We start from the raw sequence: 213644 nt of genomic DNA on the forward strand, positions 1-213644 counted from the left end.
CATAAAAATAAATAACAATGCAATAGGGGCAATAGGAATAACTGGAGAGCCAAATGAAATAAGTAAATTTGGTTTTCTTGTTACGAAAATTACAGAAGTTTTTATTAAAGAGCAACAATTAAATTATAATCATGAGTTAGATAAACAAAGAATAAGTCATGTTTTAAAATCGCTTATATATAATGATATTGGAGATAGACCTGAAATAGAAAACATTTTAGAAGAATTCAATATATCTGTAAACCAAAAATTTGCTGTTGTTGTTATGAAAATAAATAAAGAAAATAAAAGTAGAGAAGTTGAAATAATAGAAAATGATATAAAAAGATTGTTTGATACTATAGGAAATATTTTTAAAGTTTATATTTATCCTAATGAATTTATTGCTTTAATAAATGAAGAAAGATATGAGAAGCTAAGACATATTTATATGGATATTCTTGGTAAGTACAAAGGTAGCTTATATGGAGGTATAGGGCGTTTGAAAACTCTTTATGAGACACATAAATCTTATCATGAAGCTAGGATTGCGCTTAAATACTCTACCAATAATGGAAAAATATTAACTTATATAGATGATCTAAAGTTAGAACTAATTTTAGAGAGTTTAGAGCCAGAAGTAAAAAACCAGTATATAAAAAAGATATTAAATGATTTAGATGAAGATGATATTAATTTATTAGAGACTTACTATAATAATGAAATGTCATTAAAGCAAACTTCAGAAGATTTGTTTATCCATAAGAATACATTGCAGTATAGATTAGAGAAAATAAATCAAAAGTGTGGATTAAATCCAAGGAATTTTAATGATTCGGTAATATTATACTTGGCAATAAAAATAAAGTTTTCTATATAAACAACCCATAATCTTAAGTGTAAGTAAAGTTTAACAAACCTAAGATTATGGGTTTGCTTTGTTTTTTGTAAGAAATTAAACTGGCTAACGTTATCATAGAAAAATCAATGGTACATATACTAAAAAATAAATGGGAAAACATATTTATTTTGTTACACATAACATTTGATGACAAAAAGTGACATGATACAATATTATCAAAGGGAGGCGATGAATATGAAAATAGTAATTTCCATAGATTCATTAAAAGGAAGTTTATCTTCTATAGAGGCGGCAAACGCAATAAAGACAGGAATATTAAAAGTTGATAATAAAGCAGATATAACAATAATGCCATTAGCAGATGGTGGAGAAGGAACTGTAGAAGCCTTAGTAGAAGGCATGAACGGTGAAGAAAGAACAATATCGGTTACAGGACCAATAATAGATAAAGTAAATGCAACATACGGAATATTAAAAGATACAAATACAGCAATAATAGAAATGGCACAAGCATCAGGATTACCATTAGTTAAATCGGAACTAAGAAATCCTTTAAATACAACAACTTATGGGGTTGGAGAAATAATAAAAGAAGCAATAGAAAATGGTTGTAGAAACTTCATAGTAGGAATCGGAGGAAGTGCTACTAATGATGGTGGTATAGGAATGCTTCAAGCTTTAGGCTTTGAGTTCTATGATGAAAATAACAACTTATTAGGTTTAGGTGGAAAAGTATTAAACCAAGTAAAAAGTATAAAAGTAGATAATAGACTAAAAGAATTAGATGAATGTAACTTTAAAATAGCATGTGATGTTAATAATCCATTATTCGGATTAAATGGAGCGGCACATATATATGGACCTCAAAAAGGAGCTACACCAGAAATAGTTGAAGAATTAGATAAAGGTTTAATAAACTTTGCAGAAGTTGTTAAGAAAGACTTAGGAAAAGACATTGCTAATGTTTCTGGAGTTGGAGCAGCAGGTGGACTTGGGTTTGGATTCTTAGCATTCTTAAATGCAAAATTAGAGTCAGGAATAAAAATAATATTAGAAGAAATCAAATTAGAAGAGGTTGTTAAAGGTGCGGACTTTGTTATAACTGGTGAAGGTAGATTAGACAATCAAACAGCTATGGGTAAAGCACCAATAGGAGTAGCTAAGCTTGCTAAAAAACATGGAGCAAAGGTTATAGCAATAGCAGGATGTACAACTGAAGATGCAGTCAAGTGTAATGAGGAAGGTATAGATGCATATTTCTCAATAGTGAATCGATCAATGTCTCTAGAAGAAGCTATGGACAAGGAAAATGCAACAAATAATATGATAGAAACTACTACTCAAATATTTAACTTAATAAAAATAATGAAATAGTTATTAAAAATATAGAGATACTGGTGAATAAAATTACAATTAGGAATTTTAATGGAGAAAACACGATAAATTTAAAATACAAATGATGAGGTGACATTAAAATGGATGTACAAATAACAACACTAGGAGCATTACTAGGTCTAGCAGTAGCAATCATATTAATAATTAAGAAAATACACCCGGCATACAGTTTAATATTAGGTGCTGTAGTAGGTGGATTAGTAGGTGGAGCTGGACTTACAGGAACAGTAGATGTAATGATAGACGGAGCAAAAGGAATTATGCCCGCAATACTTCGTATAGTAACATCTGGAGTTTTGGCAGGAGTGCTTATCCAGACTGGAGCAGCAGCTAAGATTGCAGATCAAATAATTAAAACACTAGGTGAGAAAAGAGCTTTATTCGCATTAGCACTTTCAACAATGATTTTAACAGCAGTTGGCGTTTTCGTAGACGTTGCTGTTATAACTGTTGCACCTATAGCTTTAGCAATAGGGAAAAAATTAGGTTATTCACCAATGATAATACTTTTAGCTATGATAGGTGGAGGTAAAGCAGGTAACATAATATCTCCTAACCCTAACACAATATCAGCAGCAGAAAACTTTGGAGTAGATTTATCTTCTCTAATGGCAGCAAACGTAATACCAGCTTTAGTTGGTTTAACAGTAACAGTAATATTAGCTACAATATTAGCTAAAAAACATGTAGGTGAAAAAATAGAAGATGCAGTAGATAGCACAGAAAAAACAGAATTACCATCATTCTTTGCTTCAATAATAGGTCCTATAGTTGCAATATTATTATTAGCACTTAGACCAATAGCAGGAATAGCAATAGATCCACTTATAGCATTACCAGTTGGTGGAGTTGTTGGTGTAATAGCAATGGGTAAATTCAAGCATCTTAATGAATATATAACATTTGGACTTTCAAAAATGATGCCAGTAGCTATCCTTTTAATAGGAACAGGTACAGTTGCAGGAATAATAAAAGCATCAACACTACAAGTAACAACGATAGAACTGCTTAATGCAATGAACATGCCAGCATTCTTATTAGCTCCAATATCAGGGATACTAATGTCTGCGGCAACAGCTTCAACAACATCAGGAGCAACAATAGCTTCAGCTACATTTGCACCAGCTATATTAGGTGTTGGAGTTTCTCCAATAGCAGGAGCAGCAATGGTACATGCAGGTGCAACAGTGCTTGATCATTTACCACACGGTTCATTCTTCCATGCAACAGCAGGATCAGTAAATATGACAATAAGCCAACGTTTAAAATTAATACCATATGAAAGTTTAATAGGTCTTTCAATGACAATAGTATCTACTATCATGTGGGGAGTAATAATGTAATTAGATTAGGACAACATAAGAATAAACTAATATAAGAAGCTTAGGAGATTTTGACATGCTAGATAAATTAAAAAGAACAAAAATAGTTTGTACACTAGGACCAGCATCAGATAAAGAAGAAACATTAACGCAATTAGTTAAAAATGGATTAAATGTATGTAGGTTTAACTTCTCTCATGGTTCACATGAAGAGCACAAAGAAAGAATGGATTTAGTTAAAAAAGTTAGAAATGATTTAGGACAATCAGTAGCTATATTATTAGATACAAAAGGTCCAGAAATAAGAACAGGAAACTTTGATGCACCAGAAGTTTTATTAGAAGAAGGTCATAAATTCACTATAACAATGAAAGACGTTATGGGAAGTAAAGGTATATGCACAGTAAGCTACAAAGGTCTTGCAGAAGACGTTGTAAAAGGTGACACTATACTAATAGATGATGGTTTAGTTGGACTTAGAGTAGATGAAGTCAATGGTGAAGATATTCACTGTACAGTAGAAAACTCAGGAATAGTTAAAAATCACAAAGGAGTTAATGTTCCAGGTGTAAAAATAAACTTACCAGCTTTAACGGATAAAGACGTAAGTGATATAGAGTTTGGTATATCTCAAGGTATAGATTATATAGCAGCATCGTTTGTTAGAAAAGCATCTGATGTATTAGCTATAAGAGAAATATTAGAAAACAACAATGCTACACATATACAAATAATATCTAAAATAGAAAACCAAGAAGGTTTAGATAATATAGATGAAATAATAAACGTATCAGACGGTATAATGGTTGCTAGAGGTGACTTAGGTGTTGAAATACCAACAGAAGAAGTACCGATAGCTCAAAAAATGATGATACAAAAATGTAACGAAGTAGGTAAACCAGTAATAACAGCTACTCAAATGTTAGATTCTATGATGAGAAATCCTAGACCTACAAGAGCTGAAGTTACAGACGTTGCAAATGCAATATATGATGGAACAGATGCAATAATGTTATCAGGTGAAACTGCAGCAGGTAAATATCCAGTAGAAGCTGTTAAAACTATGGCTACAATAGCTAAGAGAACAGAAGAAACATTAAACTACAATGATTTATTAAAGAAGAAACATATAACTGAAATGAATGTAACAAATGCTATAAGTAAAGCTACTTGTACTACAGCTATAGATTTAGGGGCAGCTTCAATAATAACATTTACTTCTTCAGGGCATACAGCTAGAATGGTATCTAAGTTTAGACCACAGTGTCCAATAATAGCAACTACTCAAGATGAAGGTGTTATGAGAAGATTAGCTTTAACATGGGGAGTATACCCTGTTAAGACTTCAAATGTAGGTACTATTGATGAAGTAATAGAAAAGTCTATAGAAGCAGTTAAGAAAATGAATTATGTGCAAGATGGAGATTTAGTTGTTGTAAGTGCTGGAGTACCAGTAGGAGTAACAGGAACAACAAACTTAATTAAAGTAGAAAACATATAGTTTTTCAGTAATCCACCGCTCCGGGGAAGGTATAATTCAACCTCCATGCAGACCAAACCCGCGTCTGCAAATGTCGGATTAAATTATACCATTCCCCTCCGCTGGGTTACTTGAAAAATCATATATTTTGAAATATATGGAGAAGGGCATAAGGCGCCGAAGGCGAAAAACCGTAGGTTAATAGTTAGAAGTTAGATAAATAAGTTGAAATATATATAAATTTTAAAGAAAATTATTGAAGAAAGATCGTTTTGAGAGGAGATATTATTATGTCAGTTATCGAATTAGTATATGCTAGAGAAGTATTAGACTCAAGAGGAAACCCAACTGTAGAAGTTGAGGTAGTATTAGAAAGCGGAGTAACAGGTAGAGCTATAGTACCATCAGGTGCTTCAACAGGAGCTTTTGAAGCTGTTGAATTAAGAGACGGAGATAAAGGAAGATACTTAGGAAAAGGTGTTGAAAAAGCTGTTGCTAACGTAGAAGAAATAGCTGAAGCAATAGAAGGAATGGATGCTACTGACCAACCTGCTATAGATGCTGTTATGATAGAATTAGACGGAACTCCAAACAAAGGAAGATTAGGAGCTAACGCTATATTAGGTGTTTCTATGGCTGTTGCTAGAGCTGCTGCTGAAGAATTAGGATTACCATTATTCCAATACATAGGTGGAGTTAACGCTAAGCAATTACCAGTTCCAATGATGAACATAATAAACGGTGGAGAACATGCTGATAACAACGTGGACGTTCAAGAGTTCATGATATTACCAGTTGGAGCACCAACATTTAGAGAAGCTTTAAGAATGGGTGCAGAAGTATTCCACTCTTTAAAGAACGTATTAGCTGAAAATGGATTAGCTTGCGGTGTAGGTGACGAAGGTGGATTCGCTCCAAACTTATCATCAAACAGAGCTGCTTTAGAATTAATAGTTGATGCTATATCTAAAGCTGGATATGAGCCAGGAAAAGACGTTATGTTAGGATTAGACGTTGCTGCTACAGAAATGTACAACAAAGAAACTAAGAAATACGTTTTAGCTGGAGAAGGTAAAGAATTAACTGCTGAAGAAATGGTTGATTTATACGAAGATTGGTCAAACAACTTCCCAATAATAACAATAGAAGACGGTTTAGATGAAGAAGACTGGGCTGGATGGAAAGTATTAACTGAAAGATTAGGAAACAAGTTACAATTAGTTGGAGACGATTTATTCGTTACTAACACTGAAAGATTAGAAAGAGGAATAGAAGCTGGTGTAGGTAACTCTATATTAGTTAAAGTTAACCAAATAGGTACAATAACTGAAACTTTAGATGCTATAGAAATGGCTAAGAGAGCTGGATACACTGCAGTTATATCTCATAGATCAGGAGAAACAGAAGATACTACTATAGCTGACTTAGCTGTAGCTGTAAATGCTGGACAAATAAAGACTGGTGCTCCATCAAGAACTGATAGAGTTGCTAAGTACAACCAATTATTAAGAATAGAAGAAATGGTTGGAGAATCTGCTAGATACTGTGGATTAAAATCATTCTACAACTTAAAGAAGTAATTAAATAGAGAGGCTTTTGCAAAACGGAAATTCGTGAGGTAATCGTCGCTCGACATGAAAAAAGTGAGTTCATCTCCATACAAGCCAAAGTCGGGCTTGCAAATGGAATATGACCTCACTTTTTTTCATGTCTTCGCTGGATTACCTCACGAATTTCTTATCGTTTTAGGAGAAGCCTCTTTTTTATGGGTGGGGCAAATAAAATATTTAGAATGATGGTGGAGTAACTGCGAATATTACTTCACATTCTTCATCGGTTGTATTTATCCATTTGTGGTTTGTATGAGATGGTATTATCACGCTATCACCACAGTTTAAGTTTAATATATCATTAGCTAATTCAAGATTTACGCTACCTTTAGTTACATAGGCAACTTCTTCACCTTTATGGCTATACATTTCTTCTGATGAAGATGATTTTGCAGGTACTTTCATTAGCATGAACTCTATACTTGCGTTTAGTGTTGGAGTTAGTAACTCGTATGTAAAGTTATCACTTTCTGGGAATATCATTTTTTTACGGTTATCACTTCTAACAACTAAGCTTTCACTTGGCACGTCTTGTATAAAGAAGTTAAATAACTGTACATCTAGAGCATGCGATAATTGTTTAAGCGTGTTTAATGATGGATTAGCAGTCCCCTTTTCTATTTGGCTAAGTAGAGAAGGTGTTACCCCTGCTAAAGCTGCTAAGTCTTTTATCGTTAAGTTTTTTTCTTTTCTATATTTTGATATATTTTCAGATATATTCAATTCGCTCATTATTTTATCCCTTCCGTTTATAGTATCTTATATCCATTATCACCTAAATAATTATATCAATATACTATAGTTTTATCAAATTAATTAAATTATATTTAATATTTTTACTATAAAATAAAAAATATTTATTATCAAAGTTTAGGAATAATTATAATATTAATTGTTAAATATAGGTTAATAAAAGGATTTTGCACAACCAATTAAAATACATATATAGTATAATTTATACAGAAGTACAAAATTTCTTAATTATCGGGGGATAAAGTATGAGATATTATGATATTTATAAGTTAGTTAAGTCAGAGGATTTAAACCATCATGGAACTTTGTTTGCAGGAAGAATGGCAGAGTGGTTTGTGGAAAGTTGTTTTATAACTGCAGCAAATGAATATAAGCATCCAGAAAATCTGGTTTGCCTTAAGTTACATGAGCTAAGGTTTACTACACCTGTAAAAAAGGGAACTATAATAAATATTAAATCAAAAATACTTAAGGCTGGAAAAACAAGTATTGTTGTATATGGAAAAGTAACAAGAAATGATGATGATAAAATATTAGTGGAAGGATTTCTTACTTTTGTTTGTGTTGATGAAGATGGTAAAAAAATGCCTCATAATTTAATAGTAGAAGGGCCTTCAACACAAGAAGATATAGAAATAATAAATAAATTTGAAGCAGTAAGATAATAATATTATTAGAGGTAGATTTTGGAGTGTACACCTTGAATTAACTATGTCAATGTGATAAACTGAAGTGTAAATTAAAATTGACAAGATTTTATTTAGGAGGGTTACAATGAGCGGTTTCTTAATGGGATTACAAATGGTACTAGCAATAGTACTTATAGTTACTGTTATGGGCCAAGACTCTAAAAGCGCTGTTCCTACAGAATACGGTGGAGAAGGTAGCCAAAGCTACTTCAAGCCAAAGGGCAAGGAAGCTTTTCTTGGTAGAGTAACTAAGATAACATCAGTATTATTCTTCTTAAATGCTATGGCATTACTTTTAATGAAATAGTAATACATATTAAATAACAGGCCATTATTTAATAATATAAGAATAATATAGTTTAAAAATTAAATTTAATTTTTAAAATATTACTTTTACAGTAATAAAAACAGCCTTTTATTGTGGCTGTTTTTTTATTTGTCAAATTTGAATCCTTGAGTAAAATTTATAGATAAAACTACAAAATAATAAAATAAAAAATAATTAAAATAAAAATGAACTTTTTACAAATTTAGGTGTCTTAGTTATAGGAAGTAAAGTAAGGGGGAGCGTAAGGACTTTGAATGAAAAAGAGCTTTTAAATAAAGCGAAAGAAGGAAATAGACATTGTCTTAATATGCTACTACAAGATAATTATAAAATGGTTTATGGATTTTTAATAAAATTAACTGGGGATGTAGATTTAGCAGAAGATCTAGTTCAAGAAACTCTTTTGAAAGCATCTTTAAGCATAAATAAGTTTAGAGGGGATTGTAAATTTTCTAGTTATTTAATACAGATAGCTATTAATATACATAAGAATTACCTTAGGAAAAACAAATCAAGATTAGATTATGATAACTTAGAAATCAATTTTGGATATGATGGTGAAAAAGAAATTATAGATTACCTAAAGCTTAAAGAAGCTATTAAACATCTTGAAAACATGCCTTATGAAAAGCGAATATCTTTTATTCTTAAGCATTATTATGGATATTCAATAGAAGAAATCTCTAAGATATTAGAAGTATCTGAAGGTACTACTAAATCTAGAATTCATAACACTATAAAAAAATTAAGAGAATTATTAAGCTAGTAGGAGGTTATAAAAAGTGAATTATTTAAATGATGATAATTTAGAAGAATTAGGACTTATAAAAGAGATAAATACCTTAGAGATAGTAAAAGAAGCACAACAAATAAAAGAGAAAAGAAATAAGAAATTATTATTTATATTATTTGCAGCAATGATAGTAGTTGCTTTTATAGGCCAATTATTATTTACATTACTATTTGGTGGAATTAGATTTATGAGAATCGGAATTTCAATATATGTATTTATTTCAGTAGTAGTGGCATTAGTATTAATTGATAAGGGAGAGAAGAGTCTATGTTAATAAATAATACGAATTTAATAATAATGTTTATTATATTGTTTTCAGTTTTAGCATTTGGTGTAGGTCAGGTTGTATGGATATATTTAGATAGTAGAAAAAGAGGAGATAAGTTTGGCATATTATGGGCTATATTCGCGCTTACACCATTATTTATTCCTATGATTTTACCATTACCTTTAATAGTATACTTATTGGTTACTAGAGCTTTTTCAGCAAAATGTAGTAACTGTAATACTAGAATATCTGGTAGCTTTTTAGCATGTCCAAACTGTGGAGTGAATTTAAAAGAAAAGTGTAATAGTTGTGGTAGAGCGTTAAAGGAAGAATGGAATTACTGTCCATACTGTAATGACAAAATAAAGAGGGGAAATATAAAGGATGAATATACTAAAGAAATATAAAAAAGTATTTATAGGAATAGCCATAGGGGCTGCATGTTTAGCTGCAATACCAATAGCAATAACATATATGGTTATAAATTCGAATATAGGAATTGAAGAAGGGGATAGTGTCGAGGTTATACAAGAAAAAATTAACTCATACTTTGAAGGCAATGGGCTTACTGAAGATATTATAAATTCAATGAGGAACAAAACTACAGGTGACTTTAATTTATACACTTTAAATCCAAATAGTGATTCTTACAATGAAATAGAATCAAAGATGGGAATGATGCTTTCTAGTGCAATGGAGTTAAACAGACTAGAAGAAGGGAAAAAATATAACATAAAAGTATACTCTGATTTCTATGAAGGTGAAAATAAAATTAGCACAGAAGAACTAATGTCTAAAGATATAGTGGGAAGTGATAAATTTCATATAATCTATGGTGATAAATTTATGAATGGAGGAAGTAAAAGAGATACAACCTTATATTTTGTACAAAATAAAGAGTTAGTTGATACTTTAAATTATTATATACCTACAAATTATAATGAGTGCGGAACCACAGTAGATGCAGATTTTAATATAAATGAAGATATACCTATGATGTCATTTACTAGGGGATATAAGGTTGACGGTAAGTATAAAACTTATTCGCCAGCGCTACATAAAGATAAATTAAAAGCAGAAGAATCTATACAAAAGAATTTAAGTAAAAATGAAAAGATGGTTATATTAAGATTAGAAGTTAATGAGATATTATAACTGTAGGTAAGGTATTTTAATTGTATATTTAAGTTAAATTTAGTAGTAAGATTGATAAAGTTTAACGATTGATTTAAGATTAATTAAGAGGGGGGAAGGTATATCTTGAATAATAAATTGAAAGAAGAAATTATAGACTGGATAAAAACTATATGTATGGCAGGTGCTATTGCTATGGCAATAACTTTAGTAGCCCAACCTACAGTTGTTAGTGGACAATCGATGTATCCTACATTGGAAAATAAGGATTACTTAATAGTGAATAAGTTATCTTATAATAAGCATACTCCAGAGAGAGGGGACGTTATAGTATTTAAAACTGAATTAATAGATAATAAAACTAACGAGAAAAAGAATCTAGTAAAAAGGGTAATAGCGTTACCAGGAGAGCATTTAATTATTAAGGATAGCAATGTTTATATAAATGGGGAACTACTTAATGAGGAATACTTAAGTGATGTACATACAGATGGGAATATTGATATTGTAGTACCTGATAATCAAGTATTCACTATGGGTGATAATAGAGAGTATAGTGATGATAGTAGAAAATCATATATTGGAACTATAGAATTAGATGACATTGTTGGTAAGGTTGCCTTAAGAGCTTTTCCATTTGATAAAATAGGGTCAGTAGAATAAAAAGATCGTAGATAGCTAAATTATAAGTTATCTACGATTTTTTACTAAATTAAAGCCAATGTTTTTAAAACAAATATCCACAAGAATACTGTAAGTACAGATAATCCTGAGGTAAATACCACTATTTGACCTGCAAGTTCGCTATCAGCATCCATTTGCTGTGCCATGGTAAATGATGAAACAGCTGTTGGAGCGGACCACATAATAAGTAAACAAGCAAGTTCTACACCTCTAAACCCAAAGCTTACTGCAAGAGGAACAAATATTGATGGTACTATAATAAGTCTACCAAATACAGTTATAATTAATGGCTTTATGTAGTTCTTGTAAGAGCTAAATTTAAAAGATCCACCAAGTAATATAAGTGAAAGTGGAGTAGCAATTTTTGAAACATCATTAACTGTTTTTTCAATAGGTGTAGGAAGTTTTATCCCTAGAAATAAAAATATAAGACCTAATGCTGAAGCTATAATAAGAGGATTAGTTATTACACCTTTTATTATATTTTTTACGTTTATTTTACCACCTCTGAAGATTTCAAGAGAGCATACTGCAAGCATATTAAAGACTGGTACTACTACTGCGATTAATAAAGAGGTAACACCTGAGTAACCTTCTCCAAATAAAGAAACTATTACAGGAATTCCAAATATAACAAAGTTACTTCTGAAGATACCTTGTATAATTACTCCACGCTTTGAATTATCTTTTTCTATTATAGGAATTAATAAGCACAATATAGAGAAAGTAATAATTATAGATATAGCTGCAAAACTTATAAGCTGAGGATTAAATACGCCGCTTAAATCTGTTTTATACACATTATAGAATAATAATGTAGGTAAAAATATTTTAAAAGTTATACTGTTCATAGACTTAAGTGTAACTTCATCAAACATATTTATTTTCTTGATTCCATATCCAAGAATCATCATTAAAAATAGAGGTAGGACTACATTAAAAGATAATATTAAATTTTCCATAAACTCAGATCACCACGTTTCTATAGATTAGTTATAAGTAATAAAGAATATTTTTCCAACTAATATTAAGTATATTTAAAAAGTATTGAAATGACAATTATATGTAGGCATTTTATATAGAATAAACACTTAAAAGACAATTAATAAAAGTGTGTTTTTATCATATATTAAAGAATATATTTACAGAATTGTAATAGAAAAAATTAGCAAAAACACTATTAATAAATAAATAAAGGTATATAATTAAAGTATCAGAAAAATATATACACAATAAGGGATTTTAAGGGAGGAAGATTATGAAACTAAAAATAGGAATACTAGTTGCGATGTTAAGTATGATGTTAGTTGGATGTACAAATGAGGTAACTAAAGATCCACAAGATAATACTTCAAATGGTAATGAGGTTCAAGAAAATACAGGGTCAGAAAACGAAAAAGAAGATGGTAATAAAGATAACGAAAATCAAGCAAATGAAAGTACTAAAGAAGGAAAGACTATAGATTTTAAAATATACACACTTGATGTTGATGACACAGAAAAAATAAAAGAGTTTGAGACTATAAAATTAAAAGAAGACAGTACTGTAGAAGAAAAAATAAAAGAATTATGTGCTGCTTTAGAAAAAGATTACTTTAAAGATGAAAATGCTAAAATAGTATTTAAATCAATTGATGAAAAGAATATAGCTACTATAGATTTAGTTAACCAAGAAGCGTGGAATCAACACTTCCAAGGATCTACTGGAGGTATGATATCTCATGACACTATAATAGAGACTTTACTTCAAAAAGAGTATAGTGGAAAATGGATAGATGGATTAAATGTTCTTGTAGATGGCACAAGTGAAGAGCTATTTGAACATGCACCGTTTATAGGAACTTACCACAGAAATAAATAACATTATAAGCTTGAGGCTATCTCAGATGAGGATTTATACGGAATTTTTACCATAGGGAGTAGGTAATTGATTCTAAAAATTACATCTGAGATAGCCTTTATTCGTAAAAATCTAAAAAATATCGAAACATGAAAAAAAATTACATTGAATTGCGTTGACACTGAAAACGTTTTGGGGTAATATGTACTTAAGACAAGAAACGACATATAAAATTAATTTCAATATATATTATGGGAGTGAATTATTATGGTAAAAAATGAAGCAACAGTAATAAATAAAACAGGAATACATGCTAGACCGGCAAGCGTTTTAATAAAGAAGGCGACTACTTATAAGTCAGATATATTCTTTACTGTGAATGGAACAAGAGTAAATGGAAAAAGTATGTTAGGTGTACTTGGATTAGCAGCATCTCAAGGTTCTGTTATAGAAGTAGAAGCTAACGGTGAAGATGAAGCTGTAGCAGCTCAAGAATTAGCAAACTTCATAGCTACATTTGAAGAATAAGAATCACTTGGAGGATAATATAATGGATCAAAATTTAGAAATGATAATATTTGAAATAATAGGTCACGCTGGAAATGCTAGAGGATTCGTATATGAAGCTTTAGATAAGGCAAATGAAGGTGACTATGAAGGTGCTGAAAAGGCTTTAAAAGAAGCGGATGATGCATTACATGAAGCTCACAAGGTTCAAACTGGAATAATCCAAGCTGAAGCTAGAGGAGAAAAAACAGAATTATCAGTACTATTTGTACATGCTCAAGATCATTTAATGACAGCTATAGAAGCTAGAAACTTAGTTGAGCACATAATAAAATTACACAAGAAAATAGACGCTAAGTAATTTGATATATTAATAATATACGCCTTGTGCAATGATGTACAAGGCGTTTTTGTTACAAAATAATTATATAATTAAGGGATGGTAGTTATGTATAGTGTAGGGTTAATGTCGGGAACTTCTTTAGACGGAATAGATGCTGTACTTGCTGAAATTAGTGGAAGCGGGTTAGATACTAAAATAAAGCAAATAGAATTTATAACTTTAGAAATTCCAAAAGATATAAAAGAAGAGATAAGAAACTGTTGTGTAGAAGAAAAATCAAGTGTTGATATAATATGTAGTTTAAACTTTAAAATAGGATATTTATTCAGTCAGGCTGTAAAGGAAGTATGTAAAAAAGCTAACTTTAATATAGAAGATTTAGATTTTATTGCTTCTCATGGGCAAACTATATTCCATATACCAAGAGGTTATAATAATTTAATACCTTCAACTCTTCAAATAGGAGAACCAGCGGTAATAGCTTATGAAACTAAGACAAAGGTAATATCTAATTTTAGAACAATGGATATGGCTGCAGGTGGAGAAGGTGCACCACTAGTTCCTTATAGTGAATTTTTATTGTATGGGAATAATAATAAAAACATAGCTCTTCAAAATATTGGAGGAATAGGAAATGTTACAGTAATACCTAATACTAGTAATATAGATGATGTTTTTGCTTTTGATACAGGCCCAGGCAATATGATAATTGATGAGGTATGCCAAAGATTATTTAATAAGAAGTATGATGAAAATGGATACTTTGCATCTAAAGGTAAGATAAATGAAGAAATGTTAAAAGACTTAATGAGTCATGAATATATAAATCAACCACCACCAAAAAGTACAGGAAGAGAAGTTTTTGGACAAGTGTATGTAGATAATATGCTTAATAAATATAAGAATGTAGATAAACATGATTTAATAGCAACAGTAACTATGTTTACTGCAAGAACTATATGTGATAACTATAAAAACTTCGTAATTCCAAATGTTAATATAGATACCTTATTAGTAGGTGGGGGAGGAGCTCATAATAAAACTTTAATGGGGTATTTAAAAGAGCTACTTCCAGGAGTTGAAGTATTAACACAAGATGAATATGGATATTCTTCAGATGCAAAGGAAGCTTTAGCATTTGTAATATTAGGAAATGAGACATTAAATAATTCATTCTCAAATGTAGTATCTGCTACAGGAGCTAAAAACAAAGTTATTTTAGGGAATATAACACCTAATCCTTTTGGAGGTAAATAGAGATGTCTAAAAACAATAAAAAGAAGAAAAAAAATAAAAATAGCAATTATCAAAACACTAAGAGTGGGCAAAATTCACCTAATGTAAAAAAAGAGATAGAAAAAACACAAAAAACGGATTATAACATACCTACAATAAGTTTTAAAAGTGGAATGATATTAATGGCTTCTGCTGCTATAGCTACTTTAGTACTTCCATACTTATTATCATTAGTAGGAGTAGATTTTGGACTAGGGGCAATTATAGGTAACGTATTAATTACATCATTTGCAGTAGCATATACAAGATACTTCGTTGAGACAAAGAGAGGATTCTGTTTTGGCTTCTGGAGATTATATGTATTATTCGCAATTTCATTTGCAATTATAGGATGGTTCTGGGTTTACAAAGGGGTATATCTTTAGATTATAAAGGCTATTTCATAGAAATATGAGATAGTCTTTTTTTATGAGAACTGTAGTGTTGAAATAATTTGCGATAGTCTATGAAAATAAATTACAAATAAAAACAAAAAATATGAAAAAAAATTAGAAAAATATGGACAAAAAAGGAAAACGTTACTATAATATTGAGTACGGCAGTATAATTGTAAAAAAATTACGACTATTTAAACTGAGGGGGAAATTATGATTAAAAGAAAAAGAGTAATTGGACTATTAGCAGGTATTATGGCTTTACAAATGGCTATACCAGTAAGTGCTTTAGGGGAAGAAGCACCATTATACAAATATAAAAGTGAAAACACACCTATATATATGTATAACCATGAGCAATATGGACAAGGTGAACAAGTATATGTTCCGACTCAATTCGAAAACAAAAAAGAAGAACACAGAGCAACTTGGGTATCTACAGTAAGTAATATAGATTTCCCAAAAGTAAGCAGTGAAAAAGAGTTTAGAGAAAAGTTCCAAGATGTTGTAAATAAGTGTAAAGACTATGGATTAAATGCAGTAATTTTCCAAGTTAGACCAATGCTAGATGCATGGTATCAATCAGAAATAAACCCGTCTTCTGAATTTATCGATGGTAAACAAGGAGGGCAACTTAGTTTTGACCCGTTAGAAATAGCGGTAGAGCTTACTCATGAAGCTGGTATGGAGCTACATGCTTGGTTTAATCCATATAGAGTAACCAATAGTACTACAGATTATAGATCTAAAGATGAAAAGTTAGCTGGATTAGATGAGATGAACTTTGCAAAGCAAAATCCAGACTTAGTTTACGAGTTTGCAAACAAACTATTCTTAGATCCGGGGAGACCGGAGGTTGTACAACATGTAACAGATTCTATAAGTGAAGTAATAGAAAAGTATGATGTAGATGCAATACATTTCGATGACTATTTCTACCCATACAAGACTACATATAACAAAGTTCAAAAAGATGAAAATGGTAACATAATTAAAGATGAAAATGGAAATGTAGTTACGGAAAGAGTAACTGAGACAATGAGAGATAGATTAGATCTTGATACATCTACATTTGAAAACTTCAACAGAGGATTTGATGATGTTCATGAGTGGAGAGAAGATAACATAAATACTTTAGTTAAATCAATAGACAAGACTATAGAGAATCATAACAAAAAAACAGGGGATGCAGTACAATTTGGTATAAGTCCTTTTGGTATATGGGATCATAAAGCTAAAAATGAAGAAGGTTCGTATACTCCAACAACATCTACTGCTAGCCTAGATGACTATGTTGACACAAGAGCCTGGGCTCAAAATGAGTGGATTGATTATCTTACGCCTCAAATATACTGGCAGTTTGACCAACCGGCAGCTCCATATGGAGAACTAGTTCAGTGGTGGGATAAGCAATTTGAAGGAGTAGAAGAATCGCATCTTTATATAGGACATCCTAACTATAAGATAATAGAAAATAGTGCTATAGACTTTGAAAACCCAGATGAAATACCAGCTCAACTTAGATTTAATCAAAAATATTCAAAGGTTAAGGGAAGTGCATTTTTCTCATTCAACAAAATTGATGAAACAATAAATCATGGTAAACCATCATTAATGAGAGAAAGTTATGAAGAAATGGGTGACTTAGAAAAGAGAATAAGTGTATATGACTTAGCTTATGATAGAAATCCTATTAAACACCAAGCTAATGAAATAATAAAAGGATACTATGATGTAATGGCATTACCACCAGCTAAGCCATGGTTAGATCAAAAAGAAACAAAGCCTGTGGTTAATGTTAAAGCTACAAAAGCTGGAGAAAGTACAAAGTTAACATGGAATGATAATAAAAATAATGATACACAGTTCTATGTAGTATATAGACAAGAAGGAAATACTGTAGATACAACAGATCCTAAAAATATACTAGATATAATCCCTGTGGTAGATGGATTACATCAATCATTTAAGGATAAAAATTCAGAAAATGGAAAACAATATACATATGCAGTATCTATATTAGATAAAGCTAAAGTAGAATCAAAAGCTGTAGTTGCTAAATTAAAATAAATATCTTTATTATTTTAGGAATCTAAACTAGATATTTTGATTTGAAAGGGAATGCCGAATACATATGCGAAAAAAAATTACAAAAAGTTTCATAAAAAATGAAAAAATATATGAAAAGGTATTCCTTTAAATAAAAATACATGCTATAATGAGTTTAAAGAAATACAAATACAGGAGGAAATATAGATGAGAGTATTATTTGTTTGTTCAGCAGGTATGTCAAGTACAATAGCGGTAAATGCACTAAAGAAAGAGGGAGCTAAAAACGGATTAGAAATAGATGTTTTAGCAGTTGGAACTCAAGAGTTTGAAAATGAAGTACAAAACGGATGGGATGTTGCAATGGTAGCTCCACAAGTTAGACATAGATTTGATTACTTAAAAGGATTTGCTGATGAAGCTGGTGTACCATGTGCATTAATACAACCACAAGCTTACAGCCCATTAGGTGGACCAAAATTATTAAAGCAAGTTCAAGAATTATTAGCTAAGTAATAATTGAAAAATTATTACAAGGGTATTTTTAAAGGTTGCAATAGTAACAAAAATATAAAAATATTTAAATAGGGAGAGAAGATGATGTTAGATAAGTTTACAGAGTTTTTAGACACTAAATTGTCAACTCCTATGGCTAAGTTGGCGGAACAACGTCACCTAAGAGCTGTAAGAGACGGAATCGTAGCTTCATTACCACTTATAATAGTTGGTTCATTTTTCTTAATCGTGGCATTCCCTCCATTACCAGAGGCGTGGGGAATAACTCAATTTTTAAAAGCAAATGCAGGTACAATACTATTACCATATAGAATGACGTTCTTTATTATTTCTATTTATTCTACCTTTGGTATAGGTTATAGTTTGGCCAAGTCATATAAGTTAGACGGATTAACGGGAGGGATATTAGCAACAGCTACATTCCTATTAACAATAGTTCTGACTGCTATAGGTGGACTTACACCTGATTTATTAGAGATAGTTGAAAAAAGCCCAGAGCTTTTAGCTTGGTATAATTCAGTTCCTCAAGGTTGGCAAATGCCAATGGGTAACCTTGGTGGGGGATCAATGTTCGTTGCTATCATAACATCTATAATAGGTGTTGAGATATATAGACTAATCAATAAATCTAAGTTTAAGATAACTATGCCAGATGCAGTTCCTGCATCAGTTGCAAGATCTTTCGAAGCTTTAACACCAGCTGCTGTAATAGTAGTATTAATGGCTGTTGTAACATACTTCTTAGGATTTGACTGGCACGGATTTGTTGCTAAGTTAGTAGCACCATTAGTATCAGCTACTGATACATTACCATCAGTAATAATATTAATATTCTTAATAACATTCTTCTGGTCATTTGGTATACATGGTGTATCAATAATCGGATCATTAGCAAGACCTTTATGGATACAATTATTAGATGCTAACACTGCTGCATATGCTGCAGGACAAACTGTTCCAGGAATAGCTGCTGAGCCATTCTTCCAATGGTTCATATGGGTTGGGGGATCTGGAGCAACTATAGGTTTAGCAATACTTCTTGCATTTAGAGCTAAGTCAGCTTACGCTAAGTCTTTAGGAAAAGCTACTATAGTACCAGCAATATTCAACATAAATGAGCCAATAATATTCGGGGCACCAATAGTATTAAACCCAATATTAATAATACCATTTGTTGTTGCACCTATAATAATGGGTACAGTTTCATGGTTTGCGATGAGTGCAGACTTGGTATCTAAGGTTGTAGTTACTGCACCTTGGACATTACCAGGACCTATAGGAGCATACCTTGCTACAGGTGGTGACTGGAGAGCTTCAGTTCTTAACATAGTATGTATAATTATATCAGTAGTAGTATACTATCCATTCGTTAAGATGTACGACAAGAAGTTACTTCAAGAAGAATCTGGAGAGCAAATAGCTTAATATTAAATCAATTTAGATTATTAAATTCCAATAAATTTTAAAGTATAACAATATTTGAAATAAGTGACAAAGTTACTTTGTCACTTATTTATAAGAAAAGAAAAGGCTAACTTTTCTTTTTTTATAAATATCCATGAAACTTTTTTACACTCGTGGGTAAGGAAATTTCAAAGACTTATACAATAAGACATAATTTTTAAATATATATTAAATGCGAGGAGACGACAGAAATGGGAAAACTAGGAATATCAATCTATCCAGAAAAGACAACAGAGAAAGAAATATATGATTATATAGACAAGGCAGCTGAAAATGGGTTTACACGTATATTCTCATGTTTATTATCAGTTGAAGACAGCAAAGAAAATATAATCAAGAAGTTCAAAGGTATAAATGAATACGCAAAATCTAAAGGGTTTGAAGTAATACTTGATGTTAGTCCAAGAGTATTTGGAGAGTTAGAAATAAGCTATAAGGATTTAACTTTCTTCAAAGAAACAGAAGCAGATGGAATAAGACTTGATATGGGATTCACAGGTTCTGAAGAGTCATTAATGACTTTCAATCCTCAAGATCTTAAGATAGAAATCAACATGAGTAACAATACTCATTATATAGATACAATAATGGACTACCAACCAAACAAAGAAAACTTAATTGGATGTCATAACTTCTATCCTCATAGATACAGCGGATTAAACTTAGAGCATTTCATGAAGTGTACAGAGAGATTTAATAAATATGGATTAAGAACAGCAGCTTTCATAACAAGCCAAAATGAAGGTACTTTTGGACCCTGGCCTGTAACTGATGGACTTCCAACACTTGAAATGCATAGAAACATGCCTATGGATGTTCAAGCTAAGCATATAATAGCTATGAATAATATAAACGACATAATAATATCAAACTGTTATCCAACAGATGAAGAACTTAAAGCAGTAGGTTCTATGAGAAAAGATATGGTTACATTTGATGTGACTGTAGAAGAAAACACACCAGAAGTTGAAAGAAAAATAATATTTGAAGAATTACATTTTAACAGAGGAGATATATCAGATAACATGATAAGATCAACACAACCTCGTGTTAAATATAAGGGACATAAATTTGAATTATTCAATGCTCCTGAAATGATAAAAAGAGGAGACATAGTTATAGAAAGTAGCGAATACGGACACTATGCTGGAGAATTACAAATAGCTTTAAATGATATGAAAAACAGTGGAAAGTCAAACGTAGTAGGACACATAAGAGAAGAAGAATTATTTATATTAGATTATATCAAGCCTTGGCAAAAATTCAGCTTTAAACCTAGTTCAAAATAATTTATTACGGGAGATGAGTATATGAATACAGGGATTAAAATATGTACTATAGGTGGGGGATCTAGCTATACTCCTGAATTAATAGAAGGTTTTATAAAAAGATATGAGGAGTTACCAGTTAGAGAAATCTGGCTGGTAGACTGTGAACAAGGTAAGAAAAAGCTAGAAATAGTAGGAAACCTTGCAAAGAGAATGGTAGAAAAAGCAGGATTACCAATAGAAATAAATTTAACTTTAGATAGAAGAGAAGCTTTAAAGGGTGCAGACTTTGTAACTACTCAAATGAGAGTTGGTCTTTTAGAATCAAGAATAAAAGATGAGTCTATATCATTTAATCATGGAGTTATGGGTCAAGAAACTAATGGACCAGGTGGATTATTCAAGGGACTTAGAACAATACCTGTAATACTTGATATCTGCAAAGATATGGAAGAGTTATGTCCTAATGCTTGGTTAATAAACTTTACAAATCCAGCAGGTATGGTAACAGAAGCAGTGCTAAGATATTCAAACATAAAGAAAGTTATAGGTTTATGTAACGTACCAATAGGTATGGAAAAAGAAGCAGCTAATTTATTAGAAGCAGACTCAAGTAGAGTAAGAGTATTATTTGGTGGACTAAATCATATGGTTTATGGACTTAAAATATACTTAGATGGAAAAGAAGTAACAGATGTAGTACTTGATAAAATGGGAAAAGCAGTAAAGCAACATACTATGAAAAATATAGATGCAATAAAATGGGATCCAGATATGTTAAAAACATTAGGAGTAATGCCTTCTCCTTATCATAGATACTTCTATATGTACCCAGAACTTCTAGAAAAATCTTTAAAGAAAGAAGAAACTAGAGGGGAGGCAGTAAAGAAGGTAGAAGAAGAATTATTTGAATTATACAAAGATCCAAACTTAAATGAGAAACCAAAGGTATTAGAGCAAAGAGGTGGAGCTTATTACAGCGATGCGGCTTGTAATCTAATATGTTCAATATATAACGATAAAAGAGATATACAAACAGTAAATACTCAAAATAAAGGTGCTATTACAGGAATACCATACGAAAGTGCCGTTGAAGTAAGTTCTGTAATAACAAAAGAAGGACCAATGCCACTTACAATAGGAGAATTACCTCCACAAGTAAATGGACTTGTACAACAAATAAAGTCATTTGAAAGAGTATCATGTGAAGCAGCAATTACTGGAGATAGAAACAAAGCAATACTTGCTATGACTATACATCCATTTGTTCAATCACAAGATAAAGCAAAAGCAATATTTGAAGAGATGTTAGAAGCACATAAAGATTACTTACCTCAATTTTCACGCTAAGAGGTAGTCAGAGGATTTAATATAAAGAAAATGAGGGAATATTATGTTAATAAAAAAGTTAGAGACCTTAGTTACAGAAGGTAGAAATGAAAATACATTAGAAATAGATAAAAAAGATACATTAGGTATTGTAGAATTAATAAATAATGAAGATAAAACTGTAGCTTATGCTGTAGAAAAAGAAAAAGAAAGTATAGCAAAAGCAGTTGATATAATAGTAGAGAGAATGAAACAAGGTGGTAGGTTATTCTACGTAGGTGCAGGAACAAGTGGAAGAATAGGAATACTAGATGCTACAGAGTGTCCACCCACTTATGGAGTTGACTTTGAATTAGTTCAAGCTATAATTGCAGGTGGAAATAATGCAATATTCAAAGCAGTTGAAGGTGCTGAAGATAATAAAGAACTTGGGAAGCAAGATATAATAGATAGAGGTGTTACATCTAAGGATGTGGTATGTGGTATAGCTGCATCAGGAAGAACTCCTTATGTAATAGGAGCAATGGAATATGCTAAAGAAATGGGATGTGCAGTGCTTTCTATAACTATGAACCCAGATAGTGAAATGAGTAAAAAAGCTGACTTACCAATAAGTATAGTAGTAGGACCAGAAGTAATAATGGGTTCAACAAGAATGAAGAGTGGTACAGCTCAAAAAATGGTTTGTAACATGTTAACAACAGCTTCAATGGTTAAGATGGGGAAAGTATACTCAAACTTAATGGTTGATGTTAAAACATCAAATAAAAAGCTAGTTGAAAGAGCTAAAAGAATAATAATGATAGCTACAAACGTAGAGTATGATTTAGCTGAAAAGTTCTTAGGAGAAGCTAATAACAGTGTTAAGCTAGCTATATTTATGATAAAGAGTGGATTAGATGCAGATAGCGCAAAAAATGTACTAGATAATCACCAAGGTTATATAAGCGAGGCTTTAAAATCCTTAGAAATAGTATAAAATAAATAATAATACTGATAGCCTTTCAATATTCAAAGTTGGTATTGAAAGGTTATTTTTAGTGAATTTACTTTATGAGTATATAATATTGAAAGAAATGTATCATGGGAGGTGCGGTATGTATTTTTTAGGCATAGATGGTGGTGGAACTAAAACAACATTTACCTTAGTAGATGAGAATTTAAATATAATAGAAAGTATAACAAAAGGAACTTGTCATTATAACCAAATTGGTTTTGATAATTTAACAAAATTATTGAAAACTTCCTTGGAAGAAGTTTGTAAAAATGCTAAGATAAATGTAGAAGATATAATGCATACCTTTGTTGGACTTGCTGGATATGGAAATATAAAAGAGATAAGGGAATCTCAGGAAAAATCAGTGAAAAATGCATATAATCATATAAATTATACCTTAGGAAATGACGTAGAGATAGCTTTAGCAGGTTCCTTAAACGGGGATGAAGGTATAAATGTAATAGCAGGAACTGGTTCTATAGCACAAGCTTTAGACAAAGATGGAAATCTTCACAGATGTGGAGGATGGGGCTATAGATTAGGTGATGAAGGTTCGGCTTATTATATAGGGATGAATACCTTAAAAACGTTTGCAAAACAATCAGACGGAAGGTGTGAAAGAACAAATTTATATGATTTAATTAGGGAACATCTTAACATAACTAATGATTACGACTTAATAAAATATGTAAATGATGAAATACAAGGCGATAGAACAGAAATAGCTAAGTTTGCGACTATATGCTCAAAGGCAGCTCTTGAAGGTGATAACACTGCAAAAGAAATATTTGATAGTGCGGCATATGAATTAAGTAGACTTATAATAGGATTAGAGAAAAATTTCAAAGAAGATACAACTATAAAAGTATCTTATTCAGGTGGAGTATTTAAAGCAGGTGATTTAATACTAGAGCCACTTAGAAATTATTTAGATAATAAAAGATTTAATATAGTAAAACCAGTATTAACTCCGGATTTAGGGGCGTGTTTACTTGCAAGGAAGAGATATAATAATAACTAGTGAATAAGTAAAAGAGGTGAAGTATGAGCTGTATTTTAAAATTAAAGCAGATATATGAAGATTTAACAGAAGTAGATAAAAAAATAGCAGATTATATACTTGAAAATGCGGAAGCTATCAGTAAGCTTTCTGTATCAGAATTAGCAGTAAATTCAAAAACTAGTACAGCAAGTATAGTTAGATTTTCTAGAAAAATGGGATATTCAGGCTTTGGAGACTTAAAAATCGAGATAGCTAAAGATTTAATGGTTAAAGAAAAAGAATACACTTATGTAGATGAAAATTATGATTGTAATATAGATAGTGTAATAAATAAAATAGCAAATAAAAACATAGAAACTATTAATCAAACAAGGTTATTAAATGAAAAAGATATAATAAAAGAAGCAGTTGAACAAATAATGAAAGCTAAGAATGTTTATATATTTGGAGTAGGTGGATCAGCTCTAGTTGCTCTAGATTTACAGATGAAGCTTTTAAGAATAAACAAACAAGCATTTACATCTTTAGATAGTCATACACAGCTTATGGTATCTTCAAATGTGGATAAAGATGATATAGCTATAGCAATATCTTATTCTGGAGAATCAACAGAAGTTATAAAATCTATAGAAAATGCTAAATTAAAAGGATGTAAAACTATTTGTATAACTAAATACAGTGATAATCACCTTTCTAAAATCAGTGATTTAAAGCTTGTTGTACCAAATATAGAAAAGAAGCTTAGAGAAGGTGCTATATCTTCAAGAATAGCAATGCTAACTCTTATAGATATAATTTATATTTCTATAATTCAAGAAAACTTAAATGACGCAGAATATAAATTACAAGAAACAAAGAGAATATTAGACTACTTAAATATTGAGCATAACTAATTAAACAGACATGGAATTAGCCATGTCTATTTTTCAATAGTAAATACATACATAATAAAGTCAGTTAAAGGTGGTATTGATATGAGTGTAGAGAGTGTAAAGAAACATTTTAAAGAAGCTAATTTAGGATTAGAAGTAATAGAAATGAATAACAGCACAGCTACAGTAGAACTAGCAGCAAGAGCAATTGGTGTAGAGGAAGGTCAAATCGCTAAGACAATAGCTTTGGAGCTTAAAGAAGAAACTATTTTAATAGTATGTAAAGGGGATGCAAAAATAGACAACAGAAAATATAAGGATGAGTTTGCTATAAAAGCAAAGATGTTATCATTTGAAAATGTAGAAAAAGTAACTGGACATCCAGTAGGAGGAGTATGTCCATTTGGACTTAAAAATCCTTTGAAAATATACTTAGATGAATCCCTAAAACAATATGATTATGTTTATCCAGCGGCAGGAGCAACAAATTCAGCAGTAAAAATAGATTTAAATTTACTACAAAGTAGTACTGATGGAGTATGGATAGATGTATGCAAATAAAATATTTTAATAATACTTTGTTTAGAACGCTTCAACAAATGGAGCAATGAAAAATATAAAAATTAGAAAAGTAGTATCTATTATTTTCCATATGTGTTATAATAGTATTTGTAGCGATACACAAATAGATTAATAGAAACCTAGAAATAGGTACAGGAGTATTTTTTAATGAACAATGGAATAGTAAAATGGTTTAACAATGAAAAAGGATTTGGTTTCATATCAGTAGACGGTGGAGAAGATGTATTCGTGCATTTTTCAGCTATACAAACTGATGGGTTTAAATCATTAGAAGAAGGTCAAAAAGTAAACTTTGATATAGTTAAAGGTGCTAGAGGACCTCAAGCAGAGAATGTAACTATATTATAATATATATATGTTCGTAAAAAAGACACAGTTTGTGTCTTTTTTTTGTTAAATTTGGAAATTACTAATAGTATATTAATTTCCAAATTATGTCTATGGTGTATAATGAGAAAATGGTAATAATATAAAATAATATCAATTATAAACTGTATTACTCATAGAATTAATTATAGATAAATTTATTATTTCAATAATAATAATATATAAAATATGAACACAGGAGGAAGCATAATGATTCCAGGACTTAAAGAACGTTTAATAGGGTTAATAAATGAACCTGGCTATAATCCTCTAAAAAAAGAAGAGTTGGCATTAATATTTGCAATACATTCATCAGAAATGCCAATGTTTTATAATTTTTTAGATGAGCTAGAAGAAGATGGTTATATATGTAGAAGTAAAAAAGGTAAGATAATGACTCCAAATCAAATGGGACTTTTCACAGGGAAATTTGTTTCTCATAGAAAAGGATTTGGATTTGTAGAATCTGATGAAGAATATACACAAGATTTATTTATACCAGCAGATTATATCAATGGTGCTATGCATAACGATAGAGTTATGGCAGAAATAGTAGTACCAGCAACTGATGAAAAAAGGGCAGAAGGTAGAATATTAAAAGTATTAAAGAGAGAAATAACAAGAGTAGTAGGTACTTTCCAATCTAGTAGAAACTTTGGATTCGTAGTTTGCGATGATAAAAAGTTTAATAAAGATATATATATTCCTAAAAAGTTCTTCAGTGGAGCTAAGGATAATGACAAAGTAGTTGTTGAAATCACAGTATGGCCACAAGAGGATAGAAAGCCAGAAGGAAAAGTAGTAGAGATACTAGGACAAAAAGGTGAAAGAGGGGTAGAAATAGAGTCTATAATAAGAGCTCATGGTCTACCAGAAGAATTCCCTAAGAAGGTATTAGAAGAAGCTGAGTTTGTTGCACAACCTATACCTCCGGAAGAAATAGATAGAAGACTTGATATAAGAGATCTTAAGATATTCACTATAGATGGTGAAGATGCTAAAGATTTAGATGATGCTATATCTATAGAAGTATTACCAAACAACAACTACAAGCTAGGAGTGCACATAGCTGACGTTACTCACTACGTAAGAGAAAAAAGTAAGCTAGATAAAGAAGCTTTAAAGAGAGCTACTTCAGTTTACTTAGTTGATAAGGTAATACCTATGTTACCGAAGACATTATCTAATGGAGTATGTAGTTTAAATCCATTTGAAGATAAGCTTACATTATCTATATTTATGGAAATAGACCATAAAGGTAATGTTATAAATTATGACATAAAAGAAACTATAATAAATTCTAAAGCTAGAATGACTTACACAGAAGTATCAGATATTCTAGAAAAAGATGATGAAAAACTTAAATCTACTTTCTCAAACTTAGTTGAAGATTTTAAAGTAGCAGAAGAATTAGCTAGAATACTTATGGGAAGAAGAAACAGAAGAGGTGCATTAGACTTCGATTTCCCAGAAGCTAAAATAATCTTAAACAAAGAGGGGGAAGTAGTAGATATTAAGCATTATGAAAGAAGAATATCTAACAAGATGATAGAAGAGTTCATGCTTGTAAGCAATGAAACTATAGCAGAGCACTACTTCTGGTTAGGATTACCTTTCGTTTATAGAATACATGAGACTCCATCACAAGAAAAAATGGAAAGCTTCAGTAAGTTTATAGCTACTTTTGGATATATGGTTAAAGGTGATATGGAACAAGTACATCCAAAAGCGCTACAAGCAATAATATCACAAATAAAAGGTAAGAGAGAAGAAGAAGCAATAAGTACAATAATGCTACGTTCATTAAAGCAAGCTCGTTATTCACCAGATTGTACAGGACACTTTGGACTTGGAGCTAAGTACTACAGTCACTTTACTTCTCCAATAAGAAGATACCCTGACCTTCAAATACACAGAATAATAAAAGAGCAATTAAATAATAAAATAACTCCAAAGAGACAAGAACAACTTACAGCTATAGTTGAGTATGCATCTAACCAATCTTCTGAAAGAGAAAGAGAAGCAGAACTTGCTGAAAGAGATGTACACGACTTCTATAAAGCAATGTACATGAGTGATAGAATAGGTGAAGAATATGATGGTATAGTATCAAGTGTTACTTCATTTGGTATGTTTATAGAATTACCTAATACTATCGAAGGTTTAATAAGACTTGCTGATATGAGAGATGATTACTACATCTATGATGAGGTAAGTTATACTATAATTGGTGAGAGAACTAAGAAGCAATTTAGAATAGGTGATCCTGTTAGAATAAAAGTTGCCAATGTTAACGTTGATTTTAGAGAGATAGATTTCCAACTTCTTCATAAGATAGAAGACGAAAGAGAAGAAGGCGTTGAGGACGAAATCTCTGAATAAGTTTTATTACAAGAATTAGTATAAAAGAATGATCAGGACTAGATATAAATTATATCTAGTCCTTTTTTACGTATAAGTAATTTATAACAGTTCAAAGTCTGTGAATAATTCATTCAAGCAAGTGATACCAATGCACTAATCTTAAGTAAAATATAATCGCAGACGTAGTCGCTTAAAAAGCTTTTGAGCAACGGACGGAGTCGTTGGCGACATGAAGTAGTTCGCAAACGTAGTCGCTCAAGCGAAGCGAATTTTTTATTACAGTTAGCATATATTTTACTGAATATAATTATTAAACTTTAGACTTTAGCTAATAATTATTGTATAATACAGGAAAATGTGGAATGGAAAGGGAATATTATTAATGAATTTTAGAATAATAAATAAAGAAACTTGGGACAGAAAAGAATATTTTGAGCATTATTTTTCAGATATTCCATGTACATATAGTATGACTACTAAATTGGATATTACAAAACTAAAAAATTCAAGTCGTAAACTATATCCAACAATGTTATATTTAATTTCAAAAGTGGTTAATAACAATGATGAATTTAGAATATCTTTTGATATGAATGGACAATTGGGAATCTTTGATGAAATGCTTCCTTGTTATACAGTATTTCATCAAGATACTAAAACTTTTTCTAATATATGGACAGAGTACTCTGATGATTATGATACTTTTTGCAAGTTATATGAGAAGGATATGGAGATGTTTGGGTCAGTAAAAAGAATGATAGCAAAACCAAATATACCTATAAATAACTTCTCGGTATCGATGATTCCATGGACAACATTTGATGGATTTAATTTAAACTTACAAAAAGGATATAATTATTTATTACCGATTTTTACAATGGGAAAATATTATGAAGAAAATGGTAGATATTTTTTACCACTAGCAATACAGGTTCATCATGCAGTGTGCGATGGGTTCCATATATCTAACTTTATAAATGAACTACAACTGTTATTGGAAGAGTAAGTTTAGTGTAAAATATTATTAAATAATTAAAAAGCATATAAAGATAAGGGGGAATAAAATGAAAATTGCAATACTAGGCTATAGTGGTAGTGGAAAATCCACACTAACAAAACAACTTGCAGCGCATTACAACATACCTGCTTTGTTTCTTGATACAGTTCAGTTTATACCAAACTGGCAAGAGCGTGATAGAGATGAGGCAAGGCAAATAGTAAAGGACTTTATGCAAAATGACTCTTGGGTAATCGATGGTAACTATACTGGCTTTTATCAAAGGGAAAGACTAGAACAAGCAGACAAAATCATTTATCTAAACTTCCCTCGAAGAATCTGTCTTTATAGAGCTTATAAAAGATATCTTGAAAATAAAAATACCACTCGTGAAGATATGGCTGAAGGCTGTATGGAAAAAATGGATTTTGAATTTATGTGGTGGATTTTACATAAAGGTCGTTCAAAAGAAAAAAGAGATAAGTATAAGGAAATAGTAGAAGAATTTAAAGATAAAGTAGTGGTTTTGAAAAATCCTAAAGAAGTAAGTTTATATTTAAAGCAATACAATATTTAAATATAGTTGGGGGATTAGAATTTGAAAAATAATATAACTTTAAAAAGTGAAAATCTAGTACTAAGAAACCTACACAAAGATGATTTACAAACTTTATTTGAATACAGAAACGATGAAAACTGTGCAAAATATCAAAGATGGGAAGATACATCACTAGATTATCTAAAGAATCTTATTGAAAATAACAAAGAAAAAAATATATTAGATAAAGAAACTTTACAGCTAGCTATAGGTTTAGCATCTACCAATGAGCTGGTAGGAGATATGTTTGTAGCATTTAAAGATAAAGTAATTACTCTAGGATATACTATTTCTCCGAAGCATCAAAGAAGAGGCTTTGCATATGAAATAATTAAATCACTCGTTAATTATATATTTGATAATTTTGATGGATATGAAATTGTGTGCTTAGTACATCCTGAGAATGAGCCAAGTAAAAACTTATTAAATAAGCTAAACTTTAAAAATGAAGGTTATGTAGAAAAAATAGATAGCATAATTTATTATATAAATGACTAAGAAACTAATAATGGTGATATGCATATAAATAAAGGAATGTTTTACTTCTTAAAAGTTTCGTGAAAAAATGAAAATAAAAAAAGCGCTTAGGTCATATTTAGTATAAGACTTAGGCGCTTTGTATTACACAACTTTAGATTAGAGTTACACTAGATAAAATAAATTACTTAGTGTAACACGGTTTATCGTCTAGTGTTATAGAATCTTTGTATTTTCCTTCAGTTTCAAATACAACTATTCTATTTTTTCCTTCCTTTAATAAAGGAGCAGGTATGTATAAATAATTTGTTGGACCTATCTCCCAGAAGCGTCCTAAATTAAATCCATTAATAAAAGCGCATCCTTTGCCAAAACCTTCTGTATTTAAGAAAGTATCTCCTTTTTGATCAACTTCAAATTCATATTCATAAAATGCAGGAGTATTTTCCTTATAATATCCATTAAAATCAACATTATCTATATTATCAAACTCTAAACAGTAGTGATTCCAACCAGTGTGGAAGTGTATATCTAACATAACTCCACCCTTTATACCTTTTCTTTGAGAAGGAGCTACTAAGCTACCACCGTAGTTTATTCTACCTAAGTTTTCAACTAATACATCTAGGATATTATCATCTTCTTTATCTAAAATTAAAGATTGATTTGTACCTATAAAATTATCTTTATATAGTGTAGAATGATAATTTTCATTCATAAATACTTGAGCTCTATCATCCATACCTATTAATTTAAACTTTTCTAATTCATTCTTTTTACCAACATTAGCTCGATATAATATATATCCATAGCCTTGTCCAAGAGCTTCCATATTTAAAGTATTCTCATCATATATTGGTTTTGCCAATTTATCTAAAGTACTAAATAAACTTACTTTATTAGAAAGTTTTATATCACCATAAGATACTTTCTTTATATCAGTAGTAAATTTGACTTCAGGAATATCAACATAGTTAGAGATAACTTCTTTAAACTTATTATATTTTTCAGTGGTTTCACCGTATTCGTTTAATAGGGCATCATAATCATATGTTGTAGTTTGAGGATCTATACCATCATGGTAACTGCAACCATTGTAGAAGCCGAAGTTTGTACCTCCATGGTACATATATATGTTAACATGTCCAACATCTAATAAATCCTTTAATTCATTAGCGGCATCCTGTGCATCTCTTCTTTTAAACTCTTCACCCCAGTTATTGAACCATCCAATCCAAAATTCCATACACATAAGAGGTCCAACTATATCATTTTCTTTCATAAAATCAGCAAGTGCTCCGATTTGTTCTTTTGATCTAGAACCAAAGTTTGCAGTAGGTAATACTCCTTCTTCTACAATTGTTCCAGCTTCTAAAACTTCTTTCCATCCACCATCAGATGTGAATAGAGGAACTTCACAACCATGTTTAATCATAAGATTTTTTATATTTTTTAAGTAGGTTTTGTTGTTTCCAAAAGATCCATACTCATTTTCAACTTGCATCATAAGAACTGGTCCACCTTGAGTAAATTGAAGTGGTCTTATGTATTTAAATAATTCTTCAAAATACTTATCAACAGCACCTAAAAATATTTCACAGTTACTTCTAACTCTTATACTTGGATATTTTAAAAGCCAAGCAGGTAATCCTCCAAATTCCCACTCTGCACATATATATGGAGTAGGTCTTAGTATAACGTAAAGCCCCATTTCTTGAGCTAGTTTAGTAAATTTGGCAAAATCTTTTTGTCCTTCGAAATCGAATATACCTTCTTTGGGTTCATGTATATTCCAAGGGATATATGTCTCAACTGTGTTACACCCAAGAGCTTTTAATTTTTCAAGTCTATCTACCCAATATTCAGGAACCACTCTAAAGTAGTGAAGAGCTCCTGATATTATTTTGATTTTTTCATTATTAATATAAAAATCTTCTTTAATTTGGAATTTATCCATAATGTAATCCTCCTAATGACTAAAAATATATACTTTTAATTCAAGCAAATATCATGCCAATATAAAAATATGACACTTGGTGGGTTTATACATTTGTGTCATATAGTAAACTATAGAATATTTTACAGCGTAATTAATCTAAACCTAAGTAATATGCTTATTGTTAATAGATATTTATAATAAATAAACTAAATAGCTAAAAATGGAATGATAATTGCTACAAATAGAAGGTAAGTAAACTTAGGAGGAGATTAGAATGAATAAAATTAGGAAAAAAAGAGGGATATATATTAGTTTAGCTACAGTATTAATAATTAATAATTTAATGATGGCAGTGCCTGTTAGTGCGATAGAATATGACAATAAGGATAACGTTTTACTGAATTCGAACATAAGTCAGTATAAATTATTAGACATAAATGGAGATTTTGAAAATTTACATACAATAAATGATTCTTTTTCTGTATTTTGGAAAGATGGCATAAAGCCACAAAAGTGGGATATAAGAAGGCACTCTAGTTCTAAGAAAGATATGTTAGGAGAAATAATAACAGATGACGTTAAAAATGGAAAAAATGCTGTAAAAATAAATTTAGATCAATCCACTGGATTTTTACAAACAGAAACAAGTATAGAAGCTGAAAAAGAATATAATATAAGTGCTTGGATGAAAACAAATAATTTACAAACAAACTGCGCTAATACTTCTCATAAGGGAGTAGCTATTAGAGTGGAACAGTTAGATTCACAAAATAATGTACTTAAAAGAATTGATATAGATAAAGTTTCAGGAACAACAGACTGGAAGGAATACAAAACAACAATAAAAGCAGAACCAAAAGCAGTAAAGTTAAAGATGGTACTAGTATTTGATACAGGCCTAGATTCTGGAGTAAATGGTTCAGTAATTGTTGATAACTTTAGTATAGATGAAGTAAAATCGGAACCTACAGGAATTACTTTATCAACATCAGAGTTAGAAGTAACACCGAATGCTACAGGAAAAATAGATTACCAAATAGAGCCAATACAAGCAAATAATGAAGAGGTTATATGGAAAAGTAGTGACACTAATATAATAGAAGTAAACAATGGAGAATTTAAAGGCATAAATGAAGGAACTGCTACTATTACAGCAACACTTAAAAATTACCAAGATTTACAAGCAAGCTGTAAGATAAAAGTTAGTAATGACATAAAAATAGATAAAGTAGAATTTGAAGAAGATACGATAAATATAGATAATGGAAAAAACTATATAATTAAGTCAAAAGTGTATCCACAATATGCAAATGAGCAATATCTATTAGAGGTAGCAGATGAAAATATAGCAATAGTAAAAGATGGAATAGTAATGAGTAAGCAGGTAGGAAACACTCGTGTAGTAGCTAAAAATAGTGAGGGTGTTGAAGTAGGGAGTTTTGATTTAATTGTAAATAATTATACTGAAGATATATATGATGAGTTAGCTCAAAAAGTAGAAAAGTCATTAGTTCCAAATCATCTAATATCAGTAGTTAATGAGAGTGACATGAACACAGTTAATACTATAGTAGATAGGGCTATTGGATACTGGGAAACTATGAACAAAGATACAAGTAAAAATTATCTTTGGGAAGATTTAAGTGATACTACAAATTCTAATAATGTAACAAAAAGTTTTGAAAGATTACTAGAAATGTCAAAAGCATACTATTTATTAGGTTCGAAAGTAAATGGCAATCTAGAACTTATAAAAGATACTGCTTATGGCTTAGAATGGATGATGGAAAATAGATACAATAAAAGCTATTATAACAATTGGTGGGATTGGCAAATAGGAGCACCACAAAAAGTAACTGAAACTATGATTTTACTTAGAGATTATATGACAACAGCGAAGGTAAATGAGTATGTGGATATAATTTCTTTCTATGTACCAAATGCTAGGGACCAATGGCAAGGAAATACAACTAAGCCAGGAGTTATTGTTAGACAAACAGTAGGTGCAAATAGATTAGACATGTGTCAAGTAATGATCTACAAAAGTATATTAGAGAAAAATAGTGAAAAGTTACAAGAGGCGAGTATAGATGTATTACCAGAATTAAAATATACAACTAGTGGAGATGGATTCTACACTGATGGATCTATAATACAGCATGGTGCACTACCGTATACAGGAACTTACGGAGCAATACTTTTATCAGGTATAGGTAAAGTAAACTATATGCTAGAAGGTACTAAGTGGTCGCTTCCAGAAGATAAAGTTGAAATGATTTATGATGTTATAGAAGATTCTTTCGAACCGTTAATGTATAAAGGATTAATGATGGATATGGTAAACGGAAGAAGTATATCTAGAGCTACGGGCCAAGATATAAATAATGGTGAAGGTGTTATGAAGAGTATAGTAAAATACTATATTCCAGCAGCAAGCAAAGAAAAAGCTGATGAACTTAAAAGTATGATAAAGTATTGGATAACGGAAAATGATGCTAAAAATGTATTACAAACAACTAATGATTTAGAATTTAAAGCGCTAGCTACTGATATTGTAAATGATAAGGATGTTCAATCAAGAGGAGAGTTAGTAGGACATTATAACTTTGCCAATATGGATAGAATGGTTCATAGAAGAGAAGGGTTTGTATTTGGTACAAGTATGTATTCATCAAGAACATATATGCACGAAGGTAATATGAACAAAGAAAATTTAAAAGCATTCCATACAGCTGACGGTATGACTTATTTATACAATGGGGATGTTGAACAATACTCAAAAGGATTCTGGCCAACGGTTGATCCATATAGATTACCTGGAACGACAGTAGATACACTAAGACTTAAAGATGGAGCTGGTGGAAAAAATGTAAGTGGTAGCCAATCATGGGTTGGAGGAAGTTCTATAGATGGACAATATGGTGCAACTGGAATGTACCTAGATAAATCTAATGATAAGGACTATGATATGGATTTACAAGCTAAAAAATCATGGTTTACATTTGATGATGAAGTAGTAGCATTAGGTTCAGGAATATCAAGTACTAAGGGAAGAACTATAGAAACTATAGTAGAAAATAGAAGATTATCAGACTTAGGAGATGAAACATTTACAATTGATGGAAATGTAGATATAAATAGTATGGGAGTTAGTGACTACAAGGAAGAAGTAAGTTGGGCACATATCAAAGGAAACAAAGAAAATACAGATATAGGTTATTACTTCCCAAGTAAAGCAAATGTAAACCTGTTAAGAGAACATAGAACTGGTAATTGGAAGGATATAAATGGAGCTCAAGCAGATAAGATAGAAGAAAATAATTACTTAACTATGTGGATAGATCATGGAGTAAATCCAGAATTAGATAATTATTCTTATGTTTTATTACCTAATAAATCAGCTAAAGAGGTTGAGTATTATAATACAAATCCTAATATAGAAATCTTAGCTAATACTGAAAATATACAAGCAGTAAGAGAAAATAGATTAAAAATTACAGCTATTAATTTCTGGGAAGATAATCAAAATATAGATTTTGTAACAACAGATAAAAAATCATCTATAATGGTAAAAGAAGAAAATGGAAAACTAAAAGTTTCTATATCAGATCCAACTATGGAAAATGAAACTATAAAAGTAACTTTAGACAAATCAGCACAAAGTGTAATAGCTAAAGATGATAGAATAAATGTAATTGAATGTGGAGACAAGATAGTTTTAGAAGCAAATGTAAAAGATTTAAAAGGAAAATCAATAAATATTGAATTTAAAACTAAAGAAGTAGATGAATTAAAAGCGCCTACTAATATAAAATTAGAAAGCAAAAAAGAAAACAAATACACAATAACATGGGACAACCAAAATGAGAAGAAAATTAAAAATTATGAAGTATATGTAGATGGAAAACTTACAACAACAGTAAATAACGAAAAAGTAAAATTAAACTTAGGTAAAGGCGAATATATAATAAATTTAGTAGCAGTAAGTAAAGATGGTAAAAAGTCAGATATAAGTGATAACTTAATAATAAAGTAATAAATAAGAGCTATTATAGTATGATTTAATTATCATACTATAATAGTTCTATTGATTAGTGTTACATAAAGCTATATTAAATAGTTGTAAATATGAAGATGGATTTAGTAAAATATTACACTAGATTAAAATAATTTACACAAAGTGGTAAAAATATTATAATTATTAAAAATATATACGACGAAAGAGGGATAAAGTGACAATTAAGGAAAAAGTTTTTAAAACACTAAGGGAAATTTGCTGCGAACATGAGAATGAAGATTTTAGGGGAGTAATAGCAAATCAAATTGCAGAAATATTAAATATTCAAAGAAATGTTGCTAGTCATTATTTAAATGAATTATGTAAAGAAAATAAAGTTATAAAAACTAATACAAGACCTGTATATTTCATAGATGCACAGTGGAACGTAAAAAAAGAAAATATAATTAAAGAAAAAGATAAAGGAAAAGATCCATTTTATTATATTATAGGTAGCAATGGAAGTTTAAGAGAGCAAGTAGAACAGTGTAAAGCAGCTGCAGTTTATCCTAATAAAGGTTTACCTATAATGTTAACTGGAAATAGTGGAGTAGGTAAGAGTTATATAGCAAAGGTAATATATGAATATGCAATATATAAAAAATGTATAGAAAAAGATGCCCCATTTATAACATTTAACTGTGCTGATTATGCAAACAATCCAGAACTTCTATCAGCAAATCTATTTGGATATAAAAAAGGTGCATTTACAGGGGCTAATAAGGATTCAATAGGATTAATAGAAGCTGCTAATAATGGATATTTATTTTTAGATGAAGTACATAGACTATCACCAGAAGGCCAAGAAAAACTATTTTTATTTTTAGACCAATGTAAGTATAAAAGAATAGGGGAGGCTGATAGTTGGAGAGAATCTAATGTTAGGTTTATATTTGCTACAACTGAAAACTTAGATGAAGTTTTGTTAGATACCTTTAAAAGAAGAATACCTATATTTGTAGAAATACCTGACCTTTGCGATAGAGAATTATCAGAGCGTTTAGCAATGATATACAGTTTTTATCATAAAGAAGCAAAGGAAATAGGTAAAGATATAATAATAAATAAGAATGTAATAAATTCATTATTATCTATAAGAGGAAATGGAAATGTAGGATTATTAAAAAATATAATAATAAGTAGTTTGGCAAATGCCTACAGATTAAATAATAATGACACAATAGAAGTTGGAATAGAAAATCTACCCAAAAATATAAAAAACTCAATAAATATAGAAAATAATTTTTATTATCAAAATATGCAAATCTTAAAAGATGAAGAGACTGATTGTAATTTGTTATTTATTGATAGTAAATCAAATGAAATAGTAAGTGAAGAATTAAAACAATTAATTAAAATAATATTAAATTTAAATGATGATATTATAGATTATGAAAAATTTAAAAAAACGTCAAATAGAAGCGTAAATAAAATAATAAAAGAAATTATATTTAATAATATTAATATAGAAAAAGATATACTGATATATGACTTGATTTTTAATACTGTAAATAATGCTCTTATTTTTATAAAAAACAACTATGGGATAAGATACCATGGAAATACAACTAAAATAATAACTTATATTATAATATCTCTTAAAATGATTAAAGAGAATATAAGTAAAAAGGAATTAAGCGCTTGTCTAAACATATTAAAAAATAAACTTTCTGATAGCTACTTAGTTAGTGAAAAGTTAATTGAGATAATAGAAAACACATTAGATAGCCATGTAAACTCTTCGATAATAATATTAATAACACTATATATAAATAGTATTTCAAGTAATAGTGTAAAAAAACCGAAGGGGATTATAGTAGCACATGGTTTTTCAACTGCAAGTTCTATAGCATCAGTTGCTAATACGTTTTTTGAAGAGTTTATATTTGAGGCATTTGATATGCCTATAGATGTTAGTACAGAAACTGTAACCAAAAATATAAAAGAGTATTTAAAATGTACTAATACAGAACAGGGAATTGTGATATTAGTTGATATGGGATCATTAAATGATATATATAATGAAATAAAAGATAGCATTAGTGGTGATGTAGGGATAATAAACAATATATCAACAAGACTAGCATTAGATGTTGCTAATAATATTATAAATAATGAAAGTATCGAAAATATCGTTAAAAAGTGCTCTAATAATAATAAAACAGAGTTTAAATATTACGAAGCTAAAACTAAGAAAAGAGCTATATTAGTTACATGTATATCTGGAGTAGGAACTGCGAAAAAAATAAAAAATATACTAGCTAAATGTATTGGGGAATCTGAGCTAGAAATAATAGCACAAGACTATGATAGTTTAGTAAATGAAGAATCAAAAAATAATTTATTGAAAAAATATGATGTTAAACTTGTTATATCTACAAGTGAACTTTATATACCAAATATTAACGTAATAGAACTTCAAAATTTAATGAGTGGAGAATTTGACGAAATATTAAGCTCGGTTATAAAAGAAGTGAATATAAAAAGAGATATAAATGAAATAAAAGATAATATAATAAAATTATTTTCCCTAGAAAATATAATGAATCAATTAACAATACTTAATCCAAATAAAATAATTGAAGATGTTACTAAAATCGTAAATAGATATCAAATATCAATGAATAAAGATTTTAAAAGTGAACTTAAATTAGTATTAATTATACATATAAGTGCCTTAATAGAAAGGCTTGTTATGAGAGATGCGATTACTTCACATTCTAAGGAAGAGGAATTTATAAAAAATAACAGTGATTTTATAAAAGAATCTGAAAGAATATTTGAAGATGTATTGAAGGAGTATAGAGTGACTCTTCCTATAGCAGAAATTATAAATATCTATTACATAATAGAGCTTAGAAATTAGATAATATAACATTAGAGATAAAGAGGGGGATTTTATGCTAAGTATATTAATAAAACCAGCATCAGGTAATTGTAATATGGAATGTGAATACTGTTTTTATGAGTCAACAAAGGAATTTAGAAAAGAAAATTCAGATAAAAGAATGTCTCTTGAAACCTTAGAAAATATAGTAAGAAAAGCATTTGATTTTGATAAAGAAGGAATATCATTTGCATTTCAAGGAGGAGAACCTACTTTAGTAGGGTTAGATTTTTATACAGAATTTATCAAGTTAAAGAACAAATATAATAAAAATAATATAAGTGTAAATATGAGTATGCAAACTAATGGATACAATATAGATGAGAAGTGGGCAGAATTTTTCAAAAAAGAAAATTTCTTAGTTGGCTTATCAATAGATGGACCGAGATATATTCATAATAAATATAGAACTTTAAAAGATGGAAAAGGAACATTCGATGATATATTAAAAGCTAAGAAAATATTAGATGAAAAAGGTGTACAATACAATGTGCTTACTGTAGTAAATAGTGGGAATTACTTTAAAGCAAAGGACATATATAATTTTTATAAAAAAAATAAAATATTTTTCGTCCAATTTATACCTTGCCTAGATAGTGGATTTGAACAAACTGGAAATCATAGTTTTTCATTAAAACCATCTATGTACGAAATGTTTTTAAAAGAGTTTTTTGACCTGTGGTATGAAGATTATAAAAAAGGAAGTGCAATTAGTGTAAGACTTTTTGAGAATATATGCGCAATGATGTTAGGAATGATGCCTGAAAGTTGTGAGTTTATGGGTAAGTGTAGTATTCAAAATGTTATAGAGTCAGATGGAAGTATATATCCTTGTGATTTTTATGTTACACAACAAAATGAATTAGGAAATATAAATGAAATTGAATTTGAAGATATACCAAAGAGTAAGCCTGCAATTAGATTTGTAGAAACTGAATCGCCATTAAATAAATGCAAAACTTGTAAATACGGAATACTTTGCAAAGGTGGATGTAAAAGGTATAGAGATATATCGACACAAGAATATTATTACTGTAATACGTTTATTAATTTCTATGATTATACAATAGATAGGTTTATAAAAATATGTAAAGATATAGTAAAAAGAGAAAAAAAACAGTAAAAAAACAGTAAAATATAAAAAATTTAAAAATCCTAAGATAAAATTTCTTAGGATTTTTTTATTAGTGTCATAATTTTTATTATAATAAATAAAATAGTCATATTTAAAATGAAGAGATATCTTTTATTGTCATATATTTTTTAAATAAATTTACGGTATGGGCAGAACTAAATGTAAATATTATATAATTTAGTAAAATAAATATAAAAAACAAAATAGGAAAACGTATTACACAAAGTTGGCATAATAATTGCTAATTATAAAGGTGTGAAAATTTATAAAACAATATGGGAGGGGTCATAGAAATGGAAATTCAATTATGGCAAATTTTTTGTTTAGCATCGTATGCGGCATTAGCTCAGTATGATGGGCTACACTTTTTATTTGGGCTACCTAAGCCAGTTATAGCTGGTATGTTTGCTGGTATTATTATGGGAGATTTAAGTACAGGTCTTTTAGTAGGTGGAACAATTCAGTTAATGAATTTAGGTGTTAGTAACTACGGAGGAGCTTCAATACCTGACTATATGTCAGCAACATTAATTGCAACAGCACTTACAGTATCTACAGGACAAGGTGTTGAGTTTGCAGTAGGAATAGGGGTTCCAGCGGCACTATTATTAGTTCAATTAGATATTTTAGCAAGAATGACAAATACATTCTTCCAACATAAAGCAGAGGCTTACGCAGAAAAGCGTGACTATAAAAATGTTAAGTTAATGAATATACTAGGTGTAATTCCTTGGTCTCTTTCAAGATTTGTTCCAGTGTTTGTAATATTATTCTTCGGAGCAGACGTAGTAGATACTATATTAGCAGCATCGCCAGTATGGTTCCTAGATGGATTAAAAGTAGCTGGAGGATTATTACCAGCAATAGGGATAGCAATACTATTAAAGTACTTACCACTAAAAACTTATGCGCCATATTTAGTTGTAGGATTTGCTATTGCAGCATACTTAAATGTACCAGTATTAGGTATAGCTCTAATAGGTGGAGCTGTAGCATTTATAAGATTTAAGGAAAGAAGTGAACAAAGTATAGGTATGCCACAAGTTGTAGGAACAGTTGGAGGAGGTTTTGATGAAGATGAGTAAAATAGAGAGAAAGTTTACTAAAAAAGATATAAATAGAGCATATTTTAGATGGTTTGGTGCTGGTGAAACAGCTTGGAACTATGAAAAGATGCAAGGCCTAGGATACTGTTATACAATGATGCCATTCTTAGAAAAGATATATGAAGATGAAGATGAATTAAATGCGGCAGTAAAAAACCATATGCAATTTTTTAACTGTAATATGACAACTAGTTCATTAATAATAGGAGCTAACTTAGCAATAGAAGAACAAGGTGGAGATGGTGTACAAGATGCAGTTGCTGCAATAAAAACAGGACTTATGGGACCTTTAGCAGGAGTTGGTGATACACTATTTGGTATGACATTTAACACTATATTTGGTTCAATAGCAGCATATATGGCACTTGAAGGAAATCCAATAGGATGTATAATATGGATATTAGCTAACATCGGTAGAATGTTTTTAGCAAACTTCTTTATGCACTTAGGATATAAAGAAGGAGCTAAAGTTGTAGGAAGTATAGGTACAAAACTTAAAAATATAACTGAAGCAGCAACAATACTAGGGATGACAGTTATAGGTGCATTAATACCAACAGTTGTAAAAGCTAACACTAGTTTCATATTTAAAAGTGGAGATGTAGAATTAGCTCTTCAAGATCTTTTAAATCAAGTAATGCCAGGATTATTACCATTAGGTATAGTATTCTTAACTTACTGGTTACTAGGAAGAAAAAATTTAAATTCAACAAGAGTAATATTCTTATTAATATTAATAGGAATGCTTGGTTCTATGAGTGGTATATTAGGATAAATTTCAATAATAAATTTATGACAATAAATTAAGGGAGATATATAAATGAAGGGTATAGTACATTTTAGAATAGATGACAGATTAATACATGGTCAAGTAGCGACATTTTGGAGTAATACACTTAAAGTAAACAGAATAATGGTTATAAATGATCAGGTAGCAAATGATGAGATGCAAAAATCAGTTTTAAGAATGGTAGCACCAGCTCAAATAAGAACTTCAATAATAACTAAAGAAACTGCATACAAAAATATAACTGCAGGAAAATATGAAGGCCAAAGAGTGCTTGTAATAGTAAAAAACCCAGAGGATATATTAGATCTAATAAAAATGGGACTACCTGTTAAAGAATTTAATGTAGGTAATATGGGTGCTAAATCTGATACTACACAAATAAAACGTTCTGTAAGTGTTACAGAAGAGAATGTTAAAACATTTAGAGAATTAGATAGTCTAGGGGTAGAAATGACATCAATAATGGTTCCAGATGACCCAAAAACAAATATAATAGACTATATAAACAAAGCAGGATTATAGAATTTTTATACTATGGCTACAAACTAATTAAAGTTTGTAGCCATTTTTAATAAAGGAGTTTTAGGTATGAAATTATTAGAAATAATTGACATAGATAAAATATGTAAAGATGAAAGTAATTTAGAAAAAGAAATATTAAGTCATTTTAAAAATAGATGTAACTCTGCGTTTATAGGCAAGGATAAAGATAAACTTATAGAATATGTAGGCGTAAATAATAAAAAAGAAGTAGAGGAAATTATAAAAAAAGCAGATAGATTTATGTCTGGAAGAATCATTTTTGATATGAAGTGGGATATGGAAAGGTGTAATAAAGAATATATTTTTAAAGATGAAATAGATTGGACTGTAAATCCATTTGGAGATGAGGAATGGATTTATATGCTAAATAGGCATAAACATATTTTATTATATGCACAAGCTTATTTAATAACAAATGATGAAAAATATATTGATAGAATAAAAAAAGAAATTAAACACTGGATAATAAATGTAAAACCTACGAAAGAGAGTAAAGCATTTAGGACTATTGAAGTAGGAATAAGACTTAGGAATTGGATTAAAATCATAGAAATTATAATTAATAGTGATAAATTTGATTATGAATTTCTAGAAATGATTCTAATATCTATTAAAGAACAAATAGATTTTATACTACAAAATAAAAGAGAAGATAGAATATTAAGCAACTGGGTAGTAATGGAACATGTAGGAGTGTTTATAGCAGCTTCATTTTTTAAAGAATTAAAAAATAGTTCTAAATATATAGATATATCACAAGAAATGATAAGGAGATCTTTAGATATACAAATTCTAAACGATGGTCTACACTGGGAACAATCTTACATGTATCATAATGAAATTGTAAATTGTATTATGGATATGGTTATAGTAGGAAAAAGATCAAATGTAGAAATAGATTCATCTATTTTGTATAAAATGAAAAAAGCATTAAATGCTACATTAAATATTTCAGATCCTAATATGATGCAGATAAATTATGGGGATAGTGACTATGAAGATTTAAGAGATATCCTTTGTTTAGGATCAATATTATTAAAAGAAAAAGAATTAAAATATAATATAAATGAGATACCTATAGAAACTATTTTTGAATTTGGATATGAAGGTATAGATATATTTAATAAATTAGAGGCAAATGATAAAAAACTAAAATCTAAAGCATTTACAGATGCAGGAAACTATATAATAAGAGATACTAGTGATGAAAAAGACATATTTACCTTTTTTAAGTGTGGACTATTGGGAAGTGGTCATGGTCACTATGATTTACTTCATGTGGGAATAAATTATAAAGGTGAAGAGGTTTTAAGTGATAGTGGAAGATATAGTTATAGAGAAGATGAAAAGTTAAGAAAGGTTTTAAAAGGCTCAAAGTCTCATAATACGTTAACTGTTGATGATAAAGAGTTTAATGAAAGTTACGGATCATGGGGAAGTAAAAAAATCGCCAACTATATAAAAAGAGAGCATAAATTCTCAAAACTAGGAAGCTTTGTAGAAGGTGCACATACTGGATATGAAGATATTTTGTTAAATAGAAAAGTTATCTATATTAATTCTGGAATATGGATATTAAGTGATGAATTTTTCACTAAAGATACTCATAACTTTGAGAGTAGATTTAATTTTAATAAGCCTAATTTAAGGATTGAGAATAATAGATGTGTATATCATATGGAATGTGGTAAAAAGGTCTATCTAGAATCTTTAGATGATTTAAATTTAAAGATAGAAAATACAGTTATTTCACCAGAGTATAATTCTATATACGACAGTCAAAGATGTATTTTTGAAAAACATAAAGAAGGAGATTGTTTTTTTAATATTATAATTCATAATAGTGATGCAAAAGTTAAAGAAATTAAGTATATTCCTATATTAGATTGGAAAAAAAGAGAGTTAGATAGTAAATATGCTAAGGCTATAAAAATTTTATGCGATGATAAAGAATATATAGTAATAGTAGTAACTAATGAAGAGCCGACAGGCAGAAAAACATATATTGTAGATAATACAGTAGTATATGGTAGAGTAATTATAATAAAAAGATCAGGTGGATTAGAGGAAATAGACATACTAAGTTACTAACTTAGTGTAATAGTGTATGCAGGAAGTGTCATACTAAAGGAGAAATATTTGTTAGAGTTTTAGTTTGTGTTAAAGTTACACACAAACTAAAGCTCTATTTTTACGTTATTATAAATCATATCAATTTAAAATAGTTAAACACTTGCATAAACTGGTATGTCTAGCGTGTAAAATATGCTCTAGTATGAACATAAAATTAAATTTTTAGTAAGAAATTGATATTACAAAAGGTTGGCATGAAATATGCTTTAAATAATAAGTATAAATTAGATACAGGAGGTGTAGATGATTGAAAAAAAATAGACCCAATATTTTATTGATAACTAGCGACCAACAACACTATGATACAATTGGTGCTTTCAATAAAGAAATAAAAACACCTAATTTAGATAGATTGGTAAAAGAAGGAACAACTTTCAATAGAGCTTATACTGTTAACCCTACATGTACTCCATCTAGAGCTACACTTATTACAGGAAAATATCCTAGCCAACATGGAGCATGGTCCTTAGGGACAAAACTACCAGAAAGTGAACCTACAGTAGGGGGTTATCTACAAGATGAAGGTTATAGAACTTCATTGATTGGAAAGGCACATTTTCAGCCATTAAAATCTACAGAAGAATATTCTTCACTAGAATCTTATCCTATACTTCAGGATTTAGAATTTTGGAGAAACTTTAATGAAGATTTTTATGGATTCGAAAAAGTTGAATTAACTAGAAATCATACCAATGAACCTCACGTTGGGCAACATTATGCACTTTGGTTAGAAGAAAAAGGATGTAAAAACTGGCGAGAATATTTTTTACCGGATACAGGTACTATGAATCCTAACATTGAACATAAATGGGACATAGAAGAGGAGTTCCACTATAATACATGGATAGCAGAAAGAACAAATGCAATGCTTGAAGAGTATAAAAATAATGACGATAACTTCTTCATGTGGGCAAGCTTCTTTGACCCTCATCCACCATATTTAGTTTGTGAGCCTTGGGCATCAATGTATGACCCTAATAAAATAACCGTTCCAAAGGTTGTAGATGGAGAGCATGATGACAGTCCGCCACATATAAGGATGACACAAGAAGAAAATCCAGATTTTTCTGAGTATAAAGAAACAGGTTTTGCAATACATGGTATGAGTAGAACTCATATTGTACCTGAAGAAAAACTTAGAAAAGATATTGCCGTGTATTATGGAATGGTAAGTATGATGGATAAATATATAGGAAAAATCTTAGATAAACTTGATGAGTTAGGTTTAGCTGAAGATACACTTGTTATATTTACTACAGACCATGGTCATTATTATGGACACCATGGGTTAACAAGAAAAGGTGCATTTATGTATGAGGATTTAATAAAAATACCTTTTTTAGTAAGATGGCCAGGCAATGTTAAAGAAAATCATATTAATAGTTCGATGCAATCTTTAGTTGATTTTGTGCCTACTATAATGGCAGCTACAAAAACAGAAATTCCAAATACTATAACTGGTATAAATCAGTTAGATGTATGGTTAGGAAATAAAGACAGTCTAAGAACTCATATAATATGTGAAAATCACCATGAACCAACGACTATAAATCAAAGAACATATGTAGATGATAGATATAAGATAACAGTATATTTTAATAAGGAATATGGAGAATTATATGATTTAAAAAATGATCCAGGAGAAATAAATAACCTTTGGCATAAACAAGAGTATGATGAATTAAAAACACATCTCCTTTTAAAATATATTTGGGCAGAACTTGGAAAAGAACCTATGTGGATGCCAAGGATAGCAGGGGCATAGAAGTCAAGTTTTTAAAATTTATATAGAATAAAGTTAAGGAGTATAGGATGTATAAGATATTAGTATTAAGTCATGGAGACTTAAGTAGAGGGATAGTAGATGCAGGGAAAATGATTTTAGGGGACGTATCTGGAGTAAGTTATTTAAGTTTAGATGAAGAGGGAATAGAAAAATTCACTACTAACTTAAAGTTAAAAGTAGAAGAGTTAAGTAAGGAATGTAAAGATATATTAATATTATCTGATTTATTTGGTGGGACACCATTTAACAAATCACTAGAAGAACAAATGAAAAATGACAATATAAAAATAATATCTGGTGTAAACTTACCGATGTTTATAGAGGCGTTAATTAATATTAATTCAGATTTAGAAGATATGTATGATACTATTTTGGCATCAGGATCAGTGGGAATAAAATCAGGACAAATAACTGCAAAAAGTTTAGATGACGAATAAATGGAGACTATGGATATGTTTAAAGAACTAGAGGTACAAGAGATTTTAAAAAGTAAAGAAATATTACAAGAAAGCTATTTGTCGCAAGAAGAAATAGACAATGCTCTAAAATATGTAATATCTAAAATAGATGAAAATATAGAACTATATACAGAAAAGTTTCCGAGTGCTTGTACAACAAACCAGATATATAGAATAAAAGATAATGATGATTGGACAAATGGATTTTGGACAGGAATGCTATGGATGGCGTATGAGTATACGAAAGATGAAAAATATAAAAGAGTGTGTGATATACATTTAGATAGTTTTAGAAAAAGATATGAAGATAATTTTGTATTAGATCATCATGATTTAGGATTTTTATACAGTTTATCAGCAGTAGCAAGTTATAAAGTATGCAATAACGAAAAAGGTAGAGAACTTGGAATATTAGCAGCTGATAAGTTAAAGAAAAGGTTCCATGAAAAAGGGCAATTTATACAGGCTTGGGGAAAATATGGAGATGAAAAAGAGTATAGATTAATAATAGACTGTTTATTAAATCTTCCACTTTTATACTGGGCATATGAAGAAACTGGTGATAAAAGTTATCTAGATATAGCAAATGCTCATTATAATACTGCCATAAAAACAATAATAAGAAATGATGCTTCAACATATCATACATATTACTTTGATAAAGATACAGGTAAACCAACTTTAGGTGTTACACATCAAGGGTTTAGCGATGAATCATGTTGGGCAAGGGGGCAAGCTTGGGCAGTTCTTGGAATGCCAATAAATTACAAATACAATAATTTAGAAGTAAGCAAAGAAATCTATGAAGCTGTAACTAATTATTATATAAACAAACTTCCTGAGGATTTAGTTCCTTATTGGGATTTAATATTCAAAGAGGAAGATAAAGAGCCAAGAGATTCATCTTCAGCAGCAATAGTTGCATGTGGAATTTTAGAAATGGACAAATACTTAAAAGAACATAAATATAGAGACGTATATATGAAAGCCGCTCATAAAATGGTTAGAAGTTTAATAGAAAATTATACTAGTGAAGGTGTAAATTCAAATGGAATACTGCTTCATGGAGTATATGCTTACCATAACAATAAAGGTATAGATGAATGTAATCTTTGGGGTGATTACTACTACATGGAAGCTCTTATGAGATTAAGAGATAAAGAATTTAATACATACTGGTAAAATTTATATAAAACGAAAACATGTTATGGATAAATATGTATTAATGGTTGTTAGATAAATAATAGGGGCTATCTAAAAAAGAGATATGCTCCTATTTTGGATGTTAAAAAGTATGATGTAGCACATGAAGGGAGAAATTATATAATGAAAAAATATGACACATTAAAAAGAGTACAAGATTTAGGGGTAGTAGCTGTTGTAAGAGGAAAAAGTAAAGAGGAAGCAATAAAAATAAGTGAAGCAGCTATTAAAGGTGGAATAAATATAATCGAAGTAACATTTACAACACCAAAAGCTCAAAGTGTAATAGAATGTTTAGCTGATAAATATAGTGACGAAGAAGCTATAATAGGTGCTGGTACAGTTTTAGATAGTGAAACAGCAAGAATTGCTATATTAAATGGATCTAAATTTATAGTAAGTCCTAATTTTAAAGAAGATATAGCTAAATTATGTAATAGATATAAAGTACCATATATGTCAGGGTGTATGACAATAAATGAGATTGTTACAGCGATGGAATATGGAGTAGAAATAGTCAAGTTATTCCCTGGTGGAGCTTATGGTCCATCTATAATAAAAGATATATTAGGACCACTTCCACAAGCATCTATAATGCCAACAGGTGGAGTATCTTTAGATAATATAGATAAATGGATAAATAATGGATGTGTAGCTGTAGGAATAGGAAGTGCATTATATAAGTCGGCAGAAATTGGAGATTTTGATAGTATAGAAAAAGTAGCAAAACTATTTGTAGATAAGGTAAAGGAAGCTAGAAAGTAGGGGGACTAATATGAAGAAAAGAGTGGTGACTTTTGGAGAGATAATGATGAGGTTATCTCCAAGTGGCAATAGTAGATTTTTACAAACTTCTACTTTTGATATCAACTTTGGTGGAGCAGAAGCTAATGTAGCTATATTACTGTCTTATTTAGGGATTGATGCAAGATATATTTCTAAATTACCAGAAAATCATATGGGAGAGATGGCTATATCATATTTAAAGAACAATGGTGTAGATACAACATATATTTCAAGGGGCGATGATAGGATAGGAGTATACTATTTAGAAAAAGGAATTGGTGTTAGAAGTTCAAATGTAATATATGACAGAAAAGATTCTGCAATTTCTAAAGCAACAATTAGTGATTTTGAATTGGAGAAAATCTTTGAAGGTGCAGATTGGTTCCATTTTTCAGGGGTTACCCCAGCACTTGGATCTAATATGGTTGAAATATTAAAACAAGTTGTATCCTATTGTAAAAATAATAATATAAAAATATCAGTAGATTTAAACTTTAGAAGTAAGCTATGGTCTTATAAAGATTTTAAAAATGTAATGATTGATTTAATAAAAGACTCATATCTTTGTATAGGATGGATAGATTTTTATAGGAATGATGATGATTTTGTGCCTGTAAGTTTTAATAGTGAGGAAGAAGAGCTTGAATACTTTAGCACAAGACTATCAAAAATGAGTGAAGAACTAAATATAAAATATATTGCTACTACAATAAGAGAGACTGTATCAACTAGTAAGAATACTTTAAGAGGATTCATATTTGATGGAGAAAATTTTGTACACTCGAAGAAGTATGAATTTGAAATTATTGATAGAGTGGGATCAGGAGATGCTTTTGCGGCTGGTTTAATATCAGAATTAGTACAAGATAAAGAGATTAACGAAGCAATAGAATTTGCTGTATGTGCAGGGGTCTATAAGCATACTATCAATGGGGATGCATGCATAGCAAGTTATGATGAAATAAAAGGAATATCTAACGGAATGGTAAGTGGAGGAGTTTCGAGATAAAAAACTATTTATTTTAAATTATTAAAAAGTAAGTAACTAACTGAGAGCTGATTTTAGTATTTATGGAATATGAAGAAATATATACTTTACTCTTTGAGTTTAGCTTAAAAGATTGATATAATCGATATATATAAAATACAGTTTTATATTATTTTACTAAGGAGTTACTTATTTTGAAAAAAGATAATTTAAAGTTAGAGAAAATAATTGATTTTGAAAAATGGGATAAGTTACAAGATTCAATTGCTTTAGTTACTAAAGCGGCCATGATTACTGTAGACTACAAAGGTAACCCGATGACAAAACATAGCGGATGCCAAAGGTTTTGTTCGATAGTAAGACAAGATAAAGAAATGGTAAAGTACTGCAAAAAGTGTGACTCAAGAGGTGGACTAGAAGCAGCTCGTATAAACAAACCATATATATATTTATGTCACTATAATATAGTAGATATAGCTATACCAATAATCGTTGATGACAAGTATATTGGAGCAATAATGGCTGGTCAAATTAAGCTAAGCAATGAAAATGATCATGATATGCTTGAGCAAATAGCCACAGCATCGAATAAAGAAATGGCAAAAGAAACCTTAGAAAGTATAAAAGAACATTATGAAAGTCTACCTGTTTTAACTTATGAGGAAGTAGTGAATATAGCTAATATGCTTTTTGATTTATGCAATTATCTTGTGGATGAAGCTCTTAATAAGAACTTAGCTATGGAAATGAGTGATGCTATAAATCTAAGTGAATATAGAATAAGTCAGGAGACTTTTAAAGGGCATAAAACAAGAAGTATTGAGAATATGAAAAAGGAAATGTCTAATTTTATTATAAACTCTTATGTAGAAGAAAAAGATTTTGATAGTGGGAAACCATCTGTAAGTAGAACCTTAAAGCCTGCAATAGACTATATTTTTGAGAATAAAAGTGAAAATATATCTGTAAAGGATATGGCTGAGGTCTGTCATGTTAGCCAAAGTTATTTTAGTAGGTTGTTTGTAAAGGAAACAGGAGAGAAGTTTTCTACTTATATATCAAAACTAAAAATAAAATGGGCAAAAAGTATACTGGAGGAAACCGATATATCAGTTGCTCAAATAAGTGAAGAACTTGGATTTAATGAGCCAGGATATTTTATAAAAATGTTTAAAAAATATGAAGGAGTAACCCCTTCTATTTACAGGAAGTATTATAAAAAGTAATTATTAGTTAGTACATATAAACTGTTAACTAATACTTAAGATTTAAAATAAATAATTGTTAACTAATATATATAAATGATTAGTTAGTAAATAAGATTTAAAGTTTCTACTGAAGTTAATTAATTTTAGTAGAAATTTTTTTGTGAAAAAAGTGAACCAATTAATATAAATTTGCATCTAAAGAGTGTAAAGCAAATATATAGCGCTATAATTTGCAGGAAAGGTAGGAGGTTAGTTGAATAGAGATAAATTTGTAAATAAAGTAATTGAAAGTGAAGACACCTTATATCGTGTAGCTAAGTCAATTCTTCTTCATGATGAAGATTGTGAGGATGCTGTTCAAAATGCAATTTTAAAAGCTTACGATAAATTACATACATTAAAGGAAGAACAATACTTCAAAACATGGATAGTTAGAATACTTCTAAATGAGTGCTATGCCTTAAAAAGAAGGGAAGTACCAAAAGTACCTTATGAGGAGTGCTCTGAATGTATAAAAAGTGAAGATAAAACAGACTACACTGACTTATATCTAGCAATTAGAAAACTACCTGACAAAATAAAAATAACTGTTGTTCTTTATTATGTAGAAGGTTATTCAGTGGATGAGATTAAAAAAATATTAAGAATACCTTCAGGAACTGTTAAAAGTAGATTATCAAAAGGACGTAAGTTATTAAAAATAAAATTAGAAGATATGGAGGTAATTTATGAATAACAAAAACCTAAAAAATACCTTTCCAGAAACACCAAATAACTTTAAACAAAGGGTAAGGACTACATTAAATAGTCTACCCGAGAAAGAGGAGTATTTAAAAATGGAAAATAAAACATATAAAAAAATATCTTTTAAGAAAAAGTTAGTGGTAGCAGTAGCGGCTACATTTGTTTTAGGAACAACAGCTTTTGCAGCTGGCAAGTTATTTTCAGTAGCAGGTAGTACTAGCGTTATACCAACATATAAAAATATTCCTACTATAGAGCAAGTAAGCAAAGATTTTGGATTTAAGCCAGCTTTAGTAGAAAAGTTTGAAAATGGATATGAGTTTACAAGTGGACACACTACAGAAAATGAGGGATATGATGAAAGTGGTAATTCACTTGGAAAATCTAAATTACTTAACATGTTTTATAAAAAAGGGGATGCAAATATATCTATAGGAGTAGAAGACCTAACTCTTGTAGGAGAAGATACAAATGCAGTAGTAGTAGAAAATTACAAAGGATCATACTTAAAATACACAGCTTATGCAAATAAATTTGTTCCTGAGGATTATGAAATGACTGAACAAGATAAAAAAGATGAAGCATCAGGTAAGTATGTATTTAGTGTGGGAAGTGAAGAAGTAGAAATATCTGAAGTTCAACATATAGGTTTTGAATTAGATGGATTATATTACTCAATATTAGCAATGGATTCTGAATTAAATCAAGATGATTTAGTAGCTATGGCAAAAGAGATAATAGATAGTAAATAAAGAGTATGTTAAAAATAGTGTAAAAGAGAGCTGAATAGGGCTCTCTTTTTTTATTTGTGCAAAAAAATAATTTATAAAAAAGATAGTTTAACAGTAGATTTTGTAAGACTTGAGACATTAATATTTTGTTGTTAAAAAAATTTCAATAAGTCTAAAAAATACAATTTCATAAAAAAAGGACATAAAATTACCATTAAAAATTGTGATTTTATGACATATTTGTCTAATGCTTATTCGTGAAAACGATATTATAATAATCTCATAGAAAAAATTAGTTTCGATAAAAATTGAAGCTATAGGTAAAGAAAAATTTATTAAATTAAAAATACGGAGGGAATTACAATGAGAAAAGCTTTTATATGTCCAACTAAATACGTTCAAGGGGAAGATGAATTATTAAACTTAGGATACTTCGTAAAAACATTTGGAAAGTCAGCATTACTTATAGCTCACAATGATGATGTTTTAAGAGTTAAAGATAAATTAGAAAAAACAGCAGAAAAATTTGATATAACATTTGTAGAAAGTGGATTCAAAGGAGAATGCTCAAGAGAAGAAGTAGCAAGACTTCAAGAACTAGCAAAAGAAAATAACTGTGCATGTACAATAGGTCTTGGTGGTGGTAAGGCTATAGATACAGCTAAATGTGTTGCTTGTGGAGAAGCTTTAATAATAGTTCCAACAATAGCAGCAACAGATGCACCAACAAGTCACTCAGCAGTATTATACACAGAAGATGGAGCATTTGATGATTATGCATACTTTAAGCAAAGTCCAAGTGTAGTGCTTATAGATACAACAGTTATAGCAAAAGCACCAACAAGATTCTTAGTTTCTGGCATGGGAGATGCACTATCTACATACTTTGAAGCAAGAGCAACATCAAACTCATACTCAAATGTAAATGCAGGATTACCTTGTGGAGTAAGAGAAGGATTATGTGGAGATGCAAAAGGTACAAACACAGCTTTAGCACTTGCTAAATTATGTTATGAAACATTAATAAATGATGGAGCTAAAGCAAAGGCAGCTTCAGATTGTAACTTAGTAACTCCAGCTTTAGAAAATATAATAGAAGCAAATATACTTTTATCAGGATTAGGATTTGAAAGTGGTGGACTAGCTGCTGCTCATGCTATCCATGATGGATTAACAATATTAGAAGGAACACACAAGTACTTCCACGGAGAAAAAGTAGCTTTCGGAACAATAGCTCAATTAGTATTAGAAAACGCTCCAGAAGAAGAATTATATGAAGTATTAGACTTCTGTTTAGAAGTAGGATTACCAGTATGTTTATCCGACATAGGGGTAGATGAAATAACTGATGAAGAACTTATAGAAGTAGCTAAGAAATCTTGTATAGAAGAAGAATCAGTACATTCTATGCCATTCCCAATAACAGTTGAAGGAGTATGTGCAGCAATAATAACAGCAGATAAAATAGGTAAAGACTACAAAATGAGTAGAGGTGTATAATATGAAAAAAATAATCAACAAACCAGAAAATGTAGTTATGGAAATGTGTAACGGTATAGCTATGGCACATCCAGAGCTAGAATTCGTTAAAAAATATAAGGTAATGAAGAAAAAAGAAATAAATAAGAATAAAGTAAGCTTAATAAGTGGTGGAGGAAGTGGTCATGAGCCTGCACATGCTGGATTTATAGGAAAAGGAATGTTAGATGCAGCAGTATGTGGTGATGTATTTGCATCTCCATCTCAGATACAAGTTTATCAAGCTATAAAAGAAACAGCTAGTGAAAAAGGTACTCTTTTAATAATAAAGAACTACAGTGGTGACATGATGAACTTTAAAAATGCTGCTTACTTAGCTAGTGAAGATGGAATAAAAGTAGACTATGTTAAGGTTGATGATGATATAGCAGTTGAAGATAGCTTATACACAGTAGGTAGAAGAGGTGTTGCTGGAACAGTACTTATACACAAAATAGCAGGTGCAGCGGCTGAAAGAGGAATGTCTCTAGAAGAAGTAAAAACAGTAGCTCAAAAGGCAATAGATAATGTTAGAAGTTTAGGATTTGGTTTAACATCATGTACAGTACCTGCAAAAGGAACTCCAACATTTGATATAGCTGAAGATGAGATGGAGTTTGGAGTAGGAATACATGGTGAGCCAGGTATAAAAAGAGAAAAAATAGCTAGTGCGGATGAATTATCAAAGAGAATGGTAGATGCTATTGTTAAGGATATGAAGCTTGTTGAAAATGAAGAAGTAGCATTACTTATCAATGGATTTGGAGCTACACCACTACAAGAGTTATATCTTTTAAACAACTCAGTAGTAAGTGAACTAGATAAGAAAAACATCAAGATAAATAGAATATTTGTAGGAAACTATATGACAAGCATAGATATGGCAGGAGCATCTGTATCTATTATGAAATTAGATGATGAACTAAAAGAGTTATTATCTGAAGAAAGTGATACACCAGCATTTAAGGTAGCAGGTCCTGTAGAGAGTGTTGAATATGTTGCCTTAGAAGCTAATAAGGATGAAGAAAAAGAAGTATATTTTAAAGTTGAAAGTGATGAAAATTTTGCAGAGATAAAAGATGAAAAAGTAACTTTAGACAACATGATCTATATTATAGATAAAATGAGTGAAGTAATAATAGAAAATGAAGTTCCATTTTGTGAGTTAGACTCTCATGCTGGTGATGGAGACTTTGGAATGAGTGTTGCCAAAGGATTCAAGCAATTAAAGAGAGAATGGAAGGAAATCTTAGAACTAGAAAATCTTAATATATCAGAGTTCCTAGATGCATGTTCTATGATTATAATGGAGCACTGTGGAGGAGCATCAGGTCCAATATGGGGATCTGCATTTAGAGCAGCAGGAAAAGAAGTTGGAGACAAAGTTGAGTTAAGTGTAGAAGACTTTGGAAAAATGTTAGGTGCTGCAGTTGAAGGAATACAAGCTACTGGTGAGCGTTCATTTGGTAGAGGAGCAGTAGTAGGAGATAAAACTCTTATAGATGCACTAGTTCCATGTGCTAATGCTTGGGTAGATAGCTATAACAAAGGTGAAAGCTTTAAAGTTGCTTTTGAAAAAGGAGCACAAGAAGCGGTAAAAGGAGCTAAAGCAACAGAAGAAATAGTTGCTCGTATGGGTAGAGCAGGTACTGTTGGAGATAGAAGTTTAGGATATCCAGATGCAGGAGCTTATGGATTAGGAGTAATATTTACTGAAATTTCTAAAGCTATTAGATAAAAAGTTAGCTATAAGTTAAAATAGATAAAAAATTAGCTATAAATTAAAAAATATTAAATAATCGCCTAAAATTAGACCTATAGATACTATAATTAACTATATAGTATTAATAGGTCTAATTTAGTATAATGATTAGATAAAATTTAAAAGAAGGTGAAAAGTATGAAGTGCAGAGAGTTTTATTTTAAAGGTGAAGAAAACTTAGACGTACACGTATATCAGTGGGAAGATGAAGAAGTAAAGCCAAGGGGAGTAGTTCAAATAGCTCATGGTATGTCAGAAACTGCTATTAGATATGAGTATTTTGCAGAGCAATTAACTAAAGATGGATATATAGTATACATAAACGATCACAGAGGTCATGGAAAGACAGCAGAAGAAGTAGAAAACGTAGGATATTTGGCTGATAAAGAAGGCTTTAAATGTTTAGTAAAAGACATGGATACTTTAACAAAGATAATAAAAGAGGAAAATCCAGATTTACCAGTATACTTATTTGGGCACAGTATGGGATCATTTGCTAGTCAAAGATACATAATGGAATATGGAAATAATTTAGATGGATTAATACTATCAGGCTCAAATGGTAAGCATGGTATTGCTTTAAATTTAGGTATAATGATAGCTAGCTATGAAATAAAAAAACGTGGTAGAAAACATAGAAGTAAAATGCTAGATAGTTTAATATTTGGCGGTCATAACAGAGGATTTAAGCCAGCTAGAACAGGATTTGACTGGTTAAGTAGAGATGAAAAGGAAGTAGATAAATATGTAGAAGATCCATTCTGTGGAGTAATATTTACTTGCGGATTTTTCTATGATTTTATGAAGGGTCTTCAAGAAGTTGAGCACCCAGATAATCTTAGAAAAGTACCATTAGATTTACCTATATATATTTTATCAGGGGACAAAGACCCTGTTGGTAAAAATGGTAAAGGAGTACTTAGATTAAGAGATAGATACATAAACTTAGGAGTAAAAGATGTTTCTTGCACTTTATATGAGGGTGGAAGACACGAAATGTTAAATGAAACAAACAAAGATGAAGTAATAGAAAATATTTTAAAATGGTTAAATGAAAAAAACTCAGTAAAAAAATCTTTAGATGAGACTATCACAAGTAGTAATATGATAAATAAGTAACCAGATAGCATAAAACATCTTATGCAAAGTTGAGATAGAAGGCAATATTGCCTTCTATTTTGTATGTTAAGAGTTTTAAGTACTAAATCTAAAATATACAAAATAATTTCTAATGACGATGCAAAACTGCATCAAGTTAAAATATATTTAAGTTTAGAAATAATAAAAAAATTCTACAAAAGGTTGAAATCATGGGAATTTAAATAATAAATTAAAATACTTAAAGTTGGTATGTTTATTGCTTAATAATATATAGCAAATGATAAATAATAAATTATCAATAACAATAATTATATAAACTTAGGGGGTATTTTAGTTATGAGTAATCAACCAGCAAGTGCTTTAAGTTCACCAAGATTTTGTAATACAGGAAACTTTATGAGAATGCCAAAAATGACTGATGCAAAGGACTTAGATTTTGTAATATTTGGTATGCCTTTTGATACAGCAAGTTCATATAGAAGTGGTTCAAGATTTGGTCCTCAAGCTATAAGAAGTATATCAGCTATGATGAAACCTAATAATGTAATATTAGGGGTTAATATATTAGAAAGTTTAAAAGGAGCTGATTATGGTGATGTTAATGTAACTCCAGGGTATATACTACCTACATATGAAGCTATAGAAGCTGAGTTACAGCCTATAGTAGATGCAGATATAATACCTATAGGTCTTGGAGGAGATCACAGTGTAACTTTAGCAGAGTTAAGAGCTATAGCAAAAAAACATGGACCAGTAGCAATGGTACATTTTGATTCTCATGCAGATATTAATGATTTAGTATTTGGAGAAAAATACAACCATGGTACTCCATTTAGAAGAGCCATTGAAGAAGGTATAATAGATCCATCTTGTTCAATACAAGTAGGTATGAGAGGGTCATTATATGATGCCAATGAACATGAAATGGCTAAAGAGTTAGGTCTTGAATTAATACCAGCTCACAAAATGAGAGAGATGGGGTTACCTGAAGTTATAAAGAAAATAAAAGAAAGAGTTGGGGATAAGAAAGTATTCTTAACATTTGATATAGACTTTGTTGATCCAGCTTATGCACCAGGAACAGGTACACCTGAAGTTGCAGGATTTACATCTTATGAGACATTATGGATGGTAAGAGAATTAAAAGAATTAAACTTTGTAGGATTTGATGTTGTAGAAGTATTGCCAGCTTATGATAGTGGAGAGATAACTTCTTATATGGCTGCTAATATATGCTTTGAATTTATTTCAATATTAGCACTTAAGAAAATAAATAATAAATAGCATTAGATTTAAGTTAAATATATATAGTTCTGTATAATAGGGGGTATTTCAATGAATCAAACCAATAGCACCACCATGGAAGGTACCAAGTATGATAGCAATATGTCTTCTAAGGAACTAGACAATATTAATTTAAACAGTAGTCAATATAAGCAAGGGGCTATAAAGTGTATATTCTTCACTGTAATAGCAATATTTGTTTTCTTTATACCTATTTCAGTAAATGGAAAATCGGACGTTCCATTTGGATATATATATAATTTCTTTGTAGATATACTTGGAAATTTAGGATTATGGTTAGTAAGTATATTAATGATTGGCAACTTTGTTGCTAATATATATGGAAAATATATAAGTAAAGCAAATAAGAAATTAAAAGAATACTATAGTGAAGATAGTATTTTCCACACAATATTATATTTTTTAGGAGCAGTTTATACAACAGTATATGCACTTCATATAACAGTTGAAGGTTTTGTTGGTCCTGAATTTATAGTAGGTTCATCAACAGGTGGAACTGTTATACCATCTGTTGTGTTAGGTGTTATGTGGATTATTCCAGTAGGTGCGTTTTTTATGCCGTTTTTACTTAACTATGGAGCTATAGAGTTTATCGGAGCTTTACTAGAGCCATTTATGAGACCAATATTTAAAGTTCCTGGAAAAAGTGCTTTAAATGCTGTAGCATCATTTGTAAGTTCATCATCATTAGGGGTACTTATAACAGATAGACTATACAAACAAAATGTTTACACAAAAAAAGAAACTGTAGCTATCGCAACTAGCTTCAGTGCAGTTAGTGTAGGCTTTGCATTTTTAGTTATTAATACAGCCGGACTTGGAGATCACTTTATAAAGGTATATTTCTCATCATTATTAATATCTTTTATAGTTGCTATATTTATGGTTAGGATACCACCAATATCTAAAAAGCCTGATGAATATTATGATGGAACGGTACAAACAGATGAAGATAGAAAATCGGAAATTAAACTAGATAAAGGTATTGCAAAAAATGGTATAGATAGGGCTTTTAAGAAAGCTTACATAGCTAATAATATATTTTTAGAAATAAAAAGTTCTATACTAGACTCACTTACGGTTGTACCAAAAGTGTTGAGTTTACTTGCAGCAGTAGGTATAAGTGCTTTAATCCTTGCAGAGTTTACACCTATATTTAATTGGTTAGGATTAGTATTTGAGCCAATACTAAACATACTTAAAGTACCTAATGCTACTGAAATAGCACCATCAGTTCCAGTAGGTATAGCCGAGATGTTTTTACCAGTTTTATTAATAGCTGATAAGGTAGAAATGATAGACATAGGAGCAAGATATTTTATAACAGCATTATCTATGGTTCAGATAATATTCTTCTCAGAAACAGTAGTTGTTATGATAGCAACTAAAATGCCAGTAAAGCTATGGGAGCTAGTAGTTTGTTTTATACAAAGGACTCTTATAGCGATGCCTTTTGTAGCATTATTTATGCATATAATGTTTTAGATAATATAAAAAGATATGTAGAGAATAAAAAAATTCTTTACATATCTTTTTTATATATTAAGGTATTATAACTAATTTGTTTTTTATAATATATAACACCAAACTCTTTATTATAGTATTTTATTATGTGTTGTCATTCTGATGGAAATTAAAATCTATGTTATGTTTATTTAATTTTCTTATAACAGTACTTCTATCGATTTTAAGCTTTTTTGATATATCTAAGGTACTAGAAGACACACTTTTAACTCTAAGAAGAATATTTTTTTCGTATTCATCTAAAGCTTTATTAAGAGAGAAGTCTTCGCTAAAGTCTAAAGTACTATTCTTATAAATATCTAGCAATATTTCATCAGGCAAATCATTTTTAGTTATTAGATCATCCTCTGAAATAACCAAAAGCCTTTCGACTATATTTTCTAGTTCTCTAACATTTCCAGGCCATGGATAGGTAAGTAACATATTCAGACAGTCTTTAGAGATACGTTTGTTTATATTGTACTTATCATTGAATTTTTCCAAAAACATATTTATTAATGGTAGAATATCTTCTTTTCTGTCTTTTAGAGGTGGAATCTTTATAGGAACTACATTAAGTCTATAAAATAAATCTTCTCTAAAAGTTTTTTCTTTTACCATATGGCTAAGGTTTTTGTTAGTAGCTGCAATTATTCTAACGTCTATGGATATTTTTGTCTTTCCACCTATTCTATAGAACTCTTTATCCTGAATTAATGTAAGTAGTTTTGTTTGGAGTGGAAGTGATAGTTCACCTATTTCATCTAGAAATAAAGTGCCAGTATGAGCAAGTTCAACAAGACCGATTTTGCCATCTTTGTTTGCTCCTGTAAAAGAACCTTTTTCGTACCCAAAAAGCTCAGATTCAATTAATGATTCAGGTATAGATCCACAATCAATTTTAATAAATGGATTATCACTTCTATTACTATTATCATGAATAAATTTACTAAGAACGCCTTTACCAACTCCGGATTTTCCATATATTATAACAGTAGAATCTACAGAAGCTACTCTTTTAGCTAGGTTTAGTATAGTATTCATACTGTTGCTGGCATATATTAAATTTTTGTTTTTATAATCATTGTTTTTTAAAGAAAAAAGCTCATCACAAATAGATTTATTAATTTCTTTTAGTTTAAAAAAATCTTTCTTTAGGTTTTCTATGTAAGTCATATCACGCGAGGTTATTACTACTTTGTCCAGGCTACCATTTTTAAAAATAGGTGTACCATGAGCTAGTATTTGCTTATCATTAACCTTTTGAATTAATTTTATAGGTTCTTTATGCTTTATAACTTCAAGTGCAACAGATGAAGAGAAAAATCCTTTCTCTACCATATCATGCATATTAGTACCTATAATTTTGTCTCTATCTATTCCTTCGATATATTCACAAGTTTTATTATAAAATAATGTGGTGCCCTTTTCATCTGTTATATGTATACCATCTAATGATGCGTCTAATATGTTTGAAATCTCAACAAAATTCATGAAAATCCCCCTTTATGTTAAGTTTAGATTATATAATATACAAACACAAGGTAAAAGAGTTAGTAGAGTGAAGTAAATTTTATTAAAAGAGAGTCGTATTACGCTAAACTATAGACAATATAATATTTAGCAGATAAAGCTAGTTTTATATTTAATTAAAGAGACATAAAATTAATAAAAAATAAAAAAATATAAAAATATTGTTGACTTTATGTTGTAATTATATATAATAATATTAAGATTAAATTAATAAAAAAATCCTTGGAAAAAGAGAGTAGCTTTAAATGGAGTTCAAGCGAGTTAGGGTTGGTGTGAGCCTAATAATGAAGTTTAATGTGAAGAGAGCTTTGGAGGAGATTGCTTGAAGTAGTAGTATGGCAATCGGTGTGCTCGCCTTAAGAGTTTGAGTGGATAAGTTTACTTATCAATAAGAGTGGTAACGCGGAATATTTCGTCTCTTGGTTATTTATAGCCAAGGGACTTTTTTAATACATTTTTTTAATGTAGCTGCGTTTTACGATTGTTGTTTTGGCTTATCAATAAGAGTGGTACCGCGAATAATCGTCTCTTAGTCTAATGACTAAGGGACTTTTTTTATTAGAAAAGTACTATTCTTTTGTCCAAGGTAGGATGTAAGTTTGGCATAGCACTAATATGTCATTCTCAAATAATAATCAATTACAAATAGGGAGGAATTATTTATGAAAATCAAAAAGGCATTAATGGGAATTTTAGTAGGAGTTTTAAGTTTAGGGTTAGTAGCTTGTTCTTCAAGTGATAACTCGGGAAGTGGAGATAGCAAAAAAGCTGCAAACCAATTAGAGCAAATACAAGAAAAAGGGAAGTTAGTAATAGGAACTAGTGCAGATTATCCACCATATGAGTTCCACGCAGTAATAGATGGAAAAGATACAATAGTTGGATTTGATGTTAATATAGCTGAAGAAATAGCTAAAGAAATCGGAGTAGAGTTAGAAATAAAAGATATGAAGTTTGATGGATTATTAGCAGCACTACAAGGTGGAACTGTTGATATGGTAGTTGCAGGTATGAGTCCAACAGAAGAAAGAAAGCAAGCAGTAAACTTTACTGATACTTACTACAACGGAAAAAACTCTGTATTAATAAACAAAGCAAACTTAGATAAGTACACTAAAGTAGAAGATTTAAAAGACTTAAAAATAGGTGCTCAAAAATCTAGTATTCAAGAAAGTTTTGCAATAGATGTAATAGGAGCTACAAATATAAAAGCACTTTCTAAAATATCTGATGTAATATTAGAGCTTAAAAATGGAAACGTAGATGCAGTAGTAGTTAGTGAGCAAGCAGTAACTGGTTACTTAAAGCAATATCCTGAGTTAGTATACGCAAACATAGATTTAGGAGAAGATACGTCAGAAGGTTCTGCAATAGCAGTAAAAAAATCAGATGACAATTCTTTAATAGAAGCAACTAACAAAGTATTAAGCTCATTAAAATCAGCAAATAAAATTCAAGAGTTTGTTGATAAAGCAACTGAACTAGCTCAATAAAATTATGGTTAGTCAGTAAATAATTAGGAGGGTTATATATGAATTTTGAATTCTTAAGTAAATATTATCAGTTTTTCATAGACGGAACAAAAATTACAATAAGCATATCTTTATGTACTTTAATTTTAGGATTTATCATAGGTATAATAGTTTGCTTAGGAAGAATATCTAAAAATAAATTAGTTAGTTTTGTAAGTGGAACATATATAGAGTTTTTAAGAGGAACACCTTTATTAATTCAAATATTCATAATCTATATGGGACTTCCATCAATAGGATTAAAAGTACCTGATATAGGTCCTATATCTTCAGATTATGTATCAGCAGTACTTGCATTATCTATAAACTCAAGTGCATATATAGCTGAAATACTAAGATCAGGAATACAGTCCTTAGATAAGGGGCAAATGGAAGCAAGTCGCTCTTTAGGTTTAGATTACTCAATGAGTATGAAGTACGTAATAATACCGCAAGCTTTAAAAAATGTGTTACCAGCATTAGCAAATGAATTTATAGTTTTGATAAAAGAATCTTCAATAGCATCAGTAATAGGAATACACGATTTAATGTATAGTGCAGATGTAGTAAAAGGAGCAACATACTTAGCTTTTGAGCCATTAGTAGTAGCATCATTAGTATACTTTGCACTTACATTTAGTTTATCAAAGTTGGTTAGTTATATTGAAAGCAGATTAGAAACTAAAAACACAAAGAGCTTTGTATTATTTGACAGTAAGGTAAGTATAAGAAAGCCTAAGGAGGAAGTAAATATATGATTAAGATAAATAAGTTGCAGAAGAAATTTGGAAAGCTAGAAGTTCTTAAAAATATAGATATGAAGGTTAATCAAGGGGAGATAGTTGCAATACTGGGGCCTAGTGGTAGTGGAAAGAGTACTCTTTTAAGATGTATGAACTTACTTGAGACTCCTACTAGTGGGGATGTAATATTTGAGGGGAATAATATTGTAGATAAAAAATGTGATATAAACAAGGCAAGACAGGATATAGGGATGGTGTTCCAAAATTTTAATTTATTCAATAATATGTGTGTTATGGATAATATTACGCTGGCACTTACTAAGGTTAAGAAGATGGATAAAAAGAGTGCGGAAAAGATTGGGGAAGAGTTATTAAATAGAGTAGGGTTATTGGATAAGAAGGATGCATTTCCTTCTCAGTTATCAGGGGGACAAAAGCAGAGAATCGCAATAGCAAGAGCGCTTGCTATGAAGCCAAAGGTGATGTTGTTTGATGAGCCGACTTCGGCTCTAGATCCAGAGATGGTGAAGGAAGTGTTGGATGTTATGAAGGAGCTAGCTAAGGAAGGGACTACTATGGTGGTGGTTACTCATGAGATTGGGTTTGCTAAGGAAGTGGCTAGTAAGGTTGTGTTTATGGATGAGGGATATATTATTGAAGAGGGGACTCCTGAAGAAGTATTTGAAAACACAAAACAAACTCGAACTAAAGAATTTTTAAGTAAGGTGATATAGAGGGGTGGGAAATTTTGAGGATGGAATTGGCGCTCCGGGGTGGATTTGAAGTTCTATGTCATGCAGGCCAGGAGCGGGCCTGCGAATGACATTAGAACTTTCAAATCCACCCCTTCGCTGAATTCCACCTCAAAATTTCTTACTCTATATTGCGTTATTAAAAAAGGGGGGAGTAAACATATTAAAAGAATAAAGAATAAAAGAATATTTTTCTTAGGTAGATATACTTTAGAAATGTTTTAAATGGTCGTAAGATTATTTTAGAATGTAATTAAAGTATAAATATTTGAGATTGTTACTGGTTAAGCAGGCAAAACTTGAGTTTATAAGGATGATTTTGTTTCGTTTTTGATTTGATTTATTAGGCTAAGGCTATAGGTTAGGTCGATTTTGACGAAAAAATTATTTGTCTTTGTAGATTGAAGTTTTTTTGCTTTTTTGTAAAAAAGTATACATATTAAAATTTATAATTTTATAAACATTGGGGAGGATTATTACATGAAATTTAGGTTGAAGGTGAAGTCTGTATTAGCTACTATTATGGTAAGTTCTTTATTAGTAGGTTCATTAGGAGGTACTGTGTTTGCGAAGGGGAAGGATGTTAATATTAAGGATTTTAAGAATGTGTTAAATGTACAAGCAGATCCGACTGTTGAGATTAATGCTACTTATAATACTAATAAGTTTAATCCGTTTTCGGATATGGGGGCTTGGCATGGATATTATTTACCAAAGGATGATGCTACTCATTTGTATGGAGGTTTTGCTGGTCCGTTGATAGTTGGGGAAGAGTATCCTATAAATTTAACTGATACTATATCTAAGATAAAGATAGTAAATAAGGATACTAAGAAAGAGTATGATTTAACTAGTGCTAAGGTTAGTTTTGATTCATATCCAGGTAAGTTGGTACAAAAATATGAGCTTGAGGATTTAAATCTTAATTTAGAGTTAATATTTGCATCAGATAGAACTGCTTTAGTTAAAACAAATATAGAAAATAAGACTAATAAAAATCTAAACTTAGATTTAAGTTGGACAGGTTCTATATTTAATAAATCGCCTTATTCATTGGGAACAGATGAAAGTGGAAATAAGATTTATGATTTAAACCAAACTTTAGAAGCTACAAAGGAAGGTGTTAAGGTTAATTTTTCTGATGTAAGATCTATATGGTCGTTCTTCTCAACGCCAGAGACTAAGTTTGAAGTTAAGTATGAAGGTAATACAAAAACAACTGTTGATGGAGATAAGTATGAGACAAGGCTAGAAGATACTGTTTCTATAAAGCCTAAGAAAACGTTTAACACCTATTCTACACAAAGTTATACATTTACAGAGGAAGAAGCTAAAAAGGAAAATGATGTAGTTAAAAAGATGATTTCTAATCCTGAAAAATCATTTAAGGAAAATGAAAAGCGTTGGCAAAAGTATTTAGAAAAAACATTAGGTGATACTGTAGAAGATATGCCTAAAGAATACCAAGATGCAGCTGTTAAATCAGTTCAAACTTTAACTACAAACTGGAGAAGTGCAGCAGGAAGCTTAAAGCATGGTGGTATAGTACCATCTTTATCATATAAGTATTTTGTAGGATTCTGGTCATGGGATTCTTGGAAGCAAGCTGTAGCAACTACTAGATTTGATGGAGAGCTTGCAAAGGATAATATAAGAGCATTATTTGATTACCAAATAGGTGAAGATGATGAGTTAAGGCCGCAAGATGCTGGAGCTATAATAGATGCAATATTCTACAATAAGGATAGTGCAAGAGGTGGAGATGGTGGAAACTGGAATGAAAGAAACTCAAAGCCAGCACTAGCAGCTTGGGCAGTGTGGAATGTATATGAAGAAACAGGAGATAAGGCATTTTTAAAAGAGATGTATCCGAAACTAGTAGAATATCATAACTGGTGGTACACAAACAGAGACCACAACCAAAATGGAATAGCAGAGTATGGTGGTATGGTACATGAGGCTCATTATTTATATGATGAAGAAGGAAATGTATTATTAGACGAAAATGGCAACAAAAGGTTTGATGAAGAAGCAATAATAGAAGCAGCTGCATGGGAAAGCGGAATGGATAATGCTACTAGATTTGACAAAGAGGGAGTCGGTAAAGATGACGTAGGGGTTAAAGTATTTGAAAATAAAAACAAAGATGGTGAAGTAGTAGGATACTCTATAAATCAAGAATCTGTAGATCTAAACGCTTATCTGTATGCAGAGAAGATGTTCTTAGCTGATATGGCAGAGGAATTGAATCTAAAAAATGATGAAAAGAGATTTGAGAAGGAAGCTAAAGAATTACAAAAATACATAAGAGAGAACATGTTTGATGAAGAAACAGGATACTTCTATGATTTACAAATAAACTCTGAGGATTCTTCAAAGAACAAGTTACTAGTTAATAGAGGAAAGGGAACAGAAGGATTTATACCATTATGGGCTAACTTAGCATCGGAAGAAGAAGCAGAGATGGTTAAGAAAAATGTAATGGATGAAGGTAAATTCAACACTCTAGTACCATTCCCAACAGCATCAAAAGATAATGAAAAGTATAACCCAGATAAATATTGGAGAGGACCAGTTTGGTTAGATCAAGCTTTATTTGGAGTAGAAGGATTACAAAACTATGGATACACAGATGAAGCAAGAGAAATGGCATATAAGTTATTTGATAATACAGAAGGCTTATTAGGAGATGGACCTATAAGAGAAAACTACAACCCTGAAACAGGTAAAGGGCTTCATACTGCTAACTTCAGTTGGTCAGCATCTGCTTATTATCTAATGTATCAAAACATATTAAATGATGATGAAACAACTACTTTAGAAAGAGACTAAAATAGTTGGTATAGTCTATCAATAAAATAATAAAAATAATTAAAAAGAGTATTTCCTATGATGAAAATTATTTGGAAATGCTCTTTTTATATTGTTTAACGATAAAAATATATTGAAGAATAGTATAAAATTATTGACATATAATAAAGAAGTAGTTAGAATTATAATTACAATAAAGATAAAGAGAGGAAGAAAAAATGAAAAAAGATAGAAATTCTAAGATATTAAATAGTATAGTTTTATTAGGGATTGCTATTACCTTATTAATGCTAATAGGTACACCGTTAGTATTAACAGCTATGTTTAAAACTAATCAGGAGTTAATGGATTCTAATTTTGTAACTACAATAACAGTGTTAATATATATATGTGCAGCACCTTATGTAGGAGCATTAGTATTATTAAAAAAATTATGCAAATTAATGAGCAACAAAAATCCTTTTTCAAGAGAAATACCAAGCTTAATCAAAAAAATAGGAATGTGTGCTTTTAGTGAAGTATTACTATTTAATGGAGCGACAATAGCAGCTTATTATATACACGATGTATACTTATATGCACTTACTATAGTGCCATGTATAATAGTTTCGTTCGTTTCTATTGCAATAGGATTTTTCGCACTGGTATCATCAAACTTATTTGAAATGTCTATAGATATTAAAGAAGAAAATGATAAAACAATTTAAAGGAGTAATCGATGGCGATAATAGTTAATTTAGATGTAATGATGGCAAAAAGAAAAATGAGTTCTACAGAATTATCACAGAAGCTGGGCATTACTCAGGCAAACTTGTCTATATTAAAAAACAATAAGGCAAAGGCGGTTAGGTTTAGCACCCTAAATGAAATCTGCAAAGCGCTTAATTGCCAGCCTGGAGATATTTTGGAGTATGTAGAAGATGATGGAGAGTCAGAGGTAGAATAACATGAACAAAAGATGGGATATGTTATTAGGCTTAACAGTAATAGTACTACTTTCTGCGAGTATTCTATATGTATCTAGAGATATTATTATTACTGATTCAGTGGATATTATACAGTCAAATTGGGATATAGAGATGCCTAAGGATACAAAGGAAATATTTTATAAATCTAGCGGTGCTAGTCTTTTAGGTGACGGAGAAAGATATAGTATTTATGAGTGTGAAGATGAAGACTATATAAGAAATTCATTTCAGTGGAAAGATGATAAAAGTAGTTTGGTAGTTGAGGGATTTGAAGAAGTTATAGATAAGATTAGAGGTTATGGGGGGAGCAAAATTCCTAAGGAGTATATACCTGATTTGAATAGAGATTTTTTATATTATTATAAAGAGCTAGAGGACAATTCGAAGATATATATTATTTATATACCTGGAGTTAGCAAAATTTATATATCAGAAAATATATTTTAAAAGTAGAGAATAGGAAACTTATAAATATGAAAAGAAAGTATTATATATGGTTTGTAATATTGATTGCTCTGTTAGTAGGTGTTTCATATTTTGATATAAATTTTTCAAGAAGCTATCACCATAGACTTAGTAAAACTACTGACTTAAAAGATGAAAATATAAGTGGTATTTATTTAGGAGACAAAATAGATGATGAAAAAGTAGAGTCTCAATATGGCAAGATAACTGAATTTAGTCATGATAATGTTATGTATGATTATTATTTTTTATCAGAAAATATTGAAGTAGCTACTGAAAAGAATGACAAGAAGATTATTAGATTTGTAGTTAATGATAAAAATATTGAGAGCTATAAGGGTGTGAAGATTGGTGATAGTAAGGAAAGAATAGTAGGTTTATACGGGGATAACTACTATGAGAGACTAGAGCAAGGAACAAATATTATTGGATATGTAGATAAAAGCAAAAAAATATCTATAGAGTTTTGGTTAGACGAGAACGAATGCATTTGGCTTTATAGACTAGATTATAATTTTATGGAGTAATTATTAGCCCAATTAAAAAAGAGGATATATTTAATAGTAGCTATAATCTATATAGTATGAAGTTTTTTTAGACAAATTATATATAGAAATATGCAAATGCTATATAAATATAAAGCTATTTTTATAATGGGTGAGGGGAAGTATGAGAAAATTATGGAGAAATAAGACGTTTCAAATATTTGTAATTGTACTTATAGGAGTTCCATTTACATCAGCAGCAAGTAAGCTAAATACATTAAAACTTATACTTGAACATGAAAGTACAATTATTGATAAAGTGGTTCTTGCTGGTTTGGTAAAGGATATAAAATTTATAAAAATAGCAGGAATTATACTTTATACGGTTGCAATTGGATTTTATACTAATTTTATATATTCTATAAATAATGAAATAAATAATAATGAACATGAACAATAATATATATAGAAATGAAAGCATATGATTAATAATAAGTAGCGTATATGGACATAATAACATCTGTAGATGTTGACTATAAGCCATAAATATGGTATATTTTTACTAATAAAATTGTAAAGTGTTAATGAAGAAATTTTAAGTTAAGAAGGTGAGAGTATGGCAGGAACTAAGACGTTAGCTAGTAATAGAAAAGCAAGACATGAGTTCTTTATAGAAGAGACTTATGAATGTGGTATAGAATTAAAAGGTACAGAAGTTAAGTCTATAAGACAAGGTAAGTTAAATTTAACTGATGGATATGCATCTGTAGATAATAGTGAAGTTTTCTTAAAACAAGTTCATATAAGCCCATACGAGCAAGGTAATAGATTTAATGCAGACCCTTTAAGAGTTAGAAAGTTATTACTTCATAAGCATGAAATAAGAAAGCTTATAGGATTAACTACTGTAAAAGGTTATTCTTTAATACCTTTAAGTGTATATCTTAAAAATGGTAAGGTTAAAGTTGAGTTAGCTTTAGCTAAAGGGAAGAAGCTACATGATAAGCGTCAAGACTTAGCTAAAAAAGATGCTCAAAGAACAATAGAAAGAGAATTAAGAGGAAAATATTAATAGTATTTATAAATACTGTGGTATTATCCACTAAATTACATTTGCTTTTTAATACTAAAAGTATTAATATATATATCAAGATAAACAACTAAATATTGATGGTGAAAAAAGTTTGCGAAGAAGTACAGTCCAAGGACTTAAAAATACCGCGGGGGCGTAAAGGTTTCGACGTGGGTATGGAACTTGGGGCTGCGTGTCGTGTTACTCTGGGTCACGTAAAAACTGGGGACTTAAAACAAACGCAAACGATAATTACGCTTTAGCAGCTTAGTTCTGCTCGACCCGCCTTAGCCCTCCTGCCGGCTTTGGCCTGGTCGTCAACTATGCAGGGAACTACTTTCGGGGTGTCTCGACCGAAAGCGGACTTATTGGGACTGGCCGATCACATAGCTTGCCGCTGGGCGATGTGTAAGGCGAGATACTAAATCAGTTGGCTACACACGTAGATGCAACGAGGAAAAGACTTGCGGACAGGGGTTCGACTCCCCTCGTCTCCACCATTGAAATCCACGATATTACAGTTTAAGTAGTATCGTGGATTTTTTATTTATATGAACATATTCCTCAATATATTAGATGTTAAGGAATGGTTTAATAAAGACTAAACAAGTAATACTTATTATAACTATGGGGGAGGAGTATATGCGTAATATTCAATTAGTATATGCATACATATTTGATTCATTTACAGGACTAAATGACCTAGAGGTAAGCTTTAGTGATAAATTTAATTTTTATATTAAAAAACTTGATGATACTGGGTTTAATTGGAAAGTATTAATTACTAAAAAAGAAGTAGAAAATTGTATTTCACCTAAATTTTGGGGAAATGAAGAACATATAAATAGATTAGATTTGATTGTAGGAGAAAATGGAGTAGGGAAGTCGACAATCATGAGTTGTATAGAAGGAAACGCGGAAGGGATTTACTTCACAATATATTTAGAAGATATAAATGGTAAGTTGAGGTGGTTTTTTAAGTCGAATTTAGAATATGATATGAATATAGATATAGTAGAAACATGGAATGCAAACAAACTTATAATTCCAAATGATATATATGATGAGCCGTTTGAGCCTATTTATAAATCGAATACACTTATTAGAAGTTGGACATGTAATGATATGGATCCAGAGGAACATGGGATAAAAGCCTCTAATAAATCAGCATCAATTTATAAGTTTGTGACTAGGGAGTTAAAGCTATTAGAACGATATTTTCCAGCGGAAAATTTAATATATCAATTTTCATTAGATTTAAATTCTCATCATGTGGTGGAATTACTACAGAATATGAAATTAAATAGTTATTTAAAAAATATAATTAATACAGCAACTAATATGATGAGTGAAAATGAAATTTATATACTAGATACTGATGATAGATATTATTATCATGCACGTAAAATCGATGAAATGTATATTAAATATTTATCGTACAAGGATAGTTTATTAGTAAGATGCTTTAATAAGCATGAATTCCCGAAAGATATAATAGAGTTATTAGAAATGAATATTTACATATCTTGGATTATGCACCTTAGTGGATATATTGAAAACTATAATGGCTATAAAAATTTAGAGACAGTAATATCGTTAGAGGATTTTAATGATTACCTAAAGTGTGAATTAAATTATATAATAACTAAATTGGAACAAAAGAATGAAGATTTAATAATAAAAATAATAAAAAGATATGCGAGTTTCAATTTCATAGATAAGATATTTTTACAAATTAAGAAAGGATGGGTAAAAATTATAGTCGTATCTAATGATAGCATAAAATTCAATATTAGATTAAATAAAAGGGGAGAAGCCAAAAAAGATAAATCAATGATTGAGATAATCAATTTCGCTGATGAAATTAAAAGAGTATACTCTGGGACAAAAATAAGTCTTAGAAGAGTGGGGTTTTCTAATTTAAGTTCAGGGGAAATGGCATATTTAGATTTATTTGCATGTATATATAATACATTTTATTTAGATGAATATTATGATGATGATGAAAAATACGAATATGAGAGATATAAGAAGGCTTTAAACTATTTATTTATTTTAGATGAACCAGAAGCATCATTTCATCCAGAATGGTCTAGAAAATTGATATATAATATAACAACATTTACAAATAAATTATTAAGTGGAACGAATAAAAAGTGTCAATTTATTATAAGTACTCACTCTCCGTTTATAGTTTCTGATATTCCACAAAATCATATAAACTGTATAAGTTTTAATATTGATGAAAAGGGAAGAGGTAATAGAATTATAAGTAAGCCTAAGCATAGCTTTGCAGCTAATATTTACGAAATTTTAAATGATGGGTTTTTTATGAATGCACCTATAGGTGAGTTTGTACAACATAAAATTCAACAAGTTATTGATAGGATTGATGGTCTTGAAAAATTATCATTTGATATGTTACCTAATGAAAAAAACGAAATACATAAAATGATAAATATGATTGATGATAAATTAATACGCTCTAGACTTAACAATATGTTTAAAGAAAAGGAAAATGATTTACTTGAACAGGAATCTCCAATATTAGTAGATTATTTAATGAAAGAAATAATAAATTTAAAGCAAGAAATAGTAGAGCTTAAAAGTAAAATAAACACTGAGGATAGATTATGATTTTAATAGACAAAAAAGTTTTTAAAAATAAAGTTTATTTAAATGTAAATGGAGAAGTAAATGTCTTACAATTGAAAAATTGGTATAAGGATATAATGCTAGATAAAGTTAAATGTAAATATTTTAACTTAATAGAAAGTATAACAACTAATACAAATAAACTAAATGATGAAGACAAGGTATATATATTAAATACAATAATACCCTTTTTTCAAAATGAAGATAAAACTATAGATATAAGTTTAATTAACATCTTACTATCCAATGATTTTATTGGAGAATTAGCTAATTTTAGTAAAACACCACCTAAAGGTATTAATGAAACTCATTGGATTAAGATTATGGGATACTACTCGCTCGCAAAATTTGTATTTTATGATTTGGAGCAAATAAAATATAATATATTAAGACAAGCTGAAAATAATAACTTTAATCAGGAAGAATGCATAAAAACGATAGAGAGTATCTATAATGAAAAGGTTATAGAATATAATTTTAAACACATTGAATTAAATATAGAGCCTAAAATAGTAAAGGTACCTAGAATTAGTTCTGAACATTGGAATAAGAAGAATCGTGAGAAGTTCATAAAGGATAATATTAATACTGTAGCGAGTGCAGTTAGTATAAAATTAGAAAATAAAAATATACTTTATAAAAATGAAAGAGTAAAAATTAGTAAGTTAAAGGATATTAAAAAATTTAATAAAATGCTAAGTTTTATTATAAACTATGATGACTTGACTGATAAGTATAGACATTTAATATTAAAAACATTAGATCTATCAGTATGCCCGTATTGTAACAGGCAGTATATTACATCATACGAACCGAGTAAACATAAAAAAAATAATATTGATATTATAGCTACAGCAGACTTAGATCATTTTTATCCAAAAGCTAGATTCCAATTATTTTCTTTATCATTATACAATTTTGTACCATCATGTCAAATTTGTAATTCTAGGATGAAACTTGATAAGCCTATTGAAATTTTATATCCATATAATGATTTTTTCAATGAAGAAGTAAAGTTTGAAGTTATACCGAAAGATACAAGTGAACAAGGAAGGATCTTATTAGATTTGTTGTATGGGAAAAATGATACTTTAAAAACTGATAAGTATAGGATTAGAATAAATACATCTAACGTAAAAGATGAAAAAAGAAAACAATATATAGAATGAGCTATTGAAATGTTTCAGCTAGAGCAAGTATACCAGTCTCATAAGTCATTGGCAGCAGAAATTATCCGTACGCAAGCAATTTATGATAATGATATCTATAATTCTATAACTAATGTATTACTTAGTAGTAGATTATCAAATAGCATAGAAAGAAAAAAAACTTTAAAAAGTGTAATATCTCATATAGATGAATCTAGCATAGAACAGTTTGCTGTAAATGAAAAAAATAGGATTCTATATGGTATAAATGTTAAAGAAGAAAATCAAGATTTAAAACAACCTCTAGGAAAGTTTATTAGAGACATATTAAAATTAGAATAAAATCAAATAGAATATGATATAAATTAAAAATAATTCAAATGAATATAATACTGAATATTAATCGTGGGTATTATTTCTGTGATTTATCTCCACCATTGAAATTCACGAAAAGCACATTGACAATTTTGTCGATGTGTTTTTTAGGTGTGCCCAGCAGGGTCAACAACCTGACGATGAAAGTCCGTTGCGGGCTTGATAGTTGTAACCGCTAGCAAAGGTCAAGGGTGTCCATCGTGAGGTGGAATATGAATGAAGCCTACAGCAAAGTCTCGGTCTGAGGAATACGAATTACATATGAGGCTTGCTAGAAATAGACGAGTTTTTCTAACAAATCAAAGTCCCACACTATTCCAATTTATAGGAGTAAATGTAGCAGATATATGAGATGAAGGTTGTTGTTCTTTCCTGGGGAGGTCTGATAGATATATCCTTATTAAAGGGTATATTTCCTAAATGATAGCCTACATAGTGATATGGAGTTGAACTATCAGAACTCAGAATACGTCATAGTACTATTTATGTGCACGTAAATATGAAGAACTGAACATTAAGGCGGTTTTCAACTATGGATAAAGTGAAGAACGTGAATAAAGTCTATACGACTGAATATTCATACTATCATGTGGAAGGAAAGTTGGAAACTAGAGATAAACATGGAGTGCATAGCGGAGCTTTAGTATTACCGGAGGTAGGAATAGAAAACAGTGCAATAATATCTACTAATAATTTATTCGATAAGATATTAGCAAGGTACAACATGTACCTTGCGATGCAAAGAGTAATTAGAAATGATGGTAATCACAGTGTTGATGGTATAAAGACTGATGAACTTTACAACTATGCTAAAAAGCATTGGATTACAATTAAATCTAAATTATTAGATGGAACATATATACCTTCATTAGTTAGAAGAGTAGAAATATCAAAAGATAATGGTGGGACTAGGTTACTTGGAATCCCAACAGCAGTAGATAGAATGATACAACAAGCAATTGCACAAGTATTAACTGTTGTATATGAACCGGTTTTTTCTAATATTAGCTAGTAAAGAACTATTTGATAAATGATAGCGAAGAAAAGTTCATAATAAAATACTTAGATGGGCATGATAGGAAACTATGTATACAGGTAGAATTAAATGGAAAAGTAAAGGTATTACCTACATATAGGGAAAAAGATCTATTAAAGCTGATTATGGACAATAGTATATCAATTATTATAACTGCTAGAGTATATCAAGAAAAGTATGAAGTAGATTTAAATAAAATGCACATAAAGTTAAATGTTATATTAAACTAGAAAAATAAGTAATCACTATGATGTATATAAATGAGTAAAAAAATTCTAGATATTGTAGTAGTAGGTAAAAGTTTATAGTTGATCTACTACGTTTATTATAATATATACACGAGGGATAAATACTGCCCCAAGATAGCATATTAAAATTATTAATCAAGGAAAGTAAGAGAGTGCGTGAGTACATTAATATATAAGTTAGGAAGAAAAAATTAAGAAGGATATATAATTGAAATATATTATAAGATAGTTATTTAAGCTATTTATAATATATGATTTAAAGTAAGTATATAAATATGGTAATATATACATATATAGAGGTGATTGTATGGAGATAATTTTTCCTAGGAAACTAACATCAAGTAAAAAAGGAATAGAATTTACTTCTTATTTATGGGGTAAGTGTAAGTCTGTTAGGAATGTAAGTATAGTTTGGGATTTAAGTGGAACTAGACTAATTCACACAAACTTGCTATCAGCTATCGGACTTATATTCAAACGTGTTTCAAAGCATAATGAAATTATATTGAAATTGAATGATGAAAAAAATAATGAAATAAAAATGAATAAGAATATTATACATAGAATTTTTCATAAGTATTCTTTTGATCATAGAGATGGATTAAAATATGTATATTTCAATTTTGAAAGTGATGAGGATAGTAAAGAAGTTGAAGAATTGCTAATAGATAAGTTCAGAGAACTTAATTTAAAAGGGTATAATGACTTAAAGATAATACTGAGCGAAATGACAGCCAATATTTATATGCATGCGAGTCCATCAGAAGGAAGTATATGTTCTTATATTAACTTAAAAGATAATAGGTTATATATTAGTATATGTAATTTTGGTAAGACAATAAAACAGAACATATGTGAACAAAGTGACTATAATTTTGATGATGATAAAAAAGCTATTTTGTGGGCTCTAAGAAAGTTAAATACAACTAGAAAAGGTAATACTTCTGGAGGTTTAGGTTTATACCTTTTGAGGAAAACTATATCAAATTTAAATGGTGAAATAGAGATAATGTCTGGAAAATCAATGATTAAATTAAATGAAAATATGTACGACGAGAATGATGTAAATAACTTTTCCTACGATCCTCAAGAAATGAGAAGCTTTTTTCCAGGAGTTATTGTTACTCTAAAAATAGATAATATAATAGAAGAAGATGCAGTAGTTAATAACATAATTACTGATAAAATTAGTCTAAGTGATATTTAAAAGGAGAAATTAAATGGAGTGTTTAGTAAATTTTTTAAGTGATATTTACCAAAAAAAACTAAGGCGTATATCTCAATCTCAAGCTGATAATTATGAGGATGCCTTAGAAAAATATAAAGAAATATTTATATCACAACTTAGATGTGCAATAAAACATTCTACAAAATGCAGTACATGTGGATTGAAATGCTCAAATGGATGTAATAAATTGAGGAAGTTATTAGAATCAATTAGTGATGAAGAAATACACAGCTTTTTTCATGAAATAAAGGATATATATATATTATGGATTGATGCTAAATGGAGTGAATCACTAGATAAATTTACAAAATTTATGGAAGCATATAATATATTAGAAGGTATAGAAGCAGAGGAAATTAAACATAGTTTATTATATAGAGGTAGATTATCTGAAAGCATATTGACATCGTGGGATATGTATCAAATACCTTTTAACAAAAGGTATTTAGTCAGTAACCAAAGATATAGTTTAACTGGTCAGCCTATGATATATCTAGGGAGTTCTATAATAGATATTATTGAAGAATTAGAGATAAGTGATGAGCAGTTAAAAAAATTTAAAGTTTGTACATATAAAATTAATAAAGATATTAAAATTTATGATTTAAGAAATAATATATATAAAGATATAAATGAAACCTTTATACAAGATAGTAGTTTAAATCTATTTAAAACAAAAGTGTTTGATAAGCGTAAGTTCTATAGAAACTTATTGAGCTCAGTATGTAGTTTTGAAAAAAGAAAAGAATATAAAGGCTTTTCTTTTTGCGAAGAGTATGTTATACCACAGATATTAGCTCAGACCTTAAAAAGAGAAAAATTTGATGGAATAGCATATTATTCTACAAAAAGATTTAGTGAAATTAAGTTTTACTCAAATGAAGTTATAACAAATGAGGATTTAAATTATAAGGAGAAGATGAATGAATTAATAAAAATAACTAAAACTAAATACAAAGAGAATATTGCACTATTTACGAATTTCACATTAGATCATGTTTATGATAGACAATTATTCGATAATTTAGAAATAAGTGTACCAATTGATATAAATAGAATTGAAAAATTAGATATGTCACAGTTAGATTTTATATACAATGAAATTGGAAAAATAAAAGACCAAAGAATGATAACTGAATCAAGTATAATATATTCAAATTTTACAAGGGAATTTGATGAATGTTATATTGGAAATCTAAGATATTATGAAACTCCACTAGGAAAGTTGCATATATATTATATATATATAATGCTAAATAATATCCTTGCCAAGTGTAAGAAAGAGGTGAATTAATATGATTAAGTATGAAATTATTATAAAGGATGAACTACAGTCAACTTCTGCTGATAATGATAAAAAGGGAAACATAATATATGATAGAATCAAAGGTATAATAGCCGGTGGTGGTGGTGAAATTACACTAAATTTTATAGGGGTTAATATATTGAACACTGCATTTTTAAACAATGCAATCGGACAATTATATTCTATTTCAGATTGGGATAGTTTGAATTTTGATATTAATTTGACTAATTTTTCTCATGATGCTTTAGATTTAATAAAAGAAGTTATAAGTAGTGCTAGAGAAAAATATAGACAATAGCAACAAGGACTTTGTCCTTACATGACCCCTTGGGAGAAAATTTATGTAGGAAAGGTAATGTAAAATAGTGTTATTATTTCTGCGATTATACTCTACCATTGAAATCCACGAAAAGTTATTAACATAAGTAAATGGTAATATCTATTCTTTTATACAGAGATATAATTTATTAAATGAGACTGATGTACTATGGATAAAGAACATTATTGTTTAAGATGTAAAATTGATAGTATCAAATTAAAAATATATGTCATATACTACATACGTATTTACTATATGCCAAAATAGAGGCGTATTTAACGAGATAAGCACTTACAACTAAAAGGGTAAGTGCTTATTTTACGTTCAAATTAAAACATGCGTCGTGTTTCACGACGGGTAAAAACACAAGACATAAACATTTTTCTATAAAAAAAGTTGCTAAAATAAGCTAAAAGTCAATGTAACCACATCTCTGATATCATCTACTCATAAAACAAAACGAAACCAAAAAAGGAGAAGTGAAACAATGAACTATCATCTAAACACAGAATTAATAAAATCAAAAATGCTAGAAAAAGGCTACTCAATAACAAAACTAGCATCAATAAGCCAAATATCAAAATCGACAGCGGCGAGAGCGGTAAATGGACAAGGTACCCAAAGGCCCCAAACAATCTACAAAATATCAAAATCACTAAACATAGACACAAAAGACATAACAATATAAAAACATTTGGGGGGATAACATGTACAAAGAATATATACAAGAAATAAACAATATAAGAGACTTAGAAACAGTAATAAACTACTACCATCCAAATAAACTTAAAAGAAATAAAATGAGTTGCCCATTCCACAAAGACAACAAGCCGAGCTTTTCAATAGTAGACAAAGGAAATGGAGCTTTCTACAAATGTTTTTCATGCAATGAAGGTGGAGATATAATAAAATTTATTCAAAAGACAGAAAACCTATCATTCATACAAGCTCTAAAAAAAGCCTACGAAATATTAAATAAGCCACTAAATTTACCAAACATAAAAATCAACACAAATAACTCACTAAATAAAAACAATACAGTAGAGTATTATGAGAAAAAATCTAAAGAAGCACTAGAGGAAGGAAATATAGACAAAGCTTTTGAACTAAGCTGTAAAAGTGATGAAGAAGCAGATAAAAAGTACTTAATAAAGTATCCATTTCTAACACAAAAAGGTACACCTATGAAAATATGGGACCACCTATACGAAATACTAAAAGCAAATAACATCCAAGTATTTTACAATGAATTAAGCAAAGACATTGAAATAGAAGGCTTAGAAGCAATTACTGGAGACAATCAACTTGTAGAAATTCACTCATTGTGTTCAAAGTGTGGATTTAATACTAATCACTAAGTGGTTAATAAATACAGCCATGATACCTTTTAATGATGGCACTAAAAACATTGAAGGAATACTAACACTTCAAGGTAAGCAAAGTATAGGAAAGACTAGACTTATAAAAAAGTTAATACCTATGTATGTAAAAACAGGGCTAGAGCTAGATCCAAGTGATAAAGACAAAGTTTATCAATGTATAAAATATTGGGTAGCCGAGCTAGGAGAGTTGGACTCAACTTTAAAAAGAGACTTAGCAAAGCTTAAAGCCTTTATAACGGAATCAGTAGATGAGTTTAGGAAGCCTTATGCAATGAGACCTTCAGTACATCCAAGAAAAACATCATTTTATGCAACAGTCAATAATGATGACTTTAAAATATGCACTCCTGTGGAGCTGGCAGTTGAGAGAGAGTTTGACTGGAATAGTGATAAGTCTAATTGGAACTGGAAATCAACTGCTGATATATGTAATAGATTAAATATTAATTCTACTAGTTCTCTGAAGACAAGTATGTTTAAGTATGGTGCAGAGTATAAAAAAACTAGTGGAAGAAGAGGATATATTACGCCACCATATATGAGTAACTTTATTATTTAGTGCCACATAGCTGTCCATTTTCATGCCATAGTGCCATGATTTTTATGATTGATTAAGAAAAACTTATGGCACTTGGACAGACAATCGTAAAATATGGCATGTAGAAAGTAATAGGTGCCACTTGACTAAAGTATGTAGTTTCAATATATACAAAGTATTATGGCATATATGGCATCAAAAATATTATAATCTAGGATTTAGAGGATGATATTGTTATCTATGTGTTCTGATATAACAGGTGTCCTAGTGCCACCTCCAACGTAAACAACGGCCAAGAACATTTAATGACTTAATTAGTTCTTAATAACGTTTTCAAAAATATTAAATAATAATATTAAAATCTAGAGAATAAATCCTCTAAAATGTTTATGCTATTTCCATAAAATGTTGTATATTCTTCATTTTTGATATCCGCAATAAAATTAGTAGGTATACAAATAGATACATCAGAAATAGCACTAATACTACTATTATGATCTGAAGTTATAGATATAACATCCCCACCAAGATCAGCCAATTGTTCAATTTTTCTAATACATGAAAAATTTTCGCCAGACTTTGAGATTACTATTAAAGTAGGATAGTGTTTTTTTTCATAGACTATAGGTATTTCTAAACCATGTAATAATATAACATTATACTTTTTAACTAAAAGCTTTCTATGAATGTATCCTGTTACAAACTCACAAAATCCCTCCCCATATAGATAAATATATTTTTTCTTATTTAAATATGTTTTAGCTAATTCATTAAAGTCAGCTAAAGGATGTTTCGAGCTCCAAGTGAAACTATTATTATTTTCGGCTACATTAACTAAAGTATCTGATGTCATTCTTTTTATATCAAAAATCAATTCGTTGTATCCACTGTACCCAAGTTTTTTAGCCAATCTAATTATAGATGCTGTAGAAGTAAAGTTTGATTTTGCAAGTTGTCTTATACCCTTCTTTTTTTATATTTTCTGGATTTGCAAATATGTACTCAAGTATCTTAACTTCTGAATCTGATAAATTTTGAGTTTTAAAGATTCTATCAACATGAAATTTTTTGGTCATAGACATTCCCTTTCCCAATATTTAAGTTTAATGTATAAAATTATTATATCATAAAGAATTTAGGTTGTGAAACATGTTACACTATTGTACATCTGTTACAAAAGGAGTGTAAAATATATTAATAAATTTAAAAAGAATATATACTTTAAATATATCAAAGTGAAGGGAGGAGACAGGTATCAAAAAACTAATTATTAACGCAGATGATTTTGGATATTCACATGCTGTAAACATTGGAATAGCAAAAAGCCATGTGAAAGGTGTATTAACATCAACAACATTAATGGCAAATATGGCAGGTACAAAACATGCAGTTGAGTTATCTAAACAAATGCCTGATTTGGCAGTAGGGGTACATTTAACATTAACATGCGGTAAACCAATTTTAGGAAATTGTGTAAATTCATTAACAAATGAAAATGGAGATTTTTATAAGTTAAGTGATTTTGATAACGAAAATGTAGAAGTCGATAAAAATGAACTTTACAGTGAGTGGAAAGCTCAGATAGATAGATTATACTCATTTGGGATTAAATTAAGTCATATTGATTCACATCACCATATACATACATTTGATCAAACCTCTGAAATAGCAAATATGCTTTCAAAAGAATATGATTTACCAATTAGAAACTGTAAAAGTGGTGTAAATAACGATGAAATAAATTTTTTAGATTTATGTAATTATGATCCGATTAGAGATATGACTACCAAGTATATGGAAGTTAGAGAAGAGTGTTTTAAAGTTATAGAATCAAATATACTTAAAAATATTGAATTTGAAAAAAGTGAGGCAATGTGCCATCCAGCATTTTTAGATAGTCCTTTACTAGAAGGTTCATCTTTTAATATTGCTAGAATAAGGGAAGTAGATATACTATGTGACCCATATATGAAAGAGCTTATAAAGAAATATGGTATAGAGCTTTGCAATTATAATAATATATAAATTTAAAGGGGGAAATTATTTTGACTAAATCACTTCGATTAGTAAGTAATCAATTATCTAAGCTAGGAAAAGCAATGCTAGTACCGGTTGTTGCTATGCCTGTTGCAGGTCTTTTATCTAGACTTGGGCAGCCGGATTTATTAAACTTAGACATATTAAAAATTGCATCTGATGTTGTATTTGGGAATTTAGATTTACTATTTGCTGTTGGATGTATACTTGCTTACACAAAGAGTAAAGACAAATCATCAGCAGTTTTAGCAGGAGTACTTTCCGTTATGGTATTTAGGCAAGCGCTTACATATTTGAATGAAAGTATTAGTATGGGAGTGTTTGGAGGTATAGTATCAGGTATAAGTACTGCTGTTATATATAATTACAGTAAAGATTGGAAAGTACCGAGCATGTTTTCTTTCTTTGCAGGAGAAAAGTTAGCTATAACGTTAGGACCAATATTTTCACTTGTTTTAGCAGGAGCATTTAGTTTTATATGGCCTCCTATAGAAGCAGGATTAGATACTTTTGCAATAGGTCTTGGATCAATGGGAATTGTAGGAGTATTTTTATTTGGATTCTTAAACCGTGTTTTAATACCGACTGGCCTACATCATGTTTTTAATGCTTACATATTCTATGAATTAGGAAGTTTTACAACTTCAAATGGAACAGTAGTAACAGGAGAGATGACAAGATTCTTAGCAGGAGACCCAAGTGCAGGATCATTTTTAATAATGTTTTATGTAATAATGGTATTTGGAATACCAGGTGCAGCTTTAGCAATGTATAAAACAGCACGCCCAGAAAATAAAGAAGAAGTAAAAGGATTAGCAAACAGTGGTGCATTAACTTCAATATTTGCAGGAGTAACAGAGCCAATTGAATTCTCATTCATGTTTATATCTCCACTTTTATACTTTATACATTCAGTATTTACAGGTTTAGCAGGAGCGATATTATACTTATTTGATTCAAGACTTGGATTTGCATTTGGATTTAACATAATAGACTTAACTCTAAATTGGAATATGGGTAACAACGTAATATATGTAATACCTGTTGGGATAGCATTTTTCTTCTTATACTATTTAACTTTTAAGACACTTATCATTAAGAAGGATATAAAGACTCCTGGAAGAAGTGAAAATGTAACTGAAGGTATTGATGAAAAAGAATTGAAACTTTCTCACTCAAATTATTCGTATATGGCAAAGAAATTATTACAAAATATTGGTGGAGCTGAAAATATAGTTAATGCTGAAAATTGTGTTACAAGAATGCGTTTAGAAATAAAAGATATAAGCTTAATAAATGAAGATAACATAAAGAAAACAGGGGCAAAAGGAGTAGTAAAAGTAAATAAAAACAATATACAAATTGTAGTAGGTACAGAAGTAGTTCATGTAATGAAAGAATTTAATGCATTATTAAGTGAAGCATCGAATTAAGGAGGTAAACAATATGGGAAATAAAATAGTAATAGTAGGTGGAGGATCTACTCATACACCAGGAATAGTAGAAGTACTTAGAAACCGTGCAAAAGATTTACAATTAGAAGAAATTGTATTATATGACAATAATGAAGAAAGAAATTACCTAATAGGTGAATTTACAAGAATATATTATAGAGATAATAATTCAGATGTTAAAATTTCTTACACTACAGATATAAGAGAAGCTTTTAAAGATGCTAACTTCTTATATGTTCAAATAAGGCCAGGCCTTAACAATCAAAGAGAGATTGATGAAAAAATATGCTTAAAGCATAATGTTGTAGGGCAAGAAACTTGTGGTTTAGGTGGATTTTCTTTTGCACTAAGAGTTATACCTGAGATTTTAAAAATAGTAGAAGTGGCACAAGAAGTTTGTCCAGATGCTTGGATACTAAATTACACTAATCCAGAAGCTATAATTTCAGAGGCTATATATAAGAAATTCCCTAAAGCTAAATGCTTATGTATATGTGATATGCCAATAAGTATAGAAGAAACTTTAGCAGAGTATTTAGATATACCATATAAAGATTTAACTTTCAAATACTTTGGTTTAAATCACTTTGGATGGTGGACTAATATTTATGATAAGTCTGGAAAAGATTTATTACCAGGAATAAGAGAAAAGGTAGAATCAGGAGAATTAAAAGGATTAATACAAACTAATGAAGAGATTGTAGGAGATGATTACTGGACGAAGACTTTCCAAAATGTAATTAAAGCATTTAAAATGTATCCACAATACTTCCCTAACTGCTACTTACAATATTACTATTTTACAGATGAGATGGTTGAGTCAGATAATATTGAATTTACAAGAGGCTCTTATGTATTAAGTACAAGAGAAATAACAGTATTTGAAGAGTGTAGGAAAGTTATAGAGTTAGGAACAGCTAAGGATTCTAAATTATTGGGTGGGGTTCATGGAAACTATATAGTAGATATAACTAATGCTATAATACATGATACTAAAGAAAGGTTTATTGTAAATATAAAAAATAATGGAGCTATTAATAACTTTAATAGTGATGCAGTGGTAGAAGTTCCATGTTATGTTGGAGCAACGGGAGTAGAACCTGTTACGGTTGGGAATATACCTACATTCCATAAGAGTATGATGGAAATGCAAAAAGGATATGAAAAGTTAACTGTAGAAACTGCTTTGACAGGATCTTATGATACTGCAATGGAAGCTATCTTACTTAATAAAACAATACCTTCTTATAGAGTAGGTAAAGCGGTATTAGATGACTTAATGGAAGCTAATAAAGCTTACTGGCCAACATTAAAATAAAATTACTAATAAGCTTATAAACGCTCAGATTCTTTCGGATATTAGTGTTTATAAGCTTATATTATAAAAATATGAAAAATGTGGCAAAAATGTAGAGCATATTGTAATACTATCAATAAATGAGGAAATAAGATTATTTTAAGAGGGGGATTATATTATGTTTAAGATTTTAAAAAAGAGCTTAACAAGTTTAATGGCATTATTAATGGTTATATCAACTTTCTTTACATCATCAATTTATGCAGCTGATCAACCACCTAATCCTACTACAAAAGAAGGGTATACACTAGATTTTTCAGATGAATTTAATGGAACAGAGTTAGATAAGACAAAGTGGACAGATTACTATTTGCCTAACTGGTCTCATAATCCAGAAAATGCAAAGGCAAATTATAGGTTTGAAAATGGTTCTTTAATAGAGTACATAACAGAGGATCAAAAACCATGGAGCCCTGAACATGATGGAAAAGTTCGTTCATCTGCTATAATGTCATTTGATAAGAACTGGATTCATAACTTTAGTGGTACAACACAAAATCAAGAGAGAGAACCTTGGGTAGGATATGCCACTACTTATGGATATTTTGAAATACGTGCAAAGTTTGCTGACTGTGGTGGTGGAGGCCATCAAGCTTGGTGGATGGTAGGTATGCAAAATGATACTGATGATTGGTTTAATTCAAAGGAAACTGGGGAGATAGATATTATAGAATCATTCTTTAGTAAGCCTGATACTTGGAGGATTGCAGCATATGGATGGAATGATCCAAACTTCCAAACAAGCTGGATGCTTTCTGAAGAGCCTGTACCATCAGGAGACCCAACATCTGAATATCATATCTATGGGTTAGACTGGTCACCAGGTAGTTTGAAATTCTATTATGATAATGAACTATATAAAGTAATAGATCAAGCACCAGATTATCCTATGGGTACAATATTAAATATATATACAGATGCAGGTTCAGGGCAACATAATGATGTGTGGCCTAAACAGTGGGCAATAGACTACTTCCGTGTTTGGAAAAAAGATGGGGGATATGAAGAGCCTTTATACCATATAAAAAATAGAGAAACAGGAAAATACCTATATATAGAAGAAAATAATGATAAGGTTTTATATGGAGATATTAATGAATTTGATACAAATGGAGTATGGAAAAAAGAAAATGTAGATGGATATATTAGATTAAAAAATAAAAAAACAGAAGAGTATCTACATATAGAAAATCAAACAGGTCTTTTAGAACATGGAAAGGTTCTACCGACTTATTATAGCGCTCAATGGAAAGTTGAAAATGAAGAAAATCATTTACGATTTAATAATAGATGGAAAAATAATTCATATATGCACATAGAAGATGAAAATGGTGCAGTTCAATATGGAAACGTACCTAATGGGTACTGGAGTAGTCAATGGCAATTAATACCTACGACTTTAGAATCTAAATAGAGTTAATGGTGATAAAAGGACCTAGATTTTTCTAGGTTCTTTTGTAACAGAAAGAGGTAATATAATATGAGAATTTTAAAGATAGTTTCACTTTGTTTGATTATATCAATGTTTGTTGGATGTAGTGTTAGTGAGCCAAATACTAATGTAGCTAGTAGTAGTTCAAATAAAAATAGTGAGATAGATTCAAAAGAAGAAGATAAAAAACAAGAAGAGAGAAGCAAGCAAACTTTATGGACTGTGCTAGATAAAGATGGTAATGATAAAGTAATGCTTAATAGTGGCGATAAGGATGTAGAGCAAATAGTAGATGTTATAGAGAAACATTGTTTGCTTGTAGACAATAGAGAATTTAATAAGTTAACTGTAGAAGATGAGTATGTTTTATATAGTGAGAACTTTATTAAAGCTTTAGAAAAGGGCAGTTATAAAGAATCGGTAGAGTCAATGTATGAAGATAGTAAGCTGGCTTTAAAGAATGAAAATTTAATATGGTATCGTAATTATTTTAATGAAGATATAACTACATGTAAGGTAACTGTTGAGTCAGAGTTTACAATTAAAGAAGCGAATAAAGATTATCTTGATAAAAACCAAATGAACTTAGATGAAGTTTATCAAGAGAAAAGAGTATATTACCTAGAAAAACTAGAAAATAAATGGAAGATTGTCAATATAGAAAAAGGAGCTTTAACAAAAAGAAGTGAATCTATATAAATAAGCCAAATATCAAATATGTCACTAATAGCAGAAGCATATGGACTAGGTGTTTTATATAGTGGATTTTTTTCAACAGCAGTTAATAATTCTTTAAAGCTAAAAAAGGTTTATTAGATTTTAGAAATCATACAAGTAATGACTTAGAATTTACGATACAAGTTTTAAAAGTTTTAGATGTATTTAAAGAAGAAGCATTAAGTTCATGGTTAAACCTTTATATAACAAATGATTCTAAATATTTTTTTGATTTGATAAATTGTAATAAATAAATTTAAGCTTTATTTGTGAATTCAAATTCTAAACCACTTTTTCTACGGCCAATAGATAAGTGGTTTTTTATTTTATAATATATGTAATTAGTACTTATTAAACTTGTTGTATTACTTATAGAAATTAGGATTTTTAAGTGATGGCATAAAGGAAATTAATTTAGAGAAACATAATCACAAAAGAAATTTTATTAGGAGGTAATAAAATGTGTACAGCGTTAACTTTAAAAACAAAAGATGGTTATAACTTATTTGGAAGAAATATGGATTTATCATACTCATTCAATCAAGCAGTAACTTTATTACCTAGAAATTATGAATATAGAGATAGAGTTACTGGTAATATGAAAAAAACTAAATATGCAATGTTAGGAATGGCGAGTATTATAGGTGATTATCCAGCTTTTGCAGATGCATTTAATGAAAAAGGCCTAGGATGTGCAGCACTTAACTTTCCAGGATATTGCCATCTAGAAGAACAACCAGTACCAGGGAAAAATAATTTAGCTCCTTATGACTTAATTATATGGATATTATCAAATTTTGAAACTGTAGATGAAGTTGTAAAAGAATTTGGAAATGTAGAATTAGTCGCAGTTCCAATTGATGAAAATACACCACTGCCAACTCTTCACTGGATAGTTGCAGATAAATATGGAAAATCTATAGTTATAGAAAAAACAAAAGAAGGCATAAAAGTTTATGAAAATCCAATTGGAGTTATGACTAATTCTCCTACATTTGATTGGCATTTAACTAATTTAAATGAATATATGATAACTACTCCTATTCAACCAGAAAATATAAGATGGGTAGATAAAGAGTTAAAGCCATTAGGTGTAGGCATTGGAACTAAAAGTTTACCAGGTGGATTTTCGGGAGTAGATAGATTTGTAAGAATATCATATTTAAAATCAAAACTTTCAGAAACAGAAGAATTAATGACTGGTATAAGTCAATTTTTCCATATATTAAATAATGTAGCAATGCCAAAGGGTGCTGTTATAAGTGATGGTTTGGATGATATAACTTTATATACTTCATGTATGTGTCAGCAAAAAGGTATATATTATTATTCAACATATAACAATAATGGAATAAGTGCTATAGATATGAATAAAGAAGATTTAGATGCCAAAGAAATTAAGAGATTTGAATATTTAGATAAACTATATATTACATATCAAAATTAAGGTTTATTCATTAGCTCGCAAGCTGATAAAGAAGTATCGGGAAATCAATCAATAGAAAGTACACAAGGAACATCAGAAATGTTAAAAGAAGTATTAGCTGGAGAAGGAACAATAGACAAGATAGAAATTAATGAAGAAGGATCAGTAATAACAGTAGGAGATGTTAAGATGTCAGTACATGCTAGCACAAATATATTCCAAGATGAAACATTATTCCAAGTATCTGATTTAAAAGAAGGTCAAAAGGTAAAAATATACTCTGATGGGCAACAACAAGATATATTAAACGGACTAAGAGTAGAAGTTAGATAATATAGCCTCAGAGTAATCCACGAAAAGTCGTATTATATACGACTTTTTTATATTAATTAAACCAGCAAGGCAGGTAAGAACCTACTTGCAACTTATAAATTCTACATTCAAAAAAAGACTGTAGGTAAGTTTGTATTTACACAAACCTACTTACAGTCACAAACTATATATAATTTTAATATATAGATGGTGTTATACAACAATATCCAAGTACTTCCTCATCTGTTGGATTAAAAATTTTATGGCGAGTATTAGCTAAAATATAGATACTATCACTCTCTTATAGGTGATGTATATCATTTTCAATATATATATCTACTTTACCTTTAGTAACAAAAATACATTCATCTGCATTATGAATTATATAATTATCAGAATCATAGCACTTACTATCTAACTTAAATTCAATAACATTCATCTTAATATTTATATTTTCAGATTTAATAAGTGGAGTTAAAAATTCAAAGGCAATGTTGGTTTCAGCTAACTTTAATTGATACTATATATTAATTAGAAAGTAATCTCATATATGTCGGATAATTCTAATTCTGTATTATAGGAGTTGTGCCAATAATTTGAGAGAGGTAGTTTTTTATCAAATCGATTAGGCAGTTGTATCTCAAATGTAGTACCTTCACCTGGCAAACTTCTCAGAGTTATTTCTCCACCATGCATATTAACGATAGACTTTACAAGGCTTAAACCTATTCCGCACCCTTCATTTAATCTAGTAAATGATAAATCACATCTTACAAACTTATCAAATATTTTACTTTGAGCACTAAGGGGGATACCAAAACCTTCATCTTTTATGTATATATACGTATAGGCATCTTTTACAGCTAATGATATATATATCGTGGAATCATTTGATGAATATTTTATAGAATTAGATATTAAATTAAGTAACCCTCTTTCAATCATATTGGGATCACATTTTATATAATGTTCATTTACGTTTGAATCAAAATAAACTTGTATATTTTTTGAATTAGTAAGTTTATTTACTGATTCGGATATATTTTCTATTAATTGTACAATATTATAGTTTCCATAGTTAAGTCTTAATTCACCTAAATCTAATCTAGATGTATCAACTAAATTATTTACTAATCGAAGCATTCTTTTACAATTTGAATTTAGTGTATTGCTATGTCTAGCATATATTTCGCCAAAAGATGCCATCATATTTGAATTTAACTTGTCAAGTAATTGAATTGTAGAATAAAACATATTTAACGGAGTTTTAAGTTCATGGGATACATTAGATATAAACTCATCTTTCATAATGGAGTCTAGCTTCTGAAGTTCTATTTCAGTCTCTAATCGTATATGTTCAGATATATCTATATAACTAACTAAAATCTCAATAGAACCTCCATCATTATAATTTAATACTTGAAAGCAGCAATCTAAGATGCAACCTGTTTCATCATTTTTTAATACACCTCTCCAGTTATTAAACTCCTTCAAGTCGCTTACAATTCTATTAAAATTAGAAGTTAAATCACTGTTTTTAAGCAACTCGCTTTTGAACCTATTAATATCAGTGTCTTCACCTATATTATAAAAATCTTTAATTTTATTATTTATATAGGATATATTTAAATTTTCATCACAAATAAACATATAACTATAATAATTATTATCTACAAAGTTAAAAAACTTTTCTAATTCCTTGTTTAGGCGCTTTGATCTTAAGACACTAATATATAATTCTACACCTATGGCTACTATAATTATAAGTAAAAATAGATAAGTAATAAATATCGAAGTTATTCTTGAGTTAAAACTAGCTAATTTAAGACCGAATATTGAATAAATCGCTTTTATTGCCAATAAAAATATACTCGTACTAAAAAAAGCTAGGAATACTAGATTTTTTTTCATAGACATAACCATTAATCTTAAAGATATTATTAAGTAGCTTATAATAAGAACTACATTATAGAATATAGCCAAGCTTGAGATATTGTAACCTTCTCTATAGTTAAAGATATAATACTCTAAAAGCCCAAATATAAATGAATATAAAATAATAAATGCCATAGAATATACCTTATTATTATATATAACCTTATGGATTTTACTATCAGGCATGATTGTTATAAATAATATAAGTATCCTTAATATAGAAGGTGATATAGCCACATAACTAGAAGTACTAAACTGCCTATCTATAAACGTGAAATAATCTATATTACCTACAATTAAACCAATTGAAAAGCTTAAGTACATTAATGAAATTATAAAAACTGTACTATCATTTGTTTTATTGTATATTGATATACAAGATAAATAGGCCAATATAGATAGTATTATACTAAATGACCGTATAAATGATATAGATGTAGCTAAGTAATTACTATTCATATTAAAAACTAGTAATTTAAATATAAAATAAATAGTAAAAAAGAAAAATATACTTAAATATATTTTAATTATATTCCTCTTAACTAAAGGAATATCAGAAATATGTGAATTAAATGACATAAAAATTACCTCCTAATTAGTAATAATAAAGCACTTTTTGATAATATCAGATTGTATATGTAGGAATTTGTAAAAAAAGAGGGAAGAGTATATATTTATTTTATTAAGCTATAGCTGACTGTATTGAAGAATGAATTTATAGAGGATAATATTGTTTTTTATGAGGTTTGGTAAAACAGGTGCCTATGTGCCACTTACCACTTGAGCAACGGGATGCGACATTAGCGAAGCGAATTTTATTTGGATTTTAGACTATTTCTATATTGTTTTGGATAAATTCAGGGATCTATAAATTCGTTTTTGGTTTAACTAATATGTATTAATTAGATAATGAAATTTTATAAGATTGCCTAAAAGGGTAGCTTAATGCCACCCTCTCAATGATTATAAGTATCTATTATTTTTCAACAACACAATCAACTACTAAATTTGTTCCTTTAGAAATTGTATCCCCAACAGGACAGAATTTCTCTACATGTGCAATCATTTCCTTTATCTGATCTTCAGATGCGTTTGATTTAATAATAAGCTTAGATCTAATAGCTTCATACCCTGGTCTTACACTTGTATCACCTTGGTATCCTGCAGGATCTAGATCTCCTTCAAGTTCAATCTTTAAATCTTCAATTTCTATTCCCATATTTGAAGCCACCATTTTTGTCACTAGGCATTGGCATGAACCTAGAGCACAAAGTATTGCTTCTACGGGATTCATTCCACTGTTTGTTCCACCCGCTTCTATGGGTTCATCTAAAATCATTTTAAATCCTCTGGAAGTTGATTCGACCTTCATCCCTTCTAAAAGATGTGATGATGCTTTAGAAATTTCAATAGACATAGTATCCTCCTCATTGGTATTTAATCACTTATGCAAGTTCATTCTATTTAGATATTATTATTTGCTTCTCAATAAAATATATTAGGAAATTATTAAAAACTTAAAAATCAAAAAGATGCAGTTAATTTAACAACATCTTTATAATTTGCGTATAGTTGGGTCAAAAATAATTCAAGCATCATTAAAGAAAAGGACAATAACACTTCTTATAGAAATTACAAAAGAACACAATCAAGAATACAATTACTCCAACAAGTAAAAACTAATAATAAGGTTGCTACTGTTATTTATAATGAAAAAATTGAATGTTCCAGAGGTTGTTATATTTTAATATATTTTTATAGATCATCGTTTAATTAAAGTATAAGAAAAAGGAGAATTTAGAAAAATGGAAAATAAAAATTTGGAATTTAAAAAATTTAAAGGTATGAAAGTTAATTACATGTATGGAGAATTGTCATGCATAAGTGAAGATGACAAGATTTCGTGGTATTGGAATCCACAAAAATATTGTGAATCATATTTTTTATATGGAAGGCCTAATACTAAGGAAGATATTGAACTTGAGAAAGAGATATTGTCAGTTTTGGAAACTAATTATTTTTATGATTCTATAATGGCAGTTATTGAAAAAGGCATGAAGAGAGAATCTGATGGCGAATTGTTTTCTTATTTATATAGGAAACTAAAAAAATAAGCTATATAGCTGAGGAATAGAATTATAAGAAAAGTAGTTTAAATCAATATTAAATGTGTTATATAAAGCTAGAAGACACTCTTACTTTTGGTCGGCAAGAGCGTCTTTTTTATTTATCAAATATGTAATTGGCATAGCCTTTCAAAATAATTTACTTAGAAAAATGAATTAGGTTTTGTTTCTGGAGCATCTTTAGGAAGTCCTTTTTCCATTTTAGGAGAATCTTCTTTTAAATGCCATTCATACCAACCGCCATCATAAACACATATATCATCATATCCCATAGCTAAAGCATAAAAATATGTTTCACTAGCTCTCCATCCTGTTCCACAGTGGAATGAGATTTTTTTATCTTTAGTTATTCCCCATTTATTCCACCTTTCAGCTATTAATTTATAGCTAAACATGGTGTCATCTATATTTCTATAGTCTTCCATATTATATGGGTCAGAACCTGCATAAGCAAATCTAGCATTTTTGATTTCACCAGCATCATTTATATAAGTGTATCCGCTTTTATCACCTGTGTACTCAACAAAACTTCTAACAGATGCTATAACTGAGTTTTCTTTGTCTTCAACTAATTTCAATTCTTCTTCATAATCTATTAATATATTAGGATTATTAGGAATAGTTACTCCGAATTCTTTAACAGGCGAGTATGAATTAGTTCCTTCCTCTAGAGGCATATCCATAGATTTAACTAAGTTTTTACCACCATTTAATAATCTTACATCCTCAACACCAGCATATTTTAAAACAACTCCTAATCTAGCAGCAGCTGTTGTGTTTTGCCCATAAACTACTACTGTAGTATCTTTTGTTATACCCATATCCTCTAACTTAGACTCTATAACATCATCACCAGGTCTATTCCAATAACTAAATTTTTCCTCATCAGACATTTTATCATAGTTTGGTAAAATACGTTTTCCCTCCATGTGATTTAAGCTATCATCAATAACTATAGCTGAAGGTATATGACCTTTTTCATAATCACCTTTGTCTTTGCCAAAGTCAATTTCTATTATCTTGAAGTCTTTGTTATCAAAAGTTTCAGGTTTCTTGTTATTAACTAAATCATAAACCCACTGTGGATGAACTAAAACTTCATAATTTGGCATTTTTTCAACAGGTAAATTTTCATTTACATATTCAACAAATCCACCATCAAGCGTAGATAAATTTTCAAACCCAAGTTCTTTGAATTTATTATATGTATTATCATCTATATTTTTATCTGAATATATTACAGTTTTTTTCGACTTATCAATTTCACGTCTTTTAAGTTCAGTGTTAAGTTTTGATATATTAGTTTCTATATCTAACCAAGATACAGGAAAATCAATAGCATCTTTTATATGACCGCCAGAACTTTCTTCGCTATCCCAACCTATATATTGATGCTGTTCTCTTATATCTATAATTTGTATATCTTTACTTATTTCTGACTTTAAATCTGTAACACTTATAGCTTTTATATTATCATCAGTACTTGAACTTGGAGTCTGTGTAGAAGAACAAGCTACACACAAACTAGAAAGAAGTAGTAGTGATAATAATTGTACCCTTTTTGTAATTTTCATAAATCCCCCTCCAATAATTAAACTATGCCCTAGCCAAAATTATATCAAAGAAATATCAATACTCCTAATAGATAAAAATGATATATTGTATGTGAACTATAGAGTTTATCTATTAATGATTATAAATCTTAAGCCATTTTATAACATAATCTCTATAATTCTTCGTTATTTAACACAGAAAATTCACTATGGATTTTTTAGTGTATAAAAATAGTTCAATTATTAGACACTATTTTACAAATTAATCAATATAATATCTAAAGGAGTGATTATATTGATAGATTCACGAAGAATACCAAAATACGTATCACAGTTAGAAATACCACCCATATTCAAACCTAAGTATAGATATGATGATTATTATTTAAAATATGTTCCTTGCTATGATGTAGATATCGTAGAAACAAAAGTACAAATGTTACCGGAAGGATTTCCAAAAACAACAGTGTATGCTTATGCAGGATTAGTTTATTCTTCACATAATTCTACAGAAGAATATGTGGCTACAGTTCCTGGGCCAACATTTATAGCATATACAGATGAAGGTATAAGTGTAAAATGGAACAATAAAATAAAAAATAAGCACATATTACCAGTAGATCCAACGCTACACTGGGCTAATCCAAATAATATGCAAAAACCTACTTACCCGTTTTGTATGTACCCTCCAGGCTATGAAAAAGCTCAATATCCAGTACCAACTGTAGTTCATTTGCATGGAGGAGAAACAGAATCAAAATATGATGGATTTCCAGGAAGTTGGTTTACTCATGATGGTAAAGTAGGTCCAGAGTACGTAACAAATGTATATAAATATCTAAATAAACAACAATCATCCACACTTTTTTATCATGATCATACTTTAGGAATAACAAGACTTAATGTATAGGCAGGTTTAAGTGGAGCATATATAATAAAAGATTTAAATAATTATTTAGATGATAATAAAATTACACCACTTCCATGTGGAAAATACGATATACCTCTTATTATTCAAGATAAATCTTTTAATTGTGATGGAAGTTTATATTTCAGTGCAGATGGTGAAAATCCATATGTACATCCATATTGGAGAAGATTTTTTTATGGAAACACTAATGTTGTAAATGGTAAAGTGTGGCCAAACTTAAATGTAGAAAAAACTGCGTATAGATTTAGAATTGTCAACTCATCTAATTCAAGATTTTATAGATATAAGCTTTCTAACGGGCAGAAAATAATTCAAATAGGAAGCGATGGAGGATATTTAGAAAAACCAGTATATATGGATGAAATTTATTTAGCACCAGCTGAGAGAGCAGATATAATAATAGATTTTTATAATTGTTCCAAAGGAGAAGAAATACTTTTGTTAAATGTAAATTATGAAGATGGAGAAACATATGAAGATACAACAGGACAAGTTATGCGTTTTAAGGTTAAGTATAACTCATGTCAAAAACCTGTTTGTATACCAAGAAAATTAAATGATATCCCAAAACTACATGAAAATGTATCAAAGAGAGTAGTAACTTTAAACTCACTAAACAATGATTATGGAGTAGAAGCATTATTACTTAATGGTCAGGCATGGTACTCACCTGTATCCGAAGAGTCATTAGTTGGCTCAATTCAAGTTTGGGAGATTGTTAATATAGCTAATGGACCTCATCCAATTCATATACATTTGGCAGATTCTCAAGTCATAAATAGGCAACTAATTGATAAAGATAGTTATCTAAATGATTGGAATCAAATTAATGGTCAACAACCACTGCAAGGACCAACAAAAACTATTGATCCTAAAGCCTATCTTCTTGGAGATCCAATAGAACCATCTCAAAATGAAATGGGTTGGAAAGATACAGTGGTATGTCCAGCAGGATATGTTACAAGACTAGTATTAGCAATGTATCCGAGTGTATTAAATCCTTGTCTTGCAAAACCAGGTGTAAATATGTTTCCATTTGATCCAAGTACATTCCCTGGATATGTATGGCATTGTCATATGCTAGATCATGAAGATAATGAAATGATGAGACCATTGAAAATAACGTATAATTTTAAATACTAGAATATACTATCGTGGGTATTATTGCTGAGATTGGTATTAACTATTTAAATTCACTAAATGTATTATCATAAGTTTATGATAATACATTTTTTATGTATATTTTACTTTTAAGAATGTTTCCCGATAGCTATCATCTACAAGTTGATTACTATCTGATAAAGCATCTATTTAAGATATAATTCTCGTGTTGAGTGGTTTTATATATTGTAATTCAGATTGTTTTTCGTAAGAACTTAATTATATTTTAAATAAGATTAGATATATTACTATTTTTACATATTAAAAAATAGGATATAATTATATTTATAGTGATATATAGAAATTAATTAGCTGAGAGTAGTATAAGCATTAAGGAGAAATAGTCTATGGATATATCAAAAATAATTGAAAATAGGAAATTAACTGAAAGAGAAATTGAAGTATTGAAATATATTATAGAAAATATAGACAGCGTAAATAAAATGGGTGTAAGAGGTATTGCCAAGGAGAACTTTACATCAACTACGACAATAATGAGGCTTGCTAAAAAGCTTGGATATTCTGGTTTTTTAGAAATGCAATATAACCTAAACTCTATAGCAAAAAACAGTACAATTGAAGATTTAAACAATATAAATTTTATAGAAAACTTAAATATGGAAAGTTTACTTACAATAAACGAAAGAAAAGATATAGACAATTTTATTGATATATTACTTGAAGATAACTCAAAGTTTATATTCATATATGGGAATGGATTTTCAAGTATAGTAGCAGAGTATATAAACAAGAAGCTCTTAGTTATGGGTAAAAAATGTATCTTATCTAATGGGACAGACTCAATAGGTGTATTCGAAAATAATCTAGACTATATAAGTTGCATTATAGCTTTATCTAAGTCAGGAGAAAGTCCAATGGTGCTAAATAAAGTAAAAATAGCAAAAGATCACAATATAAAAGTTGTATCTTTTACAAACGAAGATGAAAATAGCGTAAGTAAATTAGCTGATATTAAATTTAAAATAGAAGATTCGAATAAGTTAGATTCCAAAAATCTAATGCCAAATACATTTTTCCCTAAAATGCTTGCAATGATAGAACTTATAATATTTGAATACTATAAGAGGAAAAATAAACATTTAGAGTAACGTGTTATTTAATTAGGTAACACGTTTTTTTACGGTTCAAATATATATACACACATTATATTCAAATCTATAATAGCAGTAGGTAAGCGTTTTTATATAACTGAGGAGGGGAAAAAATGAAGGAAAAAATATTTAATCAATTACAAAATTTTTCTAAGGGTATGTTTACACCGGTATTAATATTGCCGATAGCTGGTATTTTAATAGCTTTTGGAAATATTTTAACTAATGCGAAATTAGCAGAATACTTGCCGATTTTAAATAGTGAATTAGTTTACGGTTTAGGAAAAATGTTATCTGGATCATTAGTATCTATATTAACAAACTTAGGAATCATATTCTGTGTAGGTTTAGCACTTGGACTAGCAAAAAAGAAAAAAGCAGAAGCTGGATTCACAGCAATGTTAGTATTCTTAGTATTTTTAAATGGTATGAATATATTCTTGACTTTGACTGGAAAACTAGTTGTGGCAGAGTCTTTAAGAGGAACAGGACAAACTTTAGTTTTAGGAATACAAGTCTTAGATATGGGAGTATTTTTAGGAATAATTTTAGGTTGTGTAGTTGCTTATATACATAATAGATTTTGTGAAACAGAATTTAATGGTGCTATGCAAATATATGGTGGGACAAGATTAGTATTTATTATATTAATACCTATTACAGTAGGGCTTGCTATTATCTTAAGCTATGTATGGCCTTCAGTACAAAATATGATTTCTAGTTTAGGTGAATTTATAACAGGTTCAGGAAACTTTGGAGTATTTACATATGGTACACTTGAAAGATTATTAATACCTACAGGTCTACATCACTTAATATATACACCATTTTTATATAGCTCATTAGGTGGAGTAGCAGAAGTAGGTGGACAAGTTTTTGAAGGTGCTAGAAATATTTACTTTGCTGAAATGGCAGACCCAACAGTACTTCAATTATCAGAAAGTGTAATATGGGATGCTAGAGGACTTTCTAAGATGTTTGGATTAGTAGGTGCATGTTTAGCAATGTATCATACAGCACTTCCACAAAACAAAACTAAGATTAAAGCTATATTAATACCAGCAGCTGTAACATCTATACTTGCAGGTGTAACAGAGCCAATAGAATTCTCCTTTATGTTTGTTGCCCCAGTACTATTTGTAATACATGCAGCATTAAGTGGTTTAGGTATGGTTGTATTAAATATATTAGGAGTTACAGCAATAGGACCAAATGGATTTATAGACTTCTTACTATATAATTTACCTCTTGGAATAGAAAAAACAGCATGGCCAATGTTTATTTTAGTAGGTATAGGTCAATTTGTAGTTTACTATTTAGTATTTAGATTATTAATAACTAAATTTAACTTAAAAACACCTGGTAGGGAAACTGACGGTAATACAAAGTTATACACTAAAAAAGATTTAAAAGAAAAAGAAGCAAAAGAAAAGAATTTAGCTAGCTCAAATGTTGATGGTGAAGATGTATTATCATCAGTTATAGTAGATGGACTAGGTGGAAAAGAAAATATAATTAAGGTTGATAATTGCTATACAAGACTTAGAATAACAATAAAAGATCCTAATAAGATAAATGAAGCAATACTTAGGAATGAAACTGAAGCTAGCGGAGTAGTTTTAAAAGGTGAAAATATACAAATTGTGTATGGTTTAAAAGTAACTGGAGTAAGAAAAAATTTAGATACATATTTAGGAATTGCAACTAATTAATAAGCTGTTATTGAAAGGATGACCATGAATATAAAGGTCATCCTTTTTTTGAATATAAAAATATTAGGTAACATGTTTCCATTTGAGGTAACCTGTATTTTAAAGCTTTCAAAATATTTACTACAAAAATTGACTAATATATAATCACATTAAGAAGCAGAACAAATCATCTCAAATATGGGGAAATATATATTGTAATAATAGAAAGGGAAATAAATTATGAACTCAAATAAGAAATTTTCAGTTGTTATAGCAGGAGGTGGAAGTACATTTACACCAGGTATAGTAATGATGTTACTAGACAACGCTGATAGATTTCCACTTAGAAAATTAAAATTATATGATAATGACAAAGAACGCCAAGATGTTATCGGCGAAGCTTTAGATATATTACTAAGAGAAAATGCTCCAGAAGTAGAATTTACATATACAACAGATCCTAAAGAGGCATTTACGGATGTAGATTTCTGCATGGCTCATATACGTGTAGGTAAGTATGAAATGCGTGAAAAGGATGAAAAAATACCTCTAAAACATGGCGTTGTTGGTCAAGAAACATGTGGACCAGGGGGGATAGCATATGGAATGAGATCAATTGGCCCAATGATTGAGTTAATAGATATGATGGAAAAATATTCTCCTGAATGTTGGATGCTAAACTACTCAAATCCAGCAGCGATAGTTGCAGAAGCTTGTCGTATACTAAGACCAAACTCTAAAATATTAAATATATGTGATATGCCAGTAGGTACACTTCGTCGTATGTCTCAAATAGTAGGACTAAAACCTAATGACTTAGAAGTAAATTACTTTGGTTTAAATCACTTTGGATGGTGGACTAGTGTTAAGGATAAGCAAGGAAATGATTTAATGCCAAAGCTTAGAGAATATATATCTGAAAATGGATACTTAAATCAAATAGAAGTAGATACCCAACATACAGATCCAAGCTGGCAAGATACTCATAGAAAAGCAAAAGATTTAATAAAACTAGATCCAAACTTTTTACCAAATACATATTTAAAATATTACTTATATCCAGATTATGTTGTTGAAACTTCAAACAAAGAGCTTACTCGTGCAAATGAAGTAATGAATGGAAGAGAAAAGACTGTATTTGATGCAGCAAGAGAAATAATAAAATTAGGTACATCAAAAGGTTCCAAATTCCATATAGATTCTCATGCATCATTTATAGTTGACTTAGCAAGAGCTATAGCTTACAACACTAACGAAAGAATGTTATGTATAGTAGAAAACAAAGGAGCTATAGAAAACTTTGACCCTACGGCAATGGTAGAAGTACCTTGTTTAGTTGGAAGTAATGGAGCACAAGCTTTAGTACAAGGAAGTATACCACAGTTTGAAAAAGGGTTAATGGAACAACAAGTTTCTGTGGAGAAGTTGGTCGTACAATCTTGGATAGAGGGAAGCTACCAAAAATTATGGCAAGCCTTAACTCTTTCAAAAACTATACCAAGTGCTAGGGTAGCTAAAGACATACTAGATGATTTAGTAGAAGCAAATAAAGAATATTGGCCAGAGCTAGTATAATTTATAACAACTAATAAGTAGAAAACTATACCTTTTGAAATATAAATTTAAGCGACTTTATAAATGTCAAATAGGTATAGTTTTACTTATAAAATCAAGAAATATATTATTAGGGGGGAGAAGATATGATTAGTCAAAAAATAAGAAAAATAGCTCCAGAAATGGATCCTCTTAGAATCGGTATGGGGTGGAGCGTAGAAGATTTATCCAAGCCTCAAATAATAGTGGAAAGTACATTTGGAGATAGCCATCCAGGAAGTGCACAACTTGATAAATTAGTTAAAAAGGCTGTTGATGGTATAACTAATCAAGGTGGAAAAGGTTCTAAATTTTTTGCAACTGATATATGTGATGGACAAGCTCAAGGACATGATGGAATAAACTATTCATTAGTATCAAGAGATATACTAGCATCACTAATAGAAATACATGCAAATGCAACACCTTTTGATGCAGGAGTATTCATTTCTAGTTGTGATAAAGGGGTACCTGCACACTTAATGGCAATAGGTAGAATAAATATACCATCCATAGTAGTAACTGGTGGAGTTATGGATGCAGGGCCTGATTTACTTACTTTAGAGCAAATAGGTAAGTATAGTGCTATGTATCAAAGAAATGAGATAACAGAAGAAAAATTAACATATTACAAACACAATGCATGCCCTTCTTGTGGAGCTTGTTCATTTATGGGAACTGCGTCTACTATGCAAATAATGGCTGAAGCTTTAGGTCTAATGCTACCTGGTAGCTCTTTAATGCCAGCTATGTGCGACGATTTGCATAAGATTTCGGAAGATGCAGGAAAACAAATTGTTAAATTAGCTAAATTAGGACTAAAACCTAGAGATATGATAACTAAAAAATCTTTTGAAAATGCTATCATGATTCATGCAGCCATATCTGGATCTACTAATTCACTACTTCATATACCTGCAATTGCCAAGGAGTTTAATATAGAACTTGATGCACGTGAATTTGATACTATACACAGAAAAGTTCCATATTTACTTAATATAAGACCAACAGGAAAATGGCCAGCTCAGTTTTTCTATTATGCTGGTGGAGTACCTGCTATTATGGAGGAAATCAAGCATCTTCTACATTTAGACGTTCTTACGGTAACGGGTAAAACATTAGGAGAGAATCTAGAAGATTTAAAGACAGACGGATATTATGATAAATGTAATAAATACCTAGAAAAAATAGGATTAGAAAGAGAAGATATAATACGCTCATCTAAAGATCCTATAGGTGAAAATGGTGCAATAGCAATACTTGAAGGAAACTTAGCTCCTAAAGGTGCGGTTGTAAAACACTCTGCTGTTCCTAAAGAGATGCATAAAGCATTGCTTAAGGCTAAAGTATTTGACAGTGAAGAAGAAGCAATAGATGCAATTCTTACTAAAAAAATAAAGCCAGGTAGTGCTGTGATAATAAGGTATGAAGGTCCGAAAGGAAGTGGAATGCCAGAAATGTTTTATACAACAGAAGCAATTTCATCCGATAAAGAACTATCATCTACAATTGCATTGCTGACAGATGGAAGATTCTCAGGGGCATCAAGAGGACCTGCAATAGGGCATATATCACCTGAGGCAGCAGTAGGAGGCCCAATTGCATTAGTTGAAGATGATGATTTAATTAAGATAGATATAGAAAATAGGCAATTAGAAGTGATTGGAATAAGTGGAGTAGAGTTAAGCAAGGAAGAAGTAACTAAAATATTTAATGAGCGTAGAAAATTATGGACTCCTAAAGAGGATAAATATAAATCAGGAATATTAAGTATTTTTTCTAAAAATGCAGTAGACCCAATGCAAGGTGGCTATATGAAATAAAATAGGTAATCAGAGGTGGCTTATATGAAAAAATTACAAGTATTGAAATCACTACAAGATTGTGGGGTAGTTGCAGTAGTACGTGGAACTACGAAAGAAACAGGTGTAAATATATCTAAAGCATGTATAAATGGTGGAGTAAAAGCAATAGAAATAACTTACACTAACAAATTTGCGAACGATATTATACTTGAACTATCTGAAGAATATAAAGACTGTGATGATGTAGTAATAGGTGCAGGAACAGTACTAGATGCTGAAACAGCAAGAATAGCTATATTACAAGGGGCTGAATACATAGTATCACCTTCGTTTAGCGAGGAAACCGCAAAGCTTTGTAATAGATATAAAATACCATATATCCCAGGAGTAATGACTATAAATGAAATAATGCTAGCTCATGAAAGTGGAGCAGACATAATAAAACTATTCCCAGGGGGAGTATTTAATAAAGGATTTATAAAATCAATAAAAGGACCATTACCACATACAAATATTATGGTGACTGGTGGAGTAAATTTAGATAATTTAGAATCTTGGATAAGGTCAGGAACAGACCTAGTTGGAATCGGTGGAGAACTGAATAACTTAGGTGAAGAAGGTAAGTTTGAAGAAATAACATCAATATGTAATAAGTATATAGAAAAACTTAATGAAGTAAGAGGTTAAAAAGTGAAAGTAGTTGGTTTAGGAGAAATAATGCTTAGGCTATGTACAAAAAAAGGAATTATGATTTCTAATACAAATAACCTTGATGTACATTATGGCGGTGGAGAAGCTAACGTATTAATATCATTATCTAAATTTAATATAGAAACAAAAATGCTAACAAAAGTATCAAATAATGATATTGGTGAAAGTATAATAAAATATCTAAATTATCATAAGGTAAATACAGATTTAATATCTAAGAGTGATAAAAGAACAGGGATATATTTTTTAGAAGTTGGTAGCGGAAATAGAACTTCTAAAGTAATATATGATAGGGAAAATTCTGCATTTAGTAATATGAAAATTGATGATATAGATATAGAAAAAGCTCTAGAAGATGCAGATATATTCCACTTTTCAGGGGTGACGTTAGCATTATCTAAGGAGTTAAGAGAATTAACAATTAAAATTCTAAAACACTGTAAAGAAAATAATATAATGGTAAGTTATGACTCTAATTATCGTTCAAAGCTATGGTCTCTAGAGGAAGCTAGTAAAGCTACTTTAGAAATACTACCATATATAAATATATTTTCGGCAGGTATATTAGATGCAGAAAATATACTTAACATGAACTGTGAATACCAAGATAGGTATGAAAAATTAAATTACTATTATAATGAGATAAGTAGTAAATATCCAAATATAAAATATATATTCTCATCAATAAGAGAAATAAAATCTGTATGTGTAAATTCATTACAATGTATTTACTACACTGAAGGAAACTTATATAAGTCTAAGACATATCAAATAGATGATATAGTTGACAGAGTCGGAGGTGGAGATGCACTTACCGCGGGTATACTATATGGAATAGTAACTAAGAAAGAGACTGAATATATAGCTGAGTTTGCAGCTTCAGCTTCAGTGTTAAAACATAGTATATATGGAGATGCCAACTTAGTCTCATTAGAAGATATTGAGAGTTTTATGAATAATGGTATAGGAAAAATTTCTCGATAACCAAAATACATATATAGAAAAATAAATTATTTAAAAAGACATACTTAGATAATTAATCATTATAATAATCTGGAGATGAATAAAATGTTTAAGAAATTATTTCAAATGAATAAAGAAGAAAAAGTTAAAAGATCAACTGATAGTATAATTGTAAAATCACCAATAAAAGGTAAAGTATTAAGTTTAGAAGAAGTACCTGATGATGTTTTTGCACAAAAACTTTTAGGTGAAGGGATTGCAATGATTCCAGAAGAGGGAACTATATATTCGCCTGTAGATGGTGAAGTTATTCAGTTATTTATGCCATCAAAGCATGCTATAGGCATAAAAAGTAATGATGGTGTAGAAGTATTGATACACATAGGAATAGATACTGTAAAAATGAATGGGGATGGATTTGAAGCTTTTGTAGATACAGGGAGTACTGTTAAATGTGGCCAAGAGCTTATTAGATTTGACATAGATAAAGTAGAGAAAAATGCTAAAACAGTAATAACACCCATTGTTATAACTAATTCAAATGAGTTGAAAAATATTGATATCATAGCAAATGGAAATGTAGATGCAGGGGAAGAAGTAATAAAAATAGACAAATAATATATATTATTTATAAACAATATAATTATTCTGAAAATAAATTTAAATAAGTTGAAATTAGTAAAATACTCATCATTGAAATCCATGAAAAGAGATATTGATATGTTAATCAATATCTCTTTTTCGTTTATATAAAATTAAATTATTGATACTGTTGGCTTAAAATTTTTATTATGTGTCTTTATCTATATACTATCAGTATATTTAGATGTATTAAGCAAAGGTTCGTTTTGAGTATTTTCTATATATTTCAATATCAAGCAAGAATAATAAATTTTAAAGTTATTTTTAGTGTTTTCAAAATCAATATCAAATAAAGATTTAATTTTATTTATTCTATAAGAAATTGTATTTTTATGTAAAAATAATTTTTGGGAAGTAGCATTTATACTTTTGCTGTTATTAAGATATTCAAATAAAGTACTTAAATAGTCAGTACCATATTTATTATCATACATTTTAATACACATAACAGATGAACTACAATAATTCATCAAATTACTTTGATCAGATACAGAAGAAATTAAATCATAATGCTTATAATTATCATAATGGGCTAAATGCTCTAATTCATAAAATTTTGAAGAAAAATGAAGTGCAGCATTTGCTTGATGATAATATATGTTTAGATTAAATAAATCAGTAAAGGTATCACTAATTCCTATAGTTACATCATTCTGTAATGAAAAATCCTGTAACATTTTTATTTTATCTTGAGAAATAATATATTTATCGTTCATGTTTATAAGAACAACTAAATTTTGTTTATAATAATAAAAGTATAAACAAGGTAATATGTTATGCAAAGATACTTTTAAACTTTCGGAGCTATAATTGTAGTTTTTATAGTTATTTAAATTAATTATTAGCACTTTGAAGTTAGAGTTTAGTTCAAAGGGAGCACCTTTAATTCTATTAGAAAAAGCAAGTCGATTAGTTACTGAACCATCAAGTAAATCACTAAATATGGAGTCGTAAGTTTTTTCACAATAGTAGTTCAAGTCTTTATTTAATACAATTTCTTTAGCTAAAGTCTTACTGAAGAGTCTAAAAAAATCAGTATCTATATTATCAAAGGAACTGTTAGATTCTAAGCAAACAGCAAGTCCTAGATATTTATTATTAAAGTAAAGTTTTGAGGCCATTCTTCTAATAGGGCTAGTGAAGCATTTAGCTATAAATGGAGTATCATCAATAGGAGCATTTACAAAGTCATCTAACTTATTTAATGCAGATATATATTCATATGTGCAGTAGCCACGCTGAATATTTTCATTCCAAAGCGTATCTTTTACTTCAAACGAAGTAGAAAAAGATATCAATTTATATGATCGATTCATGACAATAATTGGGTTTTGAATTATTTGTGATGCTAGATTAACAATTTTATCAATATCAACTCCATGAACTAATGATGACAACAAAGTATATGAGTTGTTAAGGTATTTATGATGTTTCAAAAATAATTTTTTAATGATATTATAAATTATCTCTAACTCATTATCATCATAAAATTCAATAATTGTGACATTGTTGTTTAAGTCAGAATATAAAATATCTTTATCTTTAATAAGAAGAAGAGTACAGTTATTTATTGTAGATAATATATTGCATATATCTGATGTAAAGCCTATGTATAATATGGAATGTGAAAATGATTTTTGAGTTTTCATTATTAACTCAATATCGTCGAATGCTCATACAGTATTTTTTTTTGCAATTATATGTGGCGAATAGTCAATAATATGATTGAGAATGTAGTCTAAAGTAATTGAATTCAAAATAATACACCTCCTTTGTTATACGGCAACAATAATTAACCATATTTTTAAAACAGAGTAACATATCAATTATAAAAAATCAATGCTATATTTATTGATAACAAGTAATTGTCAAATAATTACCAACGGAAAATGGGGTAATGATAGTGAAATATTAAAATATACTATCATCAGGAAATCTAGGAAACTTAAAACTTAGAAATAGAGTAGTTACGCCAACTATGGGATAAATGTTAATACAATAGGACCAGTATATTTTATTCATTCAACTCCTATATTCCATACCGCGGACCCAAAGTATGCTTGTAATAAATAAAAGGGGGTGGATAGGGGTAGAAAAATATTATAGATCAAGCAGAATCTAAGTTTGCTAGTAATATAGCCAATTAAATTACTGTAGTGTATTAATAGGATTCTTGAGGAGAACATGTACTATTATCTACAAATAGAAATATGTTTATATATACTTTTAAAGATAAATCTTCAAGGATGAATAGGGGGGATAAAGTATGAATAAAGGGTTAAGAAAATTTTTAGCGACTATAATGGGTTTGGGTATGATTATAACATCAACATCAGTAATAAGTGCAAATAACAATGATGACATTATGAAAGATCTAAAACAATCAAATCTTATAAGTGCAAACACTAATCAAATAAAAGAAAATAAGATAGATACAAAAATAAATGTAAAAACAGACGAGTTAGTAAGTATATTAGTTGAATTCAAAGAAGCACCTATGTCAGTATTAACATCTAAACATAATATCAATAAATTGGACAAGTCTACTGCTGATAAAAAGGTAAAGTCGAGTCATACAAAATTCAAAGAGCATATAACTAATTTAAAAAAATCAAAAGCTTTTTCAAATAATGATAATATACTTTTGGGGGAAGAATTTTATCAAGTATTTAATGGTGTAGAAGTCACAATACCTGGTAAAGATGTAGAAAAATTATTAGAATCAGATGAGGTAAAAGCAATATACAATAATGAGATACTACAATTAGAGATACCTAAAGAAACAAATAATAAAATGACACCAGATACATATATGTTAGATAGTTTAAATGATATAGGTGTTGATAAATTACATAAAGAAGGTATAACAGGTAAAGGAATAAAGGTAGGGGTATTAGACACAGGAATAGATTATAATCATCCTGATTTAAAAGACAATTATAAAGGTGGATGGGATTGTATAGATGAAGATGACAAACCTATGGAGACTACTTATGAAGATTGGAAAGCTAGTGGACAACCAGAATTTAGTTCAAGTGGAAATGCATATTATACATCTCATGGTACACATGTATCAGGAACAGTAGCAGCAACTCAAAAAAATGAAACAAGTGAGTTTGCAGTAAAGGGGGTAGCACCAGATGCAGACCTTTATGTATATAGAGTGCTTGGACCATATGGTAGAGGTAGTACAGCAGATATAATACAAGGTATAGAACTTGCGACAGAAAAAGGGTTAGATGTAATAAACTTATCTCTTGGGTCAAGTGGTGCTAATGTTAATGATCCACTTAGTATAGCTTGTAACAATGCAATGTTCTCTGGAGTAGTAACTGTACTATCAAATGGTAATTCAGGACCTAATATATCAACAGTAGGTACGCCAGCAGCTAGTGCATTATCTATAAGTGTAGGTGCAAGTACAACAGCTATAACTCTACCACTATTTGATATAGATTCAGAAGGTATAGATTTAGATGGTAAAACTTTCTCAAGAAGATACGAGAGTGATATAGTAAACATAAATGGAAAAACATTAGATATAGTAGATTGTGGGCTAGGTAAAACTGCTGACTTTGAAAATAAAGATGTTAAAGGTAAGGTAGTATTCATACAAAGAGGAGAAATATCTTTCCACGATAAACTTGTAAACGCTAAAACAGCTGGTGCAGAACTAGCTATAATATATAACAATGTAGATGGTGAAATACCTTATTATATAGGAGAAAATAATGACTATGTAAACAGTTTAGCTTTAACTAAGGCTGAGGGCGAGGTACTAAAAAATAAATTACAAGAAAATAGTAGTCTACAGCTTACATTTAAACAAAATGGAGTAGTTAAAACAGAAAAAGATTTATTAGCAGACTTTAGCTCGAGAGGCCCAGTACCTGATAGTAATGAAATAAAACCAGATGTTACAGCACCAGGAGTATCTATACTATCTACTTATCCAGAATATATGGGTAATAAGGGAGAAGAAGTAGATTATTCAGGTGCATATGGAAGAATAAGTGGAACAAGTATGGCATCTCCTCATGTTGCAGGTCTTGCTGCACTTATACTTGATAAAAATGAGGAATTTGATCCATTTGATGTTAAAGTAGCTCTAATGAATACATCAGATGATTTAGCTAAAGATTATGGAGTAAATGAAGTTGGAGCAGGTAGAATAGATGCATATCAAGCAGTTAAATCAGGAATAAGTATAAGAAATGAAGGAAGTACTATAGTTGAAAGCAACACATTAAATCATGAAACAGGTTCTATATCATTTGGAAAAGTAGCACTTGATCATAAAAATAATAGAGTTCAAAATCAATTAATAATAAAAAATGATACAGATAAAGAAGTTACATTTGATGTCTCTGTAGAGTATGTATCTGCTAGTGAAAGTCATGGTGGTAAAGATGCAGTAAAAAATGGAGTCAAAATGGATGTGCGTCAAAATGTTGTAGTAGATAAAAATACAGAAATACCTATAAATTTAGCACTAACAGTACCACAAAGTGCTGAAACTGGATTGTATCAAGGATATATAAACTTAAAAAATAATAGTAATGAACAGCAAGATTATCAGATACCATTTAGTATAAAGGTAAGCAAGGCAGGTATTGAGTATATAAATATAGATAGAAAAAGTATAAGTAATGACAGAGTTAATATATTTATGCCTGAAAGAACTGCGGGTCTACATGCAAAAGCCAAATTAAATGGTGAAATGAAAGATTTACATACTATAGTAAAAGATAAACAAACTAAAGAGATATTAGGATATGCTGGTACTGTAGAATTAGAAGGGGCAAGTTATGAAAGAGATATATTTTTACAAATGCTGCTAGGTCCTAGTACGACAGTATACCCATATGAAGATGGGGAGTTCAAACCATACAAAAAGGATTTAAAGGAAGGGTTATATGAATTAGAATTTATAGCTGAAGACTTTAATGGAAAGTATTATAGTAAAACAGATAGTTTCCTTATAGAAAATACACCTGTTGAAAATAATATGCATATAAATGGCAATACTATAGAAGATAAACCTCAGATAATAGAAGTAAATGACTCTATGTATAAAGAAGAAACCGCAGTTAATGGTCAAGTTTATGATGCTATATGGCTAAAAGGTAAATTATATGATTCTACTATAGATTATTTAAAGAATAATGGAGAAGGGCATTTTAATTTTCATGATAGAGAAGTATCGCAATCTGATAATGAAATAATGGGGTATACTGATGACTGGTTCATTAGTATGATGCAATTTACAGTACAAAAAGATGGTAGCTATAAAATAGGTGTAACTAAGGATGACTTTGGAAAAGATGGCAAAGTTAAGTTATCTTTAAGAAGCTATGATATGGCACATTCTAAAGATCATAGAGTAGGGTATAGAGGAGATAGGCATTTATTATTTGTTGAAGAAGGAAGAACATTTGTAGATTCAACTTATGATAAAGACACTATGAAATTAAATGATACTAACACATACAATGTAAAACTTAATAATGCTAAAGATTTTACAAGTGGTAACTTTAAATTATTCTTAGAAAAAGAATTTGAACTAGAAGATATAAAATTAAGTGATGAAGTTAAAGACAATTTTAATATAAATCATACAATAAAAGAGTCAAATGGAAAATATGAAATAGATGTAGCTATAGAAGCTAAAGATGCTAATGCTAAGTTAAATGATGATATAGACTTAATGGATATAGAATTTAAGTTTGTAGATGATAGTAATTCAGCTATTCCAGCTAATGTTATATCATATAAAACTGTAAACTTTAAAGATGCAAATAATACTAATACTAATTGCTACTTCTTAGATTCAGAAATATTTACTATAACTAAATCGAGTTTAGATGCGAAAGCTAGCGGGGAAGCATTAATAGATGCTGGCAAATTAAATGCAAAGACTCATAAAGTCAATATAACTGTAAAAGATAGCAATGATAATGAATATAAAGCTGTGTTCGAAGAAAATGACAGAAATGGCTATATGACATATAAGGTAAAAGGTTTACCAATAGGAGACTATGTACAAATATTAACTGATATACCAGGACATTTCCCAACTAAGATATTGGTAAATACAGGAAAAGAAATAAATGGAGAATTATATTCAAAACATTCTACGGTGGATAATGAATATGGTTATTATGGATTAGCAGGAGATGTTAATAGTGATGATGTTATAGATATAAGAGATGCAGAGCTTATTCAAAAAGTATATGGCCAAAACTTTACTAATACTCAGGAAGTAGAAGCTGATTTAAATCAAGACGGTATAGTTGATGAAAAAGATATGCAATTTATAGAGAAAAACTTTGGTAAAGTTAATCCTTTGGCTAATAAAGATATAAAATCTAAAGGTAATAAAACTGATTTAGATAAAATAATAAAACAGCTTAAATAAATATAAAAAATAACTTCCTAAACAAAGGAGGTTATTTTTTATATTTATTCAATTTTCATGGGATAAATAACAGAAAATGTGACAAATTTCTATAAAAAAACCATGTACCTAAATGATAGTAAATTGTTGTATACAATTGTATAAAAAGTTAAAATGAGGATAAATAGGGTTGAAATAAAATAAAAAATAAAATCAGGGAGCTATATTATGAAACAAAAAATTCAAAGATTTGGTGGAGCAATGTTTACGCCTGTATTGTTATTTGCATTTGCAGGTATAATGGTAGGATTAGCGTCGATATTTAAAAATCCTCAAATTATGGGATCTATAGCAGATTCAAGTACAATTTGGTATAAAGTTTGGTTTATGATAGAGGAGGGTTCTTGGACTGTATTTAGACAACTACCTCTTTTATTTGCAATAGCACTTCCTATAAGCTTGGCTAAAAAACAAAATGCTCGTGCATGTATGGAAGCTTTTGTAATTTACTTAACATTTAATTATTTCTTAAGTGCTTTATTATTAGAGTTTGGGCCACAATTTGGAATAGATTTTTCATCAGAAGTTGGAGGCACAAGTGGACTTGCAATGATAGCAGGTATAAAAACTTTAGACACAGGAATGATGGGAGCAATTTTAATTTCGGGTATAGTAGTATTTTTACATAATAAATTCTATGATATAGAACTCCCAGATTATCTAGGTGCATTTAAAGGTTCTGCGTTTGTAGTTATGCTAGGTTTCTTTGTAATGATTCCTGTTGCTTTAATTGTTGCAATGGTATGGCCTAAAGTTCAACTTGGTATGATAGGGCTACAAGAGTTCTTTAAAAATGCAGGCATATTAGGCTTAGGTGCATATGTACTACTACAAAAGTTATTACTTCCAGTAGGACTTCATCACTTTATATATGCTCCGGTTTTATTCGATTCAGTAATAGTTGAAGGTGGAACTATAGCATATTGGGCGAATCATTTAGGAGAATTTGCATCATCAACTAAACCATTGATAGAGTTATATCCTATGGGAGGATTTTCAAATGGAGAGTTAGCAAAAGTATTTGGTGTTATAGGGGTAGCTTGGGCGTTTTATGCAACGGCAAAACCGGACAAAAAGAAAACGGTATTAGCATTGATGATACCTGCAACGTTAACATCTATAATGACTGGAATAACTGAGCCTTTAGAATTTACATTCTTATTTGTTGCACCAGCTTTATATGTAGTGTATTCAATATTAGCTGCAATACTAGCAATGGTAATGCTTGCATTTGGTGTAATAGGAAACTTTGGAACAGGTCTTCCAAATATTATATTTATGAATATAATTCCGTTGTTTAAAAATAGAGAAATGATGTATTTAACGATGTTATTAATAGGTGTAGCGTTTACATTTATACATTATATCGTATTTAAATTTTTGATACTAAAGTTTGACTATAAAACACCTGGTAGAGAAGATGATGATGAAGAGATTAAATTATACACAAAAGATGATTATAAATCTAAAAATGAAGAACAATCTTTAAATACGTCTTTTAATAAGGAGAAAGAATTACTACTTATTGAAGCTTTAGGTGGAAAAGACAATATATTAGAAATATCTAACTGTGCAACAAGGCTTAGATTATTAGTAGCCGATGATACTCTTGTTAAAGATTTAGATACATTTAAAAAACTTGGAGCAGTAGGATTAGTTAAGAGCGGTAAGTCTATACAAGTAATAATTGGACTTAACGTACCTAAAGTAAGAGAAAATATGGAAATGTTAATAAGTTAGTATATAGATATAAACTATAAAATGGAGGTAATGAGTATGAAAAAGTTTTCAGTTTTAATAGCAGGTGGAGGAAGTACATATACACCAGGAATAGTATTAATGCTATTAGATAATCTAGATAAATTTCCTTTAAGTAAAATAAAGTTTTATGATAATGATAAAGAAAGACAAGATATAGTTGCAAATGCATGCGAAATCTTAATAAAAGAAAGAGCACCACATGTTGAGTTTTTAGCAAGTACAGATCCAGAAGAAGCTTTTACGGGAGTAGACTTTGTAATGGCACATATAAGAGCTGGAAAATATGCAATGAGAGAGTTAGATGAAAAAATACCTCTAAAGCATGGTGTTGTAGGTCAAGAAACTTGTGGACCAGGAGGAATAGCTTATGGAATGAGATCTATAGGACCTATGATTGAGCTTGTAGACTTCATGGAAAAGTATTCTCCAAATGCTTGGATGTTAAATTATTCAAATCCAGCAGCAATAGTAGCAGAAGCTACTCGTAAATTAAGACCAAACTCTAAAATATTAAATATATGTGATATGCCAATTGGTATAGAGCGTCATATGGCAACAATATTAGGATTAGAATCAAGAAAAGACATGATAATTAAGTACTATGGACTAAACCACTTTGGATGGTGGACAAGTGTTACTGATAAATCAGGAAATGATTTAATGCCTAAGTTAAAAGGACACATAGCTGAGCATGGATATAATGTAAATATTCAAATGTATCAGCATAATGATGCAAGCTGGAATGACACGTTTATGAAGGCTAAAGATTTATATGCAATAGATCCAACTACTTTACCAAATACATATTTAAAATACTACTTATATCCAGACTACGTTGTAGAACATTCTGATATAAACTATACAAGAGCTAATATGGTTATGGATAGTCGTGAAAAATTTGTATTTACTGAGTGTAGAAGAATAGCTGAAGTTGGAACAAGTGAAGGGTGTGACCTACATATAGATGAGCATGCTTCATATATAGTAGATTTAGCTAGAGCTCTTGCTTACAATACTAAAGAAAGAATGTTATTGATAGTTGAAAATAATGGGGCTATAGAAAACTTTGACAAGACTGCTATGGTTGAAATACCTTGTTTAGTTGGATGCGAAGGCCCAGAGCCACTATCAGTAGGAACAATACCACAATTCCAAAAAGGATTAATGGAACAACAAGTATCTGTAGAAAAGTTAGCTGTAGAAGCTTGGGCTGAAGGTTCATATACTAAGTTATGGCAAGCAATGACTCTGTCTAGGACAGTACCGAGTGCAAAAGTTGCTAAAGATATATTAGATGACTTAATTGATGCTAATAAAGAATTTTGGCCAGAATTAAACTAATAATACAAATTTAATATTATAAATTATGGGTCTATCTCAAGAATATATTAATTCATCTCTTTAATTAATAGTCAGTGCCTTGAGATAGGCTCATTTTTTATATACTAAGGTATTATAAATTATCTGGTTTGTGGATAAATTATAATACCAATTGCTATAAACTTGAGCAACGGTATGTGAGCTTGCCGAGCAGACGTTGGCGACATGAAGTGATTCGACGACATAGTCGCTCAAGCAAAGCGAATTTTTTATTTTTATATTATATTTTTTAAAAAATTTAAAAATGATATAATTTATCATAGAAGAGGTGATAGGTGTGAAGATTGATGAACTTATAAATAAATACTATGATAGATTAACTCAAAATGATTTACATATATGGAAATATATAAATAATAATAAAAAGGAATGCTGTAACCTAAGTATTTATGAATTAGCAGATAAATGTAATGTATCAAAAACTACTATTTTACGATTTGCTCAGAAATTATCCTTGAAAGGTTATAGTGAGCTAAAGGTTTATCTGAACTGGGAAAAAGATACCATAAACGAAGAAAATATAGATGAATCATTTATAGAAAATATATGTGATAGCTGGAAATCATCTATTGATGATATCAAACAAAGAGATTTTACTGATATATGTGAAATGATATATAAAAGTAGAAGAGTATTCGTATATGGTACAGGAGCATTACAAGCTAGTGTAGCTCAAGAATTAAAGAGAATGTTTTTATATTGCGGAGAGCTTTTTTACTCAGTTGAAGGTGGAAGTGAAACTGGAATGCTATTAAATAATATTAATTCATATGATTTAGTTATACTAATTTCTTTGACAGGAGATTCTGATAGAGGAACAAAGTTTGCTAAACAATTATTAGTGAAAAATATTCCATTTATATCAATCACTAAACTAAAAAATAATGAAATAGCTAGAATGAGTAATAAGAGTATATATATTGCGACTTCGATTATAGATTATGGGAATGGAGTATTCCATGAAGTATCTAATTTGTTCTTTATACTAGTAGAGGTATTGTTTTTAAGATATGCTAATTTTAAGAAGAATATAGAGAAAGAATTAAAAATGTAAATCCATATATTTACGAAATATAAGCAAGATGAAATTAAGATTACATTAAAAACCAAAGAGGTAAATTTACTGATATCAACTGAGTCACATTGCATAAGATAGCAGTAAGGACGAAACATTTGAATTCCACCTAGGTGTAAAAATTATGGAGATTAGTGGTTGTGAATCTACTCCCCCATTGAAAAATACTCATATTATTTGGATATGAGTATTTTTCAATCTAAATTTATATGAAATTACATACTTTTGTCGTCTGTTCCATCAGTTGATTTATATTCAGTTGTATACCTTTAGAGACTATATATTTACCATACAGGTCTTGATTTAAGTGATAATTTATCTTTATTTGACTCGTAAACTAATTTTGTTAAATCTTCTTTAAGCATTCGCATTCGTTCAGTACCTATTCTTTCAATCCAACGTTGCTCAATATCAGCTAGTACCTCCTCTTTTAATTTCATTACTAACAAACCTTGTTCAGTCAAAGTAATAATTTTACCCCTCTTATCAGTGGGATGAGATTGACGCATTACATAATTATTTCTCTCAAGATGATCTACCATTTTACTTACAGCTTGCTTTGTAATTCCTAAGTGTTCAGCGATTTCTATACTTGTTGCTCCGCTAGGGTTTATGAATTCAAACATAAAACCATGGGCAGGTCTGATGTCTCTGAATCCTAACTCACTCATTCTGCTATTTAGTTCATCAATCAATGAACTAAAGGAGAATGATAAGAGTGAGGTAAAATCAAGTTCATTAAGTATTTGATGATTCATAAATAAAACCTCCTTAAATAAAGTCAATTGAGTTGACTTTGTTTGAACTATATTGTACTATAAACAAAATAGTCAATCAAATTGACTATTTTGTTTTATTATAGATGAAATGGGGAATACATAGTAATAACAATTACAATAGGATACCATTTTTAATGAGTAAATATACTTTTAACATTGCAGTTAGGAATAGGAGTAAAGAAAATGACAACAGTTTTATTTGTAAAAGCAAACAATCGTCCATCAAATCAGGCGGTTAGTGTGAAATTATATGAAACTTTTTTAGATAGTTATAAAAAATCACACCCAGACGATACAGTAGTAGAACTTGATTTGTATAGTGAAGAATTGCCATATATAGGAGTAGATTTGATTAATGGCATTTTTAAAGATGCTAAAGAATTAGATCTAACAGAAAAGGAAGCAAAAGCATTAGCAGTAGCTGATAAATATTTAGACCAATTCCTTTCAGCTGATAAAGTTGTGTTTGGATTCCCATTATGGAATTTAACAATCCCAGCTGTACTGCATACGTACATTGATTACTTAAATCGTGTAGGTAAGACGATTAAATATACACAAGATGGTCCAGTAGGCCTTATTGGAAATAAGAAAGTTGCATTATTGAATGCAAGAGGTGGTGTATATTCTAAAGGTCCAGAAGCTGAAATAGAAATGGCTGTTAAATATGTAGAAAGTATGATGAGATTCTTCGGTGTAAAAGATATAGAAACAGTAGTAATTGAAGGCCATCATAAATTCAAAGATAAAGCAGAAGAAATTATCGCTGAAGGCCTTGAAAATGCTGAAAGATTAGCAAATAGGTTTTAATTGATAAAACAGAACAAAAAATTTTATAAAAACTTTAGGAAAGTATTAAGTAATAGATTATACTCTATTCAATTAAACACTAGCTATTTAAATATCTAATTTTAAAATTTTATTTATTAAATATAAATATAAAATATATTTATATTTAATAATAAGATTATAGAATTAAGATATTAAACAATAAATTTAAATATTAAGGAGAAATAGACATGTCACTAGAAATGAGTAAATATTTACAAGTTAGAAAGGCTCAAGCACAAGGAGCTAGAACTATTGAAGAGCTTAAAGAAATATCTGATATAGTTATTGAAAATGAAGAAGAACTTAAGGAGGTAGAAACTCTTATAAAAAATGCATGTAAATGTAAAAATGTAACAATAGATACAATTGTAGAAGCCGTAAAAAATGGAGCAGATACTGTTGAAAAAGTAGGAGAAATTACTACAGCAGGTACAGGATGTGGAAGATGTAAAAGTATTATATCAAATATTATAGAAAATAAAAGATAATTAGCTTATAATTTTATTATAGGCTCAACTAAAGGATATGTTTTTAAACATATCCTTTAGTTATTTTACTGACAATGTATAAATCAATCAATTGATATTCTAGTATTTGCAGTATCGTATCAGAGTTAACAGATATTCAAAGTAAAATAGATGCAAGAACGGATATAATGAATGTGAGTTGAGGAATAGCTTATCTAGGATTGTTCATAAAATCAGATAAATATTCCTATATATGACAATTATGGATATAAGTGGTCTGACAGAGGAATCAATTTTAGAAACCGTTGAGGATGGTGTAGATTGTATTGAATATACACCATCAATAAATACAGAATTATTTAAGTATGAAATGAAATAATATAGAGAAGTCAATGAAAAAACAGATATAAATATTGTATTACAATAGATATATAAATAATATGAGCTGATAATAATAACTAATTAATTATAGAAATAAAATCGCGGGTATCATTGCTTCGATTCGTCTCCACCATTGAAATCCACGAAAACTCATATCTAAGTAGATATGAGTTTTTTATATACTAAGGGTTATAAAAAATAAGCATTAGATAAGTAAATATATTTATATGCATATACAAATTATTACTGATAAATTTATTAGTGATTTATGAATTAGTAGACACTAAATATAATAATAATACAAAAAATATGCATACAATTACAAATTTTGACATTATTTTCAATCGGTTTCATATATAATAAATTTGATCTTTAAATTAATAAATTTCAAATTTATTATATATGAAACAGGTAAATTGTGAGGAAAAAGTCAAATAGTAGCTTAATATCACTAATAGTTTTAGTATTTTTAATAATAGAAGAGACTACATATTCTAAGATATGTTTACAGATGTATTCAGATTCATTAGGGATGATTGAGTACGTACTACCATGTATATTAACCTTAATAGTGGTTCTATCAAATGTGAAATATATTAGATGCTTAAAAACTATAAATAAAAGAAAGAAAATAGCTAACACATAAATTTATAAAATATAGGGAGGTATAGTAAATGTCATTTTTCGATAATATAAAAGTAATGAAGGATTCAATATCAAAAACAGCAAGTAATATAAGTAATACGATAGCTGTTAATAATATGGAGCAGGCAAATCTATCTAGGGTAAACAAAGAAATAAATTCAATAAATTCAGAAATTGACTCTGCATGTACTCAAATAGGGAGAAAGTTTCTTGAATATGTAATAGAAACTAAGGAAATGCCAGGAATAGATATAAGCGACATACTAAATGTATTAGACCCTAAAATGATTAGAAAGGTTGAGTTAGAAAAAGAGTTAGTAGAAATACAAAAAAGAATAAAAGACCAAATGATTGTTCAGGAGAAAAATATACTAGAGGAAAGGTTTAGAAAAGAGAAAGAGAAGCTAGACACAGCACTAGCTATGGATGTTATAGCAGAAGGTGAATATAACGAAAAGTTAAATCAACACAGAAGAAGATTAGATAACTTTGAAGCTATAAAGAAAATAGAGCAACAGCATGAATTAGGAATTATATCAATTGAGGAGAGAGATTACAAAATAGATATGTTAATCAATGGATAAATCACCCTGATTGTCCCACAACTAATTTAAAATAATATATGTATATAGATAAAACTATATAATACATATGATTAAAAAAACGAGTACTTAATTATTAAGTGATAAATTATTGATATTAGTATAATATCATAGATACATTGCCAGATCGTTTAACGAAAGAGCCTCAAGTAAAAGATAGAGTTGTTGATTTGGAAAATATGTTATCTATGTATTATAAAATACGTGGATGGGATGAATATGGAGTTCTATCAGGTAGAAAACTGAAAAAATTAGGAATATAAATATGGTAAAGATGTATATGAAATATACAAAAAAGCCATATTATAGTTAATGGAGAAAATAGGAGCTTACATTGAGGATATTTTATGGAATTGTCTAAAGTAGATGTAGCTCAAATATTATCTGTATGTTATGTAAGGTAAATGTATAAGCTTAATAAAAAAGATGAAAATTAATTTATATACTCAAAAGATATAGGATTTTTAGTGATAATTTATCAATAATCCTATATCTTTTATATTTTTACTATAAGTTTTCTCTTTTTAAAACATATCTATTATTCAAACTAGATTTTAGATAAGTGACACCTAATCCTAAAAACATTCCAAGTATTGCAGGGACCATCCAACCTAATCCTTGTGAGTATAAAGGCAATTTAGCAAATAAGTTTGAAACATAACCTAATTTTACACCTACTTGTCCTAGAGCGTCAACAACGCTTACTACACTAGTAAATAATATTGTAAACTTATAAACTAAAGAACTTTCCTTTAAAAAGCTATCTAGCATTGCTAGTACTATAAGCATTATTGCTATTGGATATATTGCATTTAGTACAGGTACTGATACTGCAAGTATTTTAGTTAATCCTAAATTAGCAAGAGTCATACTAGAAAGAGATAGTATTCTAACAAAAGATTTATAAGATAACTTATCTGTAAGTGTTGCGAAATACTGACTACAAGAAGTTATAAGTCCAACACTAGTTGTTAAACAAGCTAAAGTAAATGTAACAGCTAATAACAATGCTCCAGGCTTACCGAATATATAATTTGTAACATTTGTTAAAGTCTGAGCTCCATTTTCAGTTGTTCCAAATCTTAAACCAGTAGAGGCTCCTAAATGTGCAAGTAATGAATAGATTACTATTAATAAAGCACCTGCTATAAGTCCTGATTTTATAGATATTGAAACGACAGCTTTTTCATCATTTACACCTTTAGATTTTATTGCAGTAGCTATAACGATACCGAAGTTTAGGGCTGCTATTGTGTCCATAGTTAAATATCCGTCCAAAAATCCTTTAACTAGTGGAGTAGTTGCATAATCTCCTGTAGCTTGTGCATAACTACCAAGTGGTTTAAATAAAAAACCTACAAATATTACTAATATTAAAAGTAATAAAGTTGGTGTTAAAACTTTACCCATACGATCTACTAATTTGGCTGGCGATAATGAAAGCCAGTATGCTACTGAAAAGAATACAAATGTAAATAAGAATAATGCTAATGTTTTCGGTACACTTTCTGGTAAATAAGGAGACACTACCATCTCAAAAGGTAAACTACCGGCTCTAGGTATACCTAAACAAGGTCCTATTGATAAATATATTAAAACCGTAAAAACTATTGAAAAACTATTATTAACTCTTTTAGATAAGTTAGCAAGTCCTCCAGATTTAGCAACTGCAACTACACCTAGTATAGGTAAAACAACTGCTGTTATAAAAAATGATGCCAGTGATAAGTACATATTTTCCCCTGCTAATTGACCTAGAAATGGTGGGAATATTAAATTTCCTGCTCCAAAGAATAAAGAAAAAAGCATTAATCCTACAAGTAATAAATCTCTTTTTGATAAATTGTTCATATATATCCTCCTGTTTTTAATTAAAATTTTTTTACATCATAATATGTCTCCTTCTATGTCCATTTAAAATTCCCCCTTCCGAAAAATAAAAAAACCGCCCCTTGTAAAATATACAAGGGACGGATTATCCGCGTTACCACCCTAATTCCACAAAAAAAGTTATAAAAAATAAACCTTTTTGTAGCGCTCAGTTACGTATCTATCAATACGCTTATCTTTTAACGGTGAAAGATGCCGGCAATACTTACTAAAAATCTGTTCAGTATTGCTTCTCAGAGATGATTTTTCAGTAAAATTTGAACATTGGTTTTCAGCAAACACCAACTCTCTGTGGAACAAGATAATACTTACTTTTTCTCTTCATAGAATTTGTTTTTTTATTTTTAAAATTTATTAATAACAATAATATACAATATTAAATTTAATGTCAACAATAAAAATATTTTTATAAATATAATTTTATTTTTATATTGAAAACTTAATATTCACTTTTAGTTGTAAGAACAATATATTGGTCATTATAGTATAGTATATATTTATATAGCGAAAAAACTAGTATAAAATAGAGTATATATTACGTTGTAAAAGGAGCTAACTAAATGAAAACTATAGCGGTCGTAACTGATGGGGTGTCTAAGTTAGAGTGTTTTCTAAATGAAAATCTAAGGTTAATATTTAAAGATAAAGTTATTATAAAAAACTATTATTTAAATAGGATAACAGAAAAAGATTGTATAAAGGGCGATATTATATTAGTAATGATAGATGATAGAGCTTTAAAAATAAAAAAATATGTAGAAGATGCATCAAAAATAATAACCATAAATAGAAGTATCAAGCAAAATGAGATATATAAGTTATTTTCCTTACCTGAAGGAATAGATGTATTGGTAGTAAATGATAATGAACATACCATATTAGAAACAGTATCTAGTTTATATAATATAGGAATTAACCATTTAAATTTCATACCATATGATTTTAATAAAGATTATTCGCATATTAAGGTAGCTGTTACACCTGGGGAGGTTAATCTAGTCCCAAAATATATTGAAGAAAAAATTGATTTAGGCCATAGATATATTGATAGCTCAACCTTTATTCAAATAATAACTAAACTTAAAATAGATGATAAAGATATTACTGAAAGATTAATTAAGTATACAGATGAAGTTGTTAGTTTATATTCTGGAATAAACAATAAATATAAAGAACTTACTATAAAGTCAGATGAACTAAATTCTATAATAAATCTTTCAAGTTCAGGAATGGCAATGGTTTCGGATAAAGAAAAGATAATTATTTGTAATAAGAGTCTAAGTAATATACTAGATATTAGTGATGATATAGTAGGAAAAAATGTAAGTGAATTAGAAAATAAAGATATTAAAATGATTTTGAGTTTGGATAAAGCACAGGATGAGGTCATAAAAGTTAATAATAAGTATATAAATGTAAATAAATACAATATAGAAAGTTTTGGAAAGGTAACAGGGTATTATTTTTGTGTTCAAGAAATAACATATATAAAAAAATTAGAACAGAATCTATCAAAGAAGTTGAGAGAAAAAGGACAAGTTGCTAGATATACTTTTAAGGATATAAAAACAGTAAGTCCAAAGATGGAAAAAACAAAAGAGCTAGGATTGAAGCTTTCAAAATCTGATTATACAGTTCTTATAACAGGAGAAAGTGGAACAGGAAAAGAATTAATGGCACAGTCTATACATAATGCATCACCAAGACATAGTCAGCCATTTATAGCAATAAATTGTGCAGCTATGCCAGAGAATCTACTAGAAAGTGAGCTTTTTGGATATGAAGAAGGTGCTTTTACAGGAGCGCTAAGAGGAGGAAAAAAAGGTTTATTTGAACAAGCTAATAATGGAACTATATTTTTGGATGAGATAGGGGATATGCCTATATACTTACAAACTAAATTACTTAGGGTATTACAAGAAAATCAAGTAATGAGAGTTGGAGGAGAAAGTGTAATAGATATTGATGTTAGAGTAATCGCAGCTACTAATAAAGATTTATTAGAGATGATAAAAAAAGATAAGTTTAGAGCAGACTTATATTACAGGATAAATGTATTACCTATAAGCATACCTTCTTTAAGAGAAAGAAGAGAAGATATAGAAGTTATGCTAAAGTATTTTATGAAAAGTAAAAGAGAGATTAGTAAAGAGGTTGAAGAGATTATTAATGAATATGAATGGCCGGGTAATATAAGAGAACTAAAAAATGCGGCTATGTATATTGATATTATGTGTAATGATAATATTATTTTAGCTCACGATTTGCCTCATAACTTGATAGATATAGATAAAGATTATAGCAAAGAAATAAGTATATTAAATGAGAAAACATCTATAGAAAAATCAAAGTTAGTTATGGAATGCTTAAAAAATGCTAGCGAGCTTAACAAAAACATTGGTAGAAATGGTATCGTTAGTTCTCTAAATGAATTAGGCTATAGCATAACAGAAGGTGAGGTAAGGGGGATACTTAATATACTTAAAGATTTAGAGTTAATAATTTGTGAGCCAGGTAGAAAGGGAAGTGAATTAAGTAGAAAAGGTAATAATATATTGGAAATCATTTAATAGGTAATGAAATAGGAAAATATATATACCTATTTTACCTGTTAAATAGGAAGAAGATTATTTTACTTTGTTAAATATACTACAGTTAAAACAAAATAAAATCTTCTAAAGTTACTTATATATCTTATATCTGGGAAAATGATTTCTAAATTATAGATAAAATAAAAAAACATTGGCATGCTACTTGCTTTTTATAAAGCAGTAGCATTTTTATTATTTATAAACAAGTTAAGGAGTGAAGGAAATGACTGAAAAGAAATATCCAGTAATAGGAATATCAGGCAATCTATTAATCGATGAGGGAGGGATGTTCCCAGGTTATGAAAGAGCTTATGTAAATAACGATTACATACAATCAGTAGCTATGTGTAAAGCTGTACCATATATTGTACCTATTGTATATGATGATGAGTTAATAAAAGAGCAAGTATCAAACATAGATGCTCTTATATTATCAGGGGGGCAAGATGTAAATCCTCTTATATGGGGGGAAGAACCGCATAATAAGCTAGGTTCAATAATGCCTAAAAGGGATACTTTTGATATGAAGTTATTAAAGTATGCTTTAGAAATGAAGAAGCCTGTATTAGGTATATGTAGAGGAGAGCAAATGATAAATGTAGCTGAAGGAGGAAGTTTATATCAAGATTTATCTTTAATTGAAGGATCTTATATAAAACATAATCAGCAACACTTATCTAATATACCGACACATACAGCACAAATAAAAGAAGGTACTAAGTTATATGAAATATTAGGTGAAAAAGAGGTTTTAGTGAACAGTTTCCATCACTTAGGTGTTAATAAGGTTGCGCCAGGATATATTGTTTCTGCTACAGCAAAAGATGGATTAGTTGAAGCTATAGAAAAAGAAGGGGATGAATTTGTAATAGGAATACAATGGCATCCAGAAATGATGACTAAAGATTGTGATAGTATGAAAAAAATATTTAAGGCGCTAGTAAAAGAAGCAGCTAGTACAAAAAAACTATAAGCATACAAGAAAGTGTATGAGGAGGAATTACGATGGAAAAAAGTGCTAAATTAGGGTTTTGGAGTATTGTATTATTAGGTATCAATGCAATAATAGGTTCAGGTATATTTGGTCTACCAGGGGATGCTTATACAAATGTAGGTCCGTCTAGTATATTAGTATTAGGTTTCTGTATGATTTTAGCAGTATCTATTGCTTTATGTTTTGCTGAAGCTGGAAGTTGGTTTGATACTGATGGAGGACCGTATCTTTATGCAAAAGAGGCATTTGGAGAGTTTGTTGGATTTGAAGTTGGATTTATGAAATGGATAGTTAGTATGATTGCTTGGGCGACTATGGCAAACTTCTTTGCAGTTACATTGTCATCTGTATGGCCACAAGCAGCAGAACCATTTACTAAAAATATAATAATTGGTATTTTAGTTGGAGGTCTTGGAGCGATAAACCTTATGGGTATGAAGCAATCTAAGAACCTAAATAATATAATGACTATAGGAAAATTAGTTCCAATAGTGTTATTTATAGCTGTAGGTATATTCTTCATGAAAGGTTCTAATTTTACACCTTTTGTAATAATACCAGAAGGTCAAAGTACTTCATCTGCATTTGTAGCAGTATCAATATCTTTATTCTATGCTTTTACAGGATTTGAGTCTCTAGCTGTTGCAGCGAAAGATATGGAAAATCCTAAGAAAAATGTACCTAAAGCATTAGTAACAGTAATGTTTGTTGTATCAGTAATATATGTACTTATATTAGCTATAAGTATAGGTGTGTTAGGAGATGGACTAGTAGGATCATCTACTCCTGTTGCAGATGCTGCTACTAAAATGGTAGGACCTATAGGTGGTTATGTAATAACTATAGGAACTATAGTATCTGTTGGAGGTATAAATATTGCATCATCTATATTTACACCAAGATCAGCTAAAGCTTTAGTAGATCAAGGATTAATGCCTAAATCTTTTAGCAAAACTAATAAAAACGAATCTCCATATATAGCAGTTATTGTGTCTGTTATAGGAACTTTATTAATAGCATGGTCAGGATCATTTACAACATTATCTCAAATAAGTGTTGTATCTAGATTTATTCAATATATACCTACTTGCTTAGCCGTACTAATATTAAGAAAGAAATATGCAGGTAAAGAAGTAAACTTTAAAATACCTGGAGGAGCTATTATACCAATATTTGCAGTAGCGGTAAGTATAGTATTGCTTATAAAAGCAGGTATAGATGCACCTATGAAGATAGTTTGGGGATTAGGTGGTATGATATTTGTAGTTCCTATATACTTATATATGACTAGGATATACTCTAAGAAAAATAATGATGCTAAGGCTTAGTAATATTTATAATTATAAAATAATAAATACGGGAAAATTTATAGATAATATATAAAATAAATTTAAAAAAATTTATAGAAAAAGAAAAAATAATTGAAATTATTGCAAAATTATGGTAATTTAAGCTTAGAAAATATAATAGGCAAACCTAGGGAAATTTAGGGACGCAAAGCTATAGGGGCTAAGGTTTATAACTATGCTAGCCAGTTGCCAAAGAGTACATTATACTTTTTGTTTTTAAGCTTAGTTAATTTAAAATACTGATGCATATTTATGGTGCAAAGTATTAGATTTATTAGGTATAAAAGCTACTCTTTTGAGTAGCTTTTTTTAATGTACTTCTGATGGGGAATTTAATTCAGGAGGAAGATAAAATGCATAAGAAAAAAATAGCAGCTATAACTATGGTTGCGATAATCTCAAACTTTTCAGCAAGCACAATCGGTGTTTTAGCACAAGAACTAGAAAGCAGTGAAATAGTTCAGAGTGTATCAGAGGAAAAAACTCAAGAAACACAGTCAACAAAAGCAACTATAAGTAAATTTGATTTATTTTATAGTAAATATTTAGAAGAATACAATAAGGTATTCAAGGTTGACAATTCTAAAATAACTTCAATAACTAACAATGGTGGAAACTATGGATCATCAGTAATATATAGAGCTATTGACGGAAATTTAAGTACACATTGGGAAACAGGGAAACCAAATAATACAGATTTTAAAAATGAAGTAGTAATTACATTAGATGAAATAACTAATATAAGTAGAATAGTATATGCAGCAAGACAAGATGGAGCTAAAGGTAAAGGATTTGCACAACAAGTAGAAGTATATACATCACTAACTGATGAAGGAGATGATTTTACCTTAGCAACTAGTGGAGAATATAGCGGTTCAACTGGAGACCTAGTTGAAATAAAGTTTAATCCAACTGACTTTAAAAGAGTAAAGTTTAAATTTAAAGAAGCTAATCAGAACTGGGCATCTGCATCAGAGTTTATGTTTTATAGTGAAGATTCTATGATAGATAAAATGTACAACATATTTACAAATGAACAAAAAAATCAAATAAATGAAGAATTTAATACCTTAGAAAAATTAGATAAATTTGAAGCTGAGGCTATGACTCATCCTCTTTATGAAGATATAAAAGAAGATATAGATAATGCAAGAATATTATTAGAAAGTAAAAATTTAGAGTATGTAGATGCTAAGGTATCAAAGTTTTTATCAAGTAATGATGATAGGTTAGCAAAGTACGATGAAGATTTTAAAATAAAAAGAGAAAATATAACTAGCATAACTACAAATGGTGGTCAATATGCTAGTAACTCAGTAGATAGAGCTATAGATGGAGATGTTAATACAAATTGGCATTCTGGTAAAACAAACAATTCAAGCTTTACCAATGATGTAATCATAACTTTAGACGACCTTACTACAATAGATAGAATAACTTATCTAAATAAAGTATCTAGAGGGTTTGCTAAGTCTTTTGATATTTATGGATCAAAAACAACTAGCGGAGATACATTTGAAAAGATAAGTTCGGGAAGCCATAGTATAACATCAGATACTTTAGAGATAAAGTTTAAACCAACAGAATTAAGAAGAGTTAAATTTGTATATAAAGAAGGTCATGAAAACTGGGCACTAGCTAATGAGTTTGGATTATACAAAGAAGATATAGTAAAAGACAAGATGGACAGACTATTTACAGATTCTAGTATGAATGAAGTAAATCCAGAGTTTTCTACAGTCCAAGCGATTGACAACTTATTTGAAGCAGTTAAAGGACATGCTTTAGAGAATGAGTATATAGAAAAAATAAATATAGCAAAAGAATTAGTGGAATTTGGTAAGATAGAAGCAGGAAGTGCTAATATAAAAAAATTCGATGTATTTTATAGTGAATATATAAATACTTATGATGAAGAGTATAGAGTCCAAAGTAACAATATATCAAAAATAGAAAATAACGGTGGAAGATATGGAAATTCTTTAATTGAGTATGCAATAGATGAAGATGTTAACACACATTGGGAAACAGGAAGACCTAATAGTGAATCATTTAAAAATGAGGTCACTTTAACATTAGATCAAGCTGAAGTTATAAATCGTTTAACTTATAAATCTAGAAATGGTGGTAAAGGGTTTGCAGAAAACTTTAGTATATATATATCGCCGGTGAGCACAGGAGATAATTTCCAAAAAGTTAGTGAAGGTAGATATACGACTACAAATGATGTGCTAGAAATAAGATTTAATCCAACAAAAGCTAAAAGAGTGAAGTTAGTATTTGATAAAGCCAATCAAGATTGGGCATCAATAGGGGATTTAAGACTTTATAGACAAGATATTACATCAGAAAAGATGGATAGATTATTTACAAGTATAGCTATGGATAGTGTAAGTGAAGAATTTAATTCTATAGAAAGATTAAATAAATTAGAAGAAGAAGTTAAAAATCATCCTTTATACAATTTATTTAAACAAGACATAGAAGATGCTAAATCTATAATATCAGGTCAACTTCAAAATATAAAAACTGTAGTTGTAGAGCAACAAGGTGATAGAAATGCTCATAATGATAAAAATCTTAAGTTTGGATTTGGTAATAATAATCAACCAACAGGGGTAGTTGCTATGCCTGGAGAGACTGTTACTGTATATGTTGATGTTGAAGAAGGTAAGCCACTTCCGCAGCTTATGTTCTCTCAACAAGAAGGAAGTTTTGCTAGCTGGGGAAGAACAGTATCATTACATCCTGGAAAGAATGTAATAACAGTTCCGAAAGTTACTCAAGATGATGGCTGGTATAAGCATAGTGTAACACCAGGAGGGCCAGTATACATAGTAAATCCTTATACAGAGGAACAACAAGGAAAAGCACCTACTATAAGATTTGCGAAAGGTGTAGAAGCTTTCCCTATATTTGATAAAAATACTAATGAAGAAGAATTTATAAATTTATTAAAAGAGTATAAGAAAAATGTAGATGAAGATTCAAAAAATAAGCCAGATGTAATGGAAAGAAAAGTAATAGATACCTTTGAATTAGTTACAGATCACATGGTAATAACAGGTACTGCAACAGGTGCATATGAAGCATTTATAAATCAAGGAAAAAATCCAATGGATTCTGTAAAGATGTGGGATGACCATATGGATATGCTTTTTAAATATCAAGGTATAGACGGAAGAAATGAAACTAATGATATAAAATATACTAGAGAAAATATAAGACTTGCACAGCCCTATGGATATATGTATGCTGCAGGTGGCCATATAGGAGTTCAACGTGATGTCATGGTTAATTTACTAACTGATGTTGGTGGATGGGGTGTCGATCATGAGATAGGACATAAAATGGATATAGGTGTAAGAACGATTGGAGAAGTAACTAATAATATGCTACCTCAATATTCATCTTATTACTATAATAAACCAAACAAAAGAATTCCTTTTGAAAGCCATGTATATAAAAACGTATTAGCAACGGATAACAATATCTATAATGATGGTGATTTCTTTGAAAAGCTAGCAGTATTTTGGCAATTAGAAATGACATATCCAGGATATTGGGCTAAACTAAATAGTTTATACAGAGAAAACAATGTATCACTAGAGGTTGGTAATGAAAGTAATGATAAATTAAATAAACTAGCATACTATTCAAGTATAGCTTTAGAACTAGACTTAACTGAATACTTTGAAAGACATGGATTCTGGGTGTCTAATGAAACTAAAGAACTTGTAAGCAAATACAAAAAGCCAGATAAGAAAATATGGTACGCAAATTATGATTATATAGAATATAAAGGTGAAGGATTTACTCAAGAACCGAACGTAAAAGTATCAATTACTCAAGAAGGAGAAAATGTAAAATTATCTTTCGATATAGATAAAGAATCCAAAGAACATTTAATGGGATATGAAATTTATAGAAATAATAAATTGGTAGGATTTACATCTACAGGTAGTTTTATAGATAAAGGAACAAATTTTGAAGAAAATAATATGTACAAAGTTGTACCTTTTGATAAAAGACTAAACGAAGGAAAAGCTACTGAAATAAATTCACATACACCTATTATAAAATTACAGCAAAATCAGATAAGTATTAAGTTAAATGAAGAATTTAATAAAATGGATTTAGCAAAAGCGTATAGTTATAGCGGTGAAGAAATAACTTCTAAGATTGTAGTAAATGGTAATATTGATACTACTAAAAAGGGAACTTATCCAATAGAATATGTTATTACAGATGAAGGAGTAACTACTAAAGAAATATTAAATGTAAATGTTGTTAGTGATTATGATTATTTATCTGATGAAGAATGGAATTCAGTAGAGACTCAGTGGGGAACACCAAGAAGGAATACTAATATAAAAGGTAGGGTAAATGGAGAAATAAAGACCTCTGATAAAGGATTTGGAATACACGCAAATGGAAAGATAACTTATGATTTATCAGGTAAAGGATACGAAAACTTTGAAGCATTATTAGGCGTAGATATGTTGCTACAAGAAAATAGCTACTCAAGTATAACATTTAAAATAGTAGGAGATGGAAAAACTCTAGCTACTACACCAGTGTTAAAACATAAAGATAATATGGTTCATATAAATGTTCCAGTTAGTGGAGTAAATCAATTAGTTATAGAAGTTAATGATGGTGGAAATGGAAATGGTTCAGATCATGGAGTAATAGCCAATCCTAAGGTAACAACAAATAATGCCAAGCCAGAAATTAATGCTAGTAATAAATCTTTAAAACTTGGTGATGAACTTAATATAATGGAAGGTATTACAGCAGTAGACGCTGAAGATGGAGATTTAACACCTAGAATTGAAGTTGAATCAAGTAATTTTGAAGAAAATAAAGTAGGAAGATTTGAAGTTGTATATAAAATAACTGATTCTGATAACAATGTAGTTACTAAGAAGATATCTGTTATAGTATCAGAAGATTATACAGTTAAAAAGTCTAAGTTTGGCTATTTCACAAATTTAGAACAATACAATAAAGAGTTTAAATTACCAGTAGAATCTATAAGTAATAATGCTGGAAACTACGGAAGTAGCGTGATATCTAAGGCTATAGATGGAAATATAAATACTCATTGGGAAACAAATAAGCCAAATAGTAGTTCATTTACAAATGAAGTTATATTTGACTTAGGTGATGTTAAAGAAATAAGCAAAATGGATTATGCTTCAAGACGTGATGCAGGAGGTAAAGGATTTGCACATGTATTTGAAATATATGCCTCAAATGAAGCACAAGGAAATGACTTCTATCTAGTAGGAGAAGGAACTTATAGAGATAGAACTACAGATATTGTAGAATTTAACATGAGTAATGTTAATGCAAGAAGAATCAAATTTAAGTTTGTAGAAGCTAGTCAAGGATGGGCAAGTTTAAGTGAAGTAGCGTTTTATAAAGAAGATGTATTATCTAAAAAAATAGAAAATGATTTATTTACAGATGATAGTAAAACACAAGTAACTGAAAACTACAATACTTTAGAAAAGCTAGAAGCATTAAAAGAAGAAGTGAAAAATCATCCAGCATATGAATTATTTGTAGAAGATTTAAATAAAGCAAAAGAATTAATAGAAGCTAAATTCCCAACCCTTAAAGTAGGAAAAGATATTTCCGTTAAACTAGGAGATAGTATAGATAATATAGCTGGAGAATACTCAGCAACAGATACGGAAGACGGAGACTTAACAAGTAATGTAACAGTTTCTGGTCAAAATGAAGTAAACTTTAATAAGCCAGGCAAATATCCAATAACATATACAGTAACTGATAATGATGGAAATACAGTAAGTAAGAATAGAATTATATCAGTGGTTAATATGGAAGACTACACTTACCTAAGTGATTTAGACTGGGTATCAACTCAACAAAGTTATAAAGCGCCAGTTAAAGATACAAATTTAGACGGTGGTATATTAAGCTTAACTAATGAAGATGGCTCTGTAGCTACATTTGAAAAAGGTATAGAATCTCATGCAACTACAACAATAGTCTACGATTTAAGTGAAAAAGACTATTCATACTTTACTTCTAAAGTAGGTGTAGATAGAAAAATGTATAATACTGTTGGATCGGTAACTTTTGAGATTCATGTTGATGGAGAAAAGAAATTTGATAGTGGATTAATGAATTCAAAAGATCCATTAAAAAATATAGAAGTAGATATAACAGGAGCAAAAGAATTAAAACTAGTAGTTACAAATGGAGGAAATGGACAAGGTTCAGATCATGCTACATGGGGAGATACTAAACTTCATTTTGCTAATGAAAATGGTCAGATATAGAATAATTAGAACTAAATTAGATATAATGGATAAAACTAGAAGCGTTAACAATAAAACTTATTAGCTTTTATCATGGATTTCTGTTACACTTGAATAACACCGATTTAAAAACAGGTGTATTTATAATAAATAATTACAAAACAACAAATAATAATTATGAATTCAAAGTTCAGTTACTAATACAACAACACTTAAAAGAATTAAGTATCAAATAATAAATGTATCCTTATTTTAAAAAATATGATGTATAATATAAAAGATAAACACTTTTTATGTTTAGATATTAACTGGCATTTGAAGTGTTTATTTTTATTTTGTAAATAACTAAGATTAATATAATAAGGAAACAAAAAGGAGAAATAAATGCAATTTATAGATTTAGACATAATTAAACCAATACAAAAAGCACTAAAAGAAGAAGGGTATGTAAAACCAACACCAATACAAGCACAGTCAATAACACCATTATTAGAAGGTAGAGATTTATTAGGATGCGCACAGACTGGTACGGGTAAAACAGCATCTTTCGCAATTCCAATAATACAACAAATATATAATAATAAAAAATCACTAAAGGGCAAAAGAACTATAAAAGCAGTAATATTAGCACCTACAAGAGAATTAGCAATACAAATAGAAGAAAACTTTGCAGCTTATGCAAGACATACAAATATAAAAAGCTTGGTAATATTCGGAGGAGTATCTCAGAATCCTCAAACTAAAGCATTAAAAGAAGGCGTAGATATACTAATAGCTACTCCAGGTAGAATGCTTGATTTATACAATCAAAAATTCTTAAATTTAAATGATGTTAAGCACTTTGTTTTAGATGAAGCTGATAGCATGTTAGATATGGGTATGATACATGATGTAAAAAAAATAGTTAATTGTCTTCCAAAGGTTAGACAAAACATATTTTTCTCGGCTACTATGCCAAAAGAAATAGCAAAATTAGCAGATTCAATGTTCAAAAATCCAGTTAAGGTAGAAGTTGCACCAGTATCATCAACAACTGAGATGGTTGAACAAAATATTTATTTTGTAAGTAAAAAACAAAAAACTAATTTACTTATAGAACTATTAAAAAATAAACCAGAAGAATCTGTACTTGTGTTTTCAAGAACAAAGCATGGAGCAAATAAAATAACACAATCTTTAATATCAGCATCAATAAGTGCGGCGGCAATACATGGGAATAAGTCTCAAAATGCAAGGCAACTAGCATTAAATGAATTTAAAGAAGGTAAGATTAGAGTATTGGTGGCAACTGATATAGCAGCAAGAGGAATTGATATTGATGAACTACCATATGTAATAAACTATGATTTACCAGAAGTTGCAGAGACTTATGTTCATAGAATAGGAAGAACAGGAAGAGCTGGAAGAAGCGGTAGAGCAACAGCATTTTGTTCAATGGAAGAAAGAGATCTTTATAAGGCTATAGAAAAACTTATAAATAAAAAAATTGAAGTTGTAGGAGAACATAGTTTTATAGCTAGTGCATATGATGTAACAGCAGCACCTAAAAAAGACTATAGAAGAAGTAGAAAACCTAACAGAAGTAACAATAAAAATAATAATGTAAAGTAAATAAATGCATGGCTTGAAATTACTAAATATTTTAAGCCATGCATTTTTATATAAATTTATTCGATTAGAAGAGGAAACTTTAACCTAATTATAGAATAATTATAAATAATTAATAGAATTATATGATAATTATAAATATTTGATAGAATTATATGAAATTTTGTAAAAAACATTAATTATCATTTTCTTCTAAAGAATTCTCTATAATATTATACATATGAGATTTATCATAGCTAGTTATAATCTCATTTTCTTGGCAGAAGTTTAAAAAGTGTTTGAATACACTTTTAGTTTGTTCAACATCGTATTTATTATCAATTTTTTTGTCATTTATCATAGTTAAGCAATTTTTTAAATCTTTTTTTAGATTATAAAATTTATTACTTTGCATGAGTTAGCCTCCAAAATATATATTTAATTATTAAAGGTAAATTAAGTTTATACTTTCATACTAGCACCAAGAAAAGAAATTTTCAACAAGTAAAATAAATATAGCAAAATTAGCTGTTTTAGAGTTTAAGATTTCAATGATACATATTTAAATATTATAGAATTTATTTATATAAACGAAATAATGAGAGGAGTATGGAATGCTAAACATAATGGTGGTTTCGGAAAATAGAATATTACTAAAAGACATATACTCATACTTATATGAAGAAGAAAAATATATAATAAGTATTATAAATTATAGTGCCAATTCACTTGAAGAATTTATTAAATTGAAACCTGATATTGTAATACTTGATGCGAATACTATAACTCCTTATAATACAATAATAAAGCAATTAAAAAGTTGTAACTGGCAATATGATATGATAATTATCCATAACAATGATTATATAGATGTTACGATAGAGGAAAATAAAAAATGGTTAAATAAAAGATATTTATCAAAAGAAAAGTTGATTAATACATTGGAAAATTTATATGAAAATATAAATAACAGAAATGAACGTGGAGATAATTATATATTTATATCAGAAGAAAAAATTTATTTGAAATCAAATCTAAATTTTTATACTCTTTTATTCGCAAAATATACAGGAAAAAAGAACGTAATTTTTACACAAGAGCAGTTTGAAAAGTTTAAATTAGAAATTTCAGCATATGGAAACATAGATATAATATGCAAAGAAAATAAGGATATATTATTATCTATATCGAAACAAGTTAATACCAAACTAGAATTAAAGAGGATTATAAAAATAGTACAAAAATTTTGTTTTGGAGATTATTCGATACTTCTATCGGAAAAAGTTAACTGGAAAGATTTGCAATATAAATCTAGTGAAATTGTAGAACTATCAGAATATGCATATTTTTATCATGAACAAATTATTTATGTAGAAGAACTATATAAGCAAATAGATAATATTTATATAAAAGATTTAAATAATGAATATATAAAGGTAATAAATGCTATATTTTTGAACAATGAAAAAGATATTATATATAAATTAAAGAATATATATATTCGTACCATAAAGGAAAAATTAGATTTTAATGCGATTTATTATATTAGAGGAATTATAAACATTTTAGATATACTGATTAAATGTATAACAAATAAAGATTTAGAAGAATTAAATTTCAAACACACAAATATAGAAGATGAGTTTGAATATAGTAAAAATAAATTTTTACAATACACTAAATTAATTAATGAAAGAAAGATTCCTAAGATAGTTAAAAAAGCAGTTTTATATATTTTTGAGAATGCAACAAAAGATATTAGTTTACAAACCACGTCACAGGATATGGATGTTAGTAAGGTTTATCTGAGTAGAGTTTTTAAAAAGGAGATAGGAATAACTTTTATGGACTTTCTTAAGATTGTAAAAATGTACAATGCAAAGCATTTATTGACTTATACAGATTTAAAAATATATGAAATTTCAGATCAAGTTGGATATTTTGACTCTCATTATTTTTGTCGACAATTTAAGAAAAGAACGAGTTTCACTCCAGAGGAATATAGAAGATTTTCAAGAAAGGAGCAATATTTTGAAAGCTCTATGTAAAACTAATGAAAAAATTGTAAAAATATGTGAGGTTGAAGAACCTTATGTTAATGAACCTGATGATGTAAAAATTAAAGTGAAGTATGCAACTCTTTCATCTGAAGACAGAAATATTAATAAAGAAGAATACTACTTTTCTAGAGATGGTATATTGGGACATGAAATGTGTGGTGAAATTGTAGACCTAGGAGATGAGGCTAAAAGAGATGGTTTTAATATAGGGGATAAAGTAGGTGGAATTCCTATTGTATATTGCGGTAAATGTAAATTATGCAAAAAGAATAAGTATAACTGCTGCTTAGAAATTAAAATAACTGAAGGAACAATATGTGAATATATTGTTTGGAAAAGTAAACAACTTATAAAATTAGAAGAGGATACATCTTATAAGTCTGGTTGTTTGATAGAAGATATTTCTGGTGCTATAGAAACTATTGAAAGTGCAAACGTTTATTTTGGAGATTCCGTTGGAATACTTGGTGCAGGCACTATTGGATTACTATCTCTTGCATTAGCAAAAATAAGGGGAGCAACAAACATAACTGTAATAGAGCCTATAGATTATAGACGAGACATGGCTAAGAAGTATGGAGCTAATTATGTATTAGATGCCAATGATAAGTTTATTAATAATAAGATTATGAATATTACTGACTTTGTTGGATTTGATGTGATTATAGATACATCAAGTAACAGTGAGGCAGTTAATAGAGCACTAAAGTATTTGTCTAAGGGAGGAAAGCTAATTATTAATGCTCCATTTAATGAATACGAAAAAATTCATTTAGACTTACAATATATATATATAAATAATATAGAGATACATACAACATTTTTTTCAAATAATAAAATCCATAAAACAAAAAAAATATTAGAAGTAATGAATTTTGACGATTTAGTAGATAAGGAATATCCTTTTGAAAAGGCCGTAGAAGCATTTGAAATAAATAAAAGTTGTAAGAATATAAAAATAGGCATAAATATGACATAAAAAATAACTATATTTCCATATATGTGGGAATATAGTTATTTTTTATGCAAAAAATCCACTAGATATTTAAAAAGAAATAATAGGTTAATATTATCCACCAAATTAACAAACAAATGAAAATAATGTCTCGTTTTTAAAATAGTAAAAAATAAATATCATTATATCATAAAGGTAAATTAAGTTAAGTTAAGTAAAACAAAAGGTGATGTAATTATGGCGGTAAAATTTTTAAGTCAGAACTGGGTAGAAGAAATGACAGTAAAGTTACAAGAAAGTTTTAACACCAATGGAAATGTAAGTATAATTTTTGTGCAGGTAGTAACAGACACACCAGAAAATGTACAAAAGTGGATGTTCTTATCTTTAGTAAAAGGTAAATTTGTAAGTTATGAGGTCGGAGAAGGTAAACCTCCTAAATATGAACTTTCTGCCATAGGAACTTATAACACATTTAAAAAGATTATAAGAGGCGAACTGAATGGAGCTAAGGGTATTACCTCAGGAGAGCTTAAATTAGGTGGGAATGTATTAAAATCTATGGGTTTACTATGGGTTTATGAAAAAATTGAAGAGGCTCAACGATCTATAGAAACTGAATTTTAATTGGGAGAGGTGATTGCATGAAACTATTTATTGACACAGCAAATATTGAAGAAATAAAAAAAGCAAATGACTTAGGTGTAATTTGCGGAGTAACAACTAATCCAAGTTTAATTGCAAGAGAAGGTCGTGTATTTGAAGAAGTTGTGAAAGAAATAACTGAAATAGTAGATGGACCTATTTCTGCTGAAGTTATATCACTAGAAAGTAATAAGATGGTTGAAGAAGCTTTAGAATTAGCAAAAATACATGAAAATATAGTAATAAAAATACCTATGTGTGAAGAAGGATTAAAGGCAACTAAAATTTTAAGTGAAAAAGGTATAAAAACAAATGTAACATTAATATTTTCATCAGTACAAGCTCTTTTAGCAGCTAGAGCTGGTGCAACATATGTAAGTCCTTTTTTAGGAAGATTAGATGATATAGGTGCTGTAGGTATGGGACTTATAGAGGAGATTGTCCAAATATTTGCTGTACATAATATAAAATCAGAAATTATAGCAGCAAGTATAAGAAATCCAATACATGTTATGGAATCTGCTAAGGTGGGGGCTCACATTGCTACTATTCCATATAAAATAATAACTCAAATGATTAGTCATCCATTAACATCATCTGGTATAACTAAGTTTTTGACGGATTGGGAAAACGTTCCCAAATAATGTGGAATATTAAAAAATTAATATAAAGTAAAAATAATTTTAGGATGGTGAGAAAAATGTTAAGTGAAGTAAAGTTAAATGAACTTAGAGAGTATTCTAAAGAAATAAGAGTACAAACATTAGAGCAATTTGTTGCTAGAGGTTTTGGTCATCTTGGAGGATCAATGTCAATAGTTGAAATCTTAGCCGTTTTATATGGTGAAGAAATGAAGTATGACCCTAAAAATCCTAAGTGGGAAGGAAGAGACTGGTTAGTTTGCTCTAAGGGACACGCAGGACCTGCAGTATATGCAGCTTTAGCATTAAAAGGATTTTTCCCTGTGGAAGAATTAAAAACTTTAAATCAAAGAAATACAAACTTACCAAGCCACTGTGACCAAAATAAAACTCCTGGTATAGATATAACTACAGGATCATTAGGTCAAGGTCTATCAGTAGCTGAAGGTGTAGCCTTAGGTCATAAATTGAAAAGTATGGATAACTACACGTACTGTATAGTTGGAGATGGTGAGTTACAAGAAGGGCAAAACTGGGAAGCTATAATGTCAATTGCTCAATTGAAATTAGATAATGTCATATTATTTGTAGATAGTAATAAGGTTCAATTAGATGGACCAGTTCATGCAATAAATAATCTAGAAAGTTATGATGCTAAATTTAATGCATTTAATTGGCATACATTAAGAGTAGATGGCCATGATTTAAATGCAGTACAAGAAGCTATACAAGCTGCAAAAGCACATAAAGGTCAAGCAACGGTAATAATATGTGACACAGTTAAAGGTAAAGGTATAGTTTGGGCAGAAAATGAGTTCAATCATCATATAGAAGTTAGTAGAGAAATGGCAGACAAAGCTATAGAAGCTATGAATGCATAATTAATGAAGAGGGGGATTGAAATAAATGAGCGTTATATTATCAAAAACAAACGAAGCTTGTAAAAACAGTATGGCTTCTGCATATTATGAGTTCCTTGTAGAAGGAATGAAAGATGAAAGAGTAGTTCACGTAGATGCAGATTTAGGTTTATCTCTTTTAAAATTTGATATGTTAAGTATTATGGAGAAATATCCAAAGCAATGGATAGATGTTGGTATACAAGAAGCTAATGCTGTAGGTGTAGCATGTGGTCTTTCTAATACAGGATTTATACCTTTTGTTCACTCTTTTGGACCATTTATGTCAAGAAGAGTTTGTGATCAGGTGTTTATTTCGGGAGCATATTCGAAAGCAAATGTAAAAATTATAGGTAGTGACCCAGGAGTAATGGCAGCATTTAATGGTGGAACTCATATGCCATTTGAAGATGTTGCAATAATGAGATCTATACCAGAAATGACTGTAGTTGAACCTTCAGATACTATAATAGCTAGACAAATATTTGAAGAAGTAGCTAAAGCAGAAGGTATGCATTACATAAGGTTTACTCGTAAAAATGCTGCTCAATTATATGAAGAAGGTTCTACATTTACAATAGGTAAAGGTAATGTAATAAAAGAAGGAACTGATGTTACTATTATAGCATCTGGAATAATGGTAGAAGAAGGACTTAAAGCTGTTGAACTATTAAAAGAAGAAGGAATATCAGCAAGACTTGTAGATATGTTTACGATTAAACCTATTGATAGTGAATTAATAATAAAATGTGCTCAGGAAACTGGTGCAATAGTTACTGCAGAAAACCACAGTGTAATAAATGGTTTAGGAGCTGCAGTAGCAGAAGTAGTAAATGATAATTGCTTAATTCCATTAGAAAAAGTAGGGGTACAAGATTTATTTGGTCAAGTTGGGGATGTTGAATTCTTAAAAGAAACATATGGATTAACCGCTGCAGATATAGCCAACAAAGCTAAAAAAGCTATTGCAAGAAAAGTAGAGTGTGCAGTTACTTTATAATAACTTGTAATATGAAAATGTATTAATAATAAGGTTTGATATTGTTAATATCAAACCTTATTTTGAAATTAAAGGGGGATATTAATACGTGAAAGCTATATGCTATATGAAACCAGGCTTAGAATTATTAGACATACCAGAGCCAGAAGTAACTCGAGATGATTATGTAAAAATAAAGGTTGCTTATTCAGGGATATGTGGAACAGATGCTCATATCGCTGAAGGTCACTTTGACCCAATGGTACCTATAACACCGATGCCACTTGGACATGAAACTAGTGGTGTTGTAGTTGAATTAGGACCAAAAGCAAATGTAAAGGGATTAGAAATTGGGGATAAGGTAGCATTTTATTTCAATTTACACTGTGGAAAATGTCATTTCTGTAGAAATGGTCAAGAAAATTTATGTACACATATTCAAGCAAATCTTAGCACTATGTGTGAGTACATAATAGTAGGAGAAGAACAGGTATATAAACTTCCAAAAGGAATTTCTTTATTACAAGGAGCATTATCAGAGCCAGTATCATTCTGTTTGAGAAGTATAGAACAGGCAAAAGTATCTCCAGGTAAAACAGTAATTATATCTGGTGGTGGAGCAATAGGCCTTATGACATTACAACTTGCAAAACTTGCTGGCGGAAGTAAGATTACAGTAATCGAGCCAATAGAGTCTAAAAGAAAGATAGCATTAGAATTAGGAGCAACTCATGTAATAGATCCAATAAATGAAGACTTAAGTAATAGAGTTAATGAAATTACAAATGGTTTAGGGTTTGATTGTGTATTAGAATGTTCTGGTGCACGTTCAACTATACAGCCTATGCTTGATATAGCATCTTGTGGAGCAGATGTTGTTTATGCTGCAATGTATGGAGGACATAAATTAGAAGTAGACCTTTGGATGTTATTTGCTAAAGAAATAAATATAACAGCACCTCATCAATCGCCATATACTTGGGAGAAAACAATGAATATTTTACCAGATTTAAATTTAGATATATTTACACAATGTGTACTTCCTATAGAAAAATACAAAGAAGCGTTCGCAGAACAAAAATCATCTAAACATACCAAAGTTATCATAAAAATAGATCCGTCGGCTCAATAGATTTATAAAATCTGTAAAATCAATAATAGTTTATGACATATTGTATTCCGATAAAGTATTACCAGATATATATTAAAAGGAGAGAATTAAATGTCTAAAGTATTAAAAATAAATGAGTTACCAAGTATTAAAGACAAGTTTTCTTTAGTAGGAAAAAAAGCTTTTGTAACAGGTGCAGCTGGAGGAATAGGTAGATCATCAGCAGCTGCATTGGCAGAATTAGGCGCAGATGTTGCTATTATGGATATTCCACCTAAGAAAGAAGCATTAGAAGAAATAGCAAGAGAATTGTCTGATAAACACGGAGTAAAAGTATTACCTATAGTAGGAGATGTATCTAGCGAAGAATCTGTAAATGCAATGTTTGCTGAAATAGAAGAAAAGTTTGGAACACTACATGTAGTTCATAGCAATGCAGGAATAAATATGATGGATGATACTTGTGAAATAAGTACAAAATCATGGCAAAAAATGTTAGATGTAAATTATACAGGTATGTTATTAATATCAAGAGGGGCTGCTGAGTTAATGAAAAGACATAATCATGGTGGTTCTATTATATTAACAGGATCCATGTCTGGCATGATAATAAATAAACTCCCTATGAATAGTTTATCTCAAGTTGCTTACTGCTCTACAAAGGCAGCTGTAAATCATATGACTAAATCTTTAGCCATAAGTTATGTAGATTATGGAATAAGAATAAATAGTATAAGTCCAGGATATATATTATCAGGATTACACGATGAAATACCATCTGAATTCATAGATTATACAGCTCAAACAGTTCCTATGAAAAGATATGGTACATTAGATGAAATTGTTGGTGTAATAGCAATGCTTGCTACAGATTTATCAAGTTACATGACTGGTTCGAATATTGTAGCTGACGGTGGATATACAATCTGGTAAAAGTATAATGATAAATTTTTTATAGTAAATATATATTAAAAAATGGGGTTGTAATATGAAAAGAAAAAGCGCTGTATTAATAGGACCAAAAGAATTTAAAATCGTTGAAGAACCAATACCAGCAGTTGGAGATAATGACATAGTAGTAAAATTAGTAGCTTGCGGTTTATGCCATACAGATGTGCCAACTTATTTAGGTGCAAGTGACTTGAAATTTAATAAATATGGTCAACCACAACCTGTTCCAGGTGTTGAATTTCCTGCTATGACTGGTCATGAACCTGTAGGTATAGTACAAGAAGTAGGTAAAAATGTAACTAAATTTGAAGTAGGAGATTTTGCTGGTGGGTTTGTTCAGCATGCTTTCGCTTCACATCTTGTAATAAATGAAAACATGATATTTAAAATATCAGATAAAGTTGAAGATTTAAAACATTGTCTTGCAGAGCCTTTAACGTGTATAAGTAATATATTAAGAGTTGCTAATCCTAAGTTTGGAGATTATACAGCTGTAGTTGGATGTGGTCTAATGGGATTATTAACTATAGCAGGATTATCTAAATGCGGAGCAAGGGAAGTAATAGCAATAGATTTTTCTGAGGAAAGATTAGAAAAAGCTAAAGAAATGGGAGCTACAATAACAATAAATCCTTCAAAAGTAGATATATATGATGAAATACAAGAAATTACTAATGTAAATGGTGTGGATGTAGTAGTAGAAATAACAGGAAGTTTAAAAGGATTAAATACGGCACTTAAAATAGTAAGAAATGCTGATATATTTGGTTATAAAGGAAGAGGAAAAATACTTACATCTTCTGTTTATGCAAGACCAGAAGAATGGGATCCTGAGATGGGTGCAAACTTAATGTTAAAAGCACCAGTACTTCATTCTGCTCATCCTACATATAGTGATGATTATGAGAGAGATGTAATGATAGGTGTGGATGCCTATATTAAAGGAATATTACCTATGGATAAATTAGTTACACATGAATTTACTTTAGATGAAATAGGAAAAGGATTCGAAATGTTAGCATCTGGCGATCCTTCGATGTTAAAAGGAATAGTTGTATTCTAAAATTATAAAAAAAAAATTAGTATATAAATAGGGAGAAGGTTAATGTAGCTATCTCCCTATATTTGATAAACTGCATTAGAGGTAAGGGAATATATATATAAATCATTTTGCAAGGGGTACAATTTCAAGAGCTAGAAAAATCATAGTATTATAGGTTACGTGGTGGATAAAAGGAGATTGATATTATGAAATATAGTTTATTAGAATCATCAATGAATATAGGAGATGTAAAAATCAAAAATCGTACAGTTATGGCTGCTATGGGAGTTGCTATGGCAGATATAAATGGTATGCCTACAGAAAGAATAATTAAATATTATGAAGAGCGCGCAAAAGGTGGAGTAGGATTAATTATTCCTGAGTTTACAAAAGTAAGTGACATGGGGCCAGGTACATTATTTCAATTATCACTTACAACAGATGAGCATATTGAGCCGATGAGTAAATTAGTGGATACAGTTCACAAATATGGTACAAAGATATTTATACAGCTACACCATGCAGGAAGACAAACATATAGTATGTTAATTAATGGAGAGCCAGTAGTTGCTCCATCAGCAATTCCATGTGGAATTTGTCAGCAGGAGACAAGAGCGTTAGAAATAAATGAAATAAAAGAAATTATAGATAAATTTATAAATGCTGCATATCGTGCAAAGCTTGCTGGTGCTGATGGAGTAGAAGTTCATGCAGGACACGGATATTTATTAAACCAATTTTTAAGTCCAAATACAAATAAACGCCAAGATGAGTATGGTGGAAGTACAGAAAATAGATGCAGGATAGTATGTGAAATTATCCAAGGAATAAAAGAAAAATGTGGTGAAAGCTTTCCTATAAGTGTGAGAATCACGGTAGATGAATTTCTTCAGTACATCGATAAGTCAGGTCAAGGAATAAATCTAGATATGGCTATAGAAATATGTAAACTACTTGAAAAATCAGGTGCAGATGCATTAAATGTTACTTGTGGTACTTATGAAACAATTACAACATTTATGGAGCCAACGTCTTATCCAGAAGGATGGAGAGTATATCTTGCAGAAACAGTTAAAAAATCAGTTAATATACCTGTATTTGGAAATGCAGTAATACGTAATCCCAAATATGCTGAAGAAATTTTACAAAATGAAAGTGTGGATTTCATAGCAATGGGAAGAAGTTTTCTGGCAGATCCATACTGGGTTCAAAAAGCCTTTGAAGGTCGTGACAGTGAAATTAGAAAATGCATTAGTTGTTTAAGATGTGTAGAAACATTTAATGCAAGTCCTATGACGCAAAAACCTTTAGAGTGTAGTGTTAATCCTGTACTAGCAAAAGAAGTAGATTATCCATTAGAACTTAATAAGGATGGAGAAGATAGAAAAGTAGCTATTATAGGTAGTGGCCCAGCTGGATTAGAGGCAGCTCGTATATTAGCTATGCGTAATTTTAAACCTGTTATTTTTGAATCAGGTGATGATATAGGTGGTCAGCTACGTTATGCTAAAAAGCCACCTAATAAAGAGCGTATTAGTTGGCTTACTAAATACTACAAAAATACATTAGAATCATTGAATATTGAAATTCGTTTAAATACAAGTGCAACTATTGAGAATTTAAAAGAGTTATCTCCTTATGCAGTAATAGCAGCAACAGGATCAAAACCAATTATTCCTCAAAGTATATTAGGAATTGATAATAAAAATGTGTACCTTGTAACAGATATATTATCAGGGGAAAAAGTAATTACAAATAAGAAAGTGTGTGTAGTAGGGTCTGGTATGACTGGTATAGAAACAGCAGAAATGCTAGCTGAACAAGGAAATAAAGTAAGTATTATTGAAATGGCAGATAGTATAGCACCAGGAGCATTCTTTATGAATGTAATAGATGTTATGTCGAGAGTAAATAATCATGATGTTAATATATTACTAGGTCATAAGCTAGTTGAAGTCAGAGAAGATTCTGTTGTTATGGAGAACTCTCAGGGCGAAATAATAGAGCATAATACAGATATAGTTGTATTATCTCTTGGTGTTACGAGCGAAAATAGTTTATATGAAGAGATAAAGAATGAATTTGATAAAGCTTGGAATATTGGAGATGCAAATAAAATAGGGCGTATTGGAGATGCTGTTAGTGAAGGATTCCAAGTAGGGTATAATCTGATATAAGATAATAGAAATAGATTCATTAGAAAAGTATTTTTCAGAGAGATCCTTATATTAGGCTCTCTTTTTTTAAAAATAATGGAATAAGGTAGATGAATGTAATTATAATCAACTTGCTAGAGTAAGAGATATTTATAAAAAGTTGGGAGGATACCTGTTATGCCAATAATAACAAAATCAAAGGTAGGAGTATCAAAACAAGTATTTAAGTTAGTTCAAAAGCCAACACCAGTATGTCACATAGGAGAAGGTAAAGTTAATAAAATTTCAGACATATTAAAAATGAACAATGTTAAGAGAGTGCTTTTGATTGCTAGTAAATCGGTTGTTAAATTAGGTTTATTAGATACTATGATGGATTTAATTAAATCAGAGGGCATAAATATATTTATGTACAATGGAGTAAAACCAGATCCTACATTTGCAATTGTTGAAGAAGCACTTAAAATCTGTAAAGATAATAAGTGTGAAGCTATAGTAGCTATTGGAGGAGGATCAGTAATAGATACAGCTAAAGTAGTATCCGTATCTTATACAAATAATAAACCTCCAAAAGATTTTGAGGGATTATTAAAAGTTAAAAAAATCGGTTTACCCTTTATAGCAGTACCAACAACAGCAGGTACTGGTTCTGAAACTACATTAGTATCAGTTATTTCAGATACAATAACTCATAAAAAAACAACGGTTATAGATCCTAAAATAGTACCAAATGTGGCAATTTTAGATCCACAATTAACTTTAGACTTACCGTTATCAATAACAGCACATACAGCTATGGATGCTTTAACACATGCTGTAGAAGCATATGTATCAACTTATGCTACTGATGAAGCTGATAAATACGCTGAAATAGCAATAAAACTAATATATGATTCAATAGAAAAATTATATAAAAATCCTAAAGACATTAAATTAAGAGAAGATATGCTAGTGGCATCTTTCTATGCAGGTATGGCATTCACGCGTACTTTCGTAGGGTATGTTCACGCATTTGCTCATAATATAGGTGGAAAGTTTGGTGTTTCACATGGTCTTGCTAATGCAGTATTATTACCTCATGTTATGAAATCATATTTACCAACATGTGAAAATAGATTTGCTAGACTTGCAGATTTGTTAGAGATAGGAAATAAAAATGATAGCAATAAAAAGAAAGCTGAACTATTTGTAAGTAGCATATTTGAATTAAATAGAACGTTAAATATTCCTGAAAGATTGGATAAGTTTGATAAAAAAGCTGTATCAGAAATATGCCAAGCAGGATTTAAAGAGTGCCATGGCACTTATCCAGTACCTTATTACTATAGCAAAAAAGAAGGAGAAGAAATATTATTTAAAGTATGCAACGAAGAATAAATTTAAAATAATAAGAATTGTAAAGGACAAATTATTTGTAGTGAAATACAAAATTTAGACTTTATACTAGAATATTTATAACAGTATTTTTAAATTGTAAGTAGGTTGATATCACAAACGTTTCACTAAATTTAAGATTTTGAAATAAATAAAGTATTGGGGGGTGGGATTGTGGCATATTTTATAACAGATAAATGTATAGGATGTAGCCTATGTATAAAGCATTGTCCAGTTGATGCAATTATAGGTGAAACAAAGAATTTACATAAAGTAAATGAATTAAGATGTGTAGATTGTGGTGTTTGTGGTAAAGTTTGTCCAAAGGAAGCTATACTAGATAATAATAAAAAAAATTTAACTAAAGTAGCAAAAGACAAATGGTTAAAACCAGTAATAGATTCAAAGGAATGTAGTGGATGCTCTATTTGTGTTGATATTTGTAAATTTGAATGTTTAAAAATAACGATGCCTAAATTTAAAGGGGATATAAATAATTATGCTCATTTAGAAAATAGTAAAAATTGTGTTGGGTGTAGTATGTGTTCAGAGGTGTGTCCACTTCATGCAATTGAAATGAGGGAGGAAGAATAATGGAGTGTCCGATATATGCTTTAATTGATTTATCAAGTGGGGAATGGGAGCATTATAAAATTTCAAGTGAAATTTTTGAAAAATATATAGGTGGAAAAATATTAGGTGCACGTTTGCTTACAGACTTAACAAAACCAGGATTAGATCCATTTTCAGAGGAGAGTATAGTGATAATAAATACTGGATTAATGAATAATACTGGTGCACCATCTTCAAGCCGTTTTAATATGACATTTAAGAATGTGCTTACAGGAGGTATTGCATCATCAAATTGTGGTGGACAATTTGGTGCAATGTTAAAAAAAGCTGGATTTGATGGAATTATATTAAAGGGACAGGCAAAGGAACCTATAAAAATTGAAATAATAGACGGAAATATAGAAATCAAATCAGCAGATAATTTATGGGGAATGGATGCTGAAAAAACACAAGAAAATTTACCTAAAAGATATGGTAAGTTAGTAATTGGTCCTGCTGGTGAAAATTTAGTAAAATATGCATGTGCAGTTTCAGGGGAAAGAGTAGCAGGACGTTGTGGTGCTGGAGCTGTTTTAGGGGCAAAAAAAGTTAAAGCAATAGTTGCCTATGGTACTAAAAAAACAGAAATATACAATAAAAATGGTTTTGATAAATATGTTAAGAGTTGGGTCAAATTTTTAAAATCACATCCAATGACAGGTAGTGCATTACCTTTATATGGATCAGCAGGATTAGTGAATAAAGCAAATGCTTCTCATGCATTGCCAACACATAACTTTAAGAAAGGTTATTATGATAAGGCAGAGGACATATGTGGAGAAACATTACAAGAAAAATTATTAACTAGAAATTCTGGTTGTGTAAGTTGTCCGATACGTTGTGAAAGAAGAGTAATGGTCAATAATAAAGAAGTAAAAGGTCCAGAATTTGAGACAGTAGGTTTACTTGGATCTAATATAGATAATAATAATTTACAGTTAATAAATGAGATTAATTATTATGCAGATATAATGGGAATGGACACTATATCCTTAGGTGGAACTATTGCATTTACAATGGAACTACAAGAAAGAAATATGGCTGATTTTGGGCTTGATTTTAAAAATAAAGACAATATAATAGATATCATTAAGAAAATAGCCTATAGAGAAGATGAATATTTTGAATTAGGCGAGGGTAGTAAATATTTAAGTGAAAAATATGGAGGTAAGGACTTTGCAATGCATGCAAAAGGTATGGAAATAGCTTCATATGAACCAAGAAGATCTGTCGGAATGGGACTTGGATATGCTACTTCAAATCGAGGTGGGTGTCACTTAAATGGCGGATATCTTGCGCTTATGGAATCAGTAGGTGTGGTAGGAATGGATGCTCAAACGATAAAAGGAAAACCAGAACTTACTGTAATGTTACAAAATGCTATAGAGGCAGTATCTGCGTCAGGATTTTGTTTATTTTCACTACAAACTATGATACCGTCATTCTTGTTTAATAGCGGTCCATCGAGCTTTATAAATCGGGTAGCAGGAAGTTCTATGATTTCATCTAGAAAAATAATAGGAAATTTAGGTAACATGGCACCAGGAGGATTACCTATAAAAACAAAGTTTTTATTCCCACACTGTAAAGCTATAGAATTAGCTACAGGTTTAAGTATGACAACAGGAGATTTCTTATATATAGGCGAAAGAGGATATAATGTAGAAAGGCTATACAATTTAAGAGAAGGACTCACATATAAAGATGATACATTACCAGATCGTTTAACGAAAGAACCTCAAGTAAAAGATAGAAAAGATACAGTTGTTGATTTAGAAAATATGTTACCTGTATATTATAAAATCCGTGGATGGGATGAATATGGAGTTCCATCAGATAAAAAACTGAAAAAATTAGGAATATAAATATGGCAAAAGTAAAATATTTAGGTTTAGTTAAAAGTTTAGTGAACAAAAAAGAAGAAGAAATTAATGCTAAAAATGTACGTAAGTTATTAAAAGAAATAAAGTCTAAATATGGTAAAGAAGTATATGAAATATGCAAAAAAAGCCATATTATAGTTAATGGAGAAAATAGCAGCTTACATGGAGGATATTTTATGGAATTGTCTGAAGAAGATGTAGTTCAGATATTACCTGTATGTGGCGGAGGATAAGTCAATATCTTTTTTACGTATAATGAAGCTATTATAGCTCATAGTCTGTATCATTTTTGTTGTCCAAAACTCAAAATAAAACTTTACGAAAAGAAAGGATGATTTTTATGATATTATTAACTAGTGAATATAGATATAGAATATAGATTAAGTCAAAGAGAACAATATATAAAAACACTAAAATGACACAAAGGAAGATAACATAAATGACAAAAACAAACTTTAAAGATTACAAACTAAGCAACGAAATACTAAAAGCCCTTAACATGCTAAACTACAAATCACCAACAAAAGTTCAGCAAGAAGTAATACCAGTTGCACTAGAAAACAAAGATGTACTAGTAAAATCACAAACAGGAAGTGGAAAAACAGCAACCTTTGCAATACCACTATGCGAATTAGTAGACTGGGAAGAAAACAAACCACAAGCATTAATACTTACACCAACAAGAGAGCTTGCAATACAAGTAAAAGAGGATGTATTTAACATAGGAAGATTTAAAAGAATAAAAGTACCAGCACTATACGGAAAATCATCTTTTGCACTACAAGCAAAAGAGTTAAAGCAAAAAACTCATATAGTAGTTGGAACACCAGGTAGAACAATAGACCACATTAAAGAAGGAAACTTTATAACGGATAACATAAAATATCTTGTACTAGATGAAGCAGACGAAATGCTTAGCATGGGATTCTTAGAGCAAGTGGAAGAGATAATTTCAGCATTACCTGTTGAGCGTGTGACTATGTTATTCTCAGCAACAATGCCAGAAGATATAGATGCATTGTCAAAAAAATATATGAAAGAACCTGTTACTATAGAAATCAAAGCAAAAACTTTAACAGTAGATAGAATACAGCAAGATGGATATAGAGTAGAAGAAACAGGGAAGCTAAATTTATTAAAAGATATAACAACAATAGAAAATCCAGATAGTTGTGTGATCTTCTGTAATACTCAAGTTAAAGTAGAAGCGCTATATAATGAATTAACAAAACTTAAATATCCATGTGACAAAATACATGGAGGTATGGAACAAGATGAGAGAATAAAAGTAATGAACAACTTTAAAAAAGGATACTTTAGATACTTAATAGCAACAGATGTAGCTGCTAGAGGTATAGATATAGACAATATTACTCATGTAATAAACTATGATGTACCTGTTTTAAGAGAAAACTATGTTCATAGAATAGGAAGAACAGGCCGTGCGGGTAAAGAAGGTAGAGCTATTACCTTTGTTATGAAATCTGATGAAAGACGTATCTTTGAAATATATTCATACACAGGCAAAGAACTAACGATGAAAATGAAACCAAGCAAAAGGCTTGTTATGAGTATGAAGCCTGAGTTTGATAAGAAGTTAGAGCAAAGACAAAAGATTAAAGTAGATAAAGGTGCAAATCTAAGCCAAGAAATCATGAAGTTACACATCAATGCTGGTAAAAAAACTAAAATGAGACCTGTTGATATAGTAGGTACACTTTGTAGTATAGAAGGTATGACTTCACAGGATATTGGTGTTATAAGTGTACTTGATGTATCTACTTATGTTGAAGTACTAAACAATAAAGGTGAGATGGTACTAAAAGCCTTACAAACAAAGAATATAAAAGGTAGACCAAGAAAAGTAACTAAAGCAGAAGTCTAATATATAAGCTAAAAAGGTATCAGTAATTTGCTGATGCCTTTTTAGCTTTATTATAGAGATTTTGTAGAAAAAAGTAAACTAATGTAAAAACTCATATAAAAATGAAATAATATATATAAAACTAAAAATTCTGAGAATTACACTAAATGTTTACAACAATATACAAAAAAGCTATTATTTAGGTAATAGATAAACAAGTACTGAAGTACTTATTGGGATTAGAGAGTACAATAAGTTATATAGCGTAATATTAAAAAGTTAATAAAAAATATAATTAAAATCATGAAGATTTAGATAGGCTTACTTATAGCGCTTATAGATATCTTCGTGATTTTTTTATACTTTAAATAAACAAATCAATTATAAATCTAGGGGGAAATTATGATAAAAAGTATAAGTTTAAAAAGATTTTTAGTAGCAATTTCAATAATGGGGCTGACACTAAGTGTTGTAGGATGTTCATCAAGCAATGATAAAAAAGACGAAAAACCAGAGACTAAAGTAGAGTCTAGTAATTTTAAACCAGTAGAGTTTACATATTCAGATGGAGCAAAAGATTATGAGGTAAAAGTTGAAACTCCAAGAAAAAAAGCAGTAACATTATCACAATTTATGACTGAGATGTTACTTGCACTAGATTTAGGTGATCAAATGATAGGAACAGCTCTTTTAGATAACCCAATACTTCCTGAGTTTGAAGAAGCATACAATAAAATACCTGAACTTCAAGTAGGAGAAGGACATTCTGTATCTAAAGAAGGATTTATGGCAACAGGAGCTGACTTTGTAAGTGGATGGGATTCATCTATAAGTGAACAAACAACAGGAGATCCAGATGAGCTTATTGCAAAAGATATAACTCCATTTATGGCAAAATCATATAACCCAGATGCTACAGTTGAAACTGTATATGAAGATTTCGAATTATTAGGAAAGATATTTGGAGTAGAAGATAAAGCTACTGAAGTAATAAATAAAATGAAAAGTGATATAAAAGCTGTAACAGATAAAGTAGGAGATATAAAAGAAGAAGATAGAGTAAAAATGATGGTATATGATTCAGGGGAAAATGATGCCATGGTAGTTGGTTCTGGTTTAGCTAATAATCTAATAGATTTAGCAGGTGGAAATAATATATTTGGAAAAGATGCAGCTAAGCCTTATATAAATGTATCTTGGGAAAGTATAGTAGCAGAAAATCCTGAAGTTATATTAATAACAGATTTTATGGCAGGACAGCCAGTACAAGAAAAGATAGACTTCTTAAAAGCACATCCAGCCCTTAAGGATGTTCCGGCAATAAAAAATAATAAACTTTATGTGGTAGGATTAGCTGACTTATCTCCAGGAGTTAGAAATCCAAAACTTATAGAGCAAATGTATGGATACTTCTTTGGAGAGAGTAAGTAGTGGAGATCTCAGTACAAGAACAAAGAAGCCTTTCTAAAAAGAAAGGTTTCTTATTTTGGGTTATAGCTTTGAGTGTAATATTGGCTGGGACAATAATCGGAGCTATAGCTATAGGGAGTACATATATAGAACCTGGAGAAGTTTATAAAGTATTACTAAACAAATTATCTGATGGAGCTTTATTTGGAGATGTTGGAACTGTTATGACACAGAATATAATATGGGAAATAAGATTTCCTAGGGTATTATTAGGTGCATTATGTGGAGCTGGACTTGCTCTTTGTGGTGTACTTATGCAATGTGTAACTAAAAATCCTATAGCAGAACCATATATACTTGGTATATCGTCAGGCGCATCTTGTGGTGCTGTGGCTGTTATAGTTTTAGGTGGAGTGTCAGCTATAGGAATTAATAGTATAAGTGCAGGTGCATTTGTTGGATCAATAGTGTCAGGAATATTAGTATTTGCTATAGGAACTCAAATGGGAAAAACAACATCTACTACAAGACTAGTTCTTACAGGGATGGCTATATCAACAATATTTTCTGCCCTTACAAACTTACTTATATACTCAGCTGATAACTCGAACCAAGCTAAAAATGCACTGTTTTGGACGGTTGGTAGTTTGGGAGGAGCTAAGTGGGATGTGTTATTATTTCCATTTATAGTACTGGTTATAGTCATGATAATTACATTTGTAATGTCTAAATCACTGGATATATTACTTTTAGGTGATGACAGTGCTATAGTGCTTGGGATAAATGTAAAAATGATAAAATCTATAATATTAATATTAGCTACTTTGCTTACTTCATCATTAGTTGCAATAACAGGTGCTATTGGATTTATAGGTCTTGTAGTTCCCCATGTATGTAGAACAATAGCAGGAAGTGACCATAAAAAATTAATAGTTCTTTCTTCATTAGTCGGATCAATATTTTTAATAATATCAGATATATTTGCAAGAGGACTTTTCCCACCAATAGAAATACCTATAGGAATAATAACTTCATTGGTTGGAGGACCATTCTTCTTATACTTAATTTGTAAGAAAAATTATGCTTTTGGAGGAAAAGAATAATGCAGAAGATACAAGTTAAAAATTTAAGATTTAGTATAGAGAAAAAAGAAATACTAAAAGACATATCTTTTGATGTTCCAAAAGGAAGTTTTGTAGGAGTTATAGGTCCAAATGGTTCAGGAAAATCAACTTTATTAAAAAATATATACAGATTATACAAACCTACTGGTGGAGAGATATTTTTAGATAATAAGGAGTTATCAAAAATGAAAGATAAAGATTGTGCAAAGGAGATAGCAGTACTTGCACAAGAAAGTAATTCTCAGTTTGACTTTACGGTAGAGCAGATTGTTAAAATGGGAAGATATCCATACAAATCAGTATTTGAAGATTATTCAAAAGATGATTTGAAAATGGTTTCAGATATGTTAAAAAAAGTAGGCCTAGATAATTATAGTGATAGAAGTTTTTCCAATTTATCAGGTGGAGAGAAGCAAAGAACATTAATTGCAAGAGCATTAGTTCAAAATACTGATTTTTTAATATTAGATGAGCCTACAAACCACTTAGATATTGGGTATCAAATACAACTTATGGATTTAGTTAAGAGTCTTAATATTACTACCTTATCAGCAATACACGATATGAATATAGCATCTATGTACTGTGATTATTTAATAGTAATGCAAGATGGTCAGATAAGAGAATTTGGAACGGTTGAAGAAGTCATAACCTCACAAATGTTGAAAGAAATCTTTGGTGTAAATGCTTATGTAGGGATTAATCCTATCAATAATAAATTACAAGTATCATTTATGCATACTCATGAACATGTAAATGGAGTGGGACACGATCATGTCCATGAAGATGGATTTACAGGGGAGCATATACATCACCACCAACATGTTTACGTCTAAATGAAATATATAGAAATGTAAGTAAACTTAATTCCTTATTAATAAATATGTAGAGAGAAGGATATAAGTAGTATTAATTCTCGAAAAAAGAGGATTTAGATATGTAACTGTCGAATTAATAAGAACATGTACAAAAAGGGTGTATAAAATATACCAAAAGATGAAAATAATATTGAAATTATAGGGGAGAGACAGTGTATGTTTAAATCGAACAGTTATTTTGAAGGAAATGTAGTATCAGTAGGATTTAATGGGATAGATGGAGAGGCAACAGTTGGAGTTATGGCTCCAGGTGAGTATGAATTCTCTACATCTAAAAAAGAATATATGAAAGTTATAAGTGGGAACATGAAGGTTATGCTTCCAGGAGAAAATGAATACAAATTATATTCTAAAGATGAAATATTCACTATTGATGCAAATTCAAAATTTAATGTAATAATTGATGTTGAAACTGCTTACTTATGTTTATATAAGTAATTAAAAGATATTAATAAAATCCACGACAAAATCGTCGTGGATTTTTTGTTTTTTTTCTAATATCAGCACTAGATAAGTTTTTATAAATTCATTTTAGTATATAATATGTACATAAGTCATTAACGCGTTTATAATAGTTAAAAGAGGAAATGGAGGAATACTTATGGACAATATAAAAATGAAATATGTACCAGAATTAACATCACATTTAAGAAATAATTATGTATCAATACCAAGTGTAATTTCTAAAGCATCGGGAATAAGAATTTTTGGAAAAAGACTTAAATCATTTATTTTTACAACTGATGTTGCCATAATAAAAAATACTAACGCTGATGCTGTAATAGCAGTATATCCATTTACACCTCAGCCAACAATTACTCAAGCTATATTATCTGTTTCAGATATACCAGTTTTATGTGGTGTTGGTGGTGGATTGACTCATGGTACTAGATCCGCAAATATCGCGTTACATGCTGAATTCCAAGGAGCAATAGGTGCAATACTTAATTCACCAGCGCCTGATGAAACTATTAGATATGTAAAAGAATCTATTGATATTCCTGTAGTGGTAACTATAGTATCGGAGTTAACAGATATTCAAAGTAAGATAGATGCAGGAGCAGATATATTAAATGTTAGTGGAGGAGCAAACACTGCTAAGATTGTTCGTAAGATTAGAGAAAAATTCCCGCACCTTCCGATTATTGCGACAGGTGGACCAACTGAAGAATCTATTTTAGAAACTATTGAAGCTGGAGCAAATGGTATTACATATACACCACCAACAAATGCAGAATTATTTAAACATAAGATGCAAGAATATAGAGAAATTGAAAATAAGAAGTATTATAACGAATTGTAATATATTTAAAATAACGAAGCACGTTGATAAATTTATCAATGTGTTTTTTTGTATAAATATTAGTGTAAATTTAGAGTATGTTTTTAAAAGAAATAGAATCAAAATGAACTAATAATTTTAATTCAGAAAAATACATATTCTGCATAATGATAATGATTAACTTTCTAACGTTGTAATTTTGGGAATTTTACTATATTTAATGGTTTTGTTGGACTATTGAGACAATTGTTTTTTTCTATTTGATGGTATTGGTGAATAGTAAAAATCGATTGTACTTTTTTTTAGGCAGAACCTATACTTATGAGTGGTAGTCAAAACAAAAACTACCAAAAAACAACAAGAAATATTAGGGGAGTATTTAGGAGGAATATTTATGAAATTTGCAAGAAAGTTAATAGCACTAGGACTTATAAGTACAGCTCTTGTAGTAGTTGGTTGCTCAGCAAAAGAGTCAGGTCAAGAGGCAAAATCAACAGGAGGAGAAGTGTCAACTATAAGTATAGTAGCTGGTGGAGATGCTATGAATTTTAACCCAATGTATGCTAATGATAGAGTTTCTATGACAGTTATGAATGCATTATTTAATCCGCTATACGTTATAGAAGAAAATGGCGATAAAACTTTTTATTTAGCTGAAGATGTAAAGGCATCAGATGATTTCTTAACATATACTGTAAAACTAAAGAAAGATTTAAAATGGCATGATGGAAAACCTTTAACTGCTGATGATATAGTTTTTACAGTTGAAAGTATACTAAATGAAACTCAAGCAGCTAAAGATAGAGGCAGTTTTGTAATAGGTGATAAAGCTCTAGAGGTTAAAAAAGTAGATGATACTACTGTTGAATTTAAGCTACCAGAAGTATCTTCTGCAATAGAAGATGTACTTGGTGGAATAAGACCTATACCAAAGCATATCTATGAAGGAGAAACAGATATAGCAAAAAGTGAGAAAAATGCTAATCCAATAGGAAATGGCTCATATAAATTTAAAGAATATAAAACTGGAGAATTAATAACTTTAGAAAGATTTGATGATTACTATGGTGAAAAAGCTAACTTAGATACAGTAACATACAGAGTTATAGCAGATTCTAATTCTGCAAATATAGCTTTACAAAATGGTGAAGTTCAAGCTAAGTATGTTCAACCAGATGAAGTAGAGAATGTTGAATCAAAAGGAAATGTAGACATAGTTGCATATGATGAGGGTATGGTTGATAATATGATATTCTCTCAAAGTTCAAATGATATCTTAAAGAAAAAAGAAGTTAGACAAGCTATATGTTATGCAATAAATAGAGATGAAATAATTAAAGCGGCTTATAAATCTGATGAGTATGCAGTTAAAGCAACTTCTTTATTTGCTCCAAATACAATAGGATTTACTGATGAAGTTGAAAAATATGAACAAAACAAAGAAAAATCTAAAGAACTATTAAAACAAGCAGGGGCAGAAAATATAAAATTAAAATTAGCTTATGGAACACATAAGGGGCAATTAGAAGCTACAGCTTTAGTTATACAAAATAACTTAAAAGATGTAGGAATAGAAGTAGAATTAATGCCAATGGAAAAGAGTGCTTTCCTTGGACAATTATTTGGCACAGAAGCACCAAGTTTTGATATGGCGTTAAACGGATATGTTATGGGAACAGAGCCATCTGAGTATTCTTCTTTATTTACAACTAATGGAGGAGACAACGCAGAAAAATATTCTAATAAAGATGTAGATGCTAAGTTTGAAGCAGCACTAAAAGAAACTGATGAAGCTAAAAGAGAAGCTCTATATAAAGAAATTCAACAAATTATAGTAGATGAGGCAGCTCTTTATCCAATAGCTTATCCTAAATCTTTAGTGGCTATAGATAAAAATTATGACGGTGTAGAAGAAGCTAATCCAGCTCCAATATTTATGTTTAGAGACTTAAACAAGTTAAAATTAAAATAGATAACTGATTAAAAATTAAAATAGAATATCTATATAGTAGATTAACTTAGACACACTCTTTGTTACTTACTTTATGGATATTCTTTTTTTGACAATATAGAAGGTGAGGTCTTTAGATGAAAGAAAAGGTAATTAAAAGGTTAATAAGTATAATACCTATGTTATTTTTCATATCGATAATATCATTCATTTTAATGCAAATGGCTCCAGGTGATCCTCTTCAGGCGTATATAACACCTCAGATGAATCCTGATGATATAGAAAGAATTAGACAAAGTATGGGTCTTGATCAACCGATTATAGTACAGTACTTTAGATGGTTAATAAATGCACTTCAAGGTAACTTAGGATATTCAATGGTAAGTCATAGACCAGTAATACAAGTTATTGTAGAAAGAATACCAAATACTTTAATAATAACAGTAACAGCTTTAGTAATATCTATATTAGTAGCTATACCAGTAGGTCTTTATGCTGGATATAAGAAAAATTCAATAATAGATAATATATTAAATGTAACTTCATATATTGGGATATCTATACCAAGCTTTTGGTTTGCAATGATACTTATATATATTTTCTCAGTAAAATTAGGTTTACTACCAAGTGTAGGGATGAGGACTGCAGGAGTTGATACAACAATAGACTTGCTAAAACACATGGTAATGCCTGTTATAGTATTAAGTTACTATAATCTATGTGTATTCACTAGGTACATAAGGTCTAGTACAATAGGTCAACTAAGAGAAGATTATGTTCTTACACAAAGGGCTTATGGTGCAACTACTAAGGAAATACTATTTAAGCATGTACTAAAGAATACTTTATTACCTGTAATAACAATATTTGCAATGGCACTTCCTCAGTTAGTTACAGGTGCATTTATAACAGAAACAATTTTTGGATGGCCAGGAATGGGACAACTAGGTGTTAATGCTATATTTGGATATGATTATCCTGTTGTTATGGGAATAACTATGATTTCTTCTTTAATGCTTATATTAGGAAACTTATTAGCAGATTTACTATATCAACTTGTAGATCCAAGAATTAAGCATTAGATAGGGGGAGATTAAAATGTTAGAAAGATTAAAAGATAACTTAAAAGAAAATAAATTAGCTTTAGTTGCAGTTGTAGTAATTCTTACATTTTGTTTAGCATCGGCTCTTGCTTTTTTAAGCCCTATTGATCCTAATCAGATAGATCCTGCAAATAGATTAAAAGCACCGGGTGGAATTAATTTATTTGGGACGGATAATATGGGAAGAGATTATTTAACAAGGGCTTTATACGGAGGTAGAGTTTCATTAACTGTAGGATTTTTATCAATGATTATATCAACATCTGTGGGTACAATAATTGGTTCAATAAGTGGATTTTTCGGAGGCAAGGTAGACGGATTTATAACTAGAAGTATAGATATACTTATGAGTATACCAACATTCTTCTTAATATTAGTTGTAAATTCATACTTAGGTTCAGGGATACAAAATATTATATTAGTTATAGGATTTTTGGGATGGATGGGAGTTGCAAGAATAGTAAGAGCAGAAACATTATCTGTAAAAGAAAGAGAATATGTACTGTATGCTAAATCAGCAGGACAGAGTAATTTAAAAATAATAACTAAGCATATAATTCCAAGTATATTACCTACAGTAATAGTTGCATCTAGTATAAACATAGCTAATGCAATACTTATGGAATCTTCATTAAGCTTTTTAGGTTTAGGAGTTCAACAGCCTAATGCATCTTGGGGAAGTATGCTAAAAGATGCACAAAGCTTTTTAGCAGATGCTCCACATATGGCACTATTCCCAGGAATATTTATACTTTTAACAGTGCTTAGTTTTAACTTAATAGGAGACACATTAAGATCTGTGTTTGAAGCAAAGGTAAATGATAGGTAGGTGAGGCATATGGAGAATATACTAGAAGTTAAAAATTTAAAAACTTCTTTCTTTACTAAAAAAGGGGAAGTACAGGCTGTAAGAGGAGTAAGCTTTGAAGTAGGGAAAAATGAGATTGTAGGCATTGTTGGGGAAAGTGGAAGCGGAAAAAGTATAACTTCAAAATCTATAATGAGATTAATAATGCATCCGGGGAAAGTTGTAGATGGGGAAGTTATATTTAATAATAGAGATTTACTTAAATTAAGTGATAAGGACATGAGAACTATTAGAGGAAATGAAATATCTATGGTATTTCAAGATCCTATGACTGCTCTAAATCCACTTTTAAAAGTTGGAAAACAAATGAGCGAAATAATAATAAGACATCAAAATATAAGCAAAGTGGAAGCTAGAGAAAAATGTATAGAAATGCTTAGATTAGTCGGAATACCATCTCCAGAAACTAGAATAGATAACTACCCACATGAGTTTAGTGGAGGGATGAGACAAAGAGTGTGTATAGCGATGGCTATTAGCTCATCACCAAAGTTGTTAATAGCAGATGAGCCAACTACGGCATTAGATGTAACTATACAAGCTCAGATATTAAGACTTATAAAAAACTTAAATGTAGAACAAGAAAACTCAACTATACTAATAACTCATGATTTAGGTGTAGTTTATAATACTTGTGATAGAGTGATAGTAATGTATGGCGGAATGATTATGGAAACTGGAAGCGTAAAAGAAATATTTGAAAATCCGAAGCATCCATATACAATAGGCCTTTTAAAATCTATTCCAAAAGGAAGAAGTTCAAAAAAAGAAAAACTAGTACCAATAGAAAGAACACCACCTAACTTATTAAATCCTCCAAAGGGATGTCCTTTTTATGATAGATGTGAGTCTAAAAAGGATGTATGTAATTTGAAGCAACCAAAAAATACAGTTTTAAGTGATACTCATAAGGTAAACTGTTGGCTTTTACATAAGGAGGATTAATATGAACTTAATAGAGATAAAAAACTTAAAAAAATACTTCACTCAAAAAAGTGGATTAATAAAAAAGCAAATAAAAGAAGTTAAAGCTGTAGATGATGTTAGTTTATATATAAAAAAGGGAGAAACCTTAGGATTAGTAGGAGAAAGTGGATGTGGTAAATCTACTTTAGGAAGAACTTTAATAAGGTTATATGATGTTACTGATGGAGAAATATTATTTGACGGAGAAGATATTTCTAAAAAAAGCGAAAAAGAATTAAAGAGTTTTAGAAAAAGAACTCAGACAATATTCCAAGATCCATATGCATCTTTAAATCCAAACATGACAGTAAAAGAAATTATAAAAGAGCCACTAGAGATACATACTGATTTAAGTAAGGATGAAAAAGATAAAGTAGTATATGAAATGTTAGAAAAAGTAGGTCTTAACAAAGAGCATGCAGACAGATATCCACACGAGTTTAGTGGTGGGCAAAGACAACGAATAGGTATTGCAAGGGCATTATCTGTTAAACCTGACTTTATATTTTGTGATGAACCAATATCAGCATTAGATGTTTCTATACAAGCACAGATTATAAATTTACTAGAGGATTTACAAAAAGAGCTGGGAATAACTTATTTATTCATAGCTCATGATTTATCTATGGTAAAGCATATATCAGATAGGGTATGTGTAATGTATCTTGGTAAGGTGGTTGAGGTTGGTAGTAGTGAAGACATATACGAAAATCCAAAGCACCCATATACAAAGGCACTTTTAAGTAGTATACCGAAAATAGATGGTGAGGTAGAAGAAGAAATTTTAGAAGGAGATGTACCAAGTCCTCTAAATCCACCTTCTGGATGTAGATTTAGAACAAGATGTAAATATGCTAAAGACATTTGTTCAAAGGAAAATCCTCCTGAAGTGAAATTTGAAAATGAACATTTTGCATATTGTCATATTATATAAAGTAGATAATTCTAAAATGATTTGAAAGAAATAATAGAAGCTAAATAGAATAACTTTACACAATCAAGAGATGCTGCAAGACAATGTCTAGAATACACCAAAATAAGAAGGGCTAACTCAAAGTAAAAATATAGCACTACAAAAAAGAAAGGGATGAACTCATAAAGATTTCATCCCTTTTGTATATAATTTGAATATAATAAACCTGATACACATAGCATAAAAGGCTTAAGAAAAACCAGCTTTATATATCATTTTAAAAATAAAAGCAAATAATATAACATTTTAGTTTATACCAGTTGCATCGTAGTTTTGACCACTATCTACAGCATCGCAACTATCAGCATTATGAGGTACTTTTACCTGTACATAATCATCAGTGTATAAGCCATATCCATTTTCAGCTCTAAAGTTAATTTGATAAACTCTTCCATCTCCTAATCCAGAACGCTCAGCTCTTAGCTTAGCTATACTAGTTCCTATACAGCTTGGATCCGCATCTGGTGCCATTTCTGGACCTCCTGCTCCAGGTTCAGTGGAAGTAGCTTCGTCACTGGTGATAGATAAAATAGTTATTGTAATAGGAGATTCATTAGGATCTGTTACACCTAAAATCTCAACATCAATAAATTTGTTATTAGCAGGCCATAGACAATCTGGACTAGCATAAGCATTTGAAGTGTCTGGTGGAGAAGGAATTGTAATTATTACATTTTGTGTTCCATACTGTATTTCATCAGAATCAATAGCTACTATATCAAAGCCATAGATACCAGGCGGTGTATCCATCGGTACTTTTATTTCTATTTCAAAAGGATACACTACACCTGTTGGGCCAGAGTATGAAGATGGTATTACTGAATTTAGCCAAGATATATAACCTGTAGTAGTTACTAGGTGTAAACCAGATATTAAAGGAGTAGTAAGTGCAGATAAAATTTCATCTTTTAACTGATTAACAAAATCATCAGTGGTTACTATAAAAGTAGATCCTCCTGTAATAGCACTCCAATATTCCCAATAATCAAAAACATCACTATTACTTCTACATTCGAGTAATATAATACTATTGTTTGCCATTTCATTAAGAACAGTTTGTAAGTCTAAGTCATCGCCATCTCCAAATGATTCACTTCTTCCAGGATCTCCACCTGTACTCCAAATATCTAAATCAGGATGGATACCTTTATTTAAGTTATCATCATGTGGAACATTGTCTCCAAAATGGACATATATTTTCTTTGAACCTGGACGCCAACCTAAATCAGTATCAGCGTAGCTTTCATAGAATACTCTAGTATAAGACTCAGGACCATCAGCTCCTTCAGAAGCGGATAACCCATTTATAGCAGTTTGTATTTTAGATGAATCATTTGTCATTGATTGTTCTAATTTATAAGGATAGTCGGATGTGCTACCATATGAAGCTGCATATCCATTGATGTTATAGTAATGTGGATAATCTTTATGAGAGATAACTGCGTATTGAATATTTATACCAGTATCATTTAATGCATTTATTAATTCTATAGCCTTATCTTTTGCAGTATTAATAATATTTCCCATACTTCCTGTTGTATCAAAACTAAATACCACGTCTGCTTGTGGAGGTAAGGGATCAATATAAACATATTTATGTTCAATTATACTTTGACCTGGAGCAAGAATTGCCATTAAGGTCTCGGGGCTTATTGACATAAATTTTCACCTCATTGAAACGATTTTTAAATTATGTCAAGATAATTTATAATCTTGACATAATTAATATATGTAAAATGTCGAAAATTGTGAATAATTCATATAAAATAATTATAAATATAATATGGTGAAAATATAATAAGATAAGTGTATTAGATTTAATAATGATTGGTATAGTAATTTTATATTTTATACTTACAAATTTAGGTGTAATAGGATAAAATCAGAATAAAAGGTTGATGATTTCCATTAACTTTTTTTATAAAACTATATAGAAGTAAATATTAAATAACTAATAATGGAGGAATTATGAGAGAAATTAAGTTATCTATTGTAGGAAATGAAGGGAATATAAAAAAGGAGCGTCAAAGAAAGAATAGTACTTATTTAGATTACAAAGATGAGTATGTTGAAGGTGATAAAATAGTTATTACAGTACCAGAAAAAAACGTATACTTAATGGTGCAATTAGATGAAGCACTTTCAATGTCATTAATTTATTTAAAAGAAAATACGTGGGAGTACAAGGTTCCAACAGATACGAAGTTAAGAAAGGCATACTCACCGAAAGTTTTTTCAGGTGCTGTGCATTACATAAGTGCTAGATATGCAACTAAGGAGGAAATAATCAGATATCAAAATCTAGCTTTTAATCCTCATGATCAAAAAAATGAAAGTGGAGCTTACCCGCATGCATTTGCTAATGTAGAAACAAGAGATGAGTCAACGTTCTTTGCAAGAAACGCAATAGATGGTGTATTGGCGAACGAATATCATGGTAAATATCCGTTTCAATCATGGGGAATAAATCAACAAAAAGATGCAGAGCTAACTATTGATTTTGGACGCACAGTAGAAATAGATAAAGTGGCGATAGTATTAAGAGGGGATTATCCTCATGATAGTTATTGGACTCAAGCTACACTTGAATTTTCAGATGGAACAGTAAAAGTGTTAGAGTTAGAGAAGGTGTTAGATCGTCAGTATTTTGATATAGAACAAACAAAGGTAGAATGGATAAAATTTAAAGACCTTATAAAAGCTGAAGATGAGTCACCATTCCCTGCATTAACTCAAATTGAGTTTTATGGTAAGAATATAATATAGAAAGTCAAAGGAGAGAGGATAGTATGTATAAGTTAATCTGTATAGATATGGATGGAACTTTATTAGATGAAAATAAAGAAGTATCTAGTGAGAATAAAAAAGTAATAAGTAAAGCTTATAATGATGGAATCTCGATAGCTATAGCAACAGGTAGATCTTATGCATCAGCAAGATATCATCTAGAAGATATATTGGGGATTAACGGTCATGTGATTGCATTGAATGGATCGTATATAAAAAGTACTACAAATGATAATGTAATATCTAAAACATGCTTTGACTATGAAGAGGTAGAGTTAATTTACAGTGTATTAAGTGGATTTGATTCAATAGTGTATTTCAATACTGAAACTTACACAATAACAAACTCTAAAGAATCTTTTAATAATAAAAATGTGCCTAAAGGAATGAATCGTATTTCAGTAAATAAGGAAGATATATTGGCAGAAATTATAAAAACTAAGAAAGAAATATTAAAGATAAGTGTTAATGAGATGGACGACGAAATATTTAAAAAAATTAAAGAAAGTTTATGTGAATTTAATAGATTTGAAGTAGTTAATTCAGACAAAAACTTTTTAGAGATTATGAAAAAGGATTGTAATAAAGGAAGTGCAGTAAAGCTCTTATCTGAAAAGTTACATATAAATAAAGAAGAAATCTTTTGCATAGGTGACAATGATAACGATATTGAAATGATACGTTTTGCAGGAACTGGAGTAGCTATGGGGAATGGATCTGAAGCTCTTAAAAAAAATGCTGATTATATAACGGATACAAATACTAATTCGGGAGTAGCTAAGGCTATAAGTTCTATATTAGAAAAGGCATCAGTGTAAAACGAGGATTGAATTTACTAGTTTTGTAATATGAAATGCAAAAATAAACTAGTACATGGATAGTTTCAAACTGTTATGTGATAGTTTTTATTGATTTGTGTAACTATATAAAATATAATATTACCATTATAAAGATGAGAGATAAACAATATGTTTATGGAGGTTATTTATGGCAATAACGATAAAGGATATAGCAAAGCAATTAGGGATATCACATTCAACTGTATCAAGAGCATTAAATGGATCAAATAGTGTCAATGAGCAAACTAAAGAAAAAATAATAAACAAAGCAGAAGAACTAGGGTATATTCCAAATATAAATGCAAGGAGTTTAAAATTATCAAAAGCCTATAATATAGGAGTGTTTTTTTCAACTATAGATAATGGTACTTCAGCCTTTGTGTTTCAAAATGTAATAAATAATGTATATGATAGTATAGATAAAAGATACAATGTAATAGTTAAAGGAATCGATACTTATGAAATAAACTCAATTAATCCTAAAAACTATGATGGGATAATAGTAGTAAGCCAAAAACAAGAAGACAATATTTTTATAGAAGAAATTCTAAGAAAAGATATACCGATGGTGGTTATAAATAGAGAAGTTGATTTTGAAGTAATAAATGTTTATACAAATGAGGATGTTGGAACATGCGAAGGTGTAAGCTACTTAATAGAATCTGGTCACAGAAAAATAGGCATAATAGAGGGAAAAGAAGGGTTTGATTCAACAAACTTAAGGAAAAAGGGCTATAAAGAAGCTTTTAATAATTATAGTATTAAAGTTGATGATAAAAATATATCTAAAGGCGATTTTTCAGTAAAAGGAGGATACGAAGCAGCAAAGAAAATTATAGAAAATGATATTACAGCTATATTTGCATTTAATGATGAAATGGCTATTGGAGCTATTAAAGCCATAAGAGAGATAGGAAAAGAAGTACCAAAAGATATATCTATATTAGGATTTGATGGGAATGAATTTGGTGAATATTTAATACCGAGTATGTGTACTATTAAAAGACCTATGGGAGAAATAGCTAAAAAAGGTACAGAGCTATTAATTAAAAAAATTAATGGAGAAGCAATTACGCAAAAAAAAGTATGTGTAGGATCAACACTAGTTATAGGTAAATCTATAAAAAGAATATAAATCTAAAAAATAGTATTGCAATCGTGTGCATAGGTTGATATAATGAATTCAAAAGAAGGAAGCACACGTGTGCTAAAAAATGCACACGTGTGTAAAGAAAGGGAGAGATTAATTATGAATATGGAAATTCGTTACTCGAATCACCCATCAGATTCTAAAAAATATGATACAAATCAACTAAGAGAACATTATTTAGTAGAGTCTGTTTTTGAAGAAGGTAAAATAAGACTAATATATAGTCATAACGATAGAATAATATTTGGGGGAATCACACCAATAGATGAAAGTTTAAAGTTAGGTGTATGTAAGGAACTAGGAACTGATTATTTCTTAGAGCGTAGAGAATTAGGAATAATCAATGTTGGTGGAGAAGGAAAAATAGTTGTTGATGGAACTGAATATAATATGAAAAATAGAGATGGATTATATGTTGGTCAAGGAACTAAATCTGTTGAATTTATATCTTTAGATTCTAATAATCCAGCTAAATTTTATATAAATTCATCACCAGCACACAAATCATATCCTACAGTTAAAATTGATATAGAGAAAGCTAATCCAGTTAGATTAGGAGATCAAGAAACTGTAAATAAAAGAACAATATATCAATACGTACATCCTGCAGTTTGTGACAGTTGTCAATTAGTAATGGGGCTAACAATACTAGAACCAGGTAATGTATGGAATACTATGCCATGTCACACTCATGAAAGACGTATGGAAGTTTATTTATATCTTGATTTACCAGAAGATGATTGTGTAATGCACTTTATGGGAGAGGGAACAGAGACTAGACATATAGTTGTGAGAAATGAGCAAGCTGTAATTTCACCAAGCTGGTCTATACATTCAGGTGCAGGGACTAGAAACTATGCATTTATATGGGGAATGTGTGGAGAAAATAAAACTTTCAACGATATGGATACAATAGCAATTAAAAATTTAAAATAATAAATTTAAGGGGAGAAAATATGAGTAATATATTAGATAAATTTAATATGAACTTTTTTTCATTAGAAGGAAAGGTAGCAATAGTAACAGGTGGAAATACTGGATTAGGTCAAGCTTATGCAGTAGCATTAGCTAAAGCTGGTGCTGACTTAGTTATACCAACATATGATAGAAATTGGGATGAGACTAGAGAACTTATAGAAAAAGAAAATAAAAAGGTTGTATTTGTACAAGCAGACTTAACTAAAGAAGAAGATAGAAAAAATGTTGTAAAAACTACTATGGAAAACTTCAACAAAATAGACATACTAGTTAACAATGCAGGTACTATAAGAAGAGCACCGCTACTTGACTATAAAGCTGAAGATTGGAATGCAGTTATGGATATAAACTTAAATGCAGTTTATTTCTTAAGTCAAGATGTAGCTAGAATAATGGTTGAACAAAAATGTGGTAAAATTATAAATATAGCATCTATGCTAGCATTCCAAGGTGGTAAATTTGTTCCACCATATACTGCAAGTAAGCATGGAGTAGCTGGAATAACAAAAGCATTTGCTAATGAATTAGCTGCTCATAATGTTCAAATAAACGCAATAGCACCAGGATACATAAAAACAGCAAATACAGCACCAATAAGAGCTGATGAAAAGAGAAATGCAGAAATATTAAGTAGAATACCGGCAGAACGATGGGCAGATCCATTTGACCTAATGGGTGCAGTTGTATTCTTATCTAGTAAAGCATCTGACTATGTAAATGGTCATGTTTTAGCAGTTGATGGTGGATGGTTAGTTAGATAATATTAAAGATTTAGCATTTATTCATTATGTATGAGGAGATGCTATATGTAACTCAAAATAAAAATATAGAGCCACAAAAATAAAGGGATGAACTCATATAGATTTCATCCCTTTTTGTATATAATTTGAATACAATAAGCCTGATATAGATCATATTTATTTGTATGACAAATTAATCAATAAGTGCTTTAACGGCTTCAACATCAGCAGGTGCCCATTTTAAAGAATCTAGATTCTCACGTTTAAGCCAAATAATCTTAGAATGCTCCGAAGCAACAGGAACACCCTCTATCAACTTACACCTCATACAAGTAAGGTTTATAGTGAAACTATCATACTCATAAGTAGTATTATTAAATATATCAAGAGCTTTAACACTACACGCAAGCTCCTCTCTAATCTCCCTTTCGATAGCCTCATACAATGACTCACCATCTTCGACTTTTCCTCCAGGAAACTCCCAACAATTAGGAAGAACCATCTTAGGAGACCTTAATGCACATAATATTTCATTATTACTATTTTCTATAATAGCCGCAACAACTTTTACTTTTTTCTTCATGATATTTCACCTCTGAAAAGAATTAATATATCTATTATACTAGATATCTGTAGAAATTAAAAAGCTCATCACGATGTAGGACAAAATATACATCAATTTTTATAAAGAATATATTCAAATAAAAAAGTATATGAAGATTAATTAAAAGTTTTTGCAAAAAATATTCAAAAACGTAACATGTGTTACATGAAAACAATTAAAGATAGTATATTATAAAGGCATAACTAAAGACATAAATTAAGTTGGAGGTAAATAATATGATGAATATTAATAATATAAAATTAAACCCAGTAAACATAAATAACCTAAACAAAAATAGAGAAATATTAGTTCAAAATGAAAAATTCAAAACAGTATACTTTGAATTTGAAGCTGGTAAGGGTCTACCTAATCACACTCATAACGGATATGCAGCAGTACAAATATTAAGTGGTAGTTTTGATATGGAATTTAAAAGTGGTGAAAAATTTGAGTTAAATCAAGGAGACTTTTTACCATTTGATGCAAGGGTAGAACACAATGTTATAGCTAAAGAACCAAGTAAAATACTAGTTATAATATCTCAGCCACTTTCTTAAAAAATTATAAAAATCAATCTCAAACTAGTTTAATTTATAACTATATGTTTGAGATTTTTTTATTATGGTATAAATTAAAGTGGAATATTATTTATAAGGAGTGCGAAATTATGAAACATCTATACACAGAAAAAGTTGTACCAATAGAACCGGATAACCCTGCTATAAAGATAGACTATGACAAATGTATTAAATGCGGTCTATGTAAACGAGTATGTGAAAGGGAGATAGGTGTTGCTAACTTTTTTGATCTAGAAAAGACTAATGATATAGCCATCTGTATAAACTGTGCACAGTGTGCTCAAGCTTGTCCAGTAGGTGCTATAACTCAAGTGGAAGATATAGATAGAGTAAAAGAAGCCTTAGAAGATGAAGAAAAAATAGTAATATTTAATACCGCACCGGCAGTCCGTGTTGCTTTAGGTGAAGAATTCCAAATGGAGACAGGTTCATATGTAGAAGATAAGATGGTCCATGCTCTTAGAGCACTAGGAGGAGATTATGTTTTTGACGTTACATTTGGAGCTGATATGACAATAATGGAAGAAGCTAATGAACTTGTAAAAAGAATAGTTGAGAAAAATGAAAATATACCTCAATTTACAAGTTGTTGTCCTGGATGGGTTACATTTGTAGAGACTTTCTATCCAGAACTTCTAAACAATTTATCTACTGCAAAAAGTCCAATATCTATGCAAGGAGCAACTATAAAAACTTACTTTGCTAAAAAAGTAGATATTGATCCAAGTAAGATTGTAAATGTTACAATTACACCATGTACTGCTAAAAAGTTTGAAATAGATAGACCTGAGATGAATGATTCAGCTAAGTTTAACAACATAGATGGTCTAAGAGATAACGACATAATAATAACAACTAAAGAATTAGCTAAATGGATAAAAGAAGAAGGAATAGACTTTGAAAACTTAGAAGGTTCTAAGTTTGATAATATGTTGGGTCTAGGAAGTGGAGCTGGAGTTATATTTGGTAATAGTGGTGGGGTTACAGAAGCTGCTGTTAGAACAGCCTATCACTCAATAACTGGACAAGATCCAACTAGTGAACTTTTAAAGTTTGAACCAGTAAGAGGATTAGATGGAGTAAAAGAAGCCTCTATAACTATAGGTGATGTTAATTTAAAATTAGCTGTAGTTCAAGGAACTGCTAATGCAAGAACATTAATAGAGAAGATAAAAAATAATGAAGTTGATTATGATTTTATAGAAGTAATGGCTTGTAAAGGTGGATGTATAGGTGGCGGTGGTCAACCTAAAACTACAAAAGTTATAAACGATAAGATAAGACTTAGCCGTATAGAAGGATTATACGGAAAAGATGTTGAGTTAAAAATAAAATGTAGTTACCAAAATCCTGATATAGTAGCAGTATATGATGAATTTTATAATGAACCATTATCACATTTAGCACATGAACTATTACATACGTCATATAGTTCTAGAAAACACATGCTAGGTCTTGATAATGAAAAAGAAGTATGTTCAGATGAGATTATATAAACTTATATAGTAAAAGTTGATTTACTATAATTATGCTGCCTTAAAAATATAATAAATTTTAAGGCAGTATTTTTTTGAATATAAGATAATTTGAGTTTTTTAATTAATATTTTATGAGAAGACTTTATTTAGCTCATTTTAAAGCATTAATAAAAAATAGTAGAAATCGAAAACATAAAATCGAGGTGAGAAAATGGATATTAGAGCTATAATACAAAAGCTATATGATACTAATGATGCATCTAGAGAAGAATTACTATATTTATTAGACAATATAGACGATGATAGCAAAAAATTTCTTATAGAAAAAGCCTATCAAACTAGGCTTAAGTACTTTGGAAATACGGTGTATGTTAGAGGTCTTATAGAAATTAGTAGCTATTGTAAAAAAGATTGTCTGTACTGTGGACTTAGAAGAAGCAATAAAAACGCAGATAGATATAGACTAGAGAAAGAACAGATATTAGAGTGTGCAAGAAGAGGAAATGAATTAGGATATAAGACTATTGTTTTACAAGGTGGAGAAGATGCTTACTACACTGATGAAAAAATGGTAGAAATTATTAAAGCCATAAAGGAAGAACTTCCAAACAACGCACTAACTTTATCAATAGGTGAGAGAAGCTATGAATCTTATAAAAAATTATATGAAGCAGGTGCAGATAGATTTTTATTAAGACATGAAAGTGCTACAAAGGACTTATACGAATCTATTCATAATAACGAGTCTTTTGAAGAAAGAAGAAAGTGTTTAAGAAACTTAAAAGAAATAGGCTTCCAAGCGGGGGCAGGATTTATGATAGGTCTGCCTAATCAAACTAATGAAGATTTAGTAAATGACTTAAGATTTGTAAAAGAATTAGAGCCAGCTATGTGTGGAATAGGCCCATTTATACCTCATAAAGATACACCTCTTAGAGATTGTACTGCTGGAACAACAGAAAAAACAGTAATATTACTTGCTATAACTAGATTATTACTTCCAAAGGTGTTATTACCTGCAACTACTGCACTTGCAAGCATTGATTCTAATGGAAGAAATGAAGGTCTAAAAGCAGGAGCGAATGTTATAATGCCAAACTTATCACCAATGGGTGTTAGGAAGAAATATTCTTTATACAATAACAAGGCATTTATACTTGATGAAGATGCAGAGTATAGACAAAATATAGAGAAAAATTTAAAAGAAGCAGGATTTGTGCTAGAAGTAGGAAGAGGAGATAATCCAGACTGGAGATAAGCTGAATATAAAGGGAGGATATTATGTTTATAAATCACGATTATATATATAAAATTTTAGAAGAAACAAAGAATCCAAGTATTGAAGAAATAAGAGAAGTTTTAGAAAGAGCTAAAAAAAGAGATGGATTATCATACAAAGATATAGCAATACTTCTTCAAGCAGAAGATGAAAAAGATTTACAAGAAATATATTCATTAGCTGGAGAAATAAAAAGAGACATCTATGGAAAAAGAGTAGTAGTATTTGCACCTCTTTATGTTAGTGACTATTGTGTGAATAACTGTGTATATTGTGGATATAAAAGAGACAATAAATTCAATAGAAGAAAATTAACAATGGAAGAAGTAGCAGAAGAGGTTAGAATATTAGAGCAAATGGGACACAAAAGATTAGCACTAGAGCTTGGTGAAGACCCAGTAAATGCGCCAATAGACTATGCTTTAGAGTGCTTAGACACAATATATAAAACTCAAAATGCTAATGGAGAAATAAGAAGAGTTAATGTAAACATAGCAGCTACTACTGTGGAAAACTATAAGTTATTAAATGAAAAGGGAATAGGAACGTATATATTATTCCAAGAAACATATCATAAAGAAACTTACGAAACAATGCATCCAAAATCATTAAAAGGAGATTATAACTATCACTTAACTGCTTTTGACAGAGCTATGGAAGCTGGAATAGATGATGTTGGAGCAGGTGTTTTATTTGGATTAGCTGACCCTAGATTTGAGGTATTAGCTCTTATGATGCATAATGCACACTTAGAAGAAAAGTTTGGAGTAGGATTCCACACTATATCTGTACCAAGATTACAGCCAGCTAAAGGAGTATCAATAGAAAACTATCCACATTTATTAAGTGATGAAATGTTTAAAAAGATAGTTACAATACTTAGAATTGCCGTACCTTTTACAGGTCTTATACTTTCAACTAGAGAAACTGCATCAATGAGAAGAGAATTATTAAAGTATGGTGTAAGTCAAATCTCAGCAGGTTCATCTACTGGTGTTGGTGGATATAAGCAAAGAGAAGAAGGGGAAGAAGTTAAGCAATTTAAGACTAATGATGAAAGAAGTCCTATAGAAATCTTAAAAGAGCTATTAGATGATGGATATATACCAAGTTATTGCACAGCTTGTTATAGAAAAGGAAGAACTGGGGATAGATTTATGGCTCTTGCAAAATCAGGAAACATAAAATATGTATGTGAGCCTAATGCTATTATGACACTTCTTGAGTTTACTCTAGATTATGGAGATAAAGAACTGTATGATAAAGCTCAAGAAATAATAAATGCTGAAGTTGAAAATATTCCAAGAGAAGATATAAAAAATATGACTAAAGAAAATTTAGAAAAAATGAAAAAGGGTGAAAGAGACTTTTATTTATAAATTTTTATAGGAGGAAACTATGAACAATACTCCAAATGCAAATAGAAAACACATAGGTATCTATGGAAATACAAACAGTGGAAAATCATCTCTTATGAACACTATTTTAGGACAAGATATTTCGCTTGTATCTAGTGTAGAAGGTACTACTACAGACCCTGTTCAAAAAGCTATGGAGCTTATACCTTATGGTCCAGTTTTATTAATTGACACAGCAGGACTAGAAGATAAAAGTGAACTTGGTGCTATAAGAATACAAAAAAGTTATGATTTCTTAAAAAGGCTAGATTTTGCTTTATATGTAGTAGATGCAAAAAATCCTGATTTAGATACTTATAAGATTTGGAAAAAAGAAGCTCTTAGATATAATGTGGAGCATTTAGTAGTTATAAATAAATTAGATACTGTAAGTAGTGAAGAATTAGAAAGTTTATCTAAAAGCTTTAAAGAATATGTAGGGGTATCTGCAAAAGATAAGATGGGAATAGATGAGCTTAAAGATAAAATAATAAAGAACCTAGAAGATGGTGAAGAGGAATTACCTATTGTTGGTGATTTATTAGAATATGGATCTAAAGTAGTTTTAGTAGTTCCCATTGATAGTGAAGCACCAAAGGGAAGAATAATTTTACCACAAGTACAAGTTATAAGAGATTGCCTAGACCATGGTATAAAGACTTATGTTGTAAGAGATACTGAACTTGAAGAAGCCTTAAATGAAGTAAAAAACATAGATTTAGTTATTACAGATTCTCAAGCTTTTAAGGAAGTTGAAAGTATAATACCAAAAGATATGAAGCTTACAAGCTTTTCAATATTATTTGCTAGGCAAAAAGGTGAGCTAAGTGAATTTTTAGAGGGAACTAAAAAGCTTGATACCTTAAAGCCAAATGACAAAGTACTAATTTGTGAAAGTTGTACTCACAATGTTTCTCATGAGGATATTGGAAGAGTTAAGATACCTAATATGCTAAGAAAAATAGTAGGTGGAGACTTAGACATTGAGTACAAGGTAGGTTATGATTTTAAAGAAAATGTAGAAGATTATGACCTAATAATTCACTGTGGTGCATGTATGGTAAACAGGAAAAGTGTATTAAATAAGATTAAAATATGCAAAGAGAAAAATGTTCCTATAACTAACTACGGAATGGTTATAGCGTATTTTACAAAGATATTAGAACGATCCGTTGAGATTTTTAAGTAACTTAAAATAAAAGACTATCTATTATTAATAATATGTGCTATAATAATATTTGTAGCAATACACAAATAAATTAACAGAAACCTAGAAATAGGTTCACAGGAGTATTTTTAAATGACAAATGGAATAGTAAAATGGTTTAACAATGAAAAAGGATTTGGTTTCATATCAGTAGAAGGTGGAGATGATGTATTCGTACATTTTTCAGCTATACAAACTGGTGGGTTTAAATCATTAGAAGAAGGTCAACAAGTAAACTTTAATATAGTTAAAGGTGCTAGAGGTCCTCAAGCAGAGAATGTAACTATATTATAATATATATATGTTCGTGAAAAAGACACATTATGTGTCTTTTTTTATTTTAATTAAATATATATTAAACTGAGAATTTTTATATAAAAATAATAAAATATTATAAAAATTATTATATAATCTAATTAGAGGTGGGAATATTGATATATAAATCAGGGAAAAAAGGATACTATAAATCCTATGAATATGCAAAAAGTATATTATGCGAAATGGAAAATATAGTAGCATTTAAAGCATTTAGCCATGAAAATCATGATTATTATGAAACAATAGATAATAATAAAAATTATTATAATTTGATTTTATTTGATGAAAATTGTAATGAATATTGGTTCGATACTAACTGTGGACACAAAGGAATGGGAAGTGTTTATAGTGAAAAAATCTTAAGATTAGTAGGTATTAGAGAAGATTACAACTTAGCTTTTGAAAAAGAAATCTATGTACTTGATTTATGCCTAGATAACAAGCTAAATCTCTTAGTGGTGGAAATTGATTTATTAATTACTATTGAAAAATACTTTATAAAGTCTTTGATAAGTGTAGACTTTGAAAATGCATACTTAAAACACAGAGCTTTAGAAAGCTTACAAATATTTGGAGCTGTAAAATCTATTAATGGCGCTATAGGTGGAGAGTTATATATAAAATACTTCGATAATTATGCTTCTGAGGAAAACGTTTATGAAGAGTGGGGTGTTAATAATATATTATTTTTAGATAGTTCCATAAATAAAGGTATTAAGAATAATATAAGCTACAGTATAAAAGATTTATTAGGTTTAGAAAATGATATTTTTATAAAAGATATTAAAAAAACAGAATATGGTATACATAGTTATTAAAAATATAAGTATGAAAATTAAAGAGTAAGTTAAGGGTTAAATTAAAGCGTAAGTTAAAGTATAAAATAAATAGAGAATAGATAAAAATAAAACTTTATATATATAAAAGTAAGAAATAAAAAATCATCATAGAAAAAAACGATATATAATAAGTAAACTATAGAAACAAACGATACTAAAGATTAACCCCAAATTGTTGACCCTGAAAATAATAAGTCTTAAAATTAAGATGGAAATCATTAGGGGGGAAATCAAAAATGAAGAGAAAATTAACAGCAATTTTATTAACTGCAGCAATGTCATTATCACTTGTTGCTTGTACTAAAGACAGTGGATCAAGTAAAGATGATGCATCAAAAACTGGGAAATTAGAAGATACATTAGTAGTTTATACTACTCATGGGGAAGAGATGCTAGAAAAAATATCTGATGAATTTACAGAAGAAACAGGGGTTAACGTTGAATTTATCAACTTAAAAGGTGAGCTAGCAGACCGTGTTAGAAGTGAGAAGGACAATCCTCAAGCAGATATAATGTTTGGTGGGGATACGTCTACATATATGCAATTAAAAGAAGAAGGATTATATGAAAAGACTGAACCAAGTTGGAGTAACGAATTAGACAAGTCTTTCAAAGATTCAGAAGGATATTGGTATGGGACTATAAAAACACCAGTAATGATGTTTTATAACACAGAACTTTTACCAGCTGATAAAGCACCAAAAGATTGGAGCGATTTAACAAAAGAAGAATATAAGGACTTAATAGTTACTAGAGATTCATTATCATCTTCTATGCGTTCTACAGTTAGTAATTTAATAAACTACTATTCAACTACAAAGAGTGAAGATGAAGCTTGGAAGTACCTTGAAGATTTAAATAAAAATATAAAGAACTACTACAACAGTGGAAGTGTTATGTACTCAGCAATAGGTAAAGGTGAAGCGGCTATATCTGTTGCAGTATTAAGTGATATAATAGATAACAAAGAAAAAAATAATATGCCATTAGAAGTTGTAGATGCAGAAAGTGGTTCAGTAGTAATAACAGACTGTGTAGCAGCTTTAAAAAATGCACCACATCCAAATGCAGCAGCTAAATTCGTAGATTTTGTTGGAAGTGCTAAGGTTCAAGCTATGGTTGCAAACGACTTTAACCGTATACCAACATTAGATTCTGCACTTAAAGATTCACCAGAGTGGATGTCAAAAGAATATAAAGCTATGGATGTAGATTGGTCAGTAATTGGAAAAAATCAATCTAATTGGATTGAAAAATGGGAAACTGATATAATTGATAACAACAAAACTGTAAAATAGCCTAATTAAATAATTTAATATCATATACAAAAATAGTGAGGATTCTCCTCGCTATTTTTCTAGGCAAAACTTTTACAGATAGTACTAAAAGTAGGATTCATGTGGATAAGGAGATAAGAAAATGGGACTAAAAATTAGTGATTACAAATTATTATGCAATAAAGGTAGTGGCGATTTTAACGAAGATATCATAGGTTTATCACCTTATGGGGCATGGGTACTTGATGGAGCGACAGGTTTAAATAATAAAAACCTAGTCTCTACAGAAAGTGATGCCAAATGGTATGTAAATTGGTGGAATAGTTATCTTCATGAAAATATGAAAAGAGAAGAAAGCTTAAAAGAAATTATTAAAGATGGTATTGAAGAAATAAATAAAGAGTATAACAAATTAATAGGTGATAATAAGATAGAAGCAATAGATTTTCCTTCTTGTTCATGTTCTATATTAAAGTTTTATGAAGATAAAATAGAGTATTTACTTTTAGGCGATTGTACTTTATTAGTTGATCATAAGGATTCTGTAAAAATCTTAAAAGATGAGACTATATGCGGACTTGATAAAAAAGTATTTGATTTTATGGAAGAAATAAAAGATTCTACAAACCTGACTTTAAATGAGAAAAAAGCTAAGGTAATGCCGATTATAATAGAAAATAGACTTAAGAAAAATACTGTAGGTGGTTATTGGGCGTTAGAGTTTTCTAAAGAAGCCGTTGACAACTGTGTAAGTGGATTTATTGATTTAGAAGATGAAATGAAAATTATGATGACTAGTGATGGTTTTTCATGTGGATATGATAGATATAAGATTTTTAATAAAGAAGAGATGATGAAAGTAGCTCAAGTCAAAGGGATAGACTATATTTATAGAAAAGTTAGGAAACTTGAAAAGGATGATGAAATGGCCATAGAGTTTCCTAGATTTAAAATTTATGATGATTCATCATGTGTATATTTAGACTTTTATAAACATTAGATAATTTACGGGGAAGATAGGGCGATATGAAGAATATAGAATTAAAAGAGATTAATCATTATTATGGAAAAGAAAAAGTATTACACGATGTTAATATATCCATTGAGGAAGGGGAGTTTTTTACTTTATTAGGTCCTTCTGGATGTGGAAAAACAACTATTTTAAGAACTATTGGGGGATTTATAAAACCTTCTTCTGGGAGTATTTATGTTGGTGATAAAGATATTACTAACCTAGAGCCAGAGAATAGGAATATGGGAACAGTGTTTCAAAACTACGCATTGTTTCCTAATATGACGGTAGAAGAAAATGTATCTTATGGATTAAAAATAAAGAAGTTATCTAAAAAAATGATAATGGAAAAATGTGATAATTATTTAGAATTGGCAGGAATGAAAGATTTTAGGAAAAAAAGAATTGATGAACTATCTGGTGGGCAACAACAAAGGGTAGCAGTAGCAAGAGCTTTGGCTACTGAGCCCACTATGCTTTTATTAGATGAGCCAATGTCTAATTTAGATATAGCTTTAAGAACAAAGATGAGAGAAGAAATAAGGGAGATACAGCAAAAGATAGGTATTACAACATTATTTATTACTCATGATCAACAAGAAGCTTTAGCTATTTCTGATAGAATAGCTGTAATGGATAAGGGAAAAGTACTTCAGATTGGTACACCAATGGAAGTTTACAAAAATCCAGCAAATGACTTTGTGGCAAACTTTGTAGGTACTTCAAATTGTATTGAAAAAGAAGATTATAATGATTTTGCTATTGAAAAAGAGACTAAACATTATATTTATAAACGACCTGAAGAAATGGTATTATTACAAAATACTAATCAAAGGGGATTTGTGAAAGTAAAAATAGAATCTAAGAATTTTTTAGGGCCAATATTAGAATATACAGTATCAAATAATGGAAAGAAATATCAAGTAACTGAACTTAATAGACTTAATAATAGTGACAAACTAAAAGTAGGGGACATGGCATATTTAGGTGTGTTACAAGGTGAATAATATGATTAAAAAAAATAAAAATCATAAATTTATAGCTAAAAATATTATCTCTATTATTTTATACAGTTTATTATTTTGGGTCTTGATTGGATATATTATTGTACCTATATGTAATACCTTTGTACAAGCCTTATATGGTGAAGGTGGATATTCTTTTGGAGTTTTCAAAGAATATTTTTCAAATGCTAATAATTTAAGAGTAATAAGTAATACTATTATCTTGGGATTAGGATCTGTACTTGTATGTGGAGTTATGGGAATATCACTTGCTTTATATATGACATTTATTTGTGATAAACACAAAAAAGCAATACATATCCTTTTACTAAGTCCAATGATGATCCCTGGAGTAATTATGGTAATAGCATGTATTCAACTATATGGAGAAAGTGGAATAGTCACAAAAGCTATAGAAATTCTACTACCTTTTATCAACATACCTTATGAATTTAGTGGATTAAAAGGTATTTTATTCGTGGTTGCATATACTCAATATGTGTATTTCTACTTAAATGTGTATGTTGCCTTAAAATATGTAGATTACTCAACAGTGGAAGCAGCAAAAGGTATGGGAGCATCAAAGCTAAGAGTATTCTTTGATGTAATAGTACCAGTTATTACACCAGCAGTTATAACATCTACTATTGTAACTTTCGCTTCAGGAATTAGTTCATTTTCAGCACCAAACCTTATAGGTGGTGGATTTAAAGTTTTAAGTACTCAAATTGTTAGGTCTAAGGCTAATAACCATATGGATATAGCCTCAGTTCAAGTAATTATATTATTACTGATGGGTATTTCATTTATGATATTATTACAGTATTATGGCAAAAAATATGGAGTAGTAGCATCCTTAAAATCTCAAAGCTTTAAAGTAAACAATAAGAAAAATACCTTATTTACCTTTGTATGTAAGATTGTTATTGGAATACAAATCCTTATGATTATGCTTCCTATAATTACTATTGTTTATTTATCTTTTGTAAGTACCCATTCGATTATGACGACTATATTCCCTAAAGATTTTACCTTAGAGAATTATAAAATGATCTTTGAAAAATCACGAGTACTACAACCAATGTTAAACAGTTTAAAAATGTCTTTAATGGCAGTGGTATCAGGTCTTATAATTACTGTACCAGTAGCATATTTGGTGACTAAAAAGGACAATAGCTATAATAAACTAGCCAAGTTTATGATAATGTTGCCTTGGAGTATGCCGGCAAGTGCTATTGCAGTAAATTTAATAAATACATTTAACCAAAAGAACATCTTTGCTTTTAATGAAATTTTAATAGGTGGATTTTATATTTTACCTATAGCTTATACAATTTACGCTTTACCATTATTATTTTCTTCTAATGAGGTTGCTATGAAGTCTATAAATTTAGGACTAGAAGAATCCTCAAGAAGCTTAGGAGCCGGAAAATTAAAAACTTTTTATAATGTAATAATTCCTAATATGATGCCAGGAATAATTTCAGGAGCCATATTGGTGTTCATTCGTACCATAGGAGAGTATACAATGTCAGCATTACTTTATGGTGTTTACAACAGACCTATTTCCATTTCGATTGTAACTAATATGCAAGAATTTAATATAGGAGTATCTATGGCTTATGGGGTACTAGTAATTGGTATATGCTATATAGCACTATGTCTTATTTTTAAACTAGATAGGAAAAGATTTATATAGGAATAGATATTCAAATAATATAAAGGAGTGCTGTGTTCATGAATGAAAATAAAGGTAAAGGCTTAGGAATTGTTTTTGGGGCAGGGTTAGGGCTAATATTTGGAAGCTCTGTAATTTCATCAGCTTATAGTCTAATCATAGGAGCTTTTATAGGATTATTAATCGGTTCTATTTATGATAATAAGCACAAGAAAAGTTAATGAATATTAGTATTAAACTATACTAGATTTTAATTTATAAAGTAAATTTAATAAGTAATATTAATATGTCAAAAATTAAAAAGAGCAGTTGTATTAGAGAGGATATTATCTAATATAACTGCTCTTTTTGATATAATTCTCTATTTTTTTATTTAGCATCCAAATATTCTTTCAATATTGATAAAACCCTTTCATTGGTATAAAATTAATAATTAGACTTATAAGAAGTAGCAAAGGAGATGGGACCTATTAAAATACTAAATAAAAGTATTACATTTAAATTATTCTTATTAATGTTTACATTTACACTACTAATAGTTGGACTAATAGTAACATGGATTATCAGAGATACAAACCAAATGACTAAAAAAGAAATGTATGAGATGAGAAACCAAGTTTTAAGTGAAATATCCAACAACATATCAATACTGTTATCCAATGTAGAAACCATAGGAAATAATATAGTAGTAGACAGTGAATTAACAGATATATTAGATGTACCCAAAGAAGAACTTCCTAAAGATAAAGAATCAAAGAAGAAAATGGACTCATATGTAGAAGGTCTACTAAATGATGAAGTATGGAAATACGGTGAGTTTAACATGAAGCCAGAGCTATATGTAATAGGTGAAAATGGACTTACTTATAGTACCTACTCAAAGACTAAATATGACATAGATAAAATAAAAAGCGAAGACTGGTATAATAAAATAATAGAAGCTGATGGTGACACGGTACTTATTAATACCTATAAAGATGAAAATGGAATAGGTCCATACAAAAATATATTCAAAATGGGAAGATTAATAAAGGACTTAATAACAGAAGAAACCTTAGGGGTATTAATAATTGATATAAGTGAAACTATGTTATATGACAGATATGCTGAAGCCTTAAAATCAGGATCAGATATTTATATTATAGACTCACAAGGAAAAATAATCTCAAGCAAAGATAAAAGAGATATAGGCATGAATTATGAAGAAGTTAAGGAAGGTCTAGAACGTAAAAATAATACACAAAATATTGAAATAACTTCTAAAATTAATAGATATGGATGGAGCATAGTACAAGAAGTTCCATCAAGCATTTTGACTCAATTATCAACACAAATAGCACAAAGAATTTTATTAATATTAGCAGTGGTAAGTTTATTAGCATTATTAATAGCTTACAAGTTATCTGTACTTATTACTAAACCAATTTTTAATATAAAAAATAAAATGGATGAAGTAATGGAAGGAAATTTAAAAGTACAAGTTGAGGTAGAAAATGATGATGAAATAGGACAATTAGGGAAATCCTTTAACAGCATGGTAAATTGGCTAGATTCTTCTATAATAGAAATAAAACAACAAGAAGAGCAAAAAAGAATAGCAGAGTTAAGCTTTTTACAAGCACAGATAAATCCACACTTCTTATACAACACTTTAAGTGGAATTAGGTTTTTAATATCTATGAATAAAACAGAAGAAGCAGAGGAGATGCTTTATAGGTTTACAAAATTATTAAGAAGTATATTGCCAAAAGCTAGTGAAATGATTTCTTTAGAAGAAGAAATGAATAACATTGAAAACTACGTAGAGCTACAAAAAATGAGACATCCAAATTGTTTTGATGTTAGCTATGACATAGATCCAAGTATAAATGAATTTGATGTTCCATCTTTTATTTTACAGCCGATTGTAGAAAATGCTATTTTGTATAGTATGGAAAAAGAGCATAACAAAGGTGTTATTAGTATTACTGGATATAGAAGTAAAGATGGAATAAGAATAATAATAGAAGACAACGGAATCGGAATGACTCAAAACCAAGTAAAAGCTGTATTAAAGAAAGAAGAATCTATGAATAGAGTGGGAGTAATAAATGTTCATGAAAGATTACAGTTAAATTATGGTGAAGAATATGGATTAAAAATAGAAAGTATAGAATCTAAAGGTACAAAAGTAATATTTATTTTACCTAGTTAGGGGGAGTGGAAGTTGTTAAATATATTAGTAGTGGAAGACGAAGCACCAATAAGAGATTGGGTAGCTTATACAGTAGACAATATTTCTGAAGACTTTAAGGTGTTAGCATCTGCATCTAACGGAAAAGAAGCATATGAACTGGCAATAAAGTTAAAGCCACAGGTTATTATAAGTGATATAAAAATGCCTATAATGAGCGGGATAGAGCTTACTAAAGAAATAAAAAAAATAATGCCAGATATTTATATAGTCCTACTTACAAACTATGCAGAATTCTCATATGCAAAGCAGGCTATAAGTTGTGGAGTACATGAATACCTTATAAAGTCAGATATAAGACCAAAAGAGTTAAAGGATGTACTTACAAGTATTTATGAAAAAATAAAAGAGAATGATACTAGCATAAGTACTACTAGTAGTGAAGAAGAAAATAATACTGAACTAGAACAAGGTAAATATTCAAAGGCAATAAAAAAATCCATGGAGTATATAGAGGTTAATTATAAAGAATCTATATCCTTAGGGGAAATATCAAAGCATGTGTTTTTATCTCCAGAGTATTTTTCAAGATTATTTAAAGAAGAAGTAGGAGAAAACTTTAGCACATATCTTACTTTATTTAGAATGAGAAAAGCTGAGAAATTATTAAAAAATACAGATATGAAAATCTGCCAAATATCTAATGAAGTAGGTTATGTCAACTCGGGTTATTTTTCAAAAACTTATAAAAAGTACAAAGGAGTGTCTCCAGAAGAAGATAGATACTAATATATGTCAATATTGTTCAATTAAAGTCAATATTTTGCACATCTTATTAAGGATAAGCCATAAATTTATCAATATTGTGTTATGGCTTATCAATATAATCCATAGTAAGAAAACGTTATTTATAATAAAATACTAGTAAAGAAAGAGATACTTAAGTTACTTGCTTTACTATGTATCATAGGAGGCAATAATGAGTAAATCTAAAGAAAATATAATAGCAAGTATTTCAGTATTATTAGTACTATTTATTATAATCATTTATCCATCAGATAATAGTGATGGCAAACTTACTACTTTATCTAATGAATCAAATGGAAATGTAAAAAGAATAGGAATAATATTTAATAAACATGGTTTAGGAGATAAATCATTTAATGATTTATGCTTTGATGGTATTTTAAGGGCTCAGGATAAATTAGGCATTGAATTTGATTATTCTGAATCCAGATCTGAAGAAGATTATGAAAATATCGCTAGAGAATACGCAGAAAGTAAAAAATACGATCTAATAATATCTATTGGGTTTGAACAAGAAGAGGCTGTGAGGAAGGTTTCACAGGAGTTTCTAAATCAAAAATTCACTTTAGTAGATTCTACCTTAGAACTTCCAAATGTAAGCTCTATAAATACAAACTGGACAGAACAAACATTTCTTAATGGTGTTATAGCTGGATTACTTATGGAAAAGGATAAAGAAAAACTTCAAGATAAAGAAGTTGGAGGTGTTATCCTTGGAATGGATATGGAGCATTTAAGAGAAGGAGCGGTAGGATTTGAAGCAGGAATTAGATATATAAATCCAGATGCAAAAGTGATAGTAGGAGTGGTGGATGATTTTTCAAACCCTGCTAAAGCAAAAGAAATAGCTCTTTCTATGTATAGAAAAGGAGTGAAATATATTCAACACATTGCAGGTGAATCAGGATTTGGAGTATTTGCCGCTGCGAAGGAAGTTGATAAGCATGCATTTGGAATTGATGGTAATCAAAATTTCTTTGAACCAGATTATATAGTAGCAACAGCTATGAGACATGCAGATGACATAATCTACAATGAGATTGAAGACGTTGTAAAAAATACGTGGTCACCAGGTATGCATATTTATGGAATTAAAGAAAACGTTATAGGATATGAAAGAGAAGGTTCTAGCGTAGAGATACCACAAAAAGTAATAGAAATCGTAGAAAAAACTAAAAAAGATATAGTAGAGGGCAAGCTTCAGATACCTTCAACTTATGAAGAACTAGAAATATGGATTCAGTCCAATAAATATAAATAATATATAAAGGGAGAATGTTATGAGACTATACGACATAATATCTAAAAAAAGAGATAAAAAAGAGTTATCTAAAGGTGAAATTGATTTCTTTATAGAGAAGTATACTAGCGGAGAAGTTCCTGACTATCAGGCATCTGCATTATTAATGGCGATATACCTAAATGGACTTACTAAAGAAGAAACAGCAAACCTTACTATGGCAATGGTTAACTCAGGTGACGTTGTAGATCTTAGCATGATAGATGGAGTAAAATTAGACAAGCATAGTACAGGGGGAGTAGGAGATAAGACTTCTCTTATATTAGTACCAATGGTTGCTGCAGCTGGAGGAAAGGTTGCAAAACTATCTGGTAGAGGACTTGGACATACTGGTGGAACATTAGATAAATTAGAATCTATACCAGGATTCAATATATCAGTAGAAGAAGATAAATTTATAGATATGGTTAAAAATCATGGACTAGTTATAGCAGGTCAAACTCAAAACTTAGTTCCAGCAGATAAAAAAATATATGCATTAAGAGATGTTACTGCAACAGTAGACAGTATACCTTTAATAGCAGCAAGTATAATGAGTAAAAAAATAGCTTCAGGTTCAGATGCAATAGTACTAGATGTTAAATACGGTGAAGGTGCATTCATGAAGACTGCAGAAGATGCAGAAAAATTAGCTACAGCTATGGTTGAAATAGGTAAGAGTGTAGGTAGAAACACATCTGCAGCAATTACTCTAAACGGAGAACCACTAGGATACGCAATAGGAAATGCTCTTGAATTACAAGAAGTAATAGAAATCTTAAAAGGTGAAGGACCAGATGATTTAAGAGAATTATGCTTACAATTAGGAGCTCAAATGCTTATGCTTGGTAATATAGAAGCTGATGTTGAGAAAGGTAGAGCTAAGTTAGAAACTATCTTAAAAGACGGAAGTGCACTAAAAAAATTAAGAGAGCTAGCAGTTCTTCAAGGTGGAGATCCTAAGGTTATAGATAACCCAGAATTATTTGTAATAGCACCATTAACTCATGAAGTTAAAGCTACTAAAGAAGGATATGTATACGACTTAAATGCAGAAAAAGTTGGAGTAGCTTCATTACTTACAGGAGCAGGAAGACATACAAAAGATGATGAATTAGATTACGGAGCAGGAATAAGACTTGAAAAGAAAATGGGCGATTACGTAAAAGTTGGAGATGTATTAGCTACATTATATTCAAGTGATGAAGCTAAGTTTGAAAAGGCTGAAGAAGAATTATTATCTGCATACAATATACAAAATGAAAAGCCAGAAAAGACTAAAATAATACACAAGATAATAAGATAATTTATTAAAATATGATGCTTAAAGTTTAAACATAACAAAAAATCGAAATCATTTACTAATGGTTGTAATAAGGAGAAAGAACTATGGATAACAAAACAATATTAAAAACAGTAGATCATACTTTATTAAAACAAACATCTACTTGGGAAGATATAAAGGTAATATGTGAAGATGCAATGAAATATGAGGTAGCTTCAGTTTGTATACCACCATCATTTGTAAAGAAAGCAAAGGAATTTGTTGGTGATAATATGCAAGTTTGTACTGTAATAGGATTCCCAAATGGTTATAACACAACTGCCGTAAAGGTATTTGAAACCAAAGATGCGATAGCAAATGGTGCAGATGAAATTGATATGGTAATAAACTTAGGTATGTTAAAAGAAGGTAAGTTTGATGAAATAACTGAAGAAATAAAAGCTATAAAAGAAGCTTGTGGCAAAAACATATTAAAAGTTATAATAGAAACTTGTCTTTTAAGTAATGAAGAAAAGATAAAAATGTGTAAATGTGTAACAGATGCTAAGGCTGATTTTATAAAGACTTCAACAGGATTTAGTACTGGTGGAGCAACAGCTGAAGACATAGTGTTATTTAAAGAAAATATAGGAAAAGATGTTTTAATAAAAGCAGCAGGTGGAATAAAAGATCTTGATACAGCTAAAGACTTTATAAACAAAGGATCAGTAAGACTTGGTACTAGTTCAATAATAAAAATGATAAACAATGAAGAAGTAACAGGGTATTAATATGAAAAAATTTAATAGAGGATTTTTAATAGTATTAGACTCTGTTGGAATAGGTGAGCTAGAAGATGCAAAAGAGTATGGCGATGTAGGTGCTAATACTCTTTGCAACCTAGCAAATAAGGTAGGAGGGGTTAACCTTCCTAACCTTCAAACTATGGGTCTAGGAAACATAGCAAGTATCAAAGGTGTAGAGCCAGTAAAAAATCAAATAGCATATAGTACAAAGTGTGGAGAATTATCAAAAGGAAAAGATACAATAACTGGTCATTGGGAAATGGCTGGAATATGTATAAATGAACCTTTCAAAGTATTTACTGATACAGGATTCCCAAAAGAGCTTATAAATGAGCTTGAAGAAAAAAGCGGTCATAAGTTTATAGGAAATATATCAGCATCAGGAACTGAAATAATTCAAAATCTTGGTGAAGAACATATAGAAACTAAAAGCTTAATATTATACACATCAGCAGATAGTGTTTTACAAATAGCAGCAAATGAAGAGATTATACCTCTAGAAGAGTTATATAGAGTATGTGAAATAGCAAGAGAAGTTACATTACAAGAAGAGTACAAAGTTGGTAGAATAATAGCGAGACCATTTGTAGGAACTAACAAAGAAAACTTTAAGCGTACTTCAAATAGAAAAGACTATGCTTTAAAGCCACCAACAAAAACAGTGTTAGACGCTCTTTGTGAGAAAAACTTAGATGTTGTAGGTATAGGTAAAATAGGAGATATTTACTCTTACCAAGGAATAACTAAAAGTATAAAAAGCAAAAGTAATGAAGCTGGAATGAATGAAATTATATCTATTGCAAAAGAGGACTTATATAAAGGATTAGTATTCTTAAATCTAGTAGATTTTGATGCTTTATATGGACATAGAAGAGATGCAGAGGGCTATAAAGGCGCATTAGAGGAATTTGATTATCAATTAGGAAACCTTATCAAAGAACTTAAAGAAGATGACCTTTTAATAATAACAGCAGATCACGGTAATGATCCAACATTCAAAGGAACAGATCACACTAGAGAATATGTACCAGTAATAGTTTATAGCAAATCTTTAAAAGAACCTAAAGAAATGCCTAAGCTTAAGACAATGGCAGATATAGGAGTTACTATATTAGATAACTTTAGCAAAGAAAATGAAACTTACAATTTCGAAATCGGAAAATCATTTATAGATCTTATTAAATAATAAATTATAGGAGTGAATATCATGAAAAATTTATATGACAAAATAGTTGAAAGTACAGTATATATAAAATCAAAAACTAATATAGCACCACAAATAGGATTAATACTAGGTTCTGGTTTAGGTGTATTAGCTGATGAAATAGAAAATCCAGTAGTAATAAGCTATGACGAAATACCTAACTTCCCAGTATCAACTGTAGAAGGTCACAAGGGTCAATTAGTTATAGGACAATTGCAAGGAAAAAATGTTGTAGCTATGCAAGGCAGATTCCACTACTATGAAGGATACGCAATGCAAGATACTACTTTCCCAGTGAGAGTAATGAAAGCATTAGGTGTAGAAACTGTATTTGTAACTAATGCAGCAGGTGGAGCTAATAAAGAATTCAAACCTGGAGATTTAATGATAATAACAGATCATATAAACCTTGGTGGATACAATCCACTAATAGGACCAAATGACAATAAACTAGGAGTTAGATTCCCAGATATGTCTACAGCTTATACTCCAGAGTATATAGAAGTTGCTAGAAAATGCGCTAAAGAATTAGAGATAAATATAAAAGAAGGTGTATATGCATTCTTCACAGGTCCTACATATGAAACACCAGCAGAAGTAAGAATGGCTAGAGTTTTAGGAGCTGATGCGGTAGGAATGTCTACAGTACCAGAAGTAATAGTTGCTTCTCATAGTAACCTTAAAGTTGTAGGTATATCATGTATAACTAACATGGCAGCTGGTATATTAGATCAACCTTTAAATCATGAAGAAGTTATAGAAACAACACAAAAAGTTAAGTCACAATTCTTAAGCTTAGTTAAGAAAATAGTTAGTGAAATATAATTTTGATTGAAAAAATAATCAGGCATATTTGTCATAAATAGAGGGAGAGACCATGTTAAAATTATTAAACGCCTTAGGAATAGTTCTTTTATTAACTGTATTATATTTCTGCTCGGCTAACAAAAAAGAAGTTAATAAAAAGATGATTGTAAAAGCACTTGTACTTCAATTTGTACTTGCATTTTTACTAGTAAAATTCCCATTAGGAAGAATAGCACTAGAAAAAGTATCAGATGTAGTAACTAACATATTGAGTTATGGACGAGAAGGATTAAGCTTTATATTTGGTGGATTATCTGATGCAGCAATGCCAACAGGGTTTATATTTGGGATACAAGTTTTAGGTAATATTATATTCATATCAGCATTAGTTGCTGCATTATACTATTTAGGTATTATAGGATTTGTAGTTAAAGGAATAGGTGGAGTAATAGGAAACATACTTGGAACTAGTAAGGTAGAAAGTTTTGTTGCTGTTGCAAATATGTTCTTAGGTCAAACAGAATCTCCAATACTTGTAAGTAAGTATTTAGGAAGCATGAGTGAAAGTGAAATAATGCTAGTTTTAATATCTGGTATGGGGAGTATGTCAGCTACTGTACTTATGGGTTACGCAGGAATGGGTATACCTATGGAATATCTTTTAATAGGTGGAGCATTAGTTCCATTAGGAAGTATTATAGTATCTAAACTTATACTTCCAGAAAAAGTAACAGAAGTAGCACATATAGAAGAAACAGTTGTACATGGAGATGGAAGTGTTTCAGTATCAGAAGCTGAACTTGCTATAACACATGTAGCATCTGATGATGTAAGTATAGACAATAAAGGTGATAATACGAATCTAATATCTGCTATAGCTCAAGGTGCTAATGATGGTCTTAACATGGCTCTTGGTATAGGTGCATCACTTATAGCAATAATATCTTTAGTTGCTTTAGTTAATGGTTTATTAGGAGTATTTGGAGTATCATTAGAACAAATATTATCATATATCTTTGCACCTATAGGATTATTAATGGGTGTACCAAAAGAAAATATATTAACTGCAAGTCAATTACTTGGAAGTAAGTTAGTATTAAACGAATTCGTTGCCTTTGGTCAATTAGGTCAAATATTAAGTACATTAGATTATAGATCAGGATTAATGATGGCTATATCTCTTACAGGATTTGCAAATATATCAAGTATGGGTATCTGTATATCTGGTATATCAGTATTCTGTCCAGAAAAGAGAGGCGTGTTATCTAGACTAGCATTAAGAGGAATGTTAGGTGGATTCTGTGTAAGTTTACTAAGTGCTTTAATAGTAGGTTTAATAGTAGCTATATAACTTAAAAAGTATTGTCAGTTTTGGCAATACTTTTTAAATTGATAAATTTTGAAATTTAACCGGAGGAATACCATGTATAAAAAATTAGAAAATCATGCTATAAATATTAGAAAAAATATAGTTGAGATGATAACAGAGTCAAAGTCAGGTCATCCAGGTGGGTCATTATCAGCAGTTGAAATACTTACATATTTATATTTTAAAGAAATGAATATAAATGAAAATAACTTAGATAGCAAAGAAAGAGATTACTTTGTATTATCTAAAGGACATGCAGCTCCAGTTTTATACGCTACTTTAAGTGAAAAAGGATTTATTCTAAAAGAAGAACTTATGACTTTAAGAAAACTAGGTTCTAATCTACAAGGACATCCTGATAGCAAGAAAATAAAAGCTATAGATATATCAACAGGTTCTCTAGGACAAGGTATATCAAATGCAGTAGGGCTTGCTTTAGGAGCAAAGCTTGATAACTCATCTTCTAGAGTATATACAGTACTTGGAGATGGTGAATTACAAGAAGGATTAGTATGGGAAGCTACAATGAGTGCTGCTCATTACAATTTAAATAATTTAGTAGCCTTTTTAGACTACAACACTTTACAAATAGATGGAAAAAATGAAGACGTTATGAACATTAAGCCTTTAGACAAGAAGTTTGAAAGCTTTGGATGGAACGTAATAATAATAGATGGACATGATTTTGGTGAAATAGAAAAAGCATTAGATAGCGCTAAGAAGATAGAAGATAAGCCAACAGTTGTAATAGCTAAAACTGTAAAAGGTAAAGGAGTATCTTTTATGGAAAATAATGCTGGATGGCACGGAACTGCACCAAATATTGAACAAAGAGATTTAGCTATAAATGAATTAGAAAAAATGAGAAAGGGGTGCTTATAATATGGGATTAGCAACACGTGAAGCATACGGAAAGGCTTTAGTTGAACTAGGAGAACAAAATAGCAACATAGTAGTATTAGATGCAGACCTTTCAAAATCTACTAAAACAGCAGACTTTGCAAAAGCATATCCTGAGAGATTTATAAATGTTGGTATAGCAGAGCAAAACCTTTTAGGAATAAGTGCTGGATTAGCTGGATACGGTAAAATACCTTTTGCTAGTACCTTTGCAGTATTTGCAACAGGTAGAGCTTTTGAAATAATAAGAAACTCTATATGTTATCCAAAAGCTAACGTAAAAATAGCAGCAACTCATGCAGGAATAACAGTAGGAGAAGATGGTGGATCTCATCAATCTATAGAAGATATAGCAATAATGAACTCTTTACCTAATATGAGTATATTAGTTCCGGCTGATGCTAAAGAAACTAATGAAATAATAAAATATGCAGCTAACCATGTAGGTCCTGTGTACATAAGATTAGGAAGATTAAATAGTGAAGATATATTTGATGATAACTACAAGTTTGAATACGGAAAAGGTGTATGCCTAAAAGAAGGTAAGGAATGTACAATAATTTCTACAGGACTTATGACAGCTATGGCAAAAGAAGCTTGCGAAGAACTTAAAAATGAAGGGATAGATGTAAGGCTTATACATATGCCTACGATAAAACCAATAGATAGAGAAATAATAGAAAAAGCAGCTAAAGAAACAGACTTTATATTAACTTGTGAAGAACATTCAGTAGTTGGTGGATTAGGACAAATAGTAGCAGGAGTTACTTCTGAAACAGCACCTACTAAAGTAGTTAAGTTAGGAATAAATGATGTATTTGGAGAATCAGGAACTCCAGCACAGTTATTAGAAAAGCATGGATTAACAAAAGAAAATATAGTTAAAATGATAAAAGAAAACCTAAAGAAATAAGGATTATAAGAGGAGAATTCATATGAAAATATTTATAGATACAGCAAACGTAAGTGAAATAATAGAGGCTAATAGCTGGGGAATATTAGATGGAGTTACAACAAATCCATCTCTTATAGCTAAAGAAGGAAGAGATTTACAGGAAGTAATAAATGAAATCTGTTCTATAGTAGATGGACCAATAAGTGCAGAGGTAATAAGCTTAGAAGCTGACAAGATGGTTGAAGAAGCTATGGAATTAGTAAAATTACACAAAAATATAGTTATAAAAATACCTATGTGCATAGAAGGATTAAAGGCAGTTAAGGTATTAACTGAAAGAAATATAAAGACTAACGTAACTTTAATATTCTCATCTCAGCAAGCATTATTAGCAGCAAAAGCTGGTGCTACATATGTAAGTCCTTTTGTAGGAAGAGTTGATGATATAGGAGCTAGAGGTAGCGAGTTGATAACTGAAATAGCTAGCATATTTAAAATTCATAATATGGAAACAGAAATAATATCAGCAAGTATAAGAAATCCAATACATGCATCAGAATGTGCATTAGCAGGAGCTGATATAGCTACAATACCATTTGGTGTATTAAAACAAATGACTAAACACCCTCTTACTGATATAGGGATAGAAAAGTTTTTAGCTGATTACAATAAATAATAATATGATATTAAATTCCATTTTTAATATAAAGTAAAACAATAAATTAATAGTACTAAAAAATCATCCTTTTATTTAAATTGGATGATTTTTTAGTACGACAAACTCAATAAGTTGAAAAATGAGGTACACTTTCACATTTGATAGTATTGTAAATTTGGGTATAAAAAATTATATTATAAATAATAACTTTAATCAAAGGAGAAAAAATTAATGCTTAATTTTAATTATTGGAATAAAACAAGAATTATTTTTGGAAAAGATACACACAAAGAAGTTGGAAAGCACATCAAAACATTAGGTAAAAAAGTATTACTTCACTATGGTGGAAAAAGCATAAAAAGTAATGGAGTGTACCAAGATGTAATAAAATCTCTAGAAGAAAACAATGTAGAATATGTAGAACTTTCAGGGGTAAAACCAAACCCTAGAGTATCTCTTGTTCGTGAAGGAATAGAATTATGTAGAAAAGAAAATGTAGACTTTATACTAGCAGTAGGTGGAGGTAGTGTAATAGATTCTGCAAAAGCTATAGCTATAGGAGTGGACTATGAGGGAGACGTTTGGGACTTTTATGAAAAAGGAACAAAAATAAAATCTGCCATACCTTTAGCTACAATACTTACTATACCTGCAGCAGGAAGCGAGTCAAGTACAGGAACTGTAATTACAAATGAAGAAAAACAGCTTAAATTATCTTGTGGAGCAGAATTCCTAAGACCTGAATTTAGTATCATAAATCCAGAAATATACTATACTTTACCAGAAAATCAAATTTCAAATGGTGTTTGTGATATGATGAGTCATATAATGGAAAGATACTTTACAAATACAATACATACAGATTTAACAGATGGATTATGTGAGACTACTTTAAAAACTATTATGAAAAATGGTTTAATCTTAAAGAAAGACAATAAAAATTATGATGCATGGGCAGAAATTGCATTTGCAGGTAACTTAGCTCACAATGGATTATTAGGACTTGGAAGAGAGCAAGATTGGGCATCTCACCAAATAGAGCATGAATTAAGCGCTATATACGATGTTTATCATGGTGCAGGACTTTCTGTTGTTACTATAGCTTGGATGAAGTATGTTTATAAAACAAACTTATCTATGTTCGTACAGTTTGCAGTAAATGTTATGGGTGTAGAGGGAAGCTTTAGAGATGAAGATAGTATTGCCTTAGAAGGTATAGAAAGACTGAAAGAATTCTTCGTAAAGATGGGATTACCTGTTACTTTAGAAGAATTAAACATAGACGATAGTAACTTAGAAATAATGGCTAAAAAAGCTACTAATTATAATAATGGAGAAGAATCTAAAATTGGTGGACTTAAAAAACTAGATTGGGAAGATATATTTAGTATTTATAAATTGGCATTAAAATAAATATTAAAGCAAATATTAAAATAAATAAAAACTATCTCTTATATATGAAATATAAGAGATAGTTTTTTGAATTAAAGATTATTCTAAGTACTATTTAATTTGCAGGTGGAGTAAACACTCTAGTAGCTAGGTCATCATCCATCATATATAAAGCTGCTGGATTATCCTTGCATCTTTTAACTTTCTTTAATAAAGAGTTAAAATTATTTTCTTCCTCAACTTGTTCATCAATAAACCATCTTAATAAACTCATAGTAGAGTGTTCCTTTTCATCAGAAGCTAAATCAGCAAGTTCATAAATTCTACGAGTAACAAGCTGTTCATGCTCATATCCTTTTTCAAACGCATCAATAATATCTTCATATTGACTATTTGGCTTAGGTATTGTGTCTAATTCAACAACACCATTTTTTTGAAACACATAATTATATAGTTTCATAGCGTGGAACATTTCTTCCTCTGCTTGTACCTTAAAAAAGTTTGCAAATCCACTTAAGTCAACAGACTCAGCATATGAAGACATTGCTAGATAAGTGTAAGCAGAGTAAAACTCAAAGTTTATTTGATCATTAATTTTTTCTAATAGTGCTTTACTTAACATATTTTATCCCCTCCAATTATAAGTTTACTTAACATAACCATATTTTTCAACAGAATAACCATAAATATACATAATTGTAACTACATTTGATATATATTATAGGTTAAAAGTAGTAATGGTATGTGAAATAATTCTTAAATATAGTTAATCAAACTTTGTGAATGAAGGTATGAGATATGAAAATTTAGTGATATGAGCAAGTGGAATTTTCTAGTAAAATTATATATTGAATGAAGTAAATATAAAAATAATAAAAATTAATCATAAAAAATATAAAACCTTTTATAAAATCAACTCGTTATATAAGTGAAAGGGGGATGAGCAATTGGCACAAGCTGATGAAAACTTAATAAAAGAAATCTTAAAAGGAAACGAAAGTGCAATGGAAATCCTAGTCAAAAGGCACTACGACCTGGTACATAGCTACATATACAGAACAACAAGCGACTATAATATAGCCTACGATATAACCCAAGAAGTATTTATAAAAATGATGAAAAAATTAAATACATTCAACTTAGAAGATGGGAAATTTAAAAGTTGGTTATTAACAATAGCAGTAAACACTACTAAAGATTATTTCAAAAGTAAAACCTTTAAGCAAAGAATAGAGAATAGTGACATAGAAGAACATCAAATAGAAGACAAATCAAATGTCATAGAAATAATTTCAAAAAAAGAAGAGGCAATAAAAATAAAAGAAGCAGTAGGGAAGCTGCCAAACCTTCAAAGAGAAGCAATACTCTTAAAATATTATAATGATCTAAAAATAAAAGAGATAAGTGACATCACAGGGGACAATGAAAACACTATAAAATCAAGATTATTTAATGGAATAAAAAATCTTAAAAAACTACTTGGAGGTGAGATTTTTGAAGAAGAACCAAAACATACACAAACTAAGATGTGAAAATCTAGAAGATAAATATTTTGAAGAGTTAATAGAAGATGATTTAAATGATATAGAATATTTTCTAAATAGTTATACAGTTAATAAAGTTGAGGAAGAAAAAATAGATTCTACAATTGATACATTAAAAGCATATATGCCGAAGATGGAAGTAGAAGAGATACAAATAAAGAAGCAAATTACATTTGTAGAAATTATTAAAAATAACCTAGAGCTAGTTAAATTTCAATTTGGTTTAATGAACAAAATGTATTTTATAGTATCTTTGTTATTAGTATTAGTAGGAACTATAAGTACAATCAAATTAAACTTAAGTATATATTTTAGTGCATCAATAATTGCACCAATGCCAATCTTACTTGGAATATTTGAAATTATTAAAGGGCGAGATGAGAACGTATGGGAGCTAGAACTTAGTTTCAAGCATTCTCTAAGAGAGATAGTATTATCAAGATTAATAATAGTAAATGCTGTGTCTATTTTAATAAGTATCTTAATGAGTATTACCTTAAATAATTCTTATTCAGAAATTAACTTAATAAAAATGATTAGTATATGGCTAGTACCTATATTTACAGTAGCATCAATATCTTTAATAATTACTTCAATATATAGAAGTATAAATAGTATTGGATTATGTATAGCAGTATGGATATTAGGGATAATGTGTATTAGTTTATATGAAAAAGTAGGAGATATAACTAATATTAATATATTTACAGTATTAGTATTATCAGTAGTAGGAGCAACAATAGCAACAAAAGTATTTTATAAGAGAAGTATAAATAGCATGGACTATGTAGGCCATGATTTTTAGGGGGATTTTATGGAACTGATTATAAACAATATAAGCAAAGAGTTTAAAGATAAATTAGCAGTAGATAAATTTAGCGTAACTTTAAACTCTGGGATATATGGATTACTTGGACCTAATGGCTCAGGTAAAACAACTTTGATGAGGATACTTGCAGATGTATCAAATCCTAGTAGTGGAGAGATAGTCGTAAATGGAGAAAGTAAAGATAATCTTGGAGCTAAGTATAGAGACTTAATAGGTTATTTACCTCAACACATAGGATTTTATAAAAATTTTACTGCTGAAAAGTTTTTATATTATGTTGCAGCACTAAAGGGAATAGACAAAAGTATTGAGAAAAGTAAAGTTGATGAACTGTTAAAATTTGTAAACTTAGAAGAAGATAAAAAAAGAAAAATAGGTAAGTTTTCAGGTGGTATGAAACAAAGATTAGGGATTGCTCAAGCCCTTTTAAATGATCCTGAGATACTTATATTAGATGAGCCAACAGCAGGACTTGACCCAAATGAAAGAATAAGATTTAAAAATCTAATTGCAGATTTATCTAAAGATAAGATAGTAATATTATCAACTCATATTGTTTCAGATATAGAGTTTATAGCCAATGAAATAATAGTTATGAAAGATGGAAAGCTAGTTGAAAAATGTTCACTAGAGGATATTTTGAACACTGTTAGAGGCAAGGTGCATACATTAAGCATAAGTGAAAGAGATTTAGGAAGTATTCAAAAAGAATTTAAAATATCTAGTATGATAAGAACGAACAATGAAATTTCTGTTAGGGTAGTGGGAGATAACAAGCCTGATGTAAAAGATGTGAGATATGTAGAAGAAGAGCCAAATTTAGAAGATGTATTTTTATATTATTTTAATGAAAGTGCTAATGCATAGGGGGACTTAAGATGTTAGATTTAATAAAATTTGAGTTATATAAAATATTTTCAAAAAAATCAGTGCTAGTAGTTTTACTGTTAACTATGTTGTTTTGTGCTTTTAATGTATTCGGTGAAAGCATAAATATGAAACTCAAAGGGTTAGATAGTATGGATGATGTATATAGTGTTATGAAGAAGTATGAAGGTAAAATAATCACACCAGAGGATCTAGCTAATGCAGAAGCAACTATAGAAAATTTAACTAAAAAAGAAAAAGATGGGGAAAAACTTACTAAAGAAGAGTTAGTGTATAGATATTATTTATATGAGTTAATGGTAGTTTCAGATCCAACATATATAGTAAATGGCGAATACTATTCAATAGATGAAATGAAAAATGAAATAAGTAAGCTAGAAAAAGAAAGCAAAAAAGGTACATATGAATACAAGAATCTTAATTTTGTATATAATAAGGTTAAAAATATAGAAGAACCAAAATATTCGTTCTCACATGGATGGCTTACAAGTACTGATTTTAATGTATTTGCAACATTAATAACTACATTAATAGCAGTAGGCTTAGCACCTATGTTTAGTGATGAGTATCAAAGCAATAGTGCTCAGATAATGTTAAGTTGTAAGCGAGGAAAGAATAAATTAGTTATGTCTAAAATAGCAACTGGATTAATTTATACAAGTATTATATTTATAATAGTACATAGTATATATATTATTGGAGCAGCAAAATTTGATTTTATGGGATGGGATAAACCTTTAGAGCTATTCAAATATTATAGAACTACTCCTTTTGATATGAGGATTATAGATTATTATTTTGCAGGATTAGGGCTTAGTTTTATCGGTGCTATGTTATATTCTTTAGTAACTATGTTAATGTCATTGATAGTTAAAAATAATATGATATCACTTCTATTAAGCTTAGGAATGTACTATATACCAACATTCTTAGGAAGTTTTATTCCTATGGATTCTATAGCTAGAGCTTTTAGAGAAATAAATTTTGCAGAAGCGGTTAGGGTAGTTGAGATGTTTAGAAGTCCAGAAACTTATAATATTTTTGGAAATCCAGTGCCATATCCAACAATATTAATAAGCCTAGTAGTTGTGTTTATACCAGTTGCAACATATTTAATAAAATATTTTGGAAAAAAACAAACTATATAAATATAATAAAGCCAAGTCAATAGAGACTTGGCTTTATTATTATTTGAATTATTTAGTTACTCATTAACAATTCCATATCGTTTCATTTTATTATAAAGAGCATTTCTACTAATTCCTAACTTATTAGCAGCTTGAGATATATTACCATTATAAACTCGTAAAGCTTTTTTTATCTCTATTTGCTCTAAAACTACTAGAGGAGTTACAATATCATCATCAGTTTGGCACATTGCACAAAGTTTGTCAGGTGACTTTGGTTTTATAGGATTACCTAAGTTATCATGAGTAAGACAATGACATTCTTCTAAGTCAATTTCACAAGTAGTTTCTCCATTTAAGGCAACAATATTTTCTACGAAATTTTCTAGCTCCCTTACATTTCCAGGCCAACAATAAGTAATCATTTTATTAAATAACTTACTTGAAATATGAGGTATTGGCTTGTTTAATTTTTTACTTTTTACATTTAAAAAATGATTTAATAGAACTGGGACATCTCCAATACGCTCTTTTAGTGGAGGAACATTTATAGGTAATACGCTAAGCCTATAATATAAATCACTTCTAAATCTTTTATTTTTAACTTCTTGTTTCAAAACTTTATTAGTAGCCACAATTACACGAACATCTACAGGTATAGCATGCTTTCCTCCTATTCTTGTAATTACACCTTCTTGTAAAACTCTAAGTAATGTAACTTGCATTTTTAAAGGCATCTCACCTATTTCATCAAGAAATATAGTACCCCCGCTAGCTAATTCAAATTTACCTAAAGCACCATTTTTATTTGATCCTGTGAAAGCGCCTGATTCATAGCCAAATAATTCACTTTCTATTAAACTTGCAGGTATAGCACCGCAATTTACAGCTATAAAAGGTTTATCTTTCCTAGAGCTATTGTTGTGTATAGCTTGAGCCAAAAGTTCTTTACCACAACCACTTTCTCCAAGAAGCAGAACTGTAGAAGGACCGTCTGATATAGCTTTACACTCTGAGATTACCTTTTTTATTTGTTCACTTTCACCTATTATGTCATCAAAGGTATAACTTTTTCTAGTGAGTTTAGTATCTTTCATTTATATAGCCCTTTCTAAAAATTAATAAATTAAATTGATAAGTTATTTTAGCATATAACAAAAAAATATAAAATAGTAACTAAAATGCATAGATTTATAAAAATAGTGTAATTAAAAATGACAGTGTAATTAAAGTTTACACAAAAGTGACAAAAAAAATAACATAGCCAATAAAAAAATTGATTAATTAATAACAAAAACATAGATAAATTCTTAACTAAATAAAAAATATAAAATTGGCATACAATTTGCTTAATATATAGAATGTTAAATAAAAAACAAAAATGTTTAGCTTATGAAAGGAAATGACATTATGAAGGACAATAAAAATATGAAAAAAGGATTATTACTTGGAATTACAGTGGGACTTGCATGGGGGCTTGATTCAGTTTTAATGGGAAAAGTTGGAGGAAGTAGTATATTTTCAGGCTTTGAACTTTCACCATTAGTATCAGCATTTTTCCATGATAGTTTATGCTTTATGTGGATAGCATTAGTTTTATTATTTGGAAAACAATTAAAACCAGTATTTGGATTGTTAAAAACTAAAAAAGGTAAAGCAACAGCTCTTGCAGCTTTAGTTGGTGCACCTATAGGTATGAGTGCTTACTTATTATCAATAAAATATGCAACAGCACCTTATGCATCTAGTATATCAGTTATATATCCAGGGATTGGAGCAATATTATCATATTTAATATTAAAAGAAAAATTATCATTAAGAGCAATGATTGGAATATCAGTAAGTTTATTAGGTTCATTTATGTTAGGATTTAACCCATCATCAAATGTACCAGATACATTTTTTATGGGAGTAACATTTGCATCAGTAGCAGTTTTAGGATGGGCTTTAGAAGGAGTTATTATAGGATTTGCTATGAAGCATATAAAAGGTGAAGAGCATGTTAACCCAACACCACAACAATTTTTATGTCTAAGATATTTAATATCAATGTTATCATACGGATTTGTAGTTTTACCATTAATAGGAGGTTATGGTGTAGCAGCAAATGTAGTAACTAGTGGAACTGTAGTAGCTTATGCTGGTATAGCTATACTAGGTGCAACAACATATCTTTGTTGGTATAAAGCAGTTGATTTAATAGGAGCAGCAATGGGAACAGCTTTAAACTCAACAGCAGCATTATGGTCTATTATATTTAGTGCTATATTATTTGGAGACAAAATAACTCCAAGCTTAGCATTCTGGGGACTAGTTATAGTTGCAGGGGTATTTATATTTGCTATAGATCCAAAGAAAAAGAATGCATAATTTAGGTTGTGGAGGAAGATAGTATGTTAAATAAAAATATAATTAAGAACATGGAAAATATAGTAAATGAGTGTATGGGAGATGCTGATGCAGGTTGTGTAGCTACATGTCCTATGCATACAGATGCTAAAGAATATATAAGATTAATAAGAGAAGATAAGGGATTTGAAGCCATAAAAGTTATAAGAAATGATTTATTTATACCAGGAACATTAGGTAGAATATGTGCTCATCCTTGTGAAAGTAAGTGTAAAATTAACGAGATAAATTCTCCAATGTCAATTGCAGGACTTAAAAGATATGCAGCTGATAATTTTGACAGAGAAGAAGATTGGGATTTATCAGTTAAGCCATCAAAGGGAAAAAATATAGCGATAATAGGTGCTGGTCCTTCAGGACTTCAAGCAGCACTTGAACTTCAAAGAGAAGGATTTAAGGTTACTGTATTTGAAAAGCTACCTGTTAGAGGTGGTATGATGGCTGTAGGTATACCTGAATATAGATTACCAAGAAATGTTCTAGAAAAAGAAATAAGTTATTTAGATAAATTAGGCGTTGAATTTAAGTTAAACTGCGAAATAGGAAAAGATATAGATTTTAAAGAAATAGTAAATTCATATGACAGTGTTATAGTTGCAGTTGGTAAGCATCAAGGTAGAGTTGATAGAAGTTTAAAAAACTTTGGTGCAAAAGGAATATTCTCAGCAGCAGCTTATGCAAAAGAAGCAGCTTTAACTAGAAATGTATCAGATGTAGGTAAGAGCGTTCTAGTAGTTGGTGGTGGAGATGTTGCTATGGACTGTGCTAGAATATCGAGAAGACTTTCTAAAGTAGAAGAAGTAAACTCTATTTGTTTAGAAGATAGCTTTAATACTATGGCGTCATCAGATCATGAAATAAAAGGAGCAATAGAAGAAGGTATTAAGTTTAACCACGCTCAAGCAATAAAAGAGATAGTAGTTGATGAAAGTAATAGAGTATGCAAAGTGATACTAAAGAAGTGTTTATCAATATTCAATGAAGAAGGAATGTTTAGTCCTAAGTTTGATGAAAATGAAATTAAAGAGCTAGAAGTAGACACTATAGTATTTGCTATAGGACAAGGTGTAGAAGGGGATTTTGCAAAAGATATATTAAATCAAAGACCAAATACTAACTTTGAATGTGATAGATTAACTCTACAGTCTACAACTAATGAAAAAGTATTTATAGCAGGAGATGCTTCAGGAGAATCTGTAATAGTTATACAAGCTATGGCTTCAGGGAGAAGAGCAGCAGAATCAGTTAAAAGATATTTAAATAAAGAATCTTTAACAGAAGGAAGAAAACTAGAAGATACTTCAAGTTATGAAACTAAGTTAAGAAGAGATGTAGATTGGTCTGATGTGACTGAGAGAAGATATTCTATAAAAGAAACTGATGGTAGTGATAGAGTTAATTCTTTTGATGAAGTATCATTTGGATATACTAAAGAAGAAGCTCTAAAAGAGGCTAATAGATGTAGACAATGCGCATGTAAACTATGTATGCAAGAATGTATAATGATGAATGACTATACTGATTGTCCAAAAACTTTATTTAAAAGATATTTAGATGAAGGTTATGAAAATATGGATAAAATGATAGCGTTTTCTTGTAATGATTGTAGCCAATGTACTATAAAGTGTCCTAAAGATTTAAATTTAAGAGAAAACTTTATAGCTGTAAAAGAACAATATATAGAAGATAATAACAATGAACAAGTTATAGATTTGCTAAAACCATTTGATAAATCGCAGGAAATGGAATGTAGTGAAGAATATTCAACTACAGTTTTAGCTAAAGATAAAAAAACTAAGTATTTATTTGTTCCAGGATGTACGGTTCCTGCATATAGTCCATCTGTTATAGAAAAAACACTTGAGCATTTAAGAGACACATTAGATGGTGAAGTAGGAGCATTATTACAATGTTGTGGTAAGGTAACTAAATTAGTTGGAGAAGATGAGGCATTTAAGAGAAGAAATAAGATGGCAATAGATGCTATAAATGAAACTAATGCTGATGTAATAGTTACAATATGTCCTTCTTGCTACAATGTTTATAATGAAACTAGTGATAAAAAAGTTATATCTTACTGGGATTTAATGAAAGAAGAAATAGGAATACCAAAATCTCAAAAAGATATAGGGTCTAACTCAGATGTAATATTTAATATTCATGATTCTTGTGTTACTAGAAATGTTAAATCTCATCATGAGAGTGTTAGATGGATACTAGAAGAGTTAGGATATAAGTACGAAGAAATGCGAAATAATAAAGAAAACACAAGATGTTGTGGTGTTGGGGGTATGGTTTGTAGTTCAAACCCTGAACTATATAAGAAATTATATACAAGAAGAGCAAATGACTGTACTCAAGAAAATATATTAGCTTATTGTGGTTCTTGTAGAGGAACTATGGAGGCAGCAGGAAAGGATGCTCTTCACATATTAAACTTACTACATGAAGGAACTTATACTAAAGAGATGGCTAAGAAAAGAGGGTATACATCTGAAGAAGAGATGTGGAAAAATAGATTAGAAACTAAAAATAGACTTAATAAAATGGAATAAAGGAAAAGGCAGATTACTCTGCTTTTTTATATTTGGATATATGTTACATGTAGAAAAAAGAATATATTAAAAAAATATACAAATGCATTTAAGGACTTTAATAGTAAAAAAATATATATGAAAATTTATTATTAGTTAACTATTGAATATTTTTAGGATAATAGAAATGAGAAAATTTAAATATACGGAAAAGGTGATGTTAATAAATTTAACTAGTAGATTTTTATTAAGGTTAAATTAAGGTAAATATATTATTATATTAAATAGAAAACATATTTACATATATTTAATTAAAATTGAAGGGAGTAACTGTAATCATGTTAACAGTTCATAAAAAAAGTAAAAATAAAATATCAATAGTACTATATGTTGTATCTATTCTTGTAGGTATATACACAATATTCACAGTATATAACTCATATACATACATATCAAGCCTTGTAGCTAGTGGTCTAGTAATAAGTGAAGAATTAAGCAATGTAATATCTTATTATGTTCAAGCCTCTTCACCATATTTATTCTATACAATAGTTATATGGGCAATAGGATATATTATTAATAAATTAGATACTATATCATATGAAATAAAAACAGCTAACAGCAAAGATGTGGAAGACGATTTTATAATAGCAGAAGAAGAAGCTATAATAGAAAATATAGATAATGAAGAGATGCTTGAAGAAGCATCTGAAGATGATCAAAACAAAGAAATATAAATAAAATAATAAAAGCTAAGTCAGTTTTGACTTAGCTTTCATTATTTTTTGAAAAAATGTTTAGGGTGGAAAAAAGCAGGTATATACATATTATACATTAAAAAGAGTATTCAAAATACACATTTTAAAATGGAGGAGTTAATTATGTTAAATCAAAAAACAATAGATATAGTAAAAAGTACAGTACCCGCATTAAGAGAGCACGGAATGGAAATAACAACAACATTCTACAAAATAATGTTTGCAAACAACTCAGAAGTAAATGAAATGTTCAATATGGATAAACAAGAATCAGGAGCACAACCAAAGGCATTAGCTATGACAGTATTAGCAGCAGCTCAAAATATAGATAACTTAGAAGCTTTATTACCAGCAGTAAAGAAAATAGGGCAAGTCCACGTTAATACTAATGTAAAGCCTGAGCACTACCCAATAGTAGGTAAAAATTTATTATTAGCTATAAAGGAAGTTTTAGGGGATGCGGCAACTGATGAAGTGTTAGAAGCATGGGGTGAAGCATACGGAGTAATAGCTAAAGTATTCATAGATGTAGAAAAAGATATATATGAAGGTAAATAATTAATATTTGGATAGATTATCTTAATATGGCAATCTATCTTTTTTTATATATATCATTTTGCTTTGTAAGAGGGTCATAAGAATTTGAAGAAATGGGCCATGGCGATAGTATAAAATCATTTAGATTTAAGAGATCTACAAAGAAAAAAATAAAAACACTAATCATAGGTAAATATACTATCACTAGTATGATAAATATTTATTGTCGTAAAAAACACGGAAATGAAAAAGGGGAACTATGCCAAGAGTGTAGTGAGCTTTTAGATTATGCACACAAAAGATTATATTTTTGTAAATTTGGTGAAGTTAAAAGCTTTTATAGCAAGTGTCCAATACATTGCTATAAGAAAGATATGAAAATAAAAATTAAAGGAGTTATGAAATTTTGAGGACCTTAGGTTACTGTTTTATGATCCAATGGAAGTTATAAGACATATATTTGAAGGTAATGTAAAATAATAAAATCAAAAAAAGATATTAACGTAAAAGTTAATATCTTTTTTTGTTATTCGTTATCATAGTCTTTATATAATGAGTAATTGTTATCCTGGATGTAGTATAATTTTTCCATATCATCTGTATTAATATTATCAATGTATCCTTCATAGGTAAAACCAACACCTATACCGCAGTTTGAACTCAACTTTCTAGGGACAGGAATGCTTTCATTAATAATACTATTCTTAGTTAGATATCTTGCAAATTTTATTGCTCCCGAATGAGTAAAAAAAGTAGCAAAGTAATTCATACTATTTCCTACAAGATACTTCATACTCGTCGTCTATATCAATAATAGAAACTTTGTATCCAGCATATTCCATATATCTTTTTACATTCATGCAAGCAGCGTTATTATCTACCAAAACTTCTAATCCTTCAGGCTTTCCAGATAACTCCTTTTTCACCATAAGAACAGGTTGAGGACAAGAATATCCTCTAGCATCTATTTTTTTAACCAACTTTAACATCCCCTTTCGTTATAGCTTTCTCTGGTTTAGAGCTTAAATATGATATACAACCAAGAACAACAAAACAAATTATAACGGCTATTTGTCCATTTGGTGTAGGTCCTTTTGGAGAAGAAGCTAATTGGAAGTTGTGAGCAAAAGCAGCACCAACTAACATACCAAATATAGTTATTACAGAGTCAACATTTCCTTCACCAGAAAGTACTAATTGTCTCATTGGACATCCTCCTAAAAGTACAGATCCCCATCCAGCAACAACCATACCTAAGAAATTCCATAATCCATCAGTATGAGCGATAGGTTGATCTACAAAACCAGCTTTAAAGAAACCAAATGCAACATTACCAATTAAAGCAGCCACTAACATAGATAAAAATCCTAGTATTAAGTAAGAATCTTTAAATAATATTAAATCTCTTATTCCACCTACCATACATAATCTTGTTCTTTGGCATATAATACCAACAACTAAACCTATAGCTAAAGCTATATATACTGGAGCATGTTGTGAACCAGGACCTTCTTTTGAGAATAATAATAAAGCAGATGAGCTTATTAATAAAATGAATAAAGCTACATTTATTGTAGGGAAAATAAAACCTTCAAACTTAGTTTGCTTGTAATTTCTTTTTAAAGAGAAGCCTTTGTTTAAAAATACTATTCCAATACCAATTCCTATAGCGAAACCAGCAATTCCGAATAAAGCATTGAAATCTCCACCTGCTAATCTAAGTACCATTCTAGTAGGACAACCTAAGAACATTAATGCCCCTACCATTACCATGAATCCTAAGCAAAATCTAATAAAAGGAGAAGAACCTCCGCGAGAAGAAAACTCTTTTTTAGAAAATGCGATAATAAATGCACCTAATATCATACCAATAATTTCAGGTCTCACATACTGAACAGTTTCGGCTCTATGTAATCCTAATGCACCTGCTGTATCCCTTAGAAAACAGGCAATACAAATCCCCATATTTTTAGGATTACCACAAAATACAGATAAGACAGATAAAATACCTATAATAGCTCCACCAATAATAATATTTCTCTTTTCCTTCATATGTACCCCCTTGCAAATTGTAAAATATTGTAACTAAATGGTTCGCTTAAATAGTAGCACAAAACATTTGAAAAATAAGGGATTTGACGAAGTATATGAAATATCAATATACAAGCAAATTAATATAAAAAAAATCTATAATATAAAGAAACAAACAATGCTATATTTAAAATAGGGAGTAATTGCATAAAGGGGGATAACATGAAAAATATATATTGTGACAATGGAGCTACATCTTATCCAAAGGCTCCTTTGGTAGGAAAAATGATAATGGATTATATAAATAATGTAGGATGTAATGTTAATAGAGGAGCGTATTCGTCTTCTTATGAAGCTGAAAATATAGTTTATGAGACTAGAGAACTTTTATGTGAATTATTCAACTTTGATAAACCAGAAAATGTAATATTTACACCAAATATAACTACGAGTTTAAATATAGTACTAAAAGGATTATTAAAACCTGAAGACAATGTTGTTGTATCTTCAATGGAGCATAATGCAGTGATGAGACCTTTAAACTCATTAACTAAAAATGGGATAAGCATTAGCAAAGTACATTGTAATAATATGGGGGAAATATCCATAAAAAATATAGAAGATTCAATATCAAAAAACACAAAAGCGATAATAATGACTCACGCATCAAATGTATGTGGAACTATATTGCCAATAAAAGAAATTGGAGAGTTATGTAAGAAACACAACAAGATATTTATAGTAGATAGTGCTCAAACTGCAGGTATTATAGATATAGATATGAAGGAATGCAATATTGATATACTTTGCTTTACTGGCCATAAAGGATTACTGGGTCCACAGGGAATAGGTGGATTTTTAATAAAAGAGGATATAGTGCCATTAGTAGAATCTTTAATTGAGGGAGGAACAGGTAGTTTATCTGAAGAAGAAATTCAACCTACATATATGCCAGATAAATATGAAAGTGGCACAGCTAATATTCCAGCTATATATGGATTAAATTCTTCTTTGAAATATATAAAAGAAGCTGGAATTCAAAAGATATTTGAAAAAGAGATGCGACTAGCTAAAAGATTTATAGATGGAATAAAAAAAATGGATAAAAACCTTTTAGTAGGAAAAACAGATATAAATAATAGAACTAGTGTAGTTAGCTTGGATTTTAAAGAGTTAGACAATGGACTTGTTTGTTATGAGTTAGATAAAAAATATAATATTCAAACTAGAAGTGGGCTTCATTGTGCACCTTCAGCTCATAAAACTTTAAATACTTTTCCTGATGGGACCGTAAGATTTAGTTTTGGGCATTTTAATACGGATGAAGAAGTAGATTATATTTTAGAAAAGATAATAGCAATTTTAAATAAATAGATTTATAAGAACAGATAAATGGGGATATCGCACTAAGATAATAGGGCGACGTCCCTATTTTTAGTTATAATTTTTGAGACTTATATCTACAGAACTTAAATATCAAATATATATACAAGATATCAAAAACTTGAATTAATAATATAATAAATAATTCAGTTGCATTTGATGAAACTATACCACTAAATTTCAGAATAGCTACAGATAAAGTTCCTAACCATTTAAACATTGCTATAGATATAGATTGACCCTTTAAGTTTCTTCTTTCCAAAAACATCAAAAGAAATAATACAGACATTAATAGATTTTGAAAATAAGCTATAAAGCCTGCAGTTTGAAGAATATCATAATCAAACATAATAGCAAAATCTAATGGTGCCAAAATCATAAATACAAAAGAAGATATTAAAGAGAAAATAACTAATATAAGAAATGGTATTTTACTTAATGAATATTTTTTATTAAAATCCTTATATCCATATTTAAAAAATGTAAAAGCTATTACTAAATCAAGAATAAACCATATTAAGCATACTATCTGGTGGAAGATAGTGGTTTTGTACACAAAGGCAAATACAAACTCCCAAGATAGATTAAGGCACATTGCAAGAAATGGCATACCGTAAGTCTTATCTTTAATACTTTTATTAATTATTAATATGTAAGTTATAATCCAGAAAAATCCGCTTAAGATTTGCAATATTATATCAATACTCAAAAAAACACCCCATTAAATATTTATGAAATGGGTACAGGCAATATTATAATATTTAAAAAATGTTAAACCTTAATGAATTAAATAGAAAATAGGAGCAAACAATTTGCTCCTATTTTCTATTTAATTTATATAAATTATAAATATTTATCAAAACTATTATAGCATTGGATAGGGCTACAGGATATGCATGCACTGTCATTCCATACACTATAAATAATAAACATCCTATAGTATTTATTATTCTAAGTTTTATAATATCAGTCATAGTTAAAGATATTACAATAAAAATAGATGCAGCATATCCAACCCATTCTATATAAGGTACGTTAAACATAATGACACTTCCTTTTAGATGATTTTGAGTAATTCACATTTGTATTAATTTATCCAGTAAAGCTAAAATATATATCAATCAAAAATAAAATTGTATCTGAGCATGCTATATTTTGTATAGAATATATTTTTTGTAAAGATTTTATTGAAAGTGTTAGAAAATATAAATTACCTACGAATGTTATAATGTAGGAGCTTTTACAGTAAGGAGGAAATTTATTGGAAGGTAAGATTATAATCAAATACATAAAAAATAAAAAAGAAGAAGGATTAAGGCTTTTAATAGAAGCTTATGGTGACTACATAAATACAATAGTAAGAAACAACATTAATAACCTAAGTTACTATCAAGAAGAATGTTTAAATGACATACTGCTATCTGTTTGGAATAACATGGATAGTTTTGACAATAGAAAAAATACACTAAAAAACTGGATAGGGGTTATATCAAAATACAAAACAATAGACTACAAAAGAAAATATCTAAAGCATAGTAGTAATGAAGAGTTAAAAGATGATATTTCATTTATAGATAAGAACTTACTAAAAAGAGAAGTAGAAGAAGAAATAGAGGAGTTATTGAGTAACTTAAATGAAAAAGATAAAGATTTATTTAGAGATTATTATTTAGAAGAGTTAGATGTAGAAACAATAGCAAAAAAAATGAAAACAAAGCCTTTTAATATATATAGTCGTTTATCAAGAGGTAAGAGAAAATTGAAAGAGTTATACAACAAAGAATAAGGAGGGGAGTAAATATATGAAAAATAAGTATGAGTTATTTAATGACATAAAATTAAAAGAAGAGTCACATGAATTAGAGACATTATCTAAGGATGAAAAAGAAAAAATATTTAATAATTTAGCAAAAAAAATAAACATAAATGAAGATGAGTACATAGAAAGTAATGTTAGCATACATAAAAATAGTAAAAATAAATATAAGAAGAATTATAAAAAAATTGCAGTAGCATCAGTACTATGTTTTTCAATATCAACGTTAGCATTAACTAATGAAAAAGTATGGGCATTGGTTACTAATATAGGAAAGCAGATTGAAAGTTACTTAGGGAGAGATGATAATGAGTACAAAGGCTATAAAGAGCCTATAAACCAAGAAGCAGAGAACAAAGGAATAAAGTTAAATATTTATTAAGCTCTTTTAGATGATGGGAACATACTATTAAGCATGAATATAGATTATTCAAACTTTGATGAAAGTACATTAAAAAATAGTGGATTTTTGAAGAAACAATACTATTTACCAACAGCTACAGTATATATGGATGGTAAAAAGTTTGTAGAGACAGGTGGATCAACTATAAATAATGAAATAAAAGAAAATAGTCAAGAATTTTTAACGGAACTAAATTTACAAAGAGTGGATACTGATGGTGATAATCAAGCAGACATAACCGATTATCAGATACTTGAAAATATTGATCCAGATAAAGAATACGATATTAAAATAGTATTTGACCAAGTAGGGGTGCAAAAAAGAGGCTTAATACCTAAGATAACAAATAGCCCATTTGAATTTATAAAAGGAAATTGGGAGTTTAATTTTAAGATTAATGGTAAAAAAATCATGGGGGAAACTAAAGTTTATAATATTAATAAAGAGATAGAAATTGATGATGAAAATTTTAAAGCGCTGATTAATATTAAGCAGTTGAGAGTATCACCAATATCAGTGAAATTAACCTATACAACAAAAATGGGCAAAGAGTATGAGTTTGAAAATAGAGATATAAATATAGAATTATTAGACCAAGATGGAGATATAATAAACGCTGGTGGTGGCGGAGGTGGAAATGAAGAACAAACTTATATGGAGTGGAACTTGGAAGGAAACTTAGAAAATGATAAAAAGCTTGAAAGTATAAAAATACTTCCATATCAGTATTATAGAGAAAATGGATCTAAAAATCCCAAGAAGCACCATACAATAAAATATGAAGAACAATCAATAACAATAGATTTAAATTAATTTAAAAATTGTTAATAGGATAGCATATTCCATATAAAACATCTTGGCTTTAGTCATTTTATAAAGACCCATATATTAAGATTAAAGGTAATACTAGCTGCTTTAAAGAAATGTAGAAAAAATATACAAATAAGACTATAATATAAAACATGGAAATAATAGAATAAAAAATTGGGGGAATTCATATGTCTCAAATGACTAAAAAGGCATTTGCTGCCTCACTAAAAAAAATGCTAGAACATAAATCTTTAGACAAGGTAAAAGTTATAGATATTACAGAGGACTGTGAAGTAAATCGCCAAACATTTTATTATCATTTTAAGGATATTTATGATTTGTTAGAGTGGATATATACAAATGAAGCAACCAAGGCTTTAGATGGAAACCGTACATATGATACTTGGCAGCAAGGATTTAGTAAGATATTTGAGTACATATTAGATAACAAATCTTTTGTACTAAACACATTTAACTCAGTAAGTAGAGAATATCTAGAAAGGTATCTATACAATGAAGTATATTTGCTTCTAATGGGTGTGATAGAGGAAAAAGCTAAAGATATACCAGTTAGAGAAAAAGACAAAATATTTATTGCTGACTTTTATAAATATGCATTTGTAGGACTTTTACTTGACTGGATAAAAAAAGGTATGAAAGAAAATCATGCAGATATTATAAAAAGTTTAAATACCTTAATTTGTGGGAATATAGAAGAGGCATTAGATAGATATAGGACAGACAAATAAAAATTTAAAATAAATATTAAGTAAAAATTAGACAGATAATATTATCTGTCTAATTTTTTTACAGTTTTAAACATATGACTAAGTATTATACATAGCTAAACCATTGTCTATACGATAAAGGTAAAAATAGGAATAATATATTATTAAATAAATAATTAAAGCTACTTAAAATCAAGCTTTGAGATATGGGGAGATAATATTATGTACTATAGTAATGGAAATTATGAAGCATTTGCTCGTCCAGAAAAACCAGCAAATGTAGATAGAAAGTCAGCATACTTAGTAGGAGCAGGATTAGCATCATTAGCAGCTGCATGCTTTTTAGTTCGTGATGGACAAATGAAGGGTGAGCATATTCATATATTAGAAGAAATGGATTTACCAGGTGGAGCATGCGATGGAATTAATGATGTTCAAAAAGGTTTTATTATACGTGGCGGTCGTGAAATGGAAAACCACTTCGAATGTTTATGGGATTTATTTAGATCAATACCTTCAATAGAAACTGAAGGAGTTTCTGTATTAGATGAATACTATTGGTTA

Annotated in this window: 194 protein-coding genes, 1 other RNA gene, 1 pseudogene, 1 riboswitch and 2 other annotated features (1 of these 199 cut by a window edge); of the genes and pseudogenes, 174 read left to right on the forward strand and 22 right to left on the reverse strand. The window is 29.6% G+C overall.

The window, feature by feature from the left end; genetic code table 11:
- From ACI48P_RS14530 to eno, 5 genes and pseudogenes are all read left to right on the forward strand, one after another.
- A protein-coding gene (locus ACI48P_RS14530; protein ID WP_475216930.1) for a CdaR family transcriptional regulator crosses the window boundary here: on the forward strand, positions 1-859 show its 3' portion. 236 nt of this gene lie to the left of the window's left edge; only the last 859 of its 1095 coding nucleotides appear in the window; the start codon falls outside the window, past its left edge; the stop codon is at positions 857-859.
- Between the two features lie 216 nt (positions 860-1075).
- A complete protein-coding gene (locus ACI48P_RS14535) occupies positions 1076-2215 on the forward strand; it encodes a glycerate kinase family protein (protein WP_475216932.1) in 1140 nt (379 codons plus the stop codon).
- A 101-nt stretch (positions 2216-2316) separates the two neighbouring features.
- Positions 2317-3579 (forward strand): GntP family permease, encoded by a 1263-nt coding sequence (locus ACI48P_RS14540; protein WP_475216934.1) that lies wholly within the window; start codon positions 2317-2319, stop codon positions 3577-3579.
- 55 nt (positions 3580-3634) lie between these two features.
- Positions 3635-5056: pseudogene (gene pyk / locus ACI48P_RS14545) on the forward strand (pyruvate kinase); the annotation flags it as partial.
- 272 nt (positions 5057-5328) lie between these two features.
- Positions 5329-6618, forward strand: a complete 1290-nt coding sequence (eno, locus tag ACI48P_RS14550) for a phosphopyruvate hydratase (protein ID WP_475216936.1) — start codon at positions 5329-5331, stop codon at positions 6616-6618.
- 207 nt (positions 6619-6825) lie between these two features.
- On the opposite strand, the gene ACI48P_RS14555 is transcribed toward eno, so the two are convergent.
- A complete protein-coding gene (locus ACI48P_RS14555) occupies positions 6826-7380 on the reverse strand; it encodes a helix-turn-helix domain-containing protein (RefSeq protein WP_475216938.1) in 555 nt (184 codons plus the stop codon).
- Between the two features lie 266 nt (positions 7381-7646).
- Here ACI48P_RS14555 and ACI48P_RS14560 point away from each other — a divergent pair, with 266 nt between their 5' ends.
- The 7 genes from ACI48P_RS14560 (at position 7647) to lepB (ending at position 11276) form a co-directional block, all read left to right on the forward strand.
- Complete coding sequence (locus ACI48P_RS14560) at positions 7647-8066, forward strand: acyl-CoA thioesterase (RefSeq protein WP_475216940.1); 420 nt, start codon at positions 7647-7649, stop codon at positions 8064-8066.
- Positions 8067-8175: 109 nt separating this feature from the next.
- A complete protein-coding gene (gene secG, locus ACI48P_RS14565) occupies positions 8176-8397 on the forward strand; it encodes a preprotein translocase subunit SecG (protein ID WP_475216942.1) in 222 nt (73 codons plus the stop codon).
- Between the two features lie 271 nt (positions 8398-8668).
- Positions 8669-9184 carry a sigma-70 family RNA polymerase sigma factor gene (locus ACI48P_RS14570; RefSeq protein ID WP_475216944.1) on the forward strand — a complete coding sequence of 172 codons (516 nt, stop codon included), beginning with the start codon at positions 8669-8671 and terminating at the stop codon, positions 9182-9184.
- A gap of 16 nt (positions 9185-9200) precedes the next feature.
- Positions 9201-9485, forward strand: a complete 285-nt coding sequence (locus tag ACI48P_RS14575; RefSeq protein ID WP_475216946.1) for a hypothetical protein — start codon at positions 9201-9203, stop codon at positions 9483-9485.
- Positions 9479-9886, forward strand: coding sequence for a zinc ribbon domain-containing protein (locus tag ACI48P_RS14580; RefSeq protein WP_475216948.1), 408 nt, complete (start codon positions 9479-9481; stop codon positions 9884-9886). Before ACI48P_RS14575 ends, ACI48P_RS14580 begins: the two co-directional genes overlap by 7 nt.
- Entirely contained in the window at positions 9864-10634 is a 771-nt protein-coding gene (locus ACI48P_RS14585) for a hypothetical protein (RefSeq protein ID WP_475216950.1), read from the forward strand. The genes ACI48P_RS14580 and ACI48P_RS14585 overlap by 23 nt, the downstream gene beginning before the upstream one ends.
- A 105-nt stretch (positions 10635-10739) precedes the next feature.
- A complete protein-coding gene (lepB, locus tag ACI48P_RS14590) occupies positions 10740-11276 on the forward strand; it encodes a signal peptidase I (RefSeq protein ID WP_475216952.1) in 537 nt (178 codons plus the stop codon).
- Between the two features lie 44 nt (positions 11277-11320).
- Here lepB and ACI48P_RS14595 read toward each other — a convergent pair whose 3' ends face one another.
- Positions 11321-12259 (reverse strand): AEC family transporter, encoded by a 939-nt coding sequence (locus ACI48P_RS14595; RefSeq protein WP_475216954.1) that lies wholly within the window; start codon positions 12257-12259, stop codon positions 11321-11323.
- 296 nt (positions 12260-12555) lie between these two features.
- Between ACI48P_RS14595 and ACI48P_RS14600 the strand changes: the two genes are divergently transcribed.
- The 19 genes from ACI48P_RS14600 (at position 12556) to ACI48P_RS14690 (ending at position 30560) form a co-directional block, all read left to right on the forward strand.
- Positions 12556-13158, forward strand: a complete 603-nt coding sequence (locus tag ACI48P_RS14600) for a hypothetical protein (protein ID WP_475216956.1) — start codon at positions 12556-12558, stop codon at positions 13156-13158.
- A 246-nt stretch (positions 13159-13404) separates the two neighbouring features.
- Positions 13405-13665 (forward strand): HPr family phosphocarrier protein, encoded by a 261-nt coding sequence (locus ACI48P_RS14605; protein ID WP_475216957.1) that lies wholly within the window; start codon positions 13405-13407, stop codon positions 13663-13665.
- A gap of 22 nt (positions 13666-13687) precedes the next feature.
- Positions 13688-14005 (forward strand): PTS lactose/cellobiose transporter subunit IIA, encoded by a 318-nt coding sequence (locus ACI48P_RS14610; RefSeq protein ID WP_475216959.1) that lies wholly within the window; start codon positions 13688-13690, stop codon positions 14003-14005.
- 87 nt (positions 14006-14092) lie between these two features.
- Positions 14093-15244 (forward strand): anhydro-N-acetylmuramic acid kinase AnmK, encoded by a 1152-nt coding sequence (gene anmK, locus ACI48P_RS14615; protein ID WP_475216961.1) that lies wholly within the window; start codon positions 14093-14095, stop codon positions 15242-15244.
- Positions 15245-15246: 2 nt separating this feature from the next.
- Positions 15247-15648, forward strand: a complete 402-nt coding sequence (locus tag ACI48P_RS14620) for a hypothetical protein (protein ID WP_475216963.1) — start codon at positions 15247-15249, stop codon at positions 15646-15648.
- 222 nt (positions 15649-15870) lie between these two features.
- Complete coding sequence (locus ACI48P_RS14625) at positions 15871-17727, forward strand: glycoside hydrolase family 10-like protein (RefSeq protein WP_475216965.1); 1857 nt, start codon at positions 15871-15873, stop codon at positions 17725-17727.
- Positions 17728-17913: 186 nt separating this feature from the next.
- Positions 17914-18222: a PTS sugar transporter subunit IIB gene (locus ACI48P_RS14630; RefSeq protein WP_475216967.1), complete on the forward strand. Its 309-nt coding sequence runs from the start codon at positions 17914-17916 to the stop codon at positions 18220-18222.
- Between the two features lie 84 nt (positions 18223-18306).
- The gene (locus ACI48P_RS14635; protein WP_475216969.1) at positions 18307-19647 is read left to right on the forward strand and encodes a PTS sugar transporter subunit IIC; all 1341 of its coding nucleotides are present in this window, start codon (positions 18307-18309) and stop codon (positions 19645-19647) included.
- A 230-nt stretch (positions 19648-19877) separates the two neighbouring features.
- Positions 19878-20975 (forward strand): DUF871 domain-containing protein, encoded by a 1098-nt coding sequence (locus ACI48P_RS14640; protein WP_475216971.1) that lies wholly within the window; start codon positions 19878-19880, stop codon positions 20973-20975.
- Positions 20976-20996: 21 nt separating this feature from the next.
- On the forward strand, positions 20997-22304 hold the full coding sequence (locus tag ACI48P_RS14645; RefSeq protein WP_475216973.1) for a 6-phospho-beta-glucosidase: 1308 nt from the start codon (positions 20997-20999) through the stop codon (positions 22302-22304).
- Between the two features lie 43 nt (positions 22305-22347).
- Positions 22348-23262, forward strand: coding sequence for an N-acetylmuramic acid 6-phosphate etherase (gene murQ, locus ACI48P_RS14650; RefSeq protein ID WP_475216975.1), 915 nt, complete (start codon positions 22348-22350; stop codon positions 23260-23262).
- A 118-nt stretch (positions 23263-23380) separates the two neighbouring features.
- A complete protein-coding gene (locus ACI48P_RS14655) occupies positions 23381-24301 on the forward strand; it encodes an N-acetylglucosamine kinase (protein ID WP_475216977.1) in 921 nt (306 codons plus the stop codon).
- A 23-nt stretch (positions 24302-24324) separates the two neighbouring features.
- Positions 24325-25176: a MurR/RpiR family transcriptional regulator gene (locus ACI48P_RS14660; RefSeq protein ID WP_475216979.1), complete on the forward strand. Its 852-nt coding sequence runs from the start codon at positions 24325-24327 to the stop codon at positions 25174-25176.
- 81 nt (positions 25177-25257) lie between these two features.
- Entirely contained in the window at positions 25258-25716 is a 459-nt protein-coding gene (locus tag ACI48P_RS14665) for a YbaK/EbsC family protein (protein WP_475216981.1), read from the forward strand.
- A 168-nt stretch (positions 25717-25884) separates the two neighbouring features.
- Positions 25885-26085 (forward strand): cold-shock protein, encoded by a 201-nt coding sequence (locus tag ACI48P_RS14670; protein ID WP_475216983.1) that lies wholly within the window; start codon positions 25885-25887, stop codon positions 26083-26085.
- A gap of 228 nt (positions 26086-26313) precedes the next feature.
- The gene (rnr, locus tag ACI48P_RS14675) at positions 26314-28485 is read left to right on the forward strand and encodes a ribonuclease R (RefSeq protein ID WP_475216985.1); all 2172 of its coding nucleotides are present in this window, start codon (positions 26314-26316) and stop codon (positions 28483-28485) included.
- 364 nt (positions 28486-28849) lie between these two features.
- The gene (gene catA, locus ACI48P_RS14680; protein ID WP_475216987.1) at positions 28850-29473 is read left to right on the forward strand and encodes a type A chloramphenicol O-acetyltransferase; all 624 of its coding nucleotides are present in this window, start codon (positions 28850-28852) and stop codon (positions 29471-29473) included.
- Between the two features lie 58 nt (positions 29474-29531).
- Complete coding sequence (locus tag ACI48P_RS14685) at positions 29532-30041, forward strand: DNA topology modulation protein (protein ID WP_475216989.1); 510 nt, start codon at positions 29532-29534, stop codon at positions 30039-30041.
- 21 nt (positions 30042-30062) lie between these two features.
- A complete protein-coding gene (locus ACI48P_RS14690; protein WP_475216991.1) occupies positions 30063-30560 on the forward strand; it encodes a GNAT family N-acetyltransferase in 498 nt (165 codons plus the stop codon).
- Between the two features lie 163 nt (positions 30561-30723).
- Here the strand turns inward: ACI48P_RS14690 and ACI48P_RS14695 are convergent, their stop codons facing one another.
- Positions 30724-32496 (reverse strand): glycoside hydrolase family 35 protein, encoded by a 1773-nt coding sequence (locus tag ACI48P_RS14695; RefSeq protein WP_475216993.1) that lies wholly within the window; start codon positions 32494-32496, stop codon positions 30724-30726.
- A gap of 256 nt (positions 32497-32752) precedes the next feature.
- On the opposite strand from ACI48P_RS14695, the gene ACI48P_RS14700 reads away from it, so the two are divergent.
- The 20 genes from ACI48P_RS14700 (at position 32753) to ACI48P_RS14795 (ending at position 60204) form a co-directional block, all read left to right on the forward strand.
- Positions 32753-36514 (forward strand): polysaccharide lyase family 8 super-sandwich domain-containing protein, encoded by a 3762-nt coding sequence (locus ACI48P_RS14700; RefSeq protein WP_475216994.1) that lies wholly within the window; start codon positions 32753-32755, stop codon positions 36512-36514.
- Positions 36515-36710: 196 nt separating this feature from the next.
- Positions 36711-39401, forward strand: a complete 2691-nt coding sequence (locus ACI48P_RS14705; RefSeq protein ID WP_475216995.1) for a sigma 54-interacting transcriptional regulator — start codon at positions 36711-36713, stop codon at positions 39399-39401.
- Between the two features lie 34 nt (positions 39402-39435).
- A complete protein-coding gene (locus ACI48P_RS14710; protein WP_475216997.1) occupies positions 39436-40545 on the forward strand; it encodes an anaerobic sulfatase maturase in 1110 nt (369 codons plus the stop codon).
- A gap of 305 nt (positions 40546-40850) precedes the next feature.
- Positions 40851-41642, forward strand: a complete 792-nt coding sequence (locus tag ACI48P_RS14715; RefSeq protein WP_475216999.1) for a PTS mannose/fructose/sorbose/N-acetylgalactosamine transporter subunit IIC — start codon at positions 40851-40853, stop codon at positions 41640-41642.
- Positions 41629-42438 carry a PTS system mannose/fructose/sorbose family transporter subunit IID gene (locus ACI48P_RS14720; protein ID WP_475217001.1) on the forward strand — a complete coding sequence of 270 codons (810 nt, stop codon included), beginning with the start codon at positions 41629-41631 and terminating at the stop codon, positions 42436-42438. Before ACI48P_RS14715 ends, ACI48P_RS14720 begins: the two co-directional genes overlap by 14 nt.
- Before the next feature lie 45 nt (positions 42439-42483).
- The gene (locus ACI48P_RS14725) at positions 42484-42975 is read left to right on the forward strand and encodes a PTS sugar transporter subunit IIB (protein ID WP_475217003.1); all 492 of its coding nucleotides are present in this window, start codon (positions 42484-42486) and stop codon (positions 42973-42975) included.
- A 66-nt stretch (positions 42976-43041) separates the two neighbouring features.
- Positions 43042-45087 carry an alginate lyase family protein gene (locus ACI48P_RS14730; protein WP_475217004.1) on the forward strand — a complete coding sequence of 682 codons (2046 nt, stop codon included), beginning with the start codon at positions 43042-43044 and terminating at the stop codon, positions 45085-45087.
- A 289-nt stretch (positions 45088-45376) separates the two neighbouring features.
- Positions 45377-46894, forward strand: coding sequence for a sulfatase family protein (locus ACI48P_RS14735; RefSeq protein ID WP_475217006.1), 1518 nt, complete (start codon positions 45377-45379; stop codon positions 46892-46894).
- 47 nt (positions 46895-46941) lie between these two features.
- Positions 46942-47352 carry a PTS sugar transporter subunit IIA gene (locus ACI48P_RS14740; protein WP_475217008.1) on the forward strand — a complete coding sequence of 137 codons (411 nt, stop codon included), beginning with the start codon at positions 46942-46944 and terminating at the stop codon, positions 47350-47352.
- Positions 47353-47367: 15 nt separating this feature from the next.
- Complete coding sequence (locus tag ACI48P_RS14745; protein WP_475217010.1) at positions 47368-48555, forward strand: glycoside hydrolase family 88 protein; 1188 nt, start codon at positions 47368-47370, stop codon at positions 48553-48555.
- 144 nt (positions 48556-48699) lie between these two features.
- Positions 48700-49341 carry a bifunctional 2-keto-4-hydroxyglutarate aldolase/2-keto-3-deoxy-6-phosphogluconate aldolase gene (locus ACI48P_RS14750; RefSeq protein ID WP_475217012.1) on the forward strand — a complete coding sequence of 214 codons (642 nt, stop codon included), beginning with the start codon at positions 48700-48702 and terminating at the stop codon, positions 49339-49341.
- Positions 49342-49351: 10 nt separating this feature from the next.
- A complete protein-coding gene (locus ACI48P_RS14755; RefSeq protein ID WP_475217013.1) occupies positions 49352-50371 on the forward strand; it encodes a PfkB family carbohydrate kinase in 1020 nt (339 codons plus the stop codon).
- A gap of 173 nt (positions 50372-50544) precedes the next feature.
- On the forward strand, positions 50545-51576 hold the full coding sequence (locus ACI48P_RS14760) for a PocR ligand-binding domain-containing protein (protein ID WP_475217014.1): 1032 nt from the start codon (positions 50545-50547) through the stop codon (positions 51574-51576).
- 235 nt (positions 51577-51811) lie between these two features.
- Positions 51812-52294 carry an RNA polymerase sigma factor gene (locus ACI48P_RS14765; protein WP_475217015.1) on the forward strand — a complete coding sequence of 161 codons (483 nt, stop codon included), beginning with the start codon at positions 51812-51814 and terminating at the stop codon, positions 52292-52294.
- The gene (locus tag ACI48P_RS14770) at positions 52287-53054 is read left to right on the forward strand and encodes a hypothetical protein (RefSeq protein ID WP_475217016.1); all 768 of its coding nucleotides are present in this window, start codon (positions 52287-52289) and stop codon (positions 53052-53054) included. The genes ACI48P_RS14765 and ACI48P_RS14770 overlap by 8 nt, the downstream gene beginning before the upstream one ends.
- 342 nt (positions 53055-53396) lie before the next feature.
- The gene (locus tag ACI48P_RS14775; protein WP_475217017.1) at positions 53397-54533 is read left to right on the forward strand and encodes a glycerol dehydrogenase; all 1137 of its coding nucleotides are present in this window, start codon (positions 53397-53399) and stop codon (positions 54531-54533) included.
- Between the two features lies 1 nt (position 54534).
- A complete protein-coding gene (gene dhaK, locus ACI48P_RS14780) occupies positions 54535-56289 on the forward strand; it encodes a dihydroxyacetone kinase subunit DhaK (protein WP_475217018.1) in 1755 nt (584 codons plus the stop codon).
- 162 nt (positions 56290-56451) lie between these two features.
- Positions 56452-57432 (forward strand): lysophospholipase, encoded by a 981-nt coding sequence (locus ACI48P_RS14785; RefSeq protein ID WP_475217019.1) that lies wholly within the window; start codon positions 56452-56454, stop codon positions 57430-57432.
- A 318-nt stretch (positions 57433-57750) separates the two neighbouring features.
- A complete protein-coding gene (speB, locus tag ACI48P_RS14790; RefSeq protein WP_475217020.1) occupies positions 57751-58698 on the forward strand; it encodes an agmatinase in 948 nt (315 codons plus the stop codon).
- Between the two features lie 51 nt (positions 58699-58749).
- On the forward strand, positions 58750-60204 hold the full coding sequence (locus ACI48P_RS14795) for a YjiH family protein (RefSeq protein ID WP_475217022.1): 1455 nt from the start codon (positions 58750-58752) through the stop codon (positions 60202-60204).
- A 123-nt stretch (positions 60205-60327) separates the two neighbouring features.
- On the opposite strand, the gene ACI48P_RS14800 is transcribed toward ACI48P_RS14795, so the two are convergent.
- On the reverse strand, positions 60328-61716 hold the full coding sequence (locus ACI48P_RS14800) for a sigma-54 interaction domain-containing protein (protein ID WP_475217024.1): 1389 nt from the start codon (positions 61714-61716) through the stop codon (positions 60328-60330).
- A 253-nt stretch (positions 61717-61969) separates the two neighbouring features.
- Positions 61970-62178: a binding site (T-box leader), on the forward strand.
- 239 nt (positions 62179-62417) lie between these two features.
- On the opposite strand from ACI48P_RS14800, the gene ACI48P_RS14805 reads away from it, so the two are divergent.
- The 23 genes from ACI48P_RS14805 to ACI48P_RS14915 all read left to right on the forward strand — a co-directional run bounded on the left by ACI48P_RS14805 (position 62418) and on the right by ACI48P_RS14915 (position 80818).
- Positions 62418-63248, forward strand: a complete 831-nt coding sequence (locus ACI48P_RS14805) for a transporter substrate-binding domain-containing protein (RefSeq protein WP_475217026.1) — start codon at positions 62418-62420, stop codon at positions 63246-63248.
- A gap of 38 nt (positions 63249-63286) precedes the next feature.
- Positions 63287-64024, forward strand: a complete 738-nt coding sequence (locus tag ACI48P_RS14810; protein WP_475217028.1) for an amino acid ABC transporter permease — start codon at positions 63287-63289, stop codon at positions 64022-64024.
- On the forward strand, positions 64021-64743 hold the full coding sequence (locus ACI48P_RS14815; RefSeq protein ID WP_475217030.1) for an amino acid ABC transporter ATP-binding protein: 723 nt from the start codon (positions 64021-64023) through the stop codon (positions 64741-64743). The genes ACI48P_RS14810 and ACI48P_RS14815 overlap by 4 nt, the downstream gene beginning before the upstream one ends.
- A gap of 498 nt (positions 64744-65241) precedes the next feature.
- The gene (ygjK, locus tag ACI48P_RS14820) at positions 65242-67593 is read left to right on the forward strand and encodes an alpha-glucosidase (RefSeq protein ID WP_475217034.1); all 2352 of its coding nucleotides are present in this window, start codon (positions 65242-65244) and stop codon (positions 67591-67593) included.
- Positions 67594-67790: 197 nt separating this feature from the next.
- A complete protein-coding gene (locus ACI48P_RS14825; RefSeq protein ID WP_475217037.1) occupies positions 67791-68279 on the forward strand; it encodes a DUF2975 domain-containing protein in 489 nt (162 codons plus the stop codon).
- 11 nt (positions 68280-68290) lie between these two features.
- A complete protein-coding gene (locus ACI48P_RS14830; RefSeq protein ID WP_475217041.1) occupies positions 68291-68518 on the forward strand; it encodes a helix-turn-helix domain-containing protein in 228 nt (75 codons plus the stop codon).
- 1 nt (position 68519) lies between these two features.
- Entirely contained in the window at positions 68520-68987 is a 468-nt protein-coding gene (locus ACI48P_RS14835) for a hypothetical protein (protein WP_475217044.1), read from the forward strand.
- A 26-nt stretch (positions 68988-69013) separates the two neighbouring features.
- Complete coding sequence (locus ACI48P_RS14840; RefSeq protein ID WP_475217046.1) at positions 69014-69532, forward strand: hypothetical protein; 519 nt, start codon at positions 69014-69016, stop codon at positions 69530-69532.
- 142 nt (positions 69533-69674) lie between these two features.
- On the forward strand, positions 69675-69950 hold the full coding sequence (locus tag ACI48P_RS14845) for a hypothetical protein (protein ID WP_475217047.1): 276 nt from the start codon (positions 69675-69677) through the stop codon (positions 69948-69950).
- Positions 69951-70106: 156 nt separating this feature from the next.
- A complete protein-coding gene (gene smpB, locus ACI48P_RS14850) occupies positions 70107-70562 on the forward strand; it encodes an SsrA-binding protein SmpB (RefSeq protein WP_475217049.1) in 456 nt (151 codons plus the stop codon).
- A 150-nt stretch (positions 70563-70712) separates the two neighbouring features.
- Positions 70713-71062: a transfer-messenger RNA gene (gene ssrA, locus ACI48P_RS14855) on the forward strand.
- A 142-nt stretch (positions 71063-71204) separates the two neighbouring features.
- Positions 71205-73199: an AAA family ATPase gene (locus ACI48P_RS14860; RefSeq protein WP_475217050.1), complete on the forward strand. Its 1995-nt coding sequence runs from the start codon at positions 71205-71207 to the stop codon at positions 73197-73199.
- Positions 73196-74386, forward strand: coding sequence for a hypothetical protein (locus tag ACI48P_RS14865; RefSeq protein ID WP_475217051.1), 1191 nt, complete (start codon positions 73196-73198; stop codon positions 74384-74386). The genes ACI48P_RS14860 and ACI48P_RS14865 overlap by 4 nt, the downstream gene beginning before the upstream one ends.
- Before the next feature lie 9 nt (positions 74387-74395).
- On the forward strand, positions 74396-74707 hold the full coding sequence (locus ACI48P_RS14870) for a hypothetical protein (protein ID WP_475217053.1): 312 nt from the start codon (positions 74396-74398) through the stop codon (positions 74705-74707).
- A 249-nt stretch (positions 74708-74956) separates the two neighbouring features.
- The gene (locus ACI48P_RS14875; protein ID WP_475217054.1) at positions 74957-75091 is read left to right on the forward strand and encodes a hypothetical protein; all 135 of its coding nucleotides are present in this window, start codon (positions 74957-74959) and stop codon (positions 75089-75091) included.
- A gap of 181 nt (positions 75092-75272) precedes the next feature.
- Entirely contained in the window at positions 75273-75752 is a 480-nt protein-coding gene (locus tag ACI48P_RS14880) for a hypothetical protein (protein WP_475217056.1), read from the forward strand.
- Positions 75753-75763: 11 nt separating this feature from the next.
- Positions 75764-76006, forward strand: a complete 243-nt coding sequence (locus ACI48P_RS14885) for a hypothetical protein (protein WP_475217057.1) — start codon at positions 75764-75766, stop codon at positions 76004-76006.
- A gap of 325 nt (positions 76007-76331) precedes the next feature.
- Positions 76332-77231: a hypothetical protein gene (locus ACI48P_RS14890; protein WP_475217058.1), complete on the forward strand. Its 900-nt coding sequence runs from the start codon at positions 76332-76334 to the stop codon at positions 77229-77231.
- A 13-nt stretch (positions 77232-77244) separates the two neighbouring features.
- On the forward strand, positions 77245-78546 hold the full coding sequence (locus ACI48P_RS14895; RefSeq protein ID WP_475217060.1) for a hypothetical protein: 1302 nt from the start codon (positions 77245-77247) through the stop codon (positions 78544-78546).
- A 1-nt stretch (position 78547) separates the two neighbouring features.
- Positions 78548-78856 (forward strand): STAS-like domain-containing protein, encoded by a 309-nt coding sequence (locus ACI48P_RS14900; protein WP_475217062.1) that lies wholly within the window; start codon positions 78548-78550, stop codon positions 78854-78856.
- A 508-nt stretch (positions 78857-79364) separates the two neighbouring features.
- Positions 79365-79565, forward strand: coding sequence for a helix-turn-helix domain-containing protein (locus ACI48P_RS14905; protein ID WP_475217063.1), 201 nt, complete (start codon positions 79365-79367; stop codon positions 79563-79565).
- Between the two features lie 19 nt (positions 79566-79584).
- Positions 79585-80235 (forward strand): CHC2 zinc finger domain-containing protein, encoded by a 651-nt coding sequence (locus ACI48P_RS14910; RefSeq protein WP_475217065.1) that lies wholly within the window; start codon positions 79585-79587, stop codon positions 80233-80235.
- Positions 80213-80818: a VapE domain-containing protein gene (locus ACI48P_RS14915; RefSeq protein ID WP_475217067.1), complete on the forward strand. Its 606-nt coding sequence runs from the start codon at positions 80213-80215 to the stop codon at positions 80816-80818. Before ACI48P_RS14910 ends, ACI48P_RS14915 begins: the two co-directional genes overlap by 23 nt.
- Positions 80819-81152: 334 nt before the next feature.
- On the opposite strand, the gene ACI48P_RS14920 is transcribed toward ACI48P_RS14915, so the two are convergent.
- Together ACI48P_RS14920 and ACI48P_RS14925 are read right to left on the reverse strand one after the other, a co-directional pair.
- A complete protein-coding gene (locus tag ACI48P_RS14920) occupies positions 81153-81758 on the reverse strand; it encodes a MurR/RpiR family transcriptional regulator (protein WP_475217337.1) in 606 nt (201 codons plus the stop codon).
- On the reverse strand, positions 81709-81873 hold the full coding sequence (locus ACI48P_RS14925) for a hypothetical protein (RefSeq protein WP_475217069.1): 165 nt from the start codon (positions 81871-81873) through the stop codon (positions 81709-81711). The genes ACI48P_RS14920 and ACI48P_RS14925 overlap by 50 nt, the downstream gene beginning before the upstream one ends.
- Positions 81874-82066: 193 nt before the next feature.
- On the opposite strand from ACI48P_RS14925, the gene ACI48P_RS14930 reads away from it, so the two are divergent.
- From ACI48P_RS14930 to ACI48P_RS14960, 7 genes are all read left to right on the forward strand, one after another.
- Positions 82067-82822 carry a carbohydrate deacetylase gene (locus ACI48P_RS14930; protein ID WP_475217339.1) on the forward strand — a complete coding sequence of 252 codons (756 nt, stop codon included), beginning with the start codon at positions 82067-82069 and terminating at the stop codon, positions 82820-82822.
- Positions 82823-82842: 20 nt separating this feature from the next.
- On the forward strand, positions 82843-84267 hold the full coding sequence (locus ACI48P_RS14935) for a PTS transporter subunit EIIC (RefSeq protein ID WP_475217070.1): 1425 nt from the start codon (positions 82843-82845) through the stop codon (positions 84265-84267).
- Between the two features lie 13 nt (positions 84268-84280).
- Positions 84281-85606: a family 4 glycosyl hydrolase gene (locus ACI48P_RS14940; RefSeq protein ID WP_475217071.1), complete on the forward strand. Its 1326-nt coding sequence runs from the start codon at positions 84281-84283 to the stop codon at positions 85604-85606.
- Between the two features lie 157 nt (positions 85607-85763).
- Positions 85764-87059, forward strand: a complete 1296-nt coding sequence (locus ACI48P_RS14945; protein WP_475217072.1) for a family 16 glycosylhydrolase — start codon at positions 85764-85766, stop codon at positions 87057-87059.
- A gap of 66 nt (positions 87060-87125) precedes the next feature.
- Complete coding sequence (locus ACI48P_RS14950; RefSeq protein WP_475217074.1) at positions 87126-87776, forward strand: hypothetical protein; 651 nt, start codon at positions 87126-87128, stop codon at positions 87774-87776.
- Positions 87777-88254: 478 nt separating this feature from the next.
- Positions 88255-89241 carry a choloylglycine hydrolase gene (gene bsh / locus ACI48P_RS14955; protein WP_475217076.1) on the forward strand — a complete coding sequence of 329 codons (987 nt, stop codon included), beginning with the start codon at positions 88255-88257 and terminating at the stop codon, positions 89239-89241.
- A gap of 78 nt (positions 89242-89319) precedes the next feature.
- Complete coding sequence (locus ACI48P_RS14960; protein ID WP_475217078.1) at positions 89320-89553, forward strand: hypothetical protein; 234 nt, start codon at positions 89320-89322, stop codon at positions 89551-89553.
- A 510-nt stretch (positions 89554-90063) separates the two neighbouring features.
- Here the strand turns inward: ACI48P_RS14960 and ACI48P_RS14965 are convergent.
- Both ACI48P_RS14965 and ACI48P_RS14970 read right to left on the reverse strand, forming a co-directional pair.
- On the reverse strand, positions 90064-92046 hold the full coding sequence (locus ACI48P_RS14965) for a sensor histidine kinase (protein WP_475217080.1): 1983 nt from the start codon (positions 92044-92046) through the stop codon (positions 90064-90066).
- Between the two features lie 397 nt (positions 92047-92443).
- Positions 92444-92884, reverse strand: a complete 441-nt coding sequence (locus tag ACI48P_RS14970) for an OsmC family protein (RefSeq protein WP_475217081.1) — start codon at positions 92882-92884, stop codon at positions 92444-92446.
- A gap of 388 nt (positions 92885-93272) precedes the next feature.
- On the opposite strand from ACI48P_RS14970, the gene ACI48P_RS14975 reads away from it, so the two are divergent.
- Positions 93273-93581 carry a hypothetical protein gene (locus ACI48P_RS14975; protein ID WP_475217083.1) on the forward strand — a complete coding sequence of 103 codons (309 nt, stop codon included), beginning with the start codon at positions 93273-93275 and terminating at the stop codon, positions 93579-93581.
- Between the two features lie 155 nt (positions 93582-93736).
- On the opposite strand, the gene ACI48P_RS14980 is transcribed toward ACI48P_RS14975, so the two are convergent.
- A complete protein-coding gene (locus ACI48P_RS14980) occupies positions 93737-95167 on the reverse strand; it encodes a rhodanese-like domain-containing protein (protein ID WP_475217085.1) in 1431 nt (476 codons plus the stop codon).
- Between the two features lie 274 nt (positions 95168-95441).
- On the opposite strand from ACI48P_RS14980, the gene ACI48P_RS14985 reads away from it, so the two are divergent.
- The 9 genes from ACI48P_RS14985 (at position 95442) to ACI48P_RS15025 (ending at position 105731) form a co-directional block, all read left to right on the forward strand.
- Positions 95442-96056: a hypothetical protein gene (locus ACI48P_RS14985; protein ID WP_475217087.1), complete on the forward strand. Its 615-nt coding sequence runs from the start codon at positions 95442-95444 to the stop codon at positions 96054-96056.
- A gap of 225 nt (positions 96057-96281) precedes the next feature.
- A complete protein-coding gene (locus tag ACI48P_RS14990) occupies positions 96282-97220 on the forward strand; it encodes a multicopper oxidase family protein (RefSeq protein ID WP_475217089.1) in 939 nt (312 codons plus the stop codon).
- Between the two features lie 365 nt (positions 97221-97585).
- A complete protein-coding gene (locus ACI48P_RS14995; RefSeq protein ID WP_475217090.1) occupies positions 97586-98347 on the forward strand; it encodes a MurR/RpiR family transcriptional regulator in 762 nt (253 codons plus the stop codon).
- 116 nt (positions 98348-98463) lie between these two features.
- Positions 98464-100062, forward strand: coding sequence for a PTS transporter subunit EIIC (locus ACI48P_RS15000; RefSeq protein ID WP_475217092.1), 1599 nt, complete (start codon positions 98464-98466; stop codon positions 100060-100062).
- Positions 100063-100281: 219 nt separating this feature from the next.
- Entirely contained in the window at positions 100282-101616 is a 1335-nt protein-coding gene (locus tag ACI48P_RS15005; RefSeq protein WP_475217094.1) for a 6-phospho-alpha-glucosidase, read from the forward strand.
- A 125-nt stretch (positions 101617-101741) separates the two neighbouring features.
- Positions 101742-103457: a dihydroxy-acid dehydratase gene (ilvD, locus tag ACI48P_RS15010; protein WP_475217096.1), complete on the forward strand. Its 1716-nt coding sequence runs from the start codon at positions 101742-101744 to the stop codon at positions 103455-103457.
- A gap of 24 nt (positions 103458-103481) precedes the next feature.
- On the forward strand, positions 103482-104126 hold the full coding sequence (locus ACI48P_RS15015; RefSeq protein WP_475217098.1) for a bifunctional 2-keto-4-hydroxyglutarate aldolase/2-keto-3-deoxy-6-phosphogluconate aldolase: 645 nt from the start codon (positions 103482-103484) through the stop codon (positions 104124-104126).
- Positions 104127-104129: 3 nt separating this feature from the next.
- Positions 104130-105134 (forward strand): PfkB family carbohydrate kinase, encoded by a 1005-nt coding sequence (locus ACI48P_RS15020; protein ID WP_475217100.1) that lies wholly within the window; start codon positions 104130-104132, stop codon positions 105132-105134.
- A gap of 84 nt (positions 105135-105218) precedes the next feature.
- Entirely contained in the window at positions 105219-105731 is a 513-nt protein-coding gene (locus ACI48P_RS15025) for a PTS sugar transporter subunit IIA (RefSeq protein ID WP_475217102.1), read from the forward strand.
- Between the two features lie 185 nt (positions 105732-105916).
- Here ACI48P_RS15025 and ACI48P_RS15030 read toward each other — a convergent pair whose 3' ends face one another.
- On the reverse strand, positions 105917-107404 hold the full coding sequence (locus tag ACI48P_RS15030) for a PucR family transcriptional regulator (protein ID WP_475217104.1): 1488 nt from the start codon (positions 107402-107404) through the stop codon (positions 105917-105919).
- A gap of 617 nt (positions 107405-108021) precedes the next feature.
- Here ACI48P_RS15030 and ACI48P_RS15035 point away from each other — a divergent pair.
- From ACI48P_RS15035 to ACI48P_RS15050, 4 genes are all read left to right on the forward strand, one after another.
- Positions 108022-112173, forward strand: coding sequence for a S8 family serine peptidase (locus ACI48P_RS15035; protein WP_475217106.1), 4152 nt, complete (start codon positions 108022-108024; stop codon positions 112171-112173).
- Positions 112174-112380: 207 nt separating this feature from the next.
- Entirely contained in the window at positions 112381-113952 is a 1572-nt protein-coding gene (locus tag ACI48P_RS15040) for an alpha-glucoside-specific PTS transporter subunit IIBC (protein WP_475217108.1), read from the forward strand.
- A 36-nt stretch (positions 113953-113988) separates the two neighbouring features.
- Positions 113989-115314, forward strand: a complete 1326-nt coding sequence (locus ACI48P_RS15045; RefSeq protein ID WP_475217110.1) for a 6-phospho-alpha-glucosidase — start codon at positions 113989-113991, stop codon at positions 115312-115314.
- A 316-nt stretch (positions 115315-115630) separates the two neighbouring features.
- Entirely contained in the window at positions 115631-116407 is a 777-nt protein-coding gene (locus ACI48P_RS15050) for a MurR/RpiR family transcriptional regulator (RefSeq protein ID WP_475217112.1), read from the forward strand.
- A gap of 305 nt (positions 116408-116712) precedes the next feature.
- Here the strand turns inward: ACI48P_RS15050 and ACI48P_RS15055 are convergent, their stop codons facing one another.
- On the reverse strand, positions 116713-117186 hold the full coding sequence (locus ACI48P_RS15055) for a MarR family winged helix-turn-helix transcriptional regulator (RefSeq protein ID WP_475217114.1): 474 nt from the start codon (positions 117184-117186) through the stop codon (positions 116713-116715).
- A 204-nt stretch (positions 117187-117390) separates the two neighbouring features.
- On the opposite strand from ACI48P_RS15055, the gene ACI48P_RS15060 reads away from it, so the two are divergent.
- The 5 genes from ACI48P_RS15060 to ACI48P_RS15080 all read left to right on the forward strand — a co-directional run bounded on the left by ACI48P_RS15060 (position 117391) and on the right by ACI48P_RS15080 (position 120396).
- Positions 117391-118017 (forward strand): FMN-dependent NADH-azoreductase, encoded by a 627-nt coding sequence (locus tag ACI48P_RS15060; RefSeq protein WP_475217116.1) that lies wholly within the window; start codon positions 117391-117393, stop codon positions 118015-118017.
- 209 nt (positions 118018-118226) lie between these two features.
- Positions 118227-118526: a (2Fe-2S)-binding protein gene (locus tag ACI48P_RS15065; protein WP_475217118.1), complete on the forward strand. Its 300-nt coding sequence runs from the start codon at positions 118227-118229 to the stop codon at positions 118524-118526.
- A gap of 778 nt (positions 118527-119304) precedes the next feature.
- Positions 119305-119532, forward strand: coding sequence for a hypothetical protein (locus tag ACI48P_RS15070; RefSeq protein WP_475217120.1), 228 nt, complete (start codon positions 119305-119307; stop codon positions 119530-119532).
- Positions 119533-119560: 28 nt separating this feature from the next.
- Positions 119561-120115, forward strand: coding sequence for a hypothetical protein (locus tag ACI48P_RS15075; protein WP_475217122.1), 555 nt, complete (start codon positions 119561-119563; stop codon positions 120113-120115).
- Between the two features lie 137 nt (positions 120116-120252).
- Positions 120253-120396 (forward strand): aldehyde ferredoxin oxidoreductase C-terminal domain-containing protein, encoded by a 144-nt coding sequence (locus ACI48P_RS15080; RefSeq protein WP_475217124.1) that lies wholly within the window; start codon positions 120253-120255, stop codon positions 120394-120396.
- A 244-nt stretch (positions 120397-120640) separates the two neighbouring features.
- Here ACI48P_RS15080 and brnQ read toward each other — a convergent pair whose 3' ends face one another.
- The gene (brnQ, locus tag ACI48P_RS15085) at positions 120641-121984 is read right to left on the reverse strand and encodes a branched-chain amino acid transport system II carrier protein (RefSeq protein WP_475217126.1); all 1344 of its coding nucleotides are present in this window, start codon (positions 121982-121984) and stop codon (positions 120641-120643) included.
- Between the two features lie 112 nt (positions 121985-122096).
- Positions 122097-122357, reverse strand: a binding site (T-box leader).
- 226 nt (positions 122358-122583) lie between these two features.
- Between brnQ and ACI48P_RS15090 the strand changes: the two genes are divergently transcribed.
- The 5 genes from ACI48P_RS15090 to ACI48P_RS15110 all read left to right on the forward strand — a co-directional run bounded on the left by ACI48P_RS15090 (position 122584) and on the right by ACI48P_RS15110 (position 134861).
- Positions 122584-124593 carry a sigma-54 interaction domain-containing protein gene (locus ACI48P_RS15090; protein ID WP_475217128.1) on the forward strand — a complete coding sequence of 670 codons (2010 nt, stop codon included), beginning with the start codon at positions 122584-122586 and terminating at the stop codon, positions 124591-124593.
- Between the two features lie 244 nt (positions 124594-124837).
- Positions 124838-125587, forward strand: coding sequence for a gamma-glutamyl-gamma-aminobutyrate hydrolase family protein (locus ACI48P_RS15095; protein ID WP_475217130.1), 750 nt, complete (start codon positions 124838-124840; stop codon positions 125585-125587).
- A 32-nt stretch (positions 125588-125619) separates the two neighbouring features.
- Positions 125620-126936, forward strand: coding sequence for an APC family permease (locus tag ACI48P_RS15100; protein WP_475217132.1), 1317 nt, complete (start codon positions 125620-125622; stop codon positions 126934-126936).
- 131 nt (positions 126937-127067) lie between these two features.
- A riboswitch (cyclic di-GMP riboswitch) is annotated at positions 127068-127151 on the forward strand.
- Positions 127152-127310: 159 nt separating this feature from the next.
- Positions 127311-133271 (forward strand): NPCBM/NEW2 domain-containing protein, encoded by a 5961-nt coding sequence (locus ACI48P_RS15105; protein ID WP_475217134.1) that lies wholly within the window; start codon positions 127311-127313, stop codon positions 133269-133271.
- Between the two features lie 363 nt (positions 133272-133634).
- The gene (locus tag ACI48P_RS15110) at positions 133635-134861 is read left to right on the forward strand and encodes a DEAD/DEAH box helicase (protein ID WP_475217136.1); all 1227 of its coding nucleotides are present in this window, start codon (positions 133635-133637) and stop codon (positions 134859-134861) included.
- A 172-nt stretch (positions 134862-135033) separates the two neighbouring features.
- Here ACI48P_RS15110 and ACI48P_RS15115 read toward each other — a convergent pair whose 3' ends face one another.
- Positions 135034-135252 (reverse strand): hypothetical protein, encoded by a 219-nt coding sequence (locus ACI48P_RS15115; protein WP_475217138.1) that lies wholly within the window; start codon positions 135250-135252, stop codon positions 135034-135036.
- 199 nt (positions 135253-135451) lie between these two features.
- Between ACI48P_RS15115 and ACI48P_RS15120 the strand changes: the two genes are divergently transcribed.
- From ACI48P_RS15120 to ACI48P_RS15240, 25 genes are all read left to right on the forward strand, one after another.
- Positions 135452-136885 carry a helix-turn-helix domain-containing protein gene (locus ACI48P_RS15120; RefSeq protein WP_475217140.1) on the forward strand — a complete coding sequence of 478 codons (1434 nt, stop codon included), beginning with the start codon at positions 135452-135454 and terminating at the stop codon, positions 136883-136885.
- Complete coding sequence (locus ACI48P_RS15125; protein WP_475217142.1) at positions 136869-137876, forward strand: zinc-dependent alcohol dehydrogenase; 1008 nt, start codon at positions 136869-136871, stop codon at positions 137874-137876. Before ACI48P_RS15120 ends, ACI48P_RS15125 begins: the two co-directional genes overlap by 17 nt.
- 213 nt (positions 137877-138089) lie before the next feature.
- The gene (locus ACI48P_RS15130) at positions 138090-138479 is read left to right on the forward strand and encodes a hypothetical protein (RefSeq protein WP_475217143.1); all 390 of its coding nucleotides are present in this window, start codon (positions 138090-138092) and stop codon (positions 138477-138479) included.
- 17 nt (positions 138480-138496) lie between these two features.
- The gene (fsa, locus tag ACI48P_RS15135; RefSeq protein WP_475217145.1) at positions 138497-139141 is read left to right on the forward strand and encodes a fructose-6-phosphate aldolase; all 645 of its coding nucleotides are present in this window, start codon (positions 138497-138499) and stop codon (positions 139139-139141) included.
- Between the two features lie 56 nt (positions 139142-139197).
- Positions 139198-140019 (forward strand): transketolase, encoded by an 822-nt coding sequence (locus ACI48P_RS15140; protein ID WP_475217147.1) that lies wholly within the window; start codon positions 139198-139200, stop codon positions 140017-140019.
- 25 nt (positions 140020-140044) lie between these two features.
- On the forward strand, positions 140045-141037 hold the full coding sequence (locus ACI48P_RS15145; protein WP_475217149.1) for a transketolase family protein: 993 nt from the start codon (positions 140045-140047) through the stop codon (positions 141035-141037).
- 88 nt (positions 141038-141125) lie between these two features.
- Positions 141126-142148 carry a zinc-dependent alcohol dehydrogenase gene (locus ACI48P_RS15150; protein WP_475217151.1) on the forward strand — a complete coding sequence of 341 codons (1023 nt, stop codon included), beginning with the start codon at positions 141126-141128 and terminating at the stop codon, positions 142146-142148.
- A gap of 90 nt (positions 142149-142238) precedes the next feature.
- Positions 142239-143060 (forward strand): SDR family NAD(P)-dependent oxidoreductase, encoded by an 822-nt coding sequence (locus ACI48P_RS15155; protein WP_475217153.1) that lies wholly within the window; start codon positions 142239-142241, stop codon positions 143058-143060.
- Positions 143061-143115: 55 nt separating this feature from the next.
- Positions 143116-144141, forward strand: a complete 1026-nt coding sequence (locus ACI48P_RS15160) for a zinc-dependent alcohol dehydrogenase (RefSeq protein WP_475217155.1) — start codon at positions 143116-143118, stop codon at positions 144139-144141.
- Positions 144142-144326: 185 nt separating this feature from the next.
- Positions 144327-146297, forward strand: a complete 1971-nt coding sequence (locus ACI48P_RS15165; protein ID WP_475217157.1) for an oxidoreductase — start codon at positions 144327-144329, stop codon at positions 146295-146297.
- A gap of 156 nt (positions 146298-146453) precedes the next feature.
- On the forward strand, positions 146454-147653 hold the full coding sequence (locus ACI48P_RS15170) for an iron-containing alcohol dehydrogenase (RefSeq protein ID WP_475217159.1): 1200 nt from the start codon (positions 146454-146456) through the stop codon (positions 147651-147653).
- A gap of 171 nt (positions 147654-147824) precedes the next feature.
- Entirely contained in the window at positions 147825-148244 is a 420-nt protein-coding gene (locus ACI48P_RS15175) for a 4Fe-4S binding protein (RefSeq protein WP_475217160.1), read from the forward strand.
- Complete coding sequence (locus ACI48P_RS15180) at positions 148244-150127, forward strand: aldehyde ferredoxin oxidoreductase family protein (RefSeq protein ID WP_475217162.1); 1884 nt, start codon at positions 148244-148246, stop codon at positions 150125-150127. Before ACI48P_RS15175 ends, ACI48P_RS15180 begins: the two co-directional genes overlap by 1 nt.
- Before the next feature lie 2 nt (positions 150128-150129).
- Entirely contained in the window at positions 150130-150378 is a 249-nt protein-coding gene (locus ACI48P_RS15185) for a MoaD family protein (RefSeq protein ID WP_475217164.1), read from the forward strand.
- 206 nt (positions 150379-150584) lie between these two features.
- The gene (locus ACI48P_RS15190) at positions 150585-152030 is read left to right on the forward strand and encodes a DEAD/DEAH box helicase (RefSeq protein WP_475217166.1); all 1446 of its coding nucleotides are present in this window, start codon (positions 150585-150587) and stop codon (positions 152028-152030) included.
- A 381-nt stretch (positions 152031-152411) separates the two neighbouring features.
- Positions 152412-153440 carry an ABC transporter substrate-binding protein gene (locus ACI48P_RS15195; RefSeq protein ID WP_475217168.1) on the forward strand — a complete coding sequence of 343 codons (1029 nt, stop codon included), beginning with the start codon at positions 152412-152414 and terminating at the stop codon, positions 153438-153440.
- Positions 153440-154522 carry a FecCD family ABC transporter permease gene (locus tag ACI48P_RS15200; RefSeq protein ID WP_475217170.1) on the forward strand — a complete coding sequence of 361 codons (1083 nt, stop codon included), beginning with the start codon at positions 153440-153442 and terminating at the stop codon, positions 154520-154522. The genes ACI48P_RS15195 and ACI48P_RS15200 overlap by 1 nt, the downstream gene beginning before the upstream one ends.
- Positions 154522-155379 (forward strand): ABC transporter ATP-binding protein, encoded by an 858-nt coding sequence (locus ACI48P_RS15205; RefSeq protein ID WP_475217173.1) that lies wholly within the window; start codon positions 154522-154524, stop codon positions 155377-155379. The genes ACI48P_RS15200 and ACI48P_RS15205 overlap by 1 nt, the downstream gene beginning before the upstream one ends.
- Before the next feature lie 198 nt (positions 155380-155577).
- Complete coding sequence (gene ppnP / locus ACI48P_RS15210) at positions 155578-155859, forward strand: pyrimidine/purine nucleoside phosphorylase (protein ID WP_475217175.1); 282 nt, start codon at positions 155578-155580, stop codon at positions 155857-155859.
- A gap of 163 nt (positions 155860-156022) precedes the next feature.
- Positions 156023-156724 (forward strand): beta/alpha barrel domain-containing protein, encoded by a 702-nt coding sequence (locus ACI48P_RS15215; RefSeq protein ID WP_475217177.1) that lies wholly within the window; start codon positions 156023-156025, stop codon positions 156722-156724.
- Between the two features lie 373 nt (positions 156725-157097).
- Positions 157098-158675 (forward strand): ABC transporter substrate-binding protein, encoded by a 1578-nt coding sequence (locus ACI48P_RS15220; protein WP_475217178.1) that lies wholly within the window; start codon positions 157098-157100, stop codon positions 158673-158675.
- 116 nt (positions 158676-158791) lie between these two features.
- On the forward strand, positions 158792-159736 hold the full coding sequence (locus tag ACI48P_RS15225) for an ABC transporter permease (protein WP_475217179.1): 945 nt from the start codon (positions 158792-158794) through the stop codon (positions 159734-159736).
- A gap of 16 nt (positions 159737-159752) precedes the next feature.
- The gene (locus ACI48P_RS15230) at positions 159753-160586 is read left to right on the forward strand and encodes an ABC transporter permease (protein ID WP_475217181.1); all 834 of its coding nucleotides are present in this window, start codon (positions 159753-159755) and stop codon (positions 160584-160586) included.
- Between the two features lie 9 nt (positions 160587-160595).
- Entirely contained in the window at positions 160596-161570 is a 975-nt protein-coding gene (locus ACI48P_RS15235) for an ABC transporter ATP-binding protein (RefSeq protein ID WP_475217183.1), read from the forward strand.
- Between the two features lies 1 nt (position 161571).
- Positions 161572-162525 (forward strand): ABC transporter ATP-binding protein, encoded by a 954-nt coding sequence (locus tag ACI48P_RS15240; RefSeq protein ID WP_475217186.1) that lies wholly within the window; start codon positions 161572-161574, stop codon positions 162523-162525.
- A gap of 285 nt (positions 162526-162810) precedes the next feature.
- Here ACI48P_RS15240 and ACI48P_RS15245 read toward each other — a convergent pair whose 3' ends face one another.
- Positions 162811-164223, reverse strand: a complete 1413-nt coding sequence (locus ACI48P_RS15245; RefSeq protein ID WP_475217188.1) for a vWA domain-containing protein — start codon at positions 164221-164223, stop codon at positions 162811-162813.
- A 309-nt stretch (positions 164224-164532) separates the two neighbouring features.
- Between ACI48P_RS15245 and ACI48P_RS15250 the strand changes: the two genes are divergently transcribed.
- From ACI48P_RS15250 to kduD, 5 genes are all read left to right on the forward strand, one after another.
- Positions 164533-165330 (forward strand): hypothetical protein, encoded by a 798-nt coding sequence (locus ACI48P_RS15250; RefSeq protein ID WP_475217190.1) that lies wholly within the window; start codon positions 164533-164535, stop codon positions 165328-165330.
- Positions 165331-165353: 23 nt separating this feature from the next.
- A complete protein-coding gene (locus tag ACI48P_RS15255) occupies positions 165354-166169 on the forward strand; it encodes a Cof-type HAD-IIB family hydrolase (protein ID WP_475217192.1) in 816 nt (271 codons plus the stop codon).
- 169 nt (positions 166170-166338) lie between these two features.
- Positions 166339-167325 carry a LacI family DNA-binding transcriptional regulator gene (locus tag ACI48P_RS15260; RefSeq protein WP_475217194.1) on the forward strand — a complete coding sequence of 329 codons (987 nt, stop codon included), beginning with the start codon at positions 166339-166341 and terminating at the stop codon, positions 167323-167325.
- Positions 167326-167439: 114 nt separating this feature from the next.
- Positions 167440-168276, forward strand: coding sequence for a 5-dehydro-4-deoxy-D-glucuronate isomerase (gene kduI / locus ACI48P_RS15265; protein ID WP_475217197.1), 837 nt, complete (start codon positions 167440-167442; stop codon positions 168274-168276).
- A 20-nt stretch (positions 168277-168296) separates the two neighbouring features.
- Complete coding sequence (gene kduD, locus ACI48P_RS15270) at positions 168297-169079, forward strand: 2-dehydro-3-deoxy-D-gluconate 5-dehydrogenase KduD (RefSeq protein WP_475217200.1); 783 nt, start codon at positions 168297-168299, stop codon at positions 169077-169079.
- 172 nt (positions 169080-169251) lie between these two features.
- On the opposite strand, the gene ACI48P_RS15275 is transcribed toward kduD, so the two are convergent.
- Positions 169252-169641 carry a (deoxy)nucleoside triphosphate pyrophosphohydrolase gene (locus ACI48P_RS15275; RefSeq protein WP_475217204.1) on the reverse strand — a complete coding sequence of 130 codons (390 nt, stop codon included), beginning with the start codon at positions 169639-169641 and terminating at the stop codon, positions 169252-169254.
- 257 nt (positions 169642-169898) lie between these two features.
- Here ACI48P_RS15275 and ACI48P_RS15280 point away from each other — a divergent pair, with 257 nt between their 5' ends.
- The 24 genes from ACI48P_RS15280 (at position 169899) to ACI48P_RS15395 (ending at position 195304) form a co-directional block, all read left to right on the forward strand.
- Positions 169899-170219 carry a cupin domain-containing protein gene (locus ACI48P_RS15280; protein ID WP_475217207.1) on the forward strand — a complete coding sequence of 107 codons (321 nt, stop codon included), beginning with the start codon at positions 169899-169901 and terminating at the stop codon, positions 170217-170219.
- Between the two features lie 110 nt (positions 170220-170329).
- A complete protein-coding gene (locus tag ACI48P_RS15285; RefSeq protein ID WP_475217209.1) occupies positions 170330-171736 on the forward strand; it encodes a [FeFe] hydrogenase, group A in 1407 nt (468 codons plus the stop codon).
- 193 nt (positions 171737-171929) lie between these two features.
- Complete coding sequence (gene hydE / locus ACI48P_RS15290; RefSeq protein WP_475217211.1) at positions 171930-172976, forward strand: [FeFe] hydrogenase H-cluster radical SAM maturase HydE; 1047 nt, start codon at positions 171930-171932, stop codon at positions 172974-172976.
- 23 nt (positions 172977-172999) lie between these two features.
- The gene (gene hydG, locus ACI48P_RS15295) at positions 173000-174376 is read left to right on the forward strand and encodes a [FeFe] hydrogenase H-cluster radical SAM maturase HydG (RefSeq protein WP_475217213.1); all 1377 of its coding nucleotides are present in this window, start codon (positions 173000-173002) and stop codon (positions 174374-174376) included.
- A 19-nt stretch (positions 174377-174395) separates the two neighbouring features.
- Positions 174396-175583 (forward strand): [FeFe] hydrogenase H-cluster maturation GTPase HydF, encoded by a 1188-nt coding sequence (gene hydF, locus ACI48P_RS15300; RefSeq protein ID WP_475217215.1) that lies wholly within the window; start codon positions 174396-174398, stop codon positions 175581-175583.
- Between the two features lie 111 nt (positions 175584-175694).
- Positions 175695-175895, forward strand: a complete 201-nt coding sequence (locus ACI48P_RS15305; protein ID WP_475217217.1) for a cold-shock protein — start codon at positions 175695-175697, stop codon at positions 175893-175895.
- A 137-nt stretch (positions 175896-176032) separates the two neighbouring features.
- On the forward strand, positions 176033-176737 hold the full coding sequence (locus tag ACI48P_RS15310; protein WP_475217220.1) for a hypothetical protein: 705 nt from the start codon (positions 176033-176035) through the stop codon (positions 176735-176737).
- A 257-nt stretch (positions 176738-176994) separates the two neighbouring features.
- Entirely contained in the window at positions 176995-178056 is a 1062-nt protein-coding gene (locus ACI48P_RS15315; RefSeq protein WP_475217222.1) for an extracellular solute-binding protein, read from the forward strand.
- Between the two features lie 121 nt (positions 178057-178177).
- Positions 178178-179035 (forward strand): hypothetical protein, encoded by an 858-nt coding sequence (locus ACI48P_RS15320; RefSeq protein WP_475217224.1) that lies wholly within the window; start codon positions 178178-178180, stop codon positions 179033-179035.
- Positions 179036-179061: 26 nt separating this feature from the next.
- Positions 179062-180054: an ABC transporter ATP-binding protein gene (locus tag ACI48P_RS15325; RefSeq protein WP_475217226.1), complete on the forward strand. Its 993-nt coding sequence runs from the start codon at positions 179062-179064 to the stop codon at positions 180052-180054.
- A 1-nt stretch (position 180055) separates the two neighbouring features.
- Positions 180056-181750, forward strand: a complete 1695-nt coding sequence (locus ACI48P_RS15330; RefSeq protein ID WP_475217228.1) for an ABC transporter permease — start codon at positions 180056-180058, stop codon at positions 181748-181750.
- 38 nt (positions 181751-181788) lie between these two features.
- The gene (locus tag ACI48P_RS15335) at positions 181789-181950 is read left to right on the forward strand and encodes a hypothetical protein (RefSeq protein WP_475217230.1); all 162 of its coding nucleotides are present in this window, start codon (positions 181789-181791) and stop codon (positions 181948-181950) included.
- 239 nt (positions 181951-182189) lie between these two features.
- Positions 182190-183923 carry a sensor histidine kinase gene (locus ACI48P_RS15340; RefSeq protein ID WP_475217232.1) on the forward strand — a complete coding sequence of 578 codons (1734 nt, stop codon included), beginning with the start codon at positions 182190-182192 and terminating at the stop codon, positions 183921-183923.
- 12 nt (positions 183924-183935) lie between these two features.
- On the forward strand, positions 183936-184691 hold the full coding sequence (locus ACI48P_RS15345) for a response regulator transcription factor (RefSeq protein ID WP_475217236.1): 756 nt from the start codon (positions 183936-183938) through the stop codon (positions 184689-184691).
- 190 nt (positions 184692-184881) lie between these two features.
- On the forward strand, positions 184882-185970 hold the full coding sequence (locus ACI48P_RS15350; protein WP_475217239.1) for a BMP family lipoprotein: 1089 nt from the start codon (positions 184882-184884) through the stop codon (positions 185968-185970).
- A gap of 19 nt (positions 185971-185989) precedes the next feature.
- The gene (locus ACI48P_RS15355; RefSeq protein WP_475217243.1) at positions 185990-187294 is read left to right on the forward strand and encodes a pyrimidine-nucleoside phosphorylase; all 1305 of its coding nucleotides are present in this window, start codon (positions 185990-185992) and stop codon (positions 187292-187294) included.
- A gap of 83 nt (positions 187295-187377) precedes the next feature.
- Positions 187378-188043 carry a deoxyribose-phosphate aldolase gene (deoC, locus tag ACI48P_RS15360; protein WP_475217248.1) on the forward strand — a complete coding sequence of 222 codons (666 nt, stop codon included), beginning with the start codon at positions 187378-187380 and terminating at the stop codon, positions 188041-188043.
- A gap of 1 nt (position 188044) precedes the next feature.
- On the forward strand, positions 188045-189244 hold the full coding sequence (locus ACI48P_RS15365; RefSeq protein ID WP_475217251.1) for a phosphopentomutase: 1200 nt from the start codon (positions 188045-188047) through the stop codon (positions 189242-189244).
- A gap of 21 nt (positions 189245-189265) precedes the next feature.
- Positions 189266-190087 carry a purine-nucleoside phosphorylase gene (locus ACI48P_RS15370; protein ID WP_475217257.1) on the forward strand — a complete coding sequence of 274 codons (822 nt, stop codon included), beginning with the start codon at positions 189266-189268 and terminating at the stop codon, positions 190085-190087.
- Positions 190088-190139: 52 nt separating this feature from the next.
- Complete coding sequence (locus ACI48P_RS15375; RefSeq protein ID WP_475217259.1) at positions 190140-191420, forward strand: NupC/NupG family nucleoside CNT transporter; 1281 nt, start codon at positions 190140-190142, stop codon at positions 191418-191420.
- A gap of 72 nt (positions 191421-191492) precedes the next feature.
- Positions 191493-192320, forward strand: a complete 828-nt coding sequence (locus ACI48P_RS15380; protein WP_475217264.1) for a transketolase — start codon at positions 191493-191495, stop codon at positions 192318-192320.
- Position 192321: 1 nt separating this feature from the next.
- On the forward strand, positions 192322-193251 hold the full coding sequence (locus tag ACI48P_RS15385; RefSeq protein WP_475217266.1) for a transketolase family protein: 930 nt from the start codon (positions 192322-192324) through the stop codon (positions 193249-193251).
- Positions 193252-193273: 22 nt separating this feature from the next.
- Positions 193274-193909 carry a fructose-6-phosphate aldolase gene (gene fsa / locus ACI48P_RS15390; RefSeq protein ID WP_475217268.1) on the forward strand — a complete coding sequence of 212 codons (636 nt, stop codon included), beginning with the start codon at positions 193274-193276 and terminating at the stop codon, positions 193907-193909.
- 213 nt (positions 193910-194122) lie between these two features.
- The gene (locus tag ACI48P_RS15395; RefSeq protein WP_475217272.1) at positions 194123-195304 is read left to right on the forward strand and encodes an iron-containing alcohol dehydrogenase; all 1182 of its coding nucleotides are present in this window, start codon (positions 194123-194125) and stop codon (positions 195302-195304) included.
- Positions 195305-195398: 94 nt separating this feature from the next.
- On the opposite strand, the gene ACI48P_RS15400 is transcribed toward ACI48P_RS15395, so the two are convergent.
- The gene (locus ACI48P_RS15400; RefSeq protein WP_475217275.1) at positions 195399-195905 is read right to left on the reverse strand and encodes a ferritin; all 507 of its coding nucleotides are present in this window, start codon (positions 195903-195905) and stop codon (positions 195399-195401) included.
- A gap of 325 nt (positions 195906-196230) precedes the next feature.
- Here ACI48P_RS15400 and ACI48P_RS15405 point away from each other — a divergent pair, with 325 nt between their 5' ends.
- Genes ACI48P_RS15405 through ACI48P_RS15420 form a run of 4 tightly spaced genes read left to right on the forward strand, consistent with a single transcriptional unit; the run spans position 196231 to position 199692 of the window.
- The gene (locus ACI48P_RS15405) at positions 196231-196815 is read left to right on the forward strand and encodes an RNA polymerase sigma factor (RefSeq protein WP_475217280.1); all 585 of its coding nucleotides are present in this window, start codon (positions 196231-196233) and stop codon (positions 196813-196815) included.
- Positions 196769-197632: a hypothetical protein gene (locus ACI48P_RS15410; RefSeq protein WP_475217282.1), complete on the forward strand. Its 864-nt coding sequence runs from the start codon at positions 196769-196771 to the stop codon at positions 197630-197632. Before ACI48P_RS15405 ends, ACI48P_RS15410 begins: the two co-directional genes overlap by 47 nt.
- A 9-nt stretch (positions 197633-197641) precedes the next feature.
- The gene (locus ACI48P_RS15415) at positions 197642-198523 is read left to right on the forward strand and encodes an ABC transporter ATP-binding protein (RefSeq protein WP_475217284.1); all 882 of its coding nucleotides are present in this window, start codon (positions 197642-197644) and stop codon (positions 198521-198523) included.
- An 11-nt stretch (positions 198524-198534) separates the two neighbouring features.
- The gene (locus tag ACI48P_RS15420; protein WP_475217288.1) at positions 198535-199692 is read left to right on the forward strand and encodes a hypothetical protein; all 1158 of its coding nucleotides are present in this window, start codon (positions 198535-198537) and stop codon (positions 199690-199692) included.
- 56 nt (positions 199693-199748) lie between these two features.
- On the opposite strand, the gene ACI48P_RS15425 is transcribed toward ACI48P_RS15420, so the two are convergent.
- A complete protein-coding gene (locus tag ACI48P_RS15425) occupies positions 199749-200768 on the reverse strand; it encodes a sigma-54 interaction domain-containing protein (RefSeq protein WP_475217290.1) in 1020 nt (339 codons plus the stop codon).
- Positions 200769-201081: 313 nt separating this feature from the next.
- Between ACI48P_RS15425 and ACI48P_RS15430 the strand changes: the two genes are divergently transcribed.
- The 5 genes from ACI48P_RS15430 (at position 201082) to ACI48P_RS15450 (ending at position 206319) form a co-directional block, all read left to right on the forward strand.
- Positions 201082-202041 (forward strand): DMT family transporter, encoded by a 960-nt coding sequence (locus tag ACI48P_RS15430; RefSeq protein ID WP_475217293.1) that lies wholly within the window; start codon positions 201082-201084, stop codon positions 202039-202041.
- Between the two features lie 23 nt (positions 202042-202064).
- Entirely contained in the window at positions 202065-204635 is a 2571-nt protein-coding gene (locus ACI48P_RS15435) for an FAD-dependent oxidoreductase (RefSeq protein ID WP_475217295.1), read from the forward strand.
- A 317-nt stretch (positions 204636-204952) separates the two neighbouring features.
- Positions 204953-205351: a hypothetical protein gene (locus ACI48P_RS15440; RefSeq protein ID WP_475217297.1), complete on the forward strand. Its 399-nt coding sequence runs from the start codon at positions 204953-204955 to the stop codon at positions 205349-205351.
- Between the two features lie 144 nt (positions 205352-205495).
- Positions 205496-205930 (forward strand): globin domain-containing protein, encoded by a 435-nt coding sequence (locus ACI48P_RS15445; protein WP_475217298.1) that lies wholly within the window; start codon positions 205496-205498, stop codon positions 205928-205930.
- Positions 205931-206118: 188 nt separating this feature from the next.
- Positions 206119-206319 carry a nitrous oxide-stimulated promoter family protein gene (locus tag ACI48P_RS15450; protein ID WP_475217341.1) on the forward strand — a complete coding sequence of 67 codons (201 nt, stop codon included), beginning with the start codon at positions 206119-206121 and terminating at the stop codon, positions 206317-206319.
- Positions 206320-206435: 116 nt separating this feature from the next.
- Here the strand turns inward: ACI48P_RS15450 and ACI48P_RS15455 are convergent, their stop codons facing one another.
- From ACI48P_RS15455 to yedE, 3 genes are read right to left on the reverse strand one after another with little or no spacing between them, the layout of a single operon-like run.
- A complete protein-coding gene (locus tag ACI48P_RS15455; protein WP_475217302.1) occupies positions 206436-206678 on the reverse strand; it encodes a putative Se/S carrier protein in 243 nt (80 codons plus the stop codon).
- Position 206679: 1 nt separating this feature from the next.
- Positions 206680-206898: a sulfurtransferase TusA family protein gene (locus tag ACI48P_RS15460; RefSeq protein WP_475217304.1), complete on the reverse strand. Its 219-nt coding sequence runs from the start codon at positions 206896-206898 to the stop codon at positions 206680-206682.
- Positions 206882-207961 (reverse strand): YedE family putative selenium transporter, encoded by a 1080-nt coding sequence (gene yedE, locus ACI48P_RS15465; protein WP_475217308.1) that lies wholly within the window; start codon positions 207959-207961, stop codon positions 206882-206884. The genes ACI48P_RS15460 and yedE overlap by 17 nt, the downstream gene beginning before the upstream one ends.
- A gap of 201 nt (positions 207962-208162) precedes the next feature.
- Here yedE and ACI48P_RS15470 point away from each other — a divergent pair, with 201 nt between their 5' ends.
- Entirely contained in the window at positions 208163-209314 is a 1152-nt protein-coding gene (locus tag ACI48P_RS15470) for an aminotransferase class V-fold PLP-dependent enzyme (protein ID WP_475217310.1), read from the forward strand.
- 64 nt (positions 209315-209378) lie between these two features.
- Here the strand turns inward: ACI48P_RS15470 and ACI48P_RS15475 are convergent, their stop codons facing one another.
- Complete coding sequence (locus tag ACI48P_RS15475) at positions 209379-210032, reverse strand: transmembrane-type terpene cyclase (protein ID WP_475217313.1); 654 nt, start codon at positions 210030-210032, stop codon at positions 209379-209381.
- 109 nt (positions 210033-210141) lie between these two features.
- Positions 210142-210366 carry a YgjV family protein gene (locus tag ACI48P_RS15480; RefSeq protein WP_475217316.1) on the reverse strand — a complete coding sequence of 75 codons (225 nt, stop codon included), beginning with the start codon at positions 210364-210366 and terminating at the stop codon, positions 210142-210144.
- A gap of 218 nt (positions 210367-210584) precedes the next feature.
- On the opposite strand from ACI48P_RS15480, the gene ACI48P_RS15485 reads away from it, so the two are divergent.
- From ACI48P_RS15485 to ACI48P_RS15505, 5 genes are all read left to right on the forward strand, one after another.
- The gene (locus ACI48P_RS15485) at positions 210585-211109 is read left to right on the forward strand and encodes a sigma-70 family RNA polymerase sigma factor (RefSeq protein WP_475217318.1); all 525 of its coding nucleotides are present in this window, start codon (positions 210585-210587) and stop codon (positions 211107-211109) included.
- A gap of 16 nt (positions 211110-211125) precedes the next feature.
- Positions 211126-211521, forward strand: coding sequence for a DUF4179 domain-containing protein (locus ACI48P_RS15490; protein WP_475217320.1), 396 nt, complete (start codon positions 211126-211128; stop codon positions 211519-211521).
- A 33-nt stretch (positions 211522-211554) separates the two neighbouring features.
- On the forward strand, positions 211555-212355 hold the full coding sequence (locus ACI48P_RS15495) for a DUF5643 domain-containing protein (protein WP_475217322.1): 801 nt from the start codon (positions 211555-211557) through the stop codon (positions 212353-212355).
- A gap of 185 nt (positions 212356-212540) precedes the next feature.
- Positions 212541-213101, forward strand: coding sequence for a TetR/AcrR family transcriptional regulator (locus tag ACI48P_RS15500; protein ID WP_475217324.1), 561 nt, complete (start codon positions 212541-212543; stop codon positions 213099-213101).
- 201 nt (positions 213102-213302) lie between these two features.
- On the forward strand, positions 213303-213644 hold a 342-nt coding region (locus ACI48P_RS15505), incomplete at its 3' end, for an oleate hydratase (protein ID WP_475217326.1).

Source organism: Romboutsia sp. LXY-2, assembly GCF_056171995.1.

What these genes read in the sequence shown, in the direction of transcription:
- ACI48P_RS14535 (WP_475216932.1), top strand. Translation starts at nt 1,076, where the DNA reads ATGAAAATAGTAATTTCCATAGATTCATTAAAAGGAAGTTTATCTTCT.
- ACI48P_RS14540 (WP_475216934.1), top strand. Translation starts at nt 2,317, where the DNA reads ATGGATGTACAAATAACAACACTAGGAGCATTACTAGGTCTAGCAGTA.
- eno (WP_475216936.1), top strand. Translation starts at nt 5,329, where the DNA reads ATGTCAGTTATCGAATTAGTATATGCTAGAGAAGTATTAGACTCAAGA.
- ACI48P_RS14555 (WP_475216938.1), bottom strand. Translation starts at nt 7,380, where the DNA reads ATGAGCGAATTGAATATATCTGAAAATATATCAAAATATAGAAAAGAA.
- ACI48P_RS14560 (WP_475216940.1), top strand. Translation starts at nt 7,647, where the DNA reads ATGAGATATTATGATATTTATAAGTTAGTTAAGTCAGAGGATTTAAAC.
- secG (WP_475216942.1), top strand. Translation starts at nt 8,176, where the DNA reads ATGAGCGGTTTCTTAATGGGATTACAAATGGTACTAGCAATAGTACTT.
- ACI48P_RS14580 (WP_475216948.1), top strand. Translation starts at nt 9,479, where the DNA reads ATGTTAATAAATAATACGAATTTAATAATAATGTTTATTATATTGTTT.
- ACI48P_RS14585 (WP_475216950.1), top strand. Translation starts at nt 9,864, where the DNA reads ATGAATATACTAAAGAAATATAAAAAAGTATTTATAGGAATAGCCATA.
- ACI48P_RS14595 (WP_475216954.1), bottom strand. Translation starts at nt 12,259, where the DNA reads ATGGAAAATTTAATATTATCTTTTAATGTAGTCCTACCTCTATTTTTA.
- ACI48P_RS14600 (WP_475216956.1), top strand. Translation starts at nt 12,556, where the DNA reads ATGAAACTAAAAATAGGAATACTAGTTGCGATGTTAAGTATGATGTTA.
- ACI48P_RS14605 (WP_475216957.1), top strand. Translation starts at nt 13,405, where the DNA reads ATGGTAAAAAATGAAGCAACAGTAATAAATAAAACAGGAATACATGCT.
- ACI48P_RS14610 (WP_475216959.1), top strand. Translation starts at nt 13,688, where the DNA reads ATGGATCAAAATTTAGAAATGATAATATTTGAAATAATAGGTCACGCT.
- anmK (WP_475216961.1), top strand. Translation starts at nt 14,093, where the DNA reads ATGTATAGTGTAGGGTTAATGTCGGGAACTTCTTTAGACGGAATAGAT.
- ACI48P_RS14620 (WP_475216963.1), top strand. Translation starts at nt 15,247, where the DNA reads ATGTCTAAAAACAATAAAAAGAAGAAAAAAAATAAAAATAGCAATTAT.
- ACI48P_RS14625 (WP_475216965.1), top strand. Translation starts at nt 15,871, where the DNA reads ATGATTAAAAGAAAAAGAGTAATTGGACTATTAGCAGGTATTATGGCT.
- ACI48P_RS14630 (WP_475216967.1), top strand. Translation starts at nt 17,914, where the DNA reads ATGAGAGTATTATTTGTTTGTTCAGCAGGTATGTCAAGTACAATAGCG.
- ACI48P_RS14635 (WP_475216969.1), top strand. Translation starts at nt 18,307, where the DNA reads ATGTTAGATAAGTTTACAGAGTTTTTAGACACTAAATTGTCAACTCCT.
- ACI48P_RS14640 (WP_475216971.1), top strand. Translation starts at nt 19,878, where the DNA reads ATGGGAAAACTAGGAATATCAATCTATCCAGAAAAGACAACAGAGAAA.
- ACI48P_RS14645 (WP_475216973.1), top strand. Translation starts at nt 20,997, where the DNA reads ATGAATACAGGGATTAAAATATGTACTATAGGTGGGGGATCTAGCTAT.
- murQ (WP_475216975.1), top strand. Translation starts at nt 22,348, where the DNA reads ATGTTAATAAAAAAGTTAGAGACCTTAGTTACAGAAGGTAGAAATGAA.
- ACI48P_RS14655 (WP_475216977.1), top strand. Translation starts at nt 23,381, where the DNA reads ATGTATTTTTTAGGCATAGATGGTGGTGGAACTAAAACAACATTTACC.
- ACI48P_RS14660 (WP_475216979.1), top strand. Translation starts at nt 24,325, where the DNA reads ATGAGCTGTATTTTAAAATTAAAGCAGATATATGAAGATTTAACAGAA.
- ACI48P_RS14665 (WP_475216981.1), top strand. Translation starts at nt 25,258, where the DNA reads ATGAGTGTAGAGAGTGTAAAGAAACATTTTAAAGAAGCTAATTTAGGA.
- ACI48P_RS14670 (WP_475216983.1), top strand. Translation starts at nt 25,885, where the DNA reads ATGAACAATGGAATAGTAAAATGGTTTAACAATGAAAAAGGATTTGGT.
- rnr (WP_475216985.1), top strand. Translation starts at nt 26,314, where the DNA reads ATGATTCCAGGACTTAAAGAACGTTTAATAGGGTTAATAAATGAACCT.
- catA (WP_475216987.1), top strand. Translation starts at nt 28,850, where the DNA reads ATGAATTTTAGAATAATAAATAAAGAAACTTGGGACAGAAAAGAATAT.
- ACI48P_RS14685 (WP_475216989.1), top strand. Translation starts at nt 29,532, where the DNA reads ATGAAAATTGCAATACTAGGCTATAGTGGTAGTGGAAAATCCACACTA.
- ACI48P_RS14695 (WP_475216993.1), bottom strand. Translation starts at nt 32,496, where the DNA reads ATGGATAAATTCCAAATTAAAGAAGATTTTTATATTAATAATGAAAAA.
- ACI48P_RS14700 (WP_475216994.1), top strand. Translation starts at nt 32,753, where the DNA reads ATGAATAAAATTAGGAAAAAAAGAGGGATATATATTAGTTTAGCTACA.
- ACI48P_RS14710 (WP_475216997.1), top strand. Translation starts at nt 39,436, where the DNA reads ATGCTAAGTATATTAATAAAACCAGCATCAGGTAATTGTAATATGGAA.
- ACI48P_RS14715 (WP_475216999.1), top strand. Translation starts at nt 40,851, where the DNA reads ATGGAAATTCAATTATGGCAAATTTTTTGTTTAGCATCGTATGCGGCA.
- ACI48P_RS14720 (WP_475217001.1), top strand. Translation starts at nt 41,629, where the DNA reads ATGAAGATGAGTAAAATAGAGAGAAAGTTTACTAAAAAAGATATAAAT.
- ACI48P_RS14725 (WP_475217003.1), top strand. Translation starts at nt 42,484, where the DNA reads ATGAAGGGTATAGTACATTTTAGAATAGATGACAGATTAATACATGGT.
- ACI48P_RS14730 (WP_475217004.1), top strand. Translation starts at nt 43,042, where the DNA reads ATGAAATTATTAGAAATAATTGACATAGATAAAATATGTAAAGATGAA.
- ACI48P_RS14740 (WP_475217008.1), top strand. Translation starts at nt 46,942, where the DNA reads ATGTATAAGATATTAGTATTAAGTCATGGAGACTTAAGTAGAGGGATA.
- ACI48P_RS14745 (WP_475217010.1), top strand. Translation starts at nt 47,368, where the DNA reads ATGTTTAAAGAACTAGAGGTACAAGAGATTTTAAAAAGTAAAGAAATA.
- ACI48P_RS14750 (WP_475217012.1), top strand. Translation starts at nt 48,700, where the DNA reads ATGAAAAAATATGACACATTAAAAAGAGTACAAGATTTAGGGGTAGTA.
- ACI48P_RS14755 (WP_475217013.1), top strand. Translation starts at nt 49,352, where the DNA reads ATGAAGAAAAGAGTGGTGACTTTTGGAGAGATAATGATGAGGTTATCT.
- ACI48P_RS14770 (WP_475217016.1), top strand. Translation starts at nt 52,287, where the DNA reads ATGAATAACAAAAACCTAAAAAATACCTTTCCAGAAACACCAAATAAC.
- ACI48P_RS14775 (WP_475217017.1), top strand. Translation starts at nt 53,397, where the DNA reads ATGAGAAAAGCTTTTATATGTCCAACTAAATACGTTCAAGGGGAAGAT.
- dhaK (WP_475217018.1), top strand. Translation starts at nt 54,535, where the DNA reads ATGAAAAAAATAATCAACAAACCAGAAAATGTAGTTATGGAAATGTGT.
- ACI48P_RS14785 (WP_475217019.1), top strand. Translation starts at nt 56,452, where the DNA reads ATGAAGTGCAGAGAGTTTTATTTTAAAGGTGAAGAAAACTTAGACGTA.
- speB (WP_475217020.1), top strand. Translation starts at nt 57,751, where the DNA reads ATGAGTAATCAACCAGCAAGTGCTTTAAGTTCACCAAGATTTTGTAAT.
- ACI48P_RS14795 (WP_475217022.1), top strand. Translation starts at nt 58,750, where the DNA reads ATGAATCAAACCAATAGCACCACCATGGAAGGTACCAAGTATGATAGC.
- ACI48P_RS14800 (WP_475217024.1), bottom strand. Translation starts at nt 61,716, where the DNA reads ATGAATTTTGTTGAGATTTCAAACATATTAGACGCATCATTAGATGGT.
- ACI48P_RS14805 (WP_475217026.1), top strand. Translation starts at nt 62,418, where the DNA reads ATGAAAATCAAAAAGGCATTAATGGGAATTTTAGTAGGAGTTTTAAGT.
- ACI48P_RS14810 (WP_475217028.1), top strand. Translation starts at nt 63,287, where the DNA reads ATGAATTTTGAATTCTTAAGTAAATATTATCAGTTTTTCATAGACGGA.
- ACI48P_RS14815 (WP_475217030.1), top strand. Translation starts at nt 64,021, where the DNA reads ATGATTAAGATAAATAAGTTGCAGAAGAAATTTGGAAAGCTAGAAGTT.
- ygjK (WP_475217034.1), top strand. Translation starts at nt 65,242, where the DNA reads ATGAAATTTAGGTTGAAGGTGAAGTCTGTATTAGCTACTATTATGGTA.
- ACI48P_RS14825 (WP_475217037.1), top strand. Translation starts at nt 67,791, where the DNA reads ATGAAAAAAGATAGAAATTCTAAGATATTAAATAGTATAGTTTTATTA.
- ACI48P_RS14830 (WP_475217041.1), top strand. Translation starts at nt 68,291, where the DNA reads ATGGCGATAATAGTTAATTTAGATGTAATGATGGCAAAAAGAAAAATG.
- ACI48P_RS14835 (WP_475217044.1), top strand. Translation starts at nt 68,520, where the DNA reads ATGAACAAAAGATGGGATATGTTATTAGGCTTAACAGTAATAGTACTA.
- ACI48P_RS14840 (WP_475217046.1), top strand. Translation starts at nt 69,014, where the DNA reads ATGAAAAGAAAGTATTATATATGGTTTGTAATATTGATTGCTCTGTTA.
- ACI48P_RS14845 (WP_475217047.1), top strand. Translation starts at nt 69,675, where the DNA reads ATGAGAAAATTATGGAGAAATAAGACGTTTCAAATATTTGTAATTGTA.
- smpB (WP_475217049.1), top strand. Translation starts at nt 70,107, where the DNA reads ATGGCAGGAACTAAGACGTTAGCTAGTAATAGAAAAGCAAGACATGAG.
- ACI48P_RS14860 (WP_475217050.1), top strand. Translation starts at nt 71,205, where the DNA reads ATGCGTAATATTCAATTAGTATATGCATACATATTTGATTCATTTACA.
- ACI48P_RS14865 (WP_475217051.1), top strand. Translation starts at nt 73,196, where the DNA reads ATGATTTTAATAGACAAAAAAGTTTTTAAAAATAAAGTTTATTTAAAT.
- ACI48P_RS14870 (WP_475217053.1), top strand. Translation starts at nt 74,396, where the DNA reads ATGTTTCAGCTAGAGCAAGTATACCAGTCTCATAAGTCATTGGCAGCA.
- ACI48P_RS14875 (WP_475217054.1), top strand. Translation starts at nt 74,957, where the DNA reads ATGAAGCCTACAGCAAAGTCTCGGTCTGAGGAATACGAATTACATATG.
- ACI48P_RS14880 (WP_475217056.1), top strand. Translation starts at nt 75,273, where the DNA reads ATGGATAAAGTGAAGAACGTGAATAAAGTCTATACGACTGAATATTCA.
- ACI48P_RS14890 (WP_475217058.1), top strand. Translation starts at nt 76,332, where the DNA reads ATGGAGATAATTTTTCCTAGGAAACTAACATCAAGTAAAAAAGGAATA.
- ACI48P_RS14895 (WP_475217060.1), top strand. Translation starts at nt 77,245, where the DNA reads ATGGAGTGTTTAGTAAATTTTTTAAGTGATATTTACCAAAAAAAACTA.
- ACI48P_RS14900 (WP_475217062.1), top strand. Translation starts at nt 78,548, where the DNA reads ATGATTAAGTATGAAATTATTATAAAGGATGAACTACAGTCAACTTCT.
- ACI48P_RS14905 (WP_475217063.1), top strand. Translation starts at nt 79,365, where the DNA reads ATGAACTATCATCTAAACACAGAATTAATAAAATCAAAAATGCTAGAA.
- ACI48P_RS14910 (WP_475217065.1), top strand. Translation starts at nt 79,585, where the DNA reads ATGTACAAAGAATATATACAAGAAATAAACAATATAAGAGACTTAGAA.
- ACI48P_RS14925 (WP_475217069.1), bottom strand. Translation starts at nt 81,873, where the DNA reads ATGACCAAAAAATTTCATGTTGATAGAATCTTTAAAACTCAAAATTTA.
- ACI48P_RS14940 (WP_475217071.1), top strand. Translation starts at nt 84,281, where the DNA reads ATGGGAAATAAAATAGTAATAGTAGGTGGAGGATCTACTCATACACCA.
- ACI48P_RS14945 (WP_475217072.1), top strand. Translation starts at nt 85,764, where the DNA reads ATGTTTAAGATTTTAAAAAAGAGCTTAACAAGTTTAATGGCATTATTA.
- ACI48P_RS14950 (WP_475217074.1), top strand. Translation starts at nt 87,126, where the DNA reads ATGAGAATTTTAAAGATAGTTTCACTTTGTTTGATTATATCAATGTTT.
- bsh (WP_475217076.1), top strand. Translation starts at nt 88,255, where the DNA reads ATGTGTACAGCGTTAACTTTAAAAACAAAAGATGGTTATAACTTATTT.
- ACI48P_RS14960 (WP_475217078.1), top strand. Translation starts at nt 89,320, where the DNA reads ATGTTAAAAGAAGTATTAGCTGGAGAAGGAACAATAGACAAGATAGAA.
- ACI48P_RS14965 (WP_475217080.1), bottom strand. Translation starts at nt 92,046, where the DNA reads ATGTCATTTAATTCACATATTTCTGATATTCCTTTAGTTAAGAGGAAT.
- ACI48P_RS14970 (WP_475217081.1), bottom strand. Translation starts at nt 92,884, where the DNA reads ATGTCTATTGAAATTTCTAAAGCATCATCACATCTTTTAGAAGGGATG.
- ACI48P_RS14975 (WP_475217083.1), top strand. Translation starts at nt 93,273, where the DNA reads ATGGAAAATAAAAATTTGGAATTTAAAAAATTTAAAGGTATGAAAGTT.
- ACI48P_RS14980 (WP_475217085.1), bottom strand. Translation starts at nt 95,167, where the DNA reads ATGAAAATTACAAAAAGGGTACAATTATTATCACTACTACTTCTTTCT.
- ACI48P_RS14995 (WP_475217090.1), top strand. Translation starts at nt 97,586, where the DNA reads ATGGATATATCAAAAATAATTGAAAATAGGAAATTAACTGAAAGAGAA.
- ACI48P_RS15000 (WP_475217092.1), top strand. Translation starts at nt 98,464, where the DNA reads ATGAAGGAAAAAATATTTAATCAATTACAAAATTTTTCTAAGGGTATG.
- ACI48P_RS15005 (WP_475217094.1), top strand. Translation starts at nt 100,282, where the DNA reads ATGAACTCAAATAAGAAATTTTCAGTTGTTATAGCAGGAGGTGGAAGT.
- ilvD (WP_475217096.1), top strand. Translation starts at nt 101,742, where the DNA reads ATGATTAGTCAAAAAATAAGAAAAATAGCTCCAGAAATGGATCCTCTT.
- ACI48P_RS15015 (WP_475217098.1), top strand. Translation starts at nt 103,482, where the DNA reads ATGAAAAAATTACAAGTATTGAAATCACTACAAGATTGTGGGGTAGTT.
- ACI48P_RS15025 (WP_475217102.1), top strand. Translation starts at nt 105,219, where the DNA reads ATGTTTAAGAAATTATTTCAAATGAATAAAGAAGAAAAAGTTAAAAGA.
- ACI48P_RS15030 (WP_475217104.1), bottom strand. Translation starts at nt 107,404, where the DNA reads ATGAAAACTCAAAAATCATTTTCACATTCCATATTATACATAGGCTTT.
- ACI48P_RS15035 (WP_475217106.1), top strand. Translation starts at nt 108,022, where the DNA reads ATGAATAAAGGGTTAAGAAAATTTTTAGCGACTATAATGGGTTTGGGT.
- ACI48P_RS15040 (WP_475217108.1), top strand. Translation starts at nt 112,381, where the DNA reads ATGAAACAAAAAATTCAAAGATTTGGTGGAGCAATGTTTACGCCTGTA.
- ACI48P_RS15045 (WP_475217110.1), top strand. Translation starts at nt 113,989, where the DNA reads ATGAAAAAGTTTTCAGTTTTAATAGCAGGTGGAGGAAGTACATATACA.
- ACI48P_RS15055 (WP_475217114.1), bottom strand. Translation starts at nt 117,186, where the DNA reads ATGAATCATCAAATACTTAATGAACTTGATTTTACCTCACTCTTATCA.
- ACI48P_RS15060 (WP_475217116.1), top strand. Translation starts at nt 117,391, where the DNA reads ATGACAACAGTTTTATTTGTAAAAGCAAACAATCGTCCATCAAATCAG.
- ACI48P_RS15065 (WP_475217118.1), top strand. Translation starts at nt 118,227, where the DNA reads ATGTCACTAGAAATGAGTAAATATTTACAAGTTAGAAAGGCTCAAGCA.
- ACI48P_RS15075 (WP_475217122.1), top strand. Translation starts at nt 119,561, where the DNA reads ATGTCATTTTTCGATAATATAAAAGTAATGAAGGATTCAATATCAAAA.
- brnQ (WP_475217126.1), bottom strand. Translation starts at nt 121,984, where the DNA reads ATGAACAATTTATCAAAAAGAGATTTATTACTTGTAGGATTAATGCTT.
- ACI48P_RS15090 (WP_475217128.1), top strand. Translation starts at nt 122,584, where the DNA reads ATGAAAACTATAGCGGTCGTAACTGATGGGGTGTCTAAGTTAGAGTGT.
- ACI48P_RS15095 (WP_475217130.1), top strand. Translation starts at nt 124,838, where the DNA reads ATGACTGAAAAGAAATATCCAGTAATAGGAATATCAGGCAATCTATTA.
- ACI48P_RS15100 (WP_475217132.1), top strand. Translation starts at nt 125,620, where the DNA reads ATGGAAAAAAGTGCTAAATTAGGGTTTTGGAGTATTGTATTATTAGGT.
- ACI48P_RS15105 (WP_475217134.1), top strand. Translation starts at nt 127,311, where the DNA reads ATGCATAAGAAAAAAATAGCAGCTATAACTATGGTTGCGATAATCTCA.
- ACI48P_RS15110 (WP_475217136.1), top strand. Translation starts at nt 133,635, where the DNA reads ATGCAATTTATAGATTTAGACATAATTAAACCAATACAAAAAGCACTA.
- ACI48P_RS15115 (WP_475217138.1), bottom strand. Translation starts at nt 135,252, where the DNA reads ATGCAAAGTAATAAATTTTATAATCTAAAAAAAGATTTAAAAAATTGC.
- ACI48P_RS15120 (WP_475217140.1), top strand. Translation starts at nt 135,452, where the DNA reads ATGCTAAACATAATGGTGGTTTCGGAAAATAGAATATTACTAAAAGAC.
- ACI48P_RS15130 (WP_475217143.1), top strand. Translation starts at nt 138,090, where the DNA reads ATGGCGGTAAAATTTTTAAGTCAGAACTGGGTAGAAGAAATGACAGTA.
- fsa (WP_475217145.1), top strand. Translation starts at nt 138,497, where the DNA reads ATGAAACTATTTATTGACACAGCAAATATTGAAGAAATAAAAAAAGCA.
- ACI48P_RS15140 (WP_475217147.1), top strand. Translation starts at nt 139,198, where the DNA reads ATGTTAAGTGAAGTAAAGTTAAATGAACTTAGAGAGTATTCTAAAGAA.
- ACI48P_RS15145 (WP_475217149.1), top strand. Translation starts at nt 140,045, where the DNA reads ATGAGCGTTATATTATCAAAAACAAACGAAGCTTGTAAAAACAGTATG.
- ACI48P_RS15155 (WP_475217153.1), top strand. Translation starts at nt 142,239, where the DNA reads ATGTCTAAAGTATTAAAAATAAATGAGTTACCAAGTATTAAAGACAAG.
- ACI48P_RS15160 (WP_475217155.1), top strand. Translation starts at nt 143,116, where the DNA reads ATGAAAAGAAAAAGCGCTGTATTAATAGGACCAAAAGAATTTAAAATC.
- ACI48P_RS15165 (WP_475217157.1), top strand. Translation starts at nt 144,327, where the DNA reads ATGAAATATAGTTTATTAGAATCATCAATGAATATAGGAGATGTAAAA.
- ACI48P_RS15170 (WP_475217159.1), top strand. Translation starts at nt 146,454, where the DNA reads ATGCCAATAATAACAAAATCAAAGGTAGGAGTATCAAAACAAGTATTT.
- ACI48P_RS15180 (WP_475217162.1), top strand. Translation starts at nt 148,244, where the DNA reads ATGGAGTGTCCGATATATGCTTTAATTGATTTATCAAGTGGGGAATGG.
- ACI48P_RS15185 (WP_475217164.1), top strand. Translation starts at nt 150,130, where the DNA reads ATGGCAAAAGTAAAATATTTAGGTTTAGTTAAAAGTTTAGTGAACAAA.
- ACI48P_RS15190 (WP_475217166.1), top strand. Translation starts at nt 150,585, where the DNA reads ATGACAAAAACAAACTTTAAAGATTACAAACTAAGCAACGAAATACTA.
- ACI48P_RS15195 (WP_475217168.1), top strand. Translation starts at nt 152,412, where the DNA reads ATGATAAAAAGTATAAGTTTAAAAAGATTTTTAGTAGCAATTTCAATA.
- ACI48P_RS15205 (WP_475217173.1), top strand. Translation starts at nt 154,522, where the DNA reads ATGCAGAAGATACAAGTTAAAAATTTAAGATTTAGTATAGAGAAAAAA.
- ppnP (WP_475217175.1), top strand. Translation starts at nt 155,578, where the DNA reads ATGTTTAAATCGAACAGTTATTTTGAAGGAAATGTAGTATCAGTAGGA.
- ACI48P_RS15215 (WP_475217177.1), top strand. Translation starts at nt 156,023, where the DNA reads ATGGACAATATAAAAATGAAATATGTACCAGAATTAACATCACATTTA.
- ACI48P_RS15220 (WP_475217178.1), top strand. Translation starts at nt 157,098, where the DNA reads ATGAAATTTGCAAGAAAGTTAATAGCACTAGGACTTATAAGTACAGCT.
- ACI48P_RS15225 (WP_475217179.1), top strand. Translation starts at nt 158,792, where the DNA reads ATGAAAGAAAAGGTAATTAAAAGGTTAATAAGTATAATACCTATGTTA.
- ACI48P_RS15230 (WP_475217181.1), top strand. Translation starts at nt 159,753, where the DNA reads ATGTTAGAAAGATTAAAAGATAACTTAAAAGAAAATAAATTAGCTTTA.
- ACI48P_RS15235 (WP_475217183.1), top strand. Translation starts at nt 160,596, where the DNA reads ATGGAGAATATACTAGAAGTTAAAAATTTAAAAACTTCTTTCTTTACT.
- ACI48P_RS15240 (WP_475217186.1), top strand. Translation starts at nt 161,572, where the DNA reads ATGAACTTAATAGAGATAAAAAACTTAAAAAAATACTTCACTCAAAAA.
- ACI48P_RS15245 (WP_475217188.1), bottom strand. Translation starts at nt 164,223, where the DNA reads ATGTCAATAAGCCCCGAGACCTTAATGGCAATTCTTGCTCCAGGTCAA.
- ACI48P_RS15250 (WP_475217190.1), top strand. Translation starts at nt 164,533, where the DNA reads ATGAGAGAAATTAAGTTATCTATTGTAGGAAATGAAGGGAATATAAAA.
- ACI48P_RS15255 (WP_475217192.1), top strand. Translation starts at nt 165,354, where the DNA reads ATGTATAAGTTAATCTGTATAGATATGGATGGAACTTTATTAGATGAA.
- ACI48P_RS15260 (WP_475217194.1), top strand. Translation starts at nt 166,339, where the DNA reads ATGGCAATAACGATAAAGGATATAGCAAAGCAATTAGGGATATCACAT.
- kduI (WP_475217197.1), top strand. Translation starts at nt 167,440, where the DNA reads ATGAATATGGAAATTCGTTACTCGAATCACCCATCAGATTCTAAAAAA.
- kduD (WP_475217200.1), top strand. Translation starts at nt 168,297, where the DNA reads ATGAGTAATATATTAGATAAATTTAATATGAACTTTTTTTCATTAGAA.
- ACI48P_RS15275 (WP_475217204.1), bottom strand. Translation starts at nt 169,641, where the DNA reads ATGAAGAAAAAAGTAAAAGTTGTTGCGGCTATTATAGAAAATAGTAAT.
- ACI48P_RS15280 (WP_475217207.1), top strand. Translation starts at nt 169,899, where the DNA reads ATGATGAATATTAATAATATAAAATTAAACCCAGTAAACATAAATAAC.
- ACI48P_RS15285 (WP_475217209.1), top strand. Translation starts at nt 170,330, where the DNA reads ATGAAACATCTATACACAGAAAAAGTTGTACCAATAGAACCGGATAAC.
- hydE (WP_475217211.1), top strand. Translation starts at nt 171,930, where the DNA reads ATGGATATTAGAGCTATAATACAAAAGCTATATGATACTAATGATGCA.
- hydG (WP_475217213.1), top strand. Translation starts at nt 173,000, where the DNA reads ATGTTTATAAATCACGATTATATATATAAAATTTTAGAAGAAACAAAG.
- hydF (WP_475217215.1), top strand. Translation starts at nt 174,396, where the DNA reads ATGAACAATACTCCAAATGCAAATAGAAAACACATAGGTATCTATGGA.
- ACI48P_RS15305 (WP_475217217.1), top strand. Translation starts at nt 175,695, where the DNA reads ATGACAAATGGAATAGTAAAATGGTTTAACAATGAAAAAGGATTTGGT.
- ACI48P_RS15315 (WP_475217222.1), top strand. Translation starts at nt 176,995, where the DNA reads ATGAAGAGAAAATTAACAGCAATTTTATTAACTGCAGCAATGTCATTA.
- ACI48P_RS15320 (WP_475217224.1), top strand. Translation starts at nt 178,178, where the DNA reads ATGGGACTAAAAATTAGTGATTACAAATTATTATGCAATAAAGGTAGT.
- ACI48P_RS15325 (WP_475217226.1), top strand. Translation starts at nt 179,062, where the DNA reads ATGAAGAATATAGAATTAAAAGAGATTAATCATTATTATGGAAAAGAA.
- ACI48P_RS15330 (WP_475217228.1), top strand. Translation starts at nt 180,056, where the DNA reads ATGATTAAAAAAAATAAAAATCATAAATTTATAGCTAAAAATATTATC.
- ACI48P_RS15335 (WP_475217230.1), top strand. Translation starts at nt 181,789, where the DNA reads ATGAATGAAAATAAAGGTAAAGGCTTAGGAATTGTTTTTGGGGCAGGG.
- ACI48P_RS15340 (WP_475217232.1), top strand. Translation starts at nt 182,190, where the DNA reads ATGGGACCTATTAAAATACTAAATAAAAGTATTACATTTAAATTATTC.
- ACI48P_RS15350 (WP_475217239.1), top strand. Translation starts at nt 184,882, where the DNA reads ATGAGTAAATCTAAAGAAAATATAATAGCAAGTATTTCAGTATTATTA.
- ACI48P_RS15355 (WP_475217243.1), top strand. Translation starts at nt 185,990, where the DNA reads ATGAGACTATACGACATAATATCTAAAAAAAGAGATAAAAAAGAGTTA.
- deoC (WP_475217248.1), top strand. Translation starts at nt 187,378, where the DNA reads ATGGATAACAAAACAATATTAAAAACAGTAGATCATACTTTATTAAAA.
- ACI48P_RS15365 (WP_475217251.1), top strand. Translation starts at nt 188,045, where the DNA reads ATGAAAAAATTTAATAGAGGATTTTTAATAGTATTAGACTCTGTTGGA.
- ACI48P_RS15370 (WP_475217257.1), top strand. Translation starts at nt 189,266, where the DNA reads ATGAAAAATTTATATGACAAAATAGTTGAAAGTACAGTATATATAAAA.
- ACI48P_RS15375 (WP_475217259.1), top strand. Translation starts at nt 190,140, where the DNA reads ATGTTAAAATTATTAAACGCCTTAGGAATAGTTCTTTTATTAACTGTA.
- ACI48P_RS15380 (WP_475217264.1), top strand. Translation starts at nt 191,493, where the DNA reads ATGTATAAAAAATTAGAAAATCATGCTATAAATATTAGAAAAAATATA.
- ACI48P_RS15385 (WP_475217266.1), top strand. Translation starts at nt 192,322, where the DNA reads ATGGGATTAGCAACACGTGAAGCATACGGAAAGGCTTTAGTTGAACTA.
- fsa (WP_475217268.1), top strand. Translation starts at nt 193,274, where the DNA reads ATGAAAATATTTATAGATACAGCAAACGTAAGTGAAATAATAGAGGCT.
- ACI48P_RS15395 (WP_475217272.1), top strand. Translation starts at nt 194,123, where the DNA reads ATGCTTAATTTTAATTATTGGAATAAAACAAGAATTATTTTTGGAAAA.
- ACI48P_RS15400 (WP_475217275.1), bottom strand. Translation starts at nt 195,905, where the DNA reads ATGTTAAGTAAAGCACTATTAGAAAAAATTAATGATCAAATAAACTTT.
- ACI48P_RS15415 (WP_475217284.1), top strand. Translation starts at nt 197,642, where the DNA reads ATGGAACTGATTATAAACAATATAAGCAAAGAGTTTAAAGATAAATTA.
- ACI48P_RS15420 (WP_475217288.1), top strand. Translation starts at nt 198,535, where the DNA reads ATGTTAGATTTAATAAAATTTGAGTTATATAAAATATTTTCAAAAAAA.
- ACI48P_RS15425 (WP_475217290.1), bottom strand. Translation starts at nt 200,768, where the DNA reads ATGAAAGATACTAAACTCACTAGAAAAAGTTATACCTTTGATGACATA.
- ACI48P_RS15430 (WP_475217293.1), top strand. Translation starts at nt 201,082, where the DNA reads ATGAAGGACAATAAAAATATGAAAAAAGGATTATTACTTGGAATTACA.
- ACI48P_RS15435 (WP_475217295.1), top strand. Translation starts at nt 202,065, where the DNA reads ATGTTAAATAAAAATATAATTAAGAACATGGAAAATATAGTAAATGAG.
- ACI48P_RS15440 (WP_475217297.1), top strand. Translation starts at nt 204,953, where the DNA reads ATGTTAACAGTTCATAAAAAAAGTAAAAATAAAATATCAATAGTACTA.
- ACI48P_RS15445 (WP_475217298.1), top strand. Translation starts at nt 205,496, where the DNA reads ATGTTAAATCAAAAAACAATAGATATAGTAAAAAGTACAGTACCCGCA.
- ACI48P_RS15450 (WP_475217341.1), top strand. Translation starts at nt 206,119, where the DNA reads ATGATAAATATTTATTGTCGTAAAAAACACGGAAATGAAAAAGGGGAA.
- ACI48P_RS15455 (WP_475217302.1), bottom strand. Translation starts at nt 206,678, where the DNA reads ATGAATTACTTTGCTACTTTTTTTACTCATTCGGGAGCAATAAAATTT.
- ACI48P_RS15460 (WP_475217304.1), bottom strand. Translation starts at nt 206,898, where the DNA reads ATGTTAAAGTTGGTTAAAAAAATAGATGCTAGAGGATATTCTTGTCCT.
- yedE (WP_475217308.1), bottom strand. Translation starts at nt 207,961, where the DNA reads ATGAAGGAAAAGAGAAATATTATTATTGGTGGAGCTATTATAGGTATT.
- ACI48P_RS15470 (WP_475217310.1), top strand. Translation starts at nt 208,163, where the DNA reads ATGAAAAATATATATTGTGACAATGGAGCTACATCTTATCCAAAGGCT.
- ACI48P_RS15480 (WP_475217316.1), bottom strand. Translation starts at nt 210,366, where the DNA reads ATGTTTAACGTACCTTATATAGAATGGGTTGGATATGCTGCATCTATT.
- ACI48P_RS15490 (WP_475217320.1), top strand. Translation starts at nt 211,126, where the DNA reads ATGAAAAATAAGTATGAGTTATTTAATGACATAAAATTAAAAGAAGAG.
- ACI48P_RS15495 (WP_475217322.1), top strand. Translation starts at nt 211,555, where the DNA reads ATGAATATAGATTATTCAAACTTTGATGAAAGTACATTAAAAAATAGT.
- ACI48P_RS15500 (WP_475217324.1), top strand. Translation starts at nt 212,541, where the DNA reads ATGTCTCAAATGACTAAAAAGGCATTTGCTGCCTCACTAAAAAAAATG.